The organism is Thermoflavimicrobium daqui, from assembly GCF_003313465.1.
Classification (GTDB): domain Bacteria; phylum Bacillota; class Bacilli; order Thermoactinomycetales; family Thermoactinomycetaceae; genus Thermoflavimicrobium; species Thermoflavimicrobium daqui.
The window spans coordinates 1-230,686 of record NZ_KZ845665.1 but is presented as its reverse complement, the minus strand read 5'-3'; the positions used below and the strand labels follow the sequence as shown (position 1 = coordinate 230,686).

Here is a 230,686-nt window from a genome sequence, read left to right as displayed (position 1 = left end):
ATCGCGTTGGATCACTGTAATCCCTTGTGCAGTCCATCCGAGCTCATCACTTATTGCTACTCCTACTCGACGCTGTCCAAGATCAAGTCCTAAAATTCGTGTGGCATTTGTGTTTTGAAATAAGCTCAACCGTCTGAATTCCTTTCATTTGTTTCCAAATAAAATTTAACCAGTTCCTCAATTAGCTCGTCTCGTTCTAATTTACGTATCAGTGTCCGTGCATTATTATGACGTGGAATATAAGCTGGGTCGCCTGATGTCAGATAACCAACGATTTGGTCAATCGGATTATAACCTTTATCTTTTAATGCTTCGTACACGTGAAGTAAAACTTCGCGTGGATTCGTTTCTTTTTCACCACGAAAATCAAACTTCATTGTTTTATCATCCATGGCATTCCTCATCTCCTCTCCACATGGACGACACATCATAGAATCACTCTTTTCGAAGTGAATGATTTTCATTCATTAGTATAAAGACATCTCCTGCTTATACAAAGGTTGTAGCATAGATCTACCGCTTATCTTTTTTGAGTCTAGTCTTCTTTTTCCATTAATGCAATATGCTCTATAAATAACTATGCCTGATTTTGTACCCAATTTGATACAGCATTTAATGCTTGTGGTAGACGCTCGGGCTGTTTCCCACCAGCCTGTGCTAAGTCGGGGCGTCCTCCGCCACCTCCACCACAAATGGAAGCTACTTCTTTAATTAATTTACCCGCATGGAAACCTTCCTGAACATACTTTGGAGAAACTGAAGCAACTAAATGAACTTTTTCCCCACTTAAAGCTCCTAAAACAATAATTCCTTCTGTAATTTTTTGACGTAAGTCGTCTAATGTATTACGTAAGCTATTCATATCATTTGCTTCTACTTGAACGGCTAAAACAGGGATCCCAGCAATTTCCACGACTTGATCTTGTAATTTTGTAGCTGCTGCCTGACTTAATTTCGCTTTTAGCGACTCATTTTCACGAGAAATTTCTTTCAATTTTAATTGCAATTGTTCAACGCGATTTACGACATCTTGTGGAGAAGCTTTTAGCATTTGTGCTGCTAAATATAAGATACCTAATTGCTCTTCAAAATATTCAAATGCCCGTTTTCCGGTAACTGCCTCAATACGACGCGTTCCAGAACCAATCCCTGACTCGCTAACAATTTTAAATACACCGATTTCACCTGTACTTCCTACATGGGTTCCACCACAAAGCTCCAAACTATAATCTCCCACCCGAACTACACGTACCACTGAACCATATTTTTCTCCAAATAAGGCCATAGCTCCCATCTCTTTGGCTTCTTCAAGAGGTTTAACCATGATATCAACGGGTGTATTTTGCCAAATTTGTTCATTCACACGTTTTTCAATCTCAGATAACTCTTCTTTACTGATCGATCCGATATGTGTGAAGTCAAAACGAAGTCGTTCAGGAGCTACCAATGATCCTGCTTGGTTCACATGTTCTCCTAATACTTCTTTTAATGCTTTATGCAATAGATGGGTTGCTGTATGATTTTTTACGATTTGAGAACGAAGGCTAGTATCGATAGTTGCCGTGACTTTTTCTCCTTGTCGAATCGTGCCTGATTGAACAACGATATGATGAACATGCTCACCTCGTGGACCTTTTTGTACATCTTCTACCCGTAGCTCTGCATCTTTCGTGCGTATCCATCCAATATCTGCTACTTGACCTCCACTTTCAGCATAAAATGGTGTTTCTTTTAAAATGACAAGTCCTTTTTTTCCTTCACCTAATAAATCAACCCGTTGCTCTTCAAAAATGATCGCACTAATCTCCGTTTGTTTTTCTAAGTTTTCATAGCCAACAAATTCCGAAGGTACCTCGAGTTCAGTTAATACACCACCTTGTACCTTCATGCTATCAACATCTTGCCGTGCTGCACGCGCCCGTTTACGCTGAAGTTCCATTTCTTGATCAAATCCTACATGGTCAACAGCCAACCCATGCTCACTTGCGATGTCTTCTGTAAGTTCAATCGGAAAACCATACGTATCATATAATTTAAATGCTTCTGGGCCTGTAATCGTATTTCGTCCTTCTTCTTCTGCAAGATGAACCATCTCTTCTAAAATTCGTAATCCATCTGCTAGCGTTTCTAAGAAGCGCTCTTCTTCACCATAAATCACTTTAGCAATAAACTCTTTTTTATCAATGGGTTCAGGATAATAATCGGACATAATTTCGGCTACAATGTCTGTGAATTCATATAAAAATGGACGGTTCATCCCTAGCTTTTGCCCATAACGTACAGCTCGGCGTAACAGGCGACGCAATACATAACCACGTCCTTCATTTGAAGGTAGTACACCATCCCCAATTGCAAAGACTAAGGTACGGATATGGTCTGCCATTACCTTTAGCGCAATATCTGTTTCCTTATCTTTTCCATAAGAAACATTTAGCTTTCGACAAGCTTCTTGGATAATGGGTTGGAATAAGTCTGTGTCATAGTTCGTTTGTACATTTTGCAGTACGGAAGCAACCCGTTCCAATCCCATTCCTGTATCAATATTTTTATTAGGAAGTGGTGTATAAGATCCGTCTGGATTGTGATTAAATTGTGAGAATACCAAATTCCAAATCTCCAGGAAACGTTCGTTTTCTCCACCTGGATAACATTCAGGATCCGACAGGCTACCAAACTCTTCACCACGATCATAGAAAATCTCACTGTTTGGACCACTTGGCCCTTCTCCAATATCCCAAAAATTATCTTCTAATTTGACAATCCGTGATTCAGGAATACCGATTTTTTCATACCAAATGTGGTATGCTTCATCATCTTTAGGATGAATCGTCACGTGTAATCGCTCTGGATTAAGTCCTAGCCACTTAGGGCTTGTTAAAAACTCCCATGCCCAAATAATAGCTTCTTCTTTGAAATAGTCTCCTACTGAGAAGTTTCCAAGCATTTCAAAAAAGGTATGATGACGTGCTGTATATCCTACATTTTCAATGTCATTGGTACGAATCGACTTTTGTGCATTTACAATACGTGGATTTTCGGGAGTTAATCGACCATCAAAATACTTCTTCAACGTAGCTACACCACTATTAATCCATAATAGACTTGGATCATCTACAGGTACCAAAGATGCACTCGGTTCGATATCATGTCCTTTTTCAACGAAGAATTCAAGAAATTTACGACGAATTTCATAAGCTTTCATGATTATCCCTCCTAAAAGTAGTGTTGATTCAGGTCTGTTGATTAACCTCAGTCATATAGTGAAAATATGCCCTAAGTCCATTCCAATACAATTAGAATCAGCTACCTTTAAAAACACAAAAAACCTTCTTCATTCCTTCATATTGAAGGGACGAGAAGGTTCCCGCGGTACCACCCTTATTACCATACATACTCATTATGATATAGTATGGTCACTTCGTTTATATAACGACGACGAGTCGCCGGCAGGGACTAGCTGCATTCCAGAACTGGCCATATCACTTTCATACCGAGAAAACCTTTCAGCCCATGGGTTTTCCTCTCTGACGGCGATCAGTCATACTCAGGTTCTATCATCATATTTGCCATATCTAATTTTTCGATGAAATAATACAACTGGCATGTACATTATTATACACATTTTAATCCAAAATCCATAGCCTTCTTATAAAAAATTTGTCTCCCTTGTATTACTATGAGGTACGATGCTGGATATAGTAAGAAATGAGATGTTCAAAGATGACTTTTCCTACTGCAAAAACAGGAACAGCTAAAATTAAACCCATTACCCCACCGATTTCTCCACCGACAAGTAAAGCAAAAATAATAAATAATGGATGCATATGAAGTGTTTTCCCTACTATTTGTGGAGATAAAAAATTCCCTTCTAATACCTGCACAATAAAATTAACAATGATAACTCCCAATACCAACTCTTTGGATTCAGAAATAGCTACTAAAATCGCTGGAACTGCTCCAATAAACGGACCTAGATAAGGAATAATATTAAACACACTAACAACAAGTGCTAAAATTAGAGCATACGGAAGACTAATAATCAGATACCCTATGTAAGCAAGTAGTCCGACTACCAAACACACAATAAACTGGCCTCGCACATAGTTTCCTAATGCTTGATCAATATCTTTAAATAATTTTATCATTCCTCGACGTTTATCCCGTGGAATAAATGAAATCACACTTTTCTCGATGTCATGGGCATCTTTCATCATATAAAAAGCAAGAAACGGAATAATGAGTGCTAAAAAAAAGAAGTTAATCGTATTACCAATCCCACTCATTAAATTACCAACACTATCACTAATACTTTGCTCTAGACGGATTAAAGCTCTTTCAATACCTACTTTAATACTACTAGGTAGTATATCTTTACTATGGTGATTGTATTCGTCAGCCATTAGCTGTAATTGCTGATTCCATTCGGGTAAATGCTCAGCCAATTCATGAAACTGCTTATCCAAATGAGGAAGTAAATTAATGATCAAAATCGTCAAAGACAAGATAAATAGTGTATATATAATTAATACTGCTATCGAACGTGGTACCATTCTTTGACTAAGTAAATTGACAATCGGATTTAGTAAATAAGAGATTATCATTGCGATAATAAATGGACCAAGTACTGATTTTAAAAAAAGACCTAACTCTTTAAAGAGTGAACCCATTTGCGTCAATAAAAAAAGAATCGCCAAAAAAACGAGTATCAGCACAGAAATCGTGAGTAATCGCGATTCTGTCCACTTAGACATCGGTTCACCTCCCATTTTGGACTACCTATCCATAAGATACGGAAAAAGCGATTTTTTTATGACCAAAAAACTTGAGATAACCGATTAATCATGTTTTTTCTAATAAGCCAAACCCTCTGAAGCTTTTTTCAGAGGGTTTGAGGTTTATTTAACAAAGCGAAGGCGGCGTATCATTTGCTTAGCCAAAAAACTGGTAGCCATTTTTCCATATGCCGAATTCCATTTAAATCGTTTAGTTAAAAATCTTCCCCATCGACGAAAGAAATTCATCCTTTTGGATCGGATGAAGGGGAGAACGACAGCGGCGGCACTGGCCAACAGAACCATTAGCGTTGTAGTTTTCCGGTTCATGTTTCCCCACCTTTTAGGCCAAGTATTCTTGGTGCGAATCATCTAAAAACAGGTCATTTAGCGAAGTGAGACTGCCATCTTCCTCAACTTGATAAATGGAACAAATCCGATCATTTTCGGTCGTCATTTCAACAAAACAATGCCAACAGTATAGTTGATTTGTTCCTACTCTTCCTAGATCGTGCGAATTGCAGTTAGGACAGCGAAACAGCATGATTCTTCTCACCCTTTATTTCGCATCTTTTAATTGGATTTGGTCAGTGGGAGCAATTAAAACATCCTCCCCCCAAACCAATGGGATATCTGACTTTAACATTTTGCGCCCTACTTTAACATCACTCATCCAGCCATCAGAGAGCTCGTACCCTACCAGCGTTCCCACTTCTTCCATAAAATAGACGTTTTCGAGTCGACCCACTTCACATCCGTTAGATAAAATAACAGGTCGCCCGCGTAGTTTCTTTTGGCCAGATAAAATCCCTGTCCAGTCTTTGGTGGAAGAATCTAATAAAAGTAGCGGATCTTCACTGTCCACAATCACCGCATCTTTGCCAATGGAAGAAATATATTTCATTGGAACCCAACGTCTCTTCCTTAACCAGCCACCATTTTCTACCAATATCCCTCTCATTTTTTGGCTTTCATCGAACAAAAGGTCAATGACTGTCCCTACTTTTTTCCCTGTTTTCAGATGCACCACAGATAAGCCAATTACTTCTTGAGATTTTAGCAAAAGGAATCATCCTCCTTTCGCTATTCTTAGTATGGTTGCTGTTTTAAAAGGCATACTGGGAACTGTTTACTATGATTTAGGATATATTTGTTCGACATAATTCTTAGAATATATAATCCATTCATTTACCACAGGAGAAATACACGAGTTAGAGCGAATTCCGAGTCCGATTGTACGCGTCGCTTGGGGTTTAAGTGAAAGAGAGTGAACAGCTAATGAATGCCGTGGAACAGCCATTTTAGGTAAGATAGTTAACCCGATTTCCTCTTGTACCATTGCTAAAATCGTTGTAGGATCACTTACTTCATAGCTTAGTTTGGGAATCAATCCTTCTTTTTGATACAAATCAAAAATCAAATTTTCACAATCTCCTTTGGGCATAATAAAGCAATTATTTATCGTATCTTTTAAATTAATATTTTCCATTTGTCTCCAATATGGAGTGTCAGGTACAAAAATCAACATTTCATCTTTTAATAATGGAATGAATTCAATTTCATGTGAAGGAGAAGAAATAAATCCAATATCTACGATTGATTTCTCAATCCAATCATTTACTTCCTCATTATCTCCCTCAAAATGACGAATCTCGATGCCAGGGAACAAACGACGAAAGCCTCCTATAATTCCAGGAAGTAATTTATAAGAGACACTTGGTGTCGATCCTATACGTAAAGTTCCAATTTCCAAGCCAATTGATGCAGCTGCTTCTTGTTTCATGATCGAAACAATTCTAGATACTTCACGCATATGTTGTAGCATTTTTTCACCCATTTTAGTTGGACTAACACCTGTACGACTTCGATTTAGCAATGTAACTCCTAATTCTGATTCCAGTTTTTTGACCATTTGTGATACAGCAGATTGTGTAAATCCTAACTTTTGGCTAGCTTTGGTAAAGCTTTTAGTTTCAACAACCATGATAAACACTTCAAATTGTAATAATGTCATCTAAATCACCTTCATTTATTTAAGTATCTTTTTTTAGTAACATTAGAGAACTCTATATTAATCAGCCATTTACCGTTTCCCTACTCACTTCAGCTCCATGCTTTCTTAAAGTTCCAGCCTTCAGATTTTGTGTCCCTTTTTTCACGAAAAATCGACCTACATCATCCTTACCTTACAACTAATCAACAACGAACTGTATTACAGAACATAAACATTAGTAATTACTAATATTTAAAATAACATATTTTCATTATACTTATGGTAGTTTTATTTTTATACTAAAAGATAAGAGAAGTTATTACATGAATCAACCGCTTGTCGCTTTCACTCACTCCCACTAAAGGGTTGGCGCATAAGTTGATTCTACACAAATACGATTGTGCGACTTCCTTCAGGGATGATCTGGATTTTCAATCGAATGATGCAACATGCTTTAAAGAGGAAATGCTAAAGATGCCTTAATTTTTTTAGCAGTGAAACAGAAACGGAGAACAGCAAATAAAATCATGATTATGGGCTTTAATATTATAAAAACAGGAGGAATCAATGATGCACCCAGACTGGCAACGAATCTGTAATGAATTTATCGAAGCTACTTCATATGCTTATGGGGAATTAGAAAAGGGCTGGAGCTCAAAATACGACTATTCAAAAAGACCTAAACCTTATTTAACATATCAAAATACTTTATTTACTATTCCCCTCGGACAACCTGAATTTCCTGATTCCATTAACTTATGGAACGTTTTAAAGAATCGTCGATCCAAACGGAATTTTACTAATGAACCCATAAGTCTCAATGAATTGAATTTATTACTTTGGGGAACTCAAGGAATCACTGCAGATCTTGGTGATTATCAACTTCGTACCGTCCCATCAGCTGGAGCTCTATATCCGATCGAGACCTACCTTATTATTCATCGTGTCGAAGGATTAGAAAAAGGTTTATATCATTTAAACGTCAAGGATTGGAGCTTAGAAGGGTTAAAAATGGGTGATTTCTCTTCATTTTCCTATGAGGTCACAGAAGAGCAAGAGGTAGCAAAAAGAGCTGCAGTCAACTTTGTTTGGACAGCAGTTGTCAATCGAACTCGGCATAAATATAACGAGCGTGCTTATCGTTATATCTGGTGGGACGTAGGTCACATTGCCCAAAATCTACATCTTGCTGGAAATGGATTAGGATTAGGTGTTTGTACGATTGGGCATTGGTTTGATAAAGAAATGAACCAATTTTTAGGAATTGATGGACAAGAACATTTATCTGTACTTATGGCTGCGACAGGCAAAGTTCAGGGAAAAGATTGGTTAGATGATCGAAGACCAAATTAAGGGCTGAAAGAAGTTTACCTATCCCTACTCGATGATAACCTTAAAAAAATATATGGATATAAGCCCTTCCTAAAAAAAGAACCCGTATCAAGTTGAAAATGATACGGGTTTTAATATTATTCATGTTGAATACAAAGCAAGAATAATCGATGGCTGCTAAAGGCTTTGGATCGGCTTTTTCGGATTCATGACCCAATCTTATATATAAGGGACTACCTTTTTTCACTTTACACCTGCTCAAAAAAACAATTATTTAGCGGGAGAAAGGGAACTAAATAGTTAGTATATTCAACCTTACTTTTCTATTTTTTTCTCTTGACTCATTATCTATTTATAATTATTATTAAGATATAGTGATAATAATTATCGTTTAATACTTATTATCAATAGATATTAAATAAAAAGGGGAAATGAGAATGTCTCAACACAAACGACTTACAACCAATCAAGGTGCACCTGTTGGAGACAACCAAAACTCGCTAACTGCTGGTAGACGAGGTCCTATATTATTAGAGGATTACCACTTGATTGAAAAGTTAGCCCACTTTGATCGTGAACGAGTTCCTGAACGTGTTGTGCATGCTCGTGGAGCAGGAGCACATGGTATATTTACAGTTAGTCAAAGTATGAAATCATACACCAAAGCCCATTTTTTACAAGAAGTTGGCAAAGAAACTCCCGTATTTGTCCGTTTCTCTACGGTAATTCATGGTACAGGATCACCTGAGACCGCACGGGATCCACGTGGCTTTGCTGTCAAGTTCTATACAGAGGAAGGAAACTACGATCTTGTGGGTAACCATCTTCCTGTCTTTTTTATTCGTGATGCAATCAAATTCCCAGATATGGTTCATTCTCTAAAACCTGCACCGGATACCAATATTCAAGACCCTGATCGTTATTGGGATTTTATGACTCTATCACCTGAATCAACCCATATGATGACATGGGTATTCTCTGACTATGGTACTCCAGCAAACTATCGCCAAATGGAAGGGTTTAGTGTTCATGCCTTTAAATGGGTTAATCAAGAAGGTAAACAGTATTATGTAAAATATCACTGGAAGCCACTGCAAGGTGTAAGAAATTTCAGTGCAGAGGAAGTAAAAGAGGTTCAAGGAAAAGACTTTAATCATGCAACCCGTGATCTATTTGAACATATCGCACAAGGGGACTTCCCTTCTTGGGATCTTTATGTACAAATTTTACCTGTTGAAGAAGTTGATCAGTTCATCGATAAATTCGAATTTGATCCTTTAGATCCAACCAAAGTATGGTGTGAACAAACTTATCCTCTACAACTTGTTGGGCGTATGACACTCAATCGCAATCCACAAAACTACTTTGCAGAAGTAGAGCAATCTGCTTTTTCACCAAGTGCATTAGTTCCAGGAATTGAACCATCTGAAGACAAATTGCTACAAGGTCGCTTGTTCTCCTATCCAGATACACAACGCCATCGAATCGGACCTAACTATTTGAATTTACCGATTAACTGCCCTTATGCTACTAAAGTTCACAATTATCAAGTCGACGGAAATATGCAAACTAGAACTGATATTTCTACTATCAACTATGAGCCTAACCGCTATAAAGAAACACCAAAAGAATCTCCAGAGTATATCGAAAGTGAAACTCCTTTACACGGAAATAGAGGACGTCAAAAAATTGCACAAACCCTAAATTTCCGCCAAGCCGGTGAACGGTATCGCTCCTTTAGTGAGGCAGAAAAAGCCAACTTAATCAAAAACTTAGTCAATGACCTCAAGCATGTCAATGAACAAACGAAACTATTAGCTATTTGCAATTTCTATCGTGCTGATCGTGAGTATGGTGAACGCCTAGCACAAGCATTAGGTGTCGATATTAATCATTATCAACTCTAACGATTCGAGTGGGACAATTCTAAGTCAAATAATATAAAACCTAGAATGATAAGCAAGCTATCATTCTAGGTTTCTTTTTTACCATTCTTCTTCAATTAAGTCTTTTAAACGACTATTCCGATCTTCTCCACGCTGCTGCTTAATTCCCTCTCGAAATGACTCTTGCTCGCCACATAATATCAAATAAGACTTACTACGTGTAATCCCAGTATAGATTAAATTACGCTCTAGCATACGACGATAAGCTTGTAGGATAGGGAAAATAACAATTGCAAATTCGGAACCTTGCCCTTTGTGAACAGAACAAGCATAAGCCAAAGCAATTTGATTAAGTTGACTTCGTTTATAGGGAACTTCAAGCTGTTGATCATATAGTACCCATAATGCTGGTTGCTCAGGTCCTGCCTTTTCATCAATCGCTGTTATCATACCCATGTCTCCATTATAAACCGGATGCTCTGGATGGTTTACTAATTGTAAAACTTTATCACCTAATCGAAATGTAAATTCTCCCCAAGAGAGTTCTTTCTTACTAGAATCTGCTGGGTTAATCGCTTGCTGTATTTCTTGGTTGATCCGATCAACACCCACAGGTCCTTTATAAATCGGTGCAAGAACTTGAACATCAAATAACGTATAGCCGCGTTTAATAGCACTAACATAAGTTTGCAAAACAATAGCAAGAGCTTGATCACGCTTGCATGTAAAAAAACGTCGATCTGGGAATCGCTCCAATAAGTCGTCTGGCACTTCCCCTTTTTTAATCGCATGTGCTAACCGAATAATGGAAGACCCTTCCGATTGGCGAAAGATTTCAGATAGTTCTACACGAGGGATCGCTTGTACCTGTAACAGATGGTAGAGTAACTTACCTGGTCCTACTGAAGGAAGCTGATCTTGGTCTCCTACTAATATCACTTGCATCCCCTTGGGAATCGCTCGAAACAGCTGATTTGCCAGCCAAATATCTAGCATAGATACTTCATCTACAATGAGTAGAGAGCCTGTGATCGGGTTTTTAGCATCATGCTCAAAAAAATCTCTTTTCCAACCCAATAGTCGATGAATCGTCATTGCTGGTAGTCCTGTTGCTTCTGACATTCGCTTTGCTGCCCTGCCCGTTGGTGCTACTAAACGAATCGGAAAGGAATCTTCTGATCCATCATAGTCTTTGGGATCAATTGAACATTCATGTAAACGTGCATAGGTTTGGCAAATTCCTTTGATAACCGTTGTCTTTCCCGTTCCCGGTCCCCCTGTTAAAATCATTAATGGGGAAGCGAGTGCAGTTATCATCGCCTCACGTTGCCGATCAGCATAACTTACTTGCCACTCCTCTTCTATTTCACCAATCACCCGATAAATCTCTGCAACAGGGAAAGTTTGATCCAGTTCTTGATCCAATAAATCTTTCACTCGTCGTGCCATTCCCACTTCTGCATAAAATAAGGATGGTAAGTAGTAATTTTCGTCCTCAACAAAGATTTTTTCCTCTAGAATCATCGCTTGCAAATTTTCTTGATATGCTTCCTCAGGGAAAATCCCTTCTCCAGTAAGAGAATCGACCCGTTTCAATAACTCTTCTTTGGCTAAATAAACATGTCCCTCCGATTGGGAAGCAACATGCAAAACATATAGGACAGCAGCACGAAATCGAGCAGGTGAATCTTCAACCAATCCTTGTTGGCGTGCAAGTTCATCTGCACGACGAAAGCCAATACCTTCTACCTCATCAACAAGCCGATAGGGATTGTTCTTGATCACGGAAATCGTTTCGTGTTTATAAATCTGTACAATTTTTAAAGCAAGTGCAGGTCCTAAGCCTAAATGGTAAAGAAAAACCATCGCTTGTTCTAAAGCGTGATGCTCTTGCAAATAACCCGCGATTTCCTGTGCACGTGATGCAGAAATTCCTTTGATCTCCATTAAGATATCTGGATTTACCAATATCCGATCTAAAGCATCTATCCCCAATTGTTCAACAATTCGCTTCGCTGTTTTCTTCCCAATTCCCGGAAATAAATCACTAGATAAATATTTGACAATCGCTTCTTCTGAACGAGGAAGTTCCTTTTTGACTTGGTGAACATAATACTGTTGTCCAAAACGCGGATGTTTACGTAATTCCCCATAACAAGTATAGATTTCATCTTCCAAGTGAGGACGTAGAAATTGCCCAACAATGATTATAGATTCCTCATCCAATGATAATGAAGTTTCCATGATTTTTAATAGATAAACACCATAACCATTCTCTTCATTATAAAAAATTTCCTGAATAAAAGTTCCCTTAATATAACTTTCCGTAAACAGTTCAAGCTGTGTTTGGGTCATATAAGACACACCCTTTGAAAAAAATGACCTCTATTTTGAGGCCATGAAGCAACAGACTATCGCTTCTATCTTCCGAAGGGACTGCCAACCTCTCTTCCAATTGTCCAAAAAAGGCTGGCGAAAATAGTTTCAAAAATGTCTGTCCCAATTATCTATTTACTTACTCTGTTACTTTCATATTGATCTTCTCATGAGCACATTCTTCTGAACAAAACTGGTAATGATCTACAAACTTCTCCAACCAACTTTTGCGCTTCTCATCATTCAGATCAAATTCATACTCGCAAAACAGACACTTCCGGGATTGTCGTACTTGGTCTAGCCCTTCTTTAAGTTGCATGATGCGATCCTGATCCAGCTGCAAAAAGTCAGCAATATATGCTTTAATCTCATCTTTGCTATGAAAGTACTCTGGATCTTTTATCGCGTATTCTTTCGGGTTCCACCAAACCCAGCGTCCATCTGATAGATGGCAAATATAATAATCATCAACGACGATCTCTGAAGCATCTTCAAGTTGTTCATAGGTTCGAAAACCAATTTCCACGGCTAAATTATCCAAAAGTGCTTCATCAATATCTTGGAGCATCGACTTCCAATTGATATTTTCAACTTCTTTTTCCCAATCTTCCATTTTATTGAGATTCAAGGTCTCTCTTCCTTTCTCTATATAAAGTTACCTTCTCCCTAGGAAGTCGTCAGTCTGCGGATAATCTTCGCTGTTTTTTCTACTGTTTGCTTTATTTCTTCCTTCGTATTGCCTTTTCCAAAACTAAAACGAATCGCTGAATTTGTAACATCTTGAGGCAATCTCATCGCTTCTAAAACATGGGATACAGAAAGCGCTCCTGATGTACAAGCAGATCCACTCGCACAAGCAATATCTTCCAGGTCAAAATTGATAAGCATGGTCTCGGTGTCGATATCAGGAAAACTAATATTTAAGATATGTGGTAATACATTTTCAGGATGACCGTTCACAACAAAATGAATCTCTTGTTTTTTTAGCTCTGACAAAAACAGTTTACGTAATTGCCACATTTCTTCTTGATGGGCTAATCTATTTTCTTTCGTAATCTTTGCTGCGTGTCCAAAACCGATAATTCCAGGTACATTTTCAGTACCTGCTCTTCTTCTTTTTTCTTGAGTACCACCAAATACGCGTGGGAGTAAATGTACTTTTTTTGAAAAATATAATGCTCCTACACCTTTGGGCCCATTGATTTTATGTGCGGAAACACTTACTAAATCTACGGGCAAACGTTCGATTTGGAAGTCGATTAATCCAAAAGCTTGTACTGCATCGGTATGAAAAACGATTCCATACGAGTGTGCAATGTTTCCTATTTCCTCAATGGGTTGTATCGTACCCACTTCATTATTTCCATACATAATTGAAATCAAAGATGTTTTCGGTGTGATCGCTTTACGTAGTGCTTCTACATCAACTACCCCAGTTGAATCAACAGGTAGATAGGTGACATCAAATCCGATTTTTTCTAAGTATCTACAAGTATCAAGCACAGCATGATGCTCAATCTGTGAAGTAATCACATGGTTTTTTCCCTGTTCTTTATACCAAGCAGCTACCCCCATAATCGCTAAATTATCTGCTTCGGTTCCTCCACTTGTAAAAATAATTCGACTGGGATCTGCCTGAAGCGCTTCTGCTACTTGTAGCCTTGCTTGGTCAATAGCTAGCCGTACTTTTCTCCCATACTGATGTATACTTGAAGGATTACCAAAAAAATCATCCAAAAAAGGCATCATCGCTTCACGAACACGAGGGTCAATTGGCGTAGTTGCTGCATGATCTAAATAAATTGCCATAAATATTCACCTGCTAAATCAGTCTTAGTGGCTAGATATAAAACATATATCTTTCATTATCTCCGTTATTATCAAAATCAATGAGCGAAGCCAAAGATGTGGAGTCTAGTTCTCGAGCAATCGCATCTCGGATCCTCTTCCAAAGATCCCTTTGTCCTGGATGATCGTCAGAGGAGGCTTCAACTAAACGAATGGGACCTTCTAATACTCGGATAATATCTCCTGCTGTAATTTCTTCAGGTGGTTTTGCCAATTTATAGCCACCATATGCCCCACGAACACTCCGTACTAGCCCAGCATTTCGTAATGGTGCAATAAGTTGTTCTAAATAATGCTCGGATAACTCATGTCGTTCAGCTACACTTTTTAATGGGATTGGGCCCTTTCCATAATTAGTTGCCAAATCCATCATAATGGTTAAACCGTACCGCCCTTTTGTAGATATTTTCAAATTAAACACCTCGTTTAAGACAAAATTGCAGCCATTTTTCATTCCATCCAATGGCTAGTTGCATAAGCGGACCAAACAAAAAGCAAAAAAAGAGTGTTCCTATAGAAACTGGTCCACCACAAAACCACCCGATCACCGCAACCATAATTTCCATTATAGTACGAACGAGCCGAATCGACCAGTGAAGTCGTTTAGAAAGCTCTAATGTAAAACCATCACGTGGGCCAGCCCCTATTTTAGGTACGATATACATTCCTACTCCTATGGCACTTATTAAAATACCAATGATTAGTAATAAGCTCTTTTCAAATAAACTATGCACTTTAGGAATAACATCCAAGTAGACAATGATATCGACAAAAGAACCTACACAAATCATGTTGAGTAATGTACCGATTTGCGGTAATCTACGACTCATAAGAGATGTTACCCCAACTATGAAGAAGCCGACTGCAATAACCCAAAATCCGATCGAAAAGGAAGTAGTCAAATGTAGTCCAATGTGGAATACATCCCAAGGTGATACGCCTAGTTCCGCTTTGATGGTACAAACCGTTCCAATTGCTAATAACCACAACCCGGTAAAGAAAAAGAGATAGCGACAAATTCTATCATAATAATACAGCAAATTTTTTCCACTCTGTTTATGTTTGACATGCATAAACTGAACCCTCTTTATAATTTTTAACATCTTTTAACAAAGGAATGATTCCGTCACCCTTAGATCATTGATGAGCGATTCTCTCATCGCTTTAAACTTACTCTCAATCTGATCAAGTCAAACAACTGCATAGAACTTAGAAACTCTGATAGAGGAATTAATCTAATACAAATGCTATACTTTCATCTATACACGATTTAAGTTTTTTATTGAATGATACAACCAAACATACTTATAGAGGTTGCCCTCTTAAAATCAGCCACTCATCGTTTCCCTACTAACTCCCGCTATAGGCTTATTTTATAAATATATAAATTCCAAACTGTCACTTATTCTGCCACAATAAATAAAAATCTGCAAGAAAAGTAGAGTAGGAGGTCAAAAAAATATGGACTTATTTACCTATGCTTCACAACAAGAGCAAAAAAAACAGGCACCATTAGCCGCTCGGATGAGACCACGTACTTTAAGTGAAGTCGTCGGCCAATCACATATCATCGGACCAGGTAAACTCTTACGTCGTGCTATTGAAGCAGACCAACTTACATCCTTAATTTTCTATGGTCCTCCTGGTACAGGAAAAACAACTTTGGCACAAGTCATCGCGAATTCATCCAAAGCTTTTTTTGAAGCAGTTAATGCCGTCACTTCTGGAGTAGCAGAGCTCAGACAGATTGTAAAGAATGCAAAAGAACGTTTGCACATGTATCATCAACGAACTGTCTTATTTATCGATGAGATCCATCGCTTTAATCGAGCACAACAAGATGCCTTACTACCTGATGTTGAAGATGGAACCATCATTTTAATTGGTGCTACTACTGAAAATCCTTCATTTGAAGTTAATGCTGCACTACTTTCACGATCCTTACTCTTCACTTTAAATCCTTTAAGTGAAGAGGAAATGAAAATGATTTTAGAGCGTGCCTTAGGGGATAAAGATCGAGGCTTAGGGGAGTATCAAGTTGAGATGGATAAGGAGGCTTTACATCACTGGATTCAAGTAGCTGGTGGGGATATTCGCCAAGCGTTGAATGCTTTGGAACTGGCAGTGCTTACTACTACACCCAATCCAAAGGGAGTTCGTCATATTACACTCTCTATCGCGGAAGAATCTATTCAGAAAAAGAGAGTTCGTTATGATAAGAATGGGGACAACCATTATGACATCATTTCTGCTTTTATTAAGAGTATGCGAGGCTCTGATCCTGATGCAACTCTTTATTATTTAGCAAAAATGATCCATGCTGGAGAAGATCCTCGGTTTATTGCACGACGCATTTTTATTCATGCAGCTGAAGATGTTGGTATAGCAGATCCACGCGCTTTACTTATCGCTTCTGCTGCAGCCCATGCTGTTGAAACCATTGGGATGCCGGAAGCTCGGATTCCTCTAGCCGAAGCAGCCGTTTATATTGCAACTGCTCCCAAAAGTAATGCTGTTTATCAAGGAATTAACGATGCTATGGATACAGTCATGAATGAGACACTCGGAGAAGTGCCTGCTCATCTACGAGATTCCAGCTTTAAAGGAGCAAAAGAACAAGGTCGAGGAATAGGATATCTTTATCCTCATCTTTATCCACGAGGTTATGTCAAACAACAATATTTACCCGCTGAACACTTAGGGAAAACATTTTATCATCCTACTTCTTATGGATATGAAGGGAAATTAAAAGAATTTATTAGTTGGGTGAAACAAGATAAAGACAAAGAGTAATTGGATATAAAAAACATCCAGCCAATATGGCTGGATGTTTTGGCTAGAAAAGCTTCTTTCCTAGTACATGATCGATCGGGACAGGACCAATTTCCCGACTATCCCTGCTATTATTTCGATTATCTCCCATCACAAAAATATGGTCTTTGGGAACGATGATCTTTTCATCAGAAGCATACATCATTTCTTCTTTGATATAAGGTTCATTAATAGGCTTTCCATTTCGGTAAACTTGATTATTTTTAAATTCCAACACATCTCCAGGTTTTCCAATGACTCTTTTCACCCAAATCGTATGATCTTGTGCTCCTGATAAAATATTAAAAAAGAAGTTATCACGCAAATCGTCCTTAAAAGTACGCGGACGATCCACTCGACTATCAATAATAACAATGTCTTCATATTCCGGTTCATATTTAAAAGTATGTGGTAGCTTAGAAATATAAATACGATGGTTGGGTTGTAATGTAGGCTCCATCGAGCTTCCCACTACTTCAGTTGGTTGAAATATAAATATACTTATCAGCAGGGCTACAATGATCCCTGTAGCAATAGAAAGTAGCCAACTGAAGGCACCTTTCACCCATTTCATTTATTGACCATCCTCACTATCATCAACATTCATAAATTATTGTACGTACTACTAATTTTTCCATATTTCAGTTATTGATCTTTTTTTATTGTGTAACAGCTCCATATAATATAACTCTAACATACCATTTCCATGGAATTGGGTCAAATATCAAAAAAGGTAAAAAGAATAGGATTAAATCGCCATACATTTTTTTTCTATGAAGATGCATCCTAAAGCACAGGGAGGATGATACAAATCATGAATGCAAATATGCAAGAACTTATTGCAGGACTTAATGAAGACTTAGCTTATGAATTATCAGCCATCCATCAATACATTTATAATGCTGCTGTTGTTTCTGGAATGGCAAGGCTTACATTGAAAGATTTTTTTACTAGTGAAGCTCAAGATGAAATAGGTCATGCTCTTTATTTGGCTGAAAAAGTTGCAACATTGGGCGGGAAGCCCAATGTGGAAGCAAAACCCATTCAATTTATAAGCGATGTAAAAGGGATGCTACAAGCTACATTACAAGCTGAACGTGATACGATTGAGCGATATAAAACACGCATTGAGCAATCTGAACAGCTTGGAGAAATCGAGTTAAAAATTAAATTAGAAGAAATGCTTGCAGATGAGACTAAACATAAAGAAGAAATTGAACGTTTACTTATTGATCCACGCTTATAGCCAATCAAAAACCGCAAGCCATTGCTTTGCGGTTTTTCTATTTCTGGATAAGGTTATATACCTCTCGCCAATCCTTTATTCTTTTTAGAGGGTGTGGATAGTTTCGATTATAAACAGCATCTACGATGACAGTAGGGATTTCCTCTTCAACTAACTTATCTAAATGAAAAGGTGCATCTTCAAAAAACAAATCAATCCCTATTTCTTTCGCTATTTTTGCCTTATTTTGTGAATTCATGATTAAATTATTCTCTTTATAAGGAAAATGATTCTTTTTTAACCACTTTCTTGTTACCTTTTCTATATTTTTCATACCTGGTCTTGCTGTTATAAAATAAATTTCGTGCCCCTGTTTTTCAAGTTCATTTAGAACCTCTGCAGCATGAGGAAGAGGTAAGCCCAATGAATAAATTTTCTCCTCTAATTTCCGCCATAGCATCTTGCCTTCTTTTTTGGAAAGACCATATGCTTCATCCAAATAAAAGTCAGTTACTTCTTCAACTCGCACCGCTTGATCTAGCTCTTCATTATACACTTCTACAGCAGCACGATGTGTGTCCTTGATTGTGCCATCAATATCTACACCTATCTTCATTCAATCGACCCCTAAGTTAAATTCTGTCTACGAGGTACAATTCCATTCATAAGATTATTTTTCCCTTTTAAGGTCCATTTTATGTATAAAAAAAGAGTCCCGTTATGCCGTGACTCCCAAAGTTTTGAACCTGCTCTCGGCAGGTGGGTGCTCTGCACTTGAATTCATGGTTCCGCTAGGCGATAAGCGGCAGCCAATCCGACAAATGACTCCAAGCTCCCGTATTAAAGGTGTTGGCTCAAAACATTCAGGTTTACACGCACATCGCAGGACTCATTTATTGATATTATATTACCACAAATTTAAAACCAAGGCAAGTTTAGGATATATTTAACATGACCTTTTAATTAGTTATTAGTAGTGATTTCTTTATCTTCTTTTACTCTCAAATGAAGTTCGTCTAACTGTGCTTGAGCAACCGAAGAAGGAGCTTCTGTCATTAAGCAGCTTGCACTGTTTGTTTTTGGATAAGCAATACAGTCTCTCAGATTGCTTCTACCAGAGAGTAACATCACAATACGGTCAAATCCAAACGCAATCCCACCGTGTGGAGGAGCACCATATTCAAAAGCCTCCAAGAGAAAACCAAACTTTTCTTGTGCTTCTTCTAAACTAATCCCTAAGGCTTTAAACATCTTCTCTTGAATATCCCGCTGATAAATACGGGAACTTCCGCCACCAATTTCATATCCATTTAAGACCATATCATAAGCATAGGCACGAACCTGATCTGGGTTTGTCTCTAGAAGTGGGATATCTTCGGTCATTGGTGCTGTAAATGGATGATGTTTGGCATAGTAACGTCCATCTTCTTCGTCATACTCCAAAAGTGGGAACTCGGTTACCCAAGTAAATTTAAATACATTTGGATCAATTAACTCCAATTGCTGGGCTAAACGCACACGTATTTCACCTAATACATTAGCTACCATTTGTGGTCGATCTGCAACAAAGAAGAGTAAGTCTCCCGTTTCGGCTTGTGTCGCTTGCTGAATCGCTCTGATTTCCTCAGCTGACAAAAATTTAGCTACCGAGCCCTTGACTCCTTCTTCTTTATAAGCTAGCCATGCTAATCCTTTGGCTCCCAAACTTTGCGCAACTTTGCCCCAGTTATCGATCTCTTTCCGGCTCCAACCTGCACATCCTTTTACATTAATCGCTTTGATCTGACCACCATTTGCAATCGTTGAAGCAAATACCTTAAACGACGTATTCGCCAAAATTTCATTTAAACTCACAAGTTCCATACCAAACCTTAAGTCAGGTTTATCAGAACCATATCTTTCCATGGCTTCTTGATAAGTTAATCGTGGGAATGGAATAGAAATGTCTACATTAATGGTTTCTTTAAACAAAGTTTGGATCATTTCTTCCATTAAACTTAGAAATTGTTCACGTGAGATAAAGGAAGCTTCGATATCAATTTGTGTAAATTCGGGTTGACGGTCTGCACGTAAATCCTCATCACGGAAGCAGCGAGCAAACTGGAAATATCGCTCCATCCCCGCCACCATAAATAATTGTTTAAACAATTGTGGTGACTGAGGTAAGGCATAAAATGAACCTGGATGAACCCGACTTGGAACAAGATAGTCTCGTGCTCCTTCGGGTGTGCTATTCGTTAAAATAGGAGTTTCTAATTCAAGAAAACCGTAACGATCTAAAAAGCGGCGTACGGATTGCATAGCTCGATGTCGAATTACCATGGTTTCTTGCATTTTAGATCGACGTAAGTCTAAATAACGATATTTTAAACGAATGGACTCATCTACATCAACACGATCATCCGCAATAGGAAATGGAGGTGTTTTCGCAGGGTTAAAGACATGGATTTGCCTAGCTTGAAGCTCTATTTCCCCTGTAGGTATTTTTGGGTTGATATTTTTCGGATCACGTCCCACTATTTCACCTGTCACAGAAATGACATATTCCCGACCAATTTCAGAAGCAATTTCAAATGCATCTGGTGCAACTTCTGGATCGAATAAAACTTGGATAAGACCAGAACGATCACGTAAATCAATAAATAAGAGTCCTCCCAAATTACGATTTTTTTGCACCCAACCATTTATTGTGACTGTTTTTCCAATTAGTTCTTTAGAACATTCGATAGCTCGATGTGTACGAATAACACCCTCCATTTTCTTCACTTCCTCTCTCTTATTTTAGAGTTTTCTTCATCAAATAGTCGACAACTGTATCCAAGGGTATTTGCTCTTGCTCTCCTGTTTCTAAGGATTTTACATTGATTTCTTTCCGTTCTAATTCTTCTTCACCAAGTATCACGACAAAACGAGCATTTTCACGGTCTGCTGCTTTCATTTGTCCTTTTACTTTACGATCTAAATAATCACGTTCACAAGCGAGTCCAGCTTGTCTTAAGTCATGAAGTAACTGAATTGAATGGAGTTTTGCTTCTTCGCCAATGGTTACTATAAAGCAGTCAAGTTGGTCATGAATAGGTAACTCTACCCCTTGTGCTTTACATGCTAAAATAATACGCTCGATTCCTAAGCCAAATCCTACCCCTGGCATCTCAGGACCACCTATCTCTTGAACAAGTCCATTATAGCGACCACCGCCCCCAATAGTACTTGCTTGTGCGCCAGGAATATCGACAACAAATTCAAATGCGGTATGTGTATAATAGTCAAGACCACGAACCAGCCGATCATTGACTCGATAAGGAATTTCTAATAGATCCAGATAACGCTTCACCTGATTAAAGTAAGAAAGACATTCTTCATCGAGGAAATCTAAAATCGATGGAGCATCTGCGGCAATCTCTTTTGTACGTGGATCTTTACTATCCAGAATGCGCATTGGATTACGATGGAGACGCTCTCTAGCATCTTTTGCTAATTCCTCTTGATAAGGAGTAAAATATTCGATTAATTTCTCGAAATAGTTCTGACGAATTTCAGGAGTAGCCACACTATTGATTTCTACTTCTACTTCTTTTAGTCCAAGCGACTTGAATAAGTCCATCCCAACTGCAATCACTTCCACATCAATCGCCGGGTCATGACTACCAAATACTTCAATACCAAACTGATGAAATTGTCGGTTCCGTCCAGCTTGTGGCCGTTCATAACGGAACATAGGTCCAAAATAATACAGCTTAGATGGAAGTGATTGTCCATACATTTTATGTTCAACAAAAGAGCGAACCACTCCAGCTGTTCCCTCTGGACGCAAGGTTAATGAGCGATCTCCTCGATCATTAAATGTATACATTTCTTTCTCTACAATATCGGTCGTATCACCCACACCACGAACAAAAAGCTCCGTGTGTTCAAAGAGAGGCGTACGTACTTCCCGATAACGATAACGGCGACAAATCTCTTGCACTTGTCTTTCGATATAATGCCAGATATTGACCTCTTCTGGCAAAATATCAAACGTACCGCGTGGAACACGATAGCTCATCCAAAGCCCTCCTTTTTCGTTTATCAAGTACACTTTATTTTATAGAAGATGCCTGATAAATCAGGCTTACATCGCTTCTTAAACTACTTTCGCCGTGTTCTTAGGAGCTTTAAAAATGAAAAATCTCCCGCCACTGACCCAATATTGTCAGGGACGAGAGATTAGCCTAAGTATAATTCCCGTGGTACCACCCTTTTTGGAAAATCAAAATGATTAACCCACTCATTTAACCGTTATCGCCGGCTACGTCTATGTCTACTCACCATAAGGCTTTCGCCATAGAACCTCCAGGTGTCTTTCCTCATTTCGTAACATAGAGAACCTTTCAGCCTAAGGGTTTCTCCTCTCTTTTTGCCCGGCAAATGAGTACTTTTCCTTTCATAGGTGGTTCGATATAAACGAAGTAATAAATGCTATATTAATACCAGATTATATGATTGAAAAAATCCTTTGTCAAGAATTTTCTCACGTGAAATTTCGAACAAAAAATGACAAAAAAATCACCATCAAAAAATTAATGGTGATAAAGACGTTTTCTAGACTGTGAATCTTTAATCAAACTAAGATAATGAATCGCTTGCTGTACATTCATTTCCGTAGTAGATATGTCTATTTTCTTTCCGGTTAGTAAATGGATGAATTCGATGTGATCTGGCCAATCATTAAAAACTTCATGGCATAGGTATATTAGCATATACTTGTATGTTTCTAAGATATAGGGATCTTCATGAATAATGAATCTTTTGATTATAAAGTGGTCCTTTGAACGTTCAACAAGATCAAAGGTGAATTGTACATGTAATTGTAAGGCATTACTCCAAACCCTCATCGGTTCATATAACACAATAGGATTGGTAATACGCTGATCTGGTAAAAAAAATAGTAAATGATCGACGATTTTAGCTGTTGTTTCAACCATATGAGTAGCTGATTCAAAAGCTTGGTATTCTTTTGGCCAATATCTACTGATCAGATGAAGTAAGTTTAATGAGGTGCGTCGCTTGCATGGTAGAGAATAGTAGTGATAAATAATCTGTTGGGTTGCTCTCTCAACCATATCTAACCACTTGGGATGGAGAAGCTGATAACAATGTCTACAACCATATAACCTTTTTTCTATCTCTCGTTCAGATAACACTCTGGGCAATGTAATAACAACCTCTCTTATTTATTTTTTATCAAAGTGTAGGATAAAATCACGTCCAAACTGGCGACAAATTTCTTTATCTTCTTCAGTAGGGGTCAATTCGATCTTAAGACCCTCTAAGATCACTTCTGCTCCTTGATCGATAAGTTTTTGTATCAATATATCGACAGCAGCACCTACCTGCTCATAAGCAGAATCGCAAGAGCCGAATACGGCTGCTTTTTTTCCTTTTAAATTGATTTGATTCATTTCCTCATAAAAATCTATAAATTCATCAGGTAGATCTCCATCTCCCCAAGTATAGGCTCCTAACAAAATTCCATCATAATTTTCTAATTCATCTGCATGTACTTCAATGACATCCTTCATAACAACCTCTTCTTGTTCATTGATACCTTCTACAATCGCTTCTGCCATATCTAATGTATTTCCAGTCATACTTGCATAAACCATAATAAGTCTAGCCATATTTTATGATCCTCCTTCAGTCATGTAAGAAGAAGGAATTCACCTCACCTTTTATTGATAATGATTATCATTACTATCCTTATGTTATAACTAAATGATAATGAATATCAATATCAAAATTATAAGTCCTAATATTCAGTCTAATATTGGCTAGATATTCCAAAAAACTTGACAAAAAAGTGGATCCAGAGTATGTTTCACTTGGTAGTACTTATTTTAAAAGTGCTCAATCCACAACAAAATTCGATACGTTTTGAAATAAGTTCTATGGTATTCTCTTCTTTGTCGTTTCATAAAATGTAAGCAAAGCCTGTTGTATAAAAATCAATCAAACCTTTTGAGCAAATCTAGTTAAAAGCAAGAAGCATCAGCACAGAAAGGAGTACACAGATGAAAACCTTTATTATGCTTGGCAGTATTAATATGGCTTTAGTCGTTGCCATTGGGGCCTTTGGTGCACATGGACTTGAAGGAAAAATTTCAGATCGGATGTTACAAAATTGGCAAACAGGTACCCAATACCATATGGTTCATGCTTTGGGATTACTTATCATCGGAGTGCTAATGGCTAAGTTTGGCGTTAATTCTTCTCTCTTACAAGCTGGTGGCTGGCTATTACTTACAGGCATCATTTTATTCTCTGGTAGCTTATATGTGATGGCTCTCACAAATATAACTAAGCTTGGAATGATTACACCCATTGGTGGTCTTTCCTTTATTGTGGGTTGGATTTTAGTGACCATTGCTGCTGTAAAACAGATAGGATAGGGTCTACATAAACAAGGATGTCTTACAAGTCCTTGTCGTTTTTTACTAATCCCTACTTTCATTCAAAATAAAATATAATGATGCCCTAACACTTTCGATGGGCATTTGTTGGAGATTGGCTCATTTAACTTTATTTTGGGACATCTCCTTTTTTGTTCTCTTTTATTTAATTATTCCTATACCCCAAATTATGTTAATATATAATCAATTATGAATATACTAAATAATAGATGCGACAAGTGAAACCTTTAAATAAAATTAAAACTTACTTAATAGTATTCTTGTAAATTTAAAGTGATACATCCTACATTAAGGAGACGATCTCATGGATAAAAAACTTTCTCGTCGACAATTTATGACATACCTTGGAGTAGGTACAACGGCACTCGTAGGAGCAACAACAGGTATTGATCGAGTTGCTGAAGCCGCAAGCAAAGTTCCGGAGAAAGTAGAAGCATTACATAATTGGCAAGGCAATATTCCCTTTCGTCCGATTGAACCAACAAATCAAGATGATATCATCTTACCCCGTGGTTTTAAATATGATGTGATTGCGGCTTGGGGTGACGATATTGGGAATGGCGAAAAATTTGGCTATAACTGTGATTTGACTGTATACTTTCCAATCCAAAACTCTTCGCATCATGGACTTCTATGGGTTAATCACGAGTATATAGGTACAGGTAGCTTATTCCTCTATCCATCTTCAATGACCGATGAGGAAAAATTCAAAATTGAACAATATAATTTAGGTGGAAGTATATTAGAAATTAAATATGAAAAAGGAAGATGGCAACTAGTTAAAAGCTCTCGTTATGCTAGACGGATCACGGCAAATACGATGATCGATCTAACAGGACCCGCACGTGGAAATCATGCTGTTGCAGGTGTGACAGAAGTTAAAGGTACCTATGCAAATTGTAGTGGTGGTGCAACCCTATGGAATACGGTTTTAACTTGTGAAGAAAACTTTGAAGAAGATGCTGAACGCTGGGGTCGCAATCTTACCCATTATGGCTGGGTGGTAGAAGTTGATCCTTTCAATCCAAAATCAAAGCCGAAGAAACACACATCACTCGGTAGGTTTAGTCATGAAAATGCTGCGATGACCCTCTCGAAAGGTAAGCGTCTGGTCGTTTATATGGGGGATGATTCGAATGACCAATATTTTTACAAATATGTCAGTGATGATACCTATCAAGCTAGGTTAGGACATCAAAACTCCCGACTCTTAGAAAAGGGAACTTTATATGTCGCTGATCTAGAGCAAGGAGTCTGGCTCCCTCTCGATATCAACCGATCTCCTAAACTAAAAGAAAAATATAAAACACAAGGGGAAGTTCTGGTTCATTGCCGTGAAGCAGCGAAGTTATTAGGAGCCACGCCAATGGATCGGCCAGAAGATGTAGAAGTAAATCCTGTTGATGGTCATGCATATCTCGCTCTTACCAATAACACGAAGCATGGAAACTTCTATGGGCAAATACTTAAGATTCTAGAAAAAAATAATGATGCTGCTTCAGAAACATTTTCATTTGAAGTATTTGCAGTAGGTGGACCTCAGAGTGGCTTTGCTTGCCCTGATAATTTGCTTTTTGACCGAAAAGGAAACTTATGGGTGAGTTGTGATATTTCTTCAAGTAAATTAAACAAAGATAATGCTTATAAAACATTTAAAAACAATGGAGTTTTCTTTATCCCTACTCGTGGAAAACACAAAGGTGAAGCATTCCAATTTGCATCAGGGCCTCGCGAATGTGAGATGACTGGACCTTGGTTTACTCCGGATGAAAAAACCTTATTTTTAGCTGTGCAACACCCTGGCGAAGAAACGACTGATCCTAAGAATCCTACAAGCCGCTGGCCTCGTAGGGATATTCCACGTCCTGCCGTTGTAGCTATTCGGGGTTTCTAATGTCATCTCTCCAATCACGCTCTTTTTCTATTCCTTCTTATTAGAAAAAGAGCGTTTTTATCCTATGTGTTTGGATTATATTTACAATAAAGGTGATGATAAGAGTAAACGTCTCTATGAACAATCGTATTTATAAAAAAGGGGTGCAATACACCCCTTTAATCTTTTGGCTAGTTCTTATCATTTCAAGCGTGTTTATGGGTTGTCAGGATGAATTCCTTGTAAAAAGGTCAGTAACTGAAAAATTTCCTGAACGCGAACAAAAATCAAGTGCTATAGTCAGTAAAGTAATTGATGGGGATACCATAGAAATTGATAGGAAAGGTAAAAAAGAGATCGTACGACTAATTATGGTTGATACACCTGAGTTAAATCAAAATAAAAATCATCCACAACCATTCGCTCATGAAGCAAAGCTATCTCTTAAAAAATTCCTTGAAGGTCAACTAGTTCTCTTGGAAAAAGATGAGCAAGAAAGAGATCCATACGGTCGCATGCTTTTCTATGTTTACAAAGATGATCGACTCGTTCAAGAATGGTTAGTCATGCAAGGATATGCTCGAGTCAAAGCTTATCCCCCTAATCTTAAATACTATGACCGACTGAAAACCGTTGAGGAAAATGCTCGAAGAAAACAGATAAAAATCTGGTCACAGCCAAGTCTTCGAAATTAAAATCTCTTTTTTGCTATCTTCTGCTCAAAGTGCATCAATGGATATCTCATTTCTTTTTCCTCACTATCTAAGCCGATATCAATTTCCTTAGGATTCACACTCGCCTGAAACTGCATTTGTTGTTTAATGGCTGCCTCTTTAGGGGAACTGCGCACTTTTCTGACTCCTTTATCCAAATTCGTAAAGTATTATTAGCCTGCCCACTTTTGTATAAAAAAAGCACGAACTCTTCTTAAAGAGCTCGTGCTTTTTCATTTACTTCGTGAGTACTTCTTCCACTTTCGCTATCACATTTTCAACATTGAAACCAAATTGCTTCATAACAAAGCCACCTGGTGCAGATGCTCCAAAGTGATCGATGCCGATAATGGCTCCACGATCACCGACATAGCGTTCCCAACCAACTGGGTGAGCTGCTTCAACTGCGACACGAGCTGTCAGATGGGAAGGCAGAACTGATTCTCTGTATGCTTGATCTTGCTGGTCAAATAGTTCTCGACAAGGCATACTTACAACACGAACGGAGATTCCTTTTTCTTGTAATTTTTGTTGTGCTTCAACAGCAAGACTTACTTCAGAGCCAGTCGCAATAATTACTGCCTGTGCTTCACCTTGTGCTTCAGAAACGATATAAGCTCCTTTAGCAATGGTTTCTTTTTGAATTCCTACCGTTCCTTCTAAAATAGGTAATGCTTGACGAGTAAGAGCCAAGACAACAGGGGATTCAGTTTGACTTACTGCGTATGCCCATGCAGCAACTGTTTCATTTGCATCTGCTGGCCGTATGACTTTTACATTCGGAATCAGGCGTAACGCTGGAATTTGCTCGATAGGTTGGTGAGTTGGTCCATCTTCTCCTACAGCGATACTATCATGGGTAAAGACATATACCACAGGCAGTTTAGATAAAGCTGCAACCCGGATCGATGGTCGGAGATAGTCCGAAAATACTAAGAAAGTTCCTCCATATACACGTACGCCACCGTGAAGCATCATTCCATTTAAGGCGGCTCCCATACCATGCTCCCGGACCCCAAACCAAATATTACGCCCAGCATAATCTTCAGCATGGAATGGACCTTCTGCTTTGATTAGAGTGTTATTGGAAGAAGCTAAGTCCGCTGAACCACCTAAGAAGTAAGGGATATTTTTAGCAAGAGCCCCAATAGCTGCACCTGACGCAACCCGTGTCGCAACTGCTTTATCTCCTACTTGATATTGTGGCAGATCTTGATCCCAATCAACAGGTAATTCTCCTTGCATAGCTTGTTTCAATTCTTTAGCTAATGCAGGATGAGCCTCTTCATACTTAGTAAATAGCTCTTGCCAAGTTGATTCTTTCTTAGCTAGTTTTGATGTTAACTCCGCAAAATGTTGTTTTACTTCTTCAGGAACTGCAAAATGTTCTTCAGTATGCCACTCATATGTTTTAAGTGCTTCTATTCTTTCCTCTGCTCCAAGTGGCTTTCCATGAGCTTCAGAAGTACCTCCACGGTTTGGGCTACCATAGCCAATCACTGTCCGTACTTCGATTAATGTCGGGCGATTTGTGTCCTTTTGTGCTTCTAAAATAGCTGCTTCGATCGCTTCCATGTCATTACCATCTGTAACCTGCAATACTTGCCAACCATAAGACTCGAAGCGTTGCATGACATCTTCTGTAAAAGAATGAGCTAATTCACCATCTAAAGAGATATCATTGGAGTCATATAGGGCAATTAGTTTGCCTAAACGTAAATGCCCCGCCAATGAACAAGCTTCCGAAGCAACACCTTCCATCAGATCCCCATCACTACATAAAACATATGTATAATGATCAACAACAGGAAAACCTTCACGATTATATTTCTCCGCCAGAAAGCGTTCAGCCATCGCAAACCCAACTCCGTTAGAAATACCTTGTCCCAACGGACCTGTTGTTGCTTCCACACCTGGAGTATGTTTCACTTCGGGATGACCTGGTGTAAGACTGCCCCATTGCCGGAACTGTTTTAGGTCATCCATGGATAGTCCATAATCAAATAAATGGAGCAAGCTGTATAATAAAGCAGATCCATGACCTGCTGATAAGATAAAACGATCACGATTGAACCAATTTGGATTGGCTGGGTTATGATTCATTACTTTAGACCATAAAGAATACGCCATGGGTGCTGCCCCCATGGGCAAACCTGGGTGTCCAGAGTTTGCTTTTTCAATCATATCAATCGAAAGCATACGAATGGTATTAACAGCGAGTTGATCAATCGCCTGTGCCATGTCTATCTCCCCTATCTTTCAAGTTAAGTCATTGCTTCAATGTCTGAGGTCATTATAGCATATCCCTACCTACTCTTTGCAGATAACATCTCAATGAATACATGAGTGTAACTGCTCTAAAAAGCCAGTCAAAATATACCCTATCGATAGTATTCACTTGTAACACTTAATATTTTCTTAATGAATACTAAAACAATCCCTTAATCAATAGCATAAATCAAATGATGCTAGGCTAATTAAGGGATTGTTAGCTTTTTATTATTATCTTTCCAACATCAGCGTCACTGGTCCATCATTAACCAGACTTACTTCCATCATCGCCCCAAAAATACCTGTCTCAACTTGGAGACCATAAGTTCTGAGCTTATCATTAAAGCGCTCATATAACATTTTTGCTTCGTCTGGGCGTAATGCTGCCATAAAGTTAGGACGCCGCCCTTTGCGACAATCACCATATAAGGTAAATTGTGAAACAGATAAAATAGACCCCTTTACATCTAATAAAGAGCGATTCATTTTACCCGCTTCATCTTCAAAGATTCGGAGATAAGCAATTTTCTCAGCGAGATAATCAATCTCTTTTTCGCTATCTCCTTCCGTAAAACCCACTAGAAGCAAATAGCCATGCCCAATCGCTCCTGTGATCTCATTTTCAACTGTAACTTTGGCCTCTTTCACCCGTTGTAAAAGCACTTTCATATTGGTTAGCCCACCTCTACTGCATTAGCCGTTTTACACTATAGACATCGCGTATCGCCTTCACTTTTTCAACAACTGATTTTAAATGGCTAGCATTACGTATCAACACGCGTAAAATGATGTTAGCAAACTCTTTTCGATGTACTTTGGCACTTACTTGCGAATAAGGTGCTTTGGAGTCAGCTAATACTTGTAATACATCATTGAGTAAGCCAATTCGATCAAATGCACTGATTTCGATATCGACATGATAAAGATGTCCTTGCTCCAATTCTTTTTCCCCGATCCATTCTACTTCGATCTGACGTTCTTCGTCCACTTGTAGTAAGTTAGGACAATCTGCCCGATGTACTGTAACACCTCGACCTTGTGTGACAAAACCCAAGATATCTTCACCAGGAACCGGATTACAACAGCGTGAAATACGAATCAGTAGATTATCTACACCTTTTACACGAACACCTACATGTGAACGTGAAAACTTTTTGGGAAGCGTTTTGACTTGAGGTAGAACAATAGGATGTTCCACTTTTAAGCCATCCGTAAGGCGATTAACAACTTGCGCTGCCGTGATCCCTCCATATCCTACAGCAGCATATAGATCTTCTTCATCCGGGAAGTTAAACTTTTGAATGACCTCATTAATCCGGTCCGGTACTAACACTTCATCTACATTAAATTCATGTTTTTTCAGGAGAGATTCAACCATTTCTTTTCCTTTGGCAACAGTCTCTTCACGCTGTTGCTTTTTGAACCAACTGCGAATTTTATTTTTGGCATGTGAAGATTTCACCAATTTCAACCAATCTTGACTTGGACCATAGCTATGCTTCGAAGTCAAGATTTCTACAATATCACCGGTATTTAATTTATAATCAAGCGGAACAATCTTCCCATTTACTTTAGCTCCGATACACTTATTCCCAACTTCGGTATGAATTCGGTATGCAAAGTCAAGCGGTACTGATCCTGTTGGCAATTCAATGACATCCCCTTTAGGGGTAAAAACAAATACTGCATCCGAAAACCAATCCATCTTTAGATTTTCAATAAACTCTTGTGCATCTTTTGCTTCTTGTTGTAACTCCATCATTTCACGGAACCATTTTAGTTTACTCTCATAATCACTGTTTTGAACATGATTGCCTTCCTTATACGCCCAATGTGCAGCTATTCCGTATTCTGCTGTCCGATGCATGTCCATTGTCCGAATTTGGACTTCGATGGGTTCACCTTTCGGTCCGATCACTGTCGTATGAAGAGATTGATACATATTCGTTTTAGGCATCGCTATATAATCTTTAAAGCGACCGGGAATCGGTTTCCATATGGTATGAATGGTTCCTAATACAGCATAGCAGTCCCGTACCGTTTCTACGATTACACGAACAGCCATTAGATCATAAATTTCATTAAACTCTTTATGCTTATTAGTCATTTTACGATAGATACTATAAATATGCTTCGGTCGTCCAGAAATATCTAGAACCCTGACTTCCATCTCTTTAAATCGCTTGTACATCATCTCAATAATTTCATTTAGGAAAGCTTCTCGTTCTGCTCGCTTTTTCTTCATTAGATTGACAATTCGATAATATTGCTGAGGATTTAAATAACGCAAAGCAGTGTCTTCTAGTTCCCACTTAATTTTAGAAATCCCTAAACGATGAGCAAGAGGAGCAAAAATCTCTAATGTTTCATTCGCTTTGATTCGCTGTTTATGCTCTGGCATATACTTTAAGGTGCGCATATTATGCAGACGGTCAGCAAGTTTTATCAAAATAACACGGATGTCTTGTGCCATCGCGACAAACATTTTGCGATAATTTTCTGCCTGATGTTCAGCACTTGATTTAAATTTAATCCGTTTACGTAGCTTGGTTACTCCATCCACCAGCAGAGCGACTGATTCACCAAATTCATCTTTAATCTGTTCCAAAGTTACATCTGTATCTTCAACCACATCATGTAAAAGAGCAGCTACTAGAGTAGCTGCATCCATCTGCAAATCTGCCAAAATTTCAGCCACAGCCACAGGGTGAGTAATAAAAGGTTCTCCTGACTTCCGAATCTGTCCCCGATGTGCTTCTTCTGCAAAATAGTATGCTCGCTGAATCAGCTCATAATCTTCTTCACTCAAATAATGTGCAGCTTGTTCAAATAATTGCTCCATAAGCAATCATCACCCGTACTTCTGATAAATTTCTATCATTATCATATAACATCGTTAAAAAGTAAAGAGGGTGAAACTTTTCCAGTCATTGATCATCGAATCCAACACCATATAAAAGTAGATTATATGTTTCCTGATTTTAATTGTTGTTGAAAATCCTTTTCCATTTGAGTCAACTTTGCTTCTATGGATAAAAAGGTTGACATAGTCTCTGGAATCTGCTGATCAACTAGAGCATCTGCATACTTAAGTAATCTTTCACGATCATAGAAACGGTCGATGGGAATCCAATCTATCCCATATCTCGCACCCAAAATCGTTCCAGCAATTGCTGCAACTGTGTCCGTATCGTATCCTTCATTAATAATACTAATTAATATTTGATGAGGACTTAGATCACTGCGAGATGCCATTAATAAAGCATGTAAACCTCCCAATAAAACAAACCCTTGATTGGGATGAGCTCGTGTAAATCCTGACGCAAGGTAAGGACGAGCGCATTCGCTAATTTGGTTGCGTACGACTTCAATAGGCTTATCTATCCATTCCATCGCTTGTTCCAACATGTTTGAAATCAACTGATTATTTTCATGATCAACTTTCCAGCCTTGCTCTGCTAAAGATTTGGTTTGCTTTTCTGCCTCTTTTGTAAAACTATGAAGTTTCTCCCATACTTCTTGAACAGAAAATCCTTGTATAAATAAAGAAACTGTATAGGATACGACTGCTGCAAATACAGCAGCAAGTTGATCCGCATGTGTCATCAAAGTAGACTCAATCGTAGCTTGTAATAACTGTTTCTTTTGTTCTGGGCGATAAAAAATCGCTCCCAATGGTCCCACTCTCATAGCTGCTCCTATTCCCGATGATGAACTGCCCGACTCCTTAAGTAGTCCACCTTTTCTAAGTCGATGTACAGCAGCTACAAAGTTACGTCCAATTCCACGCCACGCTTTCTCTATAAACCCTTGAACCAGAATTTGCCCCCAAGCTTGCCTATTCCAGCCTTCGAACGTAAGACAATGATAAATGAGTGCTAGAGCTTGCTGGGTATCATCAGAATGAAAGCCCAATGGACGTAAACGAGCCTTTTTATTATCTGGGATTTTATCAAATAGATAATCTTCCGGCAATTCGCGATATGTACCATAAACCAGCTCAATCTCATGCTTTTTCCATCCCTCAACTGGACATCCCAAAATATCTCCCCAAGCTAAGCCAAGTAATGCTCCTTTTTGTTTATCTTTCATTCTCTTTTACTCCTCTATTAAGTCTTCCCACATCGTCTGATCCAAAGAAAATCCATAAATTTGCCACTTACTCTCGTTAAAGGTTTGGCGTAAAAGTCGATCTATATCAAGCTCGAACGATGCAATATACTGTTTCAACATAGCATTCTGCATAAAATAAAAAAGTTCCGAATCCCCATTTATTCGGGTTTTCGGAACCCACGACAATCACTATTAAGAACGATCTTGATCCCGACGATGATTTACCTTTTTAAATAGGCTTTGGAAATCGTTTCGCCAATTCGATAATGTTCCTGTTTGTTTTCGTACATAAAAATAGATAGCCGACAAAATAACAGCATCGATCCATACCATAATATAGTCAAGCTTTTTCCCTGAGTCTATAAAAAACAAAATGATGGGGGCAATAATAATTCCACCATAAGCTACTCCTTCAAATGCAAAAATGAGCAGTTTCCAGAGTTTCTTGAGATAGTCTTGAAACTGGAACTGACGTGCACTAAATAGTTCGCGAAATAAAAGAAGCAATAGCCCAGCCATCCAAATGCCTAAAGAAACCATAATTAGGCGAAAAAAACCAAGGATAAAAGCTGAAAAACCTTCCTTTAAGGCTTCCACTAAGGTCTCTCCTTATTCCTCTTATTAAAAATTTGGTGCAATCACTATTATGATGGCATCACCTGACTATTTCAAGGGAATTTAAAAACACTTCACAAACAAGTCGAAAAAATGACTCTTATCCTCTATTTTCTCCTTCACAAATCAATCGATATGAACAATAATCACATCGTTTACCAACGAGAGGAATAAAACGAGTTAATTCAGGTTCTCCCTGTAATAAATTAGCTGTTTCTTGTAACCGAATCTGGGCTTTTTCTAACCAAGATTTCGTTACCGAAAAGCTATAAAACTGATCCGGTTCTAAAAAATATAAGGTAGCTTGTTCTGGAATAAAACCCATTTTTTGTTGAAAAGCTAATATATAAAGCTGTAATTGGGGTTCATATTCCAGTGCTGTTTGCTCTACCTCTTGGATCGAAATCCGATCTGTCTTATAATCAAACAACTGCCAATGATCCATTTGATCTTGAACCATGAGATCAATCTGCCCTGAAATCCTTAATCCTGCAATCTCTTCAGTAAAATCCCACTCTCGCCAAATCTTTTTCCATTTCCTCTTTTCCTGATAAAGAGAGCTTTGAATAAACCGTTGGAGATAAGGATCCATCTCTCCTTTTATAAATGGGTAATCATAAGAGGTGAGCTGAAATTGATCACAAGCTTTTTCGATCAAAACGGGTAGCTCATTGATAGACACATCTGGGTCCATCAACCATTCACAGATTTGATGAACTAATTGTCCTTTTAAGGTTGGAGGCAATTTTCTTTTTTCATTTGGACTGAGGATCTTTATCTCTTCATCTTTCATTATTTCTGGAATCCCAATGATTTCCTGATAGTAAAATTTTCGAGGGCAGTTAACCAATTGTTTCCACTTCGTAACATTAACGGCTACTAAATGAGGAGTAACCCGTTTTTCTTGAAATAGGTCGATATGAATGGATAAAGGTTCTTCTTTAAGCTTTCCAGCAATATATTGATTGAATATATCTTCTTTAGATATCGTATGTATAGAAGTGGATTTTACAGTATTCTCAAAGTTTAAATGTACCCGAATAGGTAAGTGCTCTGAGTCGAAAGACCAAATTCCCTCCTGCTCATCGATATGATGATATCCAATTACTCCATCTAACCATGTACTCCACTGATAATTTTGATCTAGTAATCCTTTTAGTGGAGTAGCTGATCCACTCAAAATCAATCTTTTTTCCGCTCGGGTTAATGCCACATAAAAAAGGCGCACCGATTCTTCCCATTGTAGTCTTTTCTCATCCGCTTGAACTTGTTTAAAGTGCTCAGTCTCAATCGTTTCTCCCTTCTCATCTTGCATCTGTACAACTAATCCCCACTTTGGGTGTATGTGTAATAAGGAGTGATTTTGCCGAGGAGTATCCGATAATCCTGGAAGATATACAATGGGAAATTCTAATCCTTTCGCTTGATGAATCGTCATGATTTTTACACTAGGGCTATCTTCTGATTCAATGGATGCTTCGGTTTCGTCTTGCTGACTTAAGGAAACTTGCTCCACCCATTCTAGAAAAGCAGAGATGGATACAGCTGGTAAACCGGTTAACTCATTGGCTTGATAAATGAGCTTTTTAACATTGGCAGTTGCTTGCTTTCCAATAGATGTGGCCCATAGTACTTCTTCATATCCACTTTCTTCAATTAAATATTCGATAAGATCGGCAACTGGTAGCTGCCCAAGCCATAATTCCACTCTATCAAGCAAAGCAGCAAGTTGTTGAAGCTTTCTTTGTTCTGCTTTTGTAACCTGAATCTGAGTGAGCCAATCTTGAATTTGTCCTTCCCACTTCGCATCCATTGCAATACGCAAAATAGTCTCATCCGATACTCCACAAAATGGGGAACGTAACACACCGGCCCAAGCTAATCGATCATTCGGTTGAACTAAAATACGTAAGAAATGAAGAATATCTAGCACTTCTTGTCGATCATAAAATCCCCGTCCCTTTACTACATAAAACGGGATACCCACTTCTGCTAAAGCCTGCTCATAAACTTTTACATGGGTCATTTTCCGAAGCAAAATAGTCATATCTTTATATGGAATTCCTTCTTTACTCAGTTGCTCTATATGTTTGGCTATCATCATGGCTTCAGCTTCATGTGAACTGAGGTCTTCCGTTAACTCTTTTTTCTGCGGAACTCGAATCCACTCGATGACTACCTCGGAATTCGTATCCTTTGATTTTGCTTTTACAGGCTCATAGTAGTTAGGGACTTCTTCATCTTGGGACATTAGATGAGAAAACACATGATTAAAAAATACAATCAATTCTGGATCAGAGCGAAAGTTTGTATCTAATATAACCTCTTCTCCTCCATGTAATTTTATTTCATTTCGCGTTTGGGTAAAAAGAGAAACATCCGCTCCTCGAAAACGATAGATAGACTGTTTAGGATCTCCTACCACAAACAATTTGCCAGGTGGAATGTTCCCATCTGTATCTTTGGTTAATAAATCAATCAATTTCTTTTGAATATGATTGGTATCTTGGTACTCATCGACTAATACATAACGTATTTGTTCGAAATAACGCTTACGTATCTCTGAGCGTTGAGTAAGTAATTCATAGGTTTTCCACTCCAAATCATTAAAATCTACTGCTTCTTTTGCGTTCTTTTTTTGTTGATACCTCTGAATCACCTGAGAGAGCAATGGACATAAGATATTAGTTAGCTTTGCTTCGATACTTAGATATTTACGAGTGATTAGTAACTCTTTCATCTGCTGACAAATGTGTTGCATATTTTCTTTTAGCTGATTATTATTTTTGCCCCAAAATCCTTTCAATGTATCCAAAAGAACACGAATCAGCGTAATTTGCTCAGTGACCGATTTACTTTTTTGCCATCTGCTTTCCCACCATGGCCATGTTTCAATAAATGATTGCATATTTTTGCCGGGTTTTTTTACCTGTAAAATTACGTTGGCACTTTGTTTTAATTCGCTTTGCAAAGGAGTCCATTCTTCCTCCCAGCGTAATGTATGCCTTTCCTCCAATTGCTTAGCACACTTTTGTGTCGCATCGAACAAACTTTGGACATTCCAGCCCAATGAATGTAATTGTTTTAAAGCAGATTGTAATGATTCTTCAATACTACTAAAGCTATTACCAACTAACCACTCCTCCCAGGTCGGACGTTCTATTTCCTTTTTCCAGACATCTGTTAAGCTTTCTTGAATAGCTTCTCTAAGAAGCATCTCTGCTTCCCATTCGTTTAAGATGTTAAATGAAGGTGATACACTTGCTTCCAAAGGATATTCTAGTAATACCTTTTGACAAAAGGAGTGGAAGGTAGATATACGTGCACGTTCTAATTCTACAAGTAATCTACGCCACTGATACTCGTTTTCTTTCTGCTGTTTTTCCCGAGCCTGATTTATTCGCTCATTTACCTCCTGACGGATTCTCTCTTTCATCTCTGTAGCAGCTTTTTCAGTAAATGTAATGGCAATAATTTGTTCAAGTATATTTGGATCTTCTTGATGATTAGCAAGTAAGTTGACAAAACGATGAGTCAATACACGCGTTTTTCCCGAACCAGCCCCTGCTGTAACAATACAGTTGGTATGTAATAAGTCAGCTGCTGCTCTTTGCTGTCTTAAAGTTAATGGATTCAATCATGATCACCTACCTTATGTTGTTGATATGCTCGAATCCGGCAGATTGTTTGATGTGGACAATGAGGAGGACAAGACCAAGTCGGTTTAACATCACAGCCTCCTTGTTCGATTTGTTGGACCTTTTCATCAATGAGGTGCTTTACCATCTCCAATTTTTGTCCCCATTCATTTGGTTCTAACAGGGCTCTGCTTGTTAATTTGGCTTTTTCCTTGTGCTCTTTTTTCCAGAAACCACGATTCCGCCAATTTTTCTCATTACTTTTTCCTTTGGTGTAATAAGCGATTCCGATCACCTTCTCTGGTTCTAAACCCAATCCTTGTTGTAGCGCCCATAAAATCAAAGGTAGCTGTACATCTTGTCCGTCATATAATTCCTTTTGTGATGGAAGATTAGAAGATTGATAAATATATACAATATAGTCACCTTGCTCATCCATATCTATTCGATCTACTTTTCCACGTAACTTTAATATAGATCCTGAACCTAGCTGTATAGAAATCGGTTGTGCCATTGAATGTGGATCTTCTTGTCCATCCATTGGATTGGCTTTACCAAATGTAAGGTTGATATATCGTGGGTGAAAATCATAAGCTTCTTCACTCCGTAGATTCATCTCATATTTCATATATTTTTGTACCTGTTGCCAGATTTTCTTTTGATCCATTTCGAAATAATAAGTCGAACTTTCTTGATCTCCATCCTTTATTTGTTTCATAAATAATTGGTGAACTAAATTTTCCCCTTCTTCTTCTGATAACATTGGGCTTCCAAGTACTCGGTACAAAACATCGCGTATGATCTGCTCTTTTTTCCATGAACCAAGTCCTTTTCTTTTTTTCTTCCTTTGTGTAGTTTGCCATAACTGACCAGCCATAAATTGAAAAGGACAACGAAGCAACTGATTGACGTCACTCACATGCCAAACATATTCTTTTAGCCATTCTTGAATCTGTTTTTGCAGCTTTTTATCACTAATTTTACCTGTAAATGGGGTTTGCTGATGTAGATAGCGAGACTGCTCGACTTGGATGCGGTCGAGTAGCCATTTCCATCTATCGATGTCTTCTAAACGTAGATGTTCTAAGATTTGGATCGCCACGTTGATATCATCACTCATTTTTTGCTTCTGTCCTAATTGGTAGGTAGCAAATTTCCTACCTTTTGCGGAAGTATAACAATCGGCTATCGAAAATGGACCCCAGTAAGAAGTTAATTCTAGTTTGGTCACCTGAATTGAATTCTCATGAAATACCATGAAACATTCTTCTAAATAAGGAGACGGTAATTGTTTTTTTCCATCTTGATTAGCATAAGGATAAGAAAAAATAAGTTTATCAGTGGCTGCATTAATACTCATGAAAAAGGAATATAATTGGCGTTGACGCAGCTCTTCTGAGTCTATTAAATAAACCCCTTCTTCTCGTAACTTTCTACGTTCTTGATTGGGTACCAGCCAATCTTCCTGATATGGACGCGGATACTTTCCTTCTACACATCCCAACAAAATCACAACTCGAAAAGAATGACCTTGCACCAAATTAGGTGCTAAGAATTGCACTCCTCCTTTTTGCGCTTTTCTTTTACATATCTTCAGCTGAGATGCTGCCTGTTCTAATAAGATAATAAATTGAGACAATGTCAATTTTTGTCCAGAAAATGCACCTCGCTGAATCGATTGTCCACCCTCTAATAGCTTTTTTATACCTTGCCATGCATGTAGCTCTTCAGCTAAGCTCTCAAGTAAAAGTGGATTTCTCCCTTGTGCTTGCCATCGATCTATTTGTTTTAATGGTCTAATCCAATTCGCAAGCCAGCTGATCCACTCTGTCCATGTATTTTTTTTAGGAATTTGCTCCATCCACGCTAATACAGAGAGAATTTCTTGATACAGCTTGATATCATCCTTTTTCATTTCATTCTGTTCACACTGTTTGGTGAGCTCATTTTTAAATAACTCTTGATCCATCGAAATGGTTCCAAATCGCTTTATATAACGACGGAAAGGAAGATATGGGCTCTCCATTAAGATAGTCCACCAGTCGTGATAACCAGCTTGGACATAAAGAAGAGCACAAATCGTTTTATACAAAGGATGATCAGCTAATTTTTGTTGCCATTGGTTTGAAATCGGAATTTTGGCCTTTTGAAAGTATTTAAACAATAAACCTTGATACTCATCCAAATTGGGGCAAATAATAGCAACTTCATGGAAAGCCGTGTCTGACTCATCTATGTATTTTTTTAAATAGGCAGCTATACGTTCTACTTCTGCCTCCATATTTGGTGCACTAAATACTTCCACAGTATTAGAGAAAGGTTGCTTGGGTGGGTCTTCACTAAAAACATGCTCTGATAAATGAAACAAAGCCGGATCTTTGTTTTGTAGCCTCTTTGTATCTAAATAGTCAAACCGCTGCTGAAATCCTCTTTGCCCTAATCTCTGAATCATTTCATTGGTTTCACGGAATAGGCGCAACCGATGCAAATCCCAAACAAGATGTAATTCAACTGAAACTCCACAAGTTACTAACTGAATCAACAATTGCTCTTGTAATGGATGTAAATGATAAAACCTCTCTAATACGATTTTCTTTGGTAAAGACAGTTGACCCCTTGTTTGTGTATGACTTAATTGTTTAATGGCTTGTATATACATTTCAGCATGATCCCAAAGCAAAAGATGCTTTAATTTTTGCTGATACAGATCATAAATACGAGCCATTTCCTGATATTTTGTTTCTTTTTCTTGCCATAATGTATCAAGTCGCTTCGGTAAAATATTTGCCCATTTTATTTCATTGATCCAATGTACAAATATCTTACCCCAGCTTTCATTAAGTAAATTGATATCCTTAAAGTATGAAAGTTGATTCTCACGTAAAAGCTCCCATAAAACCTGTTGAATAATCCATTGCTGTTCTATCTCTGAAATAAGCTTACGTTGATTTCCTAATAACTCATGGACAAATTGATCAAATGTCCGCCAAGTTACCGTGTTAACCGAATATTTACGAGATAGAACACGAGCTTGTTCATTACTAGGTACAATATAATAAATCATTTGATCTTGCATGCCAAACGATTCATTCCAAGCCATTCCTAAAATTGCCTGAGAACCGGGATGTAGATAAATCCTACCAGCCATCAATTAACCTCCTTTATGGAATATTTAACCAGTATGTTTTTACTTCATGGTGACAATTTATAAATAGTTTGGAGGTGAAAACATGGACCGTGATAAAAAGAAACCACGTAAACGCAAAGAAGATACAGAGTTTGGATCAGAGTTTGCTTCTGATGAAGCAACTTTAAGTGTAATGAATGCTATCTCAATGTCTTATAGTCAGGCAGGATTAAATCCAAAAAAAGAAGCAGAAAAAGAATAACACGAGGATCACTCTAACACTCAAATCCCGAGTCCCATATTTTAATGGGACTTCTTATATATAGCGTTTCCTCTCTCATCTGCTACTCTCACTTCTTCACTCTCTTAACCTTAATTCTTCCATCCAAATTCTTAAAGTTCCACTATAAAAATAAATTGGCAAGGCTATAGAAATATCATACAATTATAGACATTAAATATAAATTTTCTCATGAACTTACAATAAAAATCCATTTTCTTACTTTATGGAGGAAAAGAATGTTACCAGTAGTTAACCAAACATTATATGAGCGATTAGGCGGAAGACCTAGGATAAAGATGATTGTTCAAGATTCCTTCTACGCACTTTTATCAGATGATCGTGTAAGCCATCATTTTGTCGGGGTTGACATCGAAAGATTAACTAATGTTTTAATTTCATTTTTTGAAAATATGCTTGGTGGTCCCCTTGATTACTCAGGCGAATCATTACGTAAAGCCCATAGTGGCTTAAATATTACTTCAGAGGAGTACGATATATTCCTTTCCTATGTTCGACAAATCTTAAGAAAGTATACCGTTTCCATTCCCGACATTGCAAAGATCGAATCGTTACTACGTTCCTATAAACCCCATATTATTAATAGATAGCCCAGTATCCTTTATAGTCAGATACTGGGTTTTATGTTAAAGTTCCTGTAGAGCGATTAAATGGTAGTTTGCTTTTAGTTTATCCAATAATTCTCTTTCACGCTTTTGACAAGTACAAAGAATAATCTGATGACTTTTCGCTAACTGTAGTAAAAGTTGAAGTGTTTTTTGCAAACGATCATAATCAAAATGAACAAAACTATCATCCAAAATAATAGGTAAAAAAGTCTTTGTCATCTCTGAATATAATTCTAACATGGCCAAACGCAAGGCAAAGTATATCTGATCGATTGTACCCGTGCTTAACTGTTCAATCGGCTTTTGTTCATTGGATTCTGGAACAACAACCTTCCATTCTTTTTCTTGTGGCTCCATAAATATTCGTTCATATTTCCCCTCTGTTATGTTGTATATCCATCTAGTAGCATAAGATAATAAATATGGCATAATATTTTCTTGCACTTCTTCTACTGATTCATCTAATACAGTCAATGCCGTTTCCATCGCTGCTCTCTTATAATGCAAAGATTCCCACTCTGACTTAAGCGCCTTTAATTCCGTTTGCAGCTTAGGGAGCAAGTTTGTTTTTTGACGTAGCACTTCTACTTGTCCCTCTAAGTTGGCTTTTTCTTTCTCTTTCTCTTGAAATTGTTTCAATACTTGTTGCCTTTCTTTTTCTAGGTCAAGCAATCGCTGCTCTAAATTCTCTTTCCCAAGAGAACGCCATTGGGCTTGTAACTCAGCACGTGTTTTTTGGCTAATCTTCAATTCTTCTTCCCAATCTGGTAAATCATAAGCAAATAACTCAATTTGCTCTTCCAATTCATCAATTTTTAAGTCAAGCTTCCGCACTCGTTCACTTTGTTCAAACCATTTTTCAATCTGATGTAAATCACTCGTTTGATAATGATTTTGATAATAAGCGATTGTTCTTCCTAAATCATGGTATTCTGTTTGTTCTTTTTCATATTGTTTTTGAAGAAAAGAAAGAGTTGCTTGATAATCAAAAAGTCTCTGAAGGATTTCTTCCCTTTGCTGTTTAAGTCGGATAATCATTTGCTCCCATTTATCCACATCAAAGACAGGAACTTTATCGACATAATCCGAGAGCCAATTCTTTACTTCTTGACGAATTTGCTCCATTTCTTCTTCAATTAGTTGCTTTCCTTGTAATGTTTGCTCTCTTTTCTTTATTTTCGTATGCTTCTCTAGTAAATCCAGAAAGTTTTCCACTTGCCAAGTGTAAAAAATTTTCTTTTGTTCTACTTGATTATTTTGTAAAGCAAGTTGTAGCTCCATTAACTTTTTTCTTTCTTCGTCCTTATGTATCTTCTTTCTCCATAGCCAATAAGAGCAAAAAACAGTAAATACTCCTGTTACCAGCCATATCCAAGGTGCCAGTATATATAAAATCACAGTAATTAGGCCAGTTCCAGCAATGAGTGCCCACCATTTATCTGTTCCTCTATCTTCTGTTTGGATTTTTGCCCATTTTTCGTCCAATTGACCACGTATCTTTTCTTCTTTTTGCTGTAACTGCTGAACAAGTTTCATATCTTTTTCAATCCAAGTTCGTTCATTATCCTCGTTTTCTTGCTTATGATGAAAAAGTTTATATTCCCATTTCTCATATGTAGCTAATTTGCTTAACATTCGTTCTGGCTCTTCTACTTTCATTGCTATTAACTTATCATTCCGCTCTTTATATTTCTCTTGCTCAGCGGCTAACTTTTCAATCTTCTGCAGTTGTTCATTTAAAGAGAGCTGCTTTTCTTTATACTCACGTAAGGTAAGTCGAAGCTCATTTACTTCTTCCAGACTAATCCACTCAGTTGGTTGATTTTCTTCTCTTTCTCTTTTTAACTGATCTCTTTTTTGAATGAGTTGATGAGCTTGTTCGATCCGCTCTTTTAGAGCTTGTTCTTGAATGATCAACTTTTCAATTTCCAGCTGATTTTTTTGGTGTTGAACTTCTTCTAAAAGTCTTTGTGCTTGTTTCTCTATTTTGGTTTGCTTTTCATATAATTTTTCACACTCACGGGCTAGCTCAATAATCCTCGCTTCTTCTTTCTTTTGCTGTTGATAAGCTATTTCAAGCTCTTTGCATCTTTTTTCTAACTCGTTTATTTCCTGATAAAGCTTACCATATGGTTTTTGACGTGCATCTTTTTTCACTCCGATTTCTTGGATCTCTGACTCTAACTTTTTTTTCACAGTAGTTAAGTCTACTTCTTCCCCTTTCTTAAGTAGTGATCGTAATTTTTCTAAAACTCTTGTCTCTGTCCTATCTTTTTTCTGAGCTGGGACAAGTGAGTAAGTAGTAAAAAAGGTGATTTGGCGAAATAGATCACCAGATAATCCTAGCTGTTTTTCTAAAATCAAGCGGTCTTTTTTCTTATCCATTGGAAAACGCTCTGTCCAGTCTTCGCCTCGCGTTAAATGAGTTAACTGCTCTATATCTTTATGAATCAGTAAGTTCCGATAGAGACAGTATTTGTCACTACCAATCGAATAAGTAATTTCACCACCATATTGCTCTGTTGCTCCCCATGGTTTATATTTCTCGTACCAATTCGTTGTCCTTTTTGTTTTCAAACCTTCTTTTTTCTCTCCATATAATAGTGCGAAAATGCCTTGTACTAAGGTTGACTTACCGACTTCATTTTTGGCCTCAATGAGGTTAATTCCTTCATGAAATGTAAAGGTTTTGTCGATGAGTCGTCCAAAACCTTGAAACTTTACTTTCTCAATTTTCATTCCTTCACCTTCTCTCGGAGAAGCAATTCTACTGTTTTAAACATCGCTCGTCGTAAATAACCTTGTAATATTGAATCAGCCTGCTCGATCTTCGTCTCCATCCTTTTTATAAAAGCACCAATCAATCCTGTATGGTGACGATAATAATCTAGATCTAATTCAGGAACCGTTTCATTTTCAAAATAGACATGAACCCATCCTTCACGTTTTAATTGTCCTTTTAACCATGGAAGAATAAATTCTTGTTCTTGTTGCAACTCTTCACACATTTGACCTGTCAAATGAATTAACAGATAGCAACTAGTTTTTTCCCCAGTTAAAGAAAATGATAACACTTTTTGTAAGAGATCTTCTTTCATCTTACAATCACTAATATCCATAAAGTTTTCTTCATAACGCCCCGTCTGGATAGGGATTTCTTCTAGTTGCAAGCCTTGTTCATCTATTTTCCCCCATGTTACAGTACGGACACCTTGTTCCTTCCAATTCAATCCTTCTGGTGAACCCGGATAACGTACGATCGTTTTCCTTTCATTAGGAAGCGTATAAGTACTCGGTTTATGAATATGTCCTAGAGCTATATAATCCAAATTTAATCGTGTTAACTCCTTGACATGAAGGGGAAAGTAAGGAGAGTCTTCATGATGAGTCAAGTAAGTTCCATGGGTAAGCATGATTTTTCTAGGTATTGTACTCTTCACTTCAGGTAGTGAAGAGGTTGGCTCAATAAAATCACGAAATCCTTTCCCATAAATCACTAAATCCCATTCTTTAAACACATGTTCTTCCCATTCTCCTCTAAAAATGTACACATGATCTGGCCAGCGAAGCAATTGATAAGAAGAATCCTGCCGATATGGATCATGGTTTCCTGGTGTAATCCATACATGTGTATCTGGAATTCGTTTCAATTCTGCTTGTACAAATTCCAAGGTAGAATGGGTAACAAATCCATGTTCAAGAAAATCACCAGTGATCCATAAAAAAGTAGCTTTTTTTTCTTTAACTAAGGAGATGATTCTACTAAATGTTTCACGATGCTCTTCTTGTCGCTTCCAGATTTCCTCTTTGGAACCTTTCCATCCTTGTATAGGCATATCTAGATGTAAATCGGCTGTATGAATCCATGTTATTGGCTTCACCCGATTGTCCCCTTTCATTATCATGCATTGTAAAAAATAGCTTCCATAGTAAGTTCTTAATTCCTGCATAAAAAAAGCAACAGATCACTGTTGCTAAAAAATTATCCTTGTTTATAGAGACTCTTCCCATTTCTTCACGATCAGACTAACATTATGACCACCAAAACCAAAGGAATTACTCATCACCATACGAAGATCTTGTCTACGAGGTCGGTTGGGAACAAAATCTAAAACTTCCTCTTCATCTCCTGCCTCCCAATTTATCGTTGGAGGAATAAATCCATGTTGAATAGCTAATACAGATGCGATCATTTCTACAGCTCCTGCCGCTCCAAGGAGATGTCCAGTCATCGATTTGATAGAACTTATAGGAACCAAATAAGCTCGTTCACCAAACACCTTTTTGATAGCAATAACCTCAGTCCGATCATTCAGAGGAGTACCTGTACCATGTGCATTAATATAGTCAATATCAGCAGGTGTAACTCCTGCATCCTTTAAAGCAAGTAGCATTGCCCTAACAGCTCCTGCACCATCAGGAAGCGGAGAAGTAATGTGATATGCATCAGTCGATGCCCCATATCCAATCAATTCAGCCAGAATCATAGCATTTCTGTTACGAGCATGATTTAATTCTTCAAGTATAATCACTCCAGCTCCTTCTCCAGCTACAAACCCATCCCGATCCTTATCAAACGGCCGACTCGCACGATCAGGCTCATCATTTCGCCTTGAGAGCGCTCTAATTTTTGAGAAAGCTGCTAGCCCTAAGGGAGTAACAGGAGCTTCTGTTCCCCCAGCAAGTACTACATCTACTGTTCCATATTGAATCATTCGCATAGCTTCACCGATACAACTACTTCCTGATGCACAAGCTGTCAAAACGGCAGCAGATGGTCCACGCGCTCCAAAGGCAATGGCAATCTCACCCGAAGCCATATTAGCAAGCATTGCTGGTGCTAAATAAGGACTTAGCCGACTCGGTCCTCGTTCCATTACCCGCTTTTGCTCTTGCTGAATGACATCCAGACCTCCACTTCCTGTTCCTACCATCACACCAACTCGCTCTGCTACTTCTTCAGTTATCCTTAAATTTGCGTGTAACAAGGACTGACGAGCAGCAGCTACACCATATTGAGCGAAACGATCCATTCGCTTTGCATCTTTTTTTTCCATAAACTCTTCAGGAATAAAATCCTTCATCTCTGCAGCAATTCGTGTTGGATATCCAGTTGGATCAAATCGAGTTATTGGCCCCGCTCCACTTTTTCCATTCATTAATGCTTGCCAAAAACTTTGTTGATCAAGTCCAATTGGGGTAACCAGCCCCATTCCCGTAATCACCACACGCCTATGCACAAATGGTCCCTTCTTCCCTATTTATTCTCTTTTTAGTATGAGAAAAAAGGGCTAAATTATTCCAGATCATGGTAAGATCAGCTTGATACTAACGCTAGTTCAGCAAAAAGTATTTCTTCCAGTTCCTCTTTACCCTCACGATGATCAGGCAATTGCTTGATTACTTCTTCTGCTCGTTCTAATTCGCTTATAATCATCGCTTCAACTTGTGGAAAAGAAGAAATCACCGATCGCTCTTGTGCTTCCTTTTTTAGTCGCACTAGCTCATGATAATTCTCGCGATATACCTGATCCCATTCAATCCCGACTAATACTTGCTTAACTTGTGTCGGCGGAGGAGTTTGGTTTTGTTCCAACCAACGAAGACAAATTAATGGACGAAGCGTATACAAATATTTTTTTAGCTGTACATCCGACTTATTTTGTAAAAATCGATGATAATGATCTCGTGCTATATAAAAGTAATGGTAACCAATCCGTTTTAAAGAGTAATGCTTCGTTACCCAATGTCGTAACTTTGGCACTAGTGTATTTTCTTCCATATACACAATGGGAGAAAACAGCCATTCCATGATCGCTGGATTGGATTTTAATAGCAGTCGCAATACTTTATAAATATCCCAGCCATTGATATCCCATTCATCTTCGATGGGTAATTCAATTACATCACGTGGTGGAAATAGTGATAAATAAGCAGAAATGTTTCTTTTATAAATAAAACGGACATCATAGTCACTATTTTTGGAAGCAAATCCCCAAGCCCGACTCCCTGACTCTACAGCATACTGAATCTTTATATCCAATTCTTTCTCTAATCGGTGTAATTTCTCCATAATCTCTATTTTCATGTTATATCACCTATTCGCATAAATACTATAGCTAAAAAGATAAGCCCTTCTTATCTGAAAGACAAGAGGGCTTATCTTAAAATCATTAGTCGATCTTCACAATCTTAAATTGAATGGTTCCTGAAGGAACAGGTACATCGACAACTTGTCCAACTTTTTTCCCAATCAGCTCTGCACCGATCGGTGACTCATTGGAAATTTTTCCAGAAAGTGGATCAGATTCAGCACTTCCTACAATGGTATAAGTCTCTACATCTCCATCGGGCATTTCCTGGATGGTAACCTTTGCACCAATGTTTACCGTTTCTTTATCTAATGACTCGTTGCTAATAATCTTGGCATTACGAATCATATTTTCTAACGCAATAATACGAGATTCAATAAAAGCTTGCTCTTCTTTTGCTGCATCATATTCAGAGTTTTCACTCAGGTCTCCCTGTGCAATTGCTTCTTTCAAGCGTTGTGCTACCTCGTGACGTTTATGCGTTTTAAATAGCTCTAATTCCTGTTTTAATTTCTCCAGACCTTCTTCTGTGAGTAGAACTTCTTTTTTATTTTGAGACATATAAACTCCTCCCTTAATTCAACAAACAATTCTTCACAATCTCTCTATAAAACAAAAAATAGCCCGACACGAGACTTTTCCCGACCATGCATATGCTTAATATGCTTAAATTATTACAAAAAATTTTTCTTAAATAGATTAGTCTTAAACTGAAATTGGTATCTATTTTTTTCCCTTTCTGTATAAAAAAGAAACCCAATTACCTTGATCTTTCTATGGTTCTCTCAACATGCTGTGGGGATAGAAACAACTGGTCAATATATTAGCACATAACCTTATCAGTTCCAAGAGTTCTAAAAAAATTTTTAAAACAAATTAAAACTACTTCCAAATCTCTTGGTTTACCAAACAAGGTGGCTTTTTACCTTGAAAATAAGCAATTAGGTTTTGCACCACGATCTCTCCCATTTTTATTCGGGAATCTCTAGTAGCACTTCCTAAATGAGGAGCTAATACAACCTGGTCCATATCACATAATGATTGAGGAACATATGGCTCATGTTCAAATACATCAAGTCCAGCTCCAGCTATTTGCTTTTCTTTTAGCGCTTTTATCAGTGCTAATTCATCAACAACAGCCCCTCGTGCTGTATTAATCAAATATGCTGTTGGTTTCATTTCCATTAACTGTTTTTCTCCGATTAAGTGGTGGGTCAGAGACGAATAAGGTGTATGTATACTAACAAAATCGGCTTGTCGAAGCAGTTGATCTAACTCACAATATACTACATTCAGCTCTTTCTCCAAATGCGAAGGAAGGCGAGTTCTTGAGTAATATAAAACCTTCATTTGGAATCCAAGTGCACGCTTCGCCACAGCTTGACCGATCCTACCCATTCCGATAATTCCTAACGTTTTCCCAGTGACATCTCCTCCTAGCATAAAAGTAGGAGACCAGCCATTCCACTGACCTTGCCTAACCAAACTATCTCCTTCTACTACACGACGAGCTACAGCAAGAATCAGAGCCCATGTCATATCTGCTGTTGCATCTGTTAAAACATCAGGAGTATTCGTTACCAAAATTCCACGGCGGTTGGTAGCGCTTACATCAATATTGTTAAAACCAACTCCATAGTTGCTAATAATCCGAAGATCGGGGCACGCTTCGATCAGCTCTTGGTCTATCATTTCAGTAACTGTACATACTAAAGCCTCTTTCCCTTGTAAATGAGCAAGCAAGTCTTCACGTTTCGGCACTTGATCTTCACTTACTACGATTAGTTGAAAGTGCTTTTCTAATTCTTTCATACACTCATCTTGTAGTCGACGTGTCAATACGACTTGCTTCTTCACTCCTATCCCCCCTCTACTGAATTTGATTTTGTTATATTAAGATATTCTATAATTTTAAATTGATTTCCTTCTTAGATGTTAGATTTAACTCCATTCAAGTACCAGTATTGTGTAATTATATAACCGTGTTACCCTCCTGTCAAACAAGGCTCTAGTTCTAAAAAACATCGGAAAGACTTGATCCATATTATAAACCAAACTCTTTATCTCATTCATATTAGCAAAAGAAACAAGATAAAAATAAAACACTCTCTTATCCAGTTAGAGGTTGCCCCTTAAACAGCCGCTCATCCATTCCCCACTCACTCCCGCTAAAGGTTTGGCACAAAAGTCGATCCTACACAAAAACGATTTGCGGCTTCATCTTGAAATGATCCAGGCTTTGCCTCGAATTATGTAATATGCTGCAATTAGTAATTTGCCGTTTTAGCTCGTTTATTCTAGAATAATATTACATCCTCTGATTTATCAAATCCATCCTTAATATATAAAGGAAGTGATTGGATTGACTGATATTATTTCACCACAGTGGCTTTTTGACCATCTTAACGATGCGAATTTAGTCATTGTGGATTGTCGCTTTGTATTAGGACAACCTAACACTGGTTTAAAAGCTTATCAGGAAAAGCATATCCCAGGGGCTTATTATTTAGATATGGAAAAAGACTTATCTGGTTCAGTCGAAAAGCATGGTGGAAGACATCCTATCCCTCGTCAAGACTTACTCGCAAAGAAACTAGGAAATATCGGTATTAATGAACAGACCCATGTGATTGCCTATGATGATCAACAAGGTGCCATGGCCTCCCGATTATGGTGGTTACTAAAATACTTAGGTCATGATCAAGTAAGTATTCTTGATGGTGGATGGAAGCAGTGGATCAAACATGGATTTCCAATCACGAACACCCTTCCCTCTAATTCGCCCACTATCTTTACTCCAAAACTACAAAAAAATATGCTTGCAACTATGGAAGAGGTTCTAAAAAAACTGGATCAAACGGATATGATCCTCATTGATTCGCGAGAAGAAAAACGATATAGCGGAGAAGAAGAGCCAATTGATCCAGTAGCTGGACATATCCCAAGTGCTATCAACTATTTCTGGCAAGGAGTACTCAAGGACACAGGGATTTGGAAAGAAAGAGATGAGCTAGAAGCCCATTTCCAATCGCTCCCCAAAGATAAAGAAATCATTGTATATTGTGGTTCTGGAATTACAGCAACACCTAACTTTTTAGCCTTAAAACTAGCTGGATATCAAAAAGTTAAACTGTATGCTGGAAGTTGGAGTGACTGGATAACTCATCCCCAAAATCCTATTGAAAAAGAAAAACGTTAAAACGATTAGCCTAATGATTGAAAGGAAGAGAAAAGGGATGTATAAAAAAATCCCTCTTTTTTTATTGATAATAACCTTTGCGACAAGTCTAACCACAGGTTGTAGTAACATCATAGAATGGATCTTCGATTCTCCTCAATATGAACAACCCAAAGACATATCTTATTTGATTGAAAAACAACTAAAGGAAGCCAATATCACATCACTGGAGCAGAAAAGTAATCTACTTCATAATGCAAATATAGACCAAATTCGCAATTATCTAATTACAGGTAAATTAACATGTGTAGAGGTAACTGCTTATTATTTAAAAAGAATTCAAATACTAAACAAAAAAATGCATATAGTTATTTCTGTGAATCCTGAAGCGATTACAGAAGCTAAAAAATTGGATGAACAAGGCCCTCCATCAAAAAACACTTCTCTATTATATGGAATTCCTATTTTAGTCAAAGATAACATCGAAACCAAAGATAAGATGCCAACAACAGGAGGTACGATCGCACTTAAAGACAATTATGCTAAGAAAGATGCAAATGTCATTCAACACCTACGCGCAAATGGCGCAATTATTCTTGCAAAAGCCAATTTATCTGAGTTGGCTGGTTTATCCTTTATCTATCCTATTGAGCCATCCGGCTTCTCTGCCCTTGGTGGACAAACGCTAAATCCTTATGGACCGGGTACTTTGAATGTCTCTGGATCAAGCTCTGGTTCCGCAGCAGGTGTAGCTGCAGATCTCGCACCTGCTGCGATCGGTACGGAAACTTATGGTTCTATCATTGGCCCTGCTAGCGCCAATTCAGTTATAGGAGTTAAACCAACACTAGGCCGTCTAAGTCAGTCAGGTATCATTCCTCTTTCACATACCTATGATACCGCAGGCCCATTAACGAAAACGGTTAAAGATGCAGCTTTATTACTTAGCTTAATGGAGGGATATCAACCAGATGAACCATCTACCCATCATCTAAACTACTTTACTTCGCTTAATCCTCATCGTTTAAAAGGAGCAAAACTAGCTGCAACAAAAGATTTTAATTCGTCTACCATTGGTAGAAAAATCATTGCTTCACTAAAAGCAGCCGGTGCATCCGTTGATCTAATCAGCTATCATATTCCTGAAGCTGATTTGAAAAATTCCTTTAAAAAAATCATTGCTTATGAGTTTAGACAGGATTTCTCGAATTATTTAAAGGAAAGCCAACCATTCTTTGGTGTAAACTCTTTATCTGATCTTATTTCTTTTAACAATGAAAACCCTAAAGAACGCATCCCTTATGGTCAAAATCATTTGATATACGCTGAAAATTTAAAGCTAACCGAAAAAGAGTCCAAACAGAAAATAGCTACTCTTAACAAGATTACTAAGCAATATATTGTTTCTCCATTCTTCCAAGATAAAAATTATGATGCTATATTAACCATCAATCTCAAAGCGAATCTTTCTAAATATGGCACCTTGCCCAGTGATATCTCTGCTTATGCCTCACTGCCTACTGTTTGTATTCCCGTTGGCTATCTTCGCGGAAATATTCCAGTCTCTATTACATTTATAGGTCCCAAAAACACTGAGCAAAAACTACTTAGCTTGGCTTATTCCTTTGAACAAGCAAATCCGAAGCGAATCCCACCCAAAATAAAATAAAAGCTAGCCCGCAAATGCTGGCTAGCTTTATTTCATCAATCGTCGAATCCATTTCAGACCATTTTTGGCTGATGGGTAACGTAGGGAAATATCAAAGTTTGTTGTTTGTTTCAAGATACTTTTTTCATAGCTAAAACATTCAAAGCTTGCATGACCACGATACCTACCGATGCCGCTTGCTCCAACACCTCCAAATGGGAGATAAGGAGAAGCCATATGCATAATGGTGTCATTCATACAGCCCCCACCAAATGGAACACTTTGTATCATGAATTGCTGCTTTTTCTCCGATTCGGAAAAATAATAAAGTGCAAGTGGTTTAGGTGCTTTACGAATCTGATCTATCACTTCATGGATTTCTGTAAACTCAACAACAGGTAAAATAGGTCCAAAAATCTCTTCTTTCATAACTGGATCTTCCCAACTAATCCGATCCAGAATTGTAGGTGAAATCCGTTGCCGCTCTTTATCAACCTTTCCACCTAGTACAATATCTCCGTTTGTTAAAAAACGAGTTAACCGTTTGAAATGTTTTTCGTTCACAATCCGACCATACTCAGGATTTTCGATCGGTTCTTCGCCATAAAACTCACGAATCGTCTCTTTCATTAATTTTAATAAATCATTTTTTACCTGCTTGTGGACCCATAAATAGTCTGGAGCAACACAAGTTTGGCCTGCATTTAGCAATTTTCCCCACATAATTCGCTTTGCAGCCAGTTCCAAGTTAGCATCTTGATCCACAATACACGGACTTTTTCCGCCTAGCTCTAAAACAAACGGAACGATCCGCTTACTAGCTGCTTGCATCACAATCTTACCAACAGCCTCACTGCCTGTGAAAAAAATAAAGTCAATAGGCGATTCTAGTAAAGCAGTACTCTCTTTAATTCCACCTTCTACAACAGCAATATGTTCGTTCTCAAAAATTCCTTCCATCATTTGGGCTATCAGTTTTGAAGTGTTTGGGGTCATTTCTGAAGGCTTGATAATAGCACAGTTCCCTGCTGCAATCGCCCCCAGCAGTGGAGCAACCAGAAGCATAAACGGATAATTCCAAGGACCCATAATTAGTGATACACCATATGGTTCACGATAAATCCAGTTACTTGCTCCTTGTTGTATTAAACCGGTTTTTACCTTTTTCGGTTTGATCCAAGATTTTAAATTTCTGATGATATAATTACATTCAGTATAAATAAGCCCTATTTCCGTCGTATAAGCCTCTTTTTCCGACTTTCCTAAGTCTTTTTTTAGAGCATTGATAATATCTGGTTCATAACGTTTTACAGCATCTTTCAACCTTTGTATACAGTGGATGCGAAAGTCGAGCTCCTGTGTCTTTCCCGAATAGAAAAACTCCTTTTGCTTTTTGACCAGCTTTTGAATTTGTTCCATGCTACTCTCCCTCATCCGATCTAGACTTATTACTTATTTTAGCATAATTCAATAAAAATTCCGCAAGCTAATTATGCATTTTGTATAATATGGTAGTTTATACAAAAATAGACTTCCCTTAAAATAAAGAGAAGCCTTTCGTATCTGTTTTTCCACAGCATCAATTTCTATTTAGATATCCTTACACTAGGAACACGTCGGATAGATAACCATGTTAAAACTTGCGAAAAGCCTAATATAAGTATAAACCAACGCATATCATTTAGATCAGACGAGATACCTACCCAAATAATAAAGGTTATAAGCCCTACAAGGCGCCCTATATTTAATGCTAACTCCCTCATAACTACATACTCTACACGCAAACTAACCGCCTCTTTATCTTTTCCAATCAGATCAAACACCATCGAAGTGAGTGGTGTATAGTACAAAGGATAAAACAATGCAGCTCCAATGCCATATACAAACATCGTCCAGCTTTCCCCTTTCCATATAAAGGGGATCAAAACAACTCCCATCATCACAGCTCCGATTAAAATAGCATGGTTACGTGCATGCGTAGGCAACCATTTTCCTACCACATAAAAGGAAAGTAACGATACTAAATAGGAAACTGTAAAATAAGTACCAAGTATCAACTCATTCTTTGTCGTGATATATACTAAAAGTCCGATCAGAAAAACAAAAACCCCTTCTCTAAGACCATGAGCAATCATCGCACAGTTTACCCAAAACCAAGAATGGTCACGATGCCTTGCCTGCTCTAAGATGAGGGATAAACGAAATGCCCCTTTTGCTGCTCTTTTATCAAGAAAAAAACTTACAATTACAGCAGCGACAAAAATTCCTAGAGAAATAGCAAAGATGATTCGATAACCCAATAATTGGTCAATTCTTGTAATAATAAGTCCAGAAATAAACGGAGCGATCATCCCAGCTAATGAAGAAAATAACCCATTCATCCCATTATAAATATCCCGATTATCACGCTCTGTAATTTCAAAATAAATGACATTATACCCCAACCAAAAAAAACCGGTACCTACTCCTAAAAAAATACCTAACCAAGTAGCATACTCAGAAGAATGTGTTCCTAACATCAGAACCGTTAAATAAAAAATAGCCTGAATACCTACACCTAGTCGAACAGAAATTACACGATCTACTCTCTTAACCAGCCATCCCGCAAACACAAAGGTAATGGCCATCGCAAAATATTGGGCGAAATTAAACCAACCAATCATCACAAAATCTTTTTTTAACTTCCATAAATAGACATGAACAAACATATTCGAAAGGGAAGTGGATATAGCATATAATCCACTAACTACTAATAATAACCAGGCAGATTGATCCAGTTGACTCTGGTTTCGTTTCCAAATACTCATTAACCTCACCAATCTTAGCTTAACCAACTCCCTTTCATTTAAGTAGAGAAGATGAAACATCTCTCTTACAGCAAAAAATGGGTTCTCTTGTATAGACCAAAAAAAGTCTATAAAGAAACCCATTTCTATTTATTATGTTAAATATTATTCACTTTCTGCATTACGAAAATGGAGAATCATCGCTCCTAAAACAAATCCACTTAGTATAGAGAATAAATATGGGATAATTAAAGACCAATTTAAAATTAAATTAATCACTGTCAGTGCTATAAGTCCCATTCCCATTTGCACATTTAAAGATCGTCTGACAAATAAATAAAGATACACACCCAAAAAACCATATACTGCGCCACTTGATCCTAAGTAAATACCGGGAATATCAAATAAATATATCACAAAATAAAATATCATACCTGAGACTAAATATAACAGCAAAATAGAAAAGCGTCCGAGTAACCATTCTAATTGCGGAGCAAAAATATAGATGAAAAAATTAATCAAAAAAAACTGTAATAATTGTGTGTGTAAGATCGGTGCTAAAAATAGTCGCCACCACTCGCCTTCCGCAATGCGCCATCCTTCCACTGCGCCGTATCGAATCCACATTTCTGGATTTTGTGATTGTCCTGTAAACAGGAGCATAATACAGACAACCGTATGAACGAGTATAATACTAGTTACTACAGGAAAAATCTGTGGAAAGCGGCGTAGAGGGATATGGGTATGTCCAAACAAACTCTACTCATCCTTTCACTTAATCATTCGGGCAAGCGGTTGCCCCATTTGAACTTGTGTTCCCTCTTTGGCTTCAATCAACCAGTCTATTTGATTTGGTTCGAACAATAAGATAACAGTAGACCCAAATTCAAATCTTCCCATCTCTTCACCTTTGGCTAACTGATGAGCCTGTTCATACACTTTATGTTCTAACCCTTTTTTAGAACGTGGGTTGGTTACGATTTGTTCATCGAAGGATACTTTGATACTTCCTACGTTTGTTGCACCTACTTTAATAAGGGCTATTTCTCCCAACTCGGTTTGAATATAGGAGATGACCCGCTCATTGAGCGCTAGTAATCCTGGAAAGAGTTTTGTCCCTAAATCGTTAACTGGATATAAATCACCAGGTATGTATGCTAACTCCTTAATTACTCCTTCAAATGGCATATGAATACGATGATAATCCCTCGGACTTAAATAGATCGTAACAAATTTTCCTCCAGTAAATTTATGGGTTTTCTGATCGTTTTCGGCTAATAGCCTATGTAAAGAATAGCTAATTCCTTTGGCTTGTAGTAATAGACCTTGATGGATATCACCAATTTGCCTGACAACTCCATCAACTGGACTCACTACAATATCAGCATTCAAATCAATAGGTCTTGCTTCGGGACGATACTCCCGGATAAAGAAATCCAATAAATTTTCAAATTGATCTACCGGCTTCTTTACGGGCGATAGATCAATTTGAAAATGCTTAATGTAAAAAGGAATCATTCGACGACTTAATCGTGTCTGTGCAAAGGTTCCAATCAGTCTGGATAGCGCTCTCTTTGGTAACCCTTTCCAAAAAAAATATTGAAATTTTTCTTTCATAACTACCTCCAACAGGAAAAATATAGCTGAAATGTTTTTTCTAATCTCGGGCACTCTAACAACAGGAGGTGATACTCAAATGGATATTAAAAACAGAGCAAAACAAGCTGCTGGTACAAATGCACAACAAGTTCGTGCCAAGAATCAACGTTCTGCGCAAAGCGTAGGAGGATACCAAAGCTACGAAAGTGAGTTTGCAGCCGGTGCAGGTGCGCAAGCCACTTCTGCAGCAGCGGGTGCTCAAGCTACTGCTGCAGCAACAGGTGCTCAAGCTGCTAACCAAAACCTCGCTACTGAATTTGCTTCTGAAACAAATGCACAAGATGTACGTGCAAAAAACCAGCAATCCATGGCTAATAAAAACAAAAACCAACAATAATTTGTATCACTTCCATCCATATAGATGGAGTCAGGCTCCCATCAAGGTTCTACACCTTGAGCGGGAGCTTTATTATTTTTTCCTGATACTCCTGCTGATAATATAATTTTTAATGCCTCATCTACTGATAAATCAATTTCTTCAATAAACTCTCTCTCAATCCAGTGTAGATCCCCAGATACTTGCATACTATGAGGAAAATAAACACCTAGATATTCTTTCCCATCTGCCGTATGGAAAATAGGTTCTTTTACAGTTAAGAAGCCAAGGCGTTTAGTTGGTCCGACTGTGACTAACACAACTTGATCAAATGATTTCTTTTCACCAATAAATGATTGAATAATTTCTTTTAAAGTATTATATAAACCTTTGATTAAAGGAACTTGATTGATTAATATCTCAAATAGCCTTAATAACTGTCGAAAAATCCAAAGCCGACCGATAATCCCTACTAGTAAAATAAATAAAGTAATAATAATAATACCAATTCCAGGGAAATCCCATACGATCTTAGCTTTGATTAACCACTTTAATCCAAGTTCATTTAACCAGCGATAAACATAGTTTACAAGAAAAAATGTACCCGCAATTGGAAGAATAATGAGTAAACCATTAAAAAAATAAATAGCAACTCTACGAAAAATATGAGATTGTTTCATACCATCACCCAGTTAATTCAGTCGCTTCAAACAGTAAAAGTCCATATAGAATACCGGTTCCCACTTCTCTTCAGTTTACCATAAAATCCTTATAAGAACAGTCAGTTCTTTCTTAATTATCATAGTCAAAATGTTTATCTTTCTAATGTCAAAGGCGAATATTCGTATCCATCCCTTTCTTTCATACATACCTTGTTTTAAAGATTGATGGAAAGGGGAAGTAACATGGATACAAAGTGGATGATTGAACATCAGTCCCGTCTTGATCAAAATCTTCATTCATATTTGTTAGATCGCCTACTCAAATTAAAATATATCCCTTTCGTGTTGATGCAAAGCCTATTAAAGAGAATGAAAGTTTCTGTTCTTATTCAATGGGATGAATCGCGGAGTAACCAATTTACTACTATCCATAATCCATTAACCCAACAAGGCTTTCCAGTAAAAAAATATATTAGGAGTATTCATACTTTTTCATTACCCCTCTCAATTGCATCCCTACAGCAACTCTTATCAATAAGAGATATCAAAAAAATATATCTAGATCGTAAAGTTAAAGTTTGTCTTGATGTTGCTACTCCAACAACACAATCTCCTCAGATTTGGAGTAAAGGAAATGAAGGAAATGGAGTTACCATCGCTATAGTGGATACCGGAATCGCCCCACATCCTGATATCAACTCTCGTTTAATCGCCTTCCACGATATTATTAATCAAAAAAGCAATCCCTATGATGATAATGGTCATGGTACTCACTGTGCAGGCTGCGCTGCCGGTGATGGAAATCAGTCTAATGGAAAATATAAAGGTCCTGCCCCCAAAGCTTCTTTAGTAGGTGTTAAAGTACTTGGGAAATCTGGAGAAGGAAACTTATCGAATGTGATTGCTGGGATTGACTGGTGTATAGAGCATCAAAAACAATATAATATTCGTGTTATTTCTCTCTCTTTAGGGAGCGAAACCAAAGATTCCTACAAAGATGATCCAGTATGTCAGGTCGTCCAAAAAGCATGGGATAAAGGAATTGTTGTTGTTGCGGCTGCAGGAAATAGTGGTCCTCATGAAAAAACCATTGCTAGCCCAGGCATCACTCCTGATATTATTACTGTTGGTGCAACCGATAGCAAGCGAACATTATCACGAGAAGATGACCACGTAGCCTCTTTTTCGAGTCGTGGTCCTACACCTGATGGTATGATCAAGCCCGATATAGTAGCACCTGGCACTGATATTATCTCTTTACGTAGTAAAGGATCCTATTTAGACCTTTTTATGTTCAGAAACCGTGTTGGATCAGACTACTTTAAATTATCCGGAACCTCCATGGCTACACCTATTGTCGCTGGAATCACCGCTCTTCTATTATCCGAATATCCCAATCTCTCCCCTAATGAGATAAAAAACCTCTTATTAAATAATACATTTCCACTTCAAAATGAATCTGAAACAGCACAAGGAAAAGGGCTAGTTGATGCCATAAAAGCTTATTCAAATTCTGGACAATAGGTTCACAGCTTTATAAGCATCAATGATCCCAATCTCTTCATCTTTTTTATGTGCTGTTTGCATTAAGATATAGCGAACTTGCTCTGGGTTTAGTTTTTTCTGTAAATAAAGCAATAAAGCTGCTGTCCCCACTACATGAGGAACAGCCATGGAAGTCCCACTCATTTCACGTACTGTATTATTTAACCATGCTGATGGAATTTTTTCTCCTGGAGCAGCTACATCAATCCCTTTCCCGCGATTACTAAAGCTTGAAATATGATCATTGTTTGAAATCGATGTCACTGCAATTGTTTCTGGGTATCGTGCAGGATAATCAATTTGTGTGGATAATCCTCGGTTCCCAGCAGCAGCCACCATGATTAATCCTTTTTGATGAGCGGTTTGAATAGCTAAACGTAATACTTCGCTCATTTTATCCATTCCAAAACTCATGTTGACTACTTGCATCTTATTTTCAATGCACCAGTTTATTGCTGTAAGCAAATCAGATAAATTAGCATTTCCTTTTCTATTAAAAGCTTTTACAGCATAAATATGTGTTCGAGGTGCAACCCCAATCACTCCAAGATCAGTTGCACTTCCCGCAATAATTCCAGCTACGTGTGTTCCATGGCCATTATAATCATGAGGAGGGAAATAAGGTGAAAGAATATTTACACCCCCTCGATAATTCTCTTTAATAGCCGGATGTTCATTATAAATTCCAGTATCTATCACAGCAATTCGAACTTTTTGTCCTTGTGTTACTTTCCAAGTTTTTGCTGCCTGAATTCGCTTTACGCCCCAAGGTAAGGTGGGCTCAAGTGAAGTAATACTTCCAATATAAGGTTCGGTTATCGTTACACGAATATCTGGCTCTGTATATTCAACATCAGGGTGACTATCCAAACTTTGTGCAAAACGATCTGGCAAATATTCACCCACAACCATTTTGAGATGATTTAAAATTTTAATAGGCCGAATCCCTAATCCCCACATTTCTTTTAAATACCTTTTATAATGAATCCCTTGCTTTAAACAAAAAATACGACGAATTGGCTTACGCTTTTCAGAACTCGGGAGATTATTACTCATATTAGTCACACTGCTTCCTCCCATCTTTTCACAAATACAAATTAAAAATGAGTCTTAATTACAGTTATGTTTTATAAGAATATTCCACCGGTTTACCACCTGTTCGAATTCTTCGTTCTCTCTTTTTGATGGTTCCACCATAACATGTCTCCTTTATTTTTAAGCAGAAGAACAATCATAAAAATAATTAAGTAATTTCTTAATGACATCGTTTCTTTATGTGGGGTACAAAATACAACCGTTTTTTAATCGGAGTAAGGGCAATCCCTTATCTCTTTATCCTTACATGTATGAATCTTTTTAGGATTACGCACACGTTATTTACCTAACTCCAATAAAAAAGGCAGAAGCCTGATAGCTTCTGCCTATAAATGGGATTTTCGATCAAAGGCTGAACATCCTGTCATCGTAAAATCAACATCTCTACCTACATTTGTGACTTGTTCCCAAAAACTAGCCACACACTCTAGTGGATGGGAGACTTGATACTCATCAGCAAAAAAGTATGTCATTTCTTCTTTCTCATCTTCATTCCAAAAGGATACATAGATGACTCGGTATTGTACCTGACCTTGTTTTTCATCAATAATATCAAATAGAGCTTCGTGACTTATTTCAAGATTTTCAAAAGGCATCTCTATTTTCTCTGCCAAAGGTTTCTCCATTTGTGTATATGTTACAGCAAAACGATTTTTTTGTTCGTCCACATCTATTTGCTGAGCCCGACCAAAAACATATATTGCTTCTTTGTCTAAATCAATCGTTCCAAAAAGTACAGACTCTTTTCCTTCAATATAGCCTCGAATAATCTCATTTAAATCTTTTGCAAACATTTCCCGCGTTGACTCGTTAAAATTAACATTACTACCATGTGAGAATACACGCATCGTCTTAGCTCCTTCGTCCGATGAAAGTCGAATCAATTATAAACGAAGCTGCTAAGAATATTCAAGGGATACCCTTATCAATCCTATCTGACTTTCCTATTTGGATTAAGCAGTGATCTAGCTTTAACAACATACTTTAGTTAATTATCGTGCCGTTTTTTCCTTTGTATTTCTAATTGTCTCAATTCAATGCGGCGAATTTTGCCACTCGCTGTTTTAGGAAGAGAATCGACAAACTCAATCTCTCGAGGATACTTATAAGGCGCTGTAATCGCCTTCACATGATCTTGTAATTCTTTGATAAGCTGAGCTGAAGGAGAGATGGACGATTTTAATACGACAAAGGCTTTCACAATGGACCCTCGCACTTCATCTGGACTTGCTACTACAGCACTTTCTTTTACCGCTGGGTGCTTCACTAGAGCATCTTCAACTTCAAATGGCCCAATGGTATAGCCTGAGCTAATAATGATATCATCTGAACGACCTTCAAACCAAAAGTATCCTTCTTCATCTTTTTGAGCTCGATCTCCTGTTATATACCAATCACCTATAAAAGCAGCAGTGGTTCTCTGTTCATCTTTATAATAGCCTTTAAACAAGCAAGGAGAATCACGATGCACTGCGATATGTCCGATGAGATTGGCTCCTAACGGATTCCCTTCATCATCGATAATAGCAACTCGATTTTCTGGGATAGGCTTACCCATTGATCCTGACCGAACCTCCATATCTTTCATTGTTCCAACTAATAAAGTATTTTCTGTTTGACCATATCCATCTCGTACAGTCACCTGAAAATATTTTTTAAAAGTATCTAATACTTCACGATTTAAAGGCTCACCTGCACTAACAGCACTTCGGAGATGAGATAAATCGAACCGTTGTAAATTTTCAGTCTTTGCCATCATCCGGTATTCTGTCGGAGTACAGCAAAGCACTTGAATTTTCTCTTCTTGTAGTAAGGTAAGATATTTTTCAGGATCAAATGTTCCTTGATAAACAAAAGCAGTAGCTCCAGCTCCTAAGGTTGAAATAAATGGTGACCAAACCCATTTCGCCCAACCAGGTCCTGCAGTTGCCCAAACTGTATCATTTTCTTGAATGTCAAGCCAATATTTTGTCGTCGCTTTCTGATGACCAATTGCCCAACTATGGTGATGAATAGCACCTTTAGGTCCTCCCGTTGTTCCAGATGTATAAGCAATAAATGCGATATCATCTTTCTTTGTTTGAGGAAGTTGTGTACCATCCGCTCCATTTAAGTCTTCAAGTAAAGTCCAATTTTCTCTCTTTTTACCCTGAATAAATCGATGTGTTACAAACGAAAGACCGTGAGCTGCTTGATCCACTCTATCTACTATATCTTCATAAGCAATAACTCCTTTGATTTGTGCATGATTCAGACGATAAGCTATATCACTTGGCTGCAACAATTCCGAACCAGGCACAATCACTAAGCCCGCCTTTAGACAAGCGAGATACGAAATATAGGCTTCAGGAATACGAGGTAATAAAATAAACACACGGTCTCCTTGTTGAAATCCAGCCTCAATCAGACCTTTGGCCATTTTATCTGACTTTTCCTTCAAATCAGTGTAAGTAATGATTCGCTTTTCCCCATTCTCATTAAGCCAACGAATAGCTACTTTGTTTGTTTTCGCATGACGATCGACATCTTGAGCCATATTATAATATACCAAATTGATTCACCTCTTTTTTTAAGAAAAATATTCCTTCCCAAAGAGAATTAACCTTTTTACTAAATATTATATTCCATTCTATATATCTAAATCCCTTTTAAAATGATAGCTAATCTTTAACATAAAAATGATGTAATTTGAGATGATATCTACAAAAAATTTGTATAATATTTCTGTAAATTTTATAACCAAATAGGCTTTTATTTTAAATATTTCTTTAGGAAAAGTATGTTCCATTATTTTGTCAAGAGCTAGAGTATTGTTTTTTGTGTAGAATTGACTTTGTCCCCTAGGGCATAGCTATTATAACAAGCTTCAAGGACTGATAGATAATACGGAAAATGTCCAATGGCAATTAAGAGGATATCTCTACGGCAAAATAAAAGTAAGCAGTAGCTATAAAGCCACTGCTTACTTCGATTGTTTATTAAAATTGTCCACCTAATTGCTGTTCAGCTAAAGCTACCAAACGCTTGGTAATTTCTCCTCCAACTGAACCGTTTGCACGAGAAGTGGTGTCTGGGCCTAACGTTACACCAAATTCTTGTGCAATCTCAAATTTTAATTGATCAAGAGCTTGAGCTGCACCAGGAACAAGCAACTGATTCGTGTTACGCTCACGGTTTTGTTGTTGTTGTGGCATCTGTTATTCACCTCCTTGCTTTGGTGTTCTTATCATGTGCTCATATCAGATTTAAAATGTGTGTGAAATTATGGTTACTCTCCCACAAATTCCTCATAAGACAAAGGTCCTTCTACATATATAAAATACTGAAAGTACATTTAGGGAAGGAGTGTGTCCGTTGACTAAAGATTGTCCCAATCCTTTCGAAAACCAAGAAAGAGTTTGGTATCCCTATATTAGCCCATTTGATCCCTGCCCTCCGATTTATCAAAAAACTTATGTGGTTCCACCCAGTGAATTTTTAGGATTCCAACCCAAAAATCTTCCTCAATTTCCACCTTCTGAAGCACTTTATCGTGGGACATTATGGCCAATTCTTTATAGTCCGTACGAAGGTAAAGGTGAAAAACATGGATAAGAAGAGGGCCAAAATCCAATTCGAAATGTTGCGTAAACTACAAGAAGTCGATTTTGTTTTGGTAGAGCTAAACTTATATTTGGACACCCATCCAAGGGACTCGAATGCACTAAAACAATACAATCAGCTTGCTCAAGAGCGACAAAAATTGCGCTTTCAATATGAATGTGAATTTGGTCCTCTTAATAACTTTGGACATAGTTTTAATCAATATCCAAATGGTTGGAATGAACCACCTTGGCCTTGGCAAATTTAAAAAAGGAGTGGATGAACCCTCGTGTGGATTTATGAAAAAAAACTACAATACCCTGTTCGAGTAGGTAAATGTAATCCACGACTTGCTAAATACCTCATCGAGCAATACGGAGGAGCGGATGGAGAACTCGCCGCAGCTCTTCGTTATTTGAACCAACGTTACACCATTCCCGATAAAGTAAAAGGACTTTTAACGGATATTGGTACGGAAGAACTAGCCCATCTCGAGATGATAGCCACTATGGTATATAAATTAACCATCGCTTTATGGATACATATGCTTAAGCCTAATAAAAACCGTGGCTTAGGCTGTTTTTTAATGGAACAAGTTCGGATTAAAAAAGCTGCCATTTGTTGGCAGCTTTTTTTGAAAGAAGAAATAGGCTTTATTTTCCGCTGTATTAGATGGTGCTTCAGGAGTAGGCGGGTTTACATTTCAATCCTCATGAAGAGGTGTAATTCATTATTACTGAATTAGCTATGTATGGCGTGTCGTCGCTGCTCATGGTTTCAATCCTCTATAAGAGGTGTATTCCATTATTACCGCAGATGTCTAGAGGTCTTAATACTACTAGCTTCGTAGTCCCATTTTCGAACATCTCACCTTTTTAGGCTTTTTCAGGTAAATTCCCGACGTTAAGAGCTGTCTAATAATTATATCTAACCCTTATATATTAAGGATTTTCACGTTTCCGAACACCTCTTGAGATTTTTCCGAAGCACATGGTGTTCGAAATATTACTTGTCTGTATTATCCGCTAAAAATATTACACTATTATCAATTAAATATCAAGTTTATTGCAATAAGTTTGAACTTGCGAAGATATACTATTCCATTACATACCAACCCAATCGAACTTATGTTCGGTTTATACTTTTCTTGGATGAGGGTTTTAAAGTCGCCTCCACTTTGTTTGTGGGGGTGTTTCTTTATATAGAAGAAAAACCACCTAACAGCTATAAACTGATAGATGGTTTATTTCGCTAATTGGACATCTTAACAAAGTCTTTTCGAACCCGATCTAATTAACAAATTTATGATAAATTGATTCCTGACTGATTATGATAATTACGCATAGCAACCCCTTGAGCCGTTTCAAAGCCTAGTTTTGTGTAAAATTCTTGCACATCTGGAGCACATAATATATCGATCATATACATTTCGTTTAAATCTTCTACAAGTGTATTAACTAATCGTTTGCCGATCCCTTTTCCTTGATACTCTGGTAATACCTCTAGCAATGGAATATATGTTGTCAAAACACCATCACTAATCGAGTTAATAAATCCTATAACTTTGTTAGTTGAATCATCAATCGCAAGAACTATCCTATAAGCATTTTCCAAAATTTCGTAATGGGCTACTGGTGAGGGTGGATTAGGCCATCCAACGAAAAAGCCTCCATCCAACATTTCTGATGTAATTCCTTCTAATGATTTTGTATAGCGTATCATTGGCCATTCTCCTTACATTCCAACTATATAGTTAAAATCTTTTCATATACTTCAACCGTTTCAGACTCTTTAAAAGGAACTCCTTTTATTTCTATCCACGCATGGGAAGCGAATGGCGCAAGCCTTACCCCTACACACCAGTCAACAGATTTCCCCTTAGAAGTTGCCAACAAGTAAAGTGCCAGAGATTGCTCAAGGCAAGCAGTTCGTATAAAGAAAAACTTTTTTGCCTTTTCAATTTGGTAAAACGCCTGCTCCGCCTCGTGTATAGCCCATATATCTTTGCATTTTGATTTTCTTTTGTTAAGCAATGGCTCTAATTGTTCTAAGCTACGGGTCTTTATAAGGTAGATCGCATGAATAAGTGAAACCCATGCTCGTATCATTTTTTAATAACCAACCCTTTCTGGATTAGACGATCTACAAAAATGTTCATGTCGTTCTCCACTACTTCTTGTGCTACTCCGTAGTCATTACTTATTTTTTCTATTGCTTTAACCATATCACCATGTATTTTTATTTGATTTAGGAACTCAGTACCAGATTTACTAACTGCATAATAAAAGTTCTTCTTACAATCTAAAAGTACTGTCCTTTCGTTTATTTCAGTTATTTTAACATGATCTGGTATGATCAACTTCATACTCTTCCCTTCCTTTACTTGATGAAAAAGTTGATTGACGAAGCCACATCTCTAATGAAAGTGTCAGATGAAATTCTGGTAATCTTACAGGCGCTCCTATGAGCAATCTATGAAAACACTCTCTAAATTTATTAAGATCAACTAATCCCATTTCCGCTAAATACATTTGTTTAAAGCTTGCATCAAACCAGGAAAAGTTTTCTTTCATCCCATTATATACATCAGAAGTATAATCCCCTTTGGAATTTCTGTTTAATAAACATTGAGGTAATTCATGCTGAAATGCTCGTTTAAGTAATGGCTTTAATTCATTAGGTTTCATTTTGTCTTCTGATTTTACCCTGAGACAAATACGAAGAACATTGTGATCTAAATACGGTACACTCAGATTAACTTTTTCTTGTGATGCGAGATCTTTTAATCCATGAGCAACATAACCCAAATAATGTATTCCATCAAGTGTATTTGACACACCCATAAATTTTGAGTAGCTTCCTTTATTGATAATAGTAGAAAATTTAAACCAATCTGCTTTATTACTGCTGGAAGACAGCGGATGTCTTTGTTGTGGTTCAAAAGGGATATTCAGAGCTAATCTTATTGCACCTGAAATATAACTCCAAGGAGATTGATTTTTCTTGTTCGCCCAACCTTTTGCATGAGAAATAAATGTTCCCCATTTTCCTTGACGAACTAAATCAACAAGATAAGTGTAATCAGCACCAAGAACTGAGTCGCCACCTTCTCCGCTGAAATGAATTTCAGATTTATTTTTTCGTGCCCATGTAAACATCGCTTTTGCATTATTAGCCGACCAGAAAAATGGGATGGGTATATCTGTCCGTATTTGATCCATATTAGCATAAACATGTAGCATTTCGTTTTGATTAAATATAATTTGATTGATATTTTTCTGCCTTTTTGCAATCTCTTTAGCTATCCTTACATCTTCATTTTCCTCTCTCCCTGTAATCGTTATTGACTTAACCGGATACTTTTTTGCTGCAATCCAAGTTATAGTAGATGAATCAAGTCCACCACTTAGGTCGCTTGTTACCCTCTTACCCTGACAACGTAAAAGTATCGAAGAAGTTAACTCTTCTCTTAATAACTTTCCAGCTTCATCCAAGGATAGGGTGGATTCTTGATCAACATTCCAAGCCTGAAACACTTGCTCCTTTTTATTCTTTATGTGCAAACCAAAACCACCGGGTACCCTTCTTACTTCTTTGTATGGAGTCTCCATTTCAATGTGAAATCCAAATGAAGATAATGATCGTTGAAACCAAGGCAGATTTAATGAAGAATTAACTTTTTCATTTAGAAGTAATAGATGAGAAGAAAGAAACCATCTATTGTTAAATTTCATGTAAAAAATAGGTCTGACATTCCCCAAGTCTGAAAATGCCCACAATTGTTCACCAATCCGAATAAAAGATTGATAATTTCCACGTAGGAAAATAATATGCTCTGGTTTCTGCTCCTTCAGAAATCTCCTAAAAGCATTATAAATTTCCTCTTCATCAGACAAGATTTCTCCTATTAAAACGCATTCTGAATCCTTATCTGAACACCGAATATAAGAATCAGTAATTTGGTCTACTGAAAAAGACTGCCCTTCAAAAATACCAAAAAACAAATCTTTTCCCCCCTCCTAAACACCTAAGAAAAAAGGGCGAACTTGTCGCCCTTATCTAATTAATAAAGATGTGAGTTTAAATCTGCTGTGTCATTTTTCTTTCCGCCTAGTGTCAAATCCTCAAAAGATCCAACTTCGATTAATTCAGGTGCTTGATATTCCATTATTAAATTCCTCCCTTAAATTTCAAACTAATTTTTTTATTTACAATTATCGGTTCTAAGTGCTCATAACTGGGTTTTCCAAGTCTTTCCCAATGATTTATCCAATCACTAAGTACCTTAGCATGTTGATCATCAGACACAACCCATTTGTTTTCGTCATATGACAGCAGAGCAAAACCGTTTGGACTACTATAACCGATCCAGAAGCCAGTATTAAGATGAAATGCTGTTGTTAGACCATCAGGATTCTTGGTTAACAAGAAGGCTCTAACATCTTCTCCAATTGGTTCGAAAGGTGAAGATTTAATAGTAGATTGAAGAATCTTCTCTTCCCATTTTTCAGTCGAGGTTTTCTTCATCCAATGAGAACTTGCCCAATATGGATGTTCGCCTTCTCCTACCAATTCAGCAAATACTTCATGTCCAAAAAAGTTTACAACTGGTTCAGAAGTCATTGGAATATAAGATCCTTCTTCAACTCGATCACCTTTTAGATTACCTGAATCCTTTTTTAACCGAACCATCACCATACTATCAGCTATGGTTAAGATACGAAAAGGAGCAACAATAAATCCTGCTTCTGCTAGTTGCCTTCCCCAAGAATCAGGGAGATATTCTGTACTTGTCCAGGCGATGACACGATTATAGGGAGCATTTGATTGATATCCTTCTCGCCCATCACCTATAATACATTCAATCTGAGCATAACTAGAAAGTTTAGACTTAGCCCTTTCCGTAATAGCTGGATCAATATCAATAGAAGTAACTTTTCCTGATTGTCCAATTAGCTCCGCGATTAGTGCAGTACTGTAACCTGATCCTGTCCCAATTTCTAGGACACGATCTCCTTCTCTGATCTCTAGGAATTGTAGATGTTTTTTTATAGCTTTTGTAGATGTTGTATTCGGTAACATCTTTCCATTTTCTTGGAGAACAAAATAGTCTCTATTGACTTGTTGGATTGCTTGTTCAACTTTCATCGTGTACCTCCTGTTTATTTGGCTAATAGCTTCTTTATTGTAACAACCATTAGTCCGAAGTAACATAACATTCTAAAAATATTTTATCCCAAGAGGTATTTTTTAAACTTCCCGTTAATAAAAGATCTCACTTTTTCAGTCCTGTACCGCCACACTCATTACATCCTTTTCCATTGCATCCAGGGCAATGATGCTCTTTAAAATCCCCTTCTTTTCAGATTAAAAAAGGTTAACTTCAAAGAGTTTAATGGACTCACTTACTAGATAGTAGAAAGGTTCGCCAAGTTTACATGAACTTATTCTTCTTTGATAATCACCCCCCTTAATTCAACAGTAACTGATTACTTATACACGACCACTACCTCCACAACAGGAACATCTTTCTCCATCTTTAGTTCCTGATCCCTTACATACTGGACATTTCTCTTGCCTTTCTCTACTCATATAAACACTTCCCTTTTCATTTTAAAAAAACGCCCAACCCAAAGAGCTTATGGACTCACCCAATTTTAGGATTTCTCGATGGATTAGGCGTTGGCTATTGAATAGACGGTAATAGGTGATTTAAACTTAAACGTGGTTTTGCCATCAATTGCGATTTCTATGAAGCTAAAATAACATATCCCTTTTTACGCAAGTACATCGAGCTAGAGCAAGGTCAGCTAAGATTACATGTGTATAAATATATTTATCTTTGATAATCACCTCCTCAAAGAATCTCATCTGTTAAGTCCAGAAAGGAAACAACCGTGAAGAAAATAAGCCAAGTTTATCCTCATCTTCTTTACAACCTTTGAGAGTGTCTTATTGAACTTTATATACTTCGAGGAACTTGTTTATCTGCTTCTTATTCTTAATTTCTTTTACTTTATTACGCTCAGGACAGTAGATACATAATTTATCATGGGTATGGTCATAAAAATATTTAATTTTCATATGATCATACCTTTGTTTCCACTTGTGTTTTTTTCACAGTTAGATTTTCGACTGATCCCTTAACATATGAAATTTCCTTTGAGATAGCGCATAACTCAAAATCCGTTATGTGTAAGACTAACTTGTAATTTGGTATATCTAGTGTAAGTATGATCTCCTTCTTTTCAAAAACAGGGGTAAATTCAAAGTGACAATATGAAATGACCTCATCATTAGGCAAAACATCATCTTGATATTCAGAAGACCTATTCTTTACCTGATATTGTGGTTGTTGCTCAAAATCCCGAAGAAATTCATAGACTTCTATAGCAGAACCTTCTACTTTTAAACGAAGCAATGCTATTTCCTCTCTTTCCATACTAAATTCTATTGGGAACCCAGAAAGCTTCAGTACATTTATTGATTCAACTTAACTGTGAACTCATTATACAATATTCAGAAAAAATTAATCAATTTACTAAAGTATCCCTACATTTCAATTAATATTTACTTTTTTCAGTCTGGATACAAGCATATATAATAAATATTTGTTCTTTTATGGATGATATATTTAGAAAAATTAATCCCATACCCCATATTTTGATCAATCTAATAGAAAAAATTTTTTTATTTTGTTTCTAGGCAATCCACTTATACGATTTTCATAAACAAATAATAAGTAACCTATTATTAATTTATGCGACAGGAGGTTTTGCACTCTTCCTCTATTTGATGTATAATTATAAAGATTGATATAATTATGTATTTAAACACCGTTTATTTTATAAATAATAAACCCTAGTATTAAATACTAGGGATAAATATACTTCAAAATTATGATTTTAATGGCTTTTAACCATTAGGTGGATCGCCGTCAAAGCGGTTAATGACTACAGTCATTTCATTTTCACCTCCTTTGAAAGATTCACTATAAGAATAGAAAAAATCCATTGCATAACTTGCAAAATTAGGGTCACCAATTTCTTGCATATAATTACCTAAGGTTAGGAAAAGTTTATTTTTTAGTTTTGAAAAATTATGTTGTTTAGCTAATTCAAGAGCTTTGTTCAAGCATGCTAGAATTTTATCTTTGTTCTGCTTATTTTGCTTAATATAGCACTCACCTAAACCAATAAGTGCCTGTGTTTCCAGATAAACATCATTTGCCTTTCTGCTGTATTTAATTGATTCTAGGTATTCTTTCTGCGATTGTCTAAAGTCTTCAAACTTATAGTACAACTTTCCTAATTGATTGTAAACGTATGCTAGTAGATATTCCTTCTTTACCTTATCTTTTAGTTTTAGAGCAGTTCGAAAACAACATTCTGCTAAGTTTAATTTATTTTGTTCAATATAAATACTTCCTAAAGTTGTCCATAATTCAAGTGATCTATCATACATCTTATCTATACGCGCAAGTTCAATTCCTTTTAAAGCGACTTTTTTAGCTTCAGCTAAGCTTCCATGTTTAGCTAATAATTTAGATTTCATTTCATACATATTAAGAGCAGCTTCTTTACTTTCACTTTTATAAATCCCTTTCTCACCCTTTTCAAAAACAATATCTTCCTTATCAAAAGTAAGATCATCAAGCACATTCAATGCTTCTCCAACTTGGTTTGTCTTTTCAAGATAAATTACCTGGCTAACCATTATAATATCTTTATAATATTTCCTTTGACCATCAACCTGAAAATATTCCATTGCTTTTTTAGAATAACTTAATGCTTGATGAAAATTATTTTGGATATATTCAATTGTACTTAATTCATGGTAACAAGCACTCTTTAAATTAGTGTAGGTCATTTTAGCATGTTGATGATCAAGCATATGTATACAACCAAAAAAATGTTTATGGGCTTTATTCCAATTTCTTTTGAAAAAAAAACATTTACCTTTTAGATATTCCACAAATACATTATATTCATGCTTTAGAGGAATCGAAAGATCTCTAATCTGTACTAATCCTTCTTCGGGACTCACTAAATCGATTATGTTTTCAATCGCAGCAAGCCTTATTTTTAATTCTTCCTTAATTGCTACTTCATCATCTTCTTTTCCTGCTTCAACAAAGTCTGAGAGCTTTTTTTTGACGTCTAACTTCTTTAATATATACTCCATTTTCTCTACACTCACTTCTCCATTTCCAGTTTCAATATAGCTAACCGCCGATTGAGAGATATTATCATCTACTAAATCTTCTTGTCGTAGTCCTTTTGATTTTCTTGTTTTACGAACAAAGTTACCAAACCCAACTCGATCTACTCGAATTTTTTTCATCAAATCACCTCTATAATTTTTATCTACTTGAACCTAAAATTCAGTGTAAAAAGAGGTATATTTACTATTCCGTATTATATATTTATTATTTAGGCTTCGATTTATCTTATTAAGTGCAAATATTTACTTATATGTACTTCTACTTCAGAAATTTGATAATACTTTTCTGAATATTATATAATGAATACAAGGACAAATCAATAATTCTTTGTAGATACGTAGTATAAATAACATAATAAATTCAAATATTTACTGTATTTTCTTTTAAAGCAATAAAATACTGAGCAAATACAGCAAATCATCAAATGCCCCCAATTTACTATAGTTATAAGCCTTCCTTTCTTTGTTGATTGGTTTGTTAGAAATCCCCATGTTTCTAATTTTTTTAGTGTCGTTCTTATGTTTTGGATTGTTACTGATCCTATCAGGAGTGCAACTATTACACCATCGTGTAAAAAAAGTGGATCCTTAGGTGTAGATATAGTGGATCCTAAGGATAAGGAACTATCAAATAAAGACTGCTTACCCCAAAATAATAAAGTTGCATCTACCAAGGTAATCTTGCTTAAAGTCAAAAAGGGTATGAGATGGAAAAAGCCAAGATCCTAACGGCAAAGCAGGATCTTGGCTATTTTCATGCACAAAAAAAGCCCCGTTTCTAGAGCTAGGCAGTAACTTTACCTGACATTATTTTTGAAACATCTTGAGCAACAGAATAAAGCTTTGAAACATCTCCATAATTGATTACGTAACGATACTCATTATTTCCGATCTCAACTATGGTTGGATACTCTTCCGCTCTGGTATTTCTATACTTATTCCAGAGATATTCCACTTCTTCTATCAGAATATCCACATGAGTAGCAAACACTATTCCTGAACAATTTACTCCTATTCTTTCCTCTTTGTCCTCTTCCCAATTTCTTGCAAAGAACTCAACAGACTTTAGAGGTATCCCTAAAACAGTACCTAGTTTATAAACATATTCAACTGATAAAGGTTTAATATCTTTCATGTCATGGATAAAGTTTTCCTTCTCTTCTTCTGTTCTAAAAAACATGTAAGTACCAAGATCATTAAGAAGACATTTAGGATATCCTCCTTCTATCAATCGATCAAAATATGGTTTCAGACGAGGATTTCCCTTTTGACATGAACAAGTTGGTTTATATCCAAGTAAAAACGCTTCCTCTGGTCGAAGATCCACTTTAACACATCCTTTTGAGCACTATCTACTAAATCTAACTCTACAACTAGTACAGTACCACCAAGTATCCCCTTGTCCGTCTTGCACGACATTTGTTGTCTTTTTACATTCTTGGACAAGGTGGAACCCAAGCATGACGTGAATAAGAGTATGAAAATCTCTTTTGTCTCATGATATCATCTCCTCTTTAAGTCTATCTATATTTTACATCATTCTAAATAGTTAAACATTATTATTTATCATCTCTTTTATATATAAAAAGAACATAAGTTGCTTAGTAAAGTTTTAACAATAATTATGAACGAAAAGCCAAGTCCTTTGTCATAGCAGGAACTTGACTATTTTCATGCACAAAAAAAGCCCTGTTTCCAGGACTACATAAAGAGTTATGTATCAAATCACTTCAGTATGTACCAAACCATTTGACTTTAAATAAATCTTCGTTTCAAGATAATCCACTAAACGATTCAATTCATGAAAATCTCCAAACCTTATATTAAATTCCTCTTCATGTTTAATCATCAATTGATCAAGTTCAGGATACGGATATCTCTGCCATAGCCATTTGGAACATTCCAAGATATCTTCTATATAACAAACAAAACCACAACCGCAATATTCCATTATAGCTACTCGTGACTCTTTTTCTTTATGTTCTTCTAAATTTTCTTTCTTGAGTTTTAATCGTCGAATGAATGAATCAACTGCTTTTGGGGGGTAGCCAAGGATCAAACCCATTAACCTTCGCGCTTCTAGGGATTTAATTGATATAATACCTTGCTCTTTTATCTGTTTTAACACCTCTAGTCGCTGTTGATTTGTTTGGAAAAACATCCAGCCTTTAAAGTGCATTTTTCTTTCATAATCAAAACGTACGGGAGAAAAATCTGTGAAGCTTGGATAGTTTAGTAGTTCATTAAATCTTTCGTTTCGTTCAGTCGTAAGTAAAGCAGGTTTTATTCCCATTAAAAATGCTTCTTCTTCTGAAATCCTTGACATAAAATCACTCCTATTAAATATAAAAAAGAGAGGAACAATAAAAATGTTCCTCTTAATAATATTCAATATTCTATACTTAAAATCCTTTATACTTCATATTCGCAATCAGGATGTTCACATTGCCATGCACGTCCATTCCAGAAAAAATATCTTCTCCCACAGCTGGGGCACTCATCTGGTTTACGGTATTTTGGGCTAAAGCTACCCCAATCATCCGCATCTCTTTTTTCCCCATCTGATCCCCAACCACCAGAGCCGGGACGATCTCCTTTATCATCATCTTTTTTCCCGCCCATCATAGACAATCCACTTAAGTGTACTTGATCAAATTCATTTTTAAACATGTTAACCCCTCCATAAAGGTAACTTGTATTTAAAACAGTCTTGACCTTCATAGATGGTTAGTGAGTTATCAGAAAAAATGATGAATCCATTTAATGTATATATACTAAAGATAGTTCGTTTTGATAGATAACCACCATTATTTATATGCTTCCAATACGTTTGCCTAAAATCTCTTATGTCTCTTGGTATAAGATTGATACTTAGCTTATGAATCCATTTCCGTTTATATTGCTTTCTTATAACAAAATGATCTTCTGCTTTCTCTACTTTATATATTCCACTTCTATCTTTATAAATACCATCCATGATCGGTAAAGGTTGATAAATAAAATAAAATCCATATCCGACATCGACATAATAAAGTTGATCATCCAAATGAACCACTATGGCCATGTGATCGATATCTGATTCTTCAATAAGACAGCCAATAAGATCACAATGAAAGCCTATCGAGTTTAGCAAACAATAGAAAGCATAGTTCAAATGAAAGCAAATTCCTCCTCTTCCTTTTAACACTGGATCAATGAGGGAGAATGCATTATTAAAATCGATCCACTTTGATCCAAAACGAAAATACTCTAAGTTGGAGAAGGGAATTCTTTGAAGGTGGTTGTTTTGCAATCGGGCTAGGAATTTTAAGCTAGGTTGGATATCACTAGGAGATATATTTAGATTCTGTAGGTATTTTTCAATGATTCTATCACCCTCTTTTTAATAGATATTCGAGAGTGAATTTTGTTTTTTATATAAAAGGGAAAATAGATATGAAGTGGTTAAATTTAGTTGGGATTTGTATCAATTTGCACTTTTGCGGTTACTTATTTTTACCCGTTCAACGTATAAGTTAAACAAATAAGGAGGCATTTTTTGATGAAAAAAAAGCAGTTTATACTTCAAAAATATCTAGATCAACTAAATTGGAATCAGTCTGTATTATCAAGAGAGTCTGGTGTACCCACCACCGTGATCTCTAGATATTTAAAAGGATCAAGGACTTATACTATCGAATACTTAATCGCAATTAAAGAAGCTTTACAGCAAAATGGAATAACACTACATAGTATTGAGGACTTATTTGAAAAAGACAGGGATTAGTATAAACCAAAAAGCCGAGATCCCGAGCATGTTGGGAAGTCGGCTTTACTTAATAAAGACCAATACTTTTTAAGTGATTCCAAGCAATATCTATATGCTTTTCTATGAAGGTAGATCTTTTCCGATCGTTCCATTCATGAACTTTCTTTACCAATTTATCCAGAGTGTCAATTTCTTTGTTTTTCTTTAAAACCCAATGAACCGTAGATAAAAGTTCCATACCATAAGGTGACTCAAAGCCACGTATCAATTTTTTTACCAGTTCTAAGCGTTCTAAGGAACTAGGTTCACGTTTAAGGAATTGCATTGCTTCTTTGGTTGCGCAAGGTAAAGGGTAAATTTCTACATCGGGATTACGCTTACCATATCCTAAACCTCGTAAATAGTGGCCTTCCAGTCTCATTAGCACATGATTCAAGTTTTCAGCATATGGGCCATATTTTCGTTGTTCGAAGTGGAGATTTAACGGTTCTCCGACTTCCTGAAGAAAATAAGCTAATTTTTGTATTTCGATTAATGTTAGTTTGTACCCAGGATTTTTATACTCATTCATTAATGCTATAAATAAAGCACGAGCCTTAGTCAATCGAGGTTTATCTGTCCTAATTATCATTTTTTCGGGTTGAGGATATCCTGAAGGACTATAAATAATAACATGAACATTAGGAACTTGCTTAAAAGCCTCTTTCATAAGTAATTTTACATCTTCCCACTTAAGACCTCCATTCCCACATCCTAAAGGTGGTACCGCAATCGATTTAATCTCAAGGGATTTAATTTCTTGAATCAAAGACTCTAAGCCATCTTGAATATATTCGATTTTTGACTTTTCCTTCCAATGTTTTTTTGTAGGAAAATTAATTATGTATTTCGGATTCATCAAAGAACTGTTCTTATAAATAAACATCTGTCCTGGCTGTAATTTATTTTGACGACATATTTTCTGATATGCTTTAAAGTTTTCCGGAAAAGCTTGCTTAAATTGCAACGCTATCCCTTTCCCCATTATTCCTACACAGTTCACTGTATTAACTAACGCTTCTGCATCCGATTCAAGAAGGTTCCCCTTTACAAATTTGATCACAAATACCATCCCCTTAGAAATACCAATCAGGTTTAATTACAACAGGCCTTATTTTTCCCTTTTCTCCTTTTCTGAGAATTTCTATTACCTTATTACGACTTTGATTATTGAGAACTCCTATACCTAATATATGCTCCCATGGAAAAAATTTGTGAACAAGAAATTCTGCTTGTCTTAAGCGACTCCCGTCAGTGAATTCCGGCCAATATTTTGCTTTTATAACTTCCCAATTCAACTTATCAAGGTCTGCAATATCTTTAAAAAATTGAGTTAAAGCCATTATTGCATGACCATCCGTAAAAACAAAGTTAAGTTTCGCTTGAGTTACTTGGGGAATAGTGGAAACTAAAAATATTACATTCTCTTGACCTTCAGTATAAGTATCTACTTTACCCGAGTAAATCGCATACAACATAGGGTTCAATGTACAAAAATAAAATGGAACATAATCATGTAATATACCATAAGGCTCTATTGGAACATTTTTTGCATATCTCTTATTTTGTACGCTAGTATTGGATATGTTAACATACTCTATCCTTTTATTAACTACCATATTCTTACAAAGTAATCCTCTTTTTTCTAAGATTAATGGCAAGTTACTGATATGGGTCATATGAAAAATATATATTTTACCAATATTCATTATAAATTAATTAGTCTCCTAATAAAAAAAACCGCTATGCGGTCGTAGTAATTTTATGACATGATTATACTATATAATCAGCTGAAAGAACAGACGTTTTGTTATTACTCTTTTCTTTATATAGATTTAAATTCCATTCTCTTATTAGTTAGCAAAGGCTATGTATCACATATCCTTATTTTGGTTGCCGAAAATTTTATGTCTTCCTATTCCGCTTGACGGTAAATACCCTATAACCTCTAATAAGGGTAACTAGTAAACATTAAGGTGATCCTATGAGCCGACCAACAGAATTAAATTGTTATATTTACTTACGAAAAAGCCGAGATCCTCTTTATTAAATTATTTGGAGGATCCTCGGCCTTATATTATTTATCTCTCACTCTATTATTCGATCCATCATTCAACGTCTCCAAAAGCATCATAACCACTCGTGCTATTTCTTTTAATCGCCTCTGCCGTTCTTCTTCACTAATCTTCGGTGCTACAATATGGACAGTACTTCCACCAATCTGATAAGTTTTATCATAAGATATAGTCTCCCTTTCTCCCTGCATAAAACCCTCACCTCATTAGATCTTATGCAGGAAAAAGTGAAGGACAAGCATATTATTTTAAATAAGGTGGTGAATATCATGGAAAGAGTTGCCATGTATTTAAGGAAGTCCAGGGCCGATTTAGAGGCAGAAGCGCACGGAGAAGGTGAAACGCTCGCCAAACATAAAAAAGCCTTGTTAGAAGTTGCTAAGAGGCAAAGCCTAAACATAGTCAAGATCTATCAAGAAATTATCAGTGGTGAAAGTATCATACATAGACCTGAAATGATGAAACTCCTCGAAGAGGTAGAACAAGGGTTATATGATGCCGTTTTAGTGATGGATATGGACCGCCTTGGCCGTGGTAACATGCAAGATCAAGGATATATCCTAGACACATTTAAACGCTCAAAAACAAAGATTATAACGCCCAGAAAGGTCTATGACCTAGACAACGAATTTGACGAGGAATACAGCGAATTTGAGGCCTTTATGGCTCGAAAGGAGTTTAAGATTATTAAGCGCCGTCTTCAAAGCGGACGACTTCGATCAGTCAAAGATGGAAACTATGTTGGTACTCGACCACCCTATGGTTATCAAAAAGCAAAATTAGATGATGGCAGTATCACACTGACCCCTGATCCCGAGCAATCTAAAGTAGTAAAAATGATTTTTGAGTGGTACACATCGGATGACTCACATGAAAGAATGGGAACAACGAATATAGCCAAAAAACTAAATGAATTAGGAATTCCGTCGTACTATGGTGGAGATTGGAGTAATAATGTCATATTACAAATTATTCGAAACCCAGTATATATCGGAAAAATAGCCTGGGGAAAAGTTGAAAGAATTAAGTCAGCTGATCCAAACAAAGGAGTTGACGCACGAATACGACCAGAAGGTGAACAAATTTTAGTGGATGGAAAACATGAGTCTATCATCTCCGAAGAGCTTTTTGAAAAAGCCCAAGAAATAAGGCTTAATAAACGCCATCCGCGCTGGAAACCTAGTACTTCTTTACAAAACCCCTTAGCCGGATTAGTACATTGTAGTATCTGTGGAGCCATCATGATTTTAAAACGATCCAGTCGAAACTACAATTTAACCCATTTGATTTGTGACAATAAAGGAAAAGGCGGAAACTGTAATAAAAGTAGCCGCCTTGAGCATATTGAAAGAAGAGTACTTGCTTCTCTATCTGATTGGTTAAAAGAATATAAGCTACAATTCGATACGAATGATTTGGTAAAACAAAATAGTAAGATCGAAGTTTACCAAATGACCATTAAAAATATACAAGAAGAAATAAAAAGCTTACAAAATCAAAAAAGCAAATTACATGATTTACTTGAACGAGAAATCTATGATGAAGAAACATTTCTACAGCGTTCTAAAAGTGTAGCTGATCGCTTAGATAAAGCCCGGAACAATCTACAAAAAGCGATTGAAGACCTAAACTATGAACAAGAAAAAATGAATGCCCAAGTACGAATAATTCCGCAGGTAGAGCACGTATTAGAGGTATACGATCAATTGGAAACACCACAGCAAAAAAATATCCTTCTTAAAACCGTGATTGATAAATGTGTCTATCTGAAAGAAAAGCATCAAAAAAACGATCAGTTTACGTTGACCATTTATCCCAAGGTGTAGTTTTCTTGTTCCTATGATATCCATAAAACAATGGTTAATAAACTTACGAAAGATGCATCCGTAGAAGAATTAAAAGCAGCTGGACTGGGTGAACACTATGCCAATCATGAGCGGGCTCTCTTTTATGAAAATGCTTCAGGTGTCCCTTTTACTGCAACATATTTTCAAGCAAAAAATGACCCTATTGCTGACTTGTATGAAGATATTGCTGCTGAAGAAAAAGCACGTGCAACGTATCAATGGCTTATTGATTTGTCAGATGATCCCGATATCAACGACTCTTTGAAATTTTTGAGAGAACGGGAAGTTGTTCATTCACAACGTTTTCGTGAAGCAGTTGAAATACTAAAAGAGTATCAATCCCAGAAAAAATATTTTTAAATAGCAAAGCGCACCGAAATTCGGTGCGCTTTAGTTATTTATATTTAGATACCTTTCGATTTTCTATTTCGTACATTAACTAACTTTTGCCTTTAGTTCACGATGTTTTTTTCTAAGCTGTTTCATCTCTTCATGCAGATCATATTGGTGAAGAAATTCATGGCGTTCCTTGGCGAGCAGATATTCCTGTTCCAAATAGAATAATTGTTTTTCAAGTGCTTTCAACTGTTCCAACATTCACCAAGCACCCCTATTCTTTTTTTTGATCAAAAATAACAACCTGCCACCAATTAGATACCCTATTCGCTCATTTTTAAAACCTTACTTCATAAAAATCAAAAATCTGTCACATGAGAACAAGATTCAACAGCAAATCAGCAAATAACAAAAAAAAACCACGAAAAATGAAGTATGAAAGATGTTAACTATCATTGACCAGTAGTGAAAATTTGATAAAATGGAATCCCAAACAAACTTATATTAGAAATGAAAATATTGGTTTGTGATATTTGGATTGAAAGGAGTTTTTCTCCATGTCACTTAATACCCAATATATGCCATCCTTTCTAGAGGAATTCCGTTCCATGAAATTAGAAATGATTATCCGCGACCTTAGAAAGCTTAGCCCAGATGAGTTAATTCGTGTACAACAAGAAATTGAATTAATACTTGATACGAAAACAAAATAGGATCATCCTTATAGCTAATTACGGAAAAACTCTATTCAAACATATAAATACATTACTTATCTTACGTGATAAACTAATTAACTTATGTTATACAAAAACCCTATTCTCGTTTTCGCATACCTAAATACAAGATAGATTCATTGATTAATCATGTAGAAATTAAGTATTCATAAAAAAATCCCTCTCGCTTTCCTATGTACTAAAAAAAGCGAGAGGGATTTTTTTGTATAAGAAGATCAATCTCTGTGAAATTAGGGTATATTTTGTTTTTGAATAAGCTTTCGCGAAAGTACTGAAGTTCGAAACAGTTTATACATCTTAGCTGCATCAATCGCACTAAGTAATCCGGTTCCGGCAATGATTTTTCCATCCGCACGAAAGCGAATATAGTCATAATGCTTAAATAAATAAAGAACATCTTTAAACTCTTTAGCATCCCCTAAGTACTCTTTAAACAAATAAGTTAGCTGATTAATCTCTATCCAACCCAACTGTTTATTTTTTTTTAGATCAGGATCCAATAAGGGATATACCAGAAGCCCCCATAATATAACTAAAGCAGCACGTGTATCTAAGTCCCAAAGTCGATGAGGTTTAGGATCTGTTTCCGGCGAAAGTGAATTTCCTCGAGATGCCAAAAGCAAGCTAATTTCATTGGCTGATATATGGCTCAAACTTAAAACTCCTTTCGGCAAAATGGTTCTCGTATTAAAGGTTATAGTCAAAACATACAGATTTCATACCTATGATTTAATAAATTGTTATTTAATTTTAAGATCCAAAGATATTACGTTTATTTTACTATCTAAAATACACAATTCGGCAACCTATAGTAATAGTCGAATTTTTTAAACACAGGTGTAGAAATGTTTACTTACTTTCTGTTATATTTATAAGTAACTTATTAAGTCAACATAAAAAGAGAATAAAAATTTTTATTAAATAGGTAAGAAAACGGAATAAACAGGGAATATTGTTATTAAATATAATATTAAGAGAGGTGAAAAGCTGCTACTTATACACAATTAATCTATTAGATAGATTAATATCTTAATAAAATTTTGATGTATATTATGCACAATCAGCAGGTATGTCTATATAATTCTTTGCTTTTTTTTATATATAAGTAGCAGATGCGGAAATGGTTACAATCGATCCAAAAAAGGGTAAGTACACAGAAGAAGAAAATGAACAAATTATCACATCTATTAATAAGGGTTTACAAGAAGGAAGACGAGAACGAGAAATATTAAAAGAGTTATCAGAGCAACTAAATAGAGGATATGCGGGAATCATGTCCCATGTACGAAAACTTAGGTCTGAATATCCCGACCGTTTTGTATCTTTGGATGATTCGGGTAATACAAATCGACTGAATAGCTGGGAACCACATGAAGAAGACCTTGTCATCGAGACAGTAAACTTATACTCAGACAGTGGAAAATCACTCTCTGCTGCAATTGCTGAGTTAGAAAAAAAATTAAATCGAACGCAAGGAGCTATTTATCAACGAATCTATACTCTTCGACGAAAATATCCACAAAGGTTCACTCATTTACCACCACAACGACCTCGTAGACGAAGAAAATTACCTGACTGGCAAATTAATTTACCAGTGATCCATAATCTGGAGGATACACCACAGTCTTACACAACTCCTACTCCAGAAGACCTATCCATTGCAGTACAAAGTCAATTAGCAACGGCATCTAATCATATACAAACATCCTCCTCTTCCTTTCCAAATTGGCCCGTAGTAAATGATGCACCAGCAACGAGTGAAGAAGAAATTGTTTTTCGTGCTTTTGAAGAAAGATATTGTAAACCTGATATAGAAACTAAGCAAAAGCTCGCTCAATTAATGAGGCAATATGGGAGCACACGTGTATCTGTTGCATTGTTAACCCTTGCTGATGATAAAAAATTCTCCAAATTAATTGTTGACTTTCTGATTCACCGTTTACAAGATAACAAATTTATATAACCTAAAGAGTAGAAACTATAACTCATAATAAATATATAGTGCAACTTAGTATTACTTATAAGAGAATATTGTATAAATCGGTGAAAAATCCAAAGCATGATCTATATGAAGGCGCGAAGCATTTTATGTAGGCGTCATATTAAATATAGAGGAAAATAGATTAAGTTATTTTAGTATTTGAATTAAGTAGTTTTCTACAACTCTATCTAAAAAGACACAGCTTATTCAGTCCATAAGGTTAACAAAGGGAAGACCTAAAGGAATTTCGATATTCCTTTAGGTCTTCCCTATTACACAGCTAAAACTATCGATATAAGATTCTATAGAACTGTATTCCAGCGTTTACCACCTGGAGATGAAATTTTTTATTTTCTCCAGTTATACATTCAATTATCGTGATTCACTAAACATAAATCGAAGGTATAAAACAATAAACATCAGTTATTAAATTCAATTTCCTCAATCGCGTGCTTAACAGCCACTCGAACATGTCCATTAGAATGATTCTTATATTGATTCAAAACATCAATCATTTTTAGGTCATGACATGCTCCTAATATAACTATCGCATTTTCTAAATCTTCAGCTTCAAATTCAGGTAAATATTCAATCAACATCGTCCAGTTAACCTTAGTTTTATCAAGTTTATTAAACCATAATGCATTTGTTATGGCTGCAAACATCTCTATTATCTTCTACAATTAACTTTTCTATTAGAAAATTAATGATTTCGATGATATCTGAATCGCGAATTGAACCTCTCTCTAGAAAATCTGCTAAGTTAGATAGTTCATATATTTTTTGATCGCTTTCATTTGAATTCATAAAATCCCTTACATCTTGGAAGTTCATCAACATCATCTCCTAACAATCTAAAAAATAACAGAGGAGATGTTCTCCCCTGTTATTATACTGAAACATATTTTTAATCTATGGGGATGCTCATCGGTAGTTTCGATGACTTCTTTGCCGACATAGAAATCGTAAACTTGCGGAAGAGCTGGACAACTTCTTTGTATTCTTGTTTCTCCGTTTTCTCATCTTTCGCTAGAACTTTGTCTCCGACTTTGATGTCTTCGATCTTTTTCTCGCCTTCAGCCGTTTTAATGAGGGTTCCAGGGGTGAAACAGTTGGTGATCGGGTTGGCGCTACTTTATTTTTGACGCTTTTTTTGCCAATAAAAATCCCCCTTTGGCTGTTTCCATCAACCTTAGAGGGAGCATATTTAGATGAATCTAGTGAATTAGTTTTGATAATGTATAGAGTAATCTTGATATCTGTTCTTTGATTAAATCATCCTTTATTTAAGATTTCCAAAACTTCTCCTTCTCCAATTATTGTAGACGTCTCATTTATTGTAAACTTATATCCCTGAACAACAACATCTTTATAAACTTTTCCATATGGCAATTTTATTGTTACTATATGATCTATTCCTTTTTCAATGATTGTTCCTTCTTCTCTATAGTACAATATAGACCAAATTAAATCATTTCCAGTCTTAAAATGAGAAGTAGCCCCAGAAAATCTGTTACGATTAAAGGCATATTCTAGCTGTTAGTAATAATTCTAGATCCACCATAAAATCCCCCCATCAATTATGTCTTTCCATTTTTATTTTCTGCCGATTCCCGTGGATCAAAGGAGAGTGGGTCGCGTGGAAAAATGACTTCTTTGACACTGCTGAGCTTATACAAAAAGGCCCTTACTTTGAAATTCAATTTACAGAGTAAGGGCCTTACTAATTGGATAGATATTATATAGGTTCTTTCATCTGTTCCTTTAGACGAACAGGGATACTCGCATTGATAATAGTCGTTCGTTCTTTCGACTGCGGGATCACTTCAATATGCCCGACTACATCATAACCAAAATCATCACATAATTGGATGAGTCGTCCACGAAATTCTTTTAATTTTTTTTCATCAATATCCGATCGCTGATAACTTAAAACCAACGCTAAACGGTCATCTGCCTTTGTTGCTGTAGGCTCCTCCTTGTCTTTTCCAAACATATTTAAAAAGGACACATGTTTCACTCCTTATTAGTTAGGCAATGTGAAACAAACGCTTAATCCGAGTAATCAAAGTGGTCTCTTCTAATTCTAAGAATGGAACATCTTCACCAGCTAATCTTCTTGCGATATTCGAAAATGCTTTTCCAGCTAATGACTTATTGTCTAAAATTACAGGCTCACCCGTATTCGATGATCGAATAATTCGTCGATCTTCAGGAACAATGCCAAGTAAGTTAATCGCTAAATGATTTTGGACTCGCTCTACACTCAGCATATCTCCATCTCGAACCATTCCAGGTTGAACACGATTAACTACCAAATCAATATTGGTTAAGCTTGCTGATTCTAGTAAGCCGATAACTCGATCAGAGTCACGCACGGATGGAATTTCTGGATTGACAACTAAGATTGCCCGATCCGCCGCCGCAATCGCATTACGGAATCCACCTTCGATTCCCGCTGGAGAATCGATTAATATATAATGAAATTCTTTTCTTAATTCGTCTACTACATGTTTCACTTGTGCTGGATTTACTTCTTCTTTATATCTTGTCTGTGCTGCAGGTAAAAGTGCTAAATCTGGATATTCTTTGTGGCGAACCAGTGCTTGGCGAAGCTTAGCTACTCCTTCAATCACATCAACCAAATCATACACAATTCGGTTTTCTAATCCTAACATTAAATCTAACTTTCTTAAACCAATATCTGTATCCACAAGACAAACCTTATGACCAAGCTGTGCTAGCCCCAATCCCACAGATGCAACTGTGGTTGACTTTCCCACACCGCCTTTCCCACTTGTCACTACAATGGCGACTGATCTGTGACTCATGCGCATACCCCTTTCCTTTTTGTCTATATGTATGCTCTGATAGAAAGGAATCTTGTACAAAACCCATTCTCTTTGTTTGAAAGCCAATGATTCAATGACATATATCTCAAGGCCATTTGTACCAATATTGTAACAAAAATAAAAGGACAAAAAAAGAAATATTTTTATAAAATGACAATATTACCCAAAATGATTTTTAATAAAATCGCACTTGACAGTTCGGACAAACTGAAGCATCTTCTTTGACTTGATGAGCGCAAAATGGGCATAAATAAAGGATAGCATCAGGTGTTTTTGGGCTTAGATTCGCTAGAGACGGGCTTGAATTTAGTGGCGAATTCGTGGGAATAGGTTGTTGTTTTTGGTCTATGTGATCCACAGAACTCTTCAAACTATCAACTTGGTTCGCTAACTTCGTAGCTTGTCTCTCTACATCCTGAATACTTTTAAGCAGTTCACGAATCTCATCTGTTATTTCTATTTTCTGTTTCTTTTCCCATTCTTTATAAACAAGTTGACCCAAACGGTTATACGAATCTTGAATACTTTCTTTTTTCCCTTTTAATAATCCACTCAAGCGAGCTAATTCTTTTACAAGGGGTGATTGATTACCTACCTGCTCAACACCTTTTTCAAATACTTGCTTTAAGTCTTGAAAAAAGTTCATATGATATTCTCTCCCTCTTCGTTCAATCTCAATGCATCTACTTATATTTTATGGAGTCTTTATCCTTTTCACAAGAAGATCGCGCGTTTTCCCACATTCTTTTTATTTATAATAAATAGATTTATATGCTATTCACTCTTTAAATAAAAACAAAAAATAAAATATCTTCTTCTTACAAGATGTTACACTCTAATTGATAAAAAATGGATTTTCCTCTGAAGTAATTATCTTCAAGGAAAATCCATCCTTTTTGATATCATCCTGCACGTAAAGCAGAAGGTTTATGACGATTAGGAGTACGTACATGGAAGCCTAATTTTAATACAAGAGCAGCAATGAACAAAATCAAGGCAATGATTAAAAAGACCCCACGAATCCCAATCCAACCACTCATTAACCCACCAGTAATAGGACCTAACAAGTTTCCTAAACAAGTCGCACTTGTATTATAACCATAAACCGTACTTAATTTTTCAGGAGGAGAGTATTTTGGGATCAGTGAATTTAACGAAGCAGATAAACCTCCTACAAACAGACCTAATAAGAAACGAACAACTAATAGCTGCCATACATTTCCAACAAAAAAGTGTGGAATGAAAAAGATAGCTGTACCGATCATCGCAAAAAATAAAACTCGCTCAGAACCATAGCGGTCTCCAAGTCTGCCCAAGTAAGGAGATGAAATCATGTTTGAAACTCCAGTGACAGAAGCAACGAGACCTGCAAAAAAGGCAATATAGCCACCTGGTGTGTGTAATTCAGCTACAAAGAGCGACATCAGAGGCTGAGCTCCCATCAATGCAAATTGCATAAGAAAGCCTACTCCAAATAAAACGATTAATTTTTTTTGCTGTAAAATCATAGCAGCATCTGTAAAGAAGTTTCTTTTCTCCTTGACTTTCTTTTGTGGTTGAAACTCTTCTTTAACCAAAAATAGGACTACGAAAGTTGCGATCGCAATCCCAATTCCAGTAATAAAGAAAATATAACGATATCCGATCATCTCAGCCAAAATTCCACCAAAAAATGGACCGATAATGCTTCCACCTACCGCTCCTGATTGAAGTAAACCTAAAGCATATCCTGTTTTTTCTTTTGGAGTACACGTTGACATGAGTGCAATCGATGCGGGAATAAATCCAGAAATCATTCCATTTAATAACCGTAAAAATAATAGCTGGATCGGTGAGGTAGCCAAACCGGTTAGGATAATAACAATGGCCATACCAAATCCTGAGCGTAAGATCATCATTTTTCTACCAAATCGATCTGCTAGACTTCCCCAAATCGGTGCAAATATAAAAGCAGATAAAAAGTTAGCACCAAATATAATCCCTGCCCAAAGCTCTACTTCACTCTGATCTGTCATCCCCATTTCTTGTAAGTATAGTGGCAAGAAAGGCATGATCATCGACATAGAACCTAAAACCAAAAACTGACAAACCATCAGAATATACAAGTTTCGTCGCCAAAATGGCATTCTTCTCATCCCTCCATATTTCTATAGGCATATATTTAGCATTACGAAAATTTATCTCAAAAAGAAATGCCATTTCTATGGCAAAAAAATCTTTTATGAATATCATTTTAAACCAAAAGAAATGCCACCCCCACTAGTCGGGGCAGCCTATATAATTATAGCATGAGTTTATGCTTCGGAACAAACTTTATGACTAAAATCTAAAGTTAAACTCCTTCGTTGTGAAGGTTCTACTCTAGAAACAAAAGGCATTTTTTCTATACGTGAAATCAGTTGCTCTGCAGTTTGCCCATCGATATACAAGTATACGTACTGAAGCCGCTTAGAAATATAGTGGACATTGCCCAAGCGCTCCAACGATTGTACAGCTCTTAAATCTTTTATCCATACTGCTAATCCTAATCTTTTCGCAAATCTCATGATCTTAACCGGCTACTGAAAGCACTATTTGCTCTCTTCCTCATTCATCATACTTTATTTGGTCTAGTACTCCAGAGGCGTCACTTCCGACAATCATGCCGTAGTACATCTAAAATCGATGTTATGTAGCCATTCCTTTCATTATATATTTGTCCAACTTGACCAAATAAAGTTGGACAATGTTTTTCATGAAGCATGCGTCAAGATGGGATGGAGAAAAGCTAAATTTTCATTTTAAAAGTGAATCTAAAAATAAGAATCGGATACATTTCGAGGTAATTTTATGGTACCATGCAAAAGAGAGAAGATCAACTTTATACCCGTAACCAGTAGGACAACGAAGCAAAGATATAATACAATAAGAGTAGATCATTTATCAAGACATTTCATACTTTTATAAATAGGTCCATAACTCCCTCTAAAAAATGAAACCCCTCCATTAATAAAAAGCGTACTAACAGAGAGGTTAAAGCCATTCTACAGTGACTATTAACGACAAATTCTTTTACCTAACAACTTTGGATCATTTGTAGGAATTTTGATCGTATCAGAGATGCAATGAGCAATTGTAGCAGAAACATCGTACAATAATTGATCTAGTTTTTCTTCTGCTTCTAAATAGGCAGCAATTTTCGGATGATGGTTCAGCTTTTTTTGAAAGCTTTCCGCTTTCTCTTTTGCCTCATGATAGTTGGGATGGAAAATTCCAAAGCGTTGTGCTTCTTCAAATAAAGCTTTAACATCTTGAAACTCTCGAATCAATTTCTGTGCTTCCTGATCTTCTTGTAATTGCTTTTTGTAATAAAGATAGTTGTTTACTTCCTCTGATTCATTTATACAATCTGCCAATTGATAAGCAGCTATTAATATCTCACTCATATCTAATGATTCCACACTTCATCCTCCTTCTCATATATTTTATCATAATCATACCTTTTCTTTGCACAGCTTATCCTACATTTCCGATTAATGGATAGGAGGCCTATTTGTGAGAAAATTTTTTATATCTTTTTTATCTCTTAGCCTTTTACTTTTTGGTTGCTCTTTGAACCCCTCAGATCAGGATTCAATCACTCAAAAAGAGGAAGGAAAAAAAGAAAAGATGGAGACCAAACAGTTGGTTGTTCAGCAAGTAAAAAAAGAAAATGCACCACCTGAAATACAAAAGCAAGTAGAACAAATGATGAAACAAGGTGGTACGCATTCACTATCTTCCAACAATCAAATCTATGTCATTATTGCACTCGGAAAGCGTAAATCAGGAGGATATCGCATTCAAATCTCTAAAGCGGAAAAAAAAGGCGATGAGGCAACGATCTATGCTGAGGAAATTCCACCTAGCCCCACTGACTTTGTCACCCAAGCTATCACTTATCCTATTGAAATTTTTACCATTCCAAAAGAAAATATCAAAAAAATAAATATTCGAATTAAGTAAAAAAACTATTCCCTTTCTAGTAAAAAAGAAGTACAATAAGAGCAAGTGAGTCCATAACCTAAAGCTTGTCCGACACGGACAAGCTTTTTTATATCCAAAAATCCCCTCCTGAGCCTTAAACACAGGAGGGAATGTTAAGGAAGGGAGAAAGCAAAAAGGCTTTCGAATAGTATGTATGCAATATCTCCTAAAAATATCCCCTATTTTCTTTCTTTCTGTTCAGCCCCATATACTTTAATCCATGGAGATTGTGGTGACTCAGGTGAATCCCAAATACGCTCGAACTCTTCTTTGCTTTGATAATTTTGCCAAGACGGGGGCATTCTATAAAAAGGTGAATAATATGAGGGCATAGTCTGAAAGAATGGAAAGTACCCATTCATCCCTCTAAAAAAAGGCTCATAAAAAGGCATGTGATGAATTCCTTGCAGAAAATAATAAGGATAAGTTGGATTTAAACCAGTTGCCATATGAGGATAACTTGTTCCTAATAAATAAAATGGGTACATGATAACGTACCTCCCTGTGGTGTTCATGATTTGAGTTATATATATGAAAGCGATGAAAAAGTATGCTGAACATCTCAAGGATTAGAATATTAGGAGGTTTTTTTATTGCAGTTTGACTGGTATGAAATATTTATTGACTTACTGCTGGTGATATTTCTTGTTTTTTTAAATGGTTTTTTTGTTGCTTCTGAGTTTGCTATTGTTAAAGTTCGTTCAACAAGGATCGCACAACTAACTCAACAAGGGAATGTTCAAGCAAAGCTAGCTCAAAAATTAATCGCTAATTTAGATGCTTACCTTTCAGCCACACAGCTTGGGATTACACTCGCCTCTCTCGGTTTAGGTTATGTGGGAGAACCTGCTTTAGCAAAGTTTTTAAAACCCATTCTTTCTTATTTTCACTTACCTACTACATTCATACATGTCGTTTCATTTGGCATTTCTTTTGCAGTCATTACTTTTTTACATATTGTTTTAGGAGAGATGGCTCCAAAATCGCTCGCCATCCGTCAAGCTGAATCAACAACATTATGGATTGCTCGTCCGTTGCATATATTTTTCATCATTTTTCGCCCAGCCATTTGGCTACTTAATCATTCCGCTAACTTTATTTTAAAGATATTTGGCTTTCAATTGGAACGTGATCAACAACAAGCGCATACAGAGGAAGAGATTCGTATGCTTGTAGAACAAAGTCACGAAAGTGGAATGATTGATCAAACGGAGCTTTCTTTGTTTGATAACATTTTTGATTTTACTGACCGCGTTGGGAGAGAAGTAATGGTCCCACGGATTAATATGATTTGTTTATATACCGAAGATAGCTTTTCGGAAAATCTAAAAACCATTAGCGAATCCCATTACACCCGCTTTCCCCTCTGTGGAGAAGATAAAGATGATATTCTAGGAATTGTACATATTCGAGATATCTATGAAAGGCTAGCGACTGGAGATATTCCTATACTCCAAGAATTAGTACGCCCCGCTGTTCTAGTACCAGAAACAATGGAAATCAAAGATATTCTACGAACTTTACAAAAACATCGAACGGAGATGGCTATCGTCGTCGATGAATATGGTGGAACTTCAGGGCTGGTAACTATGGAAGATATCATCGAAGAAATCGTAGGGGAAATTCAAGACGAATTCGATGATGAACGACCATTCTTTCAACAAAAAGGCAATGAAACATCGATTGACGCTCGATTATTAATCGAAGAAGTCAACGACTTTTTCCAGCTTGACATTGAAGATGAGGATAATGATACCATTGGAGGATGGATCTTTTCACAATTACAAGAGGTACCCAAAGTAGGAGCAGAAGTCACATACAAAAATTACTTATTTACTGTTCAAGAAATGGATCATCGTAGTATTACAAGGTTACTGGTAAAGATCATAAGTCCAACTGAACAAAAATAGCCCTAGCTCTTCGATTATATAAGAAAAGCTAGGGCTTTTAATTGTATCCTTCCTTCATATCCACCATCCTAACTCACCTGAATTAATCCATATCCTGTCAATGAATCCTTGCCTTTTGGTGGTAGATCAATGGCTTTTCTAAAAACGATTCTTTTTAGATCCGCTACAGATTTACGTGGATAAAGAGCACGATAAATCGCCATAACTCCAGATACATGAGCAGTTGCCATGGATGTTCCATTTAATACTGCATAGCGCTTCTGATGATAGGTACTTAAAATATCGACACCAGGGGCAGCAATATCGACCATCTTCCCTGTCGCTGAAAAAGATGCTCGTTCATTTGACTTATTTACAGCTGCCACAGAAATAACCTCGGATAGACGAGCAGGTATTTCAACTGTATCTCCTTGCCCAGAAGTAGAACCATGATTTCCTGCTGCAGCTACAATGATAATTCCACGGCTTACAGCTTCTTTTACTATCTTTTGAAGCACAGGAGGAATATTCTTCCCACCACTAATACTGATATTCAATATATGCATATGATTGGCAATTCCCCACTCGATTCCTTTAATTAAATTACTGAGTGACCCCATTCCTGATGAATCAAGTACTTTAATCGCATAGAGTGAAACTTTTGGAGCAATTCCTACGACTCCAACTCTATTTTTTAAAGCTCCAATTGTCCCTGCAATATGAGTTCCATGCCCATTATCATCTTGTGGTGACTTGGATGGATGGATAATATTAATTCCACCTTTAACATTCTTAGCCAAGTTTGGATGATTCAAATCAATCCCTGTATCAATAACACCAACTCGAATTCCTTGACCACTATTTAAATAATGTTTTCCCCAGACCCTCTGTATATTCCAAGGAATGACTTGTTTTGATAAATGCATTTGATTCGCTTTCATCATAATCGAAGGGGAGAAAATTTTCTTTACATGATAGAAAGGAAGTGAAAATGTCTGATCACGTGAAATATACATCAAATCAGGATCTTTTTTTAATACAGAAAGATATTTTTGATCTGGTATCATCGCCGTCAATGTCGGTGTAAACCGACTAATATAAAAAACTTTTCCACCAATGGCTTTCACTTTTTCTGGTTTCGGTGAATAACGATAGAGTAATGTATACATCCCAGTTCTACTTTTTAGTGACATAATGAAATCACCTCTTTGTTCTAGTATATGAACAAGGAGGTGAAAAAGTTTAGACTCTATGAATCCGCAAATAATTGATTTTATGTTTCATCATTATCTAACATAGACTGCTTTTTCTTACTTCGTCCTACCTTACGAACCGCTTCCTTTAATAGAAATTCAATCTGTCCATTTACACTACGAAATTCATCTGCTGCCCACTTTTCAAGGATTTCATAAAGTTCCGGATCAAGACGAAGAAGGAAGCGTTTCTTTCCACGGCTCATGAATAAAGCGAACCCGTATTTACAACAGGTGTAGTACCCGACTCGGATACAAGAGTAACGAGAAGATTATTAGCCATCGATGCTTTACGTTCTTCATCCAAATCTACCACACCTTGTTGCTCTAAATTTTGAATTACCATAGTGACCATGCCCATCGCCCCTTCAACAATTTGTTGACGAGCTGCAATGACTGCTTGGGCTTGCTGACGACGAAGCATCGCTTGAGCAATTTCCGGAGCATAAGCTAAATGACTAATTCTTGCCTCAATCACTTCGACTCCAGCAATCGTTAAGCGTTCTTGCAACTCAACCATTAAAGCATGAGCTACTTCATCCGGATTTCCCTGTAATGACTCTATGTCGGTCGTATGTGTATCGTAAGGATAACGAGTAGCGATTGATCGAATCGCTGTTTCACTTTGAATATCAACAAATCTTCCCACATTTTCAATATCTAATACCGCTTTGGCCGAATCTATCACACGCCAAACTACCACTGCTCCGATTTCGATCGGATTCCCATCCTTATCATTTACTTTGATCTTATCACTATTAAAGTTGCGGACACGAAGTGAAATTTTTTTCGAAGAGTTAAATGGATTTGTCCAGTAAAAGCCATCTTCCCGGACACTACCTACATATTTTCCAAAGAAAGTAAGTACATAACCTTGGTTCGGTTGAACTATCAAAAAGCCATTTGCAATTAATATAAATAGAATCGCACAAGGCACGATTAATGCATAATTATCTTGAGTAAAAAAGTAGATTCCTCCACCTAATAGAACTAATTCAACAAGGAAGAATAAAAAACCATTCATTTTCCATGCTTTTGTCTCTTGTATCTGACCCATTGTTGTAACTCCCTTCATCGAATCAAATCAATATTTAATTGCTATCTACATGATATCATATGAATATAATTCTATCAAGTTTCAGAATAATAGGAATAATAAGGGCGCCTTTGTATATTTGTTAAATAATTCACAAGCAATTTCATACCGGGCAAGAAATTTATGAATCAATAAAGCCCGGTTTAAAATCAAATGCTATATGATCTACATGCTTTTCATGGAGCTAATCAAGAGCGTACAGCCTGTAGAAGTGGTGACAGGAGAATTTGTTCCTAGAGGCAAATAATAATAATCACCACGATTTAGTTTCTCTTTACCAACGGTAATCTCACCATCGATAACAAAGATCTCTTTGCCACCTATGTCATGATGTACTGGAAACTGCCCTTGAGCATCCATCTGTAGTAAAATACTATAATCATCAGCACATTTTCTTAGATAGCTTATTTTTACTCCATGTCCCATTGGGATATGGTCTCTCTCGCTATGACGAATTACATAGGGTTTATTCATTAAAAAGGCCCCCTACTTTTTTGCCAACATTGTACTTTACTAAGCAATTTGTTTCAAGTAGTTTTATGTTTAAGTAAAAGGATAATTTAAGAAAATCAGTCATGAGGTGGATATTTATGCAACGATATATTACAAATGCGCTATATCAAATGGGTGATTCATCGGACATCATCCTTATTCGTTCTCTTTCCGGCGGATGTATTAATCAGGCATTTTATGTAGAAACAAAACAAACTCAGTATTTTATAAAATTGAATGAGAAAGTGACCCATGACTTTTTTCGAAAAGAAGCGATGGGTTTAACGTTACTAGGTCAAACTGAAGAGATTGGTGTACCTAAAGTATATGGAGAATTTTATTTTGAGGAACAAAATATAGCCTTGCTAGCACTTGAATGGATTGAGGGAACAAAACATAAAAAAACTGAAGAGTGGCTTGGACAAAAATTAGCTCGGCTTCATCATGTCTATGGCTCGGCTTTTGGTTTAGCAGAGGATAATTATATCGGTTTTTTTCCACAAAAAAATGGGTGGAGTGAAGATTGGTTATCCTTTTTTCGTGATAAGCGTTTAAAAGTTCAAGTTAATATTGGACAAAAAAGCGGCATACTCAATGGTCAACGTCAAAGAAAATTAGAACAGTTGATGGAGCGATTATCAGACTGGATTCCCAGTCATGTTAAACCATCGCTCATTCATGGAGATCTGTGGAGTGCGAACTGGTTATATGGACCACAAGGGGAGCCTTATCTCATTGATCCTGCTACTTATTATGCGCACTCTGAAATAGAGTTAGCATATACAGAACTTTTCAAAGGTTTTTCAGAATCATTTTATAAAGCTTATCACGAAGTCCAACCTATTTCTAAGACTTATACTGAAAGAAAACCGATTTATCAACTTTATCATCTATTGGTACATTTAAATACATTTGGAGAAGAATACTTTAAACCCATCGATCAAGTATTAAATCGGTATGTATAGCTGTTAGCCTTGTAAGCTAACAGCTATATGAGTCTAGTGTTGTAAATCACTGGATACATGTGGATTATGTGTTTCTGAAATCTCTTGCATAGCTGTACTCGCTGCATCTGCATATGGCTCACGTACTGCCATATCTCCAATGGAGACAACCCCAATCAACTGGTTGTTTTCTACTACAGGTAAACGGCGTACTTGAGCCTCAGACATTACTCTGGCTGCTTCATCAATTGACATTTCAGGGTGTCCATGGACTAAACGGCTAGACATAATATCCTTTACAGTACTAGAGTTAGGCTTTTTTTCAGCTACTCCTCGAAGAACAATATCGCGATCTGTAATAACTCCATACAATTGATTATTCTCAACTACAGGTAACATTCCCACATTATGATCTCTCATCAGACAAGCTACTTCATAAATATTATCATTTGGTCCGACAGACACTACATTTTTTGACATAATATGTCTAACCTTGTCCATATATAAACTCCTCCTTTTCGCTCATAGTTTTTCCAAGCACTCTAAAGACATACATCCAAAAAAAGGTGTTACATTCCTAAAGGTTACCTAACTTATTTCGCTCGTCTCTTCTAGATCCAGCATACTGATCTATATAATCCCATACCAAATTAACAAATAATTCTGCTCCTATTTTCATAGCTCGCTCATCTATGTCAAATAACGGATGATGATGTGGATATGTTATTTGCTTTTCTGCATTACCAGCGCCTACAAAATAAAAAGCTCCTGGACGCTCTTGTAAATAGTATGCAAAGTCTTCTCCAGGCATAAGAGGTGAGATTGTTTGTACCTGTTGTTCGTTGACGATCATTTTGGCGACCTTCATCACCCGCTTGGCTTCATCTCCATGATTGATAACAGATGGATAGCCATAGACGTATTCAAATTGATAATCTGCTCCATACATCTGACATGTATTCTTAACAACTTCTTCTATACGTTCCACCAACATCTTACGAATTTCCGGCTTAAAAGTACGTACTGTTCCAGTTAAAGTACAAGTGTCTGCGATCACATTAAACGTACTGCCTCCTTTGATCATACCAACAGTAATCACACCTGCTTGCAATGGATCGATCTGCCTACTCACAATGGTTTGTAAATTAACAACTAGATGAGATGCAATTACAACTGTATCAATTGCCGTATGAGGAATACCCCCATGACCACCACGTCCCCTAATAGTGATATTAAATTCATCTGAGGCTGACATTATTTCATCTGGACGAGTCCCAATCATTCCAAGGGGAAACGGTGTCCACAAATGCATACCATATATAACATCAACTGATTCCAATACTCCTTCACGAATCATTTGAATCGCACCACCAGGTGGCTTCTCTTCAGCAGGTTGAAAAATAAATAAAACTTGACCTTTTAGTCGATCAACCTCTTCAGCTAAAATAGTCGCAGCTCCCATCAGTGTAGCCATATGTCCATCATGTCCACAAGCATGCATAATCCCCGGTACCTGTGATCGATATTCACATTTCTTTTCATCTTGAATCGGCAATGCATCTATATCTGCCCGAAGTGCAACCACAGGTCCAGCTTCTTTTCCCCGTAAGAGTCCTGTTACACCATATCCTCCAATTCCTGTGTGTACTTCTAAATTGAGTTCCTTTAAAAAGGTAGCAATATATGTAGAAGTGTTTTTTTCTTGATAAGAAAGTTCAGGATATTGATGAAAATATCTTCGCCACTGTACCATTTTTGGAAATAGCTGTTCAATCTTTTTTCTCATAATTCCCCATCCCCTTCACTGTTCCTATATTCCCTATTTTAATACTATTATTATTTCTTAGCCTTAACTAATTTGAGTAAATTGTACAATTCAATTAAAAACCTACATCATTTCTAGCCGAAAGCAGCGCATTACATCCGAGTCAGGTAAATTTTTGACTGCAAAATTATAAGGAGATTAAGTTCAAATGTATGAACTTCGCTATATTTTGTGGTACTTTATCAGAAGGATCACAAACTCTTTGTAACAGATTTATTCATGTTATTGCGTTATTTGTCCGTTCATACTATCATTTAATAAGGATTCTATACGGTGTGCTAAAAAAAAGGAGGCACTTTAGATGATCTTTCACGAAGTAAAAACCAAGGGAATTAGAAAGAAATTTAAAGAGCTAGAAGAAATTATGGAAAAGTTAGGCTTTATACGTTGGACATGGGACTATGAAAAAGCTACTTATGATCTATTACTAACAACAGATGATGCCGAATATTATCTTCGATTACGGGCAGATGTGGTAGATGTTGTTAATAACAAACAGTTAGAACATCCAGCAGCATTATTAGAGTTAGGAACACCTGTCTTTGTACAACATTTTTTCCCACACGGTCTAGATGACTCTGTTGAAGTTCCTGCAGCTTTAGATTCACAAGTCAAAGAAAAATTAGCTGAACTAGAAAAAGCCCTCTCTGTATAACTTTTCTAAAGAAGGGAGATATCTACTTAAAGATATCTCCCTTCCTCTTATCTTACACGCTGTTCATTATCTTCTTTTTTGGCATTACCCTTATCCTTAATATCCACACCTTCAACTTTCACATTGACTTCGACTACTTTGAGTCCTGTCATTCCTTCTACTGTTTCCTTCACTTCATTCTGTAAGGCTCGGCAGACATCATGGATTCGAACACCGTATTCTACGATCACACGTAAATCAATTGCAGCTTCAACTTGTCCAACTTCTACATTGACACCCAGTGTCATATTTTTTCCGCTCACTCGTTTTGCAAAGCCTTCTGTAATCCCTCCAGACATACTTGCAACTCCCTTTACCTTGGAAGCAGCAAGTCCAGCGATTACCGCTACAACATCATCAGCAATGCGAATGGTACCCCCTGTATATTCAGTCATTGACTTTCCTGCTACCTTGCACTCCCGACGAAATCTGCTTTCATGTAGCAGGAATTCACCTCCTTTATCATCATTTGACCATCGTAGCATTTATATAAGTACATATTCATAAACCACTTACTCCATGATTTACTTCCTAAGATGCTTCAAGTTTGTAAACAAAACAAAAGCTTTATTATATTGGCTTTCCTTTTTGTTTTCACTCCTGCTGGTAACCATGCTATAAGAAATAGAAAACCAAGTTGTAAGACAGTCTTACCCCTTTTTATTAAATTCTAATACAAAAAGTATGCATATACAGTTAGAAAATCGATAAATAAATGGCTTTAACTCATACAAAATAAAAAAAGTCTAACCTATGGCAAGTAGACAGCTTCATAAAGGTTGTCTTTGTAAAATTCTACATTTCCAGCTTTCTTTCCTTCTTTTTCAGAGATAGCTATCTTACCAGCAATCTAAATTATCTAGATTGTTCAACGATTCTTTTTTAACCTTTGCAAGCTTACGTTCGGCAATAATTAGTTCTCTAATTATTTCTCGCAATTTTTCCTCATATTTTAATTGTTTTCGACGTAATAAACGAGCATCTACTTCCTCTCCACGACGTGTAGCCCTTTGAAATTCATCTTGCTTTTCACTGATAATACGTTCCAAACGTGCAATTTCAATCTTTAAATTTTCAATATCTCTCTCATATTTCCAAATGGACATTTGGGTTCACTCCTCATTTAACTTCGTACACAAAAGAAAGAAAGTGCATCCTCTGAGGAGTTATTCAAAACTTGTGCTCGCACTTTCATAATAAAAAGTCTTTTTTTGTAATTCAACCAGCGTCTAGTGAACATTTCGTGATATTATATCCTGCTATCTTTACCATCATCTGTACTTGTGGATGAGCTAAGTTAACTTTATACCCATAAAAAACTTTTTCATCCATTTCAATCTCATAAGGAATTAGGTATTTTCCTTTAACTAAACGTGTGAAGAGATGATTAGCTTCTACTTCACTTATGTGTAGTTTCCGTAAAAAATCATTTTTGATCCAAGTACTTCCATAGCTCTTCCCTGTATTATTGGGATCTCGATACCATTCATAAATTTGTACCACAGCATTATGGACAAGATGGTCAAACTGGAGGTTATGCAACTTATTTATTCCGAGAAATTCAAATAAATTATGGGTTTTATCACAAAACTCATGGAGTTGAGCTGATTTGGAAAGACTCTCATCGTACAGGCAGAAAAGTTCTACTCGCTTTCCTTTTGACCACAAACGATCCAGTAGCGGAATCATATCTTGATCTGCGCTAACAATCACAAATGTATTGATCTCAGGTATCTGATATAATACTTCCATTGCATCTAGACAAAGCTGTATATCAGCAGCATTTTTTCTTTCTTCCCCTCGCCGCCCATTCCCATATACTTGATGAACATGTACTCTTTTTCTTTGCAGACTCATCATCGAAAGTTCGATCTGTTCGAAGTCAGCATAAGCCTCCATCATACGGATCGAATCCCTACCGTAATAATCTTGTAAACGTAAAAATAAATTATGTTTGTCATCAGGATGATCTGGATCCATATGATACTTTTTTAGCCCATAATATACATTTTCTAAATCTATAAAAATCGCGGTATCCTTTACATGTTCCATAATCTCACCCCTTTCTTGCACGGGCTATGTTGGACTATTTCTCTTTTATCTGGTATTTTCCTTCTTTTTTCCAGCTAAAATAACTAGTAAATACTAACTCTAATACTCAATACTATTCCCATTTTTCATACACTATAATAATTAAATACGTAATGATAACGAGGAAAATTTGTAAATTTTTACCTTATCCATTCCTAATATTAAGTAGAAACTGCCTGTTCAATTAGCTACTTAGCGTTTTCCTACTTACTCCTCCCAATAATGAGCCCATAAAATTTCTTAGAGTTTCACCTTTGATACACTCTGATCCCTAAGCAATTTGAGGCTTATTCTTTGAATGATCTAGTTTTTGATTGAATTATGCAACATCTTAAAGTGATTAAGGTTCTAGTTTTGTCAAGGGAGTAATTTCAAAAACAACAATCTGTACATTTCTATACAATGTACTACCATTTATTTTACAGAGATTTAACAGACTAGGGAGTGACAAAAGTGAAAAAAAAGTGGTTTTATCCGCTTTTGGTTATAATGACTTTAGCTAGTATTTTAGCCCAATATTTCACACAGATCGAATGGTTAAAATTTACATTAGCTGCTTTTTCACTGCTACTTTGGGCAGCATTATTAGGGAAATCAACAGAAAGCGTAGCTTATTATGCTGGCGAACGTTTAGGTGGCCTTTTAAATGCTACATTTGGTAATGCTGCCGAATTGATTATAGGAATCTTTTTAGTAAAAGAAGGATTATTCAATTTAGTAAAAGCAAGTATCATTGGCTCAATCATCGGAAACTTACTACTTGTGCTTGGTTTGAGTGTCTTTTTTGGTGGATTAAAATACAAAACACAAAAATTTAATTCTATGCTTGCAAGTCATAATACCTCACTTATGTTGATTGCCGTAATCGCTTTATTTATACCTGCTGCTTTTCTAAAACAAGAGCCGTTGGAAGATGTGTTAGATGTAAGCATCATTATTTCAGCTGTATTGATGATCGGATATTTTTTATGGTTATACTTCTCATTGGTTACTCATCGGCAAGAATTAAATAGTAGCTCATCTAACCAGCCTATAGAAGATGAAAAAGAAAACCCACCGTGGTCCAAATGGATCTCCATTCTGATCCTTGCAATTTCTACACTGTTTGTTGCCGTGCAAAGTGAATGGTTGGTTCATAGTGTAGAAGCTGTAGCAAAAGCAATAGGCTGGTCAGAGTTATTTGTAGGCGCATTTTTGATTGCTATCATCGGAAATGCAGCAGAACACAGTGCGGCTATTATGCTTGCTATAAAAAATCGCCTAGATGCTGCTGTTGAAATTGCTGTTGGAAGTAGTTTACAAATCTCTTTATTTGTCGCACCTGTTTTAGTATTCGTTGGTCTCATGTTTGGGAAAAAAATGGATTTAGTATTTAACTCCTATGAAATCGTAGCCGTAACGGCTGCCACTTTCATCGCCTCATCGATCTCCAGAGATGGTGCAACCAACTGGTACGAAGGAGTTTTACTACTTATGGTTTATGTGATTTTAGGTGCAGCATTTTTTGTAGTCGGATAAATAAACAAACCAAAACCCTTCTATCTCTTACAGAAGGGCTTTGGTTCTTAAGATGACATACCTGAAACAGGTAAGTAATGAAATGCTTGGTCTTTCTCCACTAAATCAGTAGAAGCTTTATACTTTCCCAAGATCCGAATAGGCACCTTTACCGCTGCTTCTTTATCTCTTTCAGAAATCAATCCTAAATCAGTCATCCTTTTTAATACGATTCTTTGCCGCTTTTTAGCTTTAGCAAAATCTCTAATCGGTGAATATAATTCTGGGGCTTTAGGCAAAGAAGCCAACATAGCAGCTTCTGCAAGATTAACTACCTCTTTATCTGAATTTTGCACATAAACTGTTTTACCAAAATAAAAATCTGCAGCTGTTTCGATTCCATATTTTCCATGACCAAAATATATATTATTTAAATACATACTTAAGATATCCTCTTTAGAAAATTTCGATTCTAGGTAAAACGCGATAAGAATCTCTTTGGCTTTTCGACTCCATGTTTTTTGATGGGTCAAAAACAAATTTCGTGCCAGTTGCATCGTAATTGTGCTGCCACCCTGCAACTTTCCACCTTTAGTTAGATCCACCCACAAAGCACGTGTCATTGAAATAAAATCTACACCAAAATGACTCTTAAATCGATGATCTTCTATTGCTATAAAGGCTTGTCCCAAATAGTCTGGCATTTCTTCTACTTTGACATATTGATTTGCAGTCTGAGCGGCGGTTAACTTTTGTTTATCCACTAAAAAACGTCCAAAAAGTTCCATGGCAGCCCCACCAATAAATTGTAGTACTATCAAGACAATTAAGATAAGGTAGATAAACCATCTTTTTTTTACTTTCTTATCTTCTTGATATGGATATGACTCTCTTAAAATAGTACCATATTTCACTAACATTTGGGCATCTTCCTCTTAATAAATTCAAACCATTTACAAATATTCTTCTCTTTTTCGCCTCTTGAAAATAAAGATTGACTAAGGTAGATATCTATTTAATACAAACATTTATTCCGAAAAATATCTGATGAAGCTACCTTATAGCTTCGATTTCATTTTAATTAAATCCAGAAAAAAAACCATTGATTTGACTTACACTCATCTTATATGTTTGTAATAAAGAGGAATAATTTAACAAACACATTGTGATTTCCCTTAAAGGTCATCTTGTAAATTATCTGTTTATCCCTCTATCTCACTTATGTATGTATCAATCATAAAAAACCTCTCTGTTGTAACAGAGAGGTTTTAATTGAATAAATTTTATAATCATTTTTTATCCTTACAACCAACATATCGTGCAGATGGCCTTATAATCCGGTTATGGTTGGCTTGTTCAAGTATATGTGCAATCCAGCCTGCTGTACGACTAACAGCAAACGTAGGTACGTATAATTCTTTAGGTAGTCGAATAGCCTTTAAAATAGCTGCAGTATAAAATTCTACATTTGTATAGATCTGTCGATGCGGTTTATACTCTTTTAACAAAGCTAAAGCAATTTGCTCTGTTTGAACAGCGAATTGGAACCAAGGTTCATTTTTAGCATTCTTCTGCACAACATCTCGCAAAGCCTCTGCTCGAGGATCCATCGTTTTATATACACGATGCCCAAATCCCATTAACTTCTCCCTATTTTCCAGTTTTTCACGCATCCACTTCTCTGCTCGGTTGACCTCCCTGATTTCTTCAAGCATGTCAGCAACTTCTAAAGGAGCACCTCCATGTAGCTTTCCTTTTAATGCACCAATCGCTGCAATGATTGCTGATATAAGATCAGATTCTGTTGAAGTAACAACCCTAGCTGTAAAGGTAGATGCATTGAACCCATGTTCAGCAGTTAAGACAAGATAGGCATCTAGCCCTTGAACATGGGCTGTACTAGGAATCTCTCCACGCAACATGTATAAGTAATTGGCTGCAAATGATAAATCTTTACGTGGATGAACAATGGACAAGTCTTGCAATAAGCGATATCTTGCAGCAATGATCATCGGAACACTAACTAAGAATTTAATCGCTTGTGCCATAGTTGGTGGAGAAGCGGGTTCATCTAATGTCGCTAAGATCGATCGTAAAGAGCTAAGCATATCCACTTCTTTAGGTATGATTTTAAGAAATTCAATCCATTCTTCAGTTAACTCATATGCTTCTTTCCAAATTTTCGTCCACGAATCTTCTTCTTTTTGCTGTGGTAAGTCTCCTTTCCAAAGAAGGTGTACGACTTGCTCATAAGTGATTTTCCTAGCCAACTGTTTGACATCATATCCCCTATAAATTAATTGACCTTCCTCTCCATTAACATGGGAAATTTCTGTATCCGCAACAACGATGCCTTCTAAACCTGCATTCACTCGCACGATTTCCCCTCCTTACATAATGCTTTTCTATCTTAATTTTAATACTGTTCACTTTGAAAAATCTAATTTATTATATTAATTAATATGATAAAATTTATTTATCAGGGAAACGAGGTGGGATCGACATGAATGAACAACAGCTTTACACTTTTATTGAAGTCGCCAGACGCCGGCACTTTCGCCAGGCAGCTGATGCTTTACAGCTAACTCAACCGGCTGTAAGCGCACAAATCAAAAGTCTCGAAGAGGAACTAGGAACCACGCTATTTTATCGATCGAATGTTAAGCTCACCTCTAGTGGCAGGTTATTTCTTCCTTACGCTCTACAAATCGTCGAACTGATTCGTGAATCAAAAGATCTCATTACTGAAAATGAAGAAAAACCAGTAAAGCATCCAATGGTAATTGGAACTACCTCTTGTTTAACGATGACTGTATTACATCGTCTTACTCATTACTTTCAGTCTTTTAACCAACACACGCCATTACGTGTGCTTACAATGTCAGAGGAAGAGCTGATCCATGCCATAAAAGAAGGACAAATTGACCTTGGGATCGCATATTCATTAGAATCTCTCCCCAGTTTTATCCAAACAAAAACACTCTTTTTTGATACTTTCACACTAATCACTTCACAAGAATATCCTTTAACCAAGCCATATTCCTACATTTCATCTACTGATTTGGAAAAAATTCCATTAATCTCCTTTGCTCCTTCTACAATGGAACGCCGTTTACTAGATCGTGTTTGTAAACAACATGGAATTCATCTAAATATTATGATCGAATTAACAAGCATCGATGAAATTAAAAGCTTAGTTGCTAATAATTATGGTGCTGCTTTGGTTCCAACCACCTCTGTATATAGTAAAAACTCTTCTTACCGTCGTGTTCGACTTGTTCAATTCGACCATTCTTTTCCAGTTCTTCTCTATTATCCAGAAAAGCGATATCAATCACGTACACTAAAAAGATTAATCTCCGATATTAGCGGTATTTATAGTGCGGAAGATCGATTCGGAGAGTAAGAAATATCAACTATTCTTTCATCTATGAATGGGGGCTTATAAAAATAAAAAAGACTCCGAATTGGAGTCTTGCTTACTCACCGACCGATGAGGGAAGAATAGTTGAATATAGATGAGCTAATTTCCGTTCAAGTTCATGAAGGATTTGTTGACCTTGCTCACGTGTAATCATTCCAAGACGAACAGCAAAATCAATTTCCCTTGAAAGGCCAAACATTTGAGTATCTAAAACTTCTTCATAAAGTGGACATTTCGGCAATGTTAAGTTATCCAACTGAACCGCAATTAACTGTTCAATTTTTTCAGCATCTTCCCTAAGCAGTCGTAAAGCCTTTTGACTCAAATCGGTCTGTGTTGGTATGGTCAAAGTACATCCCCCCATCGACCGTTCCACACAGGTTCTTTGCAAACGGCCCTTAATCCCATATGCTATAATAAGTGTATCATGATCCCCACAGGTTTGCAAAACAATACTACTTACTATCAACTACCCACCACCTATGCTAATGCTAAAAGATGGAGCTTGCATCTTTCCCACCCATGATTTGCAGGTATAAAAGGTCAAATCTAATTTTCCTTTTCTGGTAAATCTTTATAAAGATCTTCTTTCTTTCATGATTACATAGAAAATGTTACTCTAGTTACAACAAACTTAATATATCAAAATAACTTAGGCTAAAAAGGTGATATTATGCATTCAGTTATTCTCATTACAGGTAAGGTAAAGTACCAAATTAATTTAGATCCAACGATTTGGATTATTGATGATCGACATTTTAACCTTAACGAATATTTTTCAGAAGTTGAGGGTCTTGCGATGATGTTTGAGACTTTTTTACATAATGCTGATCCAGACCCAGCCGCTACACATGTTATCTGTCATCGCTCTCGCGGCGAAAGTATCACACTTACGATTGAAGAAGCTTATAAATCATATCTATGTTTTGCTAAAGAGGGACAGCCTCTTCAAGAAGGGGGACCGATCCATCTTTATCTCGCAGATGGTCGAAATAAACAAAACCCTATTGATTATATCATTAAATTTGAGGTCGTTATCCATCACTAAAAAAAAGCGACTCCAACCGAAAAGAGTCGCTAAAAATGTGAAATCATTCTTTCTGGGTGTGCTTTTTGTGTTTATTAAAAGGGGCACCCATATCTTATATCGATGAGATCACTTTACACCAAGAGTGAATCGCAATATAGTGAATTATGTAGATAAATAAACTTTTCTGAAATTAGTTTATACCATTTCAGTAGAATAAATTATTAAATCCATATCAAACTTCATGTTCATTGGTCTTTCTGATACTTAGCTACCTGGTGGATCTGAATGAAGTTTGAGAGAATCAATTTGATTTTCCAATTTCATGGCTATTTCCCTCCTTTCTTGTAATTGTATATGCATTTGGAAAAAAGATTCAATATATTTTTGATAGTTTTCAGGATCACTTTTTTGGCAGCAACATGCAAGCTTTAACAAAATATTACGTGCCTGTACTTTTAGAGCGTGTTGTTCAGCTATATATAAGGCTTCTTCATAAGATTTTTTCGCCTTTTTATTCTTATCTTTACGCAAATAACAATCTCCTAATACTTCTAGTGCTTCACAAAGCCGAAACGCATCATTTGTTTGTTTTCCTAACCGTACAGCTTCTTCTAAGGTATGAATAGCCACTCTCACTTTTCCTGTAGTCGAATATAATTTGCCAAGCTGTGTATAAGTTGAAATAAGCAAGTACTCTTTTTTAATCCTTTCCTTTAATCGTAAAGCAGATTGCAAACATTGTTCAGCTTTGTTCCACTGCTCTAAATAGATATAGCTACTCCCCAGTACCGTCCATAAGTCAAACAATCTTTCATGATTTCCTTCAATACGCGCTAGCTCCATCCCAGCTAATGCATAGGTTGTTGCTTCCTCATATCTCTCTGTCTTATTGAGTAACTCTGCATGTAGTTCATACATGTTTAATAATACTTCGGTACTTTTGATCTTATCCATTTCATTCCACATTAGATGAAGGGTACGTAAAGCTTCTTCAATCCGCTTTTGATTTTTCAAATAAATAACTTTGTTTACTAAAAGTTGATATTCTAGATAAACTCTTTCACCACTTTGAACAAAAATTTCTATTCCTGTATTTACATAATTGAGAGCTTGTTCGATATCATTTTGATAATAAGCAATCCGACTCAATTCATTATAACAAGCTGCAGAAATATTACTATAGATCACCTCAGGGAAGTTATCAATCACTTGAATTCCTTTAGAAAAACAAACACTTGCCTGATTCCAAACATTTTTCTTGAAATAATATTTACCTTTCAAATAATAAAACCACGCTTGTAAAGGGTGGTCACTTGCTATTGAAAAATTTTGTAGGCTTTTCCAAGCATGTTCAAGATTGCATGCATCTATATCCTGTTCAAGCATTATCAATAAAAACTGCATCTCTCTTTCACTAAACTCTTCCTTCTCTGGCAAATTGATATTCTCTAAATCCAATTCAAGCTTTGAGCAAACATGCTCTAATTTACTTTTACTAACAGTATACGCCCCACGTTCAATATTACTAATCGTTGCAGTAGAAATAAGATCATCAGCTAAATCTTCTTGTCTAAATCCTTTACCTTTACGAGCTTTTTTTATTAATTCACCCAATTTAAGTGATACAAAGATCGATTCTTTCATAAAGCACCTCATTAAAATTTTTTTCGAAAAAATTCCATAAAGCGATGCCTACTATCGACTTATTTATTAAAAAGCTCATTTAGATTTTATTTTTTTTAATAAAGTTTAGTAAAAATACCTGCAATTGAATAAATATTCCACCCAGATTATATCCACCAACAATTATTTTTAATATTGGTAAAAATTATTATACTATGTCATAATTGAATTGTGAATCTCCGATCTTCAAAATATCTAGAAAGGAGTTTGGTTTCCATGGTTATTTGGGATACTTCACATCCCTTCGGAAAAAGTAATAAATCAATCGATTCTAATTCGTATTTTCAAGTAGAATTAAAAACTACAGATGGGCACCTACTACAATTTACTTTTTTAACTGGTAGAATCCTTGAGTTTGAACAGGTTACCGTAATCGGCGGTAAGTTAAATGATTTAACAACGAATTCCAACTTGACTCTACAAAATCAGAAGTAGGGCACCTAGGCGATGCCCTTTAACTTCTTACCCTTTCTTTATTACATAAAACGTACTAGTAGCGAATGCAATCTTCTGTCCTCGTTCATTTGTAATTTCACACTGAGAAACAACCAATGTATACCCTTTATGCACCAGTTTAGCTCGAGAAATTAACTCTTTTCCAATACCAGGTCTTAAATAGTTTATTTTTAATTCAGAAGTAACCGCGCCAGATCCATCAGGAATACTTTTATTAACCAAAGATCCCATTGTTGAATCTGCAAGTGAAGCTATGATTCCCCCATGAACGATGCCTATACTATTCATCATAAAAGGGGTTATGGGGATTCGAAATTCATAAGTATCCTTATCAATGAATTGGCCGGATAATCCCATAAAGCCAGATAAATAAGCACTTGACCGTTCCCTTTTTTGGTGTATCGCTTGTAAGGTTAGTCTTAATAACTCTTTTTCTTCATCGCTTCCCTGTTGTAAAACTTGCATGATTTCATCAGATAATACCATTGAACTCACCTAGTTGTTTATTAAAAATACTATCCTTGTATTTCTTTTACTTCTTTCTTTATCAAAAACTTTCAGGATTTAATGCACGTAGGTCATCAACTACAAAAATTCCATCTTTACGGATTAGCTCACCATCAAAGTAGATTTCACCACCACCATAGTCAGCACGTTGAATACAAACCATATCCCAATGGATCGCCGAACGATTGCTATTATCTGCGTCTTCATAAGCTTGACCGGGAGTAAAATGGAAGCTCCCTGTAATTTTTTCATCAAAAAGGGTATCTTTCATCGGATGTAAGATATATGGATTAACACCCAAGCTAAATTCACCGATATATCGTGCACCATCATCTGTGTCTAAAATTTGATTTAGTTTTTCTGTCTCATTGGCTGTTGCCTTAACAATTCGTCCATTATCAAATTCTAAACGAACATTCTCAAATGTCGTTCCACGATAGACAGTAGCTGTGTTAAAAGTAATAACTCCATTTACAGACTGTAGGACAGGAGCAGTAAAGACTTCTCCATCAGGAATATTCGCTTGTCCAGAGCATTTAACTACAGGAATTCCTTTGATCGAAAAAGTTAAATCTGTACCAGGACCTACAATATGCACTTGATCTGCTTGTTCCATGCGTTTTTTCAAGGGCTCTAGGGCATCATCTAGCTTTTGATAATCCAAGGTACAGACATCAAAATAAAAATCCTCGAATGCTTCTGTACTCATCTGAGCCAATTGGGCCATTGATTCATTAGGATAGCGAAGAACGACCCATTTTGTTTGCTTTACACGTGTTTCACTATGTATTTGATGATTATAAATCCGAGAATACAATCCCATTTGTTCATCTGGAACATCAGAAAGTTCATTAATATTGTTAGCACCACGAATTCCAATATAACAATCCATTTTTTTCATTTGATAGAGTCCTATATCGGTCATACGGTTTACATGTTCTTCATTGGTTCCACGTAGTAAAGATCGGGTTATCTTTGAATCATTTAATTGAACAAAAGGATATCCTCCAACACGATATACTTCTTGAATGAGTTCACGAGCCAGCTGGCGATCATCTCCAAAAACATCAATTAATACATTTTCTCCTGGTTGAACCTGACAAGAGTGATTTACTAAGACTTTAGCTAGCTTAGTAACTCGTTGATCACGCATACATAATCCCCTTTTCTATGAAAATTTAACCTTAAAAACTATTGTAACATGACGGGCTTTTCACAAAAAAGGTTCGTACGAAATAAAAATAATAGCTCTAGTCGGACAATACCCAAACCATTTATTAGCGTGAATTATATATTATATTTTAGTATTCTATATATTAGTGGTTCCCCTCTTAATCAGCCACTTATCGCTTTCCACTTACTATCGCAAAAAACTTGGAGCAAAAGTCGATCCTATACAAAGCGATTCGCAACTTCCTCTCGATATGATTGGGATTTTCAATCGAATTTTGCAATATGCTGGATAGCTTCAGCAAAATCTATTGTCCATTTTTACGAGAGTTGCTATTTATTTATAAACTGATTAAGATATTACCAAAAAGCGGAGGATCGAACATGGCAATCCATAAAATTGAACATGTAGGCATTATGGTTAGCGATATCAAAAAATCGATTTCCTTTTATCAAGAAGTTTTGGGTATGAAATTATTATATGAAATGCCAAACCAAGATTTAAAGCTTGCTTTTCTTGGCTTTCAAGGTTCTGATGAAACTGAACTCGAACTTATCGAGGGCTACAACAATCAGCTACCTCAAGAAGGTAAAGTCCATCATCTTGCCTTTAAAGTGGATCATATCGAATCTGAGATGGAACGCTTAAAAAAGCTAGATATAAAGTGGATTGATAAGGATATTACCATCCTCCCCAATGGTTCTAAATACATCTTTTTCTATGGTCCAGATGGTGAATGGATTGAATTATTTGAGTCAACACGATAAAGAATATAAGAAGATATATGCATAAAGTTCTCCTTAAGTAAATCATAATTGGATTATCAATTTGTATAATCCTATCAAAGTTGGATAAATACAAATAAGGGTATTAACATGATATCAATCAAATATGTTAATACCCTTATTTATTCATTTATCTAGCTCGCTTTGTTTTATGCTACGACTTCACACAAATAATATTTCTTCTTTCCTCTACGAATAACCAAATATTTCCCATCTAAAGGGGCGAGCTCAGCCAATTTCGTTGCGATATGAGTGACTTTTACATCATTGACTGTGATTGCTCCATTGCTTATAAACTCACGTGCTTCTCTTTTAGACTTAGCAGCTCCTACTTGAACTAATGCATCAACAAGTGATCCTTGTTGGTCGGATAAAGTGGTTGATGGAACATCCTGAAAAGCTTCGGTAATCTCTTGCCCTGTTAAATTCCGAATCTCCCCATGAAACAAGGAATTGGTAATATGGATCGCTCGCTGTAATGCTTCTTCACCATGAACAAGACGTGTCACTTCTTCAGCAAGTGTACGTTGTGCTACACGTTTTTCTGGGGCTGTAGCTACTTCTTGCTCCAGCTCTAGAATTTCTTCGATCGTGAGGAAAGTAAATACTTTTAATAGTTTAATTACATCATTATCATCAACATTTAATAAGAATTGATAAAAAGCATATGGGGAAGTTTTGTCAGCATCCAACCAGATGGCTCCTGAAGCACTTTTCCCAAACTTAGTTCCATCACTCTTTGTAATCAGTGGCAATGTTAAGCCATGAACCGTCACTTTTTCATTATGCATTTTACGAACAAGATCAGTTCCAGCAGTGATATTTCCCCATTGATCACTTCCACCCAGCTGTAATTCACATCCATAAAGTTCATACAGCTTAAAGAAGTCGTAGGACTGTAAGATCATATAGCTAAACTCGGTAAAGGAAATTCCTTTATCCAAGCGAGAGCTAACCGACTCTTTGGCTAACATATTATTAATGGAAAAATTTTTCCCCACATCTCGTAAAAAGCTGATCACATCAAGAGACTTTGTCCAGTCATAATTATTTACCATGCGTGCAGGATTTTGGGAAGAGTCAAAATCGATAAAACGAGACAGCTGCTTTTTGAGCTTTTCCACCCATTCCTCCACAGTCTCTTTCTGATTTAGGGTTCTCTCTGATGTTCTTCCGCTTGGATCCCCAATTAAGCCAGTGGCTCCACCAACAAGTGCAATAGCATGGTGACCAGCCAATTGGAAACGTCTAAGTGTAAGTGCAGTCACCAAGTGGCCAATATGTAAACTATCTGCAGTTGGGTCGAATCCACAGTACAGTGTAATGGGACCTTCACCTAGTCTTTTACGTAGCAAATCTAAATCAGTACTTTGGTAAATAAGTCCTCTGTCTTGTAAGTCTTTTAAAATATCCATAATAAAACTCTCCTGAAACTATGATAGTCAGTATATATGACGCTGATTTTACCACATAACCCTTTAACAAGCAAAATATTTTTGAAATATAAAGTTGGCTATAGTTAGCTTATTATTAACCAATAATTGTAAAAATTGGAAATATATTTTTCTGATGCTTTGCTCGTTATATCCAATGGATACCCTCGGAACAGACCGTATCACTTCTCTATAGGACACTCGGCGGCGAGAACGTGAAGAAAATATGACTCTATATCATCTCTATATTTGGTAAATCAACCCTTCTGAGCTAAAGCACCTACATATTCCCCTAAACTTGGAACAAAGAAAATGAACGCAAGGCTGCTTTCAACTGATTCAGATCAAATCCTTCTAATAAAGCAATCGATATTACAGCTAAAGCGTGAAGAACAGCTTGTTGATCACACCAACCCAATTCAAAACGATCTAAAAACTGTTTATCTAAATATACATCAAAGGAAAGACTTCCCTCCTTATCGATTACATTTTTGGCTACTAAATCATTATTGACACCCAAACCATAAAATAGGACTGGTCCTGTGGTTAGTAGGATATGTGTATTGATATCATCTCCACATGCTACAACCCGTTTTTTTACCTGCTTAGCCACTTGTAAAAAGATCTTCTTCATCTCTTTTTTATGTTGAAACTGCTCTGTCTGCTCATCCATATTTGTAATTACAGCAAAGTCTGGTTGATATGATTTAATATAGGTCGGATCTTCACATCCTTCAAATACAAAATATACATCCTTATTCCCACCTTTTGCTATACTCTCACTTAATAAGTATGATGTAGGAGCGAAGGAATTAAATACTTTTGACAGCAGACGTGATAACATTTTCTTACTTTTTAGTCCTAAGACTGAAATACTTGTAAAGTCCTGGATCAATTCACCCATAAATTGATGATATCCGTACCATTTTAATGATTTTTTTGTCTTTGATAATAGTAGTTTTGCTCGTTCTTCATGATTTTCAAGTACGATCATATGATCATCATTTTGAACCTGCTCCATAGGTGCGATTAAGTTTAAACCTCTATCCTTTAATAACTTTTTGGTTGACACAGATACATTATAATCCCACGGTTGTACTCTATGACCCATGTCATACAAAACTTGAGCTAAAGCTGCCATATGATCATCTTCTAGCCCAAGCAAATGATATGTTTTCATCAAACTCCCTCCACTTATGTCCAATCTATTATTACTCCGAATGGATTCCATTAGCTACAACACATACACTCTCGAGTCCGAATATTTATAATAACAAGAATAACTGATCTCCCTTATGAATACAAATCGGATATCTATGTCATGGTCATTTTTTTCCTCTTGATTTCTACATGAAAATATAAAAAACAAAAATTTATAAATAAGTTCAGCAATGGTTATTTAAATCGTCTACACAAAAAAATAGCGATGAATCCGACACTCAGTGGTGAAGAATTTCTCGCTGATTCCGACTGAGACTAAAATATATCGTCCTCTCTTCTTCTTGCTCATTTTCAGACATCGTTTGATCGCAACGTCTACATGTTTTTGGCATTGCTTCACCAAGAGGCCATACATTTAATGCACGACAATGGGGACAAATTTCTGCATGCTTGCGAAAAATTGTCTCAAACGATAACAGCCTCTTTTTTAACTTTCTCTGTTTCCATCCCATCGATTTCACCTCCATTAATCGAACAAGCTCTAACTCTAGTATATTCGAATTTCTTGATATTGATCTGTTTCATTTTCTTAATACTCTAATACCAAAACAAATTCCTTCTTTTCAATAGCTTGGATTATTTCGGAAAGATTTCCAACTAAATTAAATCTTAAATAACGAAAAATCCCATTTCATTCTAATAGTTTTGGAATAACTTCTAAATTTTCTTGTATTTATTTACAAATATTTGCAGGAAAATGCATTTAAAAATCATATTATATTTATTAACCAATATTTCCCTTATTTTCTTATCAATTCGAAACAAATGATCCTATCATGAAAAGGGGGTGGTATGAAAAAATTCAATATTCCGGTTGACTCTATATAATAATCACTCCTTGCTCACTTTTATATTACGTCAAATCTCCTCTCTCATTCTTTTTTGAAATGATTAAGACCGTTGAGTATTCTCAACGGTCCCTTTTTTAGTTACGAAATTCCATATATATTCGATAAGCTCGTCGAATTTCATCCTTCATCCATTCAGGGATCTCTGATTCATGTAGCCTATCAAGTGAAATCCAGTTAAACTGCTCGTGTTCGGAACTAAGTACGAGATCACCTTCAGGTTGGTCACAAGCAAATTTAACGATAACCAAGTGTTTTTCTTCTTGAATTTCATCATAAACATAGGCTGGGGCAATCACTTTAACCTGAAGTCCAACTTCTTCAACTAACTCTCTAACTAGTCCATCCATTAGTAACTCATTAGGTTCTAAACTCCCCCCTGGGAAATCCCATCCGTGTGTGTCTTTTATACTTCTTTCTTCTTCTGATTTACGTAAAATCAGCACCTGATTTTCATGAAAGATAATTGCTTTTGCAACTACTTTATAAGGTTTATTCATAAACTTATTCACCTTCTAAAACAAAAAAAGTTGAAGAAGCAGTAGCAACCCAGCTTTTTTGTTCATCTTCTAATTTGCTTTCTAATACTAGCAAGGTTTTTCCTTTTTTGATTATCTGTGTATAAGCTGTTAACCATCCTGTTACTGCAGGTGCTAAAAATCGAACGGATAAATCAGTAGTTACTACTTTTATCTCTTCTCCCATCGCTTGAAAAATCGTTGATGCCATGGCTGTATCGATGAAGGTAGAAGTGATTCCACCATGCAAAATCTGATAGCGGTTTTTGAGTTCATCAGTAATTAGCATCTGGTGAATGTAAGCATTTTTTTCTTCATCAAAACCTCCATACTTAAAACTCAGCAATTCTTCAATATAAGCGAGTGGACTGATACGAGTTCGCTTCAAAGCTTGTATCATTTTTTCAGTCGTTTTTATTTCGTCGGGTGACAGATCTTCTAAATCTTTATAGAGTTTTTCAAGTGACATTGTTAGAGTCAGTCCTTATACGATATGCTCTTTATAAGTTTGATGAGATTGGAAAGCTTATTGCTTTAAATGTTTGAGTATGTATCAGACTTTTCATACCATAAGTCTTTCCATAGACGGTTCTTTTTTATATTAACGAAGGTAAAATTTTGATGCAACATCAAGAGACCTAAATATATATAATCAATTCATGCATGTACTCGTCTAATTTTAGCTTGTTTTTCTTAACACTAAACGTTATTTTTGAATTGAACATGGACTGAAAACTGGGAGGAGCTATTTGTATGAACCGAGCAGCGATTATCGCTAATCCAGTAGCAGGAAATAAAGATTTACTTCATCGTTTAGAATCCATCCAACAAGCATTATCTAAGCAAATAAATGAAGTTATTTTATATAAAACCAGTAGTAAAGGGAACGGAGCGCAAATCGTACAATCAATTGCTCATCAAGTTGATATGATTGTTTCAGTTGGTGGAGATGGAACCGTTCATGAATTAATTAATGCACTATGTCCTTTAGAACATAGACCTATTTTGGCTATTTTGCCTGGAGGAACTTGTAACGATTTTTCACGAACACTTTGTATATCTCAAGATCCGGACGAAGCAATTGAACAGTTACTTGCAAGAAATACAACCCATATAGACGTTGGAAAACACAACGGGAATTATTTTCTTAACTTTTGGGGTATTGGGCTTATTACACAGGTTTCTGAACGAATTGATCCTGATATCAAAAGAGATTGGGGACGCTTAGCCTATTATATCAGTGCATTTCAAACTTTTGCAGAGCCCCCCTCTTTTTTCTTAGAAGTAGAGTCAGAAAGTAATTATTTTCGTGGCAACGCCACCATGATGATTGTAGGGAATGGTTCTTATGTAGGTGGAATGGAAACTTATTTCCCAAGAACCTCCGTGCAAGATGGGTATCTTGATGTCTTAATCATTCGTAAAGCTTCTTTGGAAGCAATCCATGCTATCATCTCTTCACACTTACTCGATCAACGCCCGTATGGAGAAGATCTATTATACTTTCAAGCTAAATCACTACGTATTACTACGTCCCCTTCTCTTAAGATCGATTGTGATGGCGAAAAAAATACATTTACTCCTACACAATTAACCGTTTTGCCCCGCCACTTACAAGTAGTTATGGGGAATGATTTCATACATCGCTCTTCTTGTCTTTCTTTTAAAGATTTAAGTGTTTAAAAGCTACAGCGTATCCTTTCCTTTGGAAAAGGATTTCCAATGCAAAAAACTGCTGAGCCCATAGGTCAGCAGTTTTATTCATTCTTTTTTCGAAACCACCATTCGTTCCATATGATCCCCAATGCTAGAAAGAAAAAGCCAAGTGAAAATCCTGCGATGACATCTGTTACATAGTGAGCTTCCAAATAGATCCGACTAAAGCCGACTAAGATAATAATTACTCCAAGTATAAAACTAAGGCTTGCCTTCCAGTGAGGAGACCAACGTATTTTCATACAAAGATAGATCAAAAATCCGTAAAACACCATCGATCCAACCGAATGACCACTTGGAAAGCTATATCCAATGGCATCAATAAGGCGATCTTCCATTGGACGCTCACGTTGAAATAAGTGTTTAAATACGATGGTAAATAGTGAGCCTGTACCCACCATAATAATTAAAGCAGCAGCATCTTGCCATCGTTTTTGCTTATAGAGTAAAGCTAAGGCAGTAGTCAATGTCAAGATCGTAATAAACCATGAGGAACCCATCTCTGTGATTATAGTAAAAAAGGAAGTCAAACTTGGGGATTGGTAATTCTCGATCCATTGACGAAACATCTGATCAAAATAATCCAATTCATTCTCTACCATTCCCTCTGCTAATTCTGCAAATAGATTAATTGCAGCAAATGCCATGATTACTAACCCCAGTAAAGCAAGACGCGACCAATATCTAGTTAAATGTTGCAATCGAATCTATTTTCCCTCCTCTTTTAAATGTGGGGTAAGATTGGCGAATTCAACCTTCCATCCATCTGTCTCATGAAATCTTAAACGAGTAATACTTGTGTTTTCAATGATGGACTTTCCGATTCCGTACTTTCCTTGGGTGATTTCTGATAACACAGAATTAATGCATCCACCATGACTAACAACACAAATGTGCTCACCTTTATGAAGTTCTACTAACCTTTTCAATTCATTCAAAACTCTCCGACTCAATTTTTTGGTTTCTTCAATACCATATGCTCCCCCAGATATCCTTACTTGCTCCCAATCCAGATAACTTTTTTGTATATCATCGAGTGTTTTCCCAGCCCACACTCCCATATTACGTTCACGTAACTCTTTAGAAGGAATCACGGAAAGAGCATGTACCTCTGCAATCGCCTTTGCCGTGTCCAAAGCCCGTCTTAAGTCGCTAGAGTAGACCACGGAAATACTTATATCTTTCATATACTCTGCCAGTTTTTCCGCTTGTTCTTTCCCTCTCTCACTTAAAAATACATCACTATGCCCTTGGAGCCTTTTTTCTCTATTCCAAACGGTTTCGCCATGCCGAATTAAATCAATAGTCGTCAATCCTCTCCCCCCTAACCATGTATGATACTTTGTGATCACACTCTTACTGCAACTCATTTCGTAAACATTTCAAATTAGGATACTTTGATAACTTTCGATATAAAGTAGTCCTACCAATTCCTAATCGTCGAGCTGCTGCCGTTAAATTACCACCCGTCATTTGAATAGCACGAGCAATTACTTCTTCTTCTACACTCGTCAATGAAAGTTTGATAGGTGGTGGCTCTTTTATAACCAAAAAAGACAAATCTTCCATAGTAATAATAGTAGACTCACGTCCAAAATATGCATAAAAAGCAGCCTGTCGAATAACCTGCCGCATCTCTCTGATGTTCCCAGGCCATTCATAATCAGATAATGCTTTTTGAGCAAGTAAATCCAACGATAAACGAATTTGTAATTCTTTGGAGATTTGTCCCACAAAATCCTCCATTAAGTAGAGCAAATCAGTCCGTTCTCTTAACGCTGGTAAAGTAAGTTCTATCTCACGCAATCGATAATACAAATCTTTGCGGAATCGACCTTCTGCTACTTCCTTGGCTAAATCTTTGTTTGTCGCTGCAATAATCCGAACATCTACAGGGATTGATTGGTTGGAACCAATTCGCGTAATCACTTTTTCCTCTAATACTTTTAGAAGAGCAACTTGTGCCATTGGTGACATTTCACCAATTTCATCCAAAAATAAAGTTCCTCCTACTGCCGCTTCAAACTTCCCTTGATGTCCATTATGTTTGGCACCTGTAAAAGCTCCTTTTTCGTATCCGAATAATTCAGATTCAATCAATTGTGCAGGAATTGCCCCGCAATTGATTGTCAAAAATGGCCCTTTTCGTTCACTTGCTTGATGAATTTCTTTCGCAAGTAGCCCTTTTCCCGTACCAGTTTCTCCATAAATTAGTATATTGGCATTCGTCCTCGCTACTTGTAAAGCAAATCGAACAACTTTTTGTACTTGTGGACATTGAATGACCATTTCGCCCATTTTTAGTTCTTTACCTTTATAAAAAGAATTTTTTGGTTCCTGTATCAATTGATGGGAGCTTAATACTAAACGAAATAAGCGTTGTCTTCGATCTAAGACAGGCTGAATAGACCAAGAACTTGATGATGTGGAAGAGGTAAAGTTTCTCGTTACATTTAGTTGTACTGCTGATGAATGTTTAGCTGATAACAATGACATCATTTGCTCTTCCCCAATCCATCTGGAGAGCGGTTGACCTATACATTCTGATAAAGGTAGTTGTAATAGTTGGGCTGCTTCATAATTAATTCGGCGTATTACGCCATAGCTATCTACTGAAATGAGTGGGTATGAATAACTTTTTGTTATTAAATCAGATTCACATAAATGTAAAACAAGTTCTCTTTCAGTACTGTGTAACAGAAGTCGTGCTTGACAAGCTTGTCCAGTTGCAATAATCAACGGTAAAAGGTAATCATGATGTGTACGAGCTGTACCACTGATTACAAGTGTTCCAAGAAGCTCTCCAGTTGATGTATAAAGTGGAGTAGCACTGCAACCCAATAAATGATGTTCGTGGCAGTAATGCTGATTTCCCAAAACACTCATCGGCTTTTGCTCAATTAATGCGAGTCCAATCGCATTTGTTCCTTTAGTCTCTTCATGCCAATTCGTTCCTAAATCAAATACTCCTTTTTTATACTGATCCACAAAAGATGGATGACCCCAGCTTGCTATCAGATATCCATCTTCATCTGATAAAGCAATCATTGTATCCGTATCTTTCAATTGCTTAGATAGACTATCTAATACAACTTTAGATGCTTCTAATAACTCTCTCATTCTATCTTTTCTGTCTTGTAATTCGCTACGTGCGAGAAGATGATGACGCGCTTGCTGTGGATCGATTCCATACTCTTTACTACGATTCCATGACGAAGCAACAAACAGAGACTTATTCGTCATATTCATAAGCGAATTCGAATAATACTCCCTTCCGCACTATTGGTATGTTAAAACTATTCTGATTTAATTTCCCAATCCAAAAATCCCTTTGCACTATTTTGATTATAACGGATGTTATTTGTCCATTCAATAATTGTCATAAGCGCCTTCTAGAAGCATTTTTGTAATTAGTGTAGATTTGAACACCTATTTGTTTCATTTTGAAACAGAGGAACATTTTTGAAACATACTCGTTCTTTGGAATTCCTTTTTTATTTGCACTCTTATATTGGCATCATTCTTGCATATATCATCCGTGAAAGCATATCCCACTTATAACTTAAGGAGGTGTCATCCTGCTACGTAAAACATAGACGAAAATAAATTCCCATTTCATCCATGTTGGTCTATGTTTGAGATCAGTAGCAGACTAGGCAGATGAGTAAAAAGTTAACTCCTTTTAAAGCACCCAATACAGAAGGAAGTATCCTTCATCATAAGCCCAAGTATGAAAATTTTATTGGTGGACAATGGGTTCCTCCAGTTGCTGGAGAATATTTTGATGTGATTTCTCCTGTCAATGGACACGTTTTTACTAAAGTCCCACGTTCGCAAAAAGAAGATATTGAGTTAGCTCTAGACAGTGCTCATGCCGCAAAAGAAAAGTGGGGAAAGCTTTCACCAACTAGACGGAGCAAAATCCTATTAAAAATTGCTGAAAGAATTGAAGCTAATCGCCAATTACTTGCCCTGTCTGAAACTTGGGACAACGGTAAGCCGATTCGTGAATCGATTAGTGCTGATATTCCGCTTGCAGCAGATCACTTCCGTTATTTTGCTGGAGTGATTCGTGCAGAAGAAGGAAGCATTTCTGAGATCGATGCACATACACTATCGGTTCATATTAAAGAGCCGATCGGAGTTGTTGGACAAATTATTCCATGGAACTTTCCACTACTTATGGCTGCATGGAAGTTGGCTCCAGCACTGGCAGCTGGAAACTGTGTCGTTCTAAAACCGGCTGAGCAAACACCGATTACTGTCCTCTTGTTTGCAGAACTAATCGCTGATTTGCTCCCACCTGGAGTCCTTAATATAGTCAATGGCTTTGGGATTGAAGCTGGACAACCACTCGCAACCTCTCCACGTGTTGGTAAAATCGCCTTTACCGGTGAAACCACCACAGGTCGGCTTATTATGCAATATGCTTCTGAGAATATTATTCCTGTGACACTGGAACTTGGTGGGAAATCACCAAACATCTTTACTGAAAGTGTTCTAAAAGAACATGATGAATTTTTTGATAAAGCAATAGAAGGCTTCACCATGTTTGCACTTAATCAAGGAGAGGTTTGTACTTGCCCTTCTCGTGCACTAATTCAAGAGTCTATTTATGATGAGTTCATGGAAAGGGCACTTCATAGAGTACAAAAAATCAAAATAGGAGATCCACTTGATCCAACAACGATGATGGGAGCACAAGCTTCCAACGATCAGTATGAGAAAATCCTCCACTATATCTCTCTTGGCAAAGAAGAAGGGGCTAATTGTCTTACTGGAGGAAAGCCATTTAAAAATGAGAAGTATCCAGATGGGTATTACATTGAACCCACTGTATTTTTGGGCAATAATCAAATGCGTATCTTCCAAGAAGAAATTTTTGGTCCAGTCGTTTCAGTAACCACGTTTAAAGATGAAAAAGAATTACTTGAAATCGCCAATGATACTTTATATGGCTTAGGTGCAGGACTTTGGACACGTGATATGCATCAAGCATATCAATTGGCACGAAACTTAGAAGCAGGACGTGTTTGGGTCAATTGCTATCATTTATATCCAGCACATGCTTCTTTTGGTGGTTATAAAAAGTCAGGAATCGGTCGTGAAACACATAAGATGATGTTAGAGCACTATCGTCAAACGAAAAACATGCTAATTTCTTATGACAAAAATCCTACGGGCCTGTTTTAATCCCTTAAAGGGAATGATCAGAGGTGCAATTTTTAAAACGTGTATTGGTAACTGAAGAAGCCCAGAAAATAATTAAACAATTGCAAGAAAAGCATGGGGAATTGATGTTTCATCAAAGCGGTGGCTGTTGTGATGGATCTTCCCCTATGTGCTTTAAAAAAGGTCAATTTCGGATTGGTACAAGCGATGTACTTTTAGGTGTGATTGCTGATTGCCCTTTTTATATGTCTCATGACCAGTTCATGTATTGGCAACACACACAGTTGATTATTGATATAACCCCAGGACGGGGAGCGTCTTTTTCACTTGAAATTCCCTTAGGAGTTCGTTTCATCGTACGCTCACGTGTTTTTACTGACGAAGAGCGAAAGCAACTTGAACCAGTTATTTTCTTTAACCATACCCAATAAATAGTGTATTTCCCCACATGAGCCCAGCGTGTGGGGCTTTTTTGTATGGAATTAACACTATGGCTTGTCATTACGACTATTCCATAAGTTATAATAGGACTTTGAAAGAATCTTTGATGCCGTCTGGTCTAAATAAACAAAATGATTTTTATACAGATCAGCTTTTAATTCGAAATAGATGGGAACGATAAAGTAATAAAATAGTTTCTAGAAAACATAGCAAATGAGGTTGAATGGGTATGCGCCTAAGAAGAAATCCACTAGCTAAGCCATATTTACAAGAAAGTCATCTAGTCATCCAAGAGCCCGAACAACTTCGTGGAAAATGGCAAACCATTTTTCCCAAACCACAACCACTTTATGTTGAGCTAGGTACGGGAAAAGGGCAGTTTCTTGCCAAAGCTTCCACGTTACATCCAGATATTAATTGGATCGGTGTAGAACGTATTGAAGAGCCCTTGCTACATGCGGTTAGAAAAGGGGAAACAACTGAGAATACGAATATTCGCTACTTATGGCTTGATGTAAGCAAACTGACAGAAGTATTTGATTGTGGTGAAGTTCAGCGTTTATTTTTACACTTCAGTGATCCTTGGCCTAAAAAGCGTCATGCAAAACGCCGACTTACTTATCGCTCCTTTCTTCAAATTTATAAATATATTCTAGCACCTGACGGTGATCTTATATTAAAAACCGATAGTAATAGCTTGTTTGATTTTTCTTTAGAAGAGTTTAAAGAAATGGGTTGGAAAATACTTGAGCAGTCATTGGATTTACATCAAAGTCCATATCAAACAGAGAACATCACAACTGAATATGAAGAGAAGTTTTCCAGCAGAGGAATGCCTATCTATTATGTACGAGTTCAACCAGCTAAGACAAATAGCGATCTACCCTGCTATTTGTCCGACTAAGAATTGAATGCGAGTAAGTGTCTCATGTGGAAGGTAACCTTAATTAATCATTGACTTTCCTTATAAAACAGGTATAATATTGCTTTGTATGACTCAAAGCCTCCTTGGGGAATTGAGGATAGCTAAGCAAACGATAGGTGAAGGGATCACCCTCACTGGTTCCCCTATGAGCCAAATTCATAGGTATCCAGTCTTTCGTCGCTATCCGGAAGACGATGGGTAAGTAAGTGAACCAGCACCCTGTCATTTGCTAAATATGCAAATGATGAAAGGAGAAAGGAAATTATGGCACGTTATACTGGACCAACTTGGAAATTAAGCCGTCGTCTAGGTATCTCTCTTTCTGGTACTGGTAAAGAGCTAAGCAAACGCCCATACGCTCCTGGACAACACGGCCAAAGCCGCAAAAAATTAAGCGAATACGGTATTCAGCTTCAAGAAAAACAAAAGCTACGCTTTATGTATGGTTTAGGTGAAAAACAATTCCATAAACTGTTTCAGCGTTCTGGCAAAATGAAAGGGGTTCATGGTGAAAACTTCCTTAAACTACTCGAATCCCGTTTAGATAACCTTGTTTATCGTCTTGGTTTTGCTCGGACTCGTGCTCAAGCTCGCCAATTAGTTGTACATGGTCACATTACTGTAAATGGTCACAAAGTAGACCGCCCATCTTATCAAGTACAATTTGGCGATGTGATCGGTTTACGTGAAAAAAGCCGTAACCTACAAGTAGTTAAAGAGGCTGTGGAAGATCGTACTTACCTTCCTGAATACCTCAGCTTTGATGAAAACAAAATGGAAGGTACCTACAACCGTTTCCCAGAGCGTTCTGAATTGCCATCTGAAATTAACGAAACCCTTATCGTAGAGTTCTACTCTCGTTAATAAACAGAACCATCAGCTGTTGGTATATAACCAACAGCTTTTTTATTAGAAAGGCATCCTTCTTCATCACTCACTCATCGCTTCTCACTTTCCTAGCCTTGATGCTTCCTGAATGCTGCTTTAGAACTTTACTTTTGAAACGCTTTTGTCCCTTTTTAGGAAAAGAAAAACCTAGATTTTTGATCGAATAATGCAATATGCTCTTAGAGACGAAATTGGTTTATTGATTGGAAAAAATAATCATAAATGACTTGTTTTAGGATAAATTCTGAGATAATATAACCCTAGAATGTGAGGTGATAACTCAAATGGCCGAAGTTAATAACAGAATATTTAAACGAATGAGGAAGGCTTTTATTGTAGGATTGTTAACATTTCTATTTATCTGTTTTGCTTTCGTAGGGATTGGATTTGGAATGATTACGGCGATGGCAAAAGATGAAAATCTCCTTTCCAAAAGTGATTTTGATAAAAATCTGAAAGGTTTATTCCAAACAAGTTATGCCTACTTTGCCAATAAAGATGCTTCAGGAAAGCCAGTAAAAATCGGAGAGTTGCGCTATGATAATAACAATCGAAAATTGATTAAATCACTTAAAGAAGTAAGTCCCTATCTTATTCATGCCTTTATATCGATTGAAGATCGAGATTTTTATGAGCATCATGGCATTGTACTACGTTCCATTCTTCGTGCAGCATACCAACAGATAACAAGCAGTGAAGTAACTACTGGTGGTAGTACCATTACACAACAATTGGTCAAAAATATCATTCTCAATGATCGTTCCAAAGTTTTCTCTCGAAAAGCAAAAGAAATCATTCTTGCCTTACGTATGGAACAACTTTACTCCAAAGAAGAAATCTTAATCTATTATTTAAATAGTGTATTTTTTGGGAAAGGTGCACATGGTCGGAAAATGCATGGAATCGAAGCTGCCGCTCATGGCTTATTTAACACAGATGCTAAGCATTTAAACTTGGCACAAGCAGCGTATATGGCTGGAATGGTACAACGTCCAAACGCATTAAACCCACTTGACGAAGATCACAGAAATTTTGAGCGTGGATTAAAACGGATGAAGTTAATTTTACAAAAGATGCTGGAATATGGGAAAATAAACCAAAAAGAATATAACTCTGCCTTAAAATATGATCTCAAAAAATCGCTAGCGAAGTCAGAAAACTTCAATGATGGGTACGAACGTTACCCATTCATCATGTTTGCGATTGAAGATCAAGCAGCAGAAACCTTAATGGAAATGGATCATCTAAATATTAAAGAACTAAAAAAGAACGGTAAATACAGATCTACTTTGGAAGAATATAAGAAAAAAGCGGTAACTGGAGGCTATCATTTCTATACAACTATTGATGAGCAACTTTATAACGCAATCAATCAAAAAGCTACACAAAATCTAACTTTTAATCCTCGGAAATATAAAGAAAAAAATACGAAAGAACAATTAGGTGCTACTTTAATTGATAACCATACAGGAGCAGTTCTAGGATTTGTATCTGGAAGCGAGAAATTTGATATCAATCAACAGGATCATGCTCTTAATGTTCCCAGACAGCCTGGTTCTACCATTAAGCCATTATTAGTCTTTGCACCTGCCATCGAAGAGAAATTAATCTCTCCCAACTCCAAGATTATTGATGAAAAAATAAGAAAACGAGATGGTTCTGGTTACTATAAAAATGCAAATGGTTTATATAAAGGACCTGTTACGGTGATAGAATCTTTAAAATGGTCCTATAATATTCCTGCAATTAAAACTTTTAACGCCCTTGGTCATCAAAAAGGATTCCGTTATCTGCAAAAATTAGGGCTACCTCCTCACCCTTTTGACGGAGAATCTGCTGCTATTGGTGGCGTTACACAAGGATATACGGTTGAAAAAATGTCTGCAGCATTCGCAACTTTTGCAAATCAAGGTAAGTATAATGATCCCTATCTTATTGCTAAAGTCGCCAATGCGGACGGGAAAATAATCTGGAAACACCAGTCTCAACCACGTCGCGTTTTTTCACCTCAGACAGCATATCAAACAACTACCATCCTCAAACATGTATTAAATGGAACAGCTACTTATATCCGTAATCATCTCCCTGCTGGTTATGAGCTAGCTGGTAAGACTGGAACAACCAATGATGATAGAGATATCTGGTTTATTGGCTATACACCTGACATTACCTTAGGAGTTTGGGGTGGGTATGATTATAACTTTAGCATGTCTCATAATGAAAGCTTTGTAAAAAGAGCTTGGCTAAATATATTTCGAGCAGCTGTCAATGCAAGTCCTCATCGAATACCTAAAGGGACTCACTTTAAAAACCCTGGACATTTAGGTTCTGAACTCTGCGGCTTTGAATGTAGCAAAGTAGCTGAATATTACCGCATCCAAGAAGAGGAAAAACGGAAAAAAGAGGAAGAAGAGAGACGGAAAAGGATACCTCCGGAAATTCCAAGTATCCCTCCGATAATCGATCCATTACCAACTGATCCATCCGAACCACCATCGACCCAACCTTTGGATCCTTCACCAACACCAACTCCGTCACCTACTCCACCCCCTCGACCTACCTTACCTCCCCCACTTGAGAATTATTTTCGCTTTTTCTCACTCTAGCTAATCCTTTTTTAGCTAGAGTTTTTTTATATTAATTTCATATGATTGTCACAAGAAAATACTAATAGGTTTGTTTTACTACTATGTTATAATCTCTTTAGTATATAGGGGGTTGGAGACATGATGAAAGACAATAAGTATCAATCTCATGTTCAAAATAAATGGAAAAAAAATGCACTTCGCGGTCTTACTATTGCCTCCATAACAGGCTTAACTTGCATAGTTGGTGCCACAGGTGTGGGGATAGGTCTCGTCTCTGCGATCGCGAAAGATGAAAACATACGTACCAAAGTTGAGTTTGATCGACTTCTAAGCAAATCCAACGGGAATAGTTATGCTTATTTCGCTAAGTCTGGTGATCAAGAAGAACTGATCGGCACCATGACAGATGGAAATAACCAGCAGTCGATTAAACACTTAAAAGATGTCAGCACCTTCTTGGTCAATGCATTTGTAGCGATCGAGGATCATGACTTTTATAAGCATAACGGTATCTCCTATAGTGGTACTGCTCGGGCGTTTTGGCAACAGCTTATAGGAGCAGAAGTAACGACAGGTGGAAGTACAATCACACAGCAATTGGTCAAAAATGAGATTCTTGAGGACTCAGACCGAACCAAAGAACGGAAAATCCGTGAATGGATCAATGCTATCCGATTAGAGAAATACTATAATAAAGAAGATATTTTAGTTAAATACATGAATAGTGTTGAGTTTGGTACTGGTGCCAATGGCCGGAACATGATCGGTGTTGCTGCTGCTGCACGTTTCCTTTTTAATAAAGATGTTAAAAATTTGGAGTTGCCCCAAGCTGCTTATATTGCTGGGATGGTAAAAGGACAAAACAACTATAATCCTTTTTCTTCCAAAGGAACTCCTGAAGAAAATATCAAGCGTGGAACAGATCGGATGCAGCTAGTCTTAAAAAATATGTTGGAACTCGGCTTTATTAACGAGAGCCAATATAATCAAGCGATTCAGTTTGACATCAAAAACTCCTTTGCTAAGAAAAGTGACTTTAAAAAAGATAATGCTTATAGTCGTTATCCGATGATCACCGCAGCAGTTGAGGAAGAAGCAATCTCCATTTTAAAGAAGCTTTATAAAGATGATCCTAATTTTAAAGATCTACCTAAAAATAAATATCGTAATCTCGTACGTATGGGTGGATTTAAAATTTACACAACCCTCGACAAAAATCTCTATGAAGAGATGAGTAAGACAGCACAAAATATGGACTTTAACACAAACTATTACAAAGGTAAGTCTTTTCGCGAGCGAGTTGGTGCTACCCTGATTGATAATAAGACAGGAGCCATTCTCTCTTTTGTAAGCAGTAACCAGACAGAAAAAGAAGAGAGCGACCAGGAAGTTCATGATACAAACAACTATGCTCTTGACTTTACCAATCAACCGGGTTCTACCATGAAACCACTAGCTGCTTATGGACCAGCAATGAATGAAGGGTTGATCTCTCCTACATCCATTATCGTTGATGAGCCTCTAAAAAAACCGGGTACGAATATTCCATATAAAAATGCTGATCATGAAACATATGGATCATTAACGATTACCGAAGCTTTAAAGCGCTCACTTAACCCACCTGCTATTAAATTAATTCGTAAAGTAGGTATCGAAAAATCATTTAACTACTTAAATCAAATGGGTATGTTCCCTACCAAAAACGATGGTGAAACCATGGCTCTAGGTGGAGCTGATGAAGGTTTTACCACAGCAGAAATGACTGCAGGCTATGCGATGATTGCTAATAATGGTCAGTTTAATAAGCCCCACTTAATCGATCGCATTGTTGATGCAGATGGAAAAGAGATCTACAACTTTAAACAAATGCATCCTGCCAAAAGTGTTTTCAAACCAGAAGTAGCTTATGCACTTACCGGGATGTTACGCCAAGTCGTGACAGGCGGAACAGCAACCATGATTAATGGCTACACAGGAGGATATCAAGTTGCTGGTAAAACAGGAACAAGTACTGGGAATCACGATTCGTGGTTTATTGGATACACACCAGAAATCTCGCTAGGTGTATGGGATGGTTATCAAGTGAACATCTCTACGAGTGAAAGCTCTTCAAAAATAGCTTGGGGTAGATTATTCCAAGCAATTATAAGAGCTAAGCCTGATTTGATAAAACCAGGTAGCCAATTCCAAGATCCAGGTGGTTCCGTTCCTTATCAATGCTTTGAATGTAATCGTGGCGTTCCAAACTATCTCGAGATCAAGAAAAAGAAAGAGAGAGAAGAAAAACCAAATAAGAAAAAAGAACAAAACAAAAAACCAAACAAAAAGCGTCAGGAGAACGATAGTAATAATAATCCAGACCGTAATCCAGACAGGAACCCAAATCCAGGCAATAATCCAAACCCTGGTAACAATCCACCCCCTGGTAGCAACCCACCTCCTGGTAGCAACCCACCCCCTGATAACAATCCAGATCCTGATGGTAACTAGTACCCCTTCAAGTAGCAACAGCATGAGGATCTATTTATAATTATTATCGCCCTTCCATTGAAATCCATTCTGATTTATAAGACTCTAGCGTAACTTAGCTAGAGTTTTTTTTTGCACTAGATCTTTCCAAGTAAATGTCAAATCCTACTAACCATGAACTATGATATAATTTTGAGTGATAAGGGGGTTATCTGGAGTGGCAAAAGAGAAAAATAAAAAGCCGAATTTAGTTAGAAAGACATTTCGTTGGTTTTTTCGAACTATATTTGTTTTGATTGTACTAATTTTAGTTACTGCTGTTGGTGCTATTGGTGTTGGGGTAGGTTATATTTCCGCCTATGCCAAAGATGAAAAATTGCGAACCCGAGCAGATTATGATAAATATCTTACCAATTGGTCTGAAACAAGTTATGCCTACTTCCGTCCTACTGAAGAGAATTCACCAGAGCTTATTGGTCGCTTTCATAATGCACAAGATCGGCAGTTAATCCGTAGTTTAAGTGAAGTAAGTCCTTATTTGCTCAATGCTTTTATCGCAACAGAAGACCGGGAATTTTACAAGCATCTCGGTATTTCCCCCCGTTCATTAGGTCGTGTCTTTTATGAGCAACTTCAAAATCTGTTAGGACATGATATACAAACTACTGGCGGCAGTACCATTACACAACAGCTCGTCCGTTCGGAAATTTTAGGAGAACGAATTAAGACAGGGGAACGAAAAATTCGCGAAATGTTAAATGCGGTTCGACTAGAGAAATATTATGGTAAAAATGAGATTTTAATCAAATATTTAAACAGTACTTATTATGGACAAGGAGCAAACCGGAAACATTTATACGGAGTTGCTGCTGCAGCACGTGGAATTTTTAATAAAGAGGTCAAAGACCTTGAATTGGCTCAAGCTGCATATATTGCTGGAATGGTGCAACGTCCCATCGCCTATTCTCCTTTCCCTAGCAAAAAAGAAAAACAAGATGAAAACCTAAAGAATGGTACAGAACGAATGAAAATAGTCTTACATAATATGCTAAAAACGAGGAAAATCACGAAGCAGCAATATGACCAAGCCATTCATTTTGATATTAAAGCTTCTCTTGCAAAGCCTGAGGACTTCAAAAATGAAGACGCGCTTAACACCTATCCTTTCCTTATTACAACGGTAGAAGATGAAGCAACAGATATCTTACAAGAACTTTATAAAAATGACCCTGATTTTAAAGACAAAAATCGAAGCTATTTCCGTCGCAAAGTTAAATCAGGAGGATATAAGATTTATACAACCGTCGATAAAAAATTGTATGAAGAGCTTAATAAAGCAGCTGATTCCATGCAATATCCATACGCTTGGTATAAAGAAAAGAAAATGCATGAACAAATCGGTGCGTCCATGGTTGATAATAAAACAGGAGATATACTCGCATTTGTATCAGGTGTAAATATGAATGAAGAAAATGAAGAACATGCTTTTATGGCTAGAAACCAAACAGGTTCATCTATGAAACCCTTATTAGCATATGGTCCTGCTATGAATGAAGGCATACTCTCCCCTGATTCTGTGATCATTGATGAACCACTCAAAAAGGAATGGTCCTCTGAATATTACCAGAATGCAGATACAAAGTTTCATGGACGCGTTTCGGCAACCAAAGCCCTTCAATGGTCTTATAATTTGCCAGCTGTTAAAATCTTCCGTGAGCTAGGTAAAGAAAAGGCATTCAAATATTTACCATTAATGGGCATGCAACCCCACAAAAATGATGGTGAATCTTTAGTTTTAGGTGGTGCAACCGTTGGCTTTACTGTGACTGAAATGACTGGTGCTTATGCAATGATCGCCAACCATGGTCAGTTTAACAAACCACATCTTATTAACCGTATCGAAGATTCTACTGGTAAAGTAGTTTTTGATTTTCATCAAAGCAACAAGCCCCATCAAGTCTTTAAACCTGAAGTTACTTATGCACTTACACAGATGCTGCGTACTGTTGTAACTTCAGGAACTGCTTCTGGACAAATCGGTAGTGCAACCAGTGGTTATCAAGTTGCAGGCAAAACAGGTACTTCTAATGATAACTACGACTTATGGTTTGTTGGCTATACCCCAGAAATTTCTTTAGGTGTATGGACAGGATATGAATATAACTTACCTGGAGATACTAGTTTAGCCAATAGAGCATGGGCAAGATTATTTAAAGCAGCTGCCAATGCTGATCCGAAACGAATTCCACGTGGTACAAGCTTTACCAATCCAGGGGGTTCCGTTCCTTATAAATGCTTTGAATGTCATCGGAGCGCTCCAACACCCGATGATAAAAAAAAGCAAACTGAATAATGCTATTTAGAAGTATCAATTAATCAAAATATGCTCTTCATCATAAACATTTTATGTCAATCGATTCCACTTAATCAGAATATCTTTTAAGAATAAGTCCCTAGTGATTGTCTTAGGATCACTAGGGACCATTCTTTTAATCTTCCATCGTAGACAAATCACCCGTTGGCAGACCTAACTCCCAAGCTTTAAGAACTCGACGCATAATTTTACCACTTCTTGTTTTAGGTAGTTTATCTTTAAATTCAATTTCACGCGGAGCCGCATGGGCAGCTAATCCATGTCTGACAAATAGACGAATCTCTTCTTTTAGCTCATCGGAAGGCTTATATCCATCTCTTAAAGCAATAAAAGCCTTGATAATTTGCCCGCGAACTGGATCTGGTTTTCCAATAACACCTGCTTCAGCAACTGCAGGATGTTCCACTAACTTACTTTCTACTTCAAACGGCCCTACTCTCTCTCCAGATGTATTGATTACATCATCAATCCGCCCTTGGAACCAGAAATACCCATCTTCATCACGATAGGCGGTATCACCTGAGATATACCAACCTGTAAATGAAAAATACTCTCGATACTTTTCTGGGTTTTTCCATATGGATCGCATCATCGATGGCCACGGTGTTTTAATTGCCAAGTTGCCCATTTGATAAGGTGGTAACTCATTTCCTTCGTCATCAAGAATCGCTGCTTGGATTCCTGGAAATGGTTTACCCATAGAGCCTGGTTTGATTTCCATCTGCGGATAGTTAGCAATCAAAATTCCACCCGTTTCGGTCATCCACCAATTATCATGAATTCGCTTTTGATAAACTTTTAGACCCCAACGAACTACTTCTGGATTAAGTGGCTCTCCAACACTTAAGATATGTCGTACCGAGGATAAATCATACTTACTTACTAGTTCGTCTCCCGCAGCCATGAGCATACGAAATGAAGTAGGAGCACTATACCAAACTGTTACCTTATTCTTCGAAATTGTTTGATACCAATCATCTGGAGAAAATCTTCCTCCACGCACTACATTGGTTACTCCATTTAACCATGGAGCAAAAATTCCATAAGAAGTACCAGTCACCCATCCTGGATCTGCTGTACACCAATAAGTATCCCCTTCTTGTAAATCCAACACCCACTTGCCTGTTTGATAATGTTGAATCATTGCATTGTGTACATGAATAACTCCTTTTGGTTTCCCTGTAGAACCAGAAGTATAATGGATTAACATTGGATCTTCTCGATCCATCCACTCAATGTCCAAAGTAGTCGGAGATTTATCCATTTCTTCTTGAAAATTATAATAACCCTCTCGTTCTTCATCCGGACCATCTACTAAAATAATATGCTTTAAGTGAGGAAGCTGATCTGTTTGTACTCTTTTTAGAAGTTCTTTATTTGTAACTAGCGCTATTGCTTCACTATTATCTAAACGATCACGAACGGCATCTTCCATAAATGCTTCAAATAAAGGACCGGCAATTGCGCCTATTTTAACTATTCCGAGAAAACTAAAATAAAATTCTGGAGTACGTGGCAAGAAAATAAATACTCTATCTCCCTTGGTTATCCCGATCCTTCTGAGAACGCTTCCAAATTGATTCGATTTTTCCATCATTTGGCGATATGTATACCGCTCTTCACGATTTGCATCGCTATATAATAATGCAAGTTGATCTCCTTTTCCCTCATGAACATGGCGATCAATTGCTTCATAAGCTTCATTCACTTTACCAGTTTTGGACCAAGTAAAGACTGACTCTACTTCTTTCCAATCAAAGTTAGCGGCCATTTCTTCATAGTTAGATAAATTATTTTGTTTCGTTTGAACAGGGATACGCATATGATGTTCCATACTAATCACGCTCCTTCTCCTATTTCGTTCCTTTTTACTATTATATCATACCTTACTTATTTGACAATTTATTATACATCAAACTAGCACTTTAGCCCTGAAGCTCTTTTACTTATTTTACCATTTTAGAATATAAAAAGCCGATATCCTTAATCAGATATCGGCTCCAAACCCATTTTTAATGTTTCGGTTTAAATGTTTTACAATCGGTTTCCTCAGATTCCTTGGCTTTTCTAGCTAAGCTAGTTACGACGACATAAATTTCGTCTGCTTTACAAAGGTTTCCATCTCCCCAATACGTACAGCTATTTACTTCACAGAGTACATCTTTCGGCATAAGAAAATCCCTCCTTACGCTTAATTTGTTTCATAAGGAAGGAATATATACCTATACCATATAAGGTAAACTTTTCTATCTCGGAGTTATAGATTCGCAAGCATAAAACGAACCATTTCACAGGAGCGGGCTGCTGCCAGCTTTTCAAACTCATAAAAATTTACATGGGCGGAGTGATCAGCGCGATCTGACATCGAGCGAATCACCACATAAGGTATCCCTGTCAAAAAAGCAACATGTGCCACAGCTGCACCTTCCATCTCTACACAAACACCACTTAACTCTTCGTATAAAGATTTGACAATATCTACATTGGATATAAATTGATCTCCTGAGAGCACCTTACCCGTTAGTACTTTAACACCTTCAATTTGTTTTCCAGCTTTAACAGCTAGCTGAATTAATTTCTGCTCTGCTGGAAAAATTGAAGTATCCTGAAACGGAATCGTCCCTTTCGGAAAGCCAACAGGGCTTGCGTCCATATCATGATACTGACATTCACTAGAAATAACTATGTCACCAATCTCTAAATCAGGATGTAATGCTCCTGCTACACCCGTAAAAATAATCAATTCAACATGAAAACGTTCTACCAAAATCTGTGTACAAATAGCTGCATTTACTTTTCCAACTCCTGTTTTACAAACAACGACTGGAGTATTCCAAAGATTACCGTGATGAAAGGTAAAACCATATACGGATTCAGTCCGTGTTCCTTTCATTTCACTTAAGTAATAAGCAATTTCCGAATCCATAGCTCCAATTAAAGCAATTTTCCCCACTCTTTGCTTCACCCTTATCTTTTCAATGTATCCTACAGTTCCCTTATCCGTGTTGAATCACGTAATTCTAAATCAAACTGCAATATTACTTGAGAGGTCTCAATGTCTTCTTCGTTCATATATTTAGTTAGAAGTCGCATAGCAACAGCTCCAATATCATACAGCGGAACACTGATTGTACTAAGAAGTGGGCGAACCTGTGCAGCTAAGGGAATATTATTACAACCCATTATCGAAATATCTTTAGGTACTGAAAGTCCTTGATCTAAAGCAGCGTGAATGGCACCTACAGCCATTTCATCTGTTGCTACAAATACAGAAGTAATATTTTTATTTTTGATAAGCAGATTTTTCATGGCCTCATAGCCTGATAAATATCGACCATTCCCTATTTCTACCAAGTTTTCATCAAAAGCATATCTGTTTTCATCCAAGGATTTCATATAACCTTGATAACGTGGATACCCTGTTACCGAATCTGTTAAAGGAACTCCAATATAAGCGATTTGCTTATTTCCTTCTTCAATTAATATGGAGGTAGCCGCCTTTGCCGCTTCAATCTGATTAATCGTGACATAAGGCAATTCATTTTTATCATCTTTTGTAGCTGCTAATACAACCGGAACAGGTGTCGCTGAAAAAATAGCCCGATGGTCTTCTGTAATTGCACCACCTAAAAACAGCAGACCATCTACTTGCTTTTCTAAGAGTGTTTCAATTAGCTGAATCTCTTTCATTTGTTTTAAATCAGAGTTACAAAGAATGATATTGTAATGATACATTGTTGCAATATCCTCAATACCACGGGTTAGCTCTGCATAAAACGGGTTAGAGATATCAGGGATTACAACTCCTACTGTGGTCGTTTTTTTACTAGCCAAACCTCTAGCCACTGCGTTTGGACGATAACCTAGTTGTTGAATAACATCCAACACTTTTTTTCGTGTAGCTGGCTTTACATTCGGATTTCCATTGACAACACGTGATACGGTTGCCATAGAAACACCAGCTTCACGAGCTACATCGTAGATTGTTATATTTCCTTTTTTGTTCCCCATCTTTCATGATCACATCCAACTTGATTTATCCATTAACCATAATTTTAGCATATGGCTAAATAGATATGTGTATAATTCTATTTCGAAGTTGTTGCATTATCAGCCACTCATTACTTTTGGATCTAGCAATCCCTTTTTACTTTCCTATTTGACGAACCCGTTGAAGAATATAAGGTAACGGATCCCCTAATCCTACTCGATATTCAACTGATGACGAACGGTTAATATAGATAGCTGGATTTTTCCGTTCAAACTTCCGATACAGTTTATTCGTTTCAACTAGTTGGGGAACCAAAGGTGGTAGCTCTGGTTTTCTGGCTCTTTCTTTGTCAATTAAGTTTTGCGCATATTCTTTGGAGGTAAAAATATCGATTACTGGATATTTATTTTCTTGTGCTAAAATCACAAGACCTTTTTGATTCGTAGTAATAACCCAAATCTTACGCAACTCAGCAAGTACATTACATACTGCCCAGCTATTAACACCTGCCCCTGTTGAAATTTGCTGCTTTAAACGCTGTAAATTTTCTTTGATATCTGGATCTACACCAGGATTTTCATCCTGTGTCGGCTCTTTTGGTTCTGGGTTCTTGTATTCTTTAGGAGCTTGGTTCACTGGTGCGGGGTCTACTGTATTAATTGGTAAAGGCTTCTGTATCAATGGGTTTGACAAAGGAATGATCGTATCTTTTTCCGTAGAAAAATCATCAATGGGCCAATCAGCGATATCCATCGTAATTTGTGGCTTTGGTACCAGATAAATATCCGTTCCAGGTTGTCTAAAGCTTCTTAAGCTATTTGGATTGGACTGTGGTTGTACTGGATTCGCCTGATTTTGATTACTCTTAGTATTGTTTTGTGGAGAATTATCATTTAAAGCTTCTGGCGAAGTAGATAGATCTTCATTTTTAACATCTAACTTATCTGGATTAATGGGTTGTGAAACTTGTGGTAAGGAAACAGGATTTGTTTTTTCAAGTGTTGATTCCTCGGATTTAGGTTTTTGAATAACCGGATCAGCCTTTTCTACTTTAGGTTCATGGGTCTTATAATCGGGTATAGGGTTCACAAAAGGATGAACAACAGGTTGAAATTCTTGATAGCCTGTCATTGGTCCCTGAACAATCCGTTCCATATCCTGCGGTGTGAGTGAAATCGCTTCAGGTAGTCCATAGTGTAAGATAGGAGGTGTGTTAATTTGGTAATTTCGACACCATTCAAACACTGCTTGCCAAGAGTGATGCATAATGTTAGCACTATTTATCCCTGATTGGTTACTCATATACCTTGCATCTTCATCACTTGCATAAATGGCAACAGACCAACCCCCTTGTTGTGTATCCACACAAAGCAAATTTTGACCTTGGGTTGGGATCCACGGGCCGGGGATCTGTGTTAGCTTCACTAAGAAGAATTCTTTAAGTAGATCTTTTAAATACTGCTTCATTAAAAAATAGCGTGATGGTAATCCAGGATTAATAACCATACCATCAACATCTAAACGTATCATTTTAATTAAAAAAGATAGTGTAGATTCTTCAATCATTTTGACAAACTGTGGCTGCTCGACTTGTACTTGCCTTGCAGATTCTACATCAGTAAATGCCACAGCAAGTTTACTGTTCTTACGATTTCCTTTAGCGAAAAAAGGAGTTTCCTTATTCACATTTTGATAAAGTACAATGATGCGATTTACTTGATGAGTCATAAACTGATAAATTTGTTCAGGTGGTATATTATTCGAACTGGCATATTCAAACCATTCACGTATATTCAATGATTTTTCCTGCTACTAAAAACATAGACGAATGTCCATATCAAGAGTGTTCCTGCTTCAATGAGACCTGCCTCGCCACTAGCTCACTACGACAGTTTGATGTGACACTCCATAGGCGTCAATTCCCTACAGCCATCGGTACCTATATGCAGGTTAGTTAGGTTAACACTACATGTCTTTGCGCTTGCTTCAGACTGATCACGGCAAGGAGGTTTTTGATCCTTAGGACATTCTTTTCTATGTTCCTTCCGCTTTTCATAGCAGGGTTTTCACCTCTCTTTTCTCTCCATTCATATTTTCTAGACAGTGCATGCTGTACACATTTTAACCGTTTTTCTGTCTTTTTGATGGCGGAAGATTTATTGATATTCTTAATTATTTGTCCATTATTTAAAATAGCAAAGTCCTTGATTCCTACATCAAGACCCATTCCCTCTGTGAAGGGACTCTCATCTTTTTCCTACTTTCACAGAATTATGAAGTGGTACTTTGATTCGATGACGCTCAACCAGCAAATCTCCTAGTTTTTAGGAAAATACACTTTCATAACTTGCTTCTTTTTCTTCTGGAAACGTGGCTTTTTGGAAAAGGGAAAGCCACTTATCAACTTTCGATTTGGTTCGTAAAGAGCAAAATTGGTTATAAGATATTGGTTAAAGAAAACGACACATCCCAATCGCTTGAACAATTTGGTTTCTTTGTTCAGGGATAGGTTTTATTTCTACTTTGTATGCTCTCACGATTGCTCTCCCTGTCTAATACCTAACAATACCATTGGTACCATATGGAAACAATATACATTTTTTACTACAAAGAGGGAGGCAAGATGATTGAGCAAATATATGTGATTTCCTTAAGGGTGTTTTTCTACATGTTATTACCTATTCTATATTTTTAGTGACTCTTTGTTCCCTCCTTGCTCTTTAACAAGAAGCCTACAGAATCTATCATATCAAATTTTACTCAAAAAATAAGGAGATGTAAGGGAGGTTTTATATTTTCATTATATATTCCATTAAATACACGACATAAATACTATAAATTCAAAACAGACAAAGCCATCATAGTTATTAGGATGGCTTTGTCTGTTTTACCAATTTCCAACTTCTCCTCTTTAAAGAAGAAAAGTCAAAGAATATAAATAAATCTTATTTTACATTTTGAGTTTCACGGTACAATCCAGAAGAGCGTAGATCTTTCATAAACTGATCAAATGAAGGAATATCAATCTGTTGTCTAGCATCCGATAAGGCTACAGATGGATTGGGATGAACTTCTAACATAACCCCATCTGCTCCAGCCGCTAGAGCTGCTTTGGCACAAGGTAATAAGATATCTCTTCGCCCTGTAGAATGGGTCACATCGACAAAGACGGGAAGGTGCGATTCATTTTTCAAAATAGGAACAGCAGAAATATCTAATGTGTTTCTTGTCCATTTTTCGTAAGTACGGATTCCACGCTCACAAAGCATCACTTTGGAATTTCCACGAGAGACAATATATTCAGCAGCAAATAAGAATTCTTCTATGGTAGCTGACAATCCTCGTTTTAAAAGTACAGGAGTATCTACAGAACCAGCAGCCTTTAGCAACTCGAAATTTTGCATATTACGAGCACCAATTTGAATAACATCTACATACTGTGTAGCCATTTCGATATCACTTGGATTTACTACTTCACTAATCACTTTTAAGTCTAATTGATCTGCTACTTTTCTTAATATTTCCAGTCCACCTTCACCTAATCCTTGGAAGTCATAAGGAGAAGTCCGCGGTTTAAAAGCTCCGCCACGAAGTAATTTTATCCCTTGTTCTTTTAGAGCTTTAGCCACTTCGAAAACTTGCTCATACGACTCTACAGAGCAAGGACCTGCAATTAGAGAAGAAGAGCCATCGCCAATCACAGCTTCACCCAATTGAATCACCGTATTTTCGGATTGCCGTTTTCTACTTACCAATAGTTCTTTTTTATGCTCAACCTCTTGTAATTGCAAAGAAGCTTTAAAAATCTGTTTAAATAAATAACGGATTGTTTGATCATCAAAAGGCCCTTGATTTCGACTGATCAAACGATCTAGCATCTCTTTTTCACGTTCTGGATCAAATTTTTTTACACCGCTTTTTTGCTTTAACTCTCCAAGTTCTTGAACTAAGGCAGCTCTTTTATTCAATAATTCTAATAATTGGCCATTGATCTCGTCTAACTGCTCTCGCAACTCATTCAGCAAATGTTCACTCATCTTCACTACCTCTTCTCTAATGAAAAAGTTTTGGTTATTATATCTAAAATATTCTTTTCTGTCACTACCTCGTTTCATCCCATTTCTCGTTAATCGGTTGGATTTCTGGGTCTTTACCTCCCTTAATCATAAATGAAGCAGGAAATTTAACATCTTCTTGCCGAATCTCCTCCTTATCAATGGGAATTCCCATAAAAAGAAGCATAGATTCTAAAGTTTGGATATCAGGTACCTTCACTAACATTCTTGGTTGTTGTTGCCAGCGTTGGTGATAATTCAAATAGTTTGAAGTCATATTAGAGTGGCACGGTATTACAAGTGTTCTTTGGATATATTTTGGATGGCTCCTACAGTTTGACACAAGATTAAAAACCAATGTCTTATTAAGATTTTTTGGTTTCTTTTCGTAGACGTATTGGGAGCGTTCCTCATTTTCGATTCGTACTTTCCACGCTGGGTAACCGGAACGTAGTGAAACAGATACACATAATACAAAGGTAAAACAAATCACAACCCATTTGACAGGAAACAAAGTACGTCGAACTTGTGTCCTTTCTTGTATCCCTATGGTATCTAGGTCATTAATCAGATTGGACATTTCATAAAAGTCTCTACGACATCTTGAACATTGTGCCAAGTGTTCTTTTAGCCTTAAGCAGTTATCTTTATCCAGCTCCTGGTCAAAGTATAACTGAATGAGGTGCTCCATCTCTTTACACAACGACATCATTCAGTCATCTACCTTTCACTAGAATTTATGAGACATACGCTCTTTAAGCAGCTTACGAGCTCGAAATAACTGAGTTTTAACTGTTCCTTCTGGTATACTTAGCTCTTCGCTTATTTCTGCATAAGATAAACCATGAAAATGACGTAGTATAATGACACGCCGATAAATCTCAGGAAGCTTGTCGATTTCTTTTTTTACTTTTTCAAGTAAGATTTTTTGTTCAACTTGCTCTTCCACCGAAGAAGTATGTGTAGTTGGAGATGGGTCTGACTGAATTAACGCATCATCCAATGTCACCATATTTAAGCTCTTTTTTCTTTTTTGATCACGAAAACGATTCGTCATCATCGTACGGAGCCACGCTTTAAGAGATTTTTCATAAACATATTTATCTGATTTACGGTGGGCTTGCCAGAGTGTTTCTTGTGTAAGATCCTTGGCATCCTCAGTATTACCGGTCAGTCGTAAAGCTAAATGGAAAAGATATCGTTGATGTTGTTGTAAACGTTCCAAAAATTCGTCACCAACGCTTTTCCATAAAAATTTCCCCGTATCTTTGAATACCATAGTAAATCGCTACTGAAAACAACTGTTTTCATAGGGGTAATAACTACGAGCTAAACTAAGTTCACATTCATTTTAACAGCCGTCTTCTTCCTTGTTCATCGTGCCCAGTTTTGCGAAATCGCTACTCCTGTCTGGTAAAGCACTCCGAAGGCGTAAATTCCGACAACACTGCCGTACATCACAGCTATAAGCTTATAGCTGACTTATGTAGCATCCTCTCTTTCCTTTATATATATTTCTTCAGCTCTACCATTTAAGCTGAAATTATCTTTCAGTTATTCATTTACCATGTTGGTCCTTTTCTATCATCTCATTATACGTTGACAATAAAGCTGATTTGGTAATATCGAAATGAGTTGCATGAAATATTACTTTCTGATTTTGAATGATAAAAATTTGGGGAGATGCATGCTGAATCCCAAAGTAACTAGCAATTTCATTGGAAACAGGACGGTCTTCAATAACATGAACTACACGAATCTCCATCGAATTTTGTTCTATTTCGTTGCTAAACTCTTCTACCTCAGCATATGCCTGTGCACTAATGGGACAAGCTGTACTATGCTTCAGAATCAGAACGGGCTTCTCCTTAGAAATGGGAAGGATTTCTTGAAATGATTCTACACTAGTCATTAATATAAATTGGCTCATCCTTGTCTTCTCCTTTAATCACTTAAACATATCCCTTATTACTGTCTATTCTCTCTCCAATTAGATGATGTAAGTATTTTCAGACTGTTTATTACACCATACTCTTTATTATTTTATCATGTTTTGTACAAGAAATCCCCCGCGTTCAAAAGCTTTTCCATATCCTCATTTTCTTTTTAGCATGGTCCTTGGATCGAAATAATGGATAAGTGGAAACCATATAAGATAGTATTCCAAGTATATTATTCAAAAACAAAGAAACATATATAGAAAGTATATAAATTAATTTTCTTATACTCTTCTTTATAATATGTCTGAATCTTCTTCTGCTAGTGAACCATTAAACACTAAAGTATAATAAGTAGTGACCTTTTGTATCTTAGATGAGGTGAATAAATATGAAATCAATCGTTGTAATGAAAGGTGATCAAACTGGCCAAGAGCTATTGGAAGAAGCTCTACGTGTTCTTGATCCAAATGTAATCGGCTTAGATCTTGACTTTCAATTCTATGATTTGAGTTTAGAAAATCGCCGTGCAACCCAAAATCAGGTAGTTCATGAAGCAGCACAAGCCATGAAACGGACGGGATTCGGATTAAAAGCTGCTACTATTACCCCAGAGGAAAAAAATGATGTAGGTAGCCCTAATGCGATTCTGCGTAAAGAAATTGATGGTAAAGTTATCATCCGTACAGGTCGTCGTATTCCAGGTGTTCGACCAGTAGCTGGCGCTTTTGCCCCCATCTCTGTAATCCGTATGGCTGTCGGTGATGCATATGGAGCAAAAGAATGGCGCGAAGGTGATGGCTTAAACGAAGTCGCTTATCGTACCGAAACCATTGATCGCAAAACATGTCGAGCAGTAGCTGAATTTGCTTTTCGCCATGCCAAAAAAATGAAGGCAAAAGTATTTGGTGGTCCAAAATATACCGTAAGCCCCATTTATGAAGGAATGCTTAAAGAGGAAATGGATGAAGCAAGTGCTCGCCACCCAGAGGTACGTTATGAACCACAGCTAATCGATGCCACTTATGCGCTTTTACTTAATAGTACAGGTGAACCATTGGTAATCCCTGCCTTAAATCGAGATGGTGATTGCCTGAGTGATATGGTATTACAACTATTTGGTTCTATAGCTGGTTCTGAATCTATTTTAATTAGCTTTGATTCAGAGTTTAATCCACAGGTAGTGATGGCAGAAGCTCCTCACGGAACAGCACCTTCTTTATTCGGTAAAAATATTGCTAACCCAATGGCAATGATTTTAGCTGGAGCATCTTTACTTACTTACATTCATGATCAAAAGGCAATCGCTGCTTCGCGAGCTATTTATGAGGCAACCATTGAAGCTGTACATGAAGGAATTCGTACAGCAGACCTAGGTGGCAGTGCTACAACAACTGAATTTACAGATGAAGTGATTCGGAAAGTCCAAACCAAACTGGAAGTATGGACCACTCTACAAGGATTTTAAAAGTCGATCACACATCAAAAGAGCCGATATCTTAGTTTAAGATATCGGCTTTAATTCTTTTATAAGATATACTTATTGTCGACTTGGCTCTTTCCATTTGATTTATCTCAATGTAAAGTTGGTGAAATCCGGTTCGGATCTGTTTCAGTATATATAGGAAGATAAGTTCCTTGCTCTTTCCATGGATCCTTTTCTTCCGTATAAGCAAGATGTTGTTCCTCTCGAGAAAGCCCCGCATAATCAACACCCAGTATTCTTGCTAACTCTCGATCCATACAAACAAGATCTTGCCGATCAATTTGGGTTAAGTCGGTTTTTCCGAGGGCATACGCAACCAACTTCATCTCATCCGTACATGATTTCAAAAATTTAGCTAAGTGCTCAGATGCTACTTCTATATCAAGATCTTCTTTAAACTTCCCATGATACAATGCAGTTTGAACAGGAGGCTCAGTAGGAGAAGCTATATTCAACTGGGTCTGTAACATTGCAACTAGAGCAATAGAACCAATATAAACCGCATCTGCTCCCAATGCCATTGCTTTTAAAAAATGACCTGGTGTTACTAAACCACCTGCTACAATCACAGATACATCTTTCTTAGCTCCACGTTTCTCTAAATGGCGAATGGTACGCGCTAATCCAAACAATGTAGGTAATCCCACATCATCCTGTAAGATAGTTGGTCCTCCATGTGTTCCTCCTTCAGCTCCATCAACGACAATAAAATCGATGCCCCCTTGTAACGCCCAATCAATTTCCTGCTCTAAATAGTGCGTAGCACAAGTTTTTAAGCCAACTGGGACACCATAAGTTTCCCGTAACTGACGTACCAATGGTGGAAATTCTTCTGGTTTATTTACTCCTTTTAGTCGTGTATGAATAGAAGCATCTTGACCTTCAACGAGATTAAATCGCTTTCGAAAAGGTTCATCGATTTGCCATGAAGCAGTCCCCACAGGTGCTGCGGCCTGAGCTCCTTGTCCTAATTGAATTTCAATCGCATCAAGTTGGGAGAGTGAATCATGATCATTCATCCATCCCCCGCGATTATATTGACCAATAAAATACTTAGCTTCTTGCCGTTCTTCAGGGACCAAAGGAGCTTCACCTGAGTTTGTTGCTGTCCCAGCCATGCTTGCTCCGCGCGCCAAAGCCAATTTTGCTTTTAAACCCAAAGCACCTCCATAAGACATTCCCGTAATAAGAATCGGAATTTCAAGAGCCAAAGGCTTCTTTGCTTTCGGACCAATTGTTACACCTGTTTGTATTTCAACTCCATCTGGTGTAGGCATGCGATAAAGATGGACAGGGTTAAACATTAATTGCTCCCACCGCGATAAAACAATCGGACTACCCAATGGGCGCTCTAAAGGTTTTCCTGTTTCCGCTCGCATTCCTGCTTCGACAATGGCACGTGCAGATAGTTTTTGTACAATCGTAATATAAGAAAACAAGTTTTCTGTATATGGATCTTGTAAGACTCGGTTTACGACTGTATCTACAACACCATTAATCACTCGGTAAATTAATTTGGAAAGCATCTAAATCATCCCCCTTTATTTTAAAAAGGCTACTTTCGGCTATGTAGTTCGGGATGTTTTTCTTTATACTGCTCCCAATAAATAATGGCACTTTCAATTGTGTTTTGTGCCTCTATTTTGGCATGAACCCATCCACGTTGTAACATTTCACTATACAATCGACTATATAATCGATTTGTCTCCACCTGATATTGTTGAATCTGATTTTTTAATTCTTCATTCAAACAAGAAAGATAGGTGTGTAAATATGTTTCGGATAAATGCTTTTCCGACTGCAACAAATCTTGAGCAATATCTTGAGCTAATAGATTCATGAGCTTTCTCCTTATTAGTGTGCTTTTTTCGATTTTCCATTATGTTTTCTGAGTAGTTGAAGCAAACCGTCTACTCTTTGTCGGTGTAATTCCCTTGCTTCTTCAAATAAAGGGATTAACTCTTTGTCAGAGCATTGTCTGCTATAAATCCGATACTTTTTCGCTGCTAATACTTCCATACTTAAAAGTTCTTCTAAGTGAGCCAGCTCCATTTGAGTTAACTGATTCATCCTAATTCCTCCTTCGTTGTTAGTATGAAACTTCTTTTTATTTTTTACACATCAATTACTCTCTTCTACGTTTCGCTTTTAAACTCAAAGTAATATTGGATCGAATTACCTTTTTATAGATACTCTGGAATAGCATCGGTTTCCTACGATTTTTTAAATGGGGCAGGAGTTTATTTTTTTATCAAGAATATATAATTGTAATTTGTATACAAATGTACACGAACAAATGCAAATAAGGAGGATATGAATGAGTCAAGAGTTTCGGAGAAGAACATTTCGTGGAGCTAAAATTGAGGATATAATCATTGAATTACAAAAGTTGAGCCAACTATGCGAAGAGAAAATTAATAAATATGAATCATTAGAAAGGCAACGTTTTTATGAAGGGATGTCAATAGCTTATATGACAATCTCTCTAAAATTAAAAGAAGAATTTGATTATAATGAATCCGATTCTGAGGTGATCGAACAACTATACATCGCAGTAGAAAATAATAAAAATAACAAGAATAATGCAGCAACCACCTTAAACCATATTGAAACTTGTTCTTTTTGCGGTAGGCATAAAGACGAAGTTGGAGAGTTGGCATTAGGGCCCACTGCTTCTATTTGTATTAACTGCTTGAAATTTGGAGAAAAAGTTATTAAAGCCAATTCTTAGAAAATGCAAAAAGAGCCGTTTTTTGGCTCTTTTATTTTCTTCTTTTGTCTCCACCCATATTTTTTCTACCATGTAAAATATCTAATCCCTTCTGTGGGTTTTTGCTAATGGAATCAGCAAACTGACGAAGTTCATTTCTATCGACATCTGCTTGCGTGACTCTCATTAAATATTCTAGAACGGCATTCATCCCACCCGTATCATGTGCTTTTTTTGCTCCTTGCATAATTTGTGATAGTTGATGCTCAGTCAACACTTGTTGTCCCATGATGTTATTGATCATTTGAGCTAGCTCCTTCATCGACGGTCCTTGTTTTGGCATCCGTGTTCCTCCTTACTTTCAACTTAGTAATACCTTATGTCCTTAGATCGCTAACCGTTTGGGATAGCTACCTACTGCCTTGCCTATTTTTATTTTTCTAGGTGTTTTGTCTATCACTTACTGAAAGTAAGGATGAATACCATAACATATAAAGAAATGTTAATAAATAAGAAGATATCAAGCTCTTCTCTTATTTCATTTCTATTAATCATTTCTACTATATAGTGAATTAAATCGTCTGAAGTCAGCCAAATTCAACTAAATCAACATCCCAATTAATGATGATCTCCACTTACATGTAGAACTTTACTTCATAAGAAATCATATAATTAATTAGGTAAAACAAACTTTTTATCTCCTCCACCATACCAATCCAACTCATAGAGCACCTCCTTTTGTTCGACAAGGAAGCCCAGATATTTCTTTTTATCTGGGCTTCTTTTTACACACTGTATAGTAAAGGAGATGTTTTCCATGAATCCTTTAAATTGGAGAAATTTGCTGCTCTTCTTATTAGTAATTCCAACTATTTTCGTTTTTGTTATGAATCTTTAATTTAAGTATTTTACTTTTTATAATCAATCAATGAAATTAATTAAATCTACTAAAGCCGAGTTATCTTTTAGGCTATTTACTTTTACGACCTAAGACATCCATTTATTTTTTATCAATTTATGATATAAACCCATTCAATTTAGAGACAAATGAATACAATAGTATCCAGTTAGTAAGTAGGAGGTGAAAAGAATGAGTAAAGCAGGGTATGGTTATGGCTATTTTGGTGGAATCAGTTGGCGTTCACTTTTAATTTTTTTACTTGTAATAGCAACCATTTTCGTCTTTGCTTGTGGAGGATTGAAAAGCTTTGGAGGTTATTGTTAAAAATGAAAGATCAAAAGGCATATATTTAATAAAAAGAACTAATCCAAAAGATGTAATGAATCTTTTGGATTAGTTCTTTTTCTATAGAAAAAAGAGTAAAAACTCTCTCTGTACCTGAGGTAGCTACTGTATAGTCACTTTTTTTAATTCACAAAGTGTGTAAGTCAGATTACATCAATGGAACAAGTTAATTAAATCTTTTTACAAAATGGGATGACCCCTAGTACTTCATTCTCTGGGTCATCCTCATTTCTATTCGGTCCTTATTTTAGAATATTAAAAACTCTTCTTCATGCATGATTTAGCATTTACCACCATAGCCACCAAAGCCGAATCCGCCACATGCAAATACGAAGATGGTTGCGATGACTAGTAAATATATCAATAGGGTACGCCATCCTACACCAAAGCCGTATCCACCGTTGCAGCCGCCGAAAAAGCCCATTTATCTCACCACTTTTCTAAATGGAATGAAGTTTAGTAAACACCACACCCACTAAATCCACCACATGCAAATGAGAAAATCGTCGCAATAACCAATAAAAAGATTAAAAGGTTACGCCAACTAATACCAAATCCTCCGTATCCACTCACATCTTTCACCTCCATTCCCTTTATTCACCACCATTTTATGCAGCATTTTACTTTATGAAAGGGTGAAAGACTACTTAAGAAAAAATATATGCTTGACCTAGTTGTTTAAATAAAAGAACCTATGCTTCTACATCATTATTTTCTTCATCCGTAAATAGAATTGTTGAACAAGATTTCTTCATTTTTTATATAGATAAGGGGCTAACCTTAAAGAAACAAATTTAATTGATTATCTTGTGTCAACCCCTTATTTAACTATTGAGTAAATAATATTCTTTTCTTAACAACCACCATAACCACCAAATCCACCAAATCCTCCGCAAGCAAAAACAAAGATCGTAGCAATTACTAATAAAAAGATTAAAAGGGTACGCCAGCTCATACCGAATCCGCCAACTCCGCTCATTGCTCTCACCTCCTTAGCATGATTTATATTACAATATGGATTTATTCTTTTTTTGAAAGTGCTAAAGTCTATATTCGAATAAATGTATTTTTATCCATCCTATAGATTTTCGAATGACCTTATATAAGACCATAGATAGTAATGAAAATAACATGCTGGCTAAAAAACGATTATCCATCATCTATCAAAAAAACCACGAAGGATGAAAATGCTAGCTAAACTCTTGACGGTAAAAAAAGAATAAGGCATCCCCTTTTAATCTATCTGATCAAAAAGAGAAAGCCTTATTCAACCCTTAGCAGCTAGAAGTCACTCCAACTATTTAAAGCTGCTGATGTATACGAAGATTTTCCTTTTCCTTTCCTAATAACCGAATTAACAAATGATATTCCTCTATTAACATCATTTCAAAAAAGCGCATATTCTTTTTAAGTTTCTGATTCTCTTGGGCAATCTTTTCAATTTGTGCTTGATATCGATTTAGCTTCTGTTCTAAACGTTCTATTTGATCACTCAATCTAGATTCTTGGTTTGTACCAACCAATAAAGATGGCTGACTTTCTTGATCAGTACTACTTAACTTCTGCCAATGTTGTATACATTCTTCTTTTGATTTATTTAACTGTTGACTTATCCAATCCAAAAGATCATATTGATATTTGTGTTCTTTCTCTCTACACTTCATCCAATAAGTAAGAAATTTCTCTTCCTTTGCTGTCCAACGTTTGGACAAATAGGACACCTCTTTCTCTGGTTTCGTTGTATATATTATGTTGAGGATTTCGTCGAGGTGTCGTCATTTATCATAGGTCTTTCTTTTATTTCTGGTGTCTTGTTTAAAAAATGTGCTTCTCTTCCCAATTGTTTGATCATAGACACTAAATGTTGATATTGCTCTTTTACTTCCTTTTCATAATATAGATAGGAATTTTGTTCTTCCTTTAAACGTTTATTTTCATCCAATAATTGTTGAATTCGGTCCTTTTTTTGCTGCAATTGAAGCGTTAGATGTTCTACATTCTCTTGTAAAGAACACCAGTCTTTCTCCAAGTGTTTGAGTATCCGTAAAATATTTGCAAAAGAATCGAGTTCTGGCCTTCTTTTTTTCTCCAATTGACTAAGAACTCGTAACTTTTTGGCCTCAGCATATGATTTTAAGTTTTTTTGTCTAAGTACTGCATTCCAGCGAAATCCACATGCTCCTGGTGTTCGCCCAATCTTTTTTCCGATTTTTGCAAACGCCTCTAGTTGAGTTCCGCCAGAGCTAATTGAATGAAGTACGACTTCTTTTAATAATTGATCTTCCTGATCCGTCCAACGTCGTCCTTTCATCATAAGATCCCCCTTTTTTAAAACACATTCTTATATAAATATTTAGTCTATAATGTAGCTATTTATGTATTTTTTATAGACGATAATGTATTAATCACCATTCATTATTTTTAAACCTACTCCTATCGTATAAAAACAATGCCACATAAATTAATAAAAAGGCTTTCTCTTTGCTAAACAAATTAGCCTCAAAGAGAAAGCCTTTTTATTATGATTCGTAAAGCTACCATTTCGGAAGTGGACAAGGATTAATTTGAAACTTTTCCATTTCAGTCATATCTAGTTTTTCAACGTTGTCTGGTAATATGTCCAGACAATGTTGTAGCCATATCAAAACCGTATCTACATGAACCCCATCTTTTTCAGGCTTATATTTAGATAAGTAATTCATTGCCGAACTAGCTAACTTCCTAGCACCACGTACTTTTCCACGTCGGATTTGATGCATGATTGCTGCAACCTGAATTAAGCCATGATAGAAATCATTATGACGTTGGGTTTGCCAAAGTTCTTCTAAAACTTCATGTGCTTCCCAATATTCTTCACGATGATAATGGCAAAAAAAAGAAAAATATAAAGGATGGTATGTTGTTGACATTTTTACCTACTTCCTTCATTCACCATAAATTTAAAAAGAAAAAAGACCAGGTACATCCTGGTCACAATGAAAGAGGGTCAAGATTAAGGAGTTAAAAGAAGCGTGGTAGTGTAAGCAAGAAGGTCAACCTTACTTACAAACTTCATTGTATCATGTACCCCGAAAATTGTCGATATTCTGTCGAGTACTGTTTTAACATTTTATTATATAAAAAAATTACCAACCCCATTTTTTCCAAATCATCCAACGGTTTAAGATCGATTGCTTTTTCTGATTTTCTTTAGCTTTCATAGCTTGTCTAAATAAAACACGAAGCGATTTATTTTTACGATCTGCTTGCATAGCAAGTTTAAAGTGTTTGACAGCTTCTTCATATTCTTCTAAAGCCATATACAACTGTGCCGAACGTTGATGAAAAGAAAGCTGTCCTTGATGAAAGCGTTTAGCTATTTCCAAGTGTAGTACAGCTTGAGCACGGCGATCTTTTTGTAGATAAATCTCGGCTAATAAAGTATGAGCTAAAGCATCTTTTGGATTTAGCTCTAGCCCTCTCAATAAGATCGATTGTGCAAGTGAAATGGAGCCTTGTACGATCAGAAAGCGTCCAAACTCTCGATAAGCTTCACTCATATAAGAATGCTCATCTAATAAGTTCAGATAGACTGTACGAGCTTCCTCGTCTTTTCCTTGCATCTCTAGGACTTGAGCCAAAAATAACTGTATTTCTCCAGAATAAGGATTAATTTGTAAGGCTGATTCGATCACCTGTTGGGATCTTTCCCAGTGTCCTTTACTCGCTTCAAGTTTCGCCAACTCAATGAAGTAATTTACTTGTGGATCTTTCGCAATTTGACGTTCGATTTTTGCTCGATGAAATCGGTAGCCTCCTAGTGGGCTTTTTCTTGTTTGAGTTAAAAAATCTAACACTGGTACAGTCATTTTAGCTTCCTCCTCACTCATGCTGTCTAAAATCCGTTCATATATTCTTAATTTTATTGTAACCCAATTGTAATAGTTTGTCACCCTTTTCGCAATAACAATCCCAAAAAAATAAATTAATATTACACTCAAAGAAAATTTTCATTCATTTGAAATATATGGTATCATTTTGTAATAAAATCAAAAATCAAAAGCACCTCAAAAAAAATAAGGACTGGAATATCTTATGCTCCAATCCTTTACGTTAAATATGTTCCATTTTTTAATTGTCCTTTTCGTCGCTTATATAAGTCCATTTAAATGATAAATCTGCTATATAAGGATGTCTTTGTAGATCTTTCACATACTTTTTCTGTAGAAAGGTGCTCCCTTCATAGTACAAAGGTACAATCGCCGATAATTGATCTACGAGTAATTTTTCAGCTTGAATCATAGTCGATTGTCGCTGTTGCGAATCTGATAGCAGTTGGAGCTTATCCATAAGCGAGTCATATTCTTTATTATGAAAATGAAAAGCATTCGCTTTTGATTTCGAACTGAAAATCTCTAAGAAACTCATTGGATCATTATAAGTCGCTTTCCATTCCCAAATCTCCATATCAGCATTTTGTGTTGAATATTCCTCGTAAGTAGTTGCAGTTACTAGTTGTACATCTAAACCCAAATTTCTTTTTAGTTGCTGTTTTAGCTCAACAGCAACTCCTTCGATTGAAGAAGTAACCATTTTAATTACAGGTGGCTGAGAAAGTTTTAATTCTTTTAGGCCTTTTTGCAAATATGTGTGGGCCATCTGTTGGTTATTCTTTAGAGAAGACTTCGACATGGTATTAAACGGTTTACCATTGACATGGATCACGGGTGGAACAAAGCTAGCTGCTGGTTTTGCCCCATTTTTTAATACACCATCTGTTATATATTTTCGATCAATCGCCATCGCAACTGCCTTACGAATGTTTGCGTTAGCAAAAAAAGGATTGTTTTGATTGAAGTTTATAAATACAGTAGTTGCATCTTCTACTTCTAGGAAGTCAGGTGAATTTCGGTATGCTTCAGTAAAGTGTTGGAGTGGAACAATATCAAGTTTTCCGGCCATATATAGATCGATTTCTTTTTTCGGGTTACTAAGTAATGAAAACTCTATTTTTTCTAAACTAACCATATTTCGATCCCAATATTGTTCATTTTTCTTTAGCACAATTTTTGATGGATTCCATTCAGAAACAATAAATGGGCCATTAAATAACACAGTATTTGCATGCTTACCAAAATTGAGGCCATGTTTTTTCACAATATCTTTTCGGACAGGAGCAAAAGCAGGTGAGGCTAACTTATCTAAAAAGTTAGGATCTGGATATTCTAGTTGGACTTCTAATGTTTGTGGATCAATTGCTTTTACAGCTACATCTTTTTCTGTTGCATTGCCATTATGATATTTCTTGGCATTTTTTATTGAGTAAAATAGACTAGCTGCATTACCTTTTAACTTCGGATATAATGCCCTTTTCCATGCATACTCAAAATCTTGTGCTGTGATCGGTTTTCCATCACTCCATTTAGCATCTTTACGTAGTTTAAAAACATATGTTTTTTTATCACTACTAATCGTTTTTTCTTCAGCGATAGCATTTTCAGCTTGATTATTTTTATCCAATCGCAAAAGACCTTCCATTACATTATTTAAGATAATCAGACTTCCTGAGGTCAGATCCATTGTATCTAATTGTGTAACTTTGCCAAATAGTGATAAATTTAGTACTTGGTCTTTACTCATTCCTTTCTTTTCCGTGACTCCTGACTTGAGACCTGAGCACCCAACCAATGAGAATATTAGCATATAAGCTAATATCATCCTCCATTTCAATCAAAAATCCTCCTCTTAAAATAAATTTCCTATTTGCCCATTATAATGAATTTATCTCCAACTATAAATAACAAAATAAGACATAATTTTAACATTTATTATCTGCCATTTCTGTACTCATGCTTATGCACACTAAAAATCAGGCACCCAACTATAGAATAGCCGGGTGCCTGATTAATGATAGCGAGGATTGATTTGGTTATAAGCGATTGCTTTGACAATAATATCATTAAGATCTTCAGGTTTAAGCTTTTCAAAATCTCTTTCTATCAAAACATAAGAGTTTAATTCTGATTCAGTCAATAAGTCATATAACTCTGGGGAAACTGCTAAGATTAAACTAGCTAATTTAACAGTTTTCATTTTATCCCCCCTAACTCAATCTTCTTATTAGAAGAAGCATGATGTGAGCAAAGGGACTTTTTTTATTTTGGAGTCGAAAAATGCCTCTCGTCCTTATCTATTTTTGGTTAATCACACTACTGAGCATGGAAGACATGATCAGATGGTTAGAATGATGGTTTTAGAATCGCATGATCTACCTTAATACAACGATCCATTACCACTTGAAGCCCACATGCTTGAGCATAAGCTGCTGCTTCTTCATGGAAAACACCTTGTTGTAACCAGAAGGCTTTTGCCCCCACTTCTACTGCCTCTTTTGCAATAGGCAAAACAAATTCACTACGACGAAATACATTCACGATATCGATTGATTCTTGAATATCTTTAAGACTAGCGTATGGTTGCTCTCCTAAAATGGGGCGAGTTAATTTTGGGTTTACTGGAAAGATCCGATACCCTGCTTGTTGCATCGCCTGCGCTATTAAAAAACTAGTGCGCTCAGGGTTGTCTGAAAGCCCCACGACAGCAATATTTTTTGCCTCTTTTAATAATTTAGCTCTCTCTAAATCGGAGGGATTCTTAAACATGGCTCTCCTCTTTTTCTACATGTTTTTAGTCAGGCTTTACCAGTCCAAACAATTGAGCAAATCGCTTTCCAAACTCCATCACGGAAAAGGTTTCTCCTACCTGCTTATAATAAGACTTTTTGATCCATTCGATAAGCCAGATAGGAATCTTTTTGCCTTTTATTAAAGGATAGAATAGATCGTAAGCTTGGACAAGATGATTCCATCTGCCATCATCACCTGGATAAATATATTCGGATACATCTAATATTTTGGCATGTCCATCTTGCATGATCACATTCTTCAAATGAATATCTCGTGGATTTAGCCCCAAACTTCTCACATAAGAGCGGGCTTGTTCCACATCTGCGATCACTTGGTCTGGAATCTCAATTCCTTGCTCAAGACATTCATATAATGTAGGTCCTTCCTCATAGCTAAGGGATAAAAAGCGGCTTCCTTTTGAATAACATACACAAAAATACGGAGAATCGCCAAGTTGTCTATACACAGCATACTCATTCTCCAACTTTTCAATCCTCTCTGGCGAATAGACTTTATAAACCATATGTGGCTGGTCTAAATGCCTGACAACGACTGCATCCGTTCCCTTCCCAATCAGTTCTAGCTCGCTTGGAATCGATCTAATTGTCACTATACGATTATCAGAATAACTATGAAAATCAATTTGCTTAATTAGTAATTCTAACTTTTGTTGATCCATCAAGGGCCTCCTGTTTTTATAACAAACATTCAATTTCCACAGAGGTTGCTCTATATATGCTGTCGTTTTGTGCTCGTTCAAAGTTCAAGATTAGTCTACGTTTTGATCATTCGTTAAACAGACTCCCCATCATATTAATTTTCCTAACTATACACATTATGTCATTTATAGGCAATCTCTATTTTATTAAAATCAAACCCTTGCTGGACAATCTTTAAAGATTCAAGGAAAATAGTCGTATATCATCAAAAGTTAGCTTGTGATAGAAATAAAAAATTCATTACAATGCAAGGAAGGATAAGAATGAGTTTATCACGAACAGTAGGATGGGTTTTAGGTGATCTATTTATCTTTTTATTATTTTCAGCATCTGGACGTTATTTTCATGGCCTATCGCTTGATATCTCGGCTATCTTATTTACCGCTTTTCCTTATATTCTGTGTTGGTTTATCATTTCACCATTTCTCGGTTTATTTAAACCTCGGCACTATCTTCAAATATTATGGCGTACCTGCTTAGCTGTTTTTTTAACTACTACCATTGGAACTTGGCTACGTGCTATCTTGATTAATCATCATTTTGATTGGCTATTTTATCAAGTTACTTTGGTCTTTTTCCTTGTCGTTTTTCTGGTCTGGCGTTCGATTAGCTACTTGATATCCAAACAATCATTAAACAGAACAAGCTAATCATGCCTGTATATAAAATAGTAGTTACATAAAGAACTTGAATAGCTTGGAGCAAATGAGCTGGCTTTCTTTCATTAAGAGGCTGTCCCAATAGAGCTCGTCTAGAAACTTTCCCTTGATATGTATTTACCCCTCCCAATTGAATATGTAAACCGCCAGCCATCGCCGCTTCAGGAAAGCCACTATTGGGACTGGGGTGGCGATGAGCATCTTGTTTCATCACTTGCCAAGCCAGCTTTGGATCTAAGCGGAGAATCCCTAGCGCCAAAAGCATCGGAACTAAAGTAAGTCGAGCAGGTATCCAATTGACTAGATCATCCAAACGTGCGGATGCCCATCCGAGGTGTAGATACCGTTCATTCCGATATCCTACCATCGAATCCAATGTGTTTACTGCTCGATATGCCATCGCTAAAGGGGCTCCTCCGATCGCTGCAAAAAAAAGGGGAGCAGTGACTGCATCCACAATATTTTCCGCAATGGTTTCGACTCCACCCCGGACGATTTCAGATTCATTTAGTTGTTTGGTATCTCTTCCGACTACCATCGATAAAGCTTGACGGGCTTTGGATAAATCGCCAGATATAAGTGCCTGATAAATCGCATTTCCGGCATCTGCTAGCCCTTTTGTAGCGATAGTAGTTGCAATCAACGCTATTTCTAAGGCAAATCCTAACCAGTGATTCCAGCTTGCTATGCCTGTTACAACGAATTTAGTTAGGATATAAACTCCTCCAACCACACAAAGAGGAAAAAGAAACCCTAACAAGCGTATATGATTCGTATGCGTTTCATTCTTCCACTGGAATTTATGAATGGTTTGCTGAAGTTTTTTATCCAAAAAAGAAATGACTTTTCCCATACCAACCACTGGATGAGGTAGCCAACGTGGATCACCAATAAGACGATCCACGATATAAGCCCAAAGAATGGTTAAACTATAGATCATCATCCATGCTCCTTCATCTTTTGCCACAACGTATATGGATTAGATTGTTTGATATTTCTAAATGCCAAAGTGACCATTGATTGAATTAGAATGGGAACCTTTTTAAATTACCCATCGAATCCCGAATTCCAATCTATTTCTTTGATAAGTCGCCAGGTTTCATCTGTTTTTTCTAACATCCATCCCCCTGCATTAGGGGTATTCACCTTCCACATTTCTTGCCAATTACGTTCAATTAACTTAGCCCATACCCAATGAAGTGGGCCACCATGGGTAAAGATAACAACACAGTCCTTAGCAGAATACTTTTCTTCCAGCTGTGTAAGAAACATGGATAAGCGCTGATCTACATTCGTAAGTGTTTCACCTTGAGGTGGTGCATTTACAAAAGGATTATGATACCAGCTATGAAAAAGCCCTTCATCCTGTGCACAAATATCACGATAGGTCAGCCCTTCCCATTCTCCAAAAAAGCATTCTCTCAGTAGTGGTGTGGATTGGATCGATAAATTTGGAAAGTAAGTGAATAGCTTTTCAGCCGTTTGCCTTGCACGAATTAAATCGCTTGTATAAATCGCCTGAATCGACTCTTGTGATAAAGATTGAGCTAAACGCTCAGCTTGGTCATGTCCAGTCTGATTTAAAGGTATATCTGTATGACCCATATATTTTTTATCTTGATTGCCATCTGTTTCACCATGTCTAAGCCAAATAACGCGCATAAGGACTTACCTCCCAAACAATCATGATTAGTAAAATAAACACCTCACTACTTTCAATGAGTGCGCCGTAAACATCTCCTGTCAAACCACCTAATCTACGTTGAACTCGCCATGCATAAACCGATGCAAAAGCCCCTACAAACAAAAGAATAATAAAATTTTCCCACCCAACAAGCAGAAAAGAGGCTACTAACGTAATTAGACATGCAAAAAGAAAACGAATCCATGTTAAATTATTTTTCATCTCTACTCCTATTCCCTGCTTACGAACATAGGGAAATATAAAGATCGCCCACACGGCTATAAATCGACTGACTAACGTCGCCATTACCAAGCTAATACTTGTCAAAGAACCCAACGGTAAAGAAGCAATGCTACTTACTTTTAATAAAATAAGTAGAATCGCTGCCAAAACTCCCATGGCTCCTACCCGGCTATCATGCATAATTTCCAATATACGTTCTCGAGTACGATAAGATCCTAAACCATCGGCGGTATCCATCAGTCCATCCAAGTGAAGTCCACCTGTTAAGTAGATCCATATCCCTACATCAAGTACAGCACGAATCCAATTAGGAAAGCAAAATGAAAACAACCAATCAAATAAAGCCAATATTCCACCTAAGAGGAGTCCGACAACTGGAAACCACATAGCACATTTAGCAAAATCATCTTTCTGGTTGGTTGTTGGGACTGGAATTCGTGTAAAAAAAGCAATCGCTTGAAATAATGAACTCATCCTTTTACCCTCCAAGGTATTCCTGAAACAACCAGCCAAACTTCGTCAGCCTCTTGTGCAATATACTGATTTACTTCTCCTAAGGCATCTTGAAATAACCGCCCGACTGGATGCATCGATATACCTCCAAGACCCACTTCATTTGTAACCAATATAGCCTGTCTTCCATGTAAACTCGCTAAGAGATTTTTAACTTCTAAAGTAATGTATTCTAAAAATGCCTGACGGATTTCCCTGTTTATCTTTTCTTCCAATTTCTGAGTAAATAAATGATTAGATACCCAAGTTGATATACATTCTATCAATAACACTGCTGATGCTGGTGTCTTTTTGATTACTTTAGCCAGCTCGATCTCTTCTTCGATCAGCCCCCAATTAGCGGGACGACGTGCCTGATGCTTAGTAATACGCTCTGTCATCTCCTCATCCAAAATCGGACTGGTCGCAATATAAATCACTTCTTCCTGTAAGGATACACATAACTCTTCAGCGAAATGACTTTTTCCTGAGCGAATCCCACCTGTGATCAATCGAATACTCATTGTAATAGCACCTCTTGTAAAGTTTGGATCAGTGTTTGATTTTGCATGGGTGATTTAATCGCAATCCGAAAGTAACGACTATCTAGCCCTTGATATATCGCACAATCACGTATTAAAATTCCTTTCTTCCCTAGCTGCTTTTGCAACCATTGTGAGGTATACGCATGATTTTTAAAGCGAATTAAGAAATAATTGACTTCACTTGGGAACACTTCAAGCATCGAAAATTGGTTTAACTTTTTCCAAAGCTTCTCCTTCTCTTCATGAAGCCATTGATGTACTTTAGCAGCATGGCCTTCGTATACCCCTTTTGACATGGCAATAATCCCAGCCTCCTGTGCTAGCATATTGACACTCCAAGGTACTTGCTGTTTCTTCATCAAACGCAAAATATTTGGATTTCCCACCAAATAGCCTAAACGAAGCCCTGGTAAAGCAAAAAATTTAGTCATCGAGCGCATCACAAGTGTGGTTGGATACTGATTTAGCCACTGGATAAAGGAATATTTATTCTCATCTATAACAAAATCGATAAAAGCTTCATCGATAACCAACCATGTTTGCTGATCAGCAGCTAACTGCGCCCATCTTTTCATCCAAGAAATCGGTAATAAATGACCTGTCGGATTATTAGGGAAACCTACAAAAACGATTTGACAAGTATGAATCAACTGATCAACATCATCTGGTTTAGGGATAAAGCCTCTCTCCCACATACCCGTTACAGATTGAACGGAAATATTTCTTTTGGTAGCGCTAGAAGCATACTCACTAAAAGCGGGTTCTAACACCCCAACTTGTGATGGTGCAAATACTTGGATGACTAGATCAATCAACTCCGCTCCTCCATTGCCTACCATGATCCACTCTTCATCAATCTGATGATGTTTGGCAATCGCCTTTCGCAGTTGCCTTGTATCAGGATCAGGATAATTGACTAAGCGTGGCAAACCTTGTTCACTAAGTATCGCTTTTAAATGTTCCACTACCGCATGTGGTGGACCAAAAGGATAAATATTTGCACTAAGATCCATTATCTCATCTTGGCGAACACCAAAAAGTTCTGCAGCTGTTACTAAATCACCGCCATGTCCAAATCGTTCTAACTCTGCCATAGCTCTTTCCTTTCCAAATAAATGTCTATTTTTAAGACTACTTTATCCCCTACTGTTCTCCTTAGTTAAGCCCATTTTGTGATGCTATCCCATCAGAAAGTTAGTCTCCAAGCGTCTTGTATTTTTATTCTAAATGAAAAAATAGATATAAAGAAGAAATAAAAAAGCTGTAAAGCAAAAGCTCTTCGCAACATGGTAGATTAGTGATTGGCTAGCAGAAAATAAAAACAGAATCATAAAAAAATCCCCCCCAAAAATTGTTTTTTCCATTAAGTAACTTATATTTCTTTATTTGATTACATCCCTTGAATCCTCGATTGAAAATATGAATCAGCATCGTACATGCTAGATAAATCACTCACCCGGTACCTTGCATGGCATAATACCTTGTGATATAATTCCCTTAGAAAGAGGGTGAGACCCTTGAATATATCAGAGTGGATCACGCAGGTCCGTCGTGGGATTTTAGAATACTGCATCTTATTACTCGTTTCAGATAATCCTCGTTATGGATATGAAATCGCAGCAATTTTACAGCAGTGGGAACCTCTCGCTGTCACAGAAGGTACATTATATCCCTTATTACGTCGTCTACTCAAAGAAAAATATATTACCTCTACGTGGCAAGAATCATCATCGGGTCCCCCACGCAAATACTATTACTTAACCGAAGACGGGAAAAATTTGCTTAAGCAAATGGATCATGAATGGAATCATTTGATTCAGGGGGTTATGGAGATTCGACAGTTTAAGGGGGAAAAAACATGAGCCCAAAAGTAAGGTCATTTCTCGAAGCTTTTGAAAAGCATCTGCGAAATTTACCATCAACAGAAAAAGCGGATATTTTAAAGGAAATCGAAAGTCATATCTTGTTAGGTCTAGAGCATGGACAGTCTGAGAGTGAAATTTTACAAAGACTTGGAGATCCCAAGGTTTTAGCTACAGGTTATACAGGTGAATATTTCTTACAACAAAAGTCAAAAAGCCCAAAACTCTTCTTCAAAAAACTGCTTTTCTTCGCTTCTCTCGGCTTTTTCAGCCCGATCGTTGTTACTTTTTTAGGCGGAGTTAGCTTTGCGTTTGGTGTAGCTACCATAGCCTTGGCAATAGCCACTATCCTAAGTGCCGTAGGCATCGACAGCATCGCTGGAGTATCAATTGGAGCTCATTTTGGACCTTCCTATCAGATTACAGGTTGGGCAGCCATCCCTATTTTTATAATTACGATGATCATTACAGGGCTTATCGCCAAATCATGTTGGACTGCTTTACGTAAATATTTTGCTTCGATTTCATCCCGATACCGTAACTTAGTACCCAAAAAAGAATTTCACGCTTAATAACAATAAACAGCCCATCTCTTTATGATCGAGAAATGGGCTTCTACTATTTTTTATTATTTTATAATTAATCACAGATTGATCATGTTAATCAAATGATTTCGTTAATAGTTAAGATGGCAAAAGTCATTACAACTATTCGGGCTTATTTTCTTTCCAATAATTTCTAATTTCCTCCATTAAATCTAGATATTTCCCTGCCTGATTACTCTGATCTCTTTGATTCGGATCTGGTTTGACTAACCTCTCAATAAATTTGTCCTCTTCTAGAGGTTGTTTAACCCATCCTGCGTGGTTTAGGTCATTCCGATCTACTTTTAATGAACTATACAAGTTAACCATCTGTGTATAGTTTGTAGCGAATTTATCAGCAAGCTCTTTCACCTTAGGATTCCTATATTCTATTTTTTCTCCTCTTAACATTAAATCTGCAACCTTCAAACTCTCACTTATATAGTGTTCACGCAGATCATAATCTCTCGCCTCTTCAATACTATAACCTTTAACTAAACATACTGCTGTTACTAAAATTTCCACTAGCATCGTATACGCTTGTTCGACCAATCCATGCTGGATACACCATGATATAGCAGCAAGCCCTGATTCGATCACATCGGGGTGGGCCAGCGGCTCTACTTTTTTCTCTATACGCTTAAGCAAAATTTCGATCGGTTGGAATTGAGCTGGAAGATCTGATTGAACATGATCCAAGCTAGCTAGTACTTTTTGCGCCATCGTCTGAATAGTTGGTCCGCGATTCGTCTCCAACTCCATCGTTAGGTGGTATAATTTATTGGTGAATTTTTCAATCGTTGACATCTTTTGTATTTCCTTATGCGGAACTTTTTGTTTGACCAACTCTTCTTTTTTCTCATAAACAAAGCGATAGAGTGATTCAGCACGACCACTCTCTTGGAAAGCATACACATTCGTGACCCAATCTTGTAAATCAATAAATGGGGTTAAATCGGTGATCGGTGCAATGGGTACTTCGCCCTTAGGACTGGCTGCTATATTTCCATAAAAAATGCCACGAATACGAGTACGAAAAGCGACCTTTGCAAAATGAAGAATAAGTAACGCTAACATCGGTTGATAGCGAAATGAGTGCGTAATATCAAAAATGATTTCATCTTCCTCTTTCAATTGATCAATCACAATGGAAAAAACTTCCCATATCCCCTCTTCATCACTTTTACTCGGAACTCGAACATCTCTTACAATAATCCGGTTTTGTTGCTGTAAGCGTTCTAAAATACTTGAAAGCCCTTCTTTACCATGTTTATTTTCTTTCTCCCAATTGCTTTCTCTCGCTTCATCCGTTAGAAATATAACGACTTCAATCGTTTCTTCTTCCTCTTCGCCTAGTATTTCTAAAAGGGCTTCTTGAACAAACCGTGAAGTAAAACTCTTATCTTTTAATTCATAAGTACATAATGTATAATCATGCAGTCCTAAAAACGATAAAAATTTGATCGCGATGATTCTCACCTCTTCTATCTAAAAATACGAAATAATCGTTTCTAATAATCTATTCCTCATTATATAAGGAAGAAAACCAGACTATTGACAAAGATCATCTCTGTGGTGTTTTTAATTAAACTGCTATAATAAAAAACATGCTACACCGTCTGTAGCACTGGACTAAAACATAGCAAATTTATACTTTTGATGTCTTTCTCTTATCTATTTTCGTTATACTAGTAAAGTGAAAGGAAATATTCTTTATCGAATAAGGAATTAGCTAAGGAAAGGGTTAGGAAAATGATTGTAAAACCAAAATTCCGAGGATTTATCTGTACAACAGCCCATCCAGAGGGATGTGCGCAGCATGTACAAGAGCAGATCAACTATGTCAAAAAGCAAGAGCGAATCTCAGGGCCGAAAAAAGTTCTGATTATTGGTGCTTCGACTGGTTATGGACTTGCTTCACGGATCGCTGCTACTTTTGGAGCTGGTGCTGATACCATCGGTGTATTCTTTGAGCGTCCTGCTTCTGGTAAAAGAACCGCTACCGCTGGTTGGTATAACACTGTCGCATTTGAAAAAGCAGCTAAAGAAGCAGGATATTATGCTAAAAGTATTAATGGAGATGCCTTTTCTCATGAAATTAAACAACAAACCATCGATCTTATTAAAGCAGATCTAGGACAGGTCGATTTCGTTGTCTACAGCCTTGCTTCTCCTATCCGTGTACATCCAGAAACCGGAGAAAAATTTCATTCAGTCATTAAACCAATCGGTCAACCTTTCACCAATAAAACCGTTGACTTCCATAATGGAACTGTATCCGAAGTCACGATTGAACCAGCAACGGAAGAGGAAATTCGACAAACCATTGCGGTCATGGGCGGGGAAGATTGGCAAATGTGGATACAAGCTCTGCAAAATGCAGGAGTATTAGCCCCAGGAGCTACCACCGTTGCTTATTCTTACATAGGTCCCGAAATCACTCATGCCGTCTACCGTGAAGGAACCATTGGAAAAGCAAAAGATCATTTAGAAGCAACAGCTAAAATAATTCATAATGATTTACAAGCGAATGATGGACGGGCTTTTGTATCCATTAACAAAGCACTTGTTACCCAGTCAAGCTCAGCTATTCCGGTAGTTCCACTCTATATGTCTCTCTTATTTGAAGTCATGAAGAAAAAGGGTCTCCATGAAGGATGTATCGAGCAGATGTATCGTCTCCTTCGTGACCGTCTCTATGCTGATACCACTAAAGTTGATACAGAAGGTCGCATTCGGATCGATGATTGGGAAATGAGAGAGGATGTCCAACAAGAAGTAATGGATCTCTGGCATCAGGCTAACACAGATAACCTGAAGGATATTTCTGATATTGAAGGTTACCGGAAGGACTTCTTTAGACTGTTTGGTTTTGAATTTGCGAATATCGACTATGAAAAAGATGTCGAAACAGAGATATCGATTCCTAGTATTCAATGAGCACGTTTTAATATATGATTCAAAAGCTAGATAACGCTTAAGTCTAAGCCAATCATTTTCTAAAAAGGTATTAAGAGTTTAAAATCTCTTAATACCTTTTTATGTAGGGAAAAATTCGATCTCATCGCCTCTCGGATACACGCGAAAGGTGACATGCTTAAAAGTATGCTGATTCCGTACAGTTCCATCTGGAAGCATAGTACTTTGATGTTCTCTGCGTGTTGTGGCATAAACAGGGATACGTTCATACTGAAAACACCAAGACACCACTAAAAATAACGCACCTGGTTCACCTTGAACCCAGACGAGATCCTGAGGTTCTGTTTCCTTTTCAAGCCAATTCAGAAGAGAGCGAAATGGATCCATCGGAAAAGATCCTTCTGGGGTGATTTGTGACCAGACATTTTGTAGCTGCTCTGGTAGAGCGACAAAAGATTTCACTTGCCAAACCCTTTGTGCTTCCTGCTTTTGCTCTGCTAATAACGGATGAGATACCAGCAGTACCATTTTTCTCATGGTTCATTCACCTTCACCTATTCCAATTTACTTCGATTGTATTACTAGAAAAAGACAGATCCATTCTCTTACCATCAACAGATCTGTCTATCGCTTCTTAAATATTTTCTCTATCCAAGATTACCCGAATCCGTTTAATCTTCGCCTCATTTTTCCCTTTGGGTTTCTTCCAATCTTTCGGTTTATATTGTTGATACCATCGAGCCAATTTTTCCGCGATCTCCATTTGCTCCGCTTTTGGAGTGCTCTCATCTTCCATTCGATTGAGCCATTTTGTTGTCAATGCAGCCATAAATTGATTGGGATCTCGGTCATAACCATCTTCTACCATTTCACGTTCGATGGGAGATAGATTAGCTAAAGCTCGTTTTCGTTCCTGCTCTTCTTTGCGTTTGTGGGTATGTTCCTGCCAAGCTTTTTGCTGTTTAAATCGTCCATATCCTAGTGCCGTTTTCGCCCCCGCTCCAATCCACTCTAGTGCTTCTTTTAACCATTTCTCCACCCTCTCTAAATCTTCCTGTCCGATTGCATCATTGTTCCGTGGAGCAATCGCAAAGAGAAAAGGTTGATCTTTTGCTACCACTAAATAGGGGATCGGTATAGGTGAATACCAATCACGTGGAGGATTCGCTTTATCCTGATAGTATGGCGAAAAGTGCGGAGTTAAAATCTCCATATCAAGCTGTATCGGTGCGGTCGCTATGGCATCAAAAAAAATGATACTGCCTGCCATTTCCCCACTATTTTTTTTAACAGAGCCAAAAATACGAGAAATGATCTCATTAGGGGTATCTGTCCATTCTTGTGCCCAATTACGTACGACCCCTTTAATAGAAGAGCCCGGTAGGTATGCTGTTCCTAAAGTAGGATGCCAAGCAAAGCCGTTTTCTACAGGATGTGAACGACCCAGTCCCGTCACAAAGCGCGTTGCGGTTTTCATAAAGAAAAGCTTTCCTCTTTGACTAAAGATTAAATCTTCCATTCGGGTAAGGGCAGCTTGAATACGCCAAGCTTGTCCAACTTTTTGTTGTCCATGGGTTAGCTTTTGAATCCAATTTCGTTTATGATTTCCCAATTGCCAAGATCGCTCATGTCCTTCATGCAATGTCCATTCACCACAAAATTTTTCATACCACAGGCCTATATTGGCATCGGGCGGACACTGCTTTAGGTTTTCTAATACAGGATCTTGGTATAATGGGCGATATCGATCTACCTTATGCCGGCTCATGCTTGTTCACTCTCCGGCTGCTTTAGATATGCCGTAGCCAACTTTTTATGCCATTCTAACCATGCAATAATTTCTGCTTGAATATGTTGATAAGTTTGGCGATCATGGTTCATAATTACTTGAATGAGATCAAGAGATTTTTGATCAGGATTTAGTTTCTTCGCTAGTGGGGAACGATGTAAAATCCAATGTTGTATATTTTCATATAACCATAAATGGGGATCATTTTTACTTCTCTTAGCTGCAGCGATCAGCTGTGCCAAAGCTTGTCCTAAGCCATTGATCAAAATATCAGCAGGCAAGCTAGTGACATAACTTGCATAGTCATCACCGAGCTGCTTCGCCTGATTATTTTCGATATCTTTCACTTTATCCAGTGCGTCAGCAGCTCGCTGTTGGTCTAATGTTTGATCTACCATAATCCATCCCTCCTCAATCGATCACTCGTGTTATAAACCAACCTTGTCCCACCGTTTCATTTCCACCCACTTGAATATAGGGTTGTTCTTCAAGGGTGTCTCTTAGTTCAGTCAAAGCCTTTTCTTTACCGGGTCTTGCAATCAGTACACTATACATCAAAGTATCAGGCGGAAGAGTCTCTTCGTACCATAATCCCTGACTCTTTTTCGTTACTTCATGCAAGGAATTACGTGCATAGATCGGAAGACCAAACTTAGCAAAATAGGCGAATTCATCATCAGGAAGAATGACCAGCTGTTCGGTTAACCGTTCTCGGATCGCCTGAATGGGAATGACTTGTTCCAATTGCTCTTTCACCTGATGAATTACATCAGGCTCCTCTTTAACAGTAAAAGAAAGCTCTTCCAAAAATACGTATCCTTCTTTACTTTCTGCTACAATTGCTTCTTTCTTCACCGTTTCTCTTAGCTCAGATATCATCATCTTCTTGTTAATCATCGCTAAATCACGGGCATAACGTTCTAAAATATAAGGGCAGGTAATCCAACGAAAATGCCCTGTTAGCGAACGAACAGGTAACAATAATAAACGTGCGTCGGAAATACTTACCCCACCCGCACCATCTCCGCTTCCAAAAATTTCAAAAACTTTACCCTTCGCTTCAGATGGGAGTTCTGCTTCCACTTTCCATTCTTGCTCCACTTTATTCCGAAGTGCTCCTTTAAGCCCTGACCCTGCTACCATTGGATAATGGGTCGTTGATTCACGTGCTACAGGTAAATCGATGACACTAAATACTTGTCCAGATCCAGGATGAATGGATGTCTCGGCAAACATGCCCATAATAAACCCTTTCATAATTATGTAACCCCCTCTTCTTTCCAAATCCCAATCACAATTTCTCCCATTCCATACTCCTGCATATCCCCTGTCAGTGTTTGATGCAAAGCTTCCACAGCTGCTTTTGATTCATTGGATATCTCAAAAAACCATGTACTTCCAGCTGGTATTAACGAAAGGAGAGGTCTCGGTCGTCCCTCTTTTAAATTCCATCCACCTAACTGCATGACTTTCCCAATGCTTGCCGAAACACATTCTCCTGGAATCTTAGGAGGTCCCAGACGAATTACGTCCTTTGTATTCTCATAGTAACCAGGTGTAATTAAGCTTACAGTAAATCGAATCTTAGACTCCCCTGTTAAAACGATATCAGGTAGAGCCCCAAAGTCTTCTTCCAGAAGCTGGTTTGTCTCTTCTTCTCCCAACACCTGAACATGTGCTGATCGACCTTCCCCACCTAGTGGAATGCCGAACTCTCCCGTTGGATGCCACTCATCTGGAATTCCTTCTACATACACCAGTATTTCTAATTCCTGATCTGGACGAATATGCTGAACCGTATATAAGTGATGGTCTTCAGCTTTACGCGTTTGGTTATCACGAGCAATCCCAATCCGCTTTTCTTCCTTCCACAGATCTTCTGTCAGATATATCTCATCCCCAGAAGGTTGGCCGCCTGCTAATACTTGTTTGAGCCCTGTCGCCGTTAACCATACAGCTAATAAATCTCCATCTTCTATACGATTGACTAGCTTAGGCAATCGAAGCTCCTTGGTATGATCTAAATCACAATAAACAGACTGACCTGGAGCGAGGCGTGTAAGATCCCAGCCTTTCTCATCTTTCTTACCAAACAAAAGGAGAGGCGCAGGATATAATCTCTTCCCTTGGTAACGAAGATAGGGACCTTTAAAACGAAGACAACCTAAGTCGTTGTCACTCCCTAGCCCTTCTGGCAATGGATTAGACTTTCTTGGATCTTGACTCGGTTTCCATCCTTGTTTACAAGCTAGAGCTGTACGAATCGCTCCTTGTAATGTCTTCATCGTAGGAGGAAATAAACTTTTCGGTTGACTAGCGCCTTCTTCTCCACGATGAAAAGGGGTACCATCACGAATAAACAAGGTATCTAGAGCACGAAAAGACCAAAATCGACTCATCTAAACTCCCCTCCTCTCTGCCCTAAAAAGCGCACAAGCAAGGCTCCCGCGATACTAAAATGATCATCTTGGATCAATTCCTTCTGTTCATACCGGCTTCGAAAGCAGACATTTAACAACGCTTTAATTTTCTCCTCTGCTTCTTGATGGTGAAGCCCAGAACCTTCTTGAATCCGTAGCAAATCAGCGGTGATGAGATGAAGTAATATCTCCCGATTTTCTTGTTGGTCCTCTTTAAATTTCGGATACTGCTCATACAACTCACGTAACTTATAAAGAAAGCTACTACTAACCAAAGCTTGTTCCGATTGGAACTCAATCGCCAGCTTTTCTAAAACCGTTCGCTTATGATCACTTTTCTGATCATAAATGATCTCCCATGGTGCTGACCATGTTAAATCTATACCTGAGCTCTTCCATACGCTGATCGCTAAACTATTTCGCCCAGACTTTTCTTTCGCTTCCTTATCTAATAATTGATGAGCATGTTGTAAGACCTCTTGTAGTGGAGCTCGATAATGCGCATAAACAATGGCAGCGGAAATAGTAGCATCATCGGATGATTCCATTATTTTGGAAAAGGAGGTCATATATTTTTCACGTAGCTTTACCACCACTGCCAAAGCTTGTTCCATTGGAACCATGGCTAACACATCGTCACCACCAGCATAAATAGTGACTCCTTGATGCTCGCTTACCAGTAGCTCGATTCCCTCTGTAAACTGAGCCAGTGATTGGCTTACAAGCTTTCCGACTTTCCCTTCCTTTTCTGACCTCTTTTGCAACAACGCACCTAAACGATCCCCATCCATTAAAATCAAAGCATAATACGGATTCGGTTCCTGCTTGTCCATCGCATCTATCAACTGTTGATAGGATTCTTTCATTCGTTGCCGTTCTTTAATTAAACCTTTTTCAAAATTCCGGTCATTTTCCATATAGCTTTGATAAAAAGCTTGACCTTGCAATTGAGTAAACCCATACTTTGACAAATGAGGTAGTCCAAAACGTTTGGGGTACTCACTCATATCTACCTTACAAAGTCTAGCTGCTTCCATATAAGCCTGTGCTTCCTGTGGAGCTTGCTTTACAACTTCGGCTAACCAAGGAATGATGGCAATATAGGCAGTCGAAGGAAAAAGCCTTGCTTGATCTGGGAAATCCCAACCAATTGCCGCTTTTGTAACCTCTTCTTTAACAAAAAAGCGTTTAATTAAGCCAATGGTGCTGAGCCGTTCATCAAGCCCCAGATCAAAACCTTTTAACCGGTTTCGTAGTGATTTCCAAAACTTCCGTTGCTTATCACCACGAAAATGCCCAGAAACCTCTTGTAGAGAGCCCATTAATGTACACTTATCCCCAGGCTCTTCTGGTGGAATATAACTACGCCAGTTTTTACGTCGATCGAGTAGATCCTCCTCTTCGCCTATAACCCATGCCATTTCCCAAAAATTTTGTGTCTGGCGATCCCAAATAGCACGTGTTCCTTGTCCTAAATGAGCAATCGGGGCTACCGTATAGTTCCACACTGCTTCACTTACTCGTTTCCAAGCTTTAACCACCGCTTTTTGACAGGCTTGGGCACTCTTGATAGGATCTAATCCTTCGGGTACCTCTGCTTTAAAGCGATTGGGTAAAGAACCAATCCACGGTCCATCTTGAGGAGCTTGCCCTTTTAAACACGCATCAATCGCTTGGAGTAAAGGATCGTGTAAGTTACATTCTACTCCTTTTCGCTCATGGACATAAGGAAAAACAATATGACATCCTTCTCGAATGGCTGCCATCATCGCATGTCCGGATAAATAGGACAAAAGAAAAGAGCTCGCGAGCAAGTCACGGGTACGACGTGACTGGGCCACAAATCCTTGGACTGGACCGATCGTAAAATGGAAATGCGTCTTTTGGCTCACAAACTCGCCCCCTGACTATATCCTTGCTCAACAAGATAGTTTTTAAATTCCTCTAAAACTGTTTGATGATGAATGTGAACATTTCGACTTTGACCTTTATCCATCTTTTCTATCTGAGGGAAAGGTGCTGACAATACCGAAAAAAATGGATAAAACTCCTTGCCTATTCTTACAATCCTCAGCCAGACTGGAGAGGCAACTCGATTCCCTTCCCTTTTTTTTGGTTGAATTATCACCTTATTTGGTAGGATCATCGGTAATCCTAATGCTACACGGCGGATTCCTTTTTGTTCTCGAAATTCCTTAATACATTTAGCACCATAGGCTAAAGCTTTCTCCCAGTGAGCAAAACCAGTACTAGCCAGATAAAAGCCTGTTTGTTGGTTTATAACCGTATGTGTTGGGCTCTCTGAATAATTTACAAACCAGCTATGAATGACTTTAAGGCTATGCATAAAAGCTTTTAGCCAATCCTGACTTGTTTGCTGTTGATGTGCAATATGTAACTCTTTTAATACTTGTTGTGCCAATGAGTCGGGTGGTGCCTCCCAGCTCGATAACTGAACACTACCAAACCCCCGACGACTTCGTGCTCCTAGTCCTCCAACATGACCTAATAACCAAATACTTGCCATGAGCTCCTGCCAGTTTCGTTTCTGACGCTCTGTGTTAGTCTCTGGTCGCAGTACCAGTTGAATCTTAAACTCTTGATCAGGTTGAATATAATCTCGCTCTAACTTTTTGGATCTTAATGAAAAGCTTAGATAAGATAAGTCTTTACTAAAAACAGGATCAAATCGACGGCGGATATTTTGCTTCACCTCCTCCGTCGAGACGTCACGTAGTAAAAAGCGGCCTAAGCCAGCTCCAGAACCTGTTCCCCCAAATAACTGCTCCTCTAAGCTTGCACCAGTAGATTCTTTGTCTAATTGATTATATTGAGGTTGAATCGCGCGATACCAATACCGAAGCGCCCCTTTAACCGAGGGTAAACGAATTTCCGCTTTATCTTGTTCGGCACCTGATAAAAAAAGTGGCGTGACGACTTGAAATGTGACGGTTAATGTCTCGCGAGGTAAATCCACCCTGTCACCTCCAAACATGCCTTTTTTGTAAGTTAACCTGATTCAACATATTCCCTTTTCTTATCATGAATAATCACCCCCTTGCTTTTTTTCAGTATAAAAGCAACATTCCCTTTTAGGGAAATGTTGCTATAAACCATAAATCTATAAATCATGTTACATAATTTGATCAAAAATCTAGATCTTTTCTAGATTCAGATGGGGAGAGAGTGAGTGAGGAAGCGATGAGCGACTGATTTAGAAGGCAGCCTCTCTATTCCTGTGAACATTAATTAGCCCCAACACTTAGGGCAATGCAGTATTGAGCAAAATAATAACTGGTCATAACACCATACGTTCCCCAGCGTAATGGTTTCACAAAACGATTCCATGCCAAAATCGCATCTGATAGATAAAAAGAAAGAGCGCCCGCTATAAGCAAAGGTTGTCCACTTAAAATTCCTTGATATACCATCAATGAGATGATGACCATATACAGTGCTACTGGTATCAATAACTTTATAGAGCCTTCTGCAACTATCCCTGGACGAAGCAGTAATAAATAAATAATAAAAAGAGAAACCAGCACAATCGCCACAATTAAAGACTTCCATGAAAGCATATCATCTACAGGAAAGGCAACTACATAAATCACATGGGCACAAAAAAAAGCAATTAATCCGTGAATAAATCGATCATTAGGTAACATAAGAAATATGTCACCAATCACTGAAAAAATGAGTCCCAATAAAATCAACCAATCATAGCTCTGTTGGGTATCTAAAGATACTCCTACTATTCCCATAATGATAAACATGGTGCCAGGCTTTAATAAATACATCCATGTTGTCGCCCTTTGTGATACAGCAATGAAATAAGCCATCCCTGCAATTCCCGTAAAAATAGATAGGCATGCAATCATCCACTTGTTTCCTTTCTGTCTCAATTAATTCGGATTTGGTAACCCCAGATCAGCAAAAGTTGCCATTTCACGAACAATCGCAACAGCAGCATCTATCAGCGGAAAGGCAAGCGCTGCTCCACTTGCTTCTCCCAAACAAAGATCCGCGTGAATAATTGGCTGTAAGTCAAGCGCTTGTAAAAGTACGAGGTGAGCTGGTTCAACCGATTGATGGGAGGCAAATAGATAATCTTGTACACGAGGTATTAACTTTACTGCCACATAGGCTGCCACAGTAGATATCACTCCATCTACTAGAACAGGCATTCCAGCTGATGCAGCTCCTATATATGCTCCAGCCATAGCTGCTACTTCTAGACCACCTACTTGTGCTAAAACCTGCAACGGCTTTTCTGGATCAGGTTGATGGAGTGCTAACGCTTGCTTAATGATATCTGTTTTATGCTGGTAACTTTGATCATCCAGCCCCGTTCCGCGTCCCACTAATTCTTCAACTGGTCGCCCTGTAAAAGCAGCTGTAAGAGCTGTAGCTACAGTCGTATTCCCAATCCCCATTTCACCCACAGCTAATAACTGTACGCCTTGCTTTTTTAATTGACTAACCATGTCAATCCCAACTTGTATGGCTTGCTCTACTTCTGATTGTGTCATCGCTGGTTCTTCAGCAAAGTTCCGGGTTCCAAATCGGACTTTTTTATCGATCACCACTTCAGGTATTTCTTCTAAGTAACTACCTACATCCACCACATGGACATTTGCTCCAGCTAAATGAGACAATACATTGATCGCAGCTTTTCCATTCACAAAGTTATGGATCATGAGCCCTGTTACCTCTTGTGGATAAGCACTGACTCCTGCTTTCGCAATCCCATGATCTCCACACATCACTACAACCGCTTTTTGCGATACTTCAGGAAATGGATGACCCGTAATCCCTGCCAAACGTATCGCCATCTTTTCTAGCTGTCCTAAACTATGAAGTGGTTTCGTTAGAGAGTTTACCCGTTTGGTTGCTGCTTCCATCGCTTCGATACAAAGAGGATTAATATTTGGCCATTTCATTTACTTCTTCCTCTCTATTTGTCTGTTTATTTTATTCTAGCATAAAATCATTTTCGATAAACTCAGACTTCTCCATTTATAAAGGATGAACCTCTCTTTCAACCTTTTAGTAAACATCGTAGAAGAAAGAGAGATTCATCCTCTAATCCAATCATACTCCAAAGATTTTACCTCTGAGGTCGCATACTGGGCATTGCCCGATATAAAGCCATAGCGATAGCTGTAGCTGCCACAGCTTTGATTAAATCACCTGGCAAGAAAATTAGGAAAGCACTAAAAAATGCTTTATTCAGTGGTAATCCAGTAACTGCGAGAAGCCATGGAAAGCCAATCGCATAAATCACTATGATCCCACCTACAACATGAGCTACTGTTAACTGCCAAGCTTTCACTTTTCCAGCTCTTCCCCATTTTTCAATCATCCAGCCAATAACGAATGCAGCAATAGGCCAACTTAGAATATATCCTCCTGTTGGACCAAGAATCGCTGCAAGCCCACCTTGACCACTTGCGGAAAGTGGCAGACCAACTGCAATCAGAGCAACAAATACTAGAATACTCGCTGCTCCCCAGCGTGCTCCCAAAATAGATCCGGCCAACATAATGACCAGTGTTTGTAATGTGATCGGTGCTGGAGCCATCGGAATAATAATTTTGCCTCCAATCACGACTAATGCTACAAATAAAGCAGATAAAATCATATGACGAATCGATAAAGTCCTAGCCTGCATGATCCACTTCTCCTTCTTTATCAATCACTTATTTATTAGTGAAAAACAAACCATTCACATTGTCAATACAAATTTCATTAAGGTTGACAATATCTTTAGGCTAAGAAGCTATCATTTCGCCCTGTTCAGACTACTCTTTGTAACATACGATACTAAAAAGATTGGATCATACGGACTCGATAGGAGTGATTTGATGAATGAACGAAAAATACGTATCCTCCAATCCAAATCAACTTTAGCCGCAAACCATCCCGTCAATCATTTTGTTTCCATTGTTCGGCGTGTTCGGAATAGTGTTGTCTCTTTAATCATCAAAAAAAAGCCTCGAATTGAAGCCTTTTACGATGCTGTCTGGAGCCAGCTCTTTACCGAGAATGAGCATGATTCTTATCAATTCGGTTCAGGATTTATCGTTCATCCCAAAGGTTATATATTAACCAATGACCATGTCATTGAGCAAGCAGATAAAATCGGGGTGAAGGTAGAAGGTGTGAAAAAGATATTTTTAGCAGAACCTCTCTTAAGAGAGCCTGAAAAAGATTTGGCCATACTTAAAATTCATCCATCTCGACCGTTAAAGTCAATCGCTCTTGATTCTTCCTCAGATGTTGAATTAGGTGAATGGGTAATTGCCATCGGCAACCCATTTGGTCTTGAGCAAACAGTGACGACTGGGATTATTAGTGGTAAAAATCGCCCTTTACAAGCAGGAAAGCGTGTCTATCCTCGTGTCCTTCAAACTGATGCTGCTATCAATCCCGGGAATAGTGGTGGACCCTTAATTAATATGTTGGGGAAGGTGATTGGTATTAACACCTTAATTATCTTTCCCTCACAAAGTATTAGCTTTGCTATTCCGATCAATGAAGCAAAACCTCTACTTGATAAAATCAAAGACGAGTAACCAGTCGTTTCATCTATCGCCAGCACGATCTAATGTAGCGATAAGCGATCATTCTACATGTTTCACATTGAAACCCTCATATAAGAGGTAAAAATCGACTTGCTTCCATAGCAGCCTGTACCTCAAACCTGCACGGCTGCCAGCACACCGCCTAAGTCTCGCTTTAAGACATAGAAAGTTAGCACAGGATTTTGTCTAACCCTCCCCACTTACACCTTAGCACTAAGTCGATTAAACACTGACCACTCTTCACTTAGCTCTAAGCACTTACCTTGTTTAACAAATAGTCTATGGGCATTTTAACAGGTTTCCTACGCTACAGAAGCAAATCCATGATTGGTTTTTCTATTCTTCAAGTCCGCTGATCTCTGTCGTCGCATTAGCAATTTGTAAGGCAGCATCCACTTTTTCCATAAATTCAATATTAAAGTCATTCACTTTTTCTATTTCTTGTTTTGGAAACAAGTATAATAAATCAGCTGAATCGACTAAGTCCTTCTCTTTGCGAGAGTTAAAACGTTCCACCTCAGCCTCTGCGCGACGAATCGCTTGATCACAAGCAAAAACAAGATTTTGATTCATTTCAATCAAATGGTTCTTATATATTAATGCTTCATGGAGGGTAAATGTACGCCCTGCCACAGTAATTTTCGTTTCCAAATTTGTTCGATCAATGGCTGTTTTGATGCGGAAGAAACGATTAGCCAAATCGTGATATGCCTGAATTTTAGCTTGTACTTCTTTTTCAGCATGCTTCACACTATATTCCTGATTGGCTCCCTTGATTCCCCAAGGGTGTTTCTTTTTAGAGCTCCATGCAGAATATTCCGCTAGCTCGGACTGAATCTTATCCATCCGTTTTTTAATCAACTTTAGTTCAGATAGTCCTTGTTGAATCAGCATGTAGTAGCTCCTCTCTACTATAAAAAAAACGTGCCCTTTCATTCTAACAAATTAACCCAATCCAAACAATGTAAATATTTCATTATATTATAGATTTATATTTTTCACAGCGAGCGAGCTACTTTTCATTTTTATGATAAAAAGATGAAGAATAATGACAAAAACTAAACATTTTAACCCAATAAAATTAGGCTTCTCTTCCTGTTTATATTTATCATCAGAAAAGAAGCCTTTATTATTTAAAGTTATTTTATTTATCCACGACAACCAAGCGCACGATCATGAAGAAGAAGAGACATTGTTTTCAAATAAATTTTGATGTGATTTGTTTCGCCAGAAGAAGTGGTAATACATATATTGCGATAGGACAGATACGGTAAAAGCAATCGGGTAAGCATATAAAATACCTTTTAAACCAACCGAATGGGATAAGAAATAAGCGAGTGGTACTTGAACACACCAGATTGAAACAATTCCAATGAGTGTAGGCCACAAAACCGTACCACTTGCACGCATCATTCCCGCTAAAATAGTACTATGTCCAAAAATGAGATAAGCCCATACAACTAAAAATAACATACTTTGCGCCAGATCTAATGTGTTTGTACCCACCAAAAATAAAGATAAGATAGGACGACTAAATATATAAATAAGGGTAACCAAGAGACCTCCCATCAAGTAGTTCATCCATACGGCACTACGTAGTAAATCTTTTAATCGATGGGGTTGGTCTGCACCAATCAACTGCGATCCAAAAATTCCTGTGGCCATCCCTAAACTCAAAGCTGGCAATTGAACATAACTAATAATCTGAACCATCGCACCGTATGCTGCAGCAGCTTGTGCACCGTACTGATTAACAAATGATATCACTGCAATCACGGATAAGGACACAAATACCATCTGAATACTAGTAGGTATACCAATTTTGATCATTAACTTCAAAATTTGTCTATCCATTTTTAGATTTTTCAAATAGGAAGGACTTAAGGCTAAAATATGTTTCGTCTTATATAAATAAATAAAAAGAATGGTCATGGAAATCACTATAGCTATCACATTGGCTAATGCAATCCCTTGAATCGCTAACTTCGGCATTCCTAACCAACCAAATGCAAGAATGGGGCTTAAAACAATCGATAATATCGTACTAATCACAAGGAAATAAAAAGGTGTTTTCGAATCCCCCGTTCCCCTTAAAAAGGTGGTATAACAAATGTAAATAAATTGAATAGGTAAGGATGCAAATAAAATTTGCGCATAATCAACTGCTTGTGGCATTGCACTTGGTGGAATTTTCACCACTTGTAGCAGTTCATGAGTAAAGAGTAGCCCTAACGCTGCAAGAACAATCCCCAAAAGAAATGAAAACTTTAAAGAAGTATTAACTGTTTCTTTTAAACGAGCTGTTTGTCCTCCACCATACGCTTGTCCAATCAAGACAGAACTTGCACTTCCAAGTCCAATAACTAATGAAATTAAGAAGAAAAGCACTGGCATGACAGAGCTTGCAGCCGCCAATGAGTTTTCTCCTAATCCCTGTCCCATGATAATCATACCTACTGTGCTTCCAAATGATTGAAGTGCATTGCTTAAAATCATTGGAATCAAAAAGATTAATAATGGTTTCCAAATCGCTTGCCCTGATGACAGAATATCACTATGTGTTTTCGTGATCTTTTCTTGCTTTGACATCACTTTCTCCATTTTTTCAGCAGATTCACTTGCTACTTGCTCGATTTCTTGATGTTTCTCTTTGTCATCTAGCATGATATTTCCCTCCTCTTATCCGCTTTTTATTTTATTAGAGACTGCTCTCTGCATTACCACTCATCGTTTCTTTACTCACTCCCGTTGTCTTCTTTCCGACGCCAAAAATGATTCGTTCTAATCCTAGGACTTATCTGGGCTGCTGATTGAATGATGCAATATGCTCTTATTATAATAAGTCTATATCATTCAAACTTTCCCCAAAATAAAAACCGGAAATCCCGGTTTTATCCATTTTATCAATTTTCTAACCTTTCAAATCCACTAGTTATATTATACTATTCCGTTTACGATTCCACTATTATTTTTATCCATCTTGTTCTGATAATCGGGCAGGCTTATCTTCAAATACAAAATAGTCAACATTAATATTCAAAAACATATGATCTTTTCCGGTTGCTTGGTCACGAACCACAAAGTAGTCTCGACCTACAGCTCGTAAGGTTCCGGTTACTTTTTTCGCATTCCATTGATTATTCTCTTCAAAAGTGAGATAGACCGTTATTTTTCTCCCTATATTCTTTGATAAAAAGTCCTCTGAGAAGTTCCGCTCTCTTCTTTGCGACACCTCTGGTTGAGGAGCAGATGGTTGTTGAGAAATATTAGCATAAGGGTAGTACCAGTACATATCATTTCCTCCTAAAACTGATAAATTCTTCGACAGTTTTGTATGGTAGGTGAATAAAAGCAATGGCTTTTATAGCGACCACTAATCGGTTGATTAAACCATCGACTAGGGCAAGCACCTACAGGTTTAAAAAACCATAACGAATATCTAGCAGGATGAAAGCGTTGACCATCTACAACTTTTGTTGCCAGACGAATATCCCGTTTCCTTGCCCGCTGGTAGAAATAGGGTCTTTGAACTGCTTCAAATCCACCAGGTGACTGAAAAACCATATCCCAAATACTGCGAATCCCTCTAAAATCTAAGCAGTTCCCTAGAACACGATTAACCCCTACATTTCCTACCATCAACATCCCTTGTTCTCCTTCTCCCTCTGCTTCTGCTCGCATGAGCCTAGCAAGTAACTTAATATGCTCGCTATTATGTGGGATGATTGCCATGGTATCACCTCTTATAGTTATGATATGTGCCCAAAACAAAAAAAGAACTCACCTTAAGAGTTCTTTAGTTCGTAGACAAAGCCTTATTATGCGACAGTTTCCCTGCGTAAAAGTTGTTCAGCTAAAATCTTCGACTATAATGATAATGGTCTAATCCGCGACTTTCACACCATTCCCTCGTTTCCCCCAAAATTACAGCAGGAACCCGTTGTAATTCGGATAAGCACTTTGCTCCTAGCATTGTCATTAAGATACGAAGCTGCTCATGCCAGCGATGAATGGTTTGAATCGTTGTTTCAACACCCTCTTCTTGAACACTACGTAAAATAGGGGAAGCCATCCCAATTACTTTGGCTCCTAGCACAAAGCTCTTGATCATATCTAATGGATTTCGAATCCCACCTGAGGATATTAGTTCCATTTGTGGATGAAACTTTTGTGCTTCAATTAAAGAAATGACAGTGGATTGACCCCAACGATATAGAAAATGATACTCTTGTCCTTCTCTTCGCTGGTTTTCTACCCAAATAAAATTAGTTCCACCACGCCCAGCTACATCGATTAGCTTTACCCCCACACTAAGAAGTTGTTCATACGTTTCTTTACACATACCAAATCCTACTTCTTTGACAATCACAGGCACTGGGGAGAATGATACGATTTGCTGTATCTTTTTCATTAATCCAGTAAAATACCGATCTCCTTCCGGCATAACTAGTTCTTGTGGCACATTTAAATGGAGTTGCAAAAAGTCAGCATGAATCATCGCAATAGCCTGTTTAGCCTCTTCAATAGAGCTATCGGCACTTAGATTGGCTAAAACGACTCCATTTGGGTTTGCTTGTCGGATTACTTGATAAGTTCGGGCTAGATCTGGATTATTTAAGGCAGCCTTTTGTGAGCCTACAGCCATGCTTAACCCTGTTTCTTTGGCTACAAGCGCTAAGCGATAATTAATCTCTTCTGTTTTATAAGCTCCACCTGTCATCGCATTGATTAACAGGGGAGATGCTAGTTCTTTTCCGCCTAAGCTAGTCTGAAGCTTACAATCGGATAGATTTACCTCTGGAAGAGACCGATGTACCAACTGAATATCATCAAATGCAGATCTCACTTCCTGATTGGACTGTAAAGCAAACTTCAAATGATCTAATTTTCTCTGCTCTCTAGAAATAAGTCTCATCTCCCTCTATTTCTTGTTCACCGATGAGAATGATCTTTTCTATAGTTTCCCATTCCAAATATATTATTTATATTTCCCTTTCTCCATCAAAAATTAAGACACCGCTCTCTCTTCATTCGGTGTCTCAAGCAAATAAACTGACAACTTATAAACACTGCCACAAAAACTTGCCCTTTGGTTTTTCTGGATCGGGATCAATAAACAAATAACCAATCCCAGAATCGGCAAAGTTGGCGAAATCGATACTATAGATCGGCTCCTCACTCTGATCACTTTGATCCATATAAACCCAAAACTTCTCTCCTATATTCGGAGTTATTTCATAATAGTGATCCCCATAGTCACTAACTTTCCTTTCCAAGTAAATCTCTTCTTCTGGCGGGATCATTACCTTTAACCCAGAATCAATTTGTCCAGCAAAATAATAAGGCTTACCATAAGCTTGTGGCCACTGTAACCATTCTGGAAAACCGCCTAACTTCGTGGACTCAATCTCTTCTGGAATCACTCCATCTAAAAACCATTCATGATATTGATCCCCATCTAACAGTCCTTCCACCCATTGATTTGGCACTCCATCTTCCTTCTCGATCCAATTTACTATACGAGCTTCGGGTAATATTTCTATATCCTCAAGTGGCGCAAAAGTAGTCCCGCCCTTTACCTGTTCTGGTTCTAAAATCACGACGGCATTCGCTCCGCAATCAGCGTCCCAAGTCGCGCAATTTCCTTCATTTTGTTCACATTGAAACAAATACAGCACTCTACCTTCTTTACCCAAGTTTAATCGTTCTTTGTGATGACAAAATTGAGCAATCAAAGACATTGGCTTTCCACACTCTTTACAGTTTGGCCATTTCTCTGGTGCGAGTCCCCAAGGTAATCCTCCATATTGTTCAACAAACTGTGTAGATCCTGGTAATAAAGTACCTAGATATAACTCTGGAACATAATAACGCATGATTTTCACCTCTATAGAATATATGTTCCTATCTTAACTTACTTTTTTCTTTATAACAACTATCTGCATCGTACCATCTGATCAGCCACAATAAAATGTAAGTATTTCCCACTACTAACAGAACATGCATTCTCATATAATACAATATAAGAAAAAACAATCATACGTTCGACTATCGAGGTGACTCTTGATGGACTCTGTTATTTTTCTTGTAGATATCCAATCCTTTTATGCAAGTATCGAAAAAGCACAAAACCCTTCTCTTCAATATCGCCCTGTTGTCGTATCAGGAGATCCCAAGCGACGTAGCGGTATTATCTTAGCAGCTTGTCCCATTGCTAAGTCATATGGGATTAAAAATGCAGATACTCTATGGGAAGCGGAGCAAAAGTGTCCTCAATTAGTGGTCATTCGCCCACGTATGCAACTTTATTTGGATATCTCCATTCAATTAACAAAAATCTTAGAGCGATTTAGCGATCAAGTTGAACCTTATTCCATTGATGAACAGTTTATCGATGTAGGTGGAAGTGAAAAACTATTCGGTCCTCCTCTTGTGATTGCTCAAAAAATTCAACAAGCGATTTGGGAAGAACATCACTTATATGCTCGAATCGGCATTGGTCCTAACAAAGTACTCGCTAAAATGGCCTGTGATCATTTTGCTAAGAAAAATAAACAAGGCATATTCTGGCTAACCACAGCCAATTTCCAAGAACATCTCTGGCCTCTCCCTATTGAAAATATGTTCGGAGTTGGCCGTCGTATGTCACGAAACTTACGCCAAATGGGAATTCGTACGATTGGGGGATTAGCACATTTTCCGATTGAACTCTTAAAAAAACGCTTTGGTATCAATGGAAATGTACTATGGATGACCGCCAATGGAATTGACCTTTCTCCAGTCTCTACTCACTCATTTGATCATCAAAAAGCGATTGGACATCATATGACTTTACCGCGCGATTATCGGACAGCTGAAGAAATACGTGTGATCCTCCTCGAACTTTGCGAAGAGGTTTGCCGACGTGCCCGGACTCACCATCTACTGGGAAAAACCCTCCATGTATCTTGTCGAGGTGCTGACTTTGAAATTCCTACTGGCTTTCATCGCCAAATCACCTTAGCTGACTTTACCAATCAAACCATGGTGCTATTCAAACAAGCTTGGCAGCTATTTCTCCGCTATTGGAACGAGCAAGCAATTCGTTCACTCGGTATTCAATTAAGCAAGTTAATACCCGATAATCTGATCCAATTCAGCTTATTTGAAAATGAAAACAAACAAATAAAAATCGGTTATGTTATGGATGATATCAAAAAGCGCTTTGGTGATACAGCCATTTTACGAGCTATTTCCTTAACTTCTGCTGGGCAAGCTATCGAGCGTTCACAAAAAATAGGGGGACATTATAAATGAGCACCCTTGATCGAAAAAATAAATTATGGGAAGGAAGCCGCATGTTTTTACCCGAACACCGAAAAAATTTACTAGAACATTACCAAGAAGCCCAAACATTTACTCCACCTATTTTATCAGATGAAGCATGGCAAGAAATTAACCGTTTAATTATAGAAGGGCTTCATGATGAGTCTCCCTTACTTATTTATTACGTGAAACAAAAAAGCGCTCAGCAGTTTTGTGGTTTTATCGAAAAAGTCAATCCCTATGAACATTGGCTAAAAGTTACCAATGGACAAACTACCTGCACAATTCACTTTAAAAATATCTATAGAGTAGAATATCCATAAATTGATATAAAAAAAACCTCCTAGGATCGATTGATCTAGGAGGATAATGATCCAGTTCATCCGCTCATCCGCTTCAAACTCACAAATAGAAAAAGAAATAAGTCACAATTAGTTCAACAAAATTACCCTAGCCTACTTAACAAAAACCACCCTTGAATCAGATAGAAAAAATCGAGCAAAATTTTAAGTGATCCTCCTACTAGAAACATATCCATATATGCCTAGCAGATCCCAACTTTCCATGTAATCTTTAGTTAGGAATAACACTCCACAACTCCACATTACAATTATGTAGGTTACTCAAGTTAACACTACATTCGATGTTATCCTCTTAATCCACCACTCATCGATCCTCCACTTACTCCCGTCCAGTGATCCTTTTTAGCTCCATCTAGGAGTGATCTAGTTTTTGATCGAATTTGTCGCAGTCCGCAGAGTAGTCCATAAAATTGAAAGGCTAACAGAATACATCATATACCTTTCCGCTAATCAAAGTGATATGATCGCCAATTTTTACAGCTTGGCCGTCTAACAAGCAAATCTCACACTCTTGTTTGTCTGCCGTAGTTATTTTCACAACGAGTTCTTCTCTTTGAGGTGGACTAAACTCCAGATTCGCGAAGGCGATCGCCTCATCTTCTTGATTGATTCGCTCATAAACTTCTGTCGTATATTCCACCTTATACTGCGGATCAGACTGTACATGGTTTATAAACGTATGGACCTCAAAAGGCGATCCCATTACACGAAGCTTTAACATGTGAAAAATTCCCCCTTGGCATTTTTAAAAAATTAAAAGTGGAGTGCTATAGTCATATTTATTATAATTTATTCAGAACATTTGGTAAATATATCAAATTTCTAAGTAGCTTTCGCTATTATTGCAAATAAATGAAGGTAAATAAGCAATTTTAATCCGATTTGGCCTATTTTTGCAAAAATTTTTTGCAAGGATTTGTGTGTGAGAAAATTCGATAAAAAATAAACTTTTTAAGCAGGAAAATTGCTTTTTCTATCATATTATTATATATAGCCTATGCGAATATGAGGTGACCACCTTTGAATTACTCCGATAGAAAAAAATCAGGAGAATTGCTCCGTAAAATCCGCAAAGATCATGGATATACAATCGAAAATCTAGCTGATGATTATATATCCGCTTCGACCATTAGTAATATAGAACGTGGAAATCCTTATGTTAGTATAGAAAAAATTAATTACTATGCTGAAAAATTAGACGTCAATCTTGAACAATTATCTAATTTAATGACAAAAGAAAAAAAGAATGAAAAAAAATATCGACTGCAATTAATGTCCATAGAAAATATGATTGATCTAGTCGATCCAAACGCAGGGCTTGCTAAATTACGACAAATGAGTAGTGATTGCTTTTCGCATTGTCCTGGGATGATCAATTATCTAAAAGGAAAAAGCTACTATCGAAAAAATAAAGAAAAAGCAGAAACTTACTTTTTAAAAGCTATACAACAGGTCGAACAACAGCCCATTCTCGAAAAATCCAACATTAAACCTATTTGTTATAATGAGCTTGGTACCATTTATTTTTACAAGCACGAACTCGAAAAAGCTCTTCATTATACCCAAAAAGGAATTGACTCCTTTATTCCTGAAGGAGAGCGAAGTTATGTCAAGTCCATGCTATTAGCAAATAAAGCCATCTACTTAGAAGATCTGGGAAGATTAGAAGAGTCCATCCAAACCATTGACCAACTCCGTGCACAACCGGAAGAGTTTAAAAGTACGAACAGCACCTTAAGTATTTATGTTCTCCAAGCACGCATCTACCATCGAAACAAACTTTACTCACAAGCTATCACCTGTACAGAAACGGGTATAGAGCTAGCTCGAATTAATCGAATGCACGATCGCTCTTCAGAACTATGGACCTTACTTGGTAATATTTACTTTAGTTTGGAAAAAACTGAGGAGGCAGAAATTTGCTACTTGACAGCATTAGACCTTAAAGAGAAAATCAAAAAAGAACATTTGCTAATCTCTCCTTATACTCAACTAGGACTCTTGTATCTCGAACAAGATAAATTTGTAGAAGCAAAGCGCCCACTCGAAGACGCTGTCAAAATCGGTGAAAGATCAGATCATATTTTGCCATTTATTAGCGCATTAATTGCTTTAGGTAACTTCTATCTCAAACAAAAAAAATACTATCAAGCCATACAACCTTTTGAAAAAGCACTCGTCTTGGCTCAAAAGCATCACTCCATGGATCGCGAAGAGCAGATTGTAGTCAATCTGTGTTATTGCTATGAGCAGATTGGCGATATAGAGAGATTTCAGGATTACTCCAAGCGATTAGTAGAAGTAAAGTTTTGTAGTACTCCAAAGGGATTAGAATGCATTTAACCAAATGTATTCTTTTTTTAAAAAGGGGATTTCCATTTTTTTACCTATCTTATATAAATAGTAATATTTATATACAGAATGTTTTTCTAACCATATAAAAGGAGGTGACAATCATGTTAGGCTACATTCCAGATCCAACCAACGATTATATCCCTGATCCAACTGTTGACTAATCACTATTCGCTTTTTCTATCAATATAAACTTTCATTTCATTTTTTTGTAGGTATTATATATACATATTATATCCATTATGGGCCATTTTCCTTTATCCTTGGGAAATGGCCACTATTTTTCATTCTGGGTTCAACCATTTAAAAATAAAAAAACCGATTATTCCCTAGCATCGAGTCTAATCGGTTTCTACATTACTTTTTCAAAAAAGAAACATTGGCAACTACTGCATTATATCCTGATCCTATTCAATCATTTCTTTATTATCAACCGATCAATCTTCATCACCATCAAAAAAGTCATCCGCTGCAAAGTTTTGTTCTTCCTCATCTCCTTCAAAGACATCTTCCAAAGCATCTCCAATTTCATCTATGACTTCTGCTGCAATGAGTCCAGCAGCCACTCCTCCTACTGCACCTGCTGCTATTCCAAAGCCGGTATGCTTATGAATGCCCTGTGTTGCAGCAGAGTGGAATACATACGATTGTGGATTCTGGATCATTTCCGTAAGAATCTCTTGTAGATGGGTTGCTAACTGAGTTGGATCATCACAAAGGGGATTATCAAGCCAAATCTCACGTCGAATTTCCTTCTCACCAAAGAAAGAATATAGGTCAACCTCAAGTAAAAGACGTATTCCCGTCTCTTCCAGAGAAACGACAAATTCAACCTCTTCGATCTGATCTTTAAACATCCCGGTTGGCTTTAACTCAAATTCTTGCAAATAGCCGTTAAAGGAGCGTGAGTCATGCTTCTCATAGAATCCGATCTGTTCAAATGCAATTAGAGCATTTTGCAGTCGTAGTGGGGGTAGCACCTGAACAAAGTCTTTATCACTGCTATCTACGGCTCCCGCAATATCCAAATGAGAAACAAAATAATAGGAGATAGACGAACTTGAGAGAAGAAGATTCATTGGGAAAACATAAGAAACGGGAATACTCTTCCTCTCCTCTGGTTGAATTTTAAAAGGGGTATGAAACGGTATTTTCCCTACAGTTTGTGTATAATAATGATCTTTATGATAAATACTCATCACCAGCTCGATATCAATGCGGTTAATCTGCTGTTCAACCGTTCCTCCCTGAACGATGAGCTCACCACGAAGTGAATCACCTAAAGCATAATCCGATTTATCTAAGACAAAGTCAACTTTTGCTCCACCATGCCCCAATTTAGCTAAAAAGCTTTTAAACACAAATTTCTCCTCCAATATTTAGGAAAATCAATCTCGATTTTAGTCTATCATTCACATCAGATGGAATAAGTTAATATCATATTAATTTATTGTTAAGTTATAGTTAAATTTCTAATATCATATCTATAGTATCATTTCCATTTACTACCTGATTCTCATCAATTTCATAAACTGGTTTTACTCCAGATGGATCTGCTATAAAAATCGAAATAGATAAGCCTATTGGCAAAGGATAATAAAACAGTAAATGTTACATCTAAAAAAATAGGTTTCTCTCGCAATATAGCAAGAGAAACCTATTTCGTTATATCATTTTTAAAATAAAGCCAGTTGATTACTTTGAGGGAGTCCATCCAAGCAACCCATGTTTTTTAAAAGCTCTATCACTGTACTCGATACCTTAGTCCGAGATTGAAGATCATCGATAGATAAAAATTCTCCATTCTTCCGAGCTTCCATCATATTGATCGCGGCACTTTCTCCTACGCCAGCAATCGAAGCAAATGGTAGAATTAAGCTATCTCCATCAATCACAAATTGTTTAGCATGCGATTTATATAAGTCTACTTGCTTAAAGGTGAAGCCTCGTGCGTAAAACTCCAATACCGACTCCAGTACAGTTAGAAGTCCTTTTTCTTTTGGTGTCGCTGCATTTCCTTTTTCTACAATCTCTTTAATTAATCGTTTGATATGCTCAGGACCTTTGAGTACCACTTCACCATCAAAGTCACTCAATAGACGATAAAAATAGGTAGCATAATAAGCAATCGGATGATGAACTTTAAACCAAGCAATCCGAACAGCCATCATGACATATGCGACGGCGTGTGCCTTTGGAAACATATATGCGATTTTCCGACATGAGCCAATATACCATTCTGGTACATCATGTTGCCGTAACAAATCGGCTTCTTCGTCGGTAAGTCCCTTTCCTTTTCGCACTTTCTCCATGATTTTAAACGAACTTTTTGGTGGAACCCCTTTGAGAAGCAAATAACGCATGATATCATCCCTCGTACAAATCGCTTCAGATAAGGTACAAATCCCAGAACGAATAAGTTCTTGAGCATTTCCTAACCATACATCGGTACCATGTGATAAACCGGAGATTCGTACTAACTCTGAAAATGTTTTGGGTTTGGTATCTTCTAACATTTGCCGGACAAACTGTGTACCAAACTCAGGAATACCTAGTGTACCCGTTTTTACACCGCCGATTTCTTCAGGGGTTACACCTAAGGATTCCGTTCCACTAAATATTTTCATCACTTCGGGATCATCCATCGGAATCTCTTTGGGGTCAATGTTCGTTAAATCTTGTAACATCCGAATGGTTGTGGGGTCTTGGTGACCTAAAATATCCAGTTTCAAAATCCGCCCACTAATCGAGTTATAGTCAAAGTGTGTAGTCCGTGTTTCCGATTTCATATCATCTGCTGGACGCTGTACAGGAGTAAAATCAAATACTTCTTTATACTGAGGGATAACCATCAGACCACCCGGATGTTGTCCAGTTGTTCGTTTTACCCCTGTACATCCTTGCACAAGTCGATCGATTTCCGCTTGGCGCAAATGAAGATTCATCTTCTCTTCATACTTCTTAACAAATCCATAAGCTGTTTTTTCTTTGACTTTCGAAATAGTTCCCGCACGATAAATATAATCCTGTCCAAACAATTCCTCTGTATAAGCATGAGCTCGTGCTTGATAATCCGAACCAAAATTGAGATCAATATCTGGAACTTTATCCGCTTCAAAACCAAGGAACGTTTCGAAAGGAATATCATGTCCATCTTTAATCATCAAGGTATGACAGTCTGGACACTCTTTATCCGGCAAATCAAATCCGGAATCATAAGAGCCATCCAAAATAAACTCACTATGCTTACACTTTGGACAACGCCAATGGGGTGCCAGAGGATTTACTTCTGTAATATCACTCATCGTCGCTACAAAAGATGAGCCTACTGATCCACGAGAACCAACCAAGTATCCATCAGAAAGTGACTTTGTAACCAAGCGCTGTGAGATCAAATAGATGACCGCAAACCCATGTTTAATAATGCTTCCTAACTCACGATCCAATCGTTTCTGTACCACTTCGGGAAGTGGATTTCCATACCAATCATGTGCTTTCTTATAACACATTTCTTGTAATTCTTCATTGGCTCCCTCAATGACTGGAGTAGACAATCCATCAGGGAAAGGTTGAATATCATCTTCGATTTGGTCTGCAATCATCTGTGGTGCATGAATGACCACTTCTTTCGCCTTTTCTTCTCCTAAATAAGAGAATTCATCCAACATCTCATCTGTCGTCCGAAAATAGGCTTGAGGTAAAGAAGATGGGTTGCGAAAACCACTTTGGTACTGTACCAAAATATCTCGGTAGATAGCATCATGCTTATCTAGATAATGCGCATTCGATGTGGCCACAACTGGCTTTCCAAGTTTCTCTCCAATTTCAACTAATAAACGATTTGCCTCCCGCAGACGATCAGGGCTTTCAACCAGTCCTTTCTCAACCAAGTGCATATTAACCTCAACCGGTTGAATTTCGAGATAGTCATAAAACTCTGCTACTGTCTCTACTTCAGAAGAAGATTTATTTAATGCAGCCTCATAAAGCTCGCCTTTTTCACAGCCCGAACCAATAATTAAACCTTCTCGATGATTGACAAGTTGACTCCTTGGAATGCGGGGTACCCGATAAAAATAGTTCAAATGAGACATCGAAATCAGCTTATATAAGTTCTTCATACCTACAGAATTTTTGACCAAGACGATGGCATGGAACGGTCGCAAACGGCTTAAATCCCGATCTCCTGTATGTTCATTTAATTCATGTAAATAGTGAACTTCTTTTTTCTCTATCGCTTCAAGAAGCATTTTCCATAAAACATAACCTGTTGCTTCAGCATCGTAGATCGCCCGGTGATGTTGTTCTAGGTTAACTCCTAACCGGTCAGCTAACGTATTGAGGCGATGGTTTTTCATCGTCGGGAATAGAAAGCGAGCTAGCTCTAATGTATCCAGTACTGGATTTTTTACAGGTTCTTGTCCTAATCGTTTCACCGCTTCTTGCAAAAAGCCCATATCAAACCGTGCGTTGTGTGCAACCAGTGTACAACCTTCGATAAATGTCAGAAATCGGGTGATCACATCATCAATCTCGGGTGCATCTTTGACCATAGCATCTGTGATATGCGTAAGCTCGATAATATGCTGTGCTAAAGGTCGATGGGGATTAGCAAATTCAGAAAAGCGATCAATAATTTCACCATTTTGTATTTTGACAGCGGCTAGCTCGATAATGACATCGTGGACGGCCGATAATCCTGTTGTTTCCACGTCAAACACAACGTAAGTGTCATCCAATAGTTTCCGTTTTTCTGAATTAATTACAATTGGAACGCCATCATCTACAATATTGGCTTCCATGCCAAATAAAATTTTAATCCCCTCATCTTTGGCTACTTTGTATGCGTCTGGATAAGCTTGAGCAACTCCATGGTCGGTAATAGCAATCGCTGGATGTCCCCATTTGGCAGCTCGTTTGATCAAATGTTTGACATCGACAACACCATCCATTGCTGACATCGATGTGTGCGAATGTAGTTCAATCCGCTTTTCGGAAGCTGTATCTTGTCTTTCTTCGGGAACAATCTCGATCAAATCATTAACCATCAATACTAAATCACGTGCAAATGTATCAAATTGCACCGAGCCACGAACTTTGAGCCAATCACCGTCTTTAATTAATGAAAAAACAGCAGCTTGCTCTTTATCTCTGGCAAAGATTTTACAGGAAATCGCACTTGTATAATCTGTAAGATTAAAAGTTAAAAGTTGTCGCCCACTTTTTAGTTCACGCACTTCACTTTTAAACACTTTTCCCTTAACGGTGATTCGTTTTTCTTCTTCTGTTATTTGTGAAATAGGTACAGGTTCTTCTTGAATCGCATAACCTATTCTTTTCGCTATTACAGCTTGCTCTTCTGCTTCAGCTTGAGCCGCTTGGCTTGCTGCTTCCGCTTGCTCTATTATCATTTGCTCAACAAGGGCTTTTTCTTGCTTCGCTTTTTTCTCTTGAAAGGCTTCAAACTCTTTCTCACTATCAACCTTCGATTTACAAGAAAAGTGGACAGGCAACTCATGACTGGTGATCCACTTGTAATACCTTGTTACATAACGATCTAATTGGCGCTGTCTGGCAAACTGTAACACGGTGGGATTCGGGAAGATAATCTCGATCCCCGAGTCGTTCACTTGCCACTGGGCTTGACCAAACCAAGTTGAAATCGCTGGAGCCACATTTTCTTGAATTTGTTTTTGTATCAAATACTTATATTTCTGGAGTACAACCTCATGTTCAACTCGATCATACTGAAACTGCATCAAAACCTGAATTGGTCGGAAATGTTGCTTGATTCGAACTTGGAAGTCATACCATATCTCAGCTGGAATCGGTTCAGGAAAGTGTAGATGGATGAGCCACGAATATTGTTTGGGGTTAACCAAAACTTTTTGAATCCATGCCCCTTTAAAGTGGGTGGACAACCATTCTTGAGGTAAGTTAGCCTCTTGAAACAACCTTTCTAGCTTTTCTTGCTTTACCAAACTATTAGCCCCCTATCATCCATCAAAATAAGAATAGATTCATCCAGTTTATCACCATCGTTGTAGCAAGAATACAGCTATCCTATCATAGGAAGCTACTACCCTCAACTAGCAAATTCTCGTGAAAATAGATAGAGAGAAAAAAGAAATAAAATGAAAGAAGGACAGATGAAGTGAATCGCAAGATTTAAAAGAGAGGAGAATAATTAGAATAGAATAGTAAATATTCACAAAGTATTTCCTAAAAGCCAAATGACTTGAGCAATCACTGCAGTTACTCAAGTCATTTGGTGTTGAATGATATAGCATAATCCCTATTTTCCTTCTTCGATATAATCATTTATTTTAATTTTACACTACAAAGCACGTTTCAGGACTTCCAGATTGCCCGCTTCACGTACTCGTTTAAACTCTAAACGCTCATAAAACTTACGTGTTGCGCTTGCCTTATTTACAGAGAGGGAAAGACCAGGGTATCCCTCCATCTTCGCTTGATCAATCAGTCGCATCAATAAGTCTCGTCCTAATCCAGCTCGCCGATATTCGGGTAATACCGCAATCGAAACCTCAGGGATCTGCTTATCCACAAAGCCATAGCCCGGTAGTTCCTCCGAAAACTGACGAAACCAAGCAGCGGCTACTGGCTTTTCTTCTTCAAGTGATTCAATTATAAAACCAAGGTCACCTTCCTGTCCCCAATTTTCCAAATATCTTGCCGTCATGGACTCTATTTCTTCTGATGATGAATCTATTTCTTGCGTGTCTTGAAACGCTAAAAATAGAAACTCTTTTAATAATGGTTTGTCTTTGGGTTTAGCTATACGGAAAATATATCTCATAGAGAACAACCCCTTAACAGAAACAATTGGAATTATTTATATATTTTTCAAATAGACTAAAAAATAATTCGCACCTCTCTATCATTAACATTCACACATTCATACAAAAATAAACCTATTTCACAAAACAGTTAAAATTACATGGTAATACTTGATCGAAAAACCTATTTTTATATTAAATGTTTACTCTTAATATCAGCTTAATAGAAAGTAAAAAATAGATTAAATATTATATAGTGACTAATTAACTCTTTTTTTACCATAAAAAAACACCTCCTCACTTAAAGAAGGTGTTTTCGCTTATTGTTCAAGGTTTTATATGAGCAAAAATCTATTCATTGGAAAAAGATAAGTCGATTATATGCTGCTTTATTGAATAACATTTCGTAAAAGTCCTAAACGTTCTACTTCTAATTCAACGACATCTCCTGGCATCAGCCAAGGTTGTACCTCTGTCCCCAGCTCTAAAATACAGCCTGTTCCGACGGTTCCAGAGCCGATCACATCTCCGGGGAATAGCGCACACTCATCTGAAGCACGTTCGATCATTTGTGCAAATGACCAATATAAATCTTTTAAATTCCCTTGGGACACCACTTTTCCATTCACTTTTGCAGACATGTTCAGATCCCAATGATCTCCAATTCGTCGATCCTCTAACTCATCTAAGGTTACAAGATAAGGACCCAGTGATGTAGCGAAGTCTTTGCCTTTGGCAGGTCCTAGCCCTACTTTTACTTCTTTCATCTGTACATCTCTCGCGCTCCAGTCGTTCAAAATACATAAACCTGCTATATATTCTCGGGCATGACTTGCGACAATATTTTTACCGTATTTACCAATAATACATGCTACTTCTAGTTCAAAATCAAGGCAAGCTGTATAATCCGGTTTTTTTACTGGTTTATTCGGTCCCTTAATAGCATGATGGTTAGAAAAGTAAAAAACGGGAATCTCATACCATTCTGGTACCATCTTCAGTCCACGCCCTGCTCTACAAGTCCTTACATGCTGTTCAAATGCATAAAAGTCGCGAAAGCTTCGTGGTCTAGGCAAAGGAGAAAACAAGGTCACTTCTTTAAGGGGTAGCGCGATCCATTCCCCTTCAACCTTCAGTTTTGAAATTCTCTCCGTATCAACATGTTCTACTACTTTTTGCAAAAGCTTATGCTCATTTGCCCCTCTCTCAAGCAAAGTCATTAAATCAGAAGGTAAAAGATGTGGAAAGCTCATTTTCTTATTTTCACTTACCCATTTCTGAGCAAGCACCACATCCACTACATATTGATCTTGCACCCAGCCAAGTCGAGCACCTGCCGTCTGATCACTTTGCAGCTGCCAGTTTTCTATATCAACCGTGTAAGTAACCAGCTTCACCTTCAATCCCTCCCTTATCTCTCTATAAAATATGTACTTGTGAAGAATTAACGTGACATGCTGCATCCGTAATCTTTCGGGCCGCATTCGGTGACATAAGCTTTGTATACTGCTTCGGTGATAATGCATGATCCAATTTTAGCGAAAAGAAAGATTCAATTTGGCTACGTATCGTATCAGGAGTTGTTTCCACAGCAATACGATGATATAGTAAATACCTTTGATTTGCCTGTTCTTGCCCAGGAAAAGCCTCAAATAAAAACATGGGTAACTGTTTCGCAATCGCTTCACTAATCGTTACTCCCCCTGGCTTTGTAACCAATAAGTCAGCAGCTGACATCCAAACAGGAATATCTGAACGAAAAGGTTCAATTCGAATGTGCTCTCCATACTTTCGCTCTTTTAATCGTTCATATAAGTTATGATTAGTTCCTGTTAAGATGACAAACTGTAGATGAGTAAGTGGAATCAGTTCATCAACAAATTGTTCTAATGGGCCTAACCCCATTCCCCCTCCCATCACAAGTACGACAGGTCGGTGTAAGTCTAATGATAGTTGTTTACGCGCCTCGGCACGGGGCATAAATTCATAATAATCCGCCTTTACAGGGATACCTGTTTCAATCACTTGTACCCCTGCTTTCCACATTAATCTCTCTAATTCATCGCAGCTTAGCAGTTGTTTGGGGACACATAAAATATCGGGTACTCGTCCAAACCAAATCGGATGAAGTTCATAATCAGTGACCACACCAATACTTGGAATTTCTTCCCATTTAGCAGGTAACATTAATAAAGCAAAGGGATGGGTTGTAACAATACGTGTTGGTTGTATATCTTCTAACACTTGATTAATTTTCTTACGAATTGTCCAACCCATTTTTTCAATAAACTCACTAGAAACATAACGAAAAATACGTGATTGATAAGTCCAGTCGTATAAATAGTGATAAAAAAAGGGGAATTTTGTTAGCATACCTTGATAACCTGACTGCAAGAGAGGATGAAACTTCTTAGGGATCAACTGCAACAGGTCCAGGGTCTCTGCTTCCACATTGGGCTTTAAGCGAAACTCATTAGAGAGTGTATTTGCTACCATATTATGGCCAGTTCCAAACCCCATGGAAAGCAGTAAGACTCTTTCCATTTTCCAGTTCCCTCCCTTGTGGATTTCTATCCCCATTATACTGCATTTTCTGCAATAAATTTTGAATCAATTCTTTTTCATTTTTACTTCATACCGCTTAATGTTTACGTGATAAAGATTCGAGTGACATCTGAACTAATTCCTTGACAAGCTGCCCTCCCATCGCGCCACCCATTTTACCAGCATCTTTTGCTTTCATTTCCTTATTTCCCTGTTGATTATAAGGAATACCTAACTGTTTCGCTACCTCTACTTTCATTTCTTCCCTATTTGAGGCATGTATCCCCATCGATTCATTGAGTAACTTCATTTGCAACTTTTCCATTTTGGGCTCAGCCTCTGGAACAAGTAAGCGACGCTTTCTTCGTCTAGGCAAAATAAAAACCTCCTTCATTGTTTCAATCGTCTCAAAAAGCGTTGTATCAACTTAACATACAGCTGATCTCTTTTTGGAACAATTGATTTAAAACGCAACCTCTCAATTAAAAGTTTCTACCGTAATGAAACATCTTCATTCATCATTTTTTCCATTTCGCTTGATTCTAAATAAATATTTCTCCTGCTCTTTTTTCGTATTACAATCGTTAGTAGTAGGAGTAAAAACGTTATACCGTAAAGGATCAAAGACAGGGTATTAACAAAATCCGACCATTTCATCACTTCATTTACATTTTTAGGAATTAAAGAAAGAACATAAACCACAGGTAACATCCCGAATATAAAACCATTTATTTTTTTACCAAACGTTTGCGACAAACCTAAGACTACTCCATAAAAAACGATAACAATCGTAACAAATATTTGTAGCAACCAGATGGCTAAAAAGAGCGTTTCAAATCGTTGAAAGATCAAACCACGAATCTCGAAAGAACGAATCATATCCAATGTAGGCCATAGATAATGGCTGATTCCTGCTATAGATAAACTTCCGACTACTACTACCATGACCATCGTATAAACCAAAATGGGGATAATGAGTCCAGCAACACTTGCGCGACCTGCTCGCTGAACGTCCTTCATCGATGCCGAAATGATAAGTATAACTTCGATCCCAGCATAAACAGGAGTGCTCGGTATAATTCCCTTAAAAATAGGCATGATGCCTAATCCTAAAACAGGCCGTAATTGCTTGATATCAAAAGTCTTTAAGCTTAAAAACAGAACGATGATTAGGATAACCATCGTAATCGGTAAAATAAATAAAAACAAGCTGGCGATCGGATAAATCCCTCCAAATACAAGATAAATCACAACCATTAAAAATAGCCCAATCGTGATCTGAATAGGAGTATCAAATAAGAGATACATTTTTGTTACTTCACTCATTAACCTTACTAAGATCCCGGCTTGGATCAAAAAATAAAAAGTGATAAATAAATTAAAGATCCAACCTAACCCTTTCCCTACGATTTTTTCACTATATTGATATATGGTTTCCCCAGGATAAAAAGCACATAACTTACCCATCACATACACGATCAACATAAATAATAAACCCGTAATCAAAACAGAAACCCAGCCATCTGGAGTACCTACCTTTTCACCTACGTTTCTTGGTAGAGATAATAAGCCTGCGCCCAAAAGACTTGAGCTAATAAATGATGCGATGTGGATAGTTGCTAGCTTTTCTTCTGTAGGCGGTAGCATGACTGGTTTCCTCCCTTATTTATGAACTACCTTTTTGAACCCAAAGTTCTATCTTCATTCATTCTTACCTTTTTTCCCTTATCTTCTGAATAAGCAACAAAATAAAAGAGATACCACATAACATCAAAAAATACTGGTTATTCCAATCTCCCCATAATGAAACCTCATTCATATTTCTAGGGATCAATGACAATATGTAAATTACAGGAAGTATTCCATAGATAAAAGCATGCTCTCTCTTATGAAATATACAAGCGAGACCAGTAACCAAGACATAAAAAACAGATACAATCACAGTAAATATCTGTAAAATCCATATAGTTAATAACAGCGTTTCAAATCGCTCAAACAGCAATCCTTCTATTTCATATGATCGAATGAAGTCGATCGTTGGAAAAATACGAATAGATACTCCTTCTACTGACAAGCTTCCCATGACAATAATCATAACCATCACATAAAGAAGCATTGGTAAGGCAATCCCTGCTAGCACAGCCTTTTTGAATGGCTTTCCATTCTGTGTAAAAGCTGAAATAATCAAAATACCTTCAATTCCTAAATAGACACGAGTTGAAGGCAATATCCCCTTAATAACAGGTATAATCCCCTGTCCCATGAATGGACGCAACTGATTGATATCAAATAATTTCAGTCCTAATAATAAAATGAATACCAAAACAATAATCGTGATGGGTAAAAAAATCCCAAATAGTCGTGCGATCGGATGAATACCTCCCACCACAATATACACTACAATGAACAAAAATAAAGCAAGTGTTACCTCTCTAGGTGTATTCTCCAACAGATAGGTTTTCGTAATTTCGACTAACATTCTTGTTTCGAAAGCTAGCTCTGATAAAAAGTAAACAATTATAAATATGCTAATAAGTAACCCTAGCCATTTCCCGACAATTTCTTCGCCAAATTCATAAATGGTTTTCCCAGGAAAATAAGCACCTAGCTTGGCCATGATATATCCCAACCACATAAACAAAAAGCCTGCAATCAGAACCGATAACCAACCATCTGGGGTACCTACTTCACTTGTTACCACTCTTGGCAAAGATAAAGTTCCTGATCCCAAGAGATAAGAACAAACGATGACTGCAACTTGTGTGGGAGTTAGCTGATCTTTTGAACGAGGCAGCACGATTGGTTCACTCCCTTACCTATTATTTAGCTGCCTGCTTAGCAAACGCTCAAAGCAATTATGAATCCGATTTCTGTTTACGACCACCAATCGTTCCATAATTACGAATATCTACTTTGATATCATAGTTTACAGATGCTTGGCTAAACTCTTCTTCCCATCTTTGTTTCAATTGTTGCCACTGTCTTGGATATTGAATTCGCATAGCAGTTCCAAATTGAATCACATCCGTTTTATATTTTGATTGCAAAGTAGATAGGGACGTCATCATTTTCTTTTTAATTTCAGCGGCAACTGCCTTTTCAGCTTGTTGAATCGATGATAACTCGAAGTTTTGCTTGGGGTATCTTCGATCTTCTTCAATCTGACCAATTACTTTAAGCTTGACATCAAAGGAAATTCGTTTTCCTTGCATCTTTGGTTGAATCTCTCTCTCCAATTTTTTTACACTAAATACAACCATCTGATTCGTTTTGGGATCTCTACTTACAACAGTCCCTCCTTTTTCTTTAGCAAAAAACCACGATAACCCCTCAAGCTCTTTATCATTTAGAAAACCGATAAGCTTCTTCTTTTTCCCATCAATAATAGCTGCTTCCTCAAACTTCACTTTCTTTCCATCTAACATTACACTTTGTACTAGAAAGCTTTCCTCTGAAGCAAAATGATCCAACATTTTCTGTAATGTTACTTCAGATAAGGTACCTCTATCTTTATCTTGATTATTAGCAACATCGAGCAGATGATTGACAGGAATCTCATTATCTACCTTTATTTCAAAAATATCTTTGGCTTGACCTTTAGCAATAAGTACAACACAACTAGCTCGAATAATTATCAAATAATTGGAAGAGATTCATGGTGCTAGCTAATTTTTCTCCAAAAATAATGACTTTGATATGCTCTGTTTTTGGCGGAAGAGTTTGTTTTTGTACTTGATTAATCGCTACTTCATAAATTGAGCGACCTGTAAAAGAAGCATTTTGGTAGGGGAGTTGTTCCGAAGACTGTTGTGCTATCAGTTTAGGAATAACTTCTTGATAAGTAAATATAATCTGTGGCTCTTCTCGTGTTTGATCTATATCTGTATCCTCTTTTAAATCGAATGCTTCTCCCAATGTAAACCGATAATCCTCAATATCTTTATAATCCCAACAGCCTACTATACTTAGAGAAAAAACGAAAAGTATACATGACACCCATAAACATTTCTGTCTCATACATTCTCCCTCTTTATTTCAAATAGAATTCCATAAACAGCACCCTATCTAGTTTATGATCCACTACCTTTTCGCTTAGGATTCTGAACTTGCATCATTTTAGGCCGCTTTTTCATTTGTAAAATAGGCGCACGGTAAATAATATCTTTAAAGTCACTGAGTCGATATGGCACAAATGGAGCAGCATAAGGAACACCAAAGCTCTTTAATTTTACAAAGTGGATGCTAAGGATTAGAAAAAACAAAATAACCCCAAACAATCCAAAAAGACTTGCCAAAATCATCCCACCAAAACGTAATAGACGTAGCACTAATCCTGCTCCATACTGAGGGATAGCAAAGGAGGAAATCGCTGTAAGTGCAACAACGATGACCATAATGGGGCTTACAATCCCTGCCTGAACTGCTGCCTGTCCAATAACCAATCCACCTACCAGCCCTACCGTCTGCCCTACTGGTCTCGGTAATCGAAGTCCTGCTTCTCGTAGTACTTCAATTGCAAATTCCATTAAAAACGCTTCAATAAAAGAAGGAAAAGGAACACCTTCTCGCGTGCCAGCAATCGAAATAGCTAGTGTTGTAGGAATTAGTCCTTGATGGAAAGAAATAAACGAGATATAAATAGACGGCAAAAAAAGAGACACAAAAGCAGCCGCATAACGAAGAGCTCTAATGACTGTACCAAAAATCCAGTTTTCATAATAATCTTCAGGAGACTGTAACATCATCGAAAAAGTAACAGGTACAATCAAAACAAAAGGTGTTCCATCCAACAGAATAGCAACTCTTCCTTCTAACAAAGCTCCTACCACCCGATCAGGTCGTTCTGTATTTTGTACTTGGGGAAATGGTGATAAATAATTGTCTTTGATTAGCTCTTCTACATACCCTGATTCAGGTAGGTCATCGATCTCGATTTTCTCAATCCGTTTTTTTACTTCAGAAAGTAATTCTGGATTTACAAGATCTTTGATATAGGCCAGATATAATGTCTTTTGCGTACGCTTCCCCACCTTATACTCCAAGAAAATTAAATTATTATCTGATAATCGCTGACGTAAGATAGCTGCATTATCGCCGATATGCTCGGTAAGACCGATTCGGGGTCCACGTACTAATGCTTCTGTTATCGGCTCTTCAATATTTCGTTTCTTTTCATTTTGTGTATTTAATAATAGAGCAATGGGTACGCCATCAATACATAGAGCAGTTGCTCCTTTTAGTACTTGATAATATAGGTCGCTCAATCGTTTTATTTCTTGAATTTTGCTAACAGCCAAGATATTATTTTCAATCTTCTGTTTTAACTCCGTACTCGATAGTTGTTTTTGATTTGGATAGACATTTGCAAAATCAATCATAAGTGGTTTTAAAATTTGCTGCTGGATTACAAGTTGATTAGACAGTGCTTCAATAAAAATAATAGCCGCTGATACTCCTGTTTTTCCAATTTCAAACTCACGAATACTGATATCAGCATTATTACCAATCTCTTTTTGAATCCACTTCAAATTATCGGCGAGCTTGTCTTTTATTTGATCTGGGTGTTCTTGAGGTGGAAGTGTTTTTTCAGTCGGTTTAACTTCACTAGACTGCTCTATTTTCTTTTGCTCTTTTTCTTTATTACGAATTGGTTTCGTTTCTAACTTTTTAATCTTTCCCTTTCTCAAAAGTACACCTCTTTTTTATGAACGAATCCACTCAAAAAACTTTGAAATACCATAAGGAACGATAAATACAACAATGGCTCCGAATAAAGTATCCAAGGAAGGAATATATTCGATCATTTTTTCCCACATGCTCTCTCACCTATCTATATATTGCTTCCTTTCCACTTTTTTCATGCATGAATTTGAAAACCACTCAATAAAAAAGCTCACCTCTTTTAGGGTGAGCTTTTAAGGTTAAAACTTTATATGTTTAAGGATTAGCGAGCTTGTAGATAACGTTTATTTACTTCTTCCCAGTTTACTACATTCCAGAAAGCTTTAATGTAGTCTGGACGTTTATTTTGATATTTAAGGTAATATGCGTGCTCCCATACATCCAAACCAAGAACTGGTTTAGCACCTTCCATAAGAGGGTTATCTTGGTTTGCGGTGCTAGTTACGGCAAGTTTTCCGTCTTTTACAACAAGCCATGCCCAACCGCTACCAAAACGCTTAACAGCAGCATCAGCAAATAATTCTTTAAACTTATCAAAGCTACCAAAAGTTTCATTAATTGCGGTTGCGAGTTCTCCTGTCGGCTCTCCACCACCATTTGGGCTTAGAATTTCCCAGAATAACGTATGGTTAGCATGTCCACCACCATTATTACGGACAGCTGTACGAATGCTTTCAGGTACTGCATTTAAATCGGAGATTAAATCTTCAATGGACTTCGCAGCTAAAGCTTCTTGCCCCTCTAAAGCTGCATTTAAATTATTAACATAAGTAGCATGATGGCGATCATGGTGAATTTCCATTGTTAACGCATCAAAGTGTGGTTCCAAAGCGTCTTTTGCATAAGGTAATGCTGGCAATTCATATTTAGCCATGGTAAACCCTCCTATGTAAACTATCTAATTTAATCCCTTTATTTTATTATGCTAAAAATACCTTACTTTAGTCAACTTATTTGTTTAGAAAATGTTTTATTTTTACTCAGTTAGTTTCATCATCAGTTATTGACCGTTTTCACATGCATAGCCTTAATCCCAAAGTATCTTTACTTAAAAATTTCCATTATTTTGGTGACATCATCTAAAATATAATCGGCTCCTAACTCCTCAAATTTCGTTCGAGCTGCTTGACCTGTTAGTCCTGTTAGCGTTGCAGCAAAGTGACAACCCATTTTTCGAGCAGCGATAAAGTCAGCTACCGAATCTCCTACAATCAGTACTTGAGAGCCTTCAGGGATCGGAAGGTTGAATGAGATACATTCTTCATCATCTATTTCACGTCCAACATACCCTTTCATATAAGTAAAAGGTTCTGGTTTTCCTAATGGAGCCTTACTTGGATATGCTTCTTCTGCTTCGATTACCTGAGTAGCCGTAACGACTCGCTGCGGATCAAAACATGAATAAAACCCTAGCTGTGTCAATGGGATCACCGTTTCTATTTCAGTTCTACCTGTTCCAATCCCTAAAGTGATTCCTAGGTCTTGTAATTGAAATAGCACCTTCCGGATCTCCAATGGATCAGCCAGTGGTATTTCTTGATTTAAAAATCCTTTTTTTCCTAAAATATGAGGCTCTTTTTGTTCAATTTCCAGAAATAGCTGGTCTCCTAGATACCACGCTTGAAAAACTGATCTTCCAATCTCCCATAGTGAACTATTCCGTGAAAATTGCTGTACAGAAACCCCAAACCATTTTTCTGCCAGTTGATTCCAGTAAGTAAGTAAATCATGTTTGTCAATATTCATTTGGTTTTGAAATAAAGAGATAAAGGAATCAAATTTTGGAGAAAAAGAGATAGGATCTTTTTGAATCATTTGTTTGAGCCTAGCAAATGATTCTAGAGTAAATTCCTTTTGCAACAAGTCTTGCACAGCTTCTTTATGATTTTGGAAAACTTCTTTTAGGATGAGAAGCAATTGGGCGGAAAATACCATATAAGCCATATCCCAATTTGAATTAACACCACGTGTTTTAAGCCAATCTAGTATCTGATTCGACTGCAGAACTTCATTTCTAATTTGAATGATCTTTTCATCATCAGGATTAACTATAAACTCTTCAGGAGCAAGCCCTAAAAAATGAGGAGCATATAACATTTCCCAAACAGTTAATGCTGTAGAGTCAAAGCACCTTTCCTCACTGAGAAAAACGCCATCTACATCAAATAAAATCATTTGATACATATTCTATTCCTCTTTTCTTTATGAAGTTTCTTTCGCTTTATTCTAGTAAAGAGTAGCTTACTTGACAAGCTAAAGATCGATTGAGAACTTTTTAACAATAAAATACCCTTTGAAATATTTGGAAAATTACATGATGATAAGATTAACGAAATCACTACCCAAAGAGAAGTCTCATCAGGGAATAGGTCTACAACTAAGAAACCTTCTCGACCTTCACGATTCCTAATATCAGGGGAGTCAGAACAATGCGAAAGGGTGAAGTTTATGATTCAAAAGCTTCGAATTCATCCTCTTGTTTTTTTGATCTCCTTGGCTTTAGCACTTATTTTGCTTTTTCCTACGTCTACACTAGCAGCAATAAAAAAATCAAAACCAATATACCAAATTGAAGTAAATAAACGTACCAACATCATGTATTTGTATCAAAATGGTCAGGTAATTCGAACTTATCAAGTAGCGACTGGTAAGTATTCATCACCTACACCATCAGGTACTTATTTGATTGTCCGTAAAGTCGTACAGCCCAGCTGGCGACATATACCGGGTGGGATTCCAGCAAACCCACTCGGTCCACGTTGGCTTGGTCTTCGCATCTATGGCAATCACGGCTCCATTTATGGAATTCATGGAAATAACAATGCTGCTTCCATCGGATGGAATTCTACTAATGGATGTATTCGCATGAATAATCATGATGTGATTCGTCTTTTTCGTGTGATTCCTAGCGGGACACCTGTCTGGATTCATCGGGGAAAAAGCAACCTAATTTGGCGTGGTAATTCTTTCATCGGATACTAAGAATCCCGACTGTCTGTCGGGATTCTTTATTATTTAATCACAAGCATCCGATCTAATGCTACTTTAGACCAATATGCCGTCTCCTCATCTACACGGATAATATTAATCGGATCTCCTTGAATAATGCTGTCCAGTGCCCACAGCAGGTGTGGACGATCAATTCGATTCATTGTTAAGCAAGGGCACATGGTTGTACTTAGTAAAATGATCTTTTTTTCAGGATATTCATTGGCCAAACGTTGGACTAGGTTTACTTCTGTACCCACAGCCCATTTACTTCCAGCCGGAGCAGCAGCAATCGTTTTGATAATATATTCAGTTGAGCCATTAAAGTCAGCTTGTTGCACCACATCAAATGAACACTCTGGATGTACAATTACCTTCATTTCGGGATCACGCTTACGTACTTGCTCAATCTGTGCAGCCGTAAACTTTTGGTGTACTGAGCAATGCCCTTTCCATAAAATCATCTTTACATTATCGAACGAACCTTTAACTTCTTCGAAATCGGCTGCTTGTGGGCTCCAGACAACCATTTGCTCAAGTGGGATCCCCATTTGATAAGCGGTATTTCTCCCCAAATGTTGATCAGGTAAGAATAAAATACGCTTCTTTTGTTGGAAAGCCCAAGTTAAAACTCCATGCGCATTGGATGAAGTACAAGTTGTTCCACCGTGACGACCGACAAAAGCCTTAATTGCAGCAGAAGAGTTTACATAGGTCACAGGGATAATCGTATCTCCAAACTGTTTTTGTAATACTTCCCACGCCTCTTCTACTTCATCAATTTCTGCCATATCAGCCATGGAACAACCTGCCTTCAAGTCTGGCAGAATGACCTTTTGATGATCCGCGGCCAATGTATCTGCCGTCTCTGCCATAAAATGAACACCACAGAAAATAATATAATTCGCCTCTTTTTGATCAGCACCAAAGCGAGCTAGCTTTAAAGAATCTCCTCGAAAGTCGGCATATTGAATCACATCATCCCGTTGATAGTGATGTCCCAATATCACCAAATCTTTACCTAAGGTTGCTTTCGCTTTATTTATGCGTTCATCTAACTCCTGACTAGATAAATTCCGATATGCTTCAGGTAACAAATCTTGAATGGGAGCTAACGATTCCAGTGCCATCTATTCATTCCTCATTTCTTGTTCAAAATCTAACCCGATATCTAACGCCTTGGCTGAATGAGTAAGCCAACCCAGCGACACAGCATCTACACCAGTTTCTGCTATTCCTCGAACTGTTTCGGGTGTGATCCCACCAGAAGCTTCTGTCCATACTTTCCCATCAATAAGCTGAATCGCTTGTTTCAAAGTAGGAATATCCATATTATCTAGCAAGATCGCATCTACTTCTAAAGTAAGTGCCTCTTCGACTTGTGCCAGTGTATCTGCTTCTACCTCCACTTGCACCATATGACCTACCCGACTCCGTACCATTTCAACAGCTTTGGCTAAACTACCCGCCATTGCAATATGATTATCTTTTAGCATCACACCATGGCTTAATCCATAACGATGATTGGTACCTCCACCAATTCGGACTGCATATTTCTCTAAAATGCGTAACCCAGGTGTCGTTTTCCGAGTATCTAAAACACGGCACTCTAATCCTTCAAGCTGTTTTACTACTTGTCTTGTTATCGTCGCTATACCCGACATCCGCTGAATTAAATTGAGGGCGACTCTTTCTCCTGTCAAAATAGCACGGGTAGAGCCCGTAATTCGTGCAATTGCCGTTCCACGTTCAACTTCTTCTCCTTCTTCGATCAGGTAGTCTAGTTTACAATTTGTATCTAACTCTTCAAAAACTAATTGAATAACAGGCAAACCAGCAATAACACCTGATTGTTTAGCGATAAAAAGTGCTTGACTACGATGATTCGCTGGAACCAGCGATTCCGTTGTTAAATCACCATTTCCAATATCCTCGTTCAATGCTTCACGAATAATCTTTCTAACCCGTATCCCATTCATTTTCATTACTCCTATATCACATAATGTTTTCTCGACCACTCTGTCACAGTTTCAGGATAATCAAAACGATAATGTCCGCCACGACTCTCTTGACGCCAACAAGCCGATTTGATCATGATTTGTGCAGTAGTTAACATATTATGACATTCAATAAATCCTAAAGGTATCTCTTCTTCCAACTGTTTAAGTTGCTTTAACCCTGCTAATAAACTGCTCAAAGTACGAACAATTCCAGCATGATTCCACATAATCTCTCGAATTTGTGCTTTCCATGTCTCCTCTTTTTGCTTATCCATACACAAATCGGGATAATCGAATGTTAAGAGATCACTCTTTTGTGGACTCAGTGAAGCCAGCTTATTCGCCACCCGTTGTGCAAAGACTGCTCCTTCGAGCAAAGAATTGCTAGCTAGACGATTAGCACCATGCACACCTGTACAAGCTACTTCACCACAAGCAAAAAGTCGTGGAACCGTGGTTTGTCCTTCCAAGTCTGTTCGAATTCCTCCCATGATAAAATGGGCAGCTGGTGTTACGGGAATCAGATCTTTTCTTGGATCAATCCCATGTTTCAAACACTCTCGAAAGATTTTCGGAAAACGATCTGAAAAATTGGCTTGAATCTGTGTCGCATCCAAGAAAACTTGTCGTCCTGCCTGTGTCTCACGATAAATAGCACGTGAAACGACATCACGAGGAGCTAAATCCTTCCATTCGTGATACTTCTCCATAAAAGCTTCCTCATGATCATTGACCAAAATTGCTCCGTCTCCTCGAACGGCTTCTGAAATCAAAAACATTGGATTCTGTTCGACGGCGAGAGCAGTAGGGTGAAACTGAACAAATTCCATATCTGTTAACGCTGCGCCAGCTCGGTGAGCCATCGCAAATCCATCTCCAGTCACGACAAGATCATTGGTCGTATAACGATAAAGTTGGCCACATCCACCTGTTGCTAGTACAACTCCTTTTCTTGCTAGAATAATGGTTGGCTTTCCTTTAAGGTCAAATGTTTTTACTCCTCTGCATTGTCCTTGCTCGATAAGGAGATCCGCAACCATGGTATGTGTAATTAGATCAATTTGATCTGATTGCTTAGCGCGTTCCAATAAAGATGCAGTAATTCCAGCACCTGTCTGATCACCAGCTACATGTAAAATACGTGACACACTATGTGATCCTTCTCGTCCCAGTGAATAATGCCCATTCGTCTGATCAAACGGCGTTCCCCATTCTGCCAATAATTGAATCGTACGTGGAGCCATATGAACCATGACCTCTACAGAAGTTGGGTCGCATAAATCTACACCGGTCCGAAGTGTATCTTCTCTGTGTAGCTCTGGAGAATCCCCCTCACCGATCGCTGCTGCGATACCACCTTGAGCACGAAAAGAATTACTTTCTTCATAACGAGCCTTCGATATAACAAGAACATCCCCCGACTCTTGAAGAGATAATGCGGTCATCAAACCCGCTATCCCACTCCCTACTACAACAAAATCCGTTTCGATTTGTGTCATTTCAGAAATCCTTTCACAAATTCTTAACAATTTGTCTCAGTTTTATTTTCTCAGGAAAATGAGTAATGTCAACTAGGAATTTTTCACTTAATAACCTTCTATTATTTATTAAATTTTCGTAATATTATATATTGTACCCAAATAACTAATGAGGTTGTATCACCTATCACTACGCTAATATAGAACGTGTAAAAACATTCTCTTGGTGATTACGACAAATTTCATCCTTATCTTTTATCTCTTTCCGCTATAATAGTAAATAGTAAAAAGAAGCGAAATATAGAGGAGTGCATATCGATGAAACCTCTTTATCTTGATTATGGAGCAACTAGCCCTGTACGTTCGGAAGTACTAGAAGCCATGCTACCTTATTTTCAAAATGAATTTGGAAATCCAGGTAGTATTCATGATATGGGGCAACGTGCTTATGATGCGATTACCCATGCACGAAAACAAATTGCTCGTGCACTTGGGGCTACATCGCCACGGGAGGTTATTTTTACAAGTAGTGGAACGGAAGCCAACAATCTAGCCATTATCGGTGCAGCACGAAAAAGTCGTGAATCTCACTTAGGAAATCATGTGATTACCACAAAAATTGAACATCCTTCCGTTTTAGAAGCGTGCCGCTATCTAGAACGCGACGGGTTTCATGTTACTTATTTACCCGTTGATTCATTCGGCCAAGTTCGTATCGAAGATGTAAAGCAAGCCCTTAGAGAAGATACGATCTTGGTAAGTATTATGGCTGCCAATAACGAAGTAGGGACGATTCAGCCGATTCAAAAAATTGGACAGTTACTTAAACAAACCCATGCTTTATTTCATACAGATGCAGTTCAATACTTTGGTAAAGTTCCTTTTACTGTTGATGAATTGGGTGTTGATCTCTTATCGATCGGTAGCCATAAAATTGCAGGTCCAAAAGGAATTGGTGCTTTATATATTCGCAAAGGCGTAAGAATCGAACCACTTTTACACGGTGGCGGACAAGAACGTCATTTACGTCCGAGTACCTTAAATACACCTGCTATCGTAGGTTTTGGGGTTGCTGCTGTTTTGAGTCAACATGAGGTAGTTGAAGAACAAAAACGGCTTATTCAACTTCGAAATCTATGCTTAAGCCGTATTCAAAATGAAATTGGCCAGGTTACTTTAAACGGCCATCCTACCGAACGCTTGCCCAATAATCTTAACCTGAGCTTTCATCAAGTAGAAGGACAAGCGATTTTACTAGAGCTCAATCGTGAACAAATCTATGTTTCGAGTGGCTCCGCTTGTAGTGCTGGAAAACATCAAGCTTCTCATGTACTCTTAGCTATGGAGAAGGGAGAAGAGATCGCTTATCAAAGTTTACGAATTACCTTTGGTAAAGAAACAAGCGAAGAAGAGATCCATCTCTTTATCCAAAAACTAAAAAACGTCATGCAATATCTTCGTTCCTTAATCCCACAATAATAAAGGAAGTTCGATATGCTGGAATTAAGAAAAACACACCCCTTCCAACCAAGTAAATGGGCTAACTTTTTACGTCTTCTTGTGAAAGGTTGTTTGATATTCCTTTTAGCATTGATTGGTTGGATCGGCTTTATCTTTCTACAGCAAAAAAGTCATTCCGAGCCTGATCAAGTATATATCATGGGGACCGTCGGCTCTTACATTTTTTTATTTCTATTTTTAGTCCTTCTATTTTATTTTATCTTCTCATTTTTCGCTTTGCGGCAACAAGCAGAGCGACTTAAAAGGAAATTCTATATATTTGTCGTGTTCTATTTAATAACCAGCCCTCTTGTCCTTTTATCATTTGATAACTACCTTTTAGTAACTACAAAAGGCATTCAATATAACTCCTTTTTCTCAGTTGAAGGAGAACCCCTTAAAGAATGGAAACAAATTGAAAAGTTAGTGCTCGATTATGAAGTCAAACAGATTCCTACCCAGACGAGTGATGATCTACGGTTACGTTATATTCTGTACTTTAGGGACGGATCAACCGTTGATTTGAATCACCTTAACTCCCCCCTATATAAAAGATCAGAGTTTATAACTATTCATCGTGTTTTGCTCAAGTATAAAGTTCCGATCCAAATCATCCGCCCCTTACCCAATACATTTAAAGATCAATCCTCTTTTATTTACAAACTGTTTCACCATCAATATCAACCTTCATCATAGAAGCAAGCGACACCCATACCTTTAAGTTTTGGTGTCGCTTGCTTTTTGCGCATAGAGCGGCTCTCTACATAGATTACCTCTGGACCAGCAAACTTTTTAAGAAAAGAATGTCCAAAAGATGTATTAAAAAATGAATAAGGGGAGTCGAACTGATCTGTCAATTAGTAGAATCAGACGGTCTCCCTACTATACATGCAAAAAAGGTTATGCTCCAAATACATCAATCAAATCTCCAATATATTACTAAGACGATTGTAAGAATAAATTTCTGAAGATTAGGAATTGAGGGCGATTAGACATAATACAAGTGTGAATCAAAAGGGGCTTAAGTACCTTCTAGGCTCACACATTTTTTCTACCTACAAAACCTTATATCTTACTTCGCTAATTCATAAATCGCTTGTGCATAAATGGCTGTAGCTTTAAAGAGGTCTTCTAGTTCAATAAATTCATCTTTTTGATGTGCTGTTTCTGGCTTTCCAGGAAAAGTTGGCCCAAAAGCGACTCCTGTATCCAATGTTCGGGCGTAAGTTCCACCACCGATGGCGAGCAGCTCTGCTTTTTCTCCGGTTTGCTCTTCATACACACGGGATAATGTTTTAATGAGTGGATGATTCGGATCACAGAAGTGGGCTGGTTTATGATCGATATCAGTTACCTTCATACCATAGTTTGCAGTTTTTTCTTCAATTTCGGTTAAAATCTCATTGCTATCTCCTGCGATTGGGTAACGCACATTGACACGAATATAATGATCCTCACGGTGTTTATATTGGAATACACCTGCATTGACTGTTAATTTACCAACGCGATCGTCTTCTTGAGCAATCCCCAATTTTTCTCCAAAAAAGCTATCGACAAGTAGATCATTGATCATTTGAATATAGCGTGCCCCTTCAACATCCAACTCTACACTTTGTAAGAAGCGAGCTAGTTCTAATGCAGCATTTAACCCTTTATCTGGTTCTGAGCCATGATGGGATTGTCCTTTGATCACGATTTTCAGATAATCATCTGCTTCTTCAGCAAAGCCTTGAATGCCACGATTCATTAAAAATTCCTGTACTTGCATCTTCAGATCAAATACGTCACCAGATCCTGTTAACTTTGCCATCGCATAGTCAGGAACCATATTCACACGCTGACCCGCTTCAAATTCATCGAGAACCCATTCATAACCTTTTAAACGGGGTTGATCCGATTCACCGAAAATCTTAAAGTCTAGAAAGCCCTTTTCAGCAATAATTAATGGGAAATCGGCATCAGGTGTAAAACCCATCCCTGGCATTTCTTCATGTTCAAAATAATATTTCATACAACGCCAATAAGACTCTTCGTCACATCCTAAAATCAGGCGAATCCTTTTGGATACAGGTAAGCCTAGTTCTTTAATAATACGGAGGGCAAAGTAAGCACCCATCCCTGGCCCTTTATCATCAATCGCCCCACGCGCATATAACTTTCCATCACGAATGGCAGGGTCAAATGGGTGAGAAGTCCAGCCATCACCAGCAGGCACCACATCAACATGGGCTAGAACACCCACCAGCTCTTCTCCTTGACCATACTCGATATGTCCTGCATATCCATCTACATTTCGCGTGCGAAAGCCATCTTTCTCACCAAGAGCCAGCATAAATTCTAGAGCTTCACCGATCTTCTCTCCAAACGGTGCACGAATACTTGCTGTGGAATCATCAAGTACACTCTCTATTCCTAAAAACTTGACTAATTCCTCTAACATCAAATCTTTTCGTTTATATACTTCTTCTAACCACTGTATTTGGCTCATCGTTATTCCTCCACTAACTAATGACAAAATATTTAGCTTTACGCTTGGTCTGGTTTATAAAAAATCGGACAAAAACAACAAGCTATGTATATCTATAGGAACCATTTCTGTCTGGGCTTGTAACTGTCCCTATTTACTTAACCATTCTACCACTTCATACATATCTACTGTCAAACCAACTAAATAAAGTATATCCAAATCATCATCAAACTCACTGTTTTCATGATATATTTTTATTAAGAATAAGAAAGGAGAAATCTTACTTTGCCCTACGCATGGACTCATATTATTTTTGGTCGAGAACTGATTCGTCTTTCGATTCTTCCTCAGCCGAATAATAAGCCGTTATTTCAGCTTGGCTGTCAAGGTCCAGACTTTTTCTTCTTTCATCGCTTTTGGCAATTGACAAGAAAAACTCCAAGTCAGGAGCTCGGCAATTTATTTCATACCCAATCCTGTGGACCCGTTTTGATTGAATTAATTGAAGCAGCCAAAAAACATCCTGATTTACGTGAATATGTAGCCGGATTTTTAACGCATTATATATTAGATTCTTCGACACACCCATATATTCATTATCGCGCTGGATATAAGCGGTTTAAACATCAAAAGTTAGAAGTCATCATGGATACGATCATTGCCATGAAAATCAGCCAATTAGAAACATGGTCTACTTCACTAACCCCTGAAATTGATATCGGACATTTTCCACAAAATCTAACAGAATCATTCCACAAAATTGTCCAAAAATTTTATCCAACGTTAGCGAAAGAAGTAGAAATCAACATCTATGACGCTGCTTACCAAGATATGAAAAAAGCATTTCAACTCTTTTTTGATCCCTATGGATTCAAACTCATCTTTACATTTGGCATGATTGCTCCCTTTCGACATACAAAAAATATTCCTTCTAAAGATTTTCTTAATCTAAATCAAACCTCTTGGAATCATCCAGCGATAGCAGATGAAGTGCACCATGAAAGTTTCTGGGATTTATGGGAAAATGCTCTTCTTGAAGGAAAACACATTTTACCTAATATTTTGGAGTATTGGGAAACGGGAAGAAAACCAGATACCTCCTTTTCACAGCTACTTGGAAACCGTTCTTATGATACAGGAAAAGACTGTACACTTAACCTTAACAACTTTCTTTGTGATCCACTCGTTTAGAACCTATCAAAAACAGCCTAACATCAGACAAAGGTTAGGCTGTTTTGTTTAATTTAAAAGTCGACTTTGTATAAAATGATTCTCTATTAATCAATAAAAAAAGAATGGCTGATTAGCCAATCCAAAAAACAAATTCATTTATTTTTAAAAAACTTTATCAAATAATATGATGAAGGCAATAAATCCACTTTTATACTTTTTATATATTTACTTAAGGGAACAATTCCCCTTTTACCATTTAGATTGAAAAACTCAAGAGAAAATTGCTTGTTAAGACTATGTAATCACTTACATACTTTTACTGGTTCACTTTTCCAGGATTCGTAAAGCCAAATAAAATAAATATCCCATAAGTGCGGTCCCTGGAAGAGTTAAAATCCAAGCAGATACAATCTTACCAGCTACACTCCAACGAACACTTTTAATTCTTTCAGCAGATCCTACACCGATAATCGAACCCGTAATCGTATGTGTCGTACTCACAGGTACTCCAATCTTGGCAATAGTAGCGAGTAGAAGCGCTGCACCCGTTTCTGCTGCAAATCCATGTGGTGTTTCTAAACGACTTAGTCTTGAGCCAATTGTTTGAATTACTTTCCAGCCTCCAAGTGCGGTTCCAAGTGCCATTGCCAGTGCAGCGGAAACCATAACCCAAAGTGGAACTTCCATATTGGACTGAACTCCTGTTGCAACCAGTGCCATCGTAATGATTCCCATCGCTTTTTGTGCATCTGAGGCTCCATGACTAAATGCCATAAATGCAGATGAAAAAATTTGCAGTGGACGAAATATTCTTTTCACCTTGGAAGGAGCAGTATCAGCAAAAAGGCGACGAATTAATTTCATAATTAAAAAGGCGAGTAAACCACCGATCACTGGAGAAATAACTAATCCTATAAGAATCATAATAATTCCTTTTACTTTTAAAATCGCTATCCCTTTAAAAGCAACCGAAGCGCCAATTAAACTACCTAATAATGCATGAGAAGAACTTGTTGGTAAACCCATTAGAACAGTTACGACATTCCAAATGATTACGGCTAACAAAGCTGCCACTAAAACAACATTACTAATAATATTTGGGTCAACAATCTCTTTTCCAATGGTTTTTGCTACCTCAGTCGAGAAAAAAGCCCCTACAAAGTTTAAAACAGCAGCCATAATAATGGCTTTTGTAGGTGAAAGTGTGCGTGTTCCAACTACAGTCGCTATTGCATTCGCAGTATCATGCCAACCGTTTGTAAAATCAAATATAAGTGCTAAAACAATTACAAAAACCAATAACCACATTGGATCAGGCATACTTCATGACCACACCTTCCATAACATTGATTAAATCTTCGAATGTGTCGGTCACATCCTCTAATTTCTCATAAATCTCTTTCATTTTAATTAAATCAAGTACTTGAATATCTGGACTAGCAAGCATCTCTGCGATTCCGTCACGCATTAGTTTGTCGCCTTCATTTTCTAAGACATTGATTTCGATAGAAGCCTTACGAATCTTGGCATAATCCCTCTTTTCCAGTGCGATAAAAGCTTCATGGAGATGACGAGCACAACTTTCAAGTACACCTGCAAACTTAATTAAATGCGGTGTTGAATGATCAACATGCAAATATACAAAACGCGCTGCACATGCTTCGATTCCATCGAGCACATCATCTACTTGAACTGCTAATGCCAAAATATCCTCTCGGTCGAGTGGAGTTACAAATGTTTGATTTAACTCCCGAATGATTAAATGAGTATATTCGTCTCCCTTGTTCTCAAGCTCTTTAATTTTCTCAGCATAGCTTTCCTTTTCTTCCAAAGTCTCTACATTCTCTCGAAATAACAATACTGCTTCTAAAATATTCGAAGTAGCATCTACTAAGGTTTGGTAAAAAATCCGGTCTTTGGAACGGTTGAAAAACAACGGAAACTCCTCCTGACATAAACAGTTTTCTTTGACTAGATTATAATACTGTTGAATAATAACATTGAAAATACCTTTATTTAAACTTAAATATAGATTAACGCATTCTTAATAAAAACTTTACAATCCAGATACAAATTTGACACTTGACTTATCAGTGAAAACCGATAATCAAAAGAACATCAATCTTAACTACCATTAACAAAAGCGTTTGACATTATATTTTGTCAAACGCTTTGAAATTAAGCGTGGATACTTTGTGAAATATAAGCTCCTTCAATTTGCAAAAATAATAAGTTTAGATCACAGATACAACTAGATATTTCATTTAATTCATCGGTAAGTTGAAAAAAAAGATCTTCAGCATCGACTTCTTTCAGTGCCTCATATTTCTGCATATACTCCTGTTCCAAACATTTGATACGGTCAGGGATTTTAGAGCATATTTCTTGACATTTTAGCTCAAACTCCTCTTGCAACTGCATAGGAAGTTGATCATATTCTACATGCAGATAAGGTCGGAAAATCTTTAAGCGGTGATCAAATTTCACTTCATACAGCGAACTCTCCATCCGTTATCACTCCGATTGTGTCTCCTGTGCTGTATCATTTTCTGTTGGGTCTTCAGTTGGTTCCGTCTGGCTATCATCCCCATCTGAATTTTTAATTGGAGGCTGTTCTTTTAACACTTCTTGTTTATGCTTTTCAAATTCCTCTTTTGATTTACCATCTTTCTCCCAGTCTTGCTCCAGCTGTTCTAGATTCGTTTCGTAATCTTTTTCCAGTTTACCACTCGCCGTTTTATTTTGATTATCCATATAATCCTCAACTTGTTGGTAACGGTTTTGTATCCACTGGTCTACTTTTTCCCACTCTTTAATATTTATTTTCTGTAAATCTTTAATATACTCATTTGCTTTGTTTAGTCGTTCATTTTCTTTCTTTAGTTTTCCTAAAACACTTTCATAATGGGTACTCAAAAGTAAGCTGTCTGTACGATAGCTCTGAGTAATTTTTTGTAAACCTTGAAGTTGCCAAGGCTCATTTTTCTTGCTAATTTCTTTTTGGAAATTATAGAATACCCGGCGCAGATCTGTACTATCTGCTGCTCTTTGATAACTACCACCTGCTGTGTTTGCGACTTTTCTTAACTCCGCCTCATCTTGACGATTTACTTTGAGTCCAATTATGTGAAAATTACCTATTTCGTTGGAAAGGCGTACTTCTTCGGCTTCATGTGTGAGATTCCCACCACAACTATCCGACTGATCTGTGATAAGCAGTACAGTTTGATCTGTGTTTGAAGCCCCTTCTCTAGTCTCCCCATATATTGAACGAATCGCTTGTGTCAATGGACTCTGCCTTGAAAAAGTGGTTACTTGATTCCATGCAGATGAAAATTTCTTTGCATCAAATGACTGTTTAGGATAAATAGTCTTAGGCTCTTGACAATTACTGGTATTCGCTAAAGAATTCATATTCCCTTGCCCAAAGACACTGACAGATAACTGGGTATTTTTGGGTAAAGAAGCAGCAAATTGAGTAAGTGCTAACTTCGATGCTGTAAGCTTACTTTTCCCATCCATATCGGCTTGCATGGAGTTACTGGCATTCAGCATGACCAATACATTCGTTGCTTTGTCTTTGGAAGACGACTTGTTTATCCGTGACTTCAATCCATCCAACTGTGATCGATAGTTCGGCTCCATCTGTTTAAAGAAGGTATTATCTCCTTTATAGTTTTCACCGACAAGCCCTAACAAATAAGCATAAATCTGTTCTTCTGACATCCCTTTGGGCATTTGGTCGAGTGCTTCGCTCACTTTAACATGATTAAACAAATTACCAGCATACCGACCTTTTCCATCATCTTTTAAAATATTAGCCAAATCAGTAGCAGGAGCAGGGGGAAGTAGATTTTTTTCAACACCCGTTTTTACCGGCTTTTTGTGCTCCTGCCCGTTTAACTTCGTCTCTACTTTTTCTACATTATTTCCTGTTGTTTGTTGGATTTTTTCGATCACAGTTGAACAACCACTTAATAGCGGGAATACTCCCACCGTGAAAGCAAGCAGTGTAACTCTAAACTTATACTTCATAATTACCTGCCTTTCAACACTCTTTTCTCCAAGACACCTCGATTTTTTCATATTTCTTGTCTCCACATATTCTATGCATGTGTTGTAAATCCTTGCTCTCTTGTCAAGAAAAAAGAATACACCTCTCCACTTTTCCATCTATCATTTATTTTAGATCTTTCTCTCTCTCTATGACAATATAACAGATTTGGACATCTCATGATAATTATTAAAACTTTCCTATACCCAAGTTAAGCAGTAGGAACTTAGGTCATCCAAAACTTTAAATCGCCTATCTCTAAAATTAGGATGACTCTATCTATCCTATCATTGGCTTTTCTTCCGGATATTTATACGGTACTTGTTTCTTTATTTTAGCTAAAGCTAAAGCAATCGTTATCGTCCCTACTCTTCCAGCAAACATCGTTAAAGCAATTAACACTTTACCAAACGGAGTTAAATTAGGCGTTAAGCCCATCGTTAAGCCTACTGTCCCAAATGCAGAGACGGTCTCAAACATGGCTGTAAGGAGATCTGCACGTTCTGTAATAGTTAACAAAATCGTTACTAACATAACCACTGTTAAGGAGGCAACCGTCACCGTTAGCGCTTTATATACTAAATAATTAGGAATACGTCGTTTAAATGCCACTACATCAGAACGGCCACGAATCATATTCCATACCGCGAGTAATATACTGGCTAGTGTTGTTGTCTTAATCCCACCCCCCGTTGAGCTTGGGGAGGCTCCTACGAACATCAGCAAAATCATAATAAAGAGAGAAGCAGGATACATCGCACCAATATTAATCGAATTAAAACCAGCTGTACGTGTGGATACTGACTGAAACCAAGCAGATAAAATTTTATCTTCCCATTTCAACGACTTCATCGTAGCTGGATTTGACCATTCAATCAATAAGAGAAGAAGTGTACCCATGATTATTAAAATGGCTGACATGGTTAGTACCAGTTTTGTATGTAAGCTTAATCGCTTCGTTTTCCGAAAGTAGATGATTTCACGGATAACGACAAAGCCAATTCCACCTAAAATAATTAGAAAGCCAATGGTTAAATTAACAGTAGGATCACTGACATATCTAGTTAAATTACTAAATTTTTCATAGTCACCAAATAGATCAAACCCCGCGTTATTAAATGCAGATACAGCATGAAATAGCGCATAATATAGCCCTGTGGACCATCCCCATTCGGGTACAAAACGAGAGGCTAAGATCAAAAATCCTATTCCTTCGATGACTACTGTAATGAGTACAACAGCCTTTACCAAACGGACAATACCTTCCATCTTAAGCTGATTAAATGCCTCAGTTAAAATTCTTCTTTCTGCCACTCCAATCTTTTTACCCAACATCATGGCGATCAAAGTAGCAAATGTCATAAACCCTAAACCACCTACTTGAATTAACGTGAGAATAATCATTTCGCCAAAATGACTATACGTTGTAGCCGTATCCACAACGACCAAACCGGTTACACAAACTGCTGATGTAGCAGTAAATAATGCATCTAAAAAAGATACATGTTTGCCTGGTTCTGCCGAAATCGGTAAAGTTAAAATAGTAGCTCCAATAAAAATCACTAAGGCAAAGCCGATCACCAGAACTTGTGGAGGAGTTAACTTTGCAAAGATAGAAAATCTGGCTCTAACCATTATCTATTTCCTTTCATTAACCGTTTTTCTTGATAAAAATGGATTACATGGTTTAGATTATAATAGAGACTTTCTTTAGTAACAAGAAAATGAAACAACTGATTAGGACTGATATAAATGGATAATAAAAATATACGTGTAGTTGTGGGAATGTCTGGCGGTGTCGATTCATCTGTTACTGCTTGGCTACTCAAAGAGCAAGGATATAATGTTATCGGCTTGTTTATGAAAAACTGGGATGATACGGATGAGTTTGGGTATTGTACAGCAACAGAAGACTTTGAGGATGTGCGTCGTGTCTGTGCCCAAATTGGTATTCCTTATTACTCTGTAAACTTTGAAAAAGAGTATATGGATAAAGTATTCCAATATTTCCTAGATGAATATCAACATGGTCGAACCCCCAATCCAGATGTCATGTGTAACCGTGAAATTAAGTTTGGTGATTTTCTCACAAAAGCGAAACAACTTGGGGCTGATTTCATGGCTACAGGTCATTATGCCCAAATTAAGGAAATCAATGGACAAAAATATCTTGTTCGTGGCGCAGATCCGAACAAAGATCAAACTTATTTTCTTTATGCTGTAAAAAAAGAGCAGTTATTTCAATCTATGTTTCCTATTGGCCATCTAAATAAACAAGAAGTACGAAATATCGCTGCTGAGCAAGGGCTAGCTACTGCAAAGAAAAAAGATAGTACAGGAATTTGCTTTATCGGCGAAAAGAACTTTCGTGAATTCTTAAGTCAATATCTCCCAGCGCAACCTGGGGAAATTCATACACTTGATGGAAAAAAACTCGGTACTCATGATGGACTGATGTATTATACATTAGGGCAACGTCAAGGCTTAGGAATAGGTGGTATTGGCACGGGTGAACCATGGTTTGTTGTAAAAAAAGATGTTAAAAACAATATTCTTTATGTAGCACAAGGGCACGATCATCCAGCCTTATTCTCAAACGGCTTGATCGCAACTCAAGTCAATTGGTTGGGTTCCGAGTATCCTGTCCATACTTTTACCTGTACTGTAAAATGTCGCTATCGCCAAAAAGATCAAGAAGCACAAATAATTCCTCAAGCAGATGGTACCTTCCGTGTTGAGTTTGCCAATCCACAAAGAGCCGTCACACCTGGGCAGTCTGTCGTTCTTTACGATGGTGAAATATGTCTAGGTGGGGGAATTATCGATCAAACATTTTAAGTAAAAAAGAAGAAAGGCTACCAACCCTACAGTAGCCTTTCTTCTTTTACCTAAAGTATATATAAACTAAACTTTTATATAGAGGTTGTTGCATTAATCGGTCGCTCATCGTTTTTGAACTCACTTCCGCTAACACAAAAGCGATTGGCTCCTTAACCAAAGGTATGATCTAGGTTTTCATTCGAATTATGCAACATACTGTATCTCATTTTTAACCACTTGACTTCACATGGGGTGTTAGAATATCACTTCTTTATCCTTTAGAAACTGGACTTGCCGATTTTTTAACGAAGCGATTCTAGCCAAAGATTCTACACGGTAACCCGCTTCTTTTACTTTACGAATCCCTTCTTGAAAGGATTTTTCGATTACGATTCCTACACCAACCACATGAGCTGAAGCTCCCTCTACCAGACGACATAATCCCAGACTAGCTTCACCACGTGCCATAAAATCATCAATAATCAACACTCGATCTTCAGGAGAAAGAAATTGTTTGGAGACAGTGATCTCATTCATCGCTTGTTTGGTAAATGAATATACTTTTTCAACATATATATCCTTCTTTAATGTAAGCGACTTTTGCTTTCTTGCAAAAATTACAGGTACCTTTAATTGCAACGCCGTCATTACAGCTGGGGCAATCCCAGAAGATTCAATCGTTAATATTTTAGTTATCCTTTCCCCTTGGAATCGTCTAGCAAACTCTTTACCAATCTCAACCATTAAAAAAGGATCTATTTGATGATTTAAAAAAGAATCGACTTTTAATACTTCATCATCTAAGATAATACCTTCATTCATAATTTTTTGCTCTAATAACTCCATGATGCCCCTCCTTAAATAAAAAACTCGAGAAGTATTTGACTTCCGAGTGAAGAGCATACTTTTTACATATTTTGGAATAACGAAAGTAAAAAAGCAGCCTCACTCGTAGTCTAATCATTTTAGGTGATTAGGTAGAAACTTGTAGGCCAATTCCTACAATTATACGAGCTTCTTTCAATCTTCTACGCAAAAAGTCCCTCTACCTAGCTATAAGGAGACTATTCATTAGATTATAGCTTACATCGCCTTAAGAGTAAAGCATCGTCTATTTTAAGCCAAAATCTAAAAATACCGTATGCTTCTTTTGACTATTAGGAGCATACGGTATTCAATGTTTTATTTGTTATTTTATTCTACAAAGTAATAGTATGGAAGACGTAACTGTTTACCTAATAAAGTTTTTACTGTAATATAACCTTGCACATCGGTATTGCTATTTTTATCCTTACCTATAGCCTTAACTTCAAAAGTAGTTGTTTGACCCTTACGTAATGTCACAAGTGGTTTACTAATCTTAACCGCTTTCTTTTGATCAGATTGAATCATATATACTTGTGTTTGGTTCGTCGTATTTTTTAGGCTAACCTTTATTTTCACTTCACCTGTTTTACTTTTTACTTTTCCAAAACTCAGTGATGCTGGTTCTAACATAGCTACAGGATTTAATGCAGCTCCTACATTCATGATTCCACTACCTACATCGACTGGCTTTTTTGTATCTTTAGCATCCCGAGCCGTTCCTACCAGTGCTGATTTGAGGTTTTGTGGAGTCCAATTAGGATGTGCTTGTTTGAGTAGTGCTACAGCTCCAGCTACATGAGGCGTTGCCATTGAAGTACCATTAAACATTTGTAGTCCACCACCGACAACACTAGAATATACGTTAACTCCAACTGCCGCTAAGTCGGGCTTTAGGGTATAATTCACTGTGGGTCCACGTGAAGAAAAATTAGCAATATAGCTATCGTTATCCGTATTTACCTCACTCGGTGTTTTAGGCTCAATCACAGTCGTCACTTGTTGCCCCTTTAAGATCCAAGCTCCATCTTTATCAGATACCATTAGTGTTGGGATCTTAATCATATCCTCTACAGACATCGAAGCAGGATCCCCAGCAGCATTATTGACAATGATAACGCCTACTGCACCTTTATCTTGAGCGTTCTTTGCTTTATCGGTAAACGTACAACCTCCTCGTTTGACCACAGCGACTTTTCCTTTTACATCACCTGATAATGGATTGCATCCTAACCCACTGTCTTCCGATACAATTGCAAGGGGTGCTTCTACCTTACTTGTAATTTTACCCCCTGGTTCACCCACACCTACTAATACATCTTTTTCTGTACCATCTATTTTTACTTTAATGGTAGAACCAATCAAATGGTTATTAGTAACTGCCCCAACAGTAATTGCTTTTTCTGCAATACCCGGTGAGCCAATCGTCATCGCTCCAGGTCCTTCATTCCCAGCTGCAATTACCATACTAACTCCAGCATCACTAGCTGCATTAACCACTTCCACCAATAGATCAAAACCAGGTGTTGCTTCACCACCTAGACTCATATTTACGACTTCCATCCCGTCATTTACCGCATCTTCAACCGCTTTGGCAATATGAATACTTTCCGCTGAGCAATCTTCACACGGGAATACATTATAGTTCCCTAAATAAGCTTTAGGAGCCACTCCACTTAGCTTACTCTTAACAGTACCGGATGGATCACTATATCCTTCAACACCTGCTATGGTTCCAGCTACATGAGTTCCATGTGAGTCAATCGCTTTTGGTGTTGCACTTGTATCTGGACTATATACTTTCGCAACAATCACTTTATTACTTGTATACTGAATATCTTCTTCGCGATTAACTTTAGGAAAACCATCTGGTATTTTTAAACTATCATCTTTAAGAAAGGGATGATTGTTATCGATACCACTATCAATTACTCCTACTTTGATTCCATTTCCTCTATAACCCAGATTCCATGCCGGTAAATCATTAATAATTGTATGACTTCGATTCATAACTGGTAAATATTTTTTGCTTCGAACAACCTTTTTCACACCAGGCCCTTGGCTTAAAATATTTGCATTTACTTCATCTGCTTTAACCGCAATACCATGTAATAACGTAGAATATTCCGCAGAAATTTTCGCATTTTTCACTTTACCTTTTAACCAATTTTTATATTTATTACGGCTTTGTTTAAGCTGGTCACGATATGTTTGAGCTTCTGGTGTTTTTAACTTTTGAATTCCATTATCTTTTGTAACTTTAGTTTGATGTACAGCTACAGGCTCCTCTTGTAACTGCACAAAATAATAGTCACCAGGTCCAGCCACTTTATGGCTCTTATTTTCCTCTGGACTTGCATGAATAAACGAAAAACTTGAGGAGACTAATAAAGTACTTAATAAAACTGGTATCGCAATACTCCATCTACTCTTCATAAAACCCCTCCTTTTAAATTTGAAATTCTCTTTAAAAATTCGTCACATTATTTCGAAATACCTGCCCATATCAATTTCAACAATAGAAAAATTATTAACAATAAAAATATATATATTCCTTTTAGCACTGATATTATCCTTGTTGTAAAAAAACAAAAGAACCTTACTTAGTTTAAAAGTAAGGTTCTTTACTGGCGTGCCCTGGAAGATTCGAACTCCCGACCTTCTGATCCGTAGTCAGACGCTCTGTCCAGCTGAGCTAAGGGCACATATCTTATATTCACTATGATCACAAAAACTGAACTTAAATGATGGCGTGCCCTGGAAGATTCGAACTCCCGACCTTCTGATCCGTAGTCAGACGCTCTGTCCAGCTGAGCTAAGGGCACATATCTTGTATTCACTGTTATCACAAAAACTGAACTTAAGAATGGCGTGCCCTGGAAGATTCGAACTCCCGACCTTCTGATCCGTAGTCAGACGCTCTGTCCAGCTGAGCTAAGGGCACATAATATATATCATTTGGTGCGGACGAAGGGACTTGAACCCCCACAGTCTTAATGACCACAAGAACCTGAATCTTGCGCGTCTGCCGATTCCGCCACGTCCGCAAAAAAAAATAAATGGAGGCGGCACCCGGATTCGAACCGGGGATAAAGGTTTTGCAGACCTCTGCCTTACCACTTGGCTATGCCGCCATGATCCATGTATGAAATCATCTAAAAACCACAAACTAACAATAAGAAAGGAGTGTTTATATGATTTCTATCCCATCTGCTATCGAAGGCTACCAGAACTCCTTTAAAGAAATTCAATCATCCTTCGAAGAAGAAGGTTTTTCGCTGGGCGGTGGCTATACGTATGATCATGGATACTTTGATCATCCATTAGACTGGGAAGAAAGACATGGATACCGTTATTATTTACGAATACCCACTCAAGCCATTCAAGGAGAATTGGATCAACCAAATACAAAAGTAAAACTTGGAAGACCATTTGTCATCAAGCATGAATTTCTAACTGACAATGATCCAACAGCTAATAGTGGACTATTAACTGGGTTTGTGAGTCAATTCAGCAAACCGATCTCTGTAGAAGATCATGAGATTGATCAAAAATGGATCGAACGTGCTCAAAATCTACTACACCAGCTAGAATCAAAATTCCAAGTATCCTCTTGATGGCAGGGGCGGTAGGAATCGAACCCACACTGGAGGTTTTGGAGACCTCTGTTCTGCCATTAAACTACGCCCCTAAAGAAAAATGGTGCTGGTGAGAGGACTTGAACCCCCAACCTACTGATTACAAGTCAGTTGCTCTACCAATTGAGCTACACCAGCATACTTATGGTGGTTCGGGACGGAATCGAACCGCCGACACGAGGATTTTCAGTCCTCTGCTCTACCGACTGAGCTACCGAACCTTAGTTTAACATATTTTCACGAGAATGTCAAATTTCTTTTACAATCCATTTGATATAATGGCGGAGAGAGAGGGATTCGAACCCTCGAGACGAGGTTTTTCCCGTCTACACGATTTCCAATCGTGCTCCTTCGGCCAGCTCGGACATCTCTCCGTGTTCTTATTCATCCGGCGCGAATCGGACATTTAATATAATACTAAGTAGGAGCACTTTTGTCAACACATAATTAAATAAAATTATATTCAGAAATTACTCTTGCCGGATAACACATTGCTCTGATAAACACTGGCATCAAAATATTAACGGCTTCTGGTTTAAGAATAATCACTTTTGACCTGTTGAAATGGACGAAAGCATACAAAAAGGACCAGAAGCCATTATAAACTTAGATGAAAGCTCGTTAAATATTTAAATGACTTCAAGCCTCTGAAATGCTATATTCCCATTGTCAACAATAACAGCACAGATAAAAAGAAAAAAACGATTGCACTAACTACCACACCGACTTTTGCTAGTCGACGCTTTTCAGATTTCATCCCAATCAGACCAAACACTACTGCAACCACAATGAATGCTAATAGTAGAATAGGTGAAATCTGATCAGCAATAAAAATAATAAAGATTCCACTGAATAAAAAGATGATCGCCAAAACCAGTGAGATCACCGCATATTTATTTTTCGATTTATCTGGTTGATGTTCCGGTTGATTCATACTCAATACCCATCACCCCTTGCCATCGCCTTTTCTCTAGTTTACTCTATTAAATTTTTGTTGCTTTGCTTTTTACAGATATTATAATTTAACCTATTTTGTATTGTTACCCTATATGCAACTTTTCAATCCACTTTATCATCATTTTTTCTTTGATGTAGACCACCGTTTATACAGTAGTCTACATCAAAGGAGCCCAATCGGTCTGCTTGATTAGATAGATAACATATTCTTCTAAATACTTTTGATCCACTTGATCAAAACGGTTGATAATTGGGCTATCTATATCTAACACGCCGATCACTTGTTGATGAACTCGTAATGGAATCACAATCTCAGAACGGCTTGCAGCGTCGCAAGCGATATGACCTGGGAAAGCATGTACATCTTCCACAACTAAAGTTTGTTCCTTAGCCACTGCTGTTCCGCAAACACCTTTACCAATTGGGATTCGCACACAGGCTGGTTTACCCAAAAATGGCCCTAAAACTAACTCTGTATCTTTCATCAAATAATATCCTACCCAATTGATTTGCTCTAAAGAATGATAAAGATGTGCAGCCGTATTTGCTAGATTCGCCAACCAATCTTTTTCTCCTTCTAACAAATAAGAACACTGTTTTATCATTTGCTGATAGTTTGCTTCTTTATTTCCTTCAATACGGTCAAAGTTAAACATGCCGTTCCCTCCTTATAACCTAGAAAACCATTGCTATCCTCTAAAAAATAATACCTTTTTCTAGCTTCAGTGAGAAGAGTATATTTAGTCCATAGATAAAAGATCAAATTAAGTGAAGAACTTCAATTCATACCACAAATACTACTGAACTACCGCTTCCTCATATACTTTTTTTAATATGGTTGCATTAACAAAAGAAGTACGTAAATCTAAGTCAATAATACAGAAAAAATACCTCTATTTTATCAAAGGTATTTTCTCTGTATTGTCTCCATATTATGGGGTTAGTCTTTAACCGCCCAACTTTTCACAGCATTGTATGCTTTTGATGCAAGTTTTGTACCTGCATTGTATTTATCAGGAATACCATGTGATATAACACCTAAAGCGTAATAACCATACTTTTTGTTATATTGGAAGATTGGACCACCACTTTGTCCACCTGTTGTATCCATATGGTATTTCATAATCCGACTAGTTTCGCTGATCACCTTACCACTTTCTTTCCACATGGTGAATGTTTTTTTATCACCAGGATATCCTACAGCCGTTACCGTACTTCCTTTTAATTTATTGGCTGGACGAATTCCGAAACTACCTGATTTCTTTCCAAGTGGCTTATTTGTAGTAATGACACCATAATCATAGTTGAGATTTCCTTTTTTCCAGCCTTGTGCAAAGGAAAAGCTTGTTCCTTTAGCAGTCCCGTAAGGAGCGACCATACCACCTCGAGATGCAGCTGTGGCTGCTGGGACAAAGATAATATTTTTGGCATATTTTTTCGTCTCTGGGTGGTATAAACAATGTGCAGCAGTTAATACAGTATTTTTATCGATATAAGAACCACTACAGGTGAATGTATCTTTTCCAAATGTTGCAATAATAATCCCTGTTGCACGATAGGGGAACGCTTTGGTGTTTGTGACACGAGTACGAGTATCTTTCCCGATCACTCCAGGAATCCTCTTACCTGAAAATAGGGTTTCTGTTGGGTAAGTTTTTGATTTTTTGCTAACCGGATCATATACTTTTACCTGTTTAGGAAGACTTACTTTTTCATTAGTTAATCCCTGATTAGTACCTGCTTGACTTTTATCCACTTCTTGTTTTGCTTGTACAGATGCTTTATTAGCTTGTTGTTGGAGTTGTTCAACAGATTGAACTTTCCCACTCTGGTTAACCATGGCTTCATCTTGTGTACTTTCAGGTTGTTTAGTGTTAGCGAAAACTAACATAGGTGTACACAATACCAACAAACCGGATACTACAGTAATTAATTTATTTTTCATTATATTCCTCCTCATCTTTATGCATATTAATATTAAAAAATTAATAATAAAAATACCAATATTGAATATCCTATATCACAAAATATACAGATCTTTTTGTATAAATATTGAATATTTGATATAATGGTTGAAAATTATTATCTGATCATCCCCTGCAAATAAAGATCTTAGACCGATCTATCCTAGAGTTTAAAGTAAGATCCTTATTCTAAAAAGTGTCTATACTATTGTTGTGAAACATAAATTTCGAAATGGTTTTTAGAAAAAATGATTACTAGTTCAGGCTTGGACTTGATCCGGCTGGTAAAACATCTAATTCGTTCATGACCAACGATTCCGTATTTCTGGCCACAGCCATTCTTAATACTATTAATGTAAAAACTCATCTATGGAAAATAGCCTAATGGTAAGTTTTGCAAGGTATACGATGAAAGAATTCCTCTATAACTTGTCATTTAGCTGGTCGAAACCTATAAAGAAAGCTGCATTTCAAATTAGCTAGAAAAGCATTAGATACAAATCATGGAATGTCATATTTGTGAAGAAATTCATGGAGAGCAAAAATATAATCGTACCCTTGGGTTTCGAGAAGCGGGGCGAATTCCAGATTACGCAAAATCAGCGGACGGGAAACTACATAAAACAGTATTTTACTATAAACGCTTAATCTTTTAATCTTTTATATAAATGATTGCTCACTCTTTCATACGTTTATGTTTTTTAACCCTAGTTCGCCTGAAGATGACCGTTTACCAACGGTCACCTTTTAATATGTAAAATTTCTAATCAACCCACTAAGCATTTCATTAAGGATAGATCATCTTTATACTAATTAAAGCATAAAGCAAAATTCCAATGGGAATGAGAAATAAAAGCGCATTGATGATAATTCCCCATAAAGCCAGCTTTTTTTTTGGAGCTTTTAATGCTACTAATCCTAAAATCATCCCCACTAACCCTAAACCAACACCTATTTTCCAACTTATTAAAAAGGAGATTGCAGCAACTACTCCACAACCTATTGAACTCATTGCTAAGTAATCTTTTTGCATGGAAGATGACTTCTCTACCTTTAATATTTCGTCAGCTTTTACCTCTTCTTCCATACCAATGCCCCCCATCATTGAAATTCTTTCTAAAATAGTAAAGGTAGCTGAAAGACTTATATATTAATAAGATTACGATAACATATCAAATAATCATATATTTAAATTAAATGGCGAAATATTCAGATCCAAATTCAAATATATGGGAGTAAATCAAATAATGGACAAATAATAATGATTGAAACATACAAAGTGATAAGCTAATCTATACTTAATAAATAAAATAACCATTCTCTTAATAAAGATCAGTATCTTTCATTTTTATTCAATTGGAGGAAAGAATGAGAAAAGTTTATATGATATCCCTTTGCCTTTTTATTTTATTGACGGCGGGATGCGGAATTCTCCCAACAAAAAAAACGAATTTAACACCGTCGGAGCAGGAAGAACAGGGAAAAGCTACCACTAAAGAACAACAAACGATTATCATTAACAACAACCAAGTGAATAATCAAACAAGTAATCAACAGCAGACTATATCCAATACCAATCCTCCTGCAAATCAAAACCACGTAAATAATCAAGTGAAACCTTCTGGACCCATTTCTTTTAAAGCTCATGACTTTGAAAAGCAAGGAACCGGATATATTCCACCCAGACTTCCTACTGCTGGAGCTTGGCTTTATACTCAAAATAATCATCCAAGTAATATCACAAACGAATTCGATTGGGATCAGATGGATGTTTTGCACTTTCAATTAAATGATCCAAAATATATTGGATATCTACCTATTCCCAAAAAAGTGGAACTTGTCCAAGGGAATGTTATTATTGTTGTAAAAATGAAATATGATTCGGACTATGCCAAGTTTAAATTAGCCCCCCGACGCTATTTGGAGATCCCTCGGGGTGTTGTTAGCCAAGATGCGCAAATTTCGGTTCAGTCAGATACTGGTGAACAACTTCGTACATTTTAAAAATAACCACTCCTTATTGAGTGGTTATTTTTTGATAATACATGCATGTCCTTGAAAAATATATTAAATTTTTTATAGATTTTTTTTACTAGGATCGAATATCATAAAATTAATATTTAATATCTTGGAGGATTGGCATAACATGATATATACTTCTACTCAAAAAGACTGCGAGCGCATGGTTTTAACCATATATAATGATGGTTATGGTGTCATAAAAGAAACCAGATCCATAGCCCTCGGTGAACACGATCAGCTAATCCATTATTCAGATATTGCTGAGAAAATTGAGATTGACTCCCTTCTGATAGATGGGCTCAAAATTAAGGAAATGAACTTTGAATATGACTTAGTAAATAAAAAGAAACTACTCGAAAAATATGTGAATGAAGTAATCTTAATCCGAGATCGTTATAGTCAACAGAAAACCCCTTATCAATTACTTAGTGTCACAGATAGCATCATCGTTCAAAATACTTTAACTGGTGAAGTACGCATCAACCCCAAAGGGGAAATGATTTTACCTCAGCTTCCTCAAGGATTCATCCTTAAACCCAGTTTAATCTGGAAGATCAAAGATCCACACCAAAAAAGCGTAAATATCTCTTATATTAGTAAAGGCTTTCGTTGGCATGCAAGTTATATCATTTATCTGCAAGAAAACACTCTAGATCTATCAGGATGGGCCCATATTCATAATGAATCTGGAGCAACCTATGAAAATGCAGAGTTAAAACTGTTAGCTGGTAAAGTTCACCGAATCAAAAAAGAAAAAATATCTTCATTAGAAATTCCAACGTTCCTAAAAATGGCTAAGAGACAAAATAAAAATGCGAATTTTAAAGAAAAGACCTTTCATGATTATCATCTCTATACTTGTCAAGAAAAAACTACATTAAAAAATAATCAATTAAAGCAAATAAAATTTGTAGAACAAACAAAAATTCCTTTTCAAAAGTATTATATGGGGTTAGGAGTAGGTCCTCAAAAACACTATTCTACGCGAATATTTGTGAATCTATCAAATGATCACACTCATGGTCTTGGAATTCCTTTGCCAAAAGGTAAAATAAAGATTTATAGTAGAGATACTGTAAACCAATGTTTCGAGTATCTAAATGAAACCCTAATTGATCATACCTCTGTTGATGAAAAAATTCTTTTACCTCTTGGGGAAGCTTTTGATGTTCGAATGGATTGCCGTATTATTAAAAAAAAGCAAACAGGCAAATATGCTTTTATCACATATGAATACACGATTTCTAATCACAGACCAGAAAGTATTCATTTCAAATTAAATCATCTACTATATCTTAAACATATGGAATGGTTATCTGCGAGTGTACCTTTTGTAAAGCAAAACGTAGATAGCTACATAAGCGATATGAATTTAGCAGCTGGTGAAACAAAAAAAGTTCAAGTACATATTCGAGCTAAGGTAGAGTAATATATCTATTTGTTAAAAAATATTTACTTTGAGACGGCTTTCCATTTCTCTATCCCTCAATCAAAACTTGTAAAACTTCTTCAACGAAAAAGGAACCTCTTATTTTATTTTGAATTACTTATTTTTTTATTTATAAATTTATATTATATATCTTTACCATAGGGGGAATTATAATGGCTTACATTTCTACTAAAGATGATACAAAGCAGCTCTCTTTAACAATTTATAACGATGGATTTGGTGTTGTCAAAGAGACTCGTATCATGAACTTAGATGATCAAGAACAAGAAGTATATTATTTAGATGTAGCTGAAAAGACAGAAATTGACTCGATTCTTATTAATGGTTTACAAGTGCAAGAAATGAACTATGAATACGATTTGGTAAGTAAAAAGAAGCTACTTGAGAAGTATATAGACCAAACGATTTATATCTTCGATAAAGAAACTAAAACTAAGACGGAATACCGTTTACTAAGCGTCACAGATGGTATCGTTGTTGAAAATACAACAACAAAAGAAATTATTATCAATCCCTATGGTGAAATGGTGCTACCTCAACTACCTACTGGATTAATCGTTAAGCCAGGTTTAGTATGGAAAGTTAAACAAGCTTATCAAGAAAATATCCATATATCTTATATCACACGGGGATTTAGTTGGGAAGCAAATTATGTGATCCACCTTAAAGAAGAGAAGTTTGATCTATCAGGCTGGGTACATATTTGGAATGAAACAGGAGCCACTTATGAAAATGCAGAGTTAAAGCTAATCGCGGGAGAAATCCATCGCAGCATGGAGCATAGTGATATGGAAGAAGTATTACTCTATAGTGCATTAGATGAAGATAGTAATAGTAATTTCAAAGAACAAAGTTTTCATGACTTTCATCTTTATACTTGTAAAGAAAAAACCACTCTTAAAAACAATCAATCGAAACAAGTGCAGTTTTTACATTATACTCATATCCCTTATAAAAAGTACTATGAAAATGCAGCATATTATAGCTATGAATCTAGTAAAGAAATTCCTGTTTCTGTTCATATTGAGTGGAACAATAACAAAGAGAGTCAGCTAGGTGTTCCTCTACCCAAAGGTAAAATTAAGGTATACAGTAAAGATGAAGCCGATCAAAACTTGGAGTTTATCGGTGAAGACCAAATCAACCATACTTCTCATGGAGAAAAAGTAAAGTTATTACTTGGAAAAGCATTTGATGTAAAAATGCAAAGCCGTGTTATTGATAAATATACAAAGTGGGGATATCAATACTATACACAAGAATATAAAATTCAAAATAAAACACATGAAAAAATTCTTTTTAAACTAAAGCACGATCTATATTTCTTACGTGAAGAATGGCTTACTTCAACACATCCTTTCGAAATGATTGATCAGAATAGTTATGTTTGCTGGCTAGAAATCGAACCAGAAACAGAGGAAACGATCCAAGTAAAATACCGTGAAAAAGCTAAATAATATAAAAAGGTCCTCTACCCAAAATAAATAGGGTAGAGGACCTTTTTAGTCAAACTTAGATTTTGATCATCTTCATTTATCTAGCTTATGATCCGAATAACAAAAGCCATCCAGTTTTTCTGGATGGCTTTTTAGTATGCCTGGCAATGACCTACTCTCCCAGGGGTCTGCACCCCAAGTACCATTGGCGCTGAAGGGCTTAACTGTCGTGTTCGGGATGGGAACGAGTGGAACCCCTTCGCTATAATCACCAGACGTTTCCCAGAATCTGTGATTCTGGGACAATATTCAGATGTGTGAATCACACACCTTGAAAATTAGAAAGGAAATGAAGTCAGAGTGAGAGTAAGTAGGTTAAGCCCTCGACCGATTCGTATCCGTCAGCTAAACACATTGCTGTGCTTACACCTCGGACCGATCCACCTCGTCATCTAC

Annotated in this window: 222 protein-coding genes, 9 tRNA genes, 2 rRNA genes, 1 other RNA gene, 2 pseudogenes, 1 riboswitch and 1 other annotated feature (1 of these 238 cut by a window edge); of the genes and pseudogenes, 58 read left to right on the top strand and 178 right to left on the bottom strand. The window is 37.2% G+C overall.

Translation table 11 applies throughout. The features are described from left to right. The 8 genes from ruvX to DL897_RS06720 form a co-directional block, all read right to left on the bottom strand. Positions 1-129: the beginning of a Holliday junction resolvase RuvX gene (gene ruvX / locus DL897_RS06755; protein WP_113658383.1), read on the bottom strand. The gene continues 315 nt to the left of window position 1, outside the view; only the first 129 of its 444 coding nucleotides appear in the window; the start codon lies at positions 127-129; its stop codon lies off the left edge, out of view. Further along, positions 126-392 (bottom strand): IreB family regulatory phosphoprotein, encoded by a 267-nt coding sequence (locus tag DL897_RS06750; RefSeq protein ID WP_113658656.1) that lies wholly within the window; start codon positions 390-392, stop codon positions 126-128. Before DL897_RS06750 ends, ruvX begins: the two co-directional genes overlap by 4 nt. 185 nt (positions 393-577) lie before the next feature. Beyond that, a complete protein-coding gene (gene alaS / locus DL897_RS06745) occupies positions 578-3,202 on the bottom strand; it encodes an alanine--tRNA ligase (RefSeq protein WP_113658382.1) in 2,625 nt (874 codons plus the stop codon). 472 nt (positions 3,203-3,674) lie between these two features. Next, positions 3,675-4,751, bottom strand: a complete 1,077-nt coding sequence (locus tag DL897_RS06740; RefSeq protein ID WP_113658381.1) for an AI-2E family transporter — start codon at positions 4,749-4,751, stop codon at positions 3,675-3,677. Between the two features lie 144 nt (positions 4,752-4,895). After that, positions 4,896-5,102: a hypothetical protein gene (locus tag DL897_RS06735; protein WP_113658380.1), complete on the bottom strand. Its 207-nt coding sequence runs from the start codon at positions 5,100-5,102 to the stop codon at positions 4,896-4,898. 13 nt (positions 5,103-5,115) lie between these two features. After that, positions 5,116-5,316: a hypothetical protein gene (locus DL897_RS06730; RefSeq protein ID WP_113658379.1), complete on the bottom strand. Its 201-nt coding sequence runs from the start codon at positions 5,314-5,316 to the stop codon at positions 5,116-5,118. Positions 5,317-5,331: 15 nt separating this feature from the next. Continuing rightward, positions 5,332-5,835, bottom strand: coding sequence for a PRC-barrel domain-containing protein (locus DL897_RS06725; RefSeq protein WP_113658378.1), 504 nt, complete (start codon positions 5,833-5,835; stop codon positions 5,332-5,334). A 69-nt stretch (positions 5,836-5,904) separates the two neighbouring features. After that, on the bottom strand, positions 5,905-6,786 hold the full coding sequence (locus DL897_RS06720; RefSeq protein ID WP_113658377.1) for a LysR family transcriptional regulator: 882 nt from the start codon (positions 6,784-6,786) through the stop codon (positions 5,905-5,907). A 549-nt stretch (positions 6,787-7,335) separates the two neighbouring features. Between DL897_RS06720 and DL897_RS06715 the strand changes: the two genes are divergently transcribed. After that, on the top strand, positions 7,336-8,118 hold the full coding sequence (locus tag DL897_RS06715; RefSeq protein WP_113658376.1) for a SagB/ThcOx family dehydrogenase: 783 nt from the start codon (positions 7,336-7,338) through the stop codon (positions 8,116-8,118). A gap of 416 nt (positions 8,119-8,534) precedes the next feature. Next, entirely contained in the window at positions 8,535-10,004 is a 1,470-nt protein-coding gene (locus DL897_RS06705; RefSeq protein ID WP_113658374.1) for a catalase, read from the top strand. Positions 10,005-10,082: 78 nt separating this feature from the next. Here DL897_RS06705 and recD2 read toward each other — a convergent pair whose 3' ends face one another. The 5 genes from recD2 to DL897_RS06680 all read right to left on the bottom strand — a co-directional run bounded on the left by recD2 (position 10,083) and on the right by DL897_RS06680 (position 15,280). After that, complete coding sequence (gene recD2, locus DL897_RS06700) at positions 10,083-12,338, bottom strand: SF1B family DNA helicase RecD2 (protein ID WP_113658373.1); 2,256 nt, start codon at positions 12,336-12,338, stop codon at positions 10,083-10,085. Positions 12,339-12,498: 160 nt separating this feature from the next. Next, complete coding sequence (locus DL897_RS06695) at positions 12,499-12,987, bottom strand: hypothetical protein (RefSeq protein ID WP_113658372.1); 489 nt, start codon at positions 12,985-12,987, stop codon at positions 12,499-12,501. A 38-nt stretch (positions 12,988-13,025) separates the two neighbouring features. Then, positions 13,026-14,168, bottom strand: a complete 1,143-nt coding sequence (locus tag DL897_RS06690) for a cysteine desulfurase family protein (RefSeq protein ID WP_420824116.1) — start codon at positions 14,166-14,168, stop codon at positions 13,026-13,028. Between the two features lie 31 nt (positions 14,169-14,199). Continuing rightward, positions 14,200-14,619 (bottom strand): cysteine metabolism transcriptional regulator CymR, encoded by a 420-nt coding sequence (cymR, locus tag DL897_RS06685; RefSeq protein ID WP_113658370.1) that lies wholly within the window; start codon positions 14,617-14,619, stop codon positions 14,200-14,202. A gap of 1 nt (position 14,620) precedes the next feature. Then, complete coding sequence (locus DL897_RS06680; RefSeq protein WP_113658369.1) at positions 14,621-15,280, bottom strand: YczE/YyaS/YitT family protein; 660 nt, start codon at positions 15,278-15,280, stop codon at positions 14,621-14,623. A gap of 388 nt (positions 15,281-15,668) precedes the next feature. On the opposite strand from DL897_RS06680, the gene DL897_RS06675 reads away from it, so the two are divergent. After that, complete coding sequence (locus DL897_RS06675) at positions 15,669-17,000, top strand: replication-associated recombination protein A (protein ID WP_113658368.1); 1,332 nt, start codon at positions 15,669-15,671, stop codon at positions 16,998-17,000. Between the two features lie 43 nt (positions 17,001-17,043). Here DL897_RS06675 and lepB read toward each other — a convergent pair whose 3' ends face one another. Further along, entirely contained in the window at positions 17,044-17,592 is a 549-nt protein-coding gene (gene lepB, locus DL897_RS06670; RefSeq protein WP_113658367.1) for a signal peptidase I, read from the bottom strand. A 240-nt stretch (positions 17,593-17,832) separates the two neighbouring features. Here lepB and DL897_RS06665 point away from each other — a divergent pair, with 240 nt between their 5' ends. Further along, a complete protein-coding gene (locus DL897_RS06665) occupies positions 17,833-18,264 on the top strand; it encodes a ferritin-like domain-containing protein (RefSeq protein WP_113658366.1) in 432 nt (143 codons plus the stop codon). Between the two features lie 37 nt (positions 18,265-18,301). On the opposite strand, the gene DL897_RS06660 is transcribed toward DL897_RS06665, so the two are convergent. From DL897_RS06660 to DL897_RS06635, 6 genes are all read right to left on the bottom strand, one after another. After that, positions 18,302-18,859 carry a 5' nucleotidase, NT5C type gene (locus DL897_RS06660; protein ID WP_113658365.1) on the bottom strand — a complete coding sequence of 186 codons (558 nt, stop codon included), beginning with the start codon at positions 18,857-18,859 and terminating at the stop codon, positions 18,302-18,304. Between the two features lie 92 nt (positions 18,860-18,951). Beyond that, a non-coding RNA gene (gene ssrS / locus DL897_RS06655) (6S RNA) lies at positions 18,952-19,135 on the bottom strand. 71 nt (positions 19,136-19,206) lie between these two features. Then, positions 19,207-21,000, bottom strand: a complete 1,794-nt coding sequence (aspS, locus tag DL897_RS06650) for an aspartate--tRNA ligase (protein WP_113658364.1) — start codon at positions 20,998-21,000, stop codon at positions 19,207-19,209. 19 nt (positions 21,001-21,019) lie between these two features. Next, positions 21,020-22,288: a histidine--tRNA ligase gene (gene hisS, locus DL897_RS06645; protein WP_113658363.1), complete on the bottom strand. Its 1,269-nt coding sequence runs from the start codon at positions 22,286-22,288 to the stop codon at positions 21,020-21,022. 146 nt (positions 22,289-22,434) lie between these two features. Further along, positions 22,435-22,679 (bottom strand) — a binding site (T-box leader). A 123-nt stretch (positions 22,680-22,802) separates the two neighbouring features. Next, on the bottom strand, positions 22,803-23,435 hold the full coding sequence (locus tag DL897_RS06640) for a hypothetical protein (RefSeq protein WP_145962202.1): 633 nt from the start codon (positions 23,433-23,435) through the stop codon (positions 22,803-22,805). 21 nt (positions 23,436-23,456) lie between these two features. Further along, on the bottom strand, positions 23,457-23,903 hold the full coding sequence (locus DL897_RS06635) for a flavodoxin (protein WP_113658361.1): 447 nt from the start codon (positions 23,901-23,903) through the stop codon (positions 23,457-23,459). Positions 23,904-24,293: 390 nt separating this feature from the next. Here DL897_RS06635 and DL897_RS06630 point away from each other — a divergent pair, with 390 nt between their 5' ends. The 3 genes from DL897_RS06630 to DL897_RS06620 all read left to right on the top strand — a co-directional run bounded on the left by DL897_RS06630 (position 24,294) and on the right by DL897_RS06620 (position 27,260). Next, on the top strand, positions 24,294-24,671 hold the full coding sequence (locus DL897_RS06630) for a DUF423 domain-containing protein (protein ID WP_113658360.1): 378 nt from the start codon (positions 24,294-24,296) through the stop codon (positions 24,669-24,671). A 325-nt stretch (positions 24,672-24,996) separates the two neighbouring features. After that, positions 24,997-26,586 (top strand): PhoX family protein, encoded by a 1,590-nt coding sequence (locus tag DL897_RS06625; RefSeq protein WP_113658359.1) that lies wholly within the window; start codon positions 24,997-24,999, stop codon positions 26,584-26,586. Between the two features lie 116 nt (positions 26,587-26,702). Beyond that, on the top strand, positions 26,703-27,260 hold the full coding sequence (locus tag DL897_RS06620) for a thermonuclease family protein (RefSeq protein WP_168188688.1): 558 nt from the start codon (positions 26,703-26,705) through the stop codon (positions 27,258-27,260). On the opposite strand, the gene DL897_RS18175 is transcribed toward DL897_RS06620, so the two are convergent. From DL897_RS18175 to DL897_RS06585, 8 genes are all read right to left on the bottom strand, one after another. Next, positions 27,257-27,415, bottom strand: coding sequence for a hypothetical protein (locus DL897_RS18175; protein WP_168188687.1), 159 nt, complete (start codon positions 27,413-27,415; stop codon positions 27,257-27,259). The genes DL897_RS06620 and DL897_RS18175 overlap by 4 nt on opposite strands. A 100-nt stretch (positions 27,416-27,515) precedes the next feature. Beyond that, on the bottom strand, positions 27,516-29,519 hold the full coding sequence (tkt, locus tag DL897_RS06615) for a transketolase (RefSeq protein ID WP_113658357.1): 2,004 nt from the start codon (positions 29,517-29,519) through the stop codon (positions 27,516-27,518). A 261-nt stretch (positions 29,520-29,780) separates the two neighbouring features. Further along, the gene (gene dtd / locus DL897_RS06610) at positions 29,781-30,218 is read right to left on the bottom strand and encodes a D-aminoacyl-tRNA deacylase (protein ID WP_113658356.1); all 438 of its coding nucleotides are present in this window, start codon (positions 30,216-30,218) and stop codon (positions 29,781-29,783) included. A gap of 16 nt (positions 30,219-30,234) precedes the next feature. Then, positions 30,235-32,391 carry a RelA/SpoT family protein gene (locus DL897_RS06605; protein WP_113658355.1) on the bottom strand — a complete coding sequence of 719 codons (2,157 nt, stop codon included), beginning with the start codon at positions 32,389-32,391 and terminating at the stop codon, positions 30,235-30,237. Between the two features lie 122 nt (positions 32,392-32,513). Then, the gene (locus DL897_RS06600) at positions 32,514-33,641 is read right to left on the bottom strand and encodes an ADP-ribosylglycohydrolase family protein (RefSeq protein ID WP_113658354.1); all 1,128 of its coding nucleotides are present in this window, start codon (positions 33,639-33,641) and stop codon (positions 32,514-32,516) included. Positions 33,642-33,854: 213 nt separating this feature from the next. Further along, positions 33,855-34,259: a hypothetical protein gene (locus DL897_RS06595; RefSeq protein WP_113658353.1), complete on the bottom strand. Its 405-nt coding sequence runs from the start codon at positions 34,257-34,259 to the stop codon at positions 33,855-33,857. Positions 34,260-34,377: 118 nt separating this feature from the next. Beyond that, entirely contained in the window at positions 34,378-37,914 is a 3,537-nt protein-coding gene (locus tag DL897_RS06590) for a UvrD-helicase domain-containing protein (protein ID WP_113658352.1), read from the bottom strand. After that, the gene (locus tag DL897_RS06585; RefSeq protein WP_113658351.1) at positions 37,911-41,063 is read right to left on the bottom strand and encodes a PD-(D/E)XK nuclease family protein; all 3,153 of its coding nucleotides are present in this window, start codon (positions 41,061-41,063) and stop codon (positions 37,911-37,913) included. The genes DL897_RS06590 and DL897_RS06585 overlap by 4 nt, the downstream gene beginning before the upstream one ends. A gap of 82 nt (positions 41,064-41,145) precedes the next feature. Here DL897_RS06585 and DL897_RS18170 point away from each other — a divergent pair, with 82 nt between their 5' ends. Next, positions 41,146-41,304 carry a hypothetical protein gene (locus DL897_RS18170; RefSeq protein ID WP_168188686.1) on the top strand — a complete coding sequence of 53 codons (159 nt, stop codon included), beginning with the start codon at positions 41,146-41,148 and terminating at the stop codon, positions 41,302-41,304. Positions 41,305-41,561: 257 nt separating this feature from the next. Beyond that, the gene (locus DL897_RS06580; protein ID WP_113658350.1) at positions 41,562-41,933 is read left to right on the top strand and encodes a group I truncated hemoglobin; all 372 of its coding nucleotides are present in this window, start codon (positions 41,562-41,564) and stop codon (positions 41,931-41,933) included. A 36-nt stretch (positions 41,934-41,969) separates the two neighbouring features. On the opposite strand, the gene DL897_RS06575 is transcribed toward DL897_RS06580, so the two are convergent. The 6 genes from DL897_RS06575 to DL897_RS06550 form a co-directional block, all read right to left on the bottom strand. Then, entirely contained in the window at positions 41,970-44,690 is a 2,721-nt protein-coding gene (locus tag DL897_RS06575) for an AAA family ATPase (protein ID WP_113658349.1), read from the bottom strand. Beyond that, on the bottom strand, positions 44,687-45,832 hold the full coding sequence (locus DL897_RS06570; RefSeq protein ID WP_168188685.1) for a metallophosphoesterase family protein: 1,146 nt from the start codon (positions 45,830-45,832) through the stop codon (positions 44,687-44,689). Before DL897_RS06570 ends, DL897_RS06575 begins: the two co-directional genes overlap by 4 nt. Before the next feature lie 111 nt (positions 45,833-45,943). Next, positions 45,944-47,191 carry a beta-ketoacyl-ACP synthase II gene (fabF, locus tag DL897_RS06565; RefSeq protein WP_113658347.1) on the bottom strand — a complete coding sequence of 416 codons (1,248 nt, stop codon included), beginning with the start codon at positions 47,189-47,191 and terminating at the stop codon, positions 45,944-45,946. Between the two features lie 77 nt (positions 47,192-47,268). Continuing rightward, positions 47,269-48,039, bottom strand: coding sequence for a nucleotidyltransferase domain-containing protein (locus tag DL897_RS06560; protein WP_113658346.1), 771 nt, complete (start codon positions 48,037-48,039; stop codon positions 47,269-47,271). 85 nt (positions 48,040-48,124) lie between these two features. Next, on the bottom strand, positions 48,125-48,604 hold the full coding sequence (greA, locus tag DL897_RS06555; RefSeq protein WP_113658345.1) for a transcription elongation factor GreA: 480 nt from the start codon (positions 48,602-48,604) through the stop codon (positions 48,125-48,127). Between the two features lie 321 nt (positions 48,605-48,925). After that, the gene (locus DL897_RS06550) at positions 48,926-49,900 is read right to left on the bottom strand and encodes a 2-hydroxyacid dehydrogenase (protein ID WP_113658344.1); all 975 of its coding nucleotides are present in this window, start codon (positions 49,898-49,900) and stop codon (positions 48,926-48,928) included. Positions 49,901-50,405: 505 nt separating this feature from the next. Between DL897_RS06550 and DL897_RS06545 the strand changes: the two genes are divergently transcribed. After that, complete coding sequence (locus DL897_RS06545; RefSeq protein ID WP_113658343.1) at positions 50,406-51,242, top strand: sulfurtransferase; 837 nt, start codon at positions 50,406-50,408, stop codon at positions 51,240-51,242. A 37-nt stretch (positions 51,243-51,279) separates the two neighbouring features. Then, on the top strand, positions 51,280-52,890 hold the full coding sequence (locus tag DL897_RS06540) for an amidase family protein (protein WP_168188684.1): 1,611 nt from the start codon (positions 51,280-51,282) through the stop codon (positions 52,888-52,890). 27 nt (positions 52,891-52,917) lie between these two features. Here the strand turns inward: DL897_RS06540 and DL897_RS06535 are convergent, their stop codons facing one another. The 4 genes from DL897_RS06535 to asd form a co-directional block, all read right to left on the bottom strand. Continuing rightward, positions 52,918-54,303: an aldehyde dehydrogenase gene (locus DL897_RS06535; protein ID WP_113658341.1), complete on the bottom strand. Its 1,386-nt coding sequence runs from the start codon at positions 54,301-54,303 to the stop codon at positions 52,918-52,920. A gap of 152 nt (positions 54,304-54,455) precedes the next feature. Beyond that, positions 54,456-55,676, bottom strand: coding sequence for an MFS transporter (locus tag DL897_RS06530; protein ID WP_168188683.1), 1,221 nt, complete (start codon positions 55,674-55,676; stop codon positions 54,456-54,458). Positions 55,677-55,820: 144 nt separating this feature from the next. Next, positions 55,821-56,411: a rhomboid family intramembrane serine protease gene (locus DL897_RS06525; RefSeq protein WP_113658339.1), complete on the bottom strand. Its 591-nt coding sequence runs from the start codon at positions 56,409-56,411 to the stop codon at positions 55,821-55,823. A 15-nt stretch (positions 56,412-56,426) separates the two neighbouring features. Further along, positions 56,427-57,272, bottom strand: coding sequence for an archaetidylserine decarboxylase (gene asd / locus DL897_RS06520; RefSeq protein ID WP_113658338.1), 846 nt, complete (start codon positions 57,270-57,272; stop codon positions 56,427-56,429). 79 nt (positions 57,273-57,351) lie between these two features. On the opposite strand from asd, the gene DL897_RS06515 reads away from it, so the two are divergent. Then, complete coding sequence (locus DL897_RS06515; RefSeq protein ID WP_113658337.1) at positions 57,352-57,651, top strand: gamma-type small acid-soluble spore protein; 300 nt, start codon at positions 57,352-57,354, stop codon at positions 57,649-57,651. A gap of 41 nt (positions 57,652-57,692) precedes the next feature. Here the strand turns inward: DL897_RS06515 and DL897_RS06510 are convergent, their stop codons facing one another. Beyond that, on the bottom strand, positions 57,693-58,310 hold the full coding sequence (locus DL897_RS06510; RefSeq protein ID WP_113658336.1) for a DUF502 domain-containing protein: 618 nt from the start codon (positions 58,308-58,310) through the stop codon (positions 57,693-57,695). 225 nt (positions 58,311-58,535) lie between these two features. Between DL897_RS06510 and DL897_RS06505 the strand changes: the two genes are divergently transcribed. Then, complete coding sequence (locus DL897_RS06505) at positions 58,536-59,816, top strand: S8 family peptidase (RefSeq protein ID WP_168188682.1); 1,281 nt, start codon at positions 58,536-58,538, stop codon at positions 59,814-59,816. On the opposite strand, the gene DL897_RS06500 is transcribed toward DL897_RS06505, so the two are convergent. The 4 genes from DL897_RS06500 to DL897_RS06485 all read right to left on the bottom strand — a co-directional run bounded on the left by DL897_RS06500 (position 59,799) and on the right by DL897_RS06485 (position 64,126). Beyond that, complete coding sequence (locus DL897_RS06500; RefSeq protein WP_240627306.1) at positions 59,799-60,893, bottom strand: S8 family peptidase; 1,095 nt, start codon at positions 60,891-60,893, stop codon at positions 59,799-59,801. The two genes, DL897_RS06505 and DL897_RS06500, sit on opposite strands and share 18 nt — an antisense overlap. Positions 60,894-61,258: 365 nt before the next feature. Beyond that, a complete protein-coding gene (locus DL897_RS06495) occupies positions 61,259-61,780 on the bottom strand; it encodes a hypothetical protein (RefSeq protein ID WP_113658333.1) in 522 nt (173 codons plus the stop codon). 140 nt (positions 61,781-61,920) lie between these two features. After that, positions 61,921-63,468: an acetate--CoA ligase gene (locus tag DL897_RS06490; protein WP_113658655.1), complete on the bottom strand. Its 1,548-nt coding sequence runs from the start codon at positions 63,466-63,468 to the stop codon at positions 61,921-61,923. Positions 63,469-63,910: 442 nt separating this feature from the next. Continuing rightward, complete coding sequence (locus tag DL897_RS06485; RefSeq protein WP_113658332.1) at positions 63,911-64,126, bottom strand: alpha/beta-type small acid-soluble spore protein; 216 nt, start codon at positions 64,124-64,126, stop codon at positions 63,911-63,913. A gap of 160 nt (positions 64,127-64,286) precedes the next feature. Here DL897_RS06485 and DL897_RS06480 point away from each other — a divergent pair, with 160 nt between their 5' ends. From DL897_RS06480 to cotJC, 3 genes and pseudogenes are all read left to right on the top strand, one after another. After that, entirely contained in the window at positions 64,287-64,526 is a 240-nt protein-coding gene (locus DL897_RS06480) for a spore coat associated protein CotJA (protein WP_113658331.1), read from the top strand. Further along, entirely contained in the window at positions 64,519-64,782 is a 264-nt protein-coding gene (locus DL897_RS06475) for a spore coat protein CotJB (protein WP_113658330.1), read from the top strand. Before DL897_RS06480 ends, DL897_RS06475 begins: the two co-directional genes overlap by 8 nt. Positions 64,783-64,803: 21 nt before the next feature. Continuing rightward, positions 64,804-65,040: pseudogene (gene cotJC, locus DL897_RS06470) on the top strand (spore coat protein CotJC); the annotation flags it as partial. 776 nt (positions 65,041-65,816) lie between these two features. Here the strand turns inward: cotJC and DL897_RS06465 are convergent. The 12 genes from DL897_RS06465 to DL897_RS06405 form a co-directional block, all read right to left on the bottom strand. Then, entirely contained in the window at positions 65,817-66,236 is a 420-nt protein-coding gene (locus DL897_RS06465; protein ID WP_113658329.1) for a GNAT family N-acetyltransferase, read from the bottom strand. A 23-nt stretch (positions 66,237-66,259) separates the two neighbouring features. Further along, on the bottom strand, positions 66,260-66,622 hold the full coding sequence (locus tag DL897_RS06460) for a lasso peptide biosynthesis B2 protein (RefSeq protein ID WP_113658328.1): 363 nt from the start codon (positions 66,620-66,622) through the stop codon (positions 66,260-66,262). Next, positions 66,619-66,879: a PqqD family protein gene (locus DL897_RS19010; protein ID WP_113658327.1), complete on the bottom strand. Its 261-nt coding sequence runs from the start codon at positions 66,877-66,879 to the stop codon at positions 66,619-66,621. The genes DL897_RS06460 and DL897_RS19010 overlap by 4 nt, the downstream gene beginning before the upstream one ends. Further along, positions 66,851-68,518, bottom strand: coding sequence for an asparagine synthase-related protein (locus DL897_RS06450; protein WP_113658326.1), 1,668 nt, complete (start codon positions 68,516-68,518; stop codon positions 66,851-66,853). Before DL897_RS06450 ends, DL897_RS19010 begins: the two co-directional genes overlap by 29 nt. Before the next feature lie 59 nt (positions 68,519-68,577). Further along, complete coding sequence (locus DL897_RS06445) at positions 68,578-68,682, bottom strand: lasso RiPP family leader peptide-containing protein (protein ID WP_113658325.1); 105 nt, start codon at positions 68,680-68,682, stop codon at positions 68,578-68,580. 2 nt (positions 68,683-68,684) lie between these two features. Beyond that, the gene (locus DL897_RS06440) at positions 68,685-69,662 is read right to left on the bottom strand and encodes a protein-L-isoaspartate O-methyltransferase family protein (protein ID WP_168188680.1); all 978 of its coding nucleotides are present in this window, start codon (positions 69,660-69,662) and stop codon (positions 68,685-68,687) included. Positions 69,663-70,602: 940 nt separating this feature from the next. Then, on the bottom strand, positions 70,603-70,935 hold the full coding sequence (locus DL897_RS06435) for a hypothetical protein (protein ID WP_113658323.1): 333 nt from the start codon (positions 70,933-70,935) through the stop codon (positions 70,603-70,605). A 494-nt stretch (positions 70,936-71,429) separates the two neighbouring features. Next, positions 71,430-72,857 carry a helix-turn-helix domain-containing protein gene (locus DL897_RS06430; protein ID WP_113658322.1) on the bottom strand — a complete coding sequence of 476 codons (1,428 nt, stop codon included), beginning with the start codon at positions 72,855-72,857 and terminating at the stop codon, positions 71,430-71,432. Between the two features lie 664 nt (positions 72,858-73,521). Further along, positions 73,522-74,064, bottom strand: a complete 543-nt coding sequence (locus tag DL897_RS06420; protein WP_113658320.1) for a hypothetical protein — start codon at positions 74,062-74,064, stop codon at positions 73,522-73,524. Between the two features lie 393 nt (positions 74,065-74,457). Then, positions 74,458-75,063, bottom strand: a complete 606-nt coding sequence (locus DL897_RS06415) for a hypothetical protein (RefSeq protein WP_113658319.1) — start codon at positions 75,061-75,063, stop codon at positions 74,458-74,460. A gap of 86 nt (positions 75,064-75,149) precedes the next feature. Continuing rightward, positions 75,150-75,407 (bottom strand): hypothetical protein, encoded by a 258-nt coding sequence (locus DL897_RS06410; protein ID WP_113658318.1) that lies wholly within the window; start codon positions 75,405-75,407, stop codon positions 75,150-75,152. A 1-nt stretch (position 75,408) separates the two neighbouring features. Then, on the bottom strand, positions 75,409-76,059 hold the full coding sequence (locus tag DL897_RS06405; RefSeq protein ID WP_276308565.1) for an arylamine N-acetyltransferase: 651 nt from the start codon (positions 76,057-76,059) through the stop codon (positions 75,409-75,411). A 219-nt stretch (positions 76,060-76,278) separates the two neighbouring features. On the opposite strand from DL897_RS06405, the gene DL897_RS06400 reads away from it, so the two are divergent. Beyond that, complete coding sequence (locus DL897_RS06400) at positions 76,279-76,503, top strand: helix-turn-helix domain-containing protein (protein WP_113658316.1); 225 nt, start codon at positions 76,279-76,281, stop codon at positions 76,501-76,503. Between the two features lie 49 nt (positions 76,504-76,552). Here DL897_RS06400 and darG read toward each other — a convergent pair whose 3' ends face one another. From darG to DL897_RS06385, 3 genes are all read right to left on the bottom strand, one after another. Beyond that, entirely contained in the window at positions 76,553-77,587 is a 1,035-nt protein-coding gene (gene darG, locus DL897_RS06395) for a type II toxin-antitoxin system antitoxin DNA ADP-ribosyl glycohydrolase DarG (RefSeq protein WP_113658315.1), read from the bottom strand. 13 nt (positions 77,588-77,600) lie between these two features. Further along, positions 77,601-78,233, bottom strand: coding sequence for a type II toxin-antitoxin system toxin DNA ADP-ribosyl transferase DarT (gene darT / locus DL897_RS06390; protein ID WP_113658314.1), 633 nt, complete (start codon positions 78,231-78,233; stop codon positions 77,601-77,603). A gap of 368 nt (positions 78,234-78,601) precedes the next feature. Continuing rightward, the gene (locus tag DL897_RS06385; RefSeq protein ID WP_113658313.1) at positions 78,602-78,790 is read right to left on the bottom strand and encodes a hypothetical protein; all 189 of its coding nucleotides are present in this window, start codon (positions 78,788-78,790) and stop codon (positions 78,602-78,604) included. 78 nt (positions 78,791-78,868) lie between these two features. On the opposite strand from DL897_RS06385, the gene DL897_RS06380 reads away from it, so the two are divergent. After that, on the top strand, positions 78,869-80,425 hold the full coding sequence (locus DL897_RS06380; RefSeq protein ID WP_113658312.1) for a recombinase family protein: 1,557 nt from the start codon (positions 78,869-78,871) through the stop codon (positions 80,423-80,425). A 27-nt stretch (positions 80,426-80,452) separates the two neighbouring features. After that, positions 80,453-80,806: pseudogene (locus tag DL897_RS06375) on the top strand (manganese catalase family protein); the annotation flags it as partial. Positions 80,807-80,881: 75 nt separating this feature from the next. On the opposite strand, the gene DL897_RS18165 reads toward DL897_RS06375, so the two are convergent. Beyond that, positions 80,882-81,043 carry a hypothetical protein gene (locus DL897_RS18165; protein ID WP_168188678.1) on the bottom strand — a complete coding sequence of 54 codons (162 nt, stop codon included), beginning with the start codon at positions 81,041-81,043 and terminating at the stop codon, positions 80,882-80,884. A gap of 296 nt (positions 81,044-81,339) precedes the next feature. Between DL897_RS18165 and DL897_RS18160 the strand changes: the two genes are divergently transcribed. Further along, positions 81,340-81,495 (top strand): hypothetical protein, encoded by a 156-nt coding sequence (locus DL897_RS18160; RefSeq protein ID WP_168188677.1) that lies wholly within the window; start codon positions 81,340-81,342, stop codon positions 81,493-81,495. Positions 81,496-81,746: 251 nt separating this feature from the next. Here the strand turns inward: DL897_RS18160 and DL897_RS06370 are convergent, their stop codons facing one another. After that, entirely contained in the window at positions 81,747-82,169 is a 423-nt protein-coding gene (locus DL897_RS06370; RefSeq protein ID WP_113658310.1) for a hypothetical protein, read from the bottom strand. 467 nt (positions 82,170-82,636) lie between these two features. Between DL897_RS06370 and DL897_RS06365 the strand changes: the two genes are divergently transcribed. Then, positions 82,637-83,479, top strand: a complete 843-nt coding sequence (locus tag DL897_RS06365; protein WP_113658309.1) for a hypothetical protein — start codon at positions 82,637-82,639, stop codon at positions 83,477-83,479. Between the two features lie 437 nt (positions 83,480-83,916). Here the strand turns inward: DL897_RS06365 and DL897_RS06360 are convergent, their stop codons facing one another. The 9 genes from DL897_RS06360 to DL897_RS06315 all read right to left on the bottom strand — a co-directional run bounded on the left by DL897_RS06360 (position 83,917) and on the right by DL897_RS06315 (position 89,789). After that, positions 83,917-84,162, bottom strand: coding sequence for a hypothetical protein (locus tag DL897_RS06360; protein ID WP_113658308.1), 246 nt, complete (start codon positions 84,160-84,162; stop codon positions 83,917-83,919). After that, a complete protein-coding gene (locus DL897_RS06355) occupies positions 84,128-84,331 on the bottom strand; it encodes a hypothetical protein (protein WP_113658307.1) in 204 nt (67 codons plus the stop codon). Before DL897_RS06355 ends, DL897_RS06360 begins: the two co-directional genes overlap by 35 nt. A 73-nt stretch (positions 84,332-84,404) precedes the next feature. Then, positions 84,405-84,560, bottom strand: a complete 156-nt coding sequence (locus DL897_RS19005) for a hypothetical protein (protein WP_420824122.1) — start codon at positions 84,558-84,560, stop codon at positions 84,405-84,407. A 675-nt stretch (positions 84,561-85,235) separates the two neighbouring features. Then, the gene (locus tag DL897_RS06340) at positions 85,236-85,508 is read right to left on the bottom strand and encodes a hypothetical protein (protein WP_113658305.1); all 273 of its coding nucleotides are present in this window, start codon (positions 85,506-85,508) and stop codon (positions 85,236-85,238) included. 19 nt (positions 85,509-85,527) lie between these two features. Beyond that, entirely contained in the window at positions 85,528-86,328 is an 801-nt protein-coding gene (minD, locus tag DL897_RS06335; RefSeq protein WP_113658304.1) for a septum site-determining protein MinD, read from the bottom strand. Between the two features lie 196 nt (positions 86,329-86,524). Continuing rightward, complete coding sequence (locus tag DL897_RS06330; RefSeq protein WP_113658303.1) at positions 86,525-86,995, bottom strand: hypothetical protein; 471 nt, start codon at positions 86,993-86,995, stop codon at positions 86,525-86,527. Between the two features lie 256 nt (positions 86,996-87,251). Continuing rightward, positions 87,252-88,475 carry an MFS transporter gene (locus DL897_RS06325; protein ID WP_113658302.1) on the bottom strand — a complete coding sequence of 408 codons (1,224 nt, stop codon included), beginning with the start codon at positions 88,473-88,475 and terminating at the stop codon, positions 87,252-87,254. 168 nt (positions 88,476-88,643) lie between these two features. Further along, positions 88,644-88,895, bottom strand: coding sequence for a DUF2129 domain-containing protein (locus DL897_RS06320; protein WP_113658301.1), 252 nt, complete (start codon positions 88,893-88,895; stop codon positions 88,644-88,646). A 489-nt stretch (positions 88,896-89,384) separates the two neighbouring features. Continuing rightward, positions 89,385-89,789, bottom strand: a complete 405-nt coding sequence (locus DL897_RS06315) for a YlbF/YmcA family competence regulator (protein WP_240627289.1) — start codon at positions 89,787-89,789, stop codon at positions 89,385-89,387. Between the two features lie 94 nt (positions 89,790-89,883). On the opposite strand from DL897_RS06315, the gene DL897_RS06310 reads away from it, so the two are divergent. Then, the gene (locus DL897_RS06310) at positions 89,884-90,333 is read left to right on the top strand and encodes a protease complex subunit PrcB family protein (protein WP_113658300.1); all 450 of its coding nucleotides are present in this window, start codon (positions 89,884-89,886) and stop codon (positions 90,331-90,333) included. A 200-nt stretch (positions 90,334-90,533) separates the two neighbouring features. Here DL897_RS06310 and DL897_RS06305 read toward each other — a convergent pair whose 3' ends face one another. Next, a complete protein-coding gene (locus DL897_RS06305) occupies positions 90,534-90,842 on the bottom strand; it encodes a hypothetical protein (protein ID WP_113658299.1) in 309 nt (102 codons plus the stop codon). Positions 90,843-90,947: 105 nt separating this feature from the next. On the opposite strand from DL897_RS06305, the gene DL897_RS06300 reads away from it, so the two are divergent. Beyond that, positions 90,948-92,264, top strand: a complete 1,317-nt coding sequence (locus tag DL897_RS06300; RefSeq protein WP_240627288.1) for a hemolysin family protein — start codon at positions 90,948-90,950, stop codon at positions 92,262-92,264. 68 nt (positions 92,265-92,332) lie between these two features. On the opposite strand, the gene DL897_RS06295 is transcribed toward DL897_RS06300, so the two are convergent. The 4 genes from DL897_RS06295 to DL897_RS06280 all read right to left on the bottom strand — a co-directional run bounded on the left by DL897_RS06295 (position 92,333) and on the right by DL897_RS06280 (position 95,066). After that, positions 92,333-93,436, bottom strand: coding sequence for a S8 family peptidase (locus tag DL897_RS06295; protein ID WP_113658298.1), 1,104 nt, complete (start codon positions 93,434-93,436; stop codon positions 92,333-92,335). An 80-nt stretch (positions 93,437-93,516) separates the two neighbouring features. Further along, complete coding sequence (locus DL897_RS06290; RefSeq protein ID WP_113658297.1) at positions 93,517-93,702, bottom strand: type II toxin-antitoxin system antitoxin; 186 nt, start codon at positions 93,700-93,702, stop codon at positions 93,517-93,519. After that, positions 93,699-94,544: an SPFH domain-containing protein gene (locus DL897_RS06285; protein WP_113658651.1), complete on the bottom strand. Its 846-nt coding sequence runs from the start codon at positions 94,542-94,544 to the stop codon at positions 93,699-93,701. The genes DL897_RS06290 and DL897_RS06285 overlap by 4 nt, the downstream gene beginning before the upstream one ends. A 213-nt stretch (positions 94,545-94,757) precedes the next feature. After that, entirely contained in the window at positions 94,758-95,066 is a 309-nt protein-coding gene (locus DL897_RS06280; RefSeq protein ID WP_113658296.1) for a cupin domain-containing protein, read from the bottom strand. A gap of 116 nt (positions 95,067-95,182) precedes the next feature. On the opposite strand from DL897_RS06280, the gene DL897_RS06275 reads away from it, so the two are divergent. Beyond that, the gene (locus DL897_RS06275; RefSeq protein ID WP_113658295.1) at positions 95,183-96,049 is read left to right on the top strand and encodes a fructosamine kinase family protein; all 867 of its coding nucleotides are present in this window, start codon (positions 95,183-95,185) and stop codon (positions 96,047-96,049) included. Positions 96,050-96,082: 33 nt separating this feature from the next. Here DL897_RS06275 and DL897_RS06270 read toward each other — a convergent pair whose 3' ends face one another. Together DL897_RS06270 and DL897_RS06265 are read right to left on the bottom strand one after the other, a co-directional pair. Continuing rightward, positions 96,083-96,529, bottom strand: a complete 447-nt coding sequence (locus tag DL897_RS06270) for a CBS domain-containing protein (protein ID WP_113658294.1) — start codon at positions 96,527-96,529, stop codon at positions 96,083-96,085. Positions 96,530-96,605: 76 nt separating this feature from the next. Beyond that, on the bottom strand, positions 96,606-97,814 hold the full coding sequence (locus DL897_RS06265; RefSeq protein WP_113658293.1) for a M20 metallopeptidase family protein: 1,209 nt from the start codon (positions 97,812-97,814) through the stop codon (positions 96,606-96,608). A 340-nt stretch (positions 97,815-98,154) separates the two neighbouring features. Here DL897_RS06265 and DL897_RS06260 point away from each other — a divergent pair, with 340 nt between their 5' ends. Then, a complete protein-coding gene (locus DL897_RS06260; protein ID WP_113658292.1) occupies positions 98,155-98,508 on the top strand; it encodes a YugN family protein in 354 nt (117 codons plus the stop codon). 47 nt (positions 98,509-98,555) lie between these two features. Here DL897_RS06260 and DL897_RS06255 read toward each other — a convergent pair whose 3' ends face one another. The 3 genes from DL897_RS06255 to DL897_RS06245 form a co-directional block, all read right to left on the bottom strand. Continuing rightward, on the bottom strand, positions 98,556-98,942 hold the full coding sequence (locus DL897_RS06255) for an Asp23/Gls24 family envelope stress response protein (protein WP_113658291.1): 387 nt from the start codon (positions 98,940-98,942) through the stop codon (positions 98,556-98,558). 444 nt (positions 98,943-99,386) lie between these two features. Next, positions 99,387-99,653, bottom strand: coding sequence for a hypothetical protein (locus DL897_RS06250; protein WP_113658290.1), 267 nt, complete (start codon positions 99,651-99,653; stop codon positions 99,387-99,389). 112 nt (positions 99,654-99,765) lie between these two features. Then, entirely contained in the window at positions 99,766-100,599 is an 834-nt protein-coding gene (locus tag DL897_RS06245) for an NYN domain-containing protein (protein ID WP_113658289.1), read from the bottom strand. Positions 100,600-101,091: 492 nt separating this feature from the next. Here DL897_RS06245 and cax point away from each other — a divergent pair, with 492 nt between their 5' ends. Then, positions 101,092-102,156, top strand: a complete 1,065-nt coding sequence (gene cax, locus DL897_RS06240; protein WP_113658288.1) for a calcium/proton exchanger — start codon at positions 101,092-101,094, stop codon at positions 102,154-102,156. Positions 102,157-102,203: 47 nt separating this feature from the next. Here the strand turns inward: cax and DL897_RS06235 are convergent, their stop codons facing one another. Then, a complete protein-coding gene (locus DL897_RS06235) occupies positions 102,204-103,055 on the bottom strand; it encodes a transglycosylase domain-containing protein (RefSeq protein ID WP_113658287.1) in 852 nt (283 codons plus the stop codon). 369 nt (positions 103,056-103,424) lie between these two features. Continuing rightward, the gene (locus DL897_RS06230; protein ID WP_113658286.1) at positions 103,425-104,513 is read right to left on the bottom strand and encodes a citrate synthase; all 1,089 of its coding nucleotides are present in this window, start codon (positions 104,511-104,513) and stop codon (positions 103,425-103,427) included. 125 nt (positions 104,514-104,638) lie between these two features. Here DL897_RS06230 and DL897_RS06225 point away from each other — a divergent pair, with 125 nt between their 5' ends. Then, the gene (locus DL897_RS06225; protein WP_113658285.1) at positions 104,639-105,541 is read left to right on the top strand and encodes a LysR family transcriptional regulator; all 903 of its coding nucleotides are present in this window, start codon (positions 104,639-104,641) and stop codon (positions 105,539-105,541) included. A 73-nt stretch (positions 105,542-105,614) separates the two neighbouring features. On the opposite strand, the gene DL897_RS06220 is transcribed toward DL897_RS06225, so the two are convergent. After that, entirely contained in the window at positions 105,615-105,923 is a 309-nt protein-coding gene (locus DL897_RS06220; protein ID WP_113658650.1) for an Fpa/YlaN family protein, read from the bottom strand. 309 nt (positions 105,924-106,232) lie between these two features. On the opposite strand from DL897_RS06220, the gene DL897_RS06215 reads away from it, so the two are divergent. Further along, entirely contained in the window at positions 106,233-106,607 is a 375-nt protein-coding gene (locus DL897_RS06215) for a molybdopterin-binding protein (protein WP_113658284.1), read from the top strand. Positions 106,608-106,853: 246 nt separating this feature from the next. Here the strand turns inward: DL897_RS06215 and DL897_RS06210 are convergent, their stop codons facing one another. Beyond that, complete coding sequence (locus DL897_RS06210) at positions 106,854-108,233, bottom strand: helix-turn-helix domain-containing protein (protein ID WP_168188676.1); 1,380 nt, start codon at positions 108,231-108,233, stop codon at positions 106,854-106,856. 255 nt (positions 108,234-108,488) lie between these two features. On the opposite strand from DL897_RS06210, the gene DL897_RS06205 reads away from it, so the two are divergent. Continuing rightward, positions 108,489-108,707 (top strand): hypothetical protein, encoded by a 219-nt coding sequence (locus DL897_RS06205; RefSeq protein ID WP_113658282.1) that lies wholly within the window; start codon positions 108,489-108,491, stop codon positions 108,705-108,707. A 27-nt stretch (positions 108,708-108,734) separates the two neighbouring features. Here the strand turns inward: DL897_RS06205 and DL897_RS06200 are convergent, their stop codons facing one another. Continuing rightward, the gene (locus tag DL897_RS06200; protein ID WP_113658281.1) at positions 108,735-109,214 is read right to left on the bottom strand and encodes a PaaI family thioesterase; all 480 of its coding nucleotides are present in this window, start codon (positions 109,212-109,214) and stop codon (positions 108,735-108,737) included. Between the two features lie 61 nt (positions 109,215-109,275). Then, the gene (locus tag DL897_RS06195; RefSeq protein WP_113658280.1) at positions 109,276-110,388 is read right to left on the bottom strand and encodes an aminopeptidase; all 1,113 of its coding nucleotides are present in this window, start codon (positions 110,386-110,388) and stop codon (positions 109,276-109,278) included. 401 nt (positions 110,389-110,789) lie between these two features. Between DL897_RS06195 and DL897_RS06190 the strand changes: the two genes are divergently transcribed. Further along, positions 110,790-111,173: a VOC family protein gene (locus tag DL897_RS06190; protein ID WP_113658279.1), complete on the top strand. Its 384-nt coding sequence runs from the start codon at positions 110,790-110,792 to the stop codon at positions 111,171-111,173. A 167-nt stretch (positions 111,174-111,340) separates the two neighbouring features. On the opposite strand, the gene tyrS is transcribed toward DL897_RS06190, so the two are convergent. The 5 genes from tyrS to DL897_RS06165 all read right to left on the bottom strand — a co-directional run bounded on the left by tyrS (position 111,341) and on the right by DL897_RS06165 (position 115,680). Continuing rightward, complete coding sequence (gene tyrS, locus DL897_RS06185) at positions 111,341-112,606, bottom strand: tyrosine--tRNA ligase (RefSeq protein WP_113658278.1); 1,266 nt, start codon at positions 112,604-112,606, stop codon at positions 111,341-111,343. A 310-nt stretch (positions 112,607-112,916) separates the two neighbouring features. Beyond that, positions 112,917-113,804: a Mur ligase domain-containing protein gene (locus tag DL897_RS06180; RefSeq protein ID WP_168188675.1), complete on the bottom strand. Its 888-nt coding sequence runs from the start codon at positions 113,802-113,804 to the stop codon at positions 112,917-112,919. 259 nt (positions 113,805-114,063) lie between these two features. Beyond that, entirely contained in the window at positions 114,064-114,297 is a 234-nt protein-coding gene (locus tag DL897_RS06175) for a hypothetical protein (RefSeq protein WP_113658276.1), read from the bottom strand. Between the two features lie 473 nt (positions 114,298-114,770). Next, positions 114,771-115,193 carry an NUDIX hydrolase gene (locus DL897_RS06170; RefSeq protein ID WP_113658275.1) on the bottom strand — a complete coding sequence of 141 codons (423 nt, stop codon included), beginning with the start codon at positions 115,191-115,193 and terminating at the stop codon, positions 114,771-114,773. Positions 115,194-115,197: 4 nt separating this feature from the next. Further along, on the bottom strand, positions 115,198-115,680 hold the full coding sequence (locus DL897_RS06165) for a PaaI family thioesterase (protein WP_113658274.1): 483 nt from the start codon (positions 115,678-115,680) through the stop codon (positions 115,198-115,200). 284 nt (positions 115,681-115,964) lie between these two features. Here DL897_RS06165 and DL897_RS06160 point away from each other — a divergent pair, with 284 nt between their 5' ends. After that, positions 115,965-116,894: a diacylglycerol/lipid kinase family protein gene (locus tag DL897_RS06160; RefSeq protein ID WP_113658273.1), complete on the top strand. Its 930-nt coding sequence runs from the start codon at positions 115,965-115,967 to the stop codon at positions 116,892-116,894. Between the two features lie 74 nt (positions 116,895-116,968). Here the strand turns inward: DL897_RS06160 and DL897_RS06155 are convergent, their stop codons facing one another. From DL897_RS06155 to DL897_RS06145, 3 genes are read right to left on the bottom strand one after another with little or no spacing between them, the layout of a single operon-like run. Continuing rightward, a complete protein-coding gene (locus DL897_RS06155) occupies positions 116,969-117,628 on the bottom strand; it encodes a phosphatase PAP2 family protein (RefSeq protein WP_145962200.1) in 660 nt (219 codons plus the stop codon). A 6-nt stretch (positions 117,629-117,634) separates the two neighbouring features. Continuing rightward, positions 117,635-118,240, bottom strand: a complete 606-nt coding sequence (locus DL897_RS06150; protein WP_168188674.1) for a histidine phosphatase family protein — start codon at positions 118,238-118,240, stop codon at positions 117,635-117,637. A 43-nt stretch (positions 118,241-118,283) separates the two neighbouring features. Beyond that, positions 118,284-120,176, bottom strand: a complete 1,893-nt coding sequence (locus DL897_RS06145) for a sigma-54-dependent Fis family transcriptional regulator (protein ID WP_113658270.1) — start codon at positions 120,174-120,176, stop codon at positions 118,284-118,286. Positions 120,177-120,587: 411 nt separating this feature from the next. Between DL897_RS06145 and DL897_RS06140 the strand changes: the two genes are divergently transcribed. From DL897_RS06140 to DL897_RS06110, 7 genes are all read left to right on the top strand, one after another. Then, positions 120,588-122,120 (top strand): aldehyde dehydrogenase family protein, encoded by a 1,533-nt coding sequence (locus tag DL897_RS06140; RefSeq protein WP_113658269.1) that lies wholly within the window; start codon positions 120,588-120,590, stop codon positions 122,118-122,120. 23 nt (positions 122,121-122,143) lie between these two features. Next, positions 122,144-122,530 (top strand): DUF779 domain-containing protein, encoded by a 387-nt coding sequence (locus DL897_RS06135; RefSeq protein ID WP_206186497.1) that lies wholly within the window; start codon positions 122,144-122,146, stop codon positions 122,528-122,530. Between the two features lie 239 nt (positions 122,531-122,769). Further along, positions 122,770-123,444: a tRNA (guanosine(46)-N7)-methyltransferase TrmB gene (gene trmB / locus DL897_RS06130; protein WP_113658268.1), complete on the top strand. Its 675-nt coding sequence runs from the start codon at positions 122,770-122,772 to the stop codon at positions 123,442-123,444. A 285-nt stretch (positions 123,445-123,729) separates the two neighbouring features. Then, the gene (gene rpsD, locus DL897_RS06125; protein WP_113658267.1) at positions 123,730-124,329 is read left to right on the top strand and encodes a 30S ribosomal protein S4; all 600 of its coding nucleotides are present in this window, start codon (positions 123,730-123,732) and stop codon (positions 124,327-124,329) included. A gap of 308 nt (positions 124,330-124,637) precedes the next feature. Continuing rightward, entirely contained in the window at positions 124,638-126,959 is a 2,322-nt protein-coding gene (locus DL897_RS06120; RefSeq protein ID WP_113658266.1) for a transglycosylase domain-containing protein, read from the top strand. 120 nt (positions 126,960-127,079) lie between these two features. Continuing rightward, positions 127,080-129,431 carry a transglycosylase domain-containing protein gene (locus DL897_RS06115; RefSeq protein ID WP_113658265.1) on the top strand — a complete coding sequence of 784 codons (2,352 nt, stop codon included), beginning with the start codon at positions 127,080-127,082 and terminating at the stop codon, positions 129,429-129,431. Between the two features lie 196 nt (positions 129,432-129,627). Continuing rightward, a complete protein-coding gene (locus DL897_RS06110) occupies positions 129,628-131,763 on the top strand; it encodes a transglycosylase domain-containing protein (RefSeq protein WP_168188673.1) in 2,136 nt (711 codons plus the stop codon). 136 nt (positions 131,764-131,899) lie between these two features. Here the strand turns inward: DL897_RS06110 and acsA are convergent, their stop codons facing one another. From acsA to ytxJ, 10 genes are all read right to left on the bottom strand, one after another. Then, a complete protein-coding gene (gene acsA / locus DL897_RS06105) occupies positions 131,900-133,618 on the bottom strand; it encodes an acetate--CoA ligase (RefSeq protein ID WP_206186496.1) in 1,719 nt (572 codons plus the stop codon). 178 nt (positions 133,619-133,796) lie between these two features. Then, complete coding sequence (locus tag DL897_RS06100) at positions 133,797-133,955, bottom strand: DUF1540 domain-containing protein (RefSeq protein ID WP_113658263.1); 159 nt, start codon at positions 133,953-133,955, stop codon at positions 133,797-133,799. A gap of 86 nt (positions 133,956-134,041) precedes the next feature. Further along, the gene (locus tag DL897_RS06095; RefSeq protein ID WP_113658262.1) at positions 134,042-134,737 is read right to left on the bottom strand and encodes a 5'-methylthioadenosine/adenosylhomocysteine nucleosidase; all 696 of its coding nucleotides are present in this window, start codon (positions 134,735-134,737) and stop codon (positions 134,042-134,044) included. A 32-nt stretch (positions 134,738-134,769) separates the two neighbouring features. Next, a complete protein-coding gene (gene ccpA, locus DL897_RS06090) occupies positions 134,770-135,795 on the bottom strand; it encodes a catabolite control protein A (protein ID WP_113658261.1) in 1,026 nt (341 codons plus the stop codon). A 136-nt stretch (positions 135,796-135,931) separates the two neighbouring features. Next, complete coding sequence (locus DL897_RS06085) at positions 135,932-137,572, bottom strand: hypothetical protein (protein ID WP_113658260.1); 1,641 nt, start codon at positions 137,570-137,572, stop codon at positions 135,932-135,934. Between the two features lie 653 nt (positions 137,573-138,225). Beyond that, complete coding sequence (locus DL897_RS19000) at positions 138,226-138,312, bottom strand: helix-turn-helix domain-containing protein (protein ID WP_420824121.1); 87 nt, start codon at positions 138,310-138,312, stop codon at positions 138,226-138,228. Positions 138,313-138,720: 408 nt separating this feature from the next. Continuing rightward, on the bottom strand, positions 138,721-139,812 hold the full coding sequence (locus DL897_RS06070; RefSeq protein WP_113658257.1) for a bifunctional 3-deoxy-7-phosphoheptulonate synthase/chorismate mutase: 1,092 nt from the start codon (positions 139,810-139,812) through the stop codon (positions 138,721-138,723). Between the two features lie 64 nt (positions 139,813-139,876). Then, the gene (locus DL897_RS06065; protein ID WP_113658256.1) at positions 139,877-140,542 is read right to left on the bottom strand and encodes an anti-sigma factor family protein; all 666 of its coding nucleotides are present in this window, start codon (positions 140,540-140,542) and stop codon (positions 139,877-139,879) included. An 18-nt stretch (positions 140,543-140,560) separates the two neighbouring features. Continuing rightward, a complete protein-coding gene (locus tag DL897_RS06060; protein WP_168188672.1) occupies positions 140,561-141,055 on the bottom strand; it encodes an RNA polymerase sigma factor in 495 nt (164 codons plus the stop codon). Positions 141,056-141,388: 333 nt separating this feature from the next. Continuing rightward, positions 141,389-141,760: a bacillithiol system redox-active protein YtxJ gene (ytxJ, locus tag DL897_RS06055; protein ID WP_113658254.1), complete on the bottom strand. Its 372-nt coding sequence runs from the start codon at positions 141,758-141,760 to the stop codon at positions 141,389-141,391. Positions 141,761-142,158: 398 nt separating this feature from the next. On the opposite strand from ytxJ, the gene DL897_RS06050 reads away from it, so the two are divergent. After that, the gene (locus tag DL897_RS06050; RefSeq protein WP_420824114.1) at positions 142,159-143,235 is read left to right on the top strand and encodes an isocitrate/isopropylmalate family dehydrogenase; all 1,077 of its coding nucleotides are present in this window, start codon (positions 142,159-142,161) and stop codon (positions 143,233-143,235) included. 107 nt (positions 143,236-143,342) lie between these two features. On the opposite strand, the gene DL897_RS06045 is transcribed toward DL897_RS06050, so the two are convergent. The 3 genes from DL897_RS06045 to DL897_RS06035 are packed head-to-tail and all read right to left on the bottom strand — an operon-like array spanning position 143,343 to position 145,323. Further along, positions 143,343-144,779, bottom strand: coding sequence for an FMN-binding glutamate synthase family protein (locus DL897_RS06045; protein WP_113658252.1), 1,437 nt, complete (start codon positions 144,777-144,779; stop codon positions 143,343-143,345). Between the two features lie 29 nt (positions 144,780-144,808). Next, the gene (locus DL897_RS06040) at positions 144,809-145,093 is read right to left on the bottom strand and encodes a spore coat protein (RefSeq protein ID WP_113658251.1); all 285 of its coding nucleotides are present in this window, start codon (positions 145,091-145,093) and stop codon (positions 144,809-144,811) included. Between the two features lie 14 nt (positions 145,094-145,107). Then, on the bottom strand, positions 145,108-145,323 hold the full coding sequence (locus DL897_RS06035) for a hypothetical protein (protein WP_113658250.1): 216 nt from the start codon (positions 145,321-145,323) through the stop codon (positions 145,108-145,110). A 247-nt stretch (positions 145,324-145,570) separates the two neighbouring features. On the opposite strand from DL897_RS06035, the gene DL897_RS06030 reads away from it, so the two are divergent. Beyond that, positions 145,571-145,984 carry a ClpX C4-type zinc finger protein gene (locus tag DL897_RS06030; protein WP_113658249.1) on the top strand — a complete coding sequence of 138 codons (414 nt, stop codon included), beginning with the start codon at positions 145,571-145,573 and terminating at the stop codon, positions 145,982-145,984. Positions 145,985-146,015: 31 nt separating this feature from the next. On the opposite strand, the gene DL897_RS06025 is transcribed toward DL897_RS06030, so the two are convergent. Continuing rightward, positions 146,016-146,306 (bottom strand): hypothetical protein, encoded by a 291-nt coding sequence (locus DL897_RS06025; RefSeq protein WP_113658248.1) that lies wholly within the window; start codon positions 146,304-146,306, stop codon positions 146,016-146,018. Between the two features lie 747 nt (positions 146,307-147,053). Here DL897_RS06025 and DL897_RS18815 point away from each other — a divergent pair. Continuing rightward, positions 147,054-147,188, top strand: a complete 135-nt coding sequence (locus tag DL897_RS18815) for a hypothetical protein (protein WP_276308561.1) — start codon at positions 147,054-147,056, stop codon at positions 147,186-147,188. Positions 147,189-148,062: 874 nt separating this feature from the next. Here DL897_RS18815 and DL897_RS06020 read toward each other — a convergent pair. The 9 genes from DL897_RS06020 to DL897_RS05980 all read right to left on the bottom strand — a co-directional run bounded on the left by DL897_RS06020 (position 148,063) and on the right by DL897_RS05980 (position 154,553). Continuing rightward, a complete protein-coding gene (locus tag DL897_RS06020) occupies positions 148,063-148,188 on the bottom strand; it encodes a sporulation protein YjcZ (protein WP_113658247.1) in 126 nt (41 codons plus the stop codon). A gap of 322 nt (positions 148,189-148,510) precedes the next feature. Continuing rightward, positions 148,511-148,921, bottom strand: coding sequence for a hypothetical protein (locus DL897_RS06015; protein WP_113658246.1), 411 nt, complete (start codon positions 148,919-148,921; stop codon positions 148,511-148,513). Positions 148,922-148,956: 35 nt separating this feature from the next. Beyond that, positions 148,957-149,520: a hypothetical protein gene (locus DL897_RS06010; RefSeq protein WP_168188671.1), complete on the bottom strand. Its 564-nt coding sequence runs from the start codon at positions 149,518-149,520 to the stop codon at positions 148,957-148,959. 223 nt (positions 149,521-149,743) lie between these two features. Further along, positions 149,744-150,118 carry a DUF309 domain-containing protein gene (locus tag DL897_RS06005; protein WP_113658244.1) on the bottom strand — a complete coding sequence of 125 codons (375 nt, stop codon included), beginning with the start codon at positions 150,116-150,118 and terminating at the stop codon, positions 149,744-149,746. Positions 150,119-150,334: 216 nt separating this feature from the next. After that, positions 150,335-151,057, bottom strand: a complete 723-nt coding sequence (locus DL897_RS06000; protein WP_168188670.1) for a tetratricopeptide repeat protein — start codon at positions 151,055-151,057, stop codon at positions 150,335-150,337. Positions 151,058-151,319: 262 nt separating this feature from the next. Beyond that, positions 151,320-152,918, bottom strand: coding sequence for a peptide ABC transporter substrate-binding protein (locus DL897_RS05995; RefSeq protein ID WP_113658242.1), 1,599 nt, complete (start codon positions 152,916-152,918; stop codon positions 151,320-151,322). 174 nt (positions 152,919-153,092) lie between these two features. Then, a complete protein-coding gene (locus DL897_RS05990) occupies positions 153,093-153,281 on the bottom strand; it encodes a hypothetical protein (protein WP_113658241.1) in 189 nt (62 codons plus the stop codon). Between the two features lie 146 nt (positions 153,282-153,427). Then, positions 153,428-153,850 (bottom strand): CoA-binding protein, encoded by a 423-nt coding sequence (locus DL897_RS05985; protein WP_113658240.1) that lies wholly within the window; start codon positions 153,848-153,850, stop codon positions 153,428-153,430. Positions 153,851-153,875: 25 nt separating this feature from the next. Continuing rightward, on the bottom strand, positions 153,876-154,553 hold the full coding sequence (locus tag DL897_RS05980) for a serine/threonine protein kinase (RefSeq protein WP_240627287.1): 678 nt from the start codon (positions 154,551-154,553) through the stop codon (positions 153,876-153,878). A gap of 303 nt (positions 154,554-154,856) precedes the next feature. Between DL897_RS05980 and DL897_RS05975 the strand changes: the two genes are divergently transcribed. Then, positions 154,857-155,243 carry a DUF3054 domain-containing protein gene (locus DL897_RS05975; protein ID WP_168188669.1) on the top strand — a complete coding sequence of 129 codons (387 nt, stop codon included), beginning with the start codon at positions 154,857-154,859 and terminating at the stop codon, positions 155,241-155,243. Here DL897_RS05975 and cbiB read toward each other — a convergent pair. From cbiB to cobD, 5 genes are all read right to left on the bottom strand, one after another. Further along, positions 155,200-156,192 carry an adenosylcobinamide-phosphate synthase CbiB gene (gene cbiB / locus DL897_RS05970; RefSeq protein WP_113658237.1) on the bottom strand — a complete coding sequence of 331 codons (993 nt, stop codon included), beginning with the start codon at positions 156,190-156,192 and terminating at the stop codon, positions 155,200-155,202. The two genes, DL897_RS05975 and cbiB, sit on opposite strands and share 44 nt — an antisense overlap. A gap of 107 nt (positions 156,193-156,299) precedes the next feature. Then, entirely contained in the window at positions 156,300-156,914 is a 615-nt protein-coding gene (locus tag DL897_RS05965) for a histidine phosphatase family protein (RefSeq protein WP_113658236.1), read from the bottom strand. Then, positions 156,895-157,653: an adenosylcobinamide-GDP ribazoletransferase gene (gene cobS / locus DL897_RS05960; RefSeq protein WP_113658235.1), complete on the bottom strand. Its 759-nt coding sequence runs from the start codon at positions 157,651-157,653 to the stop codon at positions 156,895-156,897. The genes DL897_RS05965 and cobS overlap by 20 nt, the downstream gene beginning before the upstream one ends. After that, positions 157,650-158,195 (bottom strand): bifunctional adenosylcobinamide kinase/adenosylcobinamide-phosphate guanylyltransferase, encoded by a 546-nt coding sequence (gene cobU, locus DL897_RS05955; RefSeq protein ID WP_113658234.1) that lies wholly within the window; start codon positions 158,193-158,195, stop codon positions 157,650-157,652. Before cobU ends, cobS begins: the two co-directional genes overlap by 4 nt. Beyond that, positions 158,192-159,310, bottom strand: coding sequence for a threonine-phosphate decarboxylase CobD (cobD, locus tag DL897_RS05950; protein WP_113658233.1), 1,119 nt, complete (start codon positions 159,308-159,310; stop codon positions 158,192-158,194). Before cobD ends, cobU begins: the two co-directional genes overlap by 4 nt. A gap of 423 nt (positions 159,311-159,733) precedes the next feature. Between cobD and DL897_RS05945 the strand changes: the two genes are divergently transcribed. Both DL897_RS05945 and DL897_RS05940 read left to right on the top strand, forming a co-directional pair. Beyond that, positions 159,734-160,078, top strand: coding sequence for a PadR family transcriptional regulator (locus DL897_RS05945; protein WP_113658232.1), 345 nt, complete (start codon positions 159,734-159,736; stop codon positions 160,076-160,078). Further along, positions 160,075-160,650: a DUF1700 domain-containing protein gene (locus tag DL897_RS05940; RefSeq protein WP_113658231.1), complete on the top strand. Its 576-nt coding sequence runs from the start codon at positions 160,075-160,077 to the stop codon at positions 160,648-160,650. The genes DL897_RS05945 and DL897_RS05940 overlap by 4 nt, the downstream gene beginning before the upstream one ends. A gap of 135 nt (positions 160,651-160,785) precedes the next feature. Here the strand turns inward: DL897_RS05940 and csx2 are convergent, their stop codons facing one another. Further along, positions 160,786-162,141, bottom strand: coding sequence for a TIGR02221 family CRISPR-associated protein (csx2, locus tag DL897_RS05935; protein ID WP_168188668.1), 1,356 nt, complete (start codon positions 162,139-162,141; stop codon positions 160,786-160,788). A 273-nt stretch (positions 162,142-162,414) separates the two neighbouring features. Here csx2 and fabV point away from each other — a divergent pair, with 273 nt between their 5' ends. Next, positions 162,415-163,602, top strand: a complete 1,188-nt coding sequence (fabV, locus tag DL897_RS05930) for an enoyl-ACP reductase FabV (RefSeq protein WP_113658229.1) — start codon at positions 162,415-162,417, stop codon at positions 163,600-163,602. Between the two features lie 99 nt (positions 163,603-163,701). On the opposite strand, the gene csx20 is transcribed toward fabV, so the two are convergent. The 10 genes from csx20 to DL897_RS05880 form a co-directional block, all read right to left on the bottom strand. Then, positions 163,702-164,118 (bottom strand): CRISPR-associated protein Csx20, encoded by a 417-nt coding sequence (gene csx20 / locus DL897_RS05925; RefSeq protein WP_113658228.1) that lies wholly within the window; start codon positions 164,116-164,118, stop codon positions 163,702-163,704. Between the two features lie 97 nt (positions 164,119-164,215). After that, positions 164,216-165,349 (bottom strand): type III-B CRISPR module RAMP protein Cmr6, encoded by a 1,134-nt coding sequence (gene cmr6, locus DL897_RS05920; protein WP_206186494.1) that lies wholly within the window; start codon positions 165,347-165,349, stop codon positions 164,216-164,218. Next, on the bottom strand, positions 165,346-165,768 hold the full coding sequence (gene cmr5 / locus DL897_RS05915) for a type III-B CRISPR module-associated protein Cmr5 (protein ID WP_113658227.1): 423 nt from the start codon (positions 165,766-165,768) through the stop codon (positions 165,346-165,348). The genes cmr6 and cmr5 overlap by 4 nt, the downstream gene beginning before the upstream one ends. A 13-nt stretch (positions 165,769-165,781) precedes the next feature. After that, positions 165,782-166,627: a type III-B CRISPR module RAMP protein Cmr4 gene (gene cmr4, locus DL897_RS05910; RefSeq protein WP_113658226.1), complete on the bottom strand. Its 846-nt coding sequence runs from the start codon at positions 166,625-166,627 to the stop codon at positions 165,782-165,784. 2 nt (positions 166,628-166,629) lie between these two features. After that, complete coding sequence (locus tag DL897_RS05905; protein ID WP_113658225.1) at positions 166,630-167,769, bottom strand: type III-B CRISPR module-associated Cmr3 family protein; 1,140 nt, start codon at positions 167,767-167,769, stop codon at positions 166,630-166,632. Next, entirely contained in the window at positions 167,766-169,682 is a 1,917-nt protein-coding gene (gene cas10, locus DL897_RS05900) for a type III-B CRISPR-associated protein Cas10/Cmr2 (RefSeq protein ID WP_113658224.1), read from the bottom strand. The genes DL897_RS05905 and cas10 overlap by 4 nt, the downstream gene beginning before the upstream one ends. Continuing rightward, positions 169,679-170,767, bottom strand: coding sequence for a type III-B CRISPR module RAMP protein Cmr1 (cmr1, locus tag DL897_RS05895; RefSeq protein ID WP_168188667.1), 1,089 nt, complete (start codon positions 170,765-170,767; stop codon positions 169,679-169,681). Before cmr1 ends, cas10 begins: the two co-directional genes overlap by 4 nt. Positions 170,768-171,035: 268 nt before the next feature. Further along, positions 171,036-171,668, bottom strand: a complete 633-nt coding sequence (locus tag DL897_RS05890; RefSeq protein WP_113658222.1) for a lysoplasmalogenase — start codon at positions 171,666-171,668, stop codon at positions 171,036-171,038. Between the two features lie 24 nt (positions 171,669-171,692). Then, on the bottom strand, positions 171,693-172,730 hold the full coding sequence (cobT, locus tag DL897_RS05885; protein ID WP_113658221.1) for a nicotinate-nucleotide--dimethylbenzimidazole phosphoribosyltransferase: 1,038 nt from the start codon (positions 172,728-172,730) through the stop codon (positions 171,693-171,695). A gap of 167 nt (positions 172,731-172,897) precedes the next feature. Beyond that, positions 172,898-173,461, bottom strand: a complete 564-nt coding sequence (locus tag DL897_RS05880; RefSeq protein ID WP_113658220.1) for a biotin transporter BioY — start codon at positions 173,459-173,461, stop codon at positions 172,898-172,900. Between the two features lie 193 nt (positions 173,462-173,654). Here DL897_RS05880 and DL897_RS05875 point away from each other — a divergent pair, with 193 nt between their 5' ends. Then, a complete protein-coding gene (locus tag DL897_RS05875) occupies positions 173,655-174,365 on the top strand; it encodes a S1C family serine protease (RefSeq protein WP_168188666.1) in 711 nt (236 codons plus the stop codon). A gap of 345 nt (positions 174,366-174,710) precedes the next feature. Here DL897_RS05875 and DL897_RS05870 read toward each other — a convergent pair whose 3' ends face one another. The 6 genes from DL897_RS05870 to DL897_RS05845 form a co-directional block, all read right to left on the bottom strand. Then, on the bottom strand, positions 174,711-175,268 hold the full coding sequence (locus DL897_RS05870) for a hypothetical protein (protein WP_113658218.1): 558 nt from the start codon (positions 175,266-175,268) through the stop codon (positions 174,711-174,713). Positions 175,269-175,547: 279 nt separating this feature from the next. Next, positions 175,548-176,963, bottom strand: a complete 1,416-nt coding sequence (locus DL897_RS05865) for an MATE family efflux transporter (protein WP_240627304.1) — start codon at positions 176,961-176,963, stop codon at positions 175,548-175,550. Between the two features lie 382 nt (positions 176,964-177,345). Beyond that, complete coding sequence (locus DL897_RS05860; RefSeq protein WP_113658216.1) at positions 177,346-177,666, bottom strand: spore coat protein GerQ; 321 nt, start codon at positions 177,664-177,666, stop codon at positions 177,346-177,348. 11 nt (positions 177,667-177,677) lie between these two features. After that, positions 177,678-178,106: a cell wall hydrolase gene (locus tag DL897_RS05855; protein ID WP_113658215.1), complete on the bottom strand. Its 429-nt coding sequence runs from the start codon at positions 178,104-178,106 to the stop codon at positions 177,678-177,680. Positions 178,107-178,227: 121 nt separating this feature from the next. Then, positions 178,228-179,289 (bottom strand): type 2 isopentenyl-diphosphate Delta-isomerase, encoded by a 1,062-nt coding sequence (gene fni / locus DL897_RS05850; protein ID WP_113658214.1) that lies wholly within the window; start codon positions 179,287-179,289, stop codon positions 178,228-178,230. Positions 179,290-179,434: 145 nt separating this feature from the next. After that, positions 179,435-180,250, bottom strand: a complete 816-nt coding sequence (locus DL897_RS05845; RefSeq protein WP_113658213.1) for a hypothetical protein — start codon at positions 180,248-180,250, stop codon at positions 179,435-179,437. A gap of 187 nt (positions 180,251-180,437) precedes the next feature. Here DL897_RS05845 and DL897_RS05840 point away from each other — a divergent pair, with 187 nt between their 5' ends. Together DL897_RS05840 and DL897_RS05835 are read left to right on the top strand one after the other, a co-directional pair. Beyond that, positions 180,438-181,670: a DNA polymerase IV gene (locus tag DL897_RS05840; protein ID WP_240627286.1), complete on the top strand. Its 1,233-nt coding sequence runs from the start codon at positions 180,438-180,440 to the stop codon at positions 181,668-181,670. Further along, a complete protein-coding gene (locus tag DL897_RS05835) occupies positions 181,667-182,002 on the top strand; it encodes a YolD-like family protein (RefSeq protein WP_113658211.1) in 336 nt (111 codons plus the stop codon). Before DL897_RS05840 ends, DL897_RS05835 begins: the two co-directional genes overlap by 4 nt. A gap of 457 nt (positions 182,003-182,459) precedes the next feature. Here DL897_RS05835 and DL897_RS05830 read toward each other — a convergent pair whose 3' ends face one another. Beyond that, positions 182,460-182,762 (bottom strand): hypothetical protein, encoded by a 303-nt coding sequence (locus DL897_RS05830; RefSeq protein WP_113658210.1) that lies wholly within the window; start codon positions 182,760-182,762, stop codon positions 182,460-182,462. A 299-nt stretch (positions 182,763-183,061) separates the two neighbouring features. Between DL897_RS05830 and DL897_RS05825 the strand changes: the two genes are divergently transcribed. Continuing rightward, entirely contained in the window at positions 183,062-184,384 is a 1,323-nt protein-coding gene (locus DL897_RS05825; protein ID WP_113658209.1) for a helix-turn-helix domain-containing protein, read from the top strand. Between the two features lie 446 nt (positions 184,385-184,830). Here the strand turns inward: DL897_RS05825 and DL897_RS05820 are convergent, their stop codons facing one another. The 13 genes from DL897_RS05820 to DL897_RS05760 all read right to left on the bottom strand — a co-directional run bounded on the left by DL897_RS05820 (position 184,831) and on the right by DL897_RS05760 (position 201,603). After that, complete coding sequence (locus DL897_RS05820; protein ID WP_168188665.1) at positions 184,831-185,754, bottom strand: sporulation protein; 924 nt, start codon at positions 185,752-185,754, stop codon at positions 184,831-184,833. A 315-nt stretch (positions 185,755-186,069) separates the two neighbouring features. Continuing rightward, the gene (locus tag DL897_RS05815; RefSeq protein WP_113658207.1) at positions 186,070-190,374 is read right to left on the bottom strand and encodes a PolC-type DNA polymerase III; all 4,305 of its coding nucleotides are present in this window, start codon (positions 190,372-190,374) and stop codon (positions 186,070-186,072) included. A gap of 356 nt (positions 190,375-190,730) precedes the next feature. Then, a complete protein-coding gene (locus tag DL897_RS05810) occupies positions 190,731-191,213 on the bottom strand; it encodes a GNAT family N-acetyltransferase (protein WP_113658206.1) in 483 nt (160 codons plus the stop codon). Between the two features lie 369 nt (positions 191,214-191,582). Beyond that, positions 191,583-192,590, bottom strand: coding sequence for a fumarylacetoacetate hydrolase family protein (locus DL897_RS05805; RefSeq protein ID WP_240627285.1), 1,008 nt, complete (start codon positions 192,588-192,590; stop codon positions 191,583-191,585). A 22-nt stretch (positions 192,591-192,612) separates the two neighbouring features. Then, positions 192,613-193,737, bottom strand: a complete 1,125-nt coding sequence (locus DL897_RS05800; RefSeq protein ID WP_168188663.1) for an MGDG synthase family glycosyltransferase — start codon at positions 193,735-193,737, stop codon at positions 192,613-192,615. A gap of 97 nt (positions 193,738-193,834) precedes the next feature. Further along, positions 193,835-194,113 (bottom strand): small, acid-soluble spore protein, alpha/beta type, encoded by a 279-nt coding sequence (locus DL897_RS05795; RefSeq protein WP_168188662.1) that lies wholly within the window; start codon positions 194,111-194,113, stop codon positions 193,835-193,837. Positions 194,114-194,229: 116 nt separating this feature from the next. After that, on the bottom strand, positions 194,230-195,384 hold the full coding sequence (locus DL897_RS05790) for a GerAB/ArcD/ProY family transporter (protein WP_113658203.1): 1,155 nt from the start codon (positions 195,382-195,384) through the stop codon (positions 194,230-194,232). Between the two features lie 64 nt (positions 195,385-195,448). Continuing rightward, positions 195,449-196,534 carry a GerAB/ArcD/ProY family transporter gene (locus tag DL897_RS05785; protein WP_168188661.1) on the bottom strand — a complete coding sequence of 362 codons (1,086 nt, stop codon included), beginning with the start codon at positions 196,532-196,534 and terminating at the stop codon, positions 195,449-195,451. A gap of 58 nt (positions 196,535-196,592) precedes the next feature. Next, positions 196,593-197,375, bottom strand: coding sequence for a Ger(x)C family spore germination protein (locus tag DL897_RS05780; RefSeq protein WP_168188660.1), 783 nt, complete (start codon positions 197,373-197,375; stop codon positions 196,593-196,595). After that, entirely contained in the window at positions 197,356-197,754 is a 399-nt protein-coding gene (locus DL897_RS05775) for a Ger(x)C family spore germination protein (protein WP_113658200.1), read from the bottom strand. Before DL897_RS05775 ends, DL897_RS05780 begins: the two co-directional genes overlap by 20 nt. 53 nt (positions 197,755-197,807) lie before the next feature. Next, on the bottom strand, positions 197,808-199,424 hold the full coding sequence (locus tag DL897_RS05770; RefSeq protein ID WP_240627284.1) for a spore germination protein: 1,617 nt from the start codon (positions 199,422-199,424) through the stop codon (positions 197,808-197,810). A gap of 257 nt (positions 199,425-199,681) precedes the next feature. Beyond that, positions 199,682-200,293: a superoxide dismutase gene (locus DL897_RS05765; RefSeq protein ID WP_113658199.1), complete on the bottom strand. Its 612-nt coding sequence runs from the start codon at positions 200,291-200,293 to the stop codon at positions 199,682-199,684. A gap of 170 nt (positions 200,294-200,463) precedes the next feature. After that, entirely contained in the window at positions 200,464-201,603 is a 1,140-nt protein-coding gene (locus DL897_RS05760; protein WP_113658198.1) for an HAD family hydrolase, read from the bottom strand. Positions 201,604-201,867: 264 nt separating this feature from the next. Here DL897_RS05760 and DL897_RS05755 point away from each other — a divergent pair, with 264 nt between their 5' ends. Continuing rightward, positions 201,868-202,401 (top strand): L,D-transpeptidase, encoded by a 534-nt coding sequence (locus DL897_RS05755; protein ID WP_240627283.1) that lies wholly within the window; start codon positions 201,868-201,870, stop codon positions 202,399-202,401. Positions 202,402-202,430: 29 nt separating this feature from the next. Here the strand turns inward: DL897_RS05755 and nadA are convergent, their stop codons facing one another. The 3 genes from nadA to DL897_RS05740 are packed head-to-tail and all read right to left on the bottom strand — an operon-like array spanning position 202,431 to position 205,906. Continuing rightward, positions 202,431-203,537 (bottom strand): quinolinate synthase NadA, encoded by a 1,107-nt coding sequence (gene nadA / locus DL897_RS05750; protein WP_113658197.1) that lies wholly within the window; start codon positions 203,535-203,537, stop codon positions 202,431-202,433. Beyond that, positions 203,538-204,392, bottom strand: coding sequence for a carboxylating nicotinate-nucleotide diphosphorylase (gene nadC, locus DL897_RS05745; RefSeq protein WP_420824113.1), 855 nt, complete (start codon positions 204,390-204,392; stop codon positions 203,538-203,540). Positions 204,393-204,397: 5 nt separating this feature from the next. Further along, a complete protein-coding gene (locus DL897_RS05740; protein ID WP_113658195.1) occupies positions 204,398-205,906 on the bottom strand; it encodes an L-aspartate oxidase in 1,509 nt (502 codons plus the stop codon). A gap of 297 nt (positions 205,907-206,203) precedes the next feature. Between DL897_RS05740 and DL897_RS05735 the strand changes: the two genes are divergently transcribed. Both DL897_RS05735 and DL897_RS05730 read left to right on the top strand, forming a co-directional pair. Next, positions 206,204-207,364: a cysteine desulfurase family protein gene (locus DL897_RS05735; protein WP_113658194.1), complete on the top strand. Its 1,161-nt coding sequence runs from the start codon at positions 206,204-206,206 to the stop codon at positions 207,362-207,364. A gap of 15 nt (positions 207,365-207,379) precedes the next feature. Next, positions 207,380-208,081, top strand: coding sequence for a hypothetical protein (locus DL897_RS05730; protein ID WP_113658193.1), 702 nt, complete (start codon positions 207,380-207,382; stop codon positions 208,079-208,081). Between the two features lie 376 nt (positions 208,082-208,457). On the opposite strand, the gene pepV is transcribed toward DL897_RS05730, so the two are convergent. Then, positions 208,458-209,873, bottom strand: a complete 1,416-nt coding sequence (gene pepV, locus DL897_RS05725; protein ID WP_113658192.1) for a dipeptidase PepV — start codon at positions 209,871-209,873, stop codon at positions 208,458-208,460. Positions 209,874-210,137: 264 nt separating this feature from the next. Here pepV and DL897_RS05720 point away from each other — a divergent pair, with 264 nt between their 5' ends. Next, positions 210,138-211,043, top strand: a complete 906-nt coding sequence (locus DL897_RS05720) for a zinc dependent phospholipase C family protein (protein ID WP_113658191.1) — start codon at positions 210,138-210,140, stop codon at positions 211,041-211,043. Positions 211,044-211,349: 306 nt separating this feature from the next. Here DL897_RS05720 and DL897_RS05715 read toward each other — a convergent pair whose 3' ends face one another. The 5 genes from DL897_RS05715 to DL897_RS05695 all read right to left on the bottom strand — a co-directional run bounded on the left by DL897_RS05715 (position 211,350) and on the right by DL897_RS05695 (position 216,714). Further along, positions 211,350-212,345, bottom strand: a complete 996-nt coding sequence (locus DL897_RS05715) for an inorganic phosphate transporter (RefSeq protein WP_113658190.1) — start codon at positions 212,343-212,345, stop codon at positions 211,350-211,352. Then, positions 212,338-212,961 carry a DUF47 domain-containing protein gene (locus tag DL897_RS05710; protein WP_168188659.1) on the bottom strand — a complete coding sequence of 208 codons (624 nt, stop codon included), beginning with the start codon at positions 212,959-212,961 and terminating at the stop codon, positions 212,338-212,340. Before DL897_RS05710 ends, DL897_RS05715 begins: the two co-directional genes overlap by 8 nt. 242 nt (positions 212,962-213,203) lie before the next feature. After that, positions 213,204-213,533: a hypothetical protein gene (locus DL897_RS05705; protein WP_113658188.1), complete on the bottom strand. Its 330-nt coding sequence runs from the start codon at positions 213,531-213,533 to the stop codon at positions 213,204-213,206. A 6-nt stretch (positions 213,534-213,539) separates the two neighbouring features. After that, on the bottom strand, positions 213,540-215,111 hold the full coding sequence (locus DL897_RS05700; protein ID WP_113658187.1) for a vWA domain-containing protein: 1,572 nt from the start codon (positions 215,109-215,111) through the stop codon (positions 213,540-213,542). Between the two features lie 247 nt (positions 215,112-215,358). Then, positions 215,359-216,714, bottom strand: coding sequence for a TrkH family potassium uptake protein (locus DL897_RS05695; RefSeq protein WP_113658186.1), 1,356 nt, complete (start codon positions 216,712-216,714; stop codon positions 215,359-215,361). A gap of 117 nt (positions 216,715-216,831) precedes the next feature. Here DL897_RS05695 and mnmA point away from each other — a divergent pair, with 117 nt between their 5' ends. Further along, positions 216,832-217,917 (top strand): tRNA 2-thiouridine(34) synthase MnmA, encoded by a 1,086-nt coding sequence (gene mnmA, locus DL897_RS05690; protein WP_113658185.1) that lies wholly within the window; start codon positions 216,832-216,834, stop codon positions 217,915-217,917. A 237-nt stretch (positions 217,918-218,154) separates the two neighbouring features. Here the strand turns inward: mnmA and DL897_RS05685 are convergent, their stop codons facing one another. The 7 genes from DL897_RS05685 to DL897_RS05655 all read right to left on the bottom strand — a co-directional run bounded on the left by DL897_RS05685 (position 218,155) and on the right by DL897_RS05655 (position 221,897). Further along, a complete protein-coding gene (locus DL897_RS05685) occupies positions 218,155-218,745 on the bottom strand; it encodes a xanthine phosphoribosyltransferase (protein WP_113658184.1) in 591 nt (196 codons plus the stop codon). Between the two features lie 86 nt (positions 218,746-218,831). Beyond that, a riboswitch (purine riboswitch) is annotated at positions 218,832-218,932 on the bottom strand. Positions 218,933-219,093: 161 nt separating this feature from the next. After that, on the bottom strand, positions 219,094-221,199 hold the full coding sequence (locus DL897_RS05680; RefSeq protein WP_113658183.1) for a S8 family serine peptidase: 2,106 nt from the start codon (positions 221,197-221,199) through the stop codon (positions 219,094-219,096). 192 nt (positions 221,200-221,391) lie between these two features. Next, positions 221,392-221,468, bottom strand: a tRNA-Arg gene (locus tag DL897_RS05675). 43 nt (positions 221,469-221,511) lie between these two features. Further along, a tRNA-Arg gene (locus DL897_RS05670) sits at positions 221,512-221,588 on the bottom strand. Positions 221,589-221,630: 42 nt separating this feature from the next. After that, a tRNA-Arg gene (locus tag DL897_RS05665) sits at positions 221,631-221,707 on the bottom strand. 15 nt (positions 221,708-221,722) lie between these two features. After that, positions 221,723-221,810 (bottom strand) — tRNA-Leu (locus DL897_RS05660). 13 nt (positions 221,811-221,823) lie between these two features. Further along, positions 221,824-221,897, bottom strand: a tRNA-Cys gene (locus DL897_RS05655). 60 nt (positions 221,898-221,957) lie between these two features. Between DL897_RS05655 and DL897_RS05650 the strand changes: the two genes are divergently transcribed. After that, positions 221,958-222,380: a YugN family protein gene (locus DL897_RS05650; RefSeq protein WP_113658182.1), complete on the top strand. Its 423-nt coding sequence runs from the start codon at positions 221,958-221,960 to the stop codon at positions 222,378-222,380. On the opposite strand, the gene DL897_RS05645 is transcribed toward DL897_RS05650, so the two are convergent. The 8 genes from DL897_RS05645 to DL897_RS05605 all read right to left on the bottom strand — a co-directional run bounded on the left by DL897_RS05645 (position 222,381) and on the right by DL897_RS05605 (position 226,409). Beyond that, a tRNA-Trp gene (locus tag DL897_RS05645) sits at positions 222,381-222,454 on the bottom strand. Positions 222,455-222,463: 9 nt separating this feature from the next. Next, positions 222,464-222,539 (bottom strand) — tRNA-Thr (locus DL897_RS05640). A gap of 7 nt (positions 222,540-222,546) precedes the next feature. Next, positions 222,547-222,622 (bottom strand) — tRNA-Phe (locus DL897_RS05635). 58 nt (positions 222,623-222,680) lie between these two features. Continuing rightward, positions 222,681-222,775 (bottom strand) — tRNA-Ser (locus DL897_RS05630). Positions 222,776-223,056: 281 nt separating this feature from the next. Beyond that, a complete protein-coding gene (locus DL897_RS05625) occupies positions 223,057-223,341 on the bottom strand; it encodes a hypothetical protein (RefSeq protein ID WP_113658181.1) in 285 nt (94 codons plus the stop codon). Positions 223,342-223,516: 175 nt separating this feature from the next. After that, a complete protein-coding gene (locus DL897_RS05620; protein ID WP_113658180.1) occupies positions 223,517-224,014 on the bottom strand; it encodes a GAF domain-containing protein in 498 nt (165 codons plus the stop codon). A 284-nt stretch (positions 224,015-224,298) separates the two neighbouring features. Continuing rightward, entirely contained in the window at positions 224,299-225,303 is a 1,005-nt protein-coding gene (locus DL897_RS05615; protein ID WP_168188658.1) for a trypsin-like serine peptidase, read from the bottom strand. Between the two features lie 806 nt (positions 225,304-226,109). Beyond that, positions 226,110-226,409: a hypothetical protein gene (locus DL897_RS05605; RefSeq protein ID WP_113658178.1), complete on the bottom strand. Its 300-nt coding sequence runs from the start codon at positions 226,407-226,409 to the stop codon at positions 226,110-226,112. Positions 226,410-226,690: 281 nt separating this feature from the next. Between DL897_RS05605 and DL897_RS05600 the strand changes: the two genes are divergently transcribed. The 3 genes from DL897_RS05600 to DL897_RS05590 all read left to right on the top strand — a co-directional run bounded on the left by DL897_RS05600 (position 226,691) and on the right by DL897_RS05590 (position 230,251). Continuing rightward, positions 226,691-227,326 carry a hypothetical protein gene (locus tag DL897_RS05600; protein WP_113658177.1) on the top strand — a complete coding sequence of 212 codons (636 nt, stop codon included), beginning with the start codon at positions 226,691-226,693 and terminating at the stop codon, positions 227,324-227,326. Positions 227,327-227,468: 142 nt separating this feature from the next. Further along, a complete protein-coding gene (locus DL897_RS05595; protein ID WP_113658176.1) occupies positions 227,469-228,773 on the top strand; it encodes a DUF4139 domain-containing protein in 1,305 nt (434 codons plus the stop codon). 173 nt (positions 228,774-228,946) lie between these two features. Beyond that, positions 228,947-230,251, top strand: a complete 1,305-nt coding sequence (locus DL897_RS05590; RefSeq protein WP_113658175.1) for a DUF4139 domain-containing protein — start codon at positions 228,947-228,949, stop codon at positions 230,249-230,251. A 138-nt stretch (positions 230,252-230,389) separates the two neighbouring features. Here the strand turns inward: DL897_RS05590 and rrf are convergent. After that, positions 230,390-230,506, bottom strand: a 5S ribosomal RNA gene (gene rrf, locus DL897_RS05585). Positions 230,507-230,601: 95 nt separating this feature from the next. Further along, positions 230,602-230,686: ribosomal RNA gene (locus DL897_RS05580) — 23S ribosomal RNA — on the bottom strand; the annotation flags it as partial.

Coding starts and splice junctions, on each gene's coding strand:
- DL897_RS05940 (WP_113658231.1), top strand. CDS start 160,075: ATGAGCCCAAAAGTAAGGTCATTTCTCGAAGCTTTTGAAAAGCATCTG.
- DL897_RS05695 (WP_113658186.1), bottom strand. CDS start 216,714: ATGGTTAGAGCCAGATTTTCTATCTTTGCAAAGTTAACTCCTCCACAA.
- DL897_RS06440 (WP_168188680.1), bottom strand. CDS start 69,662: ATGAAAGTTGAACAAGCAATCCAACAAGTCAATAGAGACTATTTTGTT.
- DL897_RS06265 (WP_113658293.1), bottom strand. CDS start 97,814: ATGAGAAAAAAGATTGAACAGCTATTTCCAAAAATGGTACAGTGGCGA.
- DL897_RS05620 (WP_113658180.1), bottom strand. CDS start 224,014: ATGTTTAACTTTGACCGTATTGAAGGAAATAAAGAAGCAAACTATCAG.
- DL897_RS18165 (WP_168188678.1), bottom strand. CDS start 81,043: ATGTTGGAACAGTTGAAAGCACTTGAAAAACAATTATTCTATTTGGAA.
- DL897_RS06145 (WP_113658270.1), bottom strand. CDS start 120,176: ATGAATATGACGAATAAGTCTCTGTTTGTTGCTTCGTCATGGAATCGT.
- cobS (WP_113658235.1), bottom strand. CDS start 157,653: ATGAGTTCATTATTTCAAGCGATTGCTTTTTTTACACGAATTCCAGTC.
- DL897_RS06475 (WP_113658330.1), top strand. CDS start 64,519: ATGGATAAGAAGAGGGCCAAAATCCAATTCGAAATGTTGCGTAAACTA.
- DL897_RS06510 (WP_113658336.1), bottom strand. CDS start 58,310: ATGAAACAATCTCATATTTTTCGTAGAGTTGCTATTTATTTTTTTAAT.
- DL897_RS05980 (WP_240627287.1), bottom strand. CDS start 154,553: ATGGATCAACAAAAGTTAGAATTACTAATTAAGCAAATTGATTTTCAT.
- hisS (WP_113658363.1), bottom strand. CDS start 22,288: ATGAGCTATCGTGTTCCACGCGGTACGTTTGATATTTTGCCAGAAGAG.
- DL897_RS05865 (WP_240627304.1), bottom strand. CDS start 176,963: ATGTCAAAGCAAGAAAAGATCACGAAAACACATAGTGATATTCTGTCA.
- DL897_RS06620 (WP_168188688.1), top strand. CDS start 26,703: ATGAACAATCGTATTTATAAAAAAGGGGTGCAATACACCCCTTTAATC.
- rpsD (WP_113658267.1), top strand. CDS start 123,730: ATGGCACGTTATACTGGACCAACTTGGAAATTAAGCCGTCGTCTAGGT.
- DL897_RS05700 (WP_113658187.1), bottom strand. CDS start 215,111: ATGAAAAAATCGAGGTGTCTTGGAGAAAAGAGTGTTGAAAGGCAGGTA.
- DL897_RS06665 (WP_113658366.1), top strand. CDS start 17,833: ATGAATGCAAATATGCAAGAACTTATTGCAGGACTTAATGAAGACTTA.
- cbiB (WP_113658237.1), bottom strand. CDS start 156,192: ATGATCTATAGTTTAACCATTCTTTGGGCTTATATCGTGGATCGTCTT.
- DL897_RS06270 (WP_113658294.1), bottom strand. CDS start 96,529: ATGGACAAGGTTAGACATATTATGTCAAAAAATGTAGTGTCTGTCGGA.
- DL897_RS05740 (WP_113658195.1), bottom strand. CDS start 205,906: ATGACACAAATCGAAACGGATTTTGTTGTAGTAGGGAGTGGGATAGCG.
- DL897_RS06205 (WP_113658282.1), top strand. CDS start 108,489: ATGGTTATTTGGGATACTTCACATCCCTTCGGAAAAAGTAATAAATCA.
- DL897_RS06035 (WP_113658250.1), bottom strand. CDS start 145,323: ATGAATCAGTTAACTCAAATGGAGCTGGCTCACTTAGAAGAACTTTTA.
- DL897_RS05800 (WP_168188663.1), bottom strand. CDS start 193,737: ATGGAAAGAGTCTTACTGCTTTCCATGGGGTTTGGAACTGGCCATAAT.
- DL897_RS05835 (WP_113658211.1), top strand. CDS start 181,667: ATGAGCACCCTTGATCGAAAAAATAAATTATGGGAAGGAAGCCGCATG.
- DL897_RS06115 (WP_113658265.1), top strand. CDS start 127,080: ATGATGAAAGACAATAAGTATCAATCTCATGTTCAAAATAAATGGAAA.
- DL897_RS19010 (WP_113658327.1), bottom strand. CDS start 66,879: ATGAAGTTGATCATACCAGATCATGTTAAAATAACTGAAATAAACGAA.
- DL897_RS05615 (WP_168188658.1), bottom strand. CDS start 225,303: ATGAAAAATAAATTAATTACTGTAGTATCCGGTTTGTTGGTATTGTGT.
- DL897_RS06690 (WP_420824116.1), bottom strand. CDS start 14,168: ATGGCAATTTATTTAGATCATGCAGCAACTACGCCAATTGACCCTCGT.
- DL897_RS06235 (WP_113658287.1), bottom strand. CDS start 103,055: ATGTTAGTGAAATATGGTACTATTTTAAGAGAGTCATATCCATATCAA.
- DL897_RS06320 (WP_113658301.1), bottom strand. CDS start 88,895: ATGAGATTTGCGAAAAGATTAGGATTAGCAGTATGGATAAAAGATTTA.
- DL897_RS05965 (WP_113658236.1), bottom strand. CDS start 156,914: ATGCGCGTTATTTGGCTTAGACATGGTGAAACAGATGGCAATCAAGAT.
- DL897_RS05760 (WP_113658198.1), bottom strand. CDS start 201,603: ATGTATCAAATGATTTTATTTGATGTAGATGGCGTTTTTCTCAGTGAG.
- DL897_RS06605 (WP_113658355.1), bottom strand. CDS start 32,391: ATGGAGCAATTATTTGAACAAGCTGCACATTATTTGAGTGAAGAAGAT.
- cmr6 (WP_206186494.1), bottom strand. CDS start 165,349: ATGAGCCGGCATAAGGTAGATCGATATCGCCCATTATACCAAGATCCT.
- DL897_RS06715 (WP_113658376.1), top strand. CDS start 7,336: ATGCACCCAGACTGGCAACGAATCTGTAATGAATTTATCGAAGCTACT.
- DL897_RS05600 (WP_113658177.1), top strand. CDS start 226,691: ATGAGAAAAGTTTATATGATATCCCTTTGCCTTTTTATTTTATTGACG.
- DL897_RS06465 (WP_113658329.1), bottom strand. CDS start 66,236: ATGATACGCTATACAAAATCATTAGAAGGAATTACATCAGAAATGTTG.
- DL897_RS06575 (WP_113658349.1), bottom strand. CDS start 44,690: ATGAAAATTGAGAAAGTAAAGTTTCAAGGTTTTGGACGACTCATCGAC.
- DL897_RS06005 (WP_113658244.1), bottom strand. CDS start 150,118: ATGTCAACAACATACCATCCTTTATATTTTTCTTTTTTTTGCCATTAT.
- cobU (WP_113658234.1), bottom strand. CDS start 158,195: ATGAGTATTCGATTGATCACAGGTGGGATTCGCTCAGGAAAAAGTCAT.
- DL897_RS06275 (WP_113658295.1), top strand. CDS start 95,183: ATGCAACGATATATTACAAATGCGCTATATCAAATGGGTGATTCATCG.
- DL897_RS06560 (WP_113658346.1), bottom strand. CDS start 48,039: ATGAAAATAGAGATTATGGAGAAATTACACCGATTAGAGAAAGAATTG.
- DL897_RS06490 (WP_113658655.1), bottom strand. CDS start 63,468: ATGGCTCAAGATGTCGATCGTCATGCGAAAACAAACAAAGTAGCTATT.
- DL897_RS06360 (WP_113658308.1), bottom strand. CDS start 84,162: ATGTTTGCAGCCATAACAAATGCATTATGGTTTAATAAACTTGATAAA.
- DL897_RS06625 (WP_113658359.1), top strand. CDS start 24,997: ATGGATAAAAAACTTTCTCGTCGACAATTTATGACATACCTTGGAGTA.
- DL897_RS05715 (WP_113658190.1), bottom strand. CDS start 212,345: ATGCCTGATCCAATGTGGTTATTGGTTTTTGTAATTGTTTTAGCACTT.
- DL897_RS06040 (WP_113658251.1), bottom strand. CDS start 145,093: ATGAATCTATTAGCTCAAGATATTGCTCAAGATTTGTTGCAGTCGGAA.
- DL897_RS05705 (WP_113658188.1), bottom strand. CDS start 213,533: ATGGAGAGTTCGCTGTATGAAGTGAAATTTGATCACCGCTTAAAGATT.
- DL897_RS06635 (WP_113658361.1), bottom strand. CDS start 23,903: ATGGCTAGACTTATTATGGTTTATGCAAGTATGACTGGAAATACATTA.
- DL897_RS06445 (WP_113658325.1), bottom strand. CDS start 68,682: ATGGAATATCAAGCACCTGAATTAATCGAAGTTGGATCTTTTGAGGAT.
- csx20 (WP_113658228.1), bottom strand. CDS start 164,118: ATGAGAAAAATGGTACTGCTGGTATCTCATCCGTTATTAGCAGAGCAA.
- DL897_RS05590 (WP_113658175.1), top strand. CDS start 228,947: ATGGCTTACATTTCTACTAAAGATGATACAAAGCAGCTCTCTTTAACA.
- recD2 (WP_113658373.1), bottom strand. CDS start 12,338: ATGACCCAAACACAGCTTGAACTGTTTACGGAAAGTTATATTAAGGGA.
- DL897_RS06030 (WP_113658249.1), top strand. CDS start 145,571: ATGAGTCAAGAGTTTCGGAGAAGAACATTTCGTGGAGCTAAAATTGAG.
- greA (WP_113658345.1), bottom strand. CDS start 48,604: ATGTCTCAAAATAAAAAAGAAGTTCTACTCACAGAAGAAGGTCTGGAG.
- DL897_RS05775 (WP_113658200.1), bottom strand. CDS start 197,754: ATGAGACAGAAATGTTTATGGGTGTCATGTATACTTTTCGTTTTTTCT.
- DL897_RS05875 (WP_168188666.1), top strand. CDS start 173,655: ATGAATGAACGAAAAATACGTATCCTCCAATCCAAATCAACTTTAGCC.
- DL897_RS06215 (WP_113658284.1), top strand. CDS start 106,233: ATGCATTCAGTTATTCTCATTACAGGTAAGGTAAAGTACCAAATTAAT.
- DL897_RS06515 (WP_113658337.1), top strand. CDS start 57,352: ATGGATATTAAAAACAGAGCAAAACAAGCTGCTGGTACAAATGCACAA.
- cobT (WP_113658221.1), bottom strand. CDS start 172,730: ATGAAATGGCCAAATATTAATCCTCTTTGTATCGAAGCGATGGAAGCA.
- DL897_RS06000 (WP_168188670.1), bottom strand. CDS start 151,057: ATGACTGTACCAGTGTTAGATTTTTTAACTCAAACAAGAAAAAGCCCA.
- DL897_RS06190 (WP_113658279.1), top strand. CDS start 110,790: ATGGCAATCCATAAAATTGAACATGTAGGCATTATGGTTAGCGATATC.
- DL897_RS06325 (WP_113658302.1), bottom strand. CDS start 88,475: ATGCCATTTTGGCGACGAAACTTGTATATTCTGATGGTTTGTCAGTTT.
- DL897_RS05755 (WP_240627283.1), top strand. CDS start 201,868: ATGATTCAAAAGCTTCGAATTCATCCTCTTGTTTTTTTGATCTCCTTG.
- dtd (WP_113658356.1), bottom strand. CDS start 30,218: ATGAAAGTGCTTTTACAACGGGTGAAAGAGGCCAAAGTTACAGTTGAA.
- DL897_RS06530 (WP_168188683.1), bottom strand. CDS start 55,676: ATGAGTATTTGGAAACGAAACCAGAGTCAACTGGATCAATCTGCCTGG.
- DL897_RS05765 (WP_113658199.1), bottom strand. CDS start 200,293: ATGGCTAAATATGAATTGCCAGCATTACCTTATGCAAAAGACGCTTTG.
- DL897_RS06065 (WP_113658256.1), bottom strand. CDS start 140,542: ATGATGTCGTTGTGTAAAGAGATGGAGCACCTCATTCAGTTATACTTT.
- DL897_RS05985 (WP_113658240.1), bottom strand. CDS start 153,850: ATGTTTAAGAATCCCTCCGATTTAGAGAGAGCTAAATTATTAAAAGAG.
- DL897_RS06430 (WP_113658322.1), bottom strand. CDS start 72,857: ATGAAAAAAATTCGAGTAGATCGAGTTGGGTTTGGTAACTTTGTTCGT.
- DL897_RS06010 (WP_168188671.1), bottom strand. CDS start 149,520: ATGAAAGGACGACGTTGGACGGATCAGGAAGATCAATTATTAAAAGAA.
- tyrS (WP_113658278.1), bottom strand. CDS start 112,606: ATGGATATTTTAAAAGACTTACAAGACAGAGGACTTATTTACCAAAGT.
- DL897_RS06660 (WP_113658365.1), bottom strand. CDS start 18,859: ATGAAGATAGGTGTAGATATTGATGGCACAATCAAGGACACACATCGT.
- DL897_RS06255 (WP_113658291.1), bottom strand. CDS start 98,942: ATGACTGAATATACAGGGGGTACCATTCGCATTGCTGATGATGTTGTA.
- DL897_RS06675 (WP_113658368.1), top strand. CDS start 15,669: ATGGACTTATTTACCTATGCTTCACAACAAGAGCAAAAAAAACAGGCA.
- DL897_RS06295 (WP_113658298.1), bottom strand. CDS start 93,436: ATGTCACTAAAAAGTAGAACTGGGATGTATACATTACTCTATCGTTAT.
- cobD (WP_113658233.1), bottom strand. CDS start 159,310: ATGGCAGAGTTAGAACGATTTGGACATGGCGGTGATTTAGTAACAGCT.
- DL897_RS05870 (WP_113658218.1), bottom strand. CDS start 175,268: ATGCTGATTCAACAAGGACTATCTGAACTAAAGTTGATTAAAAAACGG.
- DL897_RS06540 (WP_168188684.1), top strand. CDS start 51,280: ATGTATAAAAAAATCCCTCTTTTTTTATTGATAATAACCTTTGCGACA.
- alaS (WP_113658382.1), bottom strand. CDS start 3,202: ATGAAAGCTTATGAAATTCGTCGTAAATTTCTTGAATTCTTCGTTGAA.
- DL897_RS06460 (WP_113658328.1), bottom strand. CDS start 66,622: ATGATACGAGCATGGGTTTCACTTATTCATGCGATCTACCTTATAAAG.
- DL897_RS05890 (WP_113658222.1), bottom strand. CDS start 171,668: ATGATTGCATGCCTATCTATTTTTACGGGAATTGCAGGGATGGCTTAT.
- DL897_RS06195 (WP_113658280.1), bottom strand. CDS start 110,388: ATGCGTGATCAACGAGTTACTAAGCTAGCTAAAGTCTTAGTAAATCAC.
- ccpA (WP_113658261.1), bottom strand. CDS start 135,795: ATGGGGAACAAAAAAGGAAATATAACAATCTACGATGTAGCTCGTGAA.
- DL897_RS06485 (WP_113658332.1), bottom strand. CDS start 64,126: ATGCCACAACAACAACAAAACCGTGAGCGTAACACGAATCAGTTGCTT.
- DL897_RS06070 (WP_113658257.1), bottom strand. CDS start 139,812: ATGAGTGAACATTTGCTGAATGAGTTGCGAGAGCAGTTAGACGAGATC.
- acsA (WP_206186496.1), bottom strand. CDS start 133,618: ATGGAACATCATATGCGTATCCCTGTTCAAACGAAACAAAATAATTTA.
- DL897_RS05855 (WP_113658215.1), bottom strand. CDS start 178,106: ATGGCAATCATCCCACATAATAGCGAGCATATTAAGTTACTTGCTAGG.
- DL897_RS05990 (WP_113658241.1), bottom strand. CDS start 153,281: ATGAAAACTGTTAAATTAGCTAGTTTAATCTTAGCAGTTTCCCCAGAG.
- DL897_RS05790 (WP_113658203.1), bottom strand. CDS start 195,384: ATGCTACCGCCTACAGAAGAAAAGCTAGCAACTATCCACATCGCATCA.
- nadC (WP_420824113.1), bottom strand. CDS start 204,392: ATGAAAATGAATGGGATACGGGTTAGAAAGATTATTCGTGAAGCATTG.
- DL897_RS06410 (WP_113658318.1), bottom strand. CDS start 75,407: ATGTTTAAAAATGAATTTGATCAAGTACACTTAAGTGGATTGTCTATG.
- DL897_RS06750 (WP_113658656.1), bottom strand. CDS start 392: ATGGATGATAAAACAATGAAGTTTGATTTTCGTGGTGAAAAAGAAACG.
- DL897_RS05595 (WP_113658176.1), top strand. CDS start 227,469: ATGATATATACTTCTACTCAAAAAGACTGCGAGCGCATGGTTTTAACC.
- DL897_RS06220 (WP_113658650.1), bottom strand. CDS start 105,923: ATGGGGGGATGTACTTTGACCATACCAACACAGACCGATTTGAGTCAA.
- DL897_RS06250 (WP_113658290.1), bottom strand. CDS start 99,653: ATGTCCATTTGGAAATATGAGAGAGATATTGAAAATTTAAAGATTGAA.
- DL897_RS06290 (WP_113658297.1), bottom strand. CDS start 93,702: ATGAGCCGTGGAAAGAAACGCTTCCTTCTTCGTCTTGATCCGGAACTT.
- DL897_RS05810 (WP_113658206.1), bottom strand. CDS start 191,213: ATGAGATATATTTTCCGTATAGCTAAACCCAAAGACAAACCATTATTA.
- DL897_RS06585 (WP_113658351.1), bottom strand. CDS start 41,063: ATGGCTGGTAGGATTTATCTACATCCCGGTTCTCAGGCAATTTTAGGA.
- DL897_RS06175 (WP_113658276.1), bottom strand. CDS start 114,297: ATGGGATGGAAACAGAGAAAGTTAAAAAAGAGGCTGTTATCGTTTGAG.
- DL897_RS05730 (WP_113658193.1), top strand. CDS start 207,380: ATGCTGGAATTAAGAAAAACACACCCCTTCCAACCAAGTAAATGGGCT.
- DL897_RS06260 (WP_113658292.1), top strand. CDS start 98,155: ATGATCTTTCACGAAGTAAAAACCAAGGGAATTAGAAAGAAATTTAAA.
- DL897_RS05905 (WP_113658225.1), bottom strand. CDS start 167,769: ATGAGTCGATTTTGGTCTTTTCGTGCTCTAGATACCTTGTTTATTCGT.
- tkt (WP_113658357.1), bottom strand. CDS start 29,519: ATGGCACAGGCGATTGATCAACTCGCTGTTAATACCATTCGTATGCTT.
- DL897_RS06535 (WP_113658341.1), bottom strand. CDS start 54,303: ATGAGGGAGAGTAGCATGGAACAAATTCAAAAGCTGGTCAAAAAGCAA.
- DL897_RS06025 (WP_113658248.1), bottom strand. CDS start 146,306: ATGCCAAAACAAGGACCGTCGATGAAGGAGCTAGCTCAAATGATCAAT.
- DL897_RS05735 (WP_113658194.1), top strand. CDS start 206,204: ATGAAACCTCTTTATCTTGATTATGGAGCAACTAGCCCTGTACGTTCG.
- DL897_RS06305 (WP_113658299.1), bottom strand. CDS start 90,842: ATGTACCCATTTTATTTATTAGGAACAAGTTATCCTCATATGGCAACT.
- DL897_RS06120 (WP_113658266.1), top strand. CDS start 124,638: ATGGCCGAAGTTAATAACAGAATATTTAAACGAATGAGGAAGGCTTTT.
- fabV (WP_113658229.1), top strand. CDS start 162,415: ATGATTGTAAAACCAAAATTCCGAGGATTTATCTGTACAACAGCCCAT.
- DL897_RS18815 (WP_276308561.1), top strand. CDS start 147,054: ATGAGTAAAGCAGGGTATGGTTATGGCTATTTTGGTGGAATCAGTTGG.
- ytxJ (WP_113658254.1), bottom strand. CDS start 141,760: ATGAGCCAATTTATATTAATGACTAGTGTAGAATCATTTCAAGAAATC.
- DL897_RS06330 (WP_113658303.1), bottom strand. CDS start 86,995: ATGAACTTTTTTCAAGACTTAAAGCAAGTATTTGAAAAAGGTGTTGAG.
- DL897_RS05685 (WP_113658184.1), bottom strand. CDS start 218,745: ATGGAGTTATTAGAGCAAAAAATTATGAATGAAGGTATTATCTTAGAT.
- DL897_RS06415 (WP_113658319.1), bottom strand. CDS start 75,063: ATGTCAAGGATTTCAGAAGAAGAAGCATTTTTAATGGGAATAAAACCT.
- DL897_RS06735 (WP_113658380.1), bottom strand. CDS start 5,102: ATGAACCGGAAAACTACAACGCTAATGGTTCTGTTGGCCAGTGCCGCC.
- mnmA (WP_113658185.1), top strand. CDS start 216,832: ATGGATAATAAAAATATACGTGTAGTTGTGGGAATGTCTGGCGGTGTC.
- DL897_RS06180 (WP_168188675.1), bottom strand. CDS start 113,804: ATGAAAACATATCATTTGCTTGGGCTAGAAGATGATCATATGGCAGCT.
- DL897_RS06630 (WP_113658360.1), top strand. CDS start 24,294: ATGAAAACCTTTATTATGCTTGGCAGTATTAATATGGCTTTAGTCGTT.
- fni (WP_113658214.1), bottom strand. CDS start 179,289: ATGAGACTTATTTCTAGAGAGCAGAGAAAATTAGATCATTTGAAGTTT.
- DL897_RS05975 (WP_168188669.1), top strand. CDS start 154,857: ATGAGTTTATCACGAACAGTAGGATGGGTTTTAGGTGATCTATTTATC.
- nadA (WP_113658197.1), bottom strand. CDS start 203,537: ATGGCACTGGAATCGTTAGCTCCCATTCAAGATTTGTTACCTGAAGCA.
- DL897_RS05605 (WP_113658178.1), bottom strand. CDS start 226,409: ATGGAAGAAGAGGTAAAAGCTGACGAAATATTAAAGGTAGAGAAGTCA.
- DL897_RS05830 (WP_113658210.1), bottom strand. CDS start 182,762: ATGTTAAAGCTTCGTGTAATGGGATCGCCTTTTGAGGTCCATACGTTT.
- lepB (WP_113658367.1), bottom strand. CDS start 17,592: ATGAAATGGGTGAAAGGTGCCTTCAGTTGGCTACTTTCTATTGCTACA.
- DL897_RS06400 (WP_113658316.1), top strand. CDS start 76,279: ATGAAAAAAAAGCAGTTTATACTTCAAAAATATCTAGATCAACTAAAT.
- DL897_RS06365 (WP_113658309.1), top strand. CDS start 82,637: ATGGTTACAATCGATCCAAAAAAGGGTAAGTACACAGAAGAAGAAAAT.
- DL897_RS06500 (WP_240627306.1), bottom strand. CDS start 60,893: ATGAGTAATAATCTCCCGAGTTCTGAAAAGCGTAAGCCAATTCGTCGT.
- DL897_RS06740 (WP_113658381.1), bottom strand. CDS start 4,751: ATGTCTAAGTGGACAGAATCGCGATTACTCACGATTTCTGTGCTGATA.
- DL897_RS05860 (WP_113658216.1), bottom strand. CDS start 177,666: ATGTACTGGTACTACCCTTATGCTAATATTTCTCAACAACCATCTGCT.
- DL897_RS06140 (WP_113658269.1), top strand. CDS start 120,588: ATGAGTAAAAAGTTAACTCCTTTTAAAGCACCCAATACAGAAGGAAGT.
- DL897_RS06020 (WP_113658247.1), bottom strand. CDS start 148,188: ATGAGCGGAGTTGGCGGATTCGGTATGAGCTGGCGTACCCTTTTAATC.
- DL897_RS06730 (WP_113658379.1), bottom strand. CDS start 5,316: ATGCTGTTTCGCTGTCCTAACTGCAATTCGCACGATCTAGGAAGAGTA.
- DL897_RS06100 (WP_113658263.1), bottom strand. CDS start 133,955: ATGCCGAAAGATGTACTCTGTGAAGTAAATAGCTGTACGTATTGGGGA.
- aspS (WP_113658364.1), bottom strand. CDS start 21,000: ATGGAGGGTGTTATTCGTACACATCGAGCTATCGAATGTTCTAAAGAA.
- DL897_RS06160 (WP_113658273.1), top strand. CDS start 115,965: ATGAACCGAGCAGCGATTATCGCTAATCCAGTAGCAGGAAATAAAGAT.
- DL897_RS06705 (WP_113658374.1), top strand. CDS start 8,535: ATGTCTCAACACAAACGACTTACAACCAATCAAGGTGCACCTGTTGGA.
- DL897_RS05650 (WP_113658182.1), top strand. CDS start 221,958: ATGATTTCTATCCCATCTGCTATCGAAGGCTACCAGAACTCCTTTAAA.
- DL897_RS06720 (WP_113658377.1), bottom strand. CDS start 6,786: ATGACATTATTACAATTTGAAGTGTTTATCATGGTTGTTGAAACTAAA.
- DL897_RS06245 (WP_113658289.1), bottom strand. CDS start 100,599: ATGGAACATGTAAAGGATACCGCGATTTTTATAGATTTAGAAAATGTA.
- DL897_RS06210 (WP_168188676.1), bottom strand. CDS start 108,233: ATGAAAGAATCGATCTTTGTATCACTTAAATTGGGTGAATTAATAAAA.
- trmB (WP_113658268.1), top strand. CDS start 122,770: ATGCGCCTAAGAAGAAATCCACTAGCTAAGCCATATTTACAAGAAAGT.
- darT (WP_113658314.1), bottom strand. CDS start 78,233: ATGAATATTGGTAAAATATATATTTTTCATATGACCCATATCAGTAAC.
- DL897_RS06050 (WP_420824114.1), top strand. CDS start 142,159: ATGAAATCAATCGTTGTAATGAAAGGTGATCAAACTGGCCAAGAGCTA.
- pepV (WP_113658192.1), bottom strand. CDS start 209,873: ATGAGCCAAATACAGTGGTTAGAAGAAGTATATAAACGAAAAGATTTG.
- DL897_RS06225 (WP_113658285.1), top strand. CDS start 104,639: ATGAATGAACAACAGCTTTACACTTTTATTGAAGTCGCCAGACGCCGG.
- asd (WP_113658338.1), bottom strand. CDS start 57,272: ATGAAAGAAAAATTTCAATATTTTTTTTGGAAAGGGTTACCAAAGAGA.
- DL897_RS06680 (WP_113658369.1), bottom strand. CDS start 15,280: ATGCATGTCAAACATAAACAGAGTGGAAAAAATTTGCTGTATTATTAT.
- DL897_RS05880 (WP_113658220.1), bottom strand. CDS start 173,461: ATGCAGGCTAGGACTTTATCGATTCGTCATATGATTTTATCTGCTTTA.
- DL897_RS05680 (WP_113658183.1), bottom strand. CDS start 221,199: ATGAAGAGTAGATGGAGTATTGCGATACCAGTTTTATTAAGTACTTTA.
- DL897_RS06170 (WP_113658275.1), bottom strand. CDS start 115,193: ATGAATAAACCTTATAAAGTAGTTGCAAAAGCAATTATCTTTCATGAA.
- DL897_RS06580 (WP_113658350.1), top strand. CDS start 41,562: ATGTTACCAGTAGTTAACCAAACATTATATGAGCGATTAGGCGGAAGA.
- DL897_RS06385 (WP_113658313.1), bottom strand. CDS start 78,790: ATGCAGGGAGAAAGGGAGACTATATCTTATGATAAAACTTATCAGATT.
- cmr5 (WP_113658227.1), bottom strand. CDS start 165,768: ATGGTAGATCAAACATTAGACCAACAGCGAGCTGCTGACGCACTGGAT.
- DL897_RS06045 (WP_113658252.1), bottom strand. CDS start 144,779: ATGCTTTCCAAATTAATTTACCGAGTGATTAATGGTGTTGTAGATACA.
- DL897_RS06165 (WP_113658274.1), bottom strand. CDS start 115,680: ATGTCACTTGAAAAACTCTATAAAGATTTAGAAGATCTGTCACCCGAC.
- DL897_RS06380 (WP_113658312.1), top strand. CDS start 78,869: ATGGAAAGAGTTGCCATGTATTTAAGGAAGTCCAGGGCCGATTTAGAG.
- DL897_RS06600 (WP_113658354.1), bottom strand. CDS start 33,641: ATGAAAGATAAACAAAAAGGAGCATTACTTGGCTTAGCTTGGGGAGAT.
- DL897_RS06200 (WP_113658281.1), bottom strand. CDS start 109,214: ATGGTATTATCTGATGAAATCATGCAAGTTTTACAACAGGGAAGCGAT.
- DL897_RS18160 (WP_168188677.1), top strand. CDS start 81,340: ATGTCACTTAATACCCAATATATGCCATCCTTTCTAGAGGAATTCCGT.
- DL897_RS06505 (WP_168188682.1), top strand. CDS start 58,536: ATGGATACAAAGTGGATGATTGAACATCAGTCCCGTCTTGATCAAAAT.
- minD (WP_113658304.1), bottom strand. CDS start 86,328: ATGAGTCACAGATCAGTCGCCATTGTAGTGACAAGTGGGAAAGGCGGT.
- DL897_RS06355 (WP_113658307.1), bottom strand. CDS start 84,331: ATGAACTTCCAAGATGTAAGGGATTTTATGAATTCAAATGAAAGCGAT.
- cmr4 (WP_113658226.1), bottom strand. CDS start 166,627: ATGAAAGGGTTTATTATGGGCATGTTTGCCGAGACATCCATTCATCCT.
- DL897_RS06495 (WP_113658333.1), bottom strand. CDS start 61,780: ATGCGTGTATTCTCACATGGTAGTAATGTTAATTTTAACGAGTCAACG.
- DL897_RS06280 (WP_113658296.1), bottom strand. CDS start 95,066: ATGAATAAACCCTATGTAATTCGTCATAGCGAGAGAGACCATATCCCA.
- DL897_RS05845 (WP_113658213.1), bottom strand. CDS start 180,250: ATGCGTTATTATGTTCCAGAGTTATATCTAGGTACTTTATTACCAGGA.
- DL897_RS18170 (WP_168188686.1), top strand. CDS start 41,146: ATGGACCGTGATAAAAAGAAACCACGTAAACGCAAAGAAGATACAGAG.